Origin of the sequence: Sanguibacteroides sp. AM78-02pH3A (assembly GCF_027666085.1) — a bacterium.
In the GTDB taxonomy this organism is placed as follows: domain Bacteria; phylum Bacteroidota; class Bacteroidia; order Bacteroidales; family Marinifilaceae; genus Gabonibacter; species Gabonibacter massiliensis.
Genome location: NZ_JAQEHX010000003.1, coordinates 1 through 230,686, shown reverse-complemented (window position 1 = coordinate 230,686; position 230,686 = coordinate 1). Strand labels below are relative to the sequence as shown.

Below are 230,686 nucleotides of genomic sequence, written 5' to 3'. Positions count from 1 at the left end.
CCAAATCATCATACACATCCGACATGGGATTACAGGATGCCAACCCCAACAATGCCAATGTTATCAAACTATATATTTTACGCATATCTTTCAATTTTAATCATTAGAAATTCAATCTCAATCCCAGTGTCCAAGTTCTACCGAATCCGTAATATACCAAAGAAGAAGCGGCATTATGATAAGCTCCGTCCTTAGCATCGGCAATGTATTTTGCATTAAATACGTTATTGATATTCGTGTACAGGGTAAAACGCACGCCCTTATAATCCAAGCCGTAACGTAAATTGGCATCTACCGTGACGTAATTCGGCATTCTCCACGAATCGATTCCCTCTTCCCTCGCCGCAACACGGTTTTCAATCGTGTAATCGGAATAGTTTTTACCGAAGAAATTCATATCGGCTCCGATCTTAAAACGAGGGAACGGTTCGTAACTTGCTCCTAAAGCAGCAGTCATCTGAGCCGAATTGCCCACATGCACGTCTTTCACGTATAATTTCTCATTCTCGCTAATAACTTCGTTGCTTGCATCCAAAACCACCATCGTCGGGTTATCGGTTAAAACCCAGTTACCCCACGAAAACATTCCCTTTAGGTTAAAATTATAAACGGGTTTGTATTCGGCTTCAAATTCGACACCATGGTGACAGGCGTTCAGGCCGCGTATATTAGCCACGTTTCCGTTACCGACACTCTTGGTCAAACCGCGATCATTCCAGCGGGTATAGTAATAATTTATCTTGGCTGTCAAAGTGGGCATTTCTAAACCGTATCCTCCCTCAATAGTGTATACGGTCTCGTATTTCACGTTCGGTGTAATTACGTTCGTGTTATTCTTGAAAACCACATTAAAATAAGGAGCCCGCTTAAAGTAACCGCCATTCAAATAAACATTGTGAAAAGCACCGAATTTATAATTAGCTCCGGCTTTCAGTCCCCAAGGCAAAAAGTTTTGCCAACTTGTTTTACGCATCGGGTCACCTTTTTTATAGGCACCGTTATCTATACGGCGATAGGCCTCGTCCGTCAACGAAAAAGAGAGGAATCCCGAAAAATTATCTTTCACGTACTCTCCCTGCGCGAAAATACCGCCCCAAAGGACCTCTCCGGTATTATCAAAAGCGATCTTATCTCCTTTTTTCAAAGCCACGTTAGGATCCTGGTAAGCCAATAAATCAGACTTATTGTTATAATAAGCACCCCCCATCAAATCCGTAATTTTTATAAAGTGATACCCCTTATAGTAGCGAACGTCCAAACCTCCCGTTAATTTGATATTATCGGTTAACTGATTGGTATAGGTACTCAGCGCACCGTACCAATCATGAGAGTTTATCGCATTTGCCAAAACTAACAAGGAACCGGTCGTGGAAGCCTGATTTTCTCTCATCACGGCATCGTAATCCAACAAACCGTCCGGGGTAAGTTTCGTCTCTTCGTAAGGCTTTCCGTCCGTATAGTTGTACTGTAACCAATTCTTATTAACACCATAGCTACGTCTTCCGCCTCCGTTAGAGAAAGACAAATAAACCACCGTAGATAAAGAAGAACGCTCGTCAATCGTCCAGTAATGATTCAAGGACATCTGAGGCTTATGATACTCGTTATAGGCATAAGGACCGTTGAATATTTCACCGTTCAAGATACCGTAACTGGAATTCCATCTCGTCCCGTTTTGGTTATCGCGATATTCCTGAATCGTATGCATTTGTCCGCGTTGATTGTGCCATTGCGGAGCACCGAAAGCAGTAAAAGAAAGACGATGATTATCATTGATTCGCTTGGACACATTCACAAAATAAGCCCATGCCTCGTAATTAGTCGCATCTACATACCCATGAGTACTTGCTGTTCTGGATCCGGCTAAACTTACAGCCCATCCGTTCTCCATCAATCCGGTCGAAACATTTACAGCGGCTTTCGAGTAACCGTCATTTCCTATTCCGTAATATAAACCACCGCCTTTAATAGCATCCGTACTCTTCGTAATCATATTCATGGTTCCTCCCACGGAATTAACAGCCAATTTAGAAGCCCCCAAGCCGCGCTGTACCTGAATAAATTGAGTCACATCAGAAAGACTGGCCCAATTCGACCAGTACACCCTTCCGTTCTCCATATCATTGATAGGAATACCGTTAATCAAAATACCTATGTTATTGGAATCAAAACCCCGCATATTAATACGAGAATCTCCGTATCCACCGCCTTGTTTCGTCGCGTAGATAGAAGGGGTAGATTTCATAATTTCGGGAAACTCCTGACTTCCCAATTTTTCTTCAATCATTAAGGGAGTGATATTCGAAATAGCCACCGGGGTCTCACGATCTTTCGTCACAATAGAAGCTGTTACCTTCACCTCATCCAAACCTACCGTCACAGGAGTAAGTTTTATAGTTCCCATATCCAACTCTTTGTCTTTCAAATCTATCTCTTTCTTCAACTCCTCATACCCCACGTATCTGAATAAAATGACCATTTTCCCTTCCTTTTTTGTCTTAATCACGAATTTCCCATCAATATCGGCAGCAGCCCCGATGGAAGTCCCATCTATCGTTGCAGTTGCTCCAATCAATGCCTCGTTCGTCTTAGCATCAATAATTTTCCCTTTGATAACGCCGTCCGCCAACGTAGCCAACGACATACAAAGCATCGGAATAAACAACATCAGGCATTTTAATAACACTTTTCTCATAATCTAACTTTTTTAATTCGTAAGCAAAATAGCACCCTTAATGTTAATCAATTATTAATTTCTTGTAGGATAAAAATTACATTTCACACTTCTTTTTATTTTTTATTAAGAGAGCTACAAAGGTAGTATTTCGATTCAATATATCTATTTTTTAGACGAGTTTAACATTTTATAAAAAGAGAGAGAGTTCTTTTTATTAGATGTTAATTTTTCCTATGAAAAAGGTGTCGTCCCGGCTATATTACAGGAACAACACCTCTTAAAAATATTTTTAAAATATGCTATTTTATTGCAGTTGTCAGCGAATTTCAGACCCGGGTTTTAACTCTTTTTCCGGAGCTACAAAAGAAAGAGTTCCGTCTGCATTCTCCGCCATTAAAATCATTCCTTGAGATTCTATCCCTTTCAAAGGTTTCGGCTCTAAGTTCACCAATATACTGACCTGACGTCCGACGACTTCTTCCGGGGTATAATATTCCGCAATACCGGACACAACCGTACGTTGATCTATCCCGGTATCCACGGTTAACTTCATCAATTTTTTAGTTTTAGCCACTTTCTCGGCGGCTGTGATTTTCCCCACGCGAATATCCATCTTTGAAAAATCTTCAAAACTGATATTGGCTTTTGCCGGAGCTGCTTTTACTGCAGCCAGTTCATTCGCTTTTTTCGTCGCCAACAGTTTATCGATTTGAGCTTGTATCTGGGCATCTTCAATTTTCTCGAATAACAACCCTGCTTCACCCAAACGATGTCCTGCCGGAATAACCTGGTCGCCCATAGCCTCCCAGGCTATCGGTTCTATATTCAAGAAACCTCGCAATTTCTCCGAAGAGAACGGCATAAAAGGCTCCATCAAGGTGGAAAGATCGGCTGAAACCTGAAGACATATATTCAAAATAGTCTTCACTCTCCCCTCGTCCGTTTTAATCACCTTCCAAGGTTCTGTATCCGCCAAGTATTTGTTCCCCAAACGAGCCAGATTCATAGCCTCTTTCAAAGCTTCCCGGAAATGAAAAGTATCCAGGTTCTTTTCCACCTGTTCGACAATCCGAGGAATCTCGTCCAATACTTCCCGATCGTAATCCGTCAGTTCTTCCCGTTCCGGTACCCGGTTATCGAAATACTTTTGTGTCAATACCAAGGTACGATTGATAAAGTTACCGTATATCGCTACCAATTCGCTATTGTTCCGGGTCTGGAAATCCTTCCAAGTAAAATCGTTATCTTTCGTTTCCGGGGCATTGGCCGTTAAAACGTAACGCAATACATCCTGTTTCCCCTCGAAATCACGTAAATACTCGTGTAACCATACCGCCCAATTCCGAGAAGTCGAAATCTTATCGCCTTCCAAATTCAAAAATTCGTTTGCCGGAACGTTATCCGGAACGATATAAGACCCTTCGGCCTTTAACATGGCCGGAAAGATTATACAATGAAACACGATGTTATCTTTTCCTATAAAATGAATCATCCGGGTCTCCGGGTCTTTCCAATATTTTTCCCATTCCGGCGTCAAATCTTTCGTGGCCGAAATATACCCGATCGGAGCATCAAACCACACGTAAAGGACCTTGCCTTCGGCTCCCTCGATCGGGACAGGTACACCCCAGTCCAAATCCCGAGTGACGGCACGCGGCTGCAAGCCGTTATCCAACCATGATTTACACTGTCCGTACACGTTCGGCTTCCACTCCTTGTGTTCTTCCAATATCCATTTCTTCAACCAATCCTCATACTCATTCAAAGGCAAATACCAATGTTTGGTCTCTTTCAGTTCCGGTTTGTTTCCGGTAATCGCCGAAACCGGATCAATCAGGTCAGTGGCATTCAAACTCGTACCGCACGCCTCGCATTGATCTCCGTATGCCCGCTCGTTTCCACAATGCGGACAGGTTCCGATAATATAACGATCGGCCAAAAATTGCCCTGCCTTCTCATCGTAGAATTGCATGGAGGTCTTCTCGATAAATTTACCCTCATCATACAATTTTTTAAAAAAAGCAGACGAAAGTTCGTGATGGGTTTTGGAACTCGTCCTTGAATAGATATCGAAAGATATCCCCAATTCGGCAAACGATTCCTTTATTATCTTATGATAACGATCTACAATATCCTGCGGCGTCACTCCTTCTTTCTGGGCTTTAATCGTGATAGGCACCCCGTGTTCGTCCGAACCTCCGATAAAAGCGACCTCCTCTCCTTTTTTTCTCAAATACCTCACATAAATATCTGCCGGCACGTATACCCCTGCCAAATGTCCGATATGCACCGGACCATTCGCGTAAGGTAACGCAGTGGTAACTAAATTTCTCTTGAATTTGCTCATATCTAAATTTGAGTTTGTAAAGTTAAACGCTCCTAACGTCCATAAAGCCACTCGTATTCAAAGTTCTATAACCTCGTAAACTTCATGATCTTTAAGAATTCGCAAAGGTAGAAAAATATTACCTAATCTGTGATTGTAATTTGCAAATTTTAGATCGCAGACTACAAATTGATTTACGATTCAATTCCGATTTTTATAATTTAAATCGTCCATCTGCAATCGCAAAGGGGATAACTCTTCCGGGACTCGCCGTGCTCGGACAATCCGTCGTCCGGTCGCTCCTAAAAGCAAACACGACGCTCGCCGTCCACTATGTATGCCCCTTCGTTTTTATCCCCGCTTCTTCAGTCCTCGATCGTCAAGAATCCAAAATCACCTAATCTCTTTAATCTTTGAATCTACAATTTACAATCGTCCATCTGCAATCGCAAAGGGGATAACTCTTCCGGGACTCGCCATGCTCGAACAATCCGTCGTCCGGTCGCTTCTAAAAGCAAACACGACGCTCGCCGTCCACTATGTATGCCCCTTCGTTTTTATCCCCGCTTCTTCAGTCCTCGATCGTCAAGAATCCGAAATCACCTAATCTCTTTAATCTTTGAATCTACAATTTACAATCGTCAATCTACAATTACAAAGGGGATACCTCTTCCGGGACTCGCCATGCTCGGACAATCCGTCGTCCGGTCGCTCCTAAAAGCAAACACGACGCTCGCCGTCCACTATGTATGCCCCTTCGTTTTTATCCCCGCTTCTTCAGTCCTCGATCGTCAAGAATCCGAAATCACCTAATCTCTTTAATCTTTGAATCTACAATTTACAATCGTCCATCTGCAATCGCAAAGGGGATAACTCTTCCGGGACTCGCCATGCTCGGACAATCCGTCGTCCGGTCGCTCCTAAAAGCAAACACGACGCTCGCCGTCCACTATGTATGCCCCTTCGTTTTTATCCCCGCTTCTTCAGTCCTCGATCGTTAAGAATCCGAAATCACCTAATCTCTTTAATCTTTGAATCTACAATTTACAATCGTCAATCTACAATTGTCAATTTACAATTAAAAATCTTATCTTCGTACAAAAATAAACACGTTCAATTATGTTACGACCTATATATTTACAACCGGGAGATAAAGTCGCTTTGATTTCCCCGGCGGGAGTTCCGAAAACAGACAACATTGACTATGCCGTAAACTTATTGCGTTCCTGGGAACTTATTCCGGTTTTAAGCAAGCACATCTACGCCCGAAACGGCCAACTCGCCGGAACGGATCAAGAACGATTAGAAGACTTACAGGTTATGCTCGATGACGACGAGATACGGGCTATCTGGTGTACGACAGGAGGATACGGAACTCTTCGTCTCGTCGAAGAAGCCGATTACTCCACCTTCCAGGGAAATCCCAAATGGATAATCGGGATGGACGACATCACCATTCTTCATGCAAAACTTCATTTTTTAGGAATCGAGAGTCTACACGCCTTTATGCCGGAAGATTACTCGATGACTTCACCGGAGGCGATGACTCAACTGAGAAATTTCCTGTTCGGAATCATTTCTTCATATTCCATCCCAGCTCACCCGTTAAATCGAACCGGATTCGCTGAAACGGAAATGGTCGGAGGCATGTTGAACTGGGTACACAGCTTACATGATACCAGTATAGATCATAATACGAGGGGAACCATTCTTTTCATAGAAGAGAAAGCAGATAATATATACGACATCGACCGCAGCATCCAATGTCTGAAATATGCCGGGCAATTACAACACCTTCAGGGATTAATCGTGGGAGAATTCGCGGAAAACGAAAATCCCGGATTCACAGAAGAGGTTTATCACCTTATTCGAAAGGCAGTGGAAGAGTACAGCTATCCGGTTTGTTTCGGATTTCCCGCAGGACACATTCGGAATAATTTTCCGGTTATATTAGGAGCCGATACCGTACTTTCCGTAACTCCTGAAAATTGCGAGATTCGTTTTACTTAATCATGAAATTAATTTTAGTAATATTGTTCAATCTAATGAATACACCTATCTATCCGGCAAATCTTAAAATTTTAAACGATGCCATCGATAACCGAATTTCAAATAACGATCGTCCTTTGATCGGTATCTCTTCCAACTTCAAGGAAGACAACTCTTGCATTGATAATACCTACGTACACTCCATCCTGCAAGCAGGGGGAATCCCCCTGTTGATTCCCATGCATACGGACATCGATTCCCTGAAGGATATTGTTTCCCGGTTGGACGGACTTATACTAACAGGCGGCGGAGATATAAATCCGCTATATGCCAGCGAGGAACCGATTCCGGCTCTGCAGGAGATGGATGCCGCCAGGGACCAATACGATTTTACACTCGTAAAATTAGCTGCGGACCGAAGAATTCCGGTGTTCGGCATATGCCGCGGACACCAAATCATTAATATCGCCTTGGGGGGCACCAATTACCAGGATATCTATTCCCAGTGCCCCGGAAAACTCCTCAAGCACAGCCAAAGCTTGAACAGGGAGTACGGATCTCATTCCGTAAACATTGAAGAAGGAAGCGTACTCGCCGACATATTCCGCCAAAAAAGCATAATCGTCAACTCCTTTCACCACCAAGCGATAAAAGAGGTGGCTCCCGGATTCAAGGTAACGGCAACCTCCCCGGACGGAATCATCGAGGCCATGGAAGGCATGCCGGAATATCCGATATTCAGCGTACAATGGCATCCGGAAAAAATGGCCCCTCTTCCCAACGAACAAATGCTCGGATTATTCCGCCATTTCATGAAAGAAGCCGACCTGTTCAAGCGGGCAAAAGCGGTACACAAAAGAAGTTTTATCATCGATTCCCATTGCGACACCCCGATGAAATTTACGGATGACTTCGATTTGGGAAAACGTACCTCTTTTACAAAGATCGATCTTCCCAAGATGCAAGAAGGAATGGTTGACGCCGTATTTATGGTCGCTTATCTAAAACAGGAGGATCGGAGCGAAACAGCCTCCCGGGCTGCCACCCAAAAGGCAATCGACATTCTTTACAAAATTGCGGAACAGGTGGAGCGGAACGCCGACCGGATCGGCTTAGCCTATACGTCGGACGATCTGATCCAATTAAAGAATGCAGGCAAGAAAGCCATTTTCTTGGGGATCGAAAACGGTTATGCAATCGGAAAGGAGATACGCAACTTAACCCTTTTCAAACAGATGGGAATATCCTATATTACTTTATGTCATAACGGAAGCAACGATATTTGCGATTCTGCCAAAGGCGAGGAGGAACACAACGGATTAAGCGAATTCGGGAAAGAGGTTGTCCGGGAAATGAACCGTTTGGGAATTATGATCGACATTTCCCACGCCAGCGAGAAAACGGTTTACGACGTACTGGAAACAAGTAAAGTTCCCGTCATCGCCTCCCACTCTTCTGCCAAAGCCCTTTGTGATCATCCCCGTAATTTGACGGACGATCAGATCAAAGCGATTGCGGCAAAAGGGGGTGTCGTACAAGTATGTTTATACAATTGGTTTATCGGTAAGCAACCGAATCCGAATATTTCAGACGCCATCGACCATATCAATCACATCGTTCGCCTCGTGGGAATAGACCACGTGGGTATCGGTACGGATTTCGACGGCGACGACACGGAAAAGCTAAAGGGCTGCAAGGCTTCCAACGAATTGATTTCCTTAACGGTAGAATTACTCCGCCAGGGATATACACCTGAAGAGTTGGACAAACTATGGGGAGACAACCTATTGCGGGTTCTGAACCAGGCGCAACAATATCAAGAGTAAAAACACCCGTAAAAAACAGCAGAAAAAAGTGACACTATCCCATATACAAGAAAAATTAGACCAGACCCTTCCCGGCGAAAAAGCACACATTCGCATGGCCCCCTATCCCAAATTTATCGAAGGGGTCGACGGAATACACACGGTTCCCCCGATTAAAAGTGCCGTTATGATATTGTTGGTACCCTATCGGGACGAGTGGGCTATTCCGTTTATCAAACGCGGAGAAGCCGGAAAATACCACGGAGGACAAATGGCCCTCCCCGGGGGAAAAAGCGAACGGGAAGATATCAATAGCCGAAGTACGGCCCTCCGGGAGTGTCAGGAAGAGATCGGCGTACCTCCCGAAGAAGTGACGATCATGGGAAGGTTAAGCGATGTTTATATCCCTTTGAGTAACTTTAATATTACGCCGTTTGTTGGAACCACACCGAAAATACCTAATTTTGTGCTCTCGAAAAATGAAGTGGAAGAAGTGGTTCTCGTCCCGTTAAGCGAGCTATTCGACGACAGGAATAAAACTTCCCTCTCTTTTTTCCGTCACGATTATGAAATCGTCGCTCCCGGTTACAGGGTCAGGGAACATTTCATATGGGGAGCGACAGCCATGATGATCGCCGAATTGGAATATTTGCTAAAAGAGGATGTAAAACCGTTTAGATAAGAATGAAGAATAAGATCTGTTGTTGGATAATATTACTGGGATGCACAGGATGCCATTTAGACCTCTCTTCCTATAAAAGCTACCGCACCTTATCAAAAGAGAGATGGATACGGGATAGTGTCATCGCATTTAAAGCACAGGATCTGGTTCCCGGAGAATACCAACTGAAAATCGGACTGCGGCACACGACAGACTATATGTACGCCAATTTAAGGTGTTTCCTGTCCATCCACCGCAACAATCAACCGATCAAAATAGACACGATCAACCTCATTCTGGCCGATGATAACGGAGATTGGTTAGGAGACGGGATGAAAGGTTTGAAAACAATTATTCAGCCTGTCGGGAAAATTGCCCCGCCGGACTCATGCTGCAGCTATACCTTCTACTTGTGGCACAGCATGCGAAATAAGGAGTTAAAAGGAATAAAAAATATAGGCATCGAGTTAGAGGCTTTCGGCAATACAAAAGAGTAATTTTTCAAATAAGAATACATGGGAAAAAACAAATTAGCCAAATTCGCTGAAATGGAGACGCTGGAAAACGTTTTCCAGCCTACTCACGAAGAGGTTTTTCGTACCGAATACGTGCTTAGAGGAAAATGGAACGAAACGGTATTCGGAAACGACCACCCGATCGTGTTGGAAGTGGGTTGCGGGAAAGGAGAATACACGGTAGGCCTGGCCCGGTTGTATCCCGAAAAAAATTTTATCGGATTGGATATAAAAGGAGCCCGGATGTGGACCGGTGCCAAAGCGGCTCAGGAACAACAACTGAAAAATGCGGCATTTCTCCGCACGCACGCCGAAGTACTGGAATCTATTTTCGCAACGGACGAAATCTCGGAAATCTGGATTACCTTTCCCGATCCGCAAATGGCTAAAGCGAGAAAACGACTGACCGGTACCCGCTTTTTAGCACTATACCAAAAAATATTGAAACCCGACGGAATCATCCATTTAAAAACAGATAGTCCTTTTCTATACCGTTACACGGATGAGGCAATCCGGGTAAATCACCTGCCTTATTTCGTCAACACGGATGATCTGTATCATTCCGGATATAACGATAAGATACTGAATATAAGAACTTTTTACGAACAACAATGGCTTGCACGCGGCAAAACGATAAAATACCTGCAATTCACATTAGAACATGCGACGGAATGGATTGAACCCGATATCGAACTGGAAAAAGACGATTACCACAGCGAAGCCCGGTTTATGAATAAAAAAGTCAACCCGTAACAGAAGGAATGTTCACTTCCTTTCACTAATCAACATCATATGGGAAAAAGAGTTTTAATGGCCATGAGCGGAGGAATAGACAGTACCGTCGGAGCCATGCTGCTGCAAGAACAAGGATACGAGTTGGTCGGAGTAACCTACCGGGTTTACGATCAGATTGCACAAGGATGCCTGGAAAAAGAGAAAGGGTGTTGTAGTGTCAACGCTCTTTTTGAAGCCAAAAACATGGCCCGTCAATTAGGATTCGAACATCATATTTTGGATATCCGAAAAGAGTTCGACGCCTTAGTCATCCGGAATTTCATCGACGAGTACCTGCATGGCCGTACTCCCAACCCCTGTGTTCTTTGCAACTCCACCATAAAATGGGGGAAACTGATGGATATGGCCGATTCCCTCTGTTGTGACTATATCGCCACCGGACATTACGCCCGCATCGGTCAGGAGAACGGACGTTATTTTCTCCGGAAAGGCATAGACGAAAGCAAAGACCAGACCTATTTTCTATGGTCGCTCACGCAGGAAAACTTAGCCCGGACAATTTTTCCGTTAGGAGAACTGACCAAACCCGAGGTGCGTCGGATTGCCCTGGAACGGGGATACGAACAACTCTCCCGAAAAAGCGAAAGCCAGGAGATCTGTTTTATTCCGAACAACGATTACCGCACCTTTCTAAACGAAAAGGTAGAAAATTTTACGGAAAAATACGGCCCGGGGCTTTTCGTCGATACCTCAGGTAAAAAATTAGGAGAACACAAAGGATTCCCGAACTACACCATCGGCCAACGAAAAGGATTGGGTATCGCTTTGGGACACCCCATGTTTGTCGTTTCCATCGACGTTGAAAAAAACGAAGTCGTTTTAGGAACCAAAGAAGAACTTCAAGGAAAAGAGTTTTATATAAAAGAGGCGAACTTAATGAAATATCCCTCGCTTCCCCCGGGCTTCGAGGTCACGGCCAAGATTCGTTACCGCAACCAGGGAGCCCTCGCCTCCGTCTATCCTGAAGGAAAAAAATTCCGGGTGGTTTTCCGCGAAGGCATGGATTCCATCACCCCCGGACAAAGCGCCGTCTTTTACGAAGGAACAGATGTCGTCGGGGGAGGAATCATTCGATTATAGACTAACGGATTCTATGATTTAATGATTCTGCGATTTAGTGATTCGATTTTAATCCCGAAATCGTCAATCACCTAATCTCTCAATCCCTTCATTGTAAATTTTAAATTGTAGATTGTAAATTAACGATTGCAGATTAAAAAAACAATACCCAATTTACAATCTACAATCGTCAATCTTTTCAATCACCGAATCATTAAAGAGTCGTCAATTATTTTCGTGAATATATCCCGTATGGAACCGCCCATAGCACGGACCATCTTGGGAATGAAGCTATTGGAGGTCATACCCGGAGTGGTGTTTACCTCTAACATAAAAATCTCGTTATCCCGCACGATATAATCGACACGAATAATTCCCCTGCAACGCAGGATGTCGTAGACAGCGGAAGATAAGCTTTTTATCCGGTCCGTCAACTCGTCGGGTATCGGAGCGGGAATGATCTCATCGGCCATTTTGGGGTCGTATTTCGCCTCAAAATCGAAAAATTCCTTTTTAGAAATGACCTCTGCAATAGGCATCACCAACTCCATGTCCCTACCCTTCACCACGCCACAGGTAAACTCCGTGCCGTCGATAAAACTTTCGATCAACACCTCATGGCAATGCTCAAAAGCCTTTTTTAAAGCAGCTTTCATCTCTCCGGTCTCTTTTACTTTCGATATACCGAAACTGGAACCGTCGGCATTGGGTTTTACAAAACAGGGAAGACCGACTTCCTCAATAATCTCTTCTACCTCATACTCCATTTTCTGGGTCAACAATACCGAATTAGCCACGTTTACCCCAAAACTTTTCAAATAGGTGTTACAGGTATGCTTGTCGAAAGTCAACGCGGAACAAAGCGTATCGCATCCCCCGTAAGGAACCCCCATCATATCCAAGTACCCTTGCAACATGCCGTTTTCACCGGGATTTCCGTGTATCGTTATATAAGCAAAATCAAAAATTACTTTTTCTCCGTCCTTCGTGAAAGAGAAATCATTCTTATCCACGGGATAATTCTTCTCCCCGATCACCACATGCCAATCCCGCCCTTTCAACAACATCAAATATTTATTATATCGGGTTTCATCGATCATTTCATATACATAACTTCCCGACTTTATCGAGACCACGTACTCGGAGGAATTGCCTCCCGCTATTACCACAACATTTTTCATCCGTCAATAAATTTGTAAACTCACGGACAAAAGTATAAAAAAGAGTTAGACTTTTAGCAAAAGGTTTATACTTTTGCAACTCTAAAAAACGACTATGGCTCAGACAAACGATCTTACTCGGGGAAGTATCAGCAAAGGCATATGGAGCATGGCCATTCCTTTGATTACCGCCTCATTCGTACAGATGGCTTACAGCATGACCGATATGATCTGGCTGGGACACCTGGGTAGTGAGAGTGTCGCCGCCGTCGGGGTTGCCGGATTCTTTACCTGGCTTTGCAATGCGCTCTCTTTTATCAGTAAGATCGGAGCCGAAGTCACCATCGCCCAATCTTTGGGAGCAAAGCAAAGAACCCGGGCCAGAATTTATGCCAACCAAGCCGCTCAATTATCTTCCATTATCGCTTTACTCTACGCCTGCTTTATCTGGTTTGCTGCCGATCTGCTGGTGGGTGTATTCCACCTGGAGTCCGACATCTCCTCCCTATCGGTCACCTACATGCGCATCATCGTCCCCGGTATCTTTTTTACCTTCAACAACAATACCTATAGCGGGCTGTACAACGGGCAGGGAAACAGCAAAACACCGTTGAAGATCGTGGCTACGGGTTTGTTATGCAATATCGTCCTCGATCCGCTTCTGATCTACGGGTACGGATTTATTCCGGCCATGGGTACCGCCGGAGCTGCTATCGCTACCGTATTTTCCCAGCTCGTTGTCTTCTCTATCTTTATCAGGAACCTCTACTTAAAGGAATCTTCCATCGGAAAACTCTATTTTATTACCCGGTTAAGAATCCGTTTTACCAAACGAATTGCCCTATTAGGATTACCGGTCTGTATGCAGAGCGGACTTTTCGCCATGTTCTCGCTCACGTTAGCCACCGTGGCCGCCCAATGGGGACATATCGGGGTCGCCGTACAAAGCGTGGGAGCCCAGATCGAAGCCGTTACCTGGATGACCGCTGCCGGATTCTCCACGGCACTTGCCGCTTTTGTCGGACAAAACTACGGGGCACGCGACTACATCCGGATCAAACAAGGGTATCATTATACCCTTAAATTAGCCGTCAGTATCGCTTTCTTCGCCGGAGCCGCCTTTTTATTCGGCAGCAGAAGTATTTTCAGCGTATTTATCAACGATCCCGCCACCTTAGATGCCGGAAGCGACTACCTGAAGATTTTGGCCATCTCGCAAATATTCTCCGCGATCGAGACCGTCACGGCCGGAGCATTCAACGGATGCGGCCGCACTACTCCTCCGGCTATCGTGGGTATTCTCCTCACGGGAGCCCGGATTCCCATGGCCTATTACCTCATCACCCTCCCCGCTTTGGGACTGAACGGTATCTGGTGGAGTATCTCTTTTTCCAGCGTGCTGAAAGGCGTCGTATTAGCCGTCTGGTATCACTCATTCCAAAAGAATTTACCCCGTATCCGCTTCCATTCCATCGGTATCCTCGGACGCATGCAAGCCGTTGCCACCCGTCTCTGGCAACAATTCAATTGAAATCCTCCCTTGACAGCATTTCCAGAATAACGACCGACTTCTTTCAATTTAACGAAAAGAGAAAAATAGATTCTAAAACAGACGAATAAAACGACTAATTCATACGGTTTCCATCCCTATACTTTTTTTTCAAAACCCCTGTCCCGAGTAAGAAATAATATATCCGACCAAGATATCTCTATTATTACAGAAAAAATTCTGTAATTTTTCGGTATAAAGATTGTTGATGTAAAAAATAAGGTATACATTTGGGTCGGCATTAAAGCTGACACTAAATAAAACAGGATAGTATAACAATAAAAAAATTGCAAAAATGAAAGTTACAGTTGTAGGAGCAGGAAATGTTGGTGCTACTTGCGCCAATTGCATCGCCGAAAAAGACATCGTCGGCGAAGTGGTTCTTTTGGACATCAAAGAAGGTGTTTCAGAAGGAAAATCTTTGGATATGTGGCAAACCGCTCCGATTAATCTTTATGACACCCGTATCAAGGGAGTTACCAACGATTACGAAGCAACCAACAATTCGGATGTAGTAGTCATCACTTCCGGTCTTCCCCGCAAACCGGGTATGAGCCGCGACGACTTGATCTCAACCAACGCCGGTATCGTAAAATCAGTAACCGAAAATATCATCAAGCACTCACCGAAAGCCATCATTATCATCGTTTCCAACCCGTTGGACGTGATGTGTTATTGCGCTTACCTGACTGCCAAAATCGACTCTTCCAGGGTATTCGGTATGGCCGGTATTCTGGACACGGCCCGTTACAGGGCTTTCTTAGCCGAAGCGTTGAATGTTTCTCCGAAAGACATTCAGGCCTTGTTGATGGGTGGTCACGGCGACACCATGGTTCCGCTTCCCCGTTACACGACTGTCGGCGGTATCCCCGTTACCGAATTGATTGAAAAAGAGAAGTTGGATGCCATCATCGAAAGAACAAAAGTGGGCGGTGGCGAACTGGTAAAACTGATGGGAACTTCCGCCTGGTATGCCCCGGGTGCCGCTGCAGCTCAAATGGTCGAAGCCATCATCCGCAACCAAAGACGGGTATTCCCTGTTTGTGCCATGCTGAACGGCGAATACGGCATGAAAAACATCTATTTGGGTGTTCCGGTCATCTTGGGTAAAAACGGTATTGAAAAAATTATCGAAGTTTCCTTGAACAAAGAAGAAAAAGCTTTGTTGGAACAATCGGCTAAAGCCGTGAGATCCGTAATGGATGTTTTGGACAACATGAAAATCTTTAACTAACAATAATACTTCACGATCATTCTGTTAGAACCGTTCCGGGGTACCGGAACGGTTTTTTGTTTACGCAAAACCCATTATTGATCTATAATGATATAATATTTCATACGAATATTGTTTGATATAATATTTTATCTATTATCTTTACACTTAATTTACACCAACAATGATATTATCATCACCAATGATAAAAATTCATATATCATGAAGAAAATCAATTCAATCAAACTGTTTACATTATTATTTACAATTGGATTATTCCATTGCTGTACAATAAAAGAAGAAGGAATTGCCAACGCGACACCCTCTCCATCAGAAATGAAAATAACAAATGGGATATTAATTTTACCTAATCATAAAGTATTAACTTCAATTCTTAATGATAAGATAGAAATATCCACAAATAATTTTGTAACTAAATTTACTTCTCAACAAAATCTATTGGACGAAATTATTGCAGCCGAACGTAAACAAATGGATTATTTAGATCAACTAAGCGGAAAAGCATTGGAACAAGCTCCGAAACATAGTGACACTTATAACGAAGCACTAAAAAAAGGGGTCATAAGAAAAGTATTCTATACCGATGGATCATCTTCCTACGATCTTAACCTTGCTGCTCCATATTATGCAAAAGTAGTCAATAATGAAGGCTTCTTTGCCGTCAATGACACCATATTCCAAGTCACAGCAAATCAATTCAAAATATGGTTTCAAGGTGATATCCAAAACACCAAACTCCTATCTGAATGCAAAATCTCTGATCCTAAAAAAAATATTCTCGTATATGATTATACTTCAAAACCACAAGCTCGTACAATATCTTTCCCTGCATCTCCACCCAATATTACATCTGGACTATCAATCATAAAAGACAATAAACGATATTCTTTTGTTTATTATGACAAAATGGCCTTAGCTCTTCCAGACAACTATATTAGAGAACTGTACATGCGTGCCATTGGACAAGAAAAAATTAACGGAACAAATTCTTATAATTTTAAATCGTTTGCTTTCAAAATAGGCATAAAGTTAACAACTGAGACAAATGGTGTTAGAAGTAATGAAATCATTCTATACTCGTTCAATACAGGGTCAAATGTATGGTTTACCATCTACCCGTCTTATAATTTATTTTTAGACGGAAAGAATCCCGTAACAACAAATGAACCGTATACATATGTTTTAACCGCCTATCCATATTTAGAGTTAACTGATCCGGTAGCTTTTAGCATGCTTGGTTTCACAAGATCTTCCATTTCGGACGTTTTTTTCAGAAATATTGAACGTGGAACCACTTCAACTTATGAAGTTAAAGACTTTACAGAAATACCTAATTAATCATGCCTCAATATTTTTTTTACATGTTTTTCTTCCTCTTTCTTATCGCATGCGATAAAGAAGAGATAAAACCGTCCGTTCCCCAGGGAAACTGGGAAAAAGGAAGAGCGCCCTCGATAGAAGCAAGGAACGAACCTGTTATCTTCACCGTAAACGAGGAGATTTGCCTGGGATTAGGACATTATAATGCCCTTTGGCCACAACACTTCAATCAATTCGTAAATTTCGATCTGAAGTCGGGCTGGAACCCCAACAAACACCTTCCGCCTTTTCCCGGTAAAGGCAGAGGAGAAGCTGTTGCCTTTACCATCGGGCATAAAGCCTACGTGGGTTTAGGCTATACTTTTTACTCGACAGACGATCCTTCGGCAGGATATTTTACGGATTTTTGGGTATACGACAGTCAGGAAAAGACCTGGACACGGTTGCCCTATGATTTTCCGGGAGTTCCCCGCCAACAGGCAGTCGCCTTTAGCCTGAACGGGAAGGGGTACGTGGGGAGCGGACTGTCGGCAGAGCGTAAAATCTTGGGAGATTTTTACGAATTCGATCCCCCAACGGGCTGGAAACGTATTGCCGATATCGACGAAAGACGTTACGGAGCCACCGCATTCGTTGCCAACGGAACGGCATACGTCTGCCTCGGAAAAACAGAGAACGGTTATATCCGTCATGTAACTAAATTCATTCCGGAAACCAAAACCTGGAAAGGCATTTTCACGACGGTTGCCACGGAAGAAGGCCCGATATGCATAAACGCCGCCTCTTTCGTCATCCGGCAAAACGGCACCGACTATCCCTATATCGCGGGAGGGGCAAAAACCGATACTCCGACCGAATACAAACCGTTATCCGACTGCTGGGGCTTAGATCCCAAAATAGAAACTTGGGTAAAGGTCGCCTCATTTCCGCATCCTGTCAGTAAAGGAATAGGGTTTACCAAAGAAGGAATAGGATTTATTCTATCCTTGGAGGAAGACTCCATGCAAACTTGGGAATTTGTCACCCACTAAATTAAATCCGACAATTCCATCTTCGATTTCCGGGTACTCCTCCGTTTTCGTGTCCGGAAATCTATTTCAAAGCCGATACCACGACCAATCATAACGTTAAGGAAGTGAAAAAAGAACCGTATCAAACCGCAAAAGATAAAACACCACAAACTATTTCAAGGATACCTTACCGAAATCATTGCCGCTCTTTTCTTCCCGTACATCATCCGGGAAAATACGAAATACGACAGAATAAACTCGGATATTACTTTATCAGTACAAGACAAAGCGAAGTAGATTCATTACCGTAAGGCAGATAACGGTCATAACGATACGAATTTCACCCTATTTTTTACAACCGTTCTAATTACTATTATTTTACGAATCCGGGAAAGTCAATTATCCTCTTTTATCTTCATAACTATTTCTTTTTGAAATTAACATCTTGATTTTTCGGATTTCGCCGAAAATGTTTATGTTTGCGTTAATGAAAAGATATGAAGTAAAAGTACCGATAGAGGTGGTAGAATTGGAAGAGAACAGCTTTCATATCATCACCGTGTTGCAGATCGGCAGTTTAGAGGGAGATTTTATTATTGATACAGGTGCTTCCGTCTCGGTTATAGACAAATACACCCCTTTCAATTACGAACCGGTAGAAGATGCTTCGGAAATAAATTCCGGAGGAGTAAACGGAGAAATCAACGAGGTTCAGTTGGTAAACATTGCCGCATTGCAAATCGGCGATCATACCCTTGAAAATGTTCATATGGCCCTGATAGACCTGCAATACGTGAATTCTTTATACGAAAAACACCTCCAACGAAGAGTTGCCGGGCTATTAGGTTGCGATTTTTGTGTGAAATACAATGCGGTCATCGATTATGAAAATAAGGTATTAACATTAAAAGTATCTGTCTAAGTGTGCCGATATTTAAAAAAAATGTTATACTTTTGCGCACTAAATAACAGTTAAAAGAATTATTGGAGCTTAAGTAATTATAAAATTATTAAACAAATGCAGAATAAAGGAGCGATCACATTACTCGCTGTTGCCTTGGCATTGGTGAGTCTTTATCAGTTGTTTTTTACTTATAAAACAAACCAGGTAGAGAAGGCGGCAAGAGTATTTGCACAGGGAGACCCGGGCAAAGAAAAAGCCTATTTGGATTCCATTGCGAATCAACCTGTTTACAATTTTCTGGGAATAGCCAAATTCACTTACAAAGAGTGTAAAGAGCTGGAATTAAATTTAGGTTTGGACTTAAAAGGCGGTATGAACGTGACCATGGAAGTCGATGTGGCTGACGTGGTAAGAAGTTTAGCCAACCATAGTGCGGATCCCGCGTTTAATCAGGCTATCAACGAAGCTATTAAGATGAGGGTTTCCAGCCCGAAAGATTTCGTAACTCTTTTCGGTGAGGCTTTCGAAAAAATTGCCCCGGGAGCACAACTGGCTTCTCCGGCTATATTCGGTACGCACGAAATGAAAGAAAAAATCAAAATCGGAGCCACGAATAAAGAGGTGCTGGACATCATCAGAAAAGAAGCGGACGGAGCGATAGATAACACATTCAACATCTTACGTACCCGTATCGACCGTTTCGGCGTAGCTCAACCGAATATTCGGAAAGCCGATATATCCGGAAGAATCGTTATCGAGTTACCGGGTATTAAAGATCCGCAACGGGTAAGGGAGTTATTGCAGGGAACCGCTGCCCTTGAATTTTATGAAACCTATGACAATCCTGAATATTACCAATATTTAGTAGCAGCCAACGACAAATTGCGGGAAGTATTAGAAGCTCAAGGAGCATTGACCGAAAGCGCAACGGCTACCCCGGAAAAAACAGAGGCGGATCAAGCGAAAAGCGAAGACAAGGAATCAGCCATTTTAAGTGCCTTGAAAGAGGGACAAGACTCTTTGGCCAACACGTCAGAAAGCGAATTTTTTAAAAACAATCCTTTGTTCGCCGTTCTTCAACCCAACATCACCCAACAAGGTCCCGGCAACGGATCTACGGTAGGTTATGCCTTAGTAAAAGATACCTCCAAAGTGAACAAATACCTGGCAATGCCGCAGGTAAGAGCCATGTTACCTCGTAATTCCCGACTTTTGTGGGAAATGAAAAGTGTAAACGGAGCGGTCGCCTTGCACGCTATAAAAATCACCACCCGTAACGGAAAAGCCCCGTTGGAAGGTGATGCTATCGTCGATGCCCGCAAAGATTTCGACCAATCGGGAGCTCCCGTTGTCTCCATGAACATGAACGGAGAAGGAACCAAAACCTGGGCCAGACTGACAAAAGAAAACATCGGACATTGTATTGCTATTGTTTTGGACGGTTTAGTAGCTTCCTCTCCTAATGTAAACGACGAAATCAAAGGCGGTAGCTCTCAAATTTCAGGTCGTTTCGACGTAAAAGAAGCGGAAGACTTGGCCAACATTCTAAAATCCGGTAAATTACCCGCTCCTGCCCGGATCATAGCCGATGAAGTAGTCGGACCGTCTTTGGGACAGGAAGCCATCCAATCCGGTATGTGGTCATTCATCATCGCCTTCACACTGGTATTGGCTTACATGTTATTCTTCTACAGCAAGAACGCAGGTTTGGCCGCCGATATCGCTCTATTCGCCAATCTATTCTTCTTGTTCGGTATCTTGGCTTCTATCGGGGCCGTATTAACGTTACCGGGTATTGCCGGTATCGTATTGACGATGGGTATGGCGGTAGATGCCAACGTATTGATATATGAACGCATACAGGAAGAGCTACGTTCGGGCAAGGGATTGAAGTTAGCCATCAAAGAGGGTTACAACAACGCCTACTCTGCCATTATTGACGGTAACCTTACCACTTTGTTGACCGGTTTTATCCTTTATTATTTCGGAGAAGGTCCTATTAAAGGTTTCGCCACGACATTGATCATCGGTATTCTCTCTTCTCTGTTCACAGCTATCTTTATCACCCGTCTGATACTCGAAAGGGCCGCATCAAAGAGCGATAACGTAACCTTCACCACAAGCGCTACGGCCAATTGGTTGAGAGACACGAAATTCCCTTTCCTGAGCAAACGGAAGATCAGCTATACATTATCCGGAATCGTTATCTTAATCTGCTTCATATCTCTGTTCACGAGGGGATTGGACAAGGGTATCGACTTCGTGGGAGGTAGAACTTATACCGTCAGCTTCAATGAAAGCGTACGGGTCGATGATGTCGCTTCCAGCTTAGAGAAAGTATACGGAAGTGCTCCGGAGGTAAAAACATTCGGTACGGCCAATCAGGTAAAGATTACGACCAAATACAAAATCGACGAGAACGGTGCGGATGTAGATGCGGAAGTAGATTCACTTCTATACGTGGGGTTACAGGAATACATACCCGCCGGAACAGACTACCCGACTTTCCGCGATGTCAATTTACAGATGTCACAGAAGATCGGACCGGCCGTTGCCGAAGACATGACAAGAGCCGCTATCTGGTCCGTTCTATTCGCACTGGTCGGAATATTCCTTTACATTATGATCCGGTTCTCTAAATGGCAATATGGTGCAGGAGCTGTCGTCGGCTTGGCACACAATACCATTATCGTTATCGGTATGTTCTCCCTGTTTGCCGGTATTCTTCCCTTCTCGTTGGAGGTAGACCAGGCATTTATTGCGGCAATTCTAACGGTAGTAGGTTATTCCATCAACGACACGGTAGTCGTGTTCGACCGTATCCGCGAATACCGGAAACTATACCCGAAACGGGACGATGAAATCGTGGTTAACGATGCATTGAATTCGACTTTACGTCGTACATTCAGTACCTCATTATCTACCATCGTCGTATTGTTAGCGATTTTCATCTTCGGCGGTGCATCTATTAAAGGATTCATATTCGCCTTGTTAATCGGTATCATTGTCGGAACTTACTCTTCTTTGTTTATCGCCACTCCCATCTCTTTCGATTTGAGCCGGAAGTTCGATAAAAAAGAGATAAAAGGAAAAGAATAAGTACTTATAAACGAAATACAAAAGGTACTGTCCCATGAAAAAGGACAGTACCTTTCCTTTTTAAAAACATCCGGTAATTTTGCCCTTAATTTCTCTTGCGAGGGGAAAAAACTTACAATCTGAAACCAAATCAAGGGAAATCATATTAAAATTACAAGATAATTGGTTTTATTACAAAAAGAATTATACTTTTGTAGCGTGGATGGCATCTATTCGATAATCAAAGTTTTACAATTATGGCAAAGCGTCAAATCAGAATTTGTTTAGGTAGTTCTTGCTTTTCCAGAGGAAACAACACGAACCTGGGAATCATAAAAAAATACCTGAGCGAGAATCATTTGGAGGCAGAAATCGATTTCTGCGGTCATCTCTGTGAAGAACTATGCAGTAAAGGACCGATTATCAGAATAGACGATAAAGTGTATGAAGAGGTTAATCTCTCCCGTTTATATAAAATCTTACAAGAGGAGTTCCCATGCAACTAAGACCTATTTACACCGTACCGGACAACTGTCAGGATTGTTATAAATGTATCCGGGAATGTCCCGTAAAGGCAATCCGCATCGAAGACAATAAAGCTTCTATCATCGAAGACCGTTGTATTTATTGCGGGCATTGTACACAAGTATGCCCGACCGGAGCGAAAAAAGTACGGGACGGACTTACCCGGGCAAAGCTGACATTGGAGAAGTATCCCAAGGTCATTCTGTCCTTGGCCCCGTCATACGTGAGTGAATTTGAAGGTATCGCCGCCAATGTCCTTATTGCCGCCATCAAGCGTTTGGGGTTTACGGCCGTTTCAGAAACCGCTTTGGGAGCTGAAATTGTTTCCGACCGGACGGAAAAATTCTTGGAACAGGCCGAAAACGGTGTTTATATCTCTTCTGCCTGTCCCGTGGTTGTCGAGTACATTCGCAAATACTCTTCCGAGCATGTGCGGAATATCACCCCCATCGTTTCCCCGATGCTGGCCCACGCTAAAATTTTAAAAAAGATATACGGAGAAGATATAAAAATCGTCTTCGCGGGACCCTGTATCTGTAAAAAATTAGAAGCCGACTACTTCAACAACTTAGTGGATGTTGTAATCACATTCAAAGATTTGAAAGAATGGTTGGAGAAAGCGGAAATCAACTTAAAAGATAAGGCTTTAGAGCAATCCGAAGAAAAATTCGTTCCTTACCGTTCCGGTCTCGGAGCCTATTATCCGATTGAAGGAGGTATGTTACAAGGAATGCATAAACCGAAAAAGCCCGTCCACAACATGGCCTTTTCCGATTTATCCACGATAAAAGACGTCCTCAAACATTTGGATTCTCAGCGTAAGGAAGACTCTATCTTTTTGGAATTGTTGGCTTGTAAAGGCGGCTGTATCAACGGACCGGCCAAATTGAGCCATGTGTCTCCCGCTTTAAAACGGTATGAAATCATACATAAAGCCGACTTAGGTAATCCGAAAGAAGACTTCAAAGACATCGACTTACAAATTCTGTTCTGTAAAGACCCTCATATTGTAGAGCACCAATACACGGAAGAAGAGATTAAACAGGCTATGGCCGTCGTGGGGAAGAACGGGCCGGAAGACGAGCTGAATTGCAGCGGTTGCGGTTACGATTCATGCCGGGATTTTGCCATCGCCATGTTGGAAGGACGGGCCGAAGAGAACATGTGTGTCTCCTACATGCGAAAAATCGCCCATGATAAGGCGACAGTGCTTTTACAAAAAATCCCAGCCGGAGTCCTGCTCGTCAACGCGGAGCTGAAAGTGATGGACATGAATCAAAGGTGTGCTACGCTGATGGGGGAAGATATCGCTTCCATTTATGAAGTGGACCCCGGTTTATACGGAGTGGATTTAAAAAATATATGTTCTTTCGAGGATCTGTTCAGAGCTGTTCTCACCACGGGCAAAGAGATCACGGAACGTCAGATCCGGGAGGACGACAAAACCTGGATCTTGTCCATTTACAACATACAGCCTCATCGGTTGGTATTCGGTCTATTGCAAGACTTGAGAGAGCCTGGCGTACAAAAGGAGTGGATGCTGGAAAAGACGCAGGAAGTGATAAAAAAACACATGGAGACCGTGCAGCAAGTGGCCTGCCTGTTAGGAGAAAATGCAGCATTCACGGATGCCACCTTGAGGACAGTCATGGAAGCCTATAAAAAGCAAGATGATCTGACAACCCTTTAAAAAACACTATCCCTTGAGAAACAACGGTAATTTCATAGAGGTCGAGTTCTTTCAAAAGAATAAAGCAGGCAACGTAGTCTGCGGAGATTGTTTTATGTCTCAAAAATTGAAAGGGGAAGGAAGGGTTATCAGCGTATTATCGGACGGATTGGGTAGCGGCATTAAGGCATGTGTTCTTTCGACCATGACAGCCACTATGGCCATGCGTTTTACGGCTATGAACGAAAGTATCCTCAAAACATCTACCTCTATCATGAATACCCTCCCCCGGGATATGGTCCGAAAGATCAGTTACTCCACCTTTTGTATCTGCGACATCGATTGCTTTGGGTATGTCAAAATCATCGAATACGAATCTCCCTCCTTCTATCTATACCGGAAAGGAGTATTTGTAAAGGTCCCCAAACAAAAGATCCCCGTTGAACGAGAAGATCTGGACAATACCTATCTTTGGATTTCGGAATTCAATTTAGAGAAAGAAGACCGGATTATATTCTTCAGCGACGGAGTCAGCCAGTCGGGAATGGGAACCAACAGGATGCCTTTCGGATGGGAAGACGGGGCAAAAGAGTATATTGCCAAATTGGTAGAACAAAAAAACGATATTTCAGCCAAAGAATTGGCTCACAAGATTGTCATTCAAGCCGAAAAAAACGACGGTTACAAATTAAAAGATGACACGAGTTGCTGTGTCATCTACATGAGAAAGCCCCGCAATCTCCTAATTTGTACAGGTCCTCCCTACGACGAAAAGAATGATAAGTACCTGGCCAGCAGAGTACGTGAATTTCAAGGAAAGAAGATCCTTTGCGGGGGGACGACAGCCACCATTGTTTCCAGGGAACTCGGGGCAAAGATGGAAATCGACATGAACATCGTGGACAAGAACCTCCCTCCTATTTCCAGGATGGAAGGAGTGGATTTGGTAACCGAAGGAATATTGACGCTGAGCAAGGTGGAACGCATACTCACCGCGAATGAAAATGAACATCCCAAAGAGTACGGCCCGGCTGAAATGTTAGTAAAATATTTATTGGATAGTGATAAAATCACACTTTTAGTAGGAACAAGAATCAACACGGCACACCAAGACCCCAATCTGCCGGTTGAATTGGAAATCAGAAGAAATGTAGTAAAAAAAATAAAATATTTATTAGAAACAAAATATTTAAAAGACGTGGAGATTATGTATATTTAGCGTGTAAAATCTCTAAATAATCTACAAGGGCTATGAAAAAAATCGATTTGAAAATATGCATGGGTACCATGTGTTACGTAATGGGAGGAGCCGAGTTAAAAGATGCTATCGATTCTCTTCCCCAACACATCAAAGAACATTTAAACATTAGCTATTCTCCATGTCTCGGTTGCTGCACGGAAAGGCAGGAACCGCCGTTTATCGAATTAAACGGGCAAATAATAGCAGGTGTTAGTAAAGTTAATTTGATACAAATAGTTAAAGAAGAAGTAAGAGATGTTGTATGATAATTTTGCAATGCTCACGAAACGTGAGCTGCTGATTAGAATCGTAAAGCTATTAAAAGAAAAAAATTTAGTTGACGGGGTTAAATATATCCCGGTGGAAATGAGACCCAGGAACAAAAAGCCGATCAAATGTTGCGTGCATAAAGACCGGTACATTTTGAAACACAAAGTGATCTCCATTCTCGGTTTCGAAATTACAGACGAAGAGATCGACCTCATTCCATTGAGTGATTTTGCCCAAAAAGCGTTAGACAATAAAAACACGAAAGAGAACATACTCTCGGTAGTACACGAGGCATGCAGTGCTTGTATGCAATCGCAATATTTTGTGACCAACATGTGTCGCGGTTGCGAGGGACGTCCCTGTCTGATGAACTGTCCGAAAGCCGCCATCTCTTTCAAGGGAGGTAAGGCAACCATTACCCAGGAGGATTGCGTGAGTTGCGGACTTTGTTCCAAAGTCTGTCCTTACCACGCTATTGTCTACACTCCGGTTCCCTGCGAGGACGTATGCCCGGTGAAAGCTATCACCAAAGGCCCGGACGGAGTGGAACACATCGATAAGGATAAATGTATTTATTGCGGAAAATGTATGCAGACTTGTCCTTACGGAGCAATTATGGAACGTTCCAAGGTTATCGATGTATACAAGAGCATTTCCAACCCGGAGAAAAAGATCATTGCCATTCCCGCCCCGGCCATATACGGTCAATTCAACGCAAGTCCGGGACAAATACTGAATGCCATCAAACAAATCGGTTTCGATGAGGTTGTTGAAGTTGCGTTAGGAGCAGAAGATACTTCAAACAACGAATCGGCAGAATTTTTGGAACGGATGCACGAGGGTAAGCCTTTCATGACGACCTCTTGCTGTCCGGCCTACGTGGGATGGGTAAACAAACATGCCCCGATGCTGAAACCCTTCGTTTCCGATACCCGCAGTCCTATGGTTTACGCGGCACGCCGGGTAAAGGCTCAATATCCGGATGCTGAAGTGGTATTTATCGGACCGTGTCTGGCCAAACGTTACGAGGCCGAATCCGTACCCGAAGTCGACTACGTGATGAGCTTCGAAGAGCTGGGAGCTTTTATGGTAGCCTACGATATCAACGTGGAAAGTTGTGAAGAATTGCCGCTTAACCCGGAAGTGACTAAATTCAGCCGGGGATACGCACAAGCCGGAGGTGTTCGGGATGCCATCGTAAATGCCGTGGGGAACGGTTACACCACCCTATCTATAGAAGGACTGGACAAAAAGAACCAGACCAGCTTAAAGATGATGGCGAAAAAGCCGGAAGCTCAATTCGTCGAAGTAATGGCTTGCGACGGAGGATGTGTTAACGGACCTTGTTCTTTAGCTCCGCTAACTTTGGCCAAACGTCAGATCAAAAAAGCATTAGAAAAATAAATCCGAATAAAATAATGAAAAGAGCCGTCATTTGATGGCTCTTTTTTAGTATATCAATAGGCCGAAGCCTATTCAAATTGCAAACCAGAAGGATTCCATGATTATCGCTTAAACGGTTGAATGATTCAATTTCAATCACCCCATCATTGAATCACAGAATCACCCAATCACTTAATCCTCCTAATCTACAATTTACAATCGTCAATCTACAATTAAATCATTTATTTTTCTTGAATAACTTTCCCAGAACCTTTCCCATATCTTCCAGATTTTCGAAAGGTTCGGCATGAGGAATACTCTTGAATACTCCCACCTCCTGTTCTCCAACTCCCATTTGCATAGGATAAACCAAAATACAATTATTCTGAAAGAAATATTTATTAAGATAAGTCGGAACCTGTGTCATATTCTTAGCATAAGAAGGATAATTCTTACGGCTCATGACAATCATCAATGCATCGTTATCCCTTATATCCCGGGATATAATCAAAAAATCATCCCAATTATCAAATTCGTTGAAAATAGCATCTATCGGATGTTTCGCATGGGTCTCCTTCAAAACGGAAAGAACGGAAGAAGAAGCGTAAAACACCATTTTATTTCCCGTGTTTTTTCCGATATTCCATATCCTGACCAGCCAATAAGGGAAACCGATCTCCCGTTCCGCATGAAAAGGTATAACAACAATACAACGTTTCAAGGTTGAGAAGGGTTGGGAAGGACGATAGACAAAAGTCGTCGTCGCACATTTACTCAACACCCGATCCGTCAGATTACCTAAAAAAGTATCTGAGATCTGTCCCTCCTTACGGAGTCCTAATACAATATCCGTAATTTTATGTTCCTTCACGGCATTTTTAATACCGTTGGCCACATCATAATCATACCGCAATAAGGTTGTCAACAAATTATCGGTCGCCGCGGCGGTTTTCGTGGCTTTTTCCAATAATAGATTCGATCGCTTTTCAGCCGAGGAATCCGCATTATCCGATTGAATAATACTCAAAGCCGTCAAAGAGGCTTTTCCTTTTTTCGATTTTACGGTAACTCCCAGATTGATCAACTCCTCCACGTTCTCGATATTACTCAAAGGAATCAAAATACGATCTTCCGTATCATCACTATCCACAATCTCCTCTTCCGCCAAATCCGCCAAAGCCACTTCCTGTGCGCCTTTTTGGGTAGCGAAGGAAGCAATGATACAAGTTACCAATATCATTACAATCGTACCGTTTAACACGCTTTCGTTCAATAAACGAATCGGATCCCCGTTCGCATCCGTCCCTATGATAACCTGATAGCCTACTAATACCGCAGCTAACGTTGCCGCTGCCTGGGCATTCGTTAACCCGAACATCAAGACAAACTCCGATTTGGTATAACGAAAACTTTTATAGGCAAGCCAAGCAGACACGTATTTCGCAAGTGTTGCCACCACAACCATAACGGCGGCAACCCAAACTGTCGTCCAATCTGCTACGAACACATGAAAATCGACCAACATTCCCACTCCGATCAAGAAAATAGGAATAAAAAAAGCATTCCCCACAAATTCAATTCGATTCATCAGGGCAGAAGTGTTAGGGATCAGATTATTCAACGCCAACCCGGCTAAAAATGCCCCGATAATTGCCTCCAATCCGGCAGCCTCTGCCAAAAACGAAGCAAGAAAAACCAATCCTAAAATAAAAATATATTGCCCGATCTTATCATCATAACGCTTAAAAAACCAACGTCCTACAATAGGAAAAATAAAAATTACGACAGCAGCAAAGAGTATAGTAGAAACACTTAACCGAATCCAGAATTCATGAGAAAGAACTCCGTTGGACATTCCGACGATAACAGCCAGTACCAGCAATGCCAAAATACAAGTAACGATAGTCGCTCCGATCGTCACGTTTACAGCCCGGTTTTTCGTCACCCCGTATTTACTCACGATCGGGTAAGTAATCAACGTATGGGAGGCAAACATACTGGCTAACAAAATCGAGGTCGGATAGGAAAAATCCAACAAATAGACGCCGGCAGCCGTACCCATTAACATGGGAATCAAAAAAGTATATAAACCGAAAGTCAAGCCACGGACGCTGTTTTTCTTAAAATCAGCCATATCGATCTCCAATCCGGCCATAAACATGATATATAACAACCCCACCGTTCCGAAAAGAATAATACTGCTGTCCCTATCCATGATATGAAGTCCGTTGGGACCGATCAAAGCCCCGGCAAGAATCAAACCGATCAGATCAGGAATCTTTAACCGATGCAACAAAATAGGAGCCAGCAAAATAATAAACAAAATGACAGAAAAAATCAGCACCGGATTATTCAACGGCAAAGTAATCCCCAACAATATCTGAATCAGCATAATTATTATATTAATTAAATGGAATTCCGTTTTTCTCAACAAAATTACTAATTTCTACTGAAAAATTAGAACATCACCGGACAAAAAGGGAAATCAACTGAAGAAATTGACACCCAAATAAGGAGAGGAGCCAATTGTAATCGACAGTTCGGAAGAGGAGCGGATGAAGGGATTGAGAGATATAATGATTAAGAGATTGACGATTGTAGATTATAGATTAAAAATTACGTCCAATTTAAAATTTACAATAGAAAAATTGACGGTTAAAGGATTAAATTCGAATCACAGAATCACTAAATCACAGAATCACTAAATCACAGAATCACTAAATCATAAAAGATCTATAATTAATTAAAGCCATTTTTTTCGTTTGAAAAAAAGAAGCATGACAATAGTGACAGCAATCATGATACCCCAAAGGATGAAATAGGCGTAACGGTGATGTAGTTCCGGCATGTATTCGAAATTCATTCCGTAGATTCCGGCAATAAAGGTAAGAGGGATAAAGATGGCCGAAAATATGGTCAATATTTTCATGACGTCGTTTACCCTGTTGCTGATGCTTGTTTGATAAAGGTTTAGCTGGTCGGAAGTCATGGTATAGTATATTTCGATGGCTTCTTGTACTTGTACGACCAGATCGTCCAGATCGTGAAGGTAGGAGTAAGTGCGTTTGTCTATCAAAGGAGAATCGCAGCCGGTAAAACGGTTCATCAGTTCTTTTACGGGACGTACGTTTTTTCGTATGTAGGAGAGTTCGGTTCTGAAATGATAGATCTCTTCCACGTTTTCGATTTCCGAAGAGAAGATTCTTTTTTCCTGCTCTTCAATAGCGACTCCAAGTCTTTCGATATTGATGATATAATTGTCTACCAAGGTATCCAACAAAGCGTAACAGAGATAGTCCGGACCGAAATTTCGTATCTTACTTTGAGAATCATACAACCGTTTTTTTACGGCTTTGAAGTAATCGGTTTCCGTCTCTTGTATGGTGAGTAGGTAATGGTCTCCCACGATCATGGAAATTTGTTCCATATGTACGGCCTGGTCTTCCGTTCCGATATAGAACGATTTGATGATAACATAGAGATGATCTGTTTCTTCGCTGAAACGAGGACGTTGGTCCGTGTTCAGGATATCCTCCAGAATCAAAGGAGAGATCGTAAATACTTTTCCCAAGTCGGCGATCAACTGGGTGTTGTGCAGGCCGCTGATTCCGATCCAGGTCATGTGATCGTTGGATATGCTCTCTTTGATTTTCTCTATATTTTCAGGAAAATACTCTTTTAATCCTTCGGGAGTGTATTGTAATACCTGAATGGAATTTCGATCCATTTTCTGTTTTCCGATAAAAATCAGAGAGCCCGGGGCTGCCCCTTGCGCCTTTTTACGATCTTTGAGGAAACGTGCCATTTTGTTAGAGTTAAGAAGTTAATTACACAAAGATACGTAAAAAACGTTAGATAGGGTTACGTGGAAGAGGGAGTCATAGCGGTAATTCAGAAGAAATGGGAACGTGACAAACAAGAAGGTAACTCAAGATTACCTTCCTGAAAGCGGCAGTTATTTATTCCTCGGGTCCCATGCCGGATGCGCCGGATCCTCAGCTATCATCGCTTCGTCGAAAGAGATTCCGAGAGCTTTGGCTACGCCGCGACCATACCTTTCGTCAGCATAAGAGCAGTTACGTACGTGGCGTTGTTTAATGAACAGTTCCGCATCTCCCATTGCCCGAGCCGTATTTTCGAATAAAACCAGTTGTTGCTCCGGTGTCATCAACCTGAACAGCAATCCGGGCTGAGTGAAATAGTCGTCGTCGTATTCGCGTTCGTCGTAGTTAAATATGTCTCCTGTCAATTTCAGGGGCGGTTCCTTTTTGGTGGGATCGTCCTGCCACTCGCCGTAACTATTGGGTTCATAACCTTTCGCACCGCCATAATTGCCGTCCGTCCGCATCATGCCGTCGCGGTGGAAAGCATGGAAAGGACAACGCGGCTTATTCACAGGAATTTCGTTATAATTTACACCCAAACGATAACGTTGGGCATCTCCGTAAGAGAACAGACGTCCCTGTAGCATTTTGTCCGGAGAGAAACCGATACCCTCTACTATATTCATCGGATTGAACGCCGATTGCTCTACTTCGGCGTAATAATTTTCCGGATTGCGGTTTAGCTCCAGAATGCCCACGTCATGTAAAGGAAAATCTTTGTGATACCACACCTTTGTCAGGTCAAACGGATTGATCGCATAGGTATTTGCTTCTTCTTCGGTCATCAGCTGTACCTGCATTTTCCAGCGCGGGAAACGACCCTGTTCGATAGCCTCGAACAGATCTCTCTGATGCGATTCCCTGTCTTTAGCTACGATAGCCTCTGCTTCCGCATCGGTCAAGTTTTTTATACCCTGTAATGTTTGCAGGTGAAATTTTACCCATGTTCGTTTGTTATTTTTGTCGTAAAAACTATAGGTATGACTGCTGAAACCATGCATGTGACGGTAGGAGGCGGGAATACCTCGGTCACTCATGGTGATCGTTACCTGATGTAACGCTTCGGGTAATAGGGTCCAGAAATCCCAATTATTGTTGACACTGCGCATGTTGGTGCGCGGGTCCCGTTTAATGGCGTGGTTCAGGTCGGGAAATTTTAACGGATCGCGCATAAAAAAGACGGGCGTATTGTTTCCGACCAAATCCCAGTTGCCTTCGTCCGTGTAAAATTTCATGGCAAATCCCCGGAGATCTCGTTCTGCATCGGCCGCACCCCGTTCGCCGGCTACGGTTGAGAACCGGACGAAGCAATCTGTTTTTTTACCTATTTCGGCAAAGATCGAGGCTCGGGTATACCGGGTAATATCGTGCGTAACGGTAAAAGTTCCGTACGCTCCGGAACCTTTTGCATGCATTCGCCGTTCGGGAATTACCTCGCGGTCGAAGTGTGCTAGTTTTTCAATGTACCATGGATCCTGTAACATAACCGGACCCCGCGGGCCGGCAGTTTGAATGTTTTGGTTATCCGCTATCGGACGACCGTTTTCTGACGTCAATCTTTTCTTTTCCATTTTTGCTTAATTTTAATTTAGTGATTATATGTCCTGGATAAAGGCTTTCTCTTTTTGCAAAGATCCGTCATGACGAAATTCTTGTATCACTTCGCGAACGTGTAGACGTTGAAGCGTTGCCTTTTGTTTTATAGCTTTTATTTTATCACTTGTCTCCATTTCTCAACAATCGTTTTCAAGTTAAAGGATACGGATTTCTATCCGTAACGGATTATCATTTGATTTAACCCGTGTCTTCAGAATTGGCATAGTGTATCCGGTCCGGATAACGAGACACTGGATTTTATTTATACTGTTCAAGGGATGTATTTGTTTTATATTGTAAGAACAAAGGGGGGCGAAAATGTTTAATCGAAACAAGAAACGATAGGAAAAATGACGTGAAAGCTGTCCTTGTTTAGATTGTTTTTATTTTATTTCTGCTGAAAAACATGTTTTTCAACAAGTTTATAATTGATTGTCAATATCATATCTCACGAGAAAAAAATCCTGATACAAACTTGTTTAGATATAAGTATTGGCTACCTTTACGCATGTTTTACAACATAAAATGTGGAGTTAAACGTGTATTTTTTTAATGTAATAAATAAATATAAGTAACTAAGTCATGGGTGAAAAGACAAAAGTTATCGAAAAGAGTAATATTGTCATTCGTTTCTCCGGAGATTCGGGAGACGGGATGCAATTAACTGGCCAGCAATTCTCAGATGCTGCCGCTTTATTTGGAAACGGTGTATCGACGTTTCCTGATTATCCAGCTGAAATTCGCGCTCCGCAAGGAACTGTTGGAGGAGTTTCCGGCTTTCAGGTACATATCGGAGATAATCCGGTAAAGACTCCCGGGGATTTTGCCGATGTGTTGGTTGCCATGAATCCGGCCGCCTTGAAAGCCAATTTACGCTGGGCTAAAAAAGGAGCCACGATCATCGTGAATTTGGATGCGTTTAACGAAAAGAACATCGAGAAGGCGGGTTACCAGATAAATCCGTTGGAAGATGCTCTTTTACAAGATTATAATGTTGTTCCGGTCAAGGTAACCACCCTGACCGAAGAGACGCTGAAAGATAGCGGCTTAGATCAGAAATCTATCGTGAAATGTAAAAACATGTTTGCGTTGGGTATGATCTATTGGATGTTCGACCGTTCCGTGGAACATACGGTTGCTTTTATTAACCAGAAGTTCGGTAAAAAACCGGAAATTGCCGCTGCCAATAAAAAAGTATTGGAAGCCGGATTCAATTATGCCGGAAACGTACATGCTTTGGCAACTCATTTTAACGTGGCTCCCGCCGAGATTGAAAAAGGCCGTTATCGGACAATTACCGGTAATAAGGCAACAGCTTGGGGACTTTTAGCTGCAGCAGAAAAAGCCGGACTTCCGTTGTTCTGTGGCTCTTATCCTATCACTCCGGCTACCGATATCCTTCAGGAGTTGGCATTAAGAAGGGATTTAGGCGCTAAAACATATCAGGCAGAGGATGAGATCGCCGGTATTTGTACGTCAATCGGAGCGAGTTACGTCGGGAATTTTGCCGTGACGACGACCTCCGGTCCCGGTTTGGCTTTAAAAAGTGAGGCTGCCGGTTTGGCCGTGATGGCTGAATTACCTTTGGTTATTGTTGATGTACAGCGAGGAGGTCCTTCTACGGGTCTGCCCACGAAGACGGAACAATCCGATTTATTGCAAGCTCTTTACGGAAGAAACGGGGAAAGTCCCATGCCTGTTGTAGCTGCCAGTACTCCTGGAAATTGTTTTGATTTTGCTTTCATGGCAGGTAAAATAGCTATTGAACATATGACTCCAGTCGTTCTGTTAACGGACGGTTATTTGGGAAATGGCGCTCAGCCATGGAGAATTCCAGACCTGAACACCTATCCTTCGATCACCCCGAGATTGGCCAAGGAAGGTGACGACTACAAGCCGTACGCGCGCGATCCGGAAACTTTGGCCAGGACATGGGCTGTTCCGGGAACAAAAGGATTGGAACACCGAATCGGCGGTTTGGAAAAAGTAAATATAACCGGAGAGATCAGTTACGTTCCGGAGAACCATCAGGTAATGACGGATTTACGTGCTGCCAAAGTAGCTAAAATTGCCGATTATATTCCTAATCAAGAGATTATTGGAAACCAAAACGGGGGAGAATTGTTGATTGTCGGTTGGGGTGGAACATACGGACACCTCTTGTCCACGGTCAACGAGTTAAGAAAAGAGGGTAAGGACGTCAGTTTGGCTCATTTCAATTACATCAATCCGCTTCCTAAAAACACGGAAGAGGTATTGTCCAAGTTTAAGAAAATATTGGTTTGTGAATTGAACTTGGGACAGTTCGCACAATATTTACGGGGTAAATATCCTCACTTTACCTATTACCAATACAATAAAGTAGCCGGATTACCCTTTACAGTGACAGAGTTAAAAGAAAAAGTATTTGAATTATTATCGAAATAATCATGGCACAATATACAGCAAAAGATTTTAAGAGTAATCAGGAAATCCGGTGGTGTCCGGGTTGTGGTGACCACGGAATTATTAATGCCGTGCAAAAGGCGATGGCAGAATTGGGATATCCGAAAGAATCGTGGGCTGTCATATCCGGTATCGGTTGTTCTTCCCGTTTTCCCTATTATATGAATACGTTCGGGTTCCATACGATTCATGGACGTGCAGCTGCTATTGCTTCAGGTGCAAAAAGTGCTAATCCGAACGTTAATATCCTGCAAGTCTCCGGTGACGGTGATGCGTTGGCTATCGGAGGTAATCACTTTATCCATTCTATTCGTAGAAATATCGATATTACCACGTTGGTTTTTAACAATGAAATTTACGGATTGACCAAAGGTCAGTATTCTCCGACCACCAAATTGGGAACAAAAACCAAGACCTCTCCTTATGGAACGATCGAAACCCCGTTTAATCCGGGAGAGTTGGTTATTGGTGCACAAGGCAAGTTCTTTGCCCGTTCGTTGGATATGAATATCAATTTGACGGCAGAGGTAATCGAAGCCGGAGTTCGGCATAAGGGTACTTCTGTTATCGAGGTACTGCAAAACTGCGTGATTTTTGCTGATGGAGCTCATGCTGCTATCACCGATAAGGAGAACAAAGAAGATCGTCAGTTGATTTTAAGACATGGCGAGCCGATGATCTTCGGTAAAAACCGGGACAAGGGACTTATGTTGACTAACACCGGATTGAAGGTGGTCGAGATCGGTAAGAACGGGATCACAGAGGCTGATATTCTGGTTCATGATGCCCATTCCTTGAATCCTTCTATTCATTGGATGCTGGTACATATGAAGGCTCCTGAATATCCTGTCGCTTTAGGTGTTATCCGGGATGTGGAAGGAGATACGTATAACGATGCCTTGGAGGCTCAGATTGAAGAGGTAAAAGCCAAATCCAATATTCGTTCGGTTACCGATTTACTGAATAGCGGCGATACTTGGGAAGTAAAATAATCGAAATAAAACCGTTTTAAAAAGCGCTGCCGATTTTTTCAGCAGCGCTTTTTAGTTGAATTATTGAATTCGGATCTTGTTCTCTTTTAATCTCCGTGATTTAATTCGAATCTCCTAATTGTAAATTGAACGCATTTTCTTAAATCTACAATCGTCAATCTTTTTAATCCCTTAATCATTATATCTCTCAATCACCTAATCCTTTAATCTCTCAATCTACAATCTTCAATTATTAATCGCTTCTATTTCAAAAAGTTTATCAAAATCAAGCTCAAAAACAGCAAAAGCTTTTTCCGCGGGAGAGAACGACTCCGGAATATGCTTTTTCATGTAATCCCGGTTCGATTCTTTGAGTTTTATCCTCCATCCTTTCCCGGATTCATCCCTCAAATAAAAACACATATCGTTTTTATCTCCCGTTCGGAAACGGCGTGTTCCCGGCGTGCAACCCGTGACAAACATAAATCCATCAACCAAACAATTCTCCATCCCGGCCGTCAATGTATAACGAACTGTATCCTGCTGCCTATCATATAACTGCTGCATGATTCTCGCGGCCCCCATAACCCCGAGGGCTAATCCGGGACAGATATGTCCATGTAATTGGGCCGATTGCAAAAGCAATTCCTTTAAATTATTACTCATAATGTTACGAACGATATCAATGCGGGGAGAATCAACCCGTATGGTTTTATGTATATTTTCCTGATCATAGACAGAAGTATCACAAGATTTGATGTCAACCACGGGAGAACCGTTTAAAGCATCTATTCCTTCTATATACAGCCTATTCCCTTCACGTTTCATAAGTTTTACTGTCGTTATTCCCAGATGGTTCGGACGATTAGGCGAACGACTGGCAAATACTCCCTTTGTTTCTCCCGTCCGGATTTTACCCGTTAGATGAATATCATGATTCTGATGAAAGTAAAAAACGATATCTAAGTAACGGCAAGTTTCAATTTTATCTAACCCATCCCCGTATTCCGGAAGAATCTCGATGACGGAAGCCTCCTGTTTTATTTGCTCAGGAACCTGATCCGTCGTGCATTTATTGGACACGTAACCAATCGGTTGTAACACAATCATAAGTATAAACATTAATAAATTCGACATAATTAACTATTTTGCGGTATAATACAAATACAATCTTTATGATGGAGTACTTCAACCTGAATATCATACAGATTCTCAATGTTCTTCGGCGTATACACGGATTTTGGACCAAAAGCGAACACAGTCCCCCGTTTCAACATCAACGCTTTATTACAAAAACGAGCGGCCATATTCACATCGTGAATGGTAATGACAACTGTTATTCCTTCTGCCGAGAGTTGTTGCAAAAGATTCATCACTTTCATCTGGTGATTAATATCCAGATTGGCGATCGGTTCATCCAGCAACAAAATGGAAGGCTGTTGTGCCAAGGCTCTGGCAATGAATACACGTTGTTGCTGTCCGCCGCTCAACGTATCCATATTTCTCATCGCTATCGGTTCCAGTTCCAAACGGGAAAGCAGACCGGCAACGATCTCCAGATCACCGGAAGAGGGTCTTCCCTTGATATAAGGTTTCCTACCCAACAATACGGTATCAAAAACATTTATTCCCATGGTGATCTCTTCGGACTGAGGAATATAGGCCATCAGTCGGGACAATTCACGAGAAGAGATCCGAGCTAAAGACCGCCCTCCTATCTCTATCTTGCCCTCATCCACTTTTAATATTCCATTCAGGCATTTCAGCAAAGTACTCTTGCCCGAACCGTTCTGACCTATAATAGCAATCATATCTCCCGAATCCACGTCGAAAGTCACATTCCTCAAAGCCCGTACGCCATTATAATGAAACGATATATTCTTTGTTTCTATTCGCATGACGTTCTCCTCCGGATTAATAGAAATAAAAACAAAGGAACCCCCAGAAATGAAGTCAATATCCCGACCGGTAAAATAACAGGAGAAATGATCGTACGGGCGACCGTGTCACACAACAATAGAAATACACCTCCGAATACGGCAGAACCGGTGATCAGAAACTCCTCGTTATTGCCTATGCACTTTCTCACGATATGGGGGACGACAAGGCCCACGAAAGCAATAACACCGAAAAACGAAACAGCGACAGCCGTACATAGAGACGTGACCACTAATCCGACAATCCGGATTTTTTGGGGCTGCACCCCCATACTTCGGGCATAATCATCCCCTGATCTCAAAACTTTGTAATCCCATCGCTTTAAATAAAAGTAAAGAAGGGCAGGAATCAAAGCCGCTGTCATGAAAATCAGTTTATACCAATCCCCCCGTCCTAAATCTCCAAAACTCCAAAAAACGATAGAAGCCAGTTGAACATTATTCGCCAAATATTGCATCACGGCGATACCTGCTCCGAACAGAGAGTTGATAATGACCCCCGAAAGAATAATGGTCTCTACGGAAGCCCTTTTTATTTGGGCCAAAAGTAATATAATGGCTAAACCCAAAAGGCTTCCTAAAAAAGCCGAAAAAGTAATCGTGTAAGGATTGCTAATCAAAAACAGATCCGAAGAACGGGCAATTTCACTACCTGCCTCTAAAAAAACGATTCCGAAAGAGGCTCCAAAAGCTGCCGCATTCGATATTCCCAAAGTATAAGGGGATGCCAACGGATTCCTCAGTAAAATCTGCATGATCGCTCCCGACATAGAAAGTATAATCCCGGTAATCACAGCAGCCAAAATTCTCGGTAAACGGATATTAATCAAAATTTGCCGATTAAGCGAAGTCCCTTCCCCCCGTAGTAAAGCTACAATATCTTCCCAACCTATCCGATGAGCCCCGGCAATCATAGATATTCCCCCGATGAGAATCAGTAAAATAAACAGGAAAAAGATAAATTTCTTATTCCTGTTCCGGTATCCTTTATATTGCTTCAAAACATTTGGATTCATCGCTCTTTATCGAATATATTCTGATAATCTCCCCAATGTTTACGCAAAACGGTACCCACAGGTTTTCCCACGAAACGGGTTAAAATCTCATTTGCCTTGCCGGAAATGGAAATATCTTTAAACCGGTCGGGAAAAAGCACCTTTCCAGCATACCAGGCATTAATCAACATCACTTCAAAATTAGTATGGTTATTATTATAAGGCCACAACATATAGATCCGTTTCTCCTTATATGCCGTAAGCAGCTCATTCAATTCTTTCCGACGGTTAAAATCTTCCCGTACTAAAGGCCAACCCGATACATCCAGAAATATCACTTCAGGATCCCACTCCGCCAGTTGTTCCCAATCGATGTAGGTTCCGGTAATGGGAGAGGTATATGCCGAATCAATCCGGGAGGCGACATTATCAACTCCTAAGAATTCAAACGCGGCATAATAGGGATCCGTCGAGGTAATCCCCTTTTGTCCCTTGTAAGAAATAGCTCCCACGTATACGCGCTTAGATTTATCTGTCTCTTTTGTTCTTCTTCCGAGTTCTTCAATCTGCCGATCTACAAAACGTATCAACGAATCGACCTGGTTTTCCGTCCGGAGGACCTTACCGATCAACCGAAGAGAATGATAAAAAACATCCCGCCTTTTTCCTATATCCCCGTACTCGATGGTAAATACGGGTATTCCGGTACGTCTTTGTAAATCGTCGGCATCCCCGGCAGTAGTGGTAGACATAAAGATCACATCCGGTTGAACCCCCATTATTAATTCGGGGTCCCCGCCCATGGAGGGACCGATGATCGCTTTTTCTCTCAATTCCGGATGAGCGAAAAGATGAGTGAATTCATTGTCTCTGGTCTCCTGCTCTTCGACTCCACAAATAAAAGGCACTCCGCCCGCATAGGTCACCAAACGTATAGCGGAAGCCCTAATACAGACGATTTTCCGTACAGTATCCGGTACTTCAACTTCACGCTGCAAAGCATCCGTGAACGAACGGACCGCTTTTTTCCCGCTCTTTTTCGATACTCCTCCACAAGATATTAACAAACAAAAACAGAAAAAATACACAAATCTATTCATCTCATCAGGTTTACAGCAAGTTTAACATTAAAAAGCCTTCCGGCCGAGATATAATCCTTCGTATTCATATGGCGATTGTTGAAAATATTCATAACCTCTCCTCCCACGTAAATCCGACGGTCAAAAAACCATTTCGACAATTGCACGTCCCAAACGGCAAAACCGGGAATAGAAGACAGATTGTCCTCCGTCGTGTATTGCTTGGTTTTATAACGCCCCCGAATCGTTGCGTTTACGATCCGCCCGGTCCACATGACGGTACCCTTAACCTGATGTTCGGGAGCATACGTCAACACCTTGTCATTAAGCTCCGGTTTTTCATCAAATTGTTTTATCTTGGATTCATTATAGGAATAATTTACATTCATTCGCAATCCTATCGGCAGGGAATAATTCAAATCCATCTCCAATCCTTTCACGTGAACCTTGGATATATTCTGACGTTGATAAATATCTCTTTTCCCCCACATTTTTTCTCCGGTAGCGATATAGTATAAAAAATCTTTTCCCCGGGCATAGTAGAACGACGGAGAAAAAGAAAAATTTCCTAAAAAGCGGAATGTTCCCCCGATTTCGTAATTATCCAATTTTTCCGGTCCCAGGTCGGGATTGGCAATTTTCGGACCGACCCACATCCAACCGGAACGGCATAAATCATCGAGGATAGAAGCTCTGAATCCTTTCGAGTAAGAGACATAAGCAGAGAGGTTTTCCATCGGATTATAACGTAAAGCCAAACGAGGAGAAAAATTCTCCCAACGATTGTTTTTCAGATTACCGTTATACGTGTTAAAATCAGCCACGTTATCACCTATCGCTTCAAATCGTCCTTTGTGAAAATAAGCGTTATCGTAACGCAATGCTACCTGCAACCAGAATTTATTGTTAAAAAACTGAAGCTCTTCCTGCACGAAAGCCGAAAGAAAAGTCATGGTACCCCTATTCAGTACCTTATCCGTAGAAGTCACGTAATAATCTCCTCCATCGACACTTCCGTTTTTATATTCCGCACCTATGCTGAAATGATTGTTCTTGCCGGAAAAAGTCACATGCAGGATAGCTCCCCAATCATCCCGGTGCGATTTTACATCAAAGCGCCGGTAGGAATCTTTCGTGATCCGCTCATCCAGCTTAAAATAGTCTTGTCTCTGGAAATACAAAGCCACATTATAGGTGAACGATTTCTCCCCCCCGTAAAATCTCCCTTGAAACCGGTTATGATTAAAGTGGCGATACTCTCCGTCAGGAGCCTTTATTTTTTCCCCTTCCCCACGCTTATCTTTATACAAATCATAGGATACATCCACTTTAAACCATTCGGAAGGAGTATATAAAACCTTACCGTAAAAACCTCCTTCTTTCATAAAGCGAGCTACACTGTAATCAGGATCGGTCCGCAAACTGTCCGGAACGTTATTAAATCCGCTACTTCTATTGTAATACCCAGAGACAAAGAGTGAAAACCGATCATTGATCTTGCTCGATATTCCCAAACGATAAAGCCAGGTTGCCAATGAGCCGTAAGACACGGATGCATTCACTAAAAAAGGACGTTCCGCTTTTTTACTTATAATATTTATCACTCCTCCCATTGCATTATTCCCGTATAAAGAAGAGCCGGGGCCTTTGAACACCTCTATTCTCTCGATATTGTCCACTGGAAGACTATTCCAGTTCACGGACCCCTCGTCAGAAGTATTGATAGGAATTCCGTCAAACAATACCAAAGTCCGTCCCTGTTCATCCCCCGCCAATCCCCGGACACTGACATTCGTGTGCATCGTGCTCATACCGTTCGAACGAGTTGTGTTTACCCCGGAAAGCATAGAAAGAATGTCATCGACACTTAAGGCCGGACTATGCCTCAATACCAACGGCGTAATAACATCAATACGACCCGGACTCTGACTCAATGGACGTTCAGCCCGCGATCCGGTCACAATAACCTCTTGCAAATTCAATACGGTATCCACCTTTTCTTTTTGGGCAAACACGCTTACTACAAACAACAGAAACGGAACGAAAATAAATTTCTTCATGTCACATAATTTTGATTTGACTATCCCTACTCATACGGCATACAAATCCTAAATGTTCGAACAACGATCTCGTAAACCCGAATCATGTTTATAATTATTTCTGATGATATTTGAAACATGACTTTATCCCAAGCGTATATGAACAGTGGAGTTCATTGAGGTATAAACTTCATGAATCAGAGAGTTTTAATCAATTTTATTCACTAAAAGTAAAAGAGTATGCATTTAACGCCAAAAGAAATTGATAAGCTAATGCTATTATCACTTGGAGCTATTGCCGAACGGCGTAAAGAAAAAGGGCTTAAATTGAATTATCCGGAAGCTGTTGCCTACATCAGTTCAGCAGCTTTGGAGGGGGCAAGAGAAGGCAAAACATTAGAGGAAGTAATGACCGACTCCACTAAAGTTTTAACGAAAGACGATGTAATGGAGGGAGTTGCCGATATGATCTCTCTGATACAGGTAGAGGCGGTTTTTACCGACGGTAGCCGTCTGGTTAGTATTCATCAACCTATCAAGTAGAAAATCATGGAGGATAAAAAACAAAAGGGTGCTCCCGCACCTAAAGAGATTACACCGGGATTTACACCTAAACAGTATGTTCCCGTCGGAGGAGAAATCTTATCTACTGACCCCATCGTGTATAATGAAGGCAGATATACGGCAAAATTAATTGTTCGTAATACTGGAGACCGTCCTATTCAAGTGGGCTCTCATTTTCATTTTTTCGAGGTGAACCGTTATCTGGAATTCGACCGGGCCGCTGCATTCGGATGCCATTTGAATATTCCTGCCACGACTGCCATTCGTTTCGAACCGGGAGACGAAAAAGAGGTAGAAGTCGTTGCTTACTCCGGTAAACAATACGTGATAGGCTTTAACGGACTCGTGCAAGGATATACCGGAAGTGAAGATGCTCCTACTTATTACCCGAGGAGAATGCAGGCGACAGAAAATGTCAGAAGGTTAGGCTTCAAAGTTATAGATGAAACGACCGCCGAAGCAAATCTAAAAAAACAACCCAAAAAATAACGTAATATGGCACAGATAACGAGACAACAATATAATGATCTTTACGGCCCGACCGTAGGGGATAAAATCCGTTTAGGCGATACAGATCTCTACGTGGAAATCGAAAAAGACCTCTGCGTATACGGGGACGAAGTGATCTACGGGGGAGGAAAAACCTTGCGCGACGGCATGGGACTGGCAAATACCTTAACTTCCGAAGGAGGAACCCTTGATCTTGTCATCACCAATGTAACGATTATCGATCCGAAATTAGGAGTCATCAAAGCCGACGTCGGCATCAAAGACGGAAAAATCGCCGGAATCGGCAAAGCCGGGAATCCGAATATCATGCAAGGGGTAACCCCGGAATTGGTTACAGGAGCCGCCACGGACGCCATTTCGGGAGAGCACCTTATTTTGACAGCCGCTGCTATTGACGGGCACGTACACATGATCGCTCCGCAGCAAGCTTACCATTGTTTGAGCAATGGAGTTACGACCCTCGTCGGCGGTGGTGTCGGTCCGACAGACGGAACGAACGGGACAACCATAACTTCCGGTACCTGGAATATGAAAAGGATGCTACAGGCCATTGACGGGCTCCCCGTAAACTACGGGTTCCTCGGGAAAGGCAACTGTTCGGTACGTCGTCCATTAGTCGAACAGATGTTAGCTGGAGCATGCGGTTTCAAGATTCACGAAGATTGGGGAAGTACACCCGCCGCCATTCGGGAGACCATGGGAGTAGCTGACGAGTTCGACGTACAAGTCGCGATTCATACCGATACCTTAAACGAAAGCGGCTTCGTTGAAGACACGATCGCTGCTATCGACGGTAGAACTATCCATACCTATCACACGGAAGGAGCCGGAGGAGGACATGCTCCGGACTTGCTGAAAGTAGCTTCCTTAGCCAACGTGTTACCCTCTTCAACAAACCCGACACTACCGTTCGGTATCAACTCACAGGCCGAATTGTTCGATATGATCATGGTATGTCATAATCTGAACCCCAAGATTCCGTCTGACGTATCTTTTGCGGAAAGCCGTGTTCGTCCGGAAACACAAGCAGCCGAAAACGTGCTGCACGATTTGGGCGTAATCTCCATGATCTCTTCCGATTCGCAAGCAATGGGACGTGTAGGAGAAAATTTCATGAGAGCCTTCCAGATGGCAAGCTACATGAAACAGGTAAGAGGTAAACTCAGCGAAGATTCCGCAGAGAATGACAACTTCCGGGTATTACGTTATTTAGCCAAGCTGACCATCAATCCGGCTATCACATACGGATTCTCAGATATTTTAGGATCTATCGAGAAAGGAAAAATGGCCGACCTCGTACTGTGGGAGCCTCAATTCTTCGGTACCAAACCCAAATTAGTTCTCAAGGGAGGTATGATTAACTGGGCAATTATGGGAGATCCGAATGCCTCGTTACCGACTCCTCAACCGGTGTATTACCGACCGATGTACGGAAGTTTCGGTTCAGCTATGCCCAATAGCTGCATCTCATTCGTTTCACGAGCTTCCCACGATGCGGGTATCAAGGAAAAATACGGACTCCAAAGAATCGTATACCCCGTGCACGGTTGCCGGCAAATCGGCAAACCCCATATGGTACTCAACGGGAACATGCCTAAAATCGATATCAATCCGGAAACGTTCGAGGTACTTGTGGACGGTAAAAGTGCTTACATCCCAACCGCCAAGAAATTCCCGCTGGCACAATTATATTGGTTTAGTTAACATTTAAATTCATCGATAGGTTGCCTTTAAGTCTTCCGTCCGAAAACTCGTAAGGCAACCTTCTTTACTAATTATATTCGTATGCAAATATTCTCTGAAGTTATCGGAAACATGATATCCGACCCTACTTGGGCGGAAAAACTCAAAAATAGCGCAATAACCTACCTCGATTTGGACCAATGGACAGCTCAAAAAAGTCGTTTTATCGCTAAAAGCGACCATGCCGAATATGCAGTCGCCCTGAAACGTCACTCCCAAATTGAAAACGGGGATGTTCTGGAGTACAACCCGGAAAGCAATAGCGCTGTCGTAATTCGAATCGACCTCAAACCTGTCCTTGTCATAGAATTGAAAAAAATAGCACAGAAAAAACCGGAAGAAATCATACGTAAATGTATCGAAATAGGACACGCCATCGGTAACCAACACTGGCCGGCCATTGTCAAAAAAGATAAATTATACGTACCGTTAACGGTAGACAAAAAAGTAATGACCAGTGTTATGGATACCCATCATTTCGAAGACATCACCTATGAATTCCAACCGGGTAAAGAGGTGATTCCATTCCTCGCACCTCACGAAATTCGCCAACTTTTCGGAGGAAGTACACAAGAAATACCACATCATCATCACGAACACGGACAAACAGGTCATTCGCATGAAGTTTTACATTGAAAATTCAATACTATGATTGACGAAATTACCAGGTTGATGCGACTTCTCGAATTTTCGGACTCCGCATTTCCCGTCGGTACCTTCTCTTTTTCCAACGGACTGGAAACAGCTGCCTTTGAAAATATCGTATCAGATGCTTACAGTCTCGAACAATATACGCGCACGGCTGTCCAACAAACCATATATAGCGATGCCATCGCTGCACTCATCGCCTTTCGGGCAACCGCCGAAAACGACTACGCACTCGTAAAAGAGGCGGATCAACAGATCATGTGGTGCAAAATGAATGAAGAAGCTCGCTTAATGCTTACCCGAATGGGGAAAAAAATGGCGGAAATAAGTATTCAGATCGCCGAAACTCCTCTCATGAATCAATGGTTAAAAGACATATTTGATCAAAAGGTTCCCGGCACCTATCCGATTGCACAAGCCATCTTTTTCCAGCAAAACGGATTGCATGAAAAGGATCTCTTCGTCTCTATCGAGTACGGCATCATAAATATGATACTGAATGCGGCTTTACGATGTGTAAAAGTATCCCATTACGAAACACAATCCATTCTATACCGGCTTTGTTCCATGGCCGCTTCGGATTATGAGAATATAAAAGAGATGACTTTCGACGATATGAGAACATTTGCTCCGGAAATGGACATCATGGCTTCATTACATGAAAAAGGAAAAATGAGAATGTTTATGAATTAACGAATAAAAATAAACCCATATGAGTAACACATGCAGAATCGGTGTCGGTGGTCCCGTAGGATCTGGGAAAACGGCACTTATAGAGGCACTAACCCCCCATTTATTAAAATTAGGCTTACAAGTTTTAATCATTACCAACGACATCGTTACAACAGAAGATGCTAAACATGTCCGCAAAATGCTTAAAGGATATTTAGCGGAAGACCGTATAATCGGCGTTGAGACAGGAGCTTGCCCTCATACCGCCGTACGCGAGGACCCCTCCATGAATATTGCAGCCGTGGAGGAGATGGAAGCGAAATTTCCGGATAGCGATATCGTTTTGATCGAATCGGGAGGCGACAACCTGACTTTAACCTTTAGTCCGGCATTGGTAGACTTTTTCATTTACGTCATCGATGTGGCTGCCGGAGATAAAATTCCGCGAAAAGACGGGCCGGGAATAACCTATTCCGACATTTTAGTCATCAACAAAACCGATCTCGCCCCTTATGTCCACGCCGACTTGGAAGTAATGAGACGGGACTCCGAAATCATGCGCCCCGGAAAACCATTTGTTTTTACCAATTGCATGACGGGAGAAGGAATCAAAGAGTTAATCGGATTAATACGGAATATGGCTCTGTTCGACCGCGTTTCACAAAAAGAGGTGGAGGATATGAAAATATGAAAGAGTTTTCACAAAACCGGGAGCTACGCCCTTATCTGGCAGAACCCCGGGCAATGCATGTCGGAGCTCCGGGAAAATGCGGGCTTTTGGATCTCGTTTTTGAGCTGGACAAAAACGGAAAATCCATCATGCGTCATTGGGACAGACGCGCTCCTCTGATCGTACAGCAAGAACTCTATTTCGACGAAGGAATGCCGGAAATGCCTTGTGTATACATTCTTTCTTCAGGCGGCCCTAATATCGACGGAGACCGCTATGTAAACAAATTCAAGGTATGTAAAAACGCATACGCCCACCTATCTACCGGAGCGGCAACAAAAATTGCCGAAATGGTTTATAATTTTTCCGGTTTAAAACAATCTTTTGTGCTGGAAGAAAACGCATACCTGGAATACATCCCGGAACCGACTATTCCATGCAGAAATAGCCGCTACATTACAGATACGGATATTGTAATTGATGCTACCGCCACTCTATTTTATTCGGAGATATACACGGGCGGACGCAAGTATTACGGTGAGGGCGAATCATTTGAATACGATCTATTATCCGTCTGTACCCGGGCTCATCGACCGGACGGCACTCCTCTTTTTCGAGAAAAATTAGTTGCGACCCCGAAAGAAAACCCCCTTTGTCGTATCGGCATAATGCACGACTACGACGTATTTGCCAACGTTCTGGTATTAACTCCGGAAAAAGATGCCGAACAAATCTATAAAAACACCGGGGCTTTTTTGGATAAACATCGAAAACTTGCCGCAGGTATAACTCATTTGCCGGAGAAGTGCGGATTAATTTTAAAAGTATTAGGTAAAGAAACACAACCCGTAAAACGTTTCATCCGGGAATTTTGTTCCGTCGTCCGTATGCAGATAAAAAATAAACCCGTACCGGTCGAATTTGTATGGAGATAACTAAACTTCGAATATATTATGGAAACAGAAATTACTATGCCAAGAATTTTTTCTTTTGGTTTCATTAAAGTGGTACTAAAAGGAGCCGGACAAGTCATGTTCCAAGGCAACGCCTGGACGGGGCTGTTTTTTCTGGCCGGAATATTTTACGGATCTTATGCAACAGGGAATCCGGCCGTAGCCTGGGGGGCTATCGTAGGGACCGTCGTATCCACCCTCACCGGATATCTGTTGAAGTATCCCGCTGAAAAAGGATCGATCGGCCTGTGGGGATTTAACGGAATACTGGTAGGATGTGCTCTGCCTACATTTCTGGGAAACGTTCCTTTGATGTGGTTAGCCTTAATCATCTTTTCGTCCATGACCACCTGGGTCATGGTAGGCCTGAACCATCTATTGGTCCCATACAAGGTCAGTTCTTTCACGTTTCCCTTTGTCTTGATTACCTGGTTCGTTTTATTAGCGGCCCGAATCATGCACGGATTACCGGATTCTGGTTTAAGTGCACCCGAATTACCGGGTAATTTCTCTTCGACATTCGACACCGGCTTTTCCCATCTCGTAATTTATTGGTTGACAGGGATCAGTCAGGTATTTTTGATCAATTCATGGGTAACTGGTATACTCTTCTTAATCGGATTGGCGATCAGTAACAAATGGGCAGCTATCTGGGCGGCCATCGCCTCGGCTCTATCATTAGCGACAGCCATCCTATATCAATGCAACGGCGCCGATATCGCAAACGGATTATTCGGTTTCAGCCCCGTATTGACAGGTATCGCCTTAGGCATCACGTTTTATCAGGTCAATTGGCGAACTGTCATATGGAGTCTCGTCGGCATTTTCGCCACCGTGTTTATTCAAGCCGGTATGGATACCCTATTTACCCCTTTCGGATTACCCACGCTTACAGGTCCGTTCTGCGTGGCCACCTGGTTATTCCTCTGGCCTCATCTCAACCTGGATAAGAAAATACTACAAGCAGGATAACCTATTACACAATTTTCATACACTCTCTGTTGTCTCGATTGTTTCGGGGACGACAGAGAGGATGTTAACCCGATTGAAACTTAATGATAAACGATATGACAGGAAACAGGACACCAGATAAAATGGTAAATATGGATACGATGCCCCTGCGATGGGGACATATTCGTATACTTGTAATAGCATCGGCCGGACAATTTTTCGGAGGAGTATTAGCCGTTCTCATCGGAGTAATCGCTCCGCTCATAGCAATTACCCATCATCCGGAACTCTCCTCTTGGCTACAAGGTCTTGTTTTCTCATCAGGCTTAACAGGTATCACCGTAGGATCTCTATTTTTCGGTCATTTCAGCGACCGGTACGGCTACCTCTTTTTTTTCCGACTATGCCCGTTACTCATTTTATTTGCCTCTTTATGGATTTTTTTCTCTCAATCCATACTTGTTCTGACGATATGTTTACTGATCATCGGATTCGGAATCGGAGGAGGTTACGCTCTCGATCCTTCTTATGTATCGGAAACAATGCCCAAGAAATGGAAAAGACAAATGTTAGGAATATCCAAGGCTACCTCGGCTCTCGGTAACATAATAATGATTATCGTCGCTTACTTCGTACTGAAAAACACCGCCAATCCCGAAATTTGGAACAAACTTTTTCTATTCATCTCTATTTTTGCAGCAATTACTTTTCTTTCCCGCATTCATTTTGCCGAAAGCCCCGAATGGTTAGCTATTCACGGTAAAATTCAGGAAGCAGAAAAAAGTGTCCGTTTCTTTTTGGGGAACGATGTCTACATCGGAGAATTAGCGAACAAATCTAAAATAAGGCATCAGCCTCAAAGCTCATGGAAGGAACTTTTCGTCCGGGGAAATATCAAAAAAATTATTTTAAGCGGAATTCCCTGGGGATGCGAGGGAATGGGCGTATACGGAATCGGAATATTCACTCCGATCCTGTTGCTTTCCCTGGGATTCATTCCCCCGGAAACACTTCCCTTCGACCGGGTAACAGATGCACTGAAAATCACGCTATATATTAACTTTGCCGTTATTTCCGGCTTTATACTGGGTATCAGCTTTATCAACAAGATTAACCCGATCAGAGACCAGTCCTTAGGATTTTTTGTAAGTGCCATCGGATTATTCATTGTTCTCTTAGGCTATATATACCATTCATCCGCCTGGGTTATCCTTGTCGGGTTTATGCTTTTCGAAATAGCCTTAAATGCCGGGCCACACATGATGACCTTCATACTACCCAGCCGAATTTACGATCTTCAGACGAGAGCCAGCGGCGAAGGGGTAGCCTCTGCCCTGGGCAAACTCGGAGCCATCATTGCCACCTTTATTATACCCCTTCTCCTGAACTTAGGAGGAGGAAAATTAGTGTTGATGGTTGCCATCGGAACCCTGATATTGGGAGGAGTAATTACCGCAATTGTCGGTCCGATGGTTTTCAAACAACTTCCGAAATAAATATGGAAATATGTCTAACAATTAAAATTAGGAAAACTATGTTCAAAGCGATGATTATTGCAGGAATAGGAGGCTTTATCGGTACCTGCCTGCGTTTCTTAGTAGGGAAATTATGTCATTTTGTTACAACTTCACCTTTTCCGTGGGGTACGTTTGCAGTAAACATTATCGGCAGTTTCGTAATCGGTATTTTCTTCGGGTTAGCAGAAAAAAACCACCTGATTTCAACCAACATGAATGTCTTCTTAATCACAGGTTTCTGTGGGGGATTTACCACGTTCTCCTCCTTTGCCGACGATATGTTTTTACTGATCCAGAATAGACATTGGCTCTATTTCTCCCTTTATCTCGGCTTAAGTATTATTTTAGGTATTATTCTGGTTTGGCTGGGACGCAGTCTTATCAAGGCAGCATAACAAAAAAATTATTCAGAAAGTCGCGTACTTTCTGAATAACCCGTTGCACCCGTCACCGGATGTTATTTACAATCTTCCGGCCACCAAAACCGTTTAATTGTAAATTGGATCAAATTCAATTCCGATCTTGTCATCTCAAAATCATCAATCAAAAATCCGAAATCCCCAATCACAGAATCACAAAATCCTTTAATCAATAATTAAGCTTGTCCTTTCGGTTCCACATCCATGGGAAACATCGGCCCCATGGGCTCTCCTTCCGGAATATTTATACGGCCATACCCCTGCTCGAATTTCCGGATATTATCCTGAAGCGCCAACATCAAGCGTTTCGCGTGTTCAGGAGTAAGAATAATCCTACTTTTCACATCCGCTTTCGGCACTCCCGGCATAATCCGGATAAAATCCACGATAAACTCCGAACTCGAATGGGAAATAATCGCCAAATTAGCATAAGTTCCCTGAGCCACTTCATGACTTAATTCTATATCCAACTGATTTTTTTTCTCTTCCATAACTTTTCGTTTGCGTTTAAGTTCGAAAACAAAGATAATGATTAACAGAAATTACAATCTCAGAACTACTAAAAACTTATCGCAATCATCGCCTTGCCGAATCGAACAAAAAAAGACCACCGGAAAACCGATGGTCCTTTTTCTTTTATTTATTCTCTATTTTTTCGAAGTCCGCTTTCGAACCGACGATCAAACTTCTGAACTCCTTCATTCCGGTTCCTACCGGTATCAAGTGACCGCAAATCACGTTCTCTTTCAATCCCTCCAAAGGATCTACTTTTCCGTGAATAGCCGCCTCGTTCAATACCTTGGTCGTCTCCTGGAAAGAAGCAGCCGAAATGAAGCTGGCAGTCTGTAGAGCAGCTCTCGTGATTCCTTGAAGCACCTGTGCAGATGTTGCAGGTACGGCATCACGGGCCTCCACGACTTTCATATCACGACGTTTCAATTGGGAATTAATATCCCGAAGCATACGCACGGTAATAATCTGTCCCGCTTTCACCCGGTCAGAATCACCCGGATCCAGAACGACTTTCTTACCGTACATGGCGTCGTTCTCTTCCATAAATTCGGATTTATCCACGATTTGGCTCTCCAAGAATTTGGTATCACCGGCATCCTGAATCAATACCTTACGCATCATCTGATGAACAATGATCTCAAAATGCTTATCATTGATCTTCACTCCCTGCATCCGGTATACATCCTGCACCTCATTTACGATATATTCCTGTACCTTTATCGGTCCCTCGATATTCAATATATCGGTCGGAGTAATCGCTCCGTCGGATAACGGGGTTCCCGCGCGCACATAATCGTTTTCCTGAACCAATATCTGCTTAGACAAAGAAACCAAATATTTCTTCACCTCTCCGGCCTTAGAAGTAACGATGATCTCTCGATTACCGCGTTTGATCTTACCATAGGTCACCTCTCCGTCAATTTCCGACACAACCGCCGGATTCGACGGATTACGGGCTTCGAATAGCTCGGTAACACGCGGAAGACCTCCCGTGATATCACCGGCCTTACCGACAGCTCTCGGAATTTTGGCAATCGTGCTACCGGCTGTTACCTGTGCCCCCTCTTTCACCACGATGTGAGCACCTACCGGTAAGTTATAACTCTTCACGACATTATCTCCCGCCTCTTTAATACATAAAGCAGGAGCTTTCGTTTTATCCCGGAATTCAATGATGATCATCTCCCGGAATCCGGTAGTCTCATCCGACTCCTCCTTATAAGTCTCTCCTTCGATCAGATTTTCCAATCCTATCGTTCCGGAATATTCGGTGATAATCAATGCATTGAACGGGTCCCACTCACAAAGTAAATCACCCTTGTTCACTTCCTGACCGTCCTTTACGAACAGCTTCGCTCCGTAAGGAATTGCATGAGAAACCAATATAATATTGGTATTCTTATCGACAATGCGTAATTCTGTCAAACGTCCTACCACAACATCGCACACGGTACCGTTGTCCAAAGTATGTTCCACGGAACGTAACTCTTCAAACTCCACATAACCTTCGTATTTTGCCTTCAGAGAGTTCTCGCTGGAAATATTTCCGGCAGTACCTCCCACGTGGAACGTTCTCAAGGTCAACTGCGTACCAGGCTCTCCAATGGATTGTGCCGCGATAACTCCGACAGCTTCACCTTTCTCCACCATCCGGCTCGTGGCCAAATTACGTCCGTAACATTTGGCACAAACTCCTTTTTTCGCCTCACAAGTCAACACGGAACGAACCTCTACGCGTTCGATCGGTGATTTTTCGATAATATCGGCAATGACTTCCGTAATTTCCTCCCCGGAAGCAACGATCAACTCACCCGTATTCGGATGATAAATATCATGTACGGAAACACGTCCAAGGATTCGCTCGGACAAAGAAGCAACCACCTCTTCGTTATTCTTAATCGCCGAAATGGTAATACCGCGCAACGTACCGCAATCCTCTTCCGTAATCGTAATATCATTGGCCACATCGACCAAACGACGAGTCAAGTAACCGGCATCTGCCGTTTTCAACGCCGTATCGGCCAAACCTTTACGAGCACCGTGAGTTGAAATAAAGTACTCCAACACGGACAATCCCTCTTTAAAGTTAGCTAAAATCGGGTTTTCAATAATCTGTCCGCCGGTTGCGCCTGATTTCTGGGGTTTAGCCATCAATCCACGCATACCTCCCAACTGACGGATCTGTTCGCGAGAACCGCGGGCTCCCGAATCCAACATCATATAGATGGAATTGAATCCCTGATCATCGGAAGCCAACTGCTTCATCAAAGTAGCCGTCAAATTAGCATTCACGTGCGTCCAAATATCGATAATCTGATTGTAACGTTCGTTATTGGTAATGAATCCCATGTTATAGTTCGACATTACCTCGTCTACCTGATTGTAACCTTCTTCCAACAGAGATTGTTTCTCTTCCGGAATGATAACGTCTCCCAAATTAAAGGACAAACCACCCTCAAACGCTTTCCGATATCCCAAATCCTTAATATCGTCCAAGAACTTGGCCGTTACATCCACGCCGCAACGCTTGAACACGTCCCCGATGATGTCACGTAAAGCTTTTTTCGTAATCAACGTATTGATATACGGGTAGTTCTTCGGAGTATATTGATTCAATAATACCCGACCGACGGTCGTATCTATCGTGTGACGGATAGGGTTCCCTTCTTGATCCACGTCGTCGATCTTCACTTTGATCTCTGCATGTAAATCAACCGCCCTTTCGTTAAAGGCAATAATAACCTCCTCCGGAGAATAAAATTTCAATCCTTCTCCCCGGGCGCCTTTTCTGGGTTTAGTGATATAATACAACCCCAATACCATATCCTGAGAAGGAACCGTAATAGGGGCTCCGTTAGCAGGATTCAATATATTGTGGGAACACAACATCAGAATCTGAGCTTCCAAAATAGCTTCATTACCCAAAGGCAAATGAACTGCCATCTGGTCACCGTCGAAGTCGGCATTAAATCCGGTACAAGCCAAGGGATGCAAACGGATAGCTTTTCCTTCGATCAATTTCGGCTGGAATGCCTGAATACCTAAACGGTGCAGGGTCGGAGCACGGTTTAACAAAACCGGATGACCTTTCAACACGTTTTCCAGGATATCCCACACGATCGGATCACGGCGATCCACGATCTTTTTGGCACTCTTCACCGTCTTCACGATACCCCGTTCAATCAATTTCCGGATGATAAACGGCATATAAAGTTCTGCCGCCATATCCTTGGGAAGACCGCATTCGTGCATCTTCAAATCGGGTCCCACGACAATAACCGAACGAGCCGAATAATCGACACGCTTTCCTAACAAATTCTGACGGAAACGTCCTTGCTTACCCTTCAAACTGTCGGAAAGAGACTTCAACGGCCGGTTGTTTTCGATTTTCACCGCATTGGATTTACGGGAATTGTCGAACAACGAGTCAACAGCTTCCTGCAACATACGTTTTTCATTCCGCAAAATCACATCCGGAGCCTTAATCTCAATCAAACGTTTCAAACGATTGTTACGGATAATTACCCTCCGGTACAGATCGTTCAAATCGGACGTGGCAAAACGACCACCATCCAACGGAACCAACGGACGCAATTCGGGAGGGATCACGGAAACCACCTTCACGATCATCCATTCCGGTTTATTGATATCTTTACTTTCCCGGAAAGCCTCAACCACCTGAAGACGTTTTAAAGCTTCATTTTTCCGCTGTTGAGACGTCTCGGTATTGGCTTTATTTCTCAATTCGTAAGACAAATCATCCAAATCCAAACGTTCCAACAACATGGAGATAGCTTCAGCACCCATCTTGGCGATGAACTTATTGGGATCATCGTCATCCAAATACTGATTCTCGTTCGGAAGCTTATCTAAAATATCAAGGTACTCCTCCTCCGTAAGGAAATCCAGTGTTTTAATTCCGGACTCGGCCATAACTCCCGGGTTTACCACGACATATCTCTCGTAATAAATGACCGCATCCAATTTTTTGGAAGGCAATCCCAACAAATAACCGATTTTATTCGGTAGGGATTTGAAATACCAAATGTGTGCCACGGGAACAACCAATTGAATATGTCCCATCCGCTCACGACGAACCTTTTTCTCCGTCACCTCAACACCGCATCGGTCACACACAATCCCTTTATAGCGAATACGTTTGTATTTACCGCAATGACATTCGTAATCTTTCACCGGCCCGAAGATTCGTTCACAGAACAAACCATCCCGTTCAGGTTTATAGGTACGATAGTTTATGGTCTCCGGTTTTAACACCACACCACTGGAACGCTCCAGAATCTCTTCCGGAGAAGCCAAACCAATAGCAATCTTTGTAAAACTAGTTTTTGTTTTATTCTCTTTTCTGAATGCCATATTTATGAATTTTAGATTTCAGATTTTAGACCCCGGCAATGCAACCCGTCCCAAATCCGAAATCGTAAATCAAAAATTATATCAAGTTAACGCTCAATCCCAAACCTCTCAACTCATGTAACAATACATTGAAGGATTCCGGTATACCCGGTGTAGGTAACGGTTCTCCCTTCACGATGTGTTCATACGTCTTGGTTCTACCCATTACATCGTCCGACTTCACGGTCAGAATCTCCTGTAAGATATGAGAAGCCCCGAAAGCTTCCAATGCCCAAACCTCCATCTCTCCGAAACGTTGTCCTCCGAACTGAGCCTTACCTCCAAGAGGTTGCTGAGTAATCAAAGAATACGGTCCGATAGAACGGGCATGCATCTTGTCATCTACCATGTGACCCAACTTCAACATATAGATCACTCCCACGGTGGCAGGCTGGTCGAAACGCTCTCCGGTTCCCCCGTCATACAGGTAGGTAGTACCGTTTCTCGGCAATCCGGCCTTATCCGTATACCCGTTTATCTCCTCCAAGGTAGCCCCGTCAAAAATCGGAGTCGCAAATTTTACTCCCAATTTTTTCCCGGCCCAACCCAGTACGGTTTCGAATACCTGTCCCAGGTTCATACGGGAAGGTACACCTAACGGATTCAAACAAATATCCACCGGAGTTCCGTCTTCCAGGAAGGGCATATCCTCCACTCTTACTACGCGGGATACGATACCTTTGTTACCGTGACGTCCCGCCATCTTATCCCCGATCTGCAATTTACGTTTTTTAGCCACGTATACCTTTGCCATCTTGATAATTCCGGAAGGTAACTCGTCACCGACGGTAGCATTATATTTCTTACGTTTGATTTGACCTTCGATCTCTTTGTACTTGATGATGTAATTATGCAACAAGTCGCGGATCATATCGTTTTTCTGCTTATCGGTCGTCCATTTGTTCGGGTTGATCTGCAAGAAATCCATATTCTGGAGCATCTTGTAAGAGAATTTCACCCCTTTCGGAACAATATCCTCGTTCAGATAATTTTTCACGCCCTGAGAGGTCTTCCCGTTCACTAACTCGAACAGTTTGTCGATCAACAGAGAGGTCAAATCACCCACTTTACGTTGGAATTGTTCGTCAAATTCTGCCAACAGATTCTTTCCTGCAGCTTTGGATTTGCGATCCCCTACCGTGCGTTGGTACAACTTCTTGTCGATAATAACTCCGCTCAACGAAGGAGAAGCTTTCAACGAAGCATCTTTCACGTCTCCGGCCTTATCTCCGAAAATAGCCCGTAACAATTTCTCCTCCGGACTCGGATCCGATTCTCCTTTCGGGGTAATCTTACCGATCATGATATCGCCCGGTTTAATACGGGCTCCTATGCGGATAATACCGTTTTCATCCAGATCGCGGGTAGCTTCCTCGCTAACGTTCGGAATATCGGCGGTCAACTCTTCCAAACCGCGCTTGGTTTCCCGCACTTCCAACGAATACTCATCCACGTGCACGGAAGTAAACACGTCGTTGCGCACGATATTCTCCGAAATAACGATGGCATCCTCGTAGTTATAACCCTTCCACGGCATGAAAGCCACTTTCAAGTTACGTCCCAAAGCTAACTCTCCCTTCTCGGAAGAATAGCCCTCCGTCAATATCTGGCCTTCTTCCACCCGATCGCCTTTTCTCACGATAGGTTTCAAGGTCATGGTCGTACTCTGGTTCGTACGTTTATATTTAGGCAGATAATACTCTTTCGTATCATTGTCAAAGCTCACATAAGCCTCCTCCTCCGTACGATCGTATTTGATCACGATCTTACGACCGTCCACATAATCCACGACTCCCGGTCCTTCCGCAACGATCTGCGTTCTGGAATCCTTGATCAGGTTTGCCTCCAAACCGGTACCCACGATCGGAGACTCCGGACAAATTATAGGCACAGCCTGACGCATCATGTTGGATCCCATCAAAGCGCGGTTAGCATCATCATGTTCCAAGAAAGGAATCAAAGAAGCGGCAATAGAGGCAATTTGATTCGGCGCCACATCGATCAGATCCACGCTCTCTCCCTCTGCCATCGGAAAATCCGCATCTTGTCTGGCTTTTACCCGTTTATCCAGGAATAAACCTTCGTCGTTTATCGGAGAACTGGCTTGTGCTATAACCAATCCCTCTTCCTCCTCTGCCGAATAATACCTCACCCCCTCGTCGGACAAATCCACCACCCCGTCATTTACCTTCCGGTAAGGAGTCTCGATAAATCCGAGGTCATTGATTTTAGCATAAACGCAAAGAGAAGAGATCAAACCGATATTCGGACCTTCCGGGGTTTCGATGGGACACAAACGGCCATAATGCGTGTAGTGCACATCCCGAACCTCAAATCCGGCACGATCCCTGGACAAACCTCCGGGTCCCAAAGCAGACATACGTCTTTTGTGCGTGATCTCGGCCAACGGATTCGTTTGATCCATAAACTGAGATAAAGCATTGGTTCCGAAGAAAGAGTTGATCACGGAAGACAAAATCTTCGAATTGATCAAATCCACCGGAGTAAACACCTCGTTGTCCCGAACATTCATCCGTTCCCGGATCGTACGGGCCATACGGGCAAGTCCCACTCCGAACTGATTATATAATTGTTCGCCTACCGTACGAACGCGACGGTTACTCAAATGGTCGATATCATCCACATCCGTACGGGCGTTCAGCAAACGAATCAAATACTTGATAATCTCGATAATATCCTCTTTCGTTAAAACCCGAATATCCGGATCCGTGGAAAGATTCAACTTCTTGTTTAATTTGTAACGCCCCACGTCACCCAAATCGTAACGTTTATCCGAGAAGAAAAGCTTATCGATTACATCGCGGGCAGTTGCTTCGTCTGGTGGTTCCGAACTACGCAATTGCCTGTAAATATGCATAACGGCCTCTTTCTCCGAATTACAGGGGTCTTTCTGTAACGTATTATATATAATGGCATAATCCGCCAAATTTTGAATCTCCTTGTGAAGAAGGATCGTTTTCGCACCCGATTCAACGATCGCATCTATATGCTCAGGTTCCAATACAGTTTCCCGATCCACGATAATCTCGTTACGTTCGATGGAAACGACTTCTCCGGTATCTTCATCCACGAAATCTTCTACCCAAGATTTCAAAACACGAGCAGCTAAACGACGACCAATGACTTTCTTCAATCCCGTACGGGAAACATTCACTTCATCTGCCAACCCGAAAATTTCGAGAATATCTTTATCCGTTTCAAAACCGATGGCTCTCAACAGGGTTGTCACGGGCAATTTCTTTTTACGGTCGATGTACGCGTACATCACGTTATTGATATCCGTGGCAAATTCGATCCAGGACCCCTTAAACGGAATAATTCTGGCTGAATAAAGCTTCGTACCATTCGCGTGAATACTCTGTCCGAAGAATACACCGGGAGACCTGTGTAACTGAGAAACGACGACACGCTCTGCTCCATTGATCACGAAAGTACCTTTCGGAGTCATATAAGGAACATTCCCTAAATACACATCCTCAATAACCGTATCAAAATCTTCATGTTCCGGATCAGTACAGTATAACTTTAACTTCGCTTTCAGCGGAGCTCCGTACGTCAATCCCTGACTTAAACACTCGTCAATGGTATAGCGCGGCGGATCTATAAAGTAGTCCAAAAATTCTAAAACAAAGTTATTACGTGTATCTGTTATAGGAAAATTCTCCTTGAAAACCGTGTAAAGGCCTTCATTTTTTCTGTTCTCAGGCGTGGTACCTAATTGAAAAAAGTCTTTGAACGACTTTAATTGCACCTCCAAAAAATCAGGATAATCCAATTGATTTTTTATCGACGCAAAGCTTATTCTATTGTTTGAATTATATGAAGACATCTATTAATTTTTTTGAACCTAAACAATCATAACAACAAAATGGTTAAGAGTCCACATGAGACTCTTAACCCCCAAAACCTACCGGTTTTATTCTTTATTTAAGTTCAACTTCAGCTCCTGCTTCTTCAAGTTGAGTTTTTAAGCTGTTAGCTTCTTCTTTAGACACTTTCTCTTTCAATGGAGCCGGAGCTTTGTCAACTAATTCTTTAGCTTCTTTCAAACCAAGACCGGTCAACTCTTTTACCAACTTAACAACAGCCAATTTAGAGGCACCAGCTGATTTAAGAACTACATCGAATTCCGTTTGCTCAGCAGCAGCGGCACCGGCGCCACCAGCAGCAGGAGCAGCCACAGCCACAGCAGCAGCTGCAGGTTCAATTCCGTACTCTTCTTTTAAAATATCAGCTAATTCTTTTACGTCTTTTACGGTAAGGTTTACTAGCTCTTCTGCAAGTTTTTTCAAATCTGCCATTTCTATACTAATTTAAAATTGTTTGTTACTTAACTTAAAAAATTATTCTTTTTCAGACAGTGTCTTAACAACACCGGCGATCGTATTTTGTCCGGATTGCAAAGCAGAAATAACGTTCTGCATCGGAGACTGAAGCATCAGGATGATATCTCCAATCAACTCTTCCTTAGACTTAATATTGATCAACGCGTCTAATTGATTTTCGCCTACATAAGCGCATTCCTCAACAAAAGCGGCTTTAAATGCAGGTTTATCCTTATCTTTACGGAACTCTTTGATCAATTTGGCAGGCGCATTACCTGTCTCGCACAACATTACGGCACTACTTCCTTTCAAAGAAACGAAGATCTCCTCGTAATTGTTGTTTGCGTTCTCAAGAGCCTTTTTCAACAAGGTATTTTTAACCTGTATAAGCTTTATGTTAGCATCGAAACAAGCCCTACGCAACGCCTGAGTGGCGACTGCATCCAGACCCGCAATATCGGTTACATAAAGATGCTTATATTCGTTAACCTGCTCCGTCAAGCTGTCTATAATGACTTTTTTCTCTTCTTTTTTCATACTACTGAGGTCCTTTTTAAGGTTACAAAATTAATCAAGTAATGACTTTGGTTCTACTTGAATACCGGGACTCATCGTACTTGACAGATACACACTCTTAACATAGGTTCCTTTCGCGGCTGCCGGTTTCAATTTGTTGATCACGTTCAAGAATTCTCTCGCGTTTTCTAAAATCTTAACGGCATCAAATGATACCTTACCTATAGAGGCGTGAATAATACCAAATTTGTCAACCTTAAAGTCGATCTTACCTTGCTTTACTTCAGTAACAGCTTTTCCGATTTCCGGAGTTACCGTACCGCTTTTCGGGTTAGGCATCAATCCACGAGGACCCAATATTCTACCAAGAGCACCCACTTTACCCATTACGGAAGGCATCGTAATGATGATATCTATATCGGTCCAACCGCCTTTGATCTTCTCGATATAATCATCCAATCCCACGTAATCCGCACCGGCAGCCTTAGCTTCATCCTCCTTGTCAGGCGTACACAAAACCAACACTTTTACTTCTTTTCCGGTACCATGAGGTAAAGTACATACACCGCGAACCATTTGATTGGCTTTACGCGGATCCACTCCTAATCGAACGTCCAGGTCTACTGACGCATCAAACTTGGTAAAAGTAATCTCTTTTACAAGTTGTGCAGCCTCGTCGATAGAATACACTTTTCCACCTTCGATCTTTTCTAAAGCTAACTTCTTATTTTTTGTCAGTCTACTCATTACGTTTGAAGTATTACAAATTCATTAAAAAGGTCTTTCACCATCAACGGTGATACCCATACTTCTGGCAGTACCAGCTACCATACTCATCGCTTTTTCTACTTCAAAAGCATTCAAATCTTTCATCTTAGACTCTGCGATCTCTTTTACTTGAGCCCAAGTAATAGAAGCCACCTTTTTACGGTTAGGCTCAGCAGATCCGGATTTCAATTTGGCTACTTCCAAAAGCTGAACCGCAACAGGAGGTTGTTTCGTGATAAAATCAAATGACTTATCACCGTACACCTGAATAATCACCGGGATAATCTTTCCTGCCTGATCCTGAGTTCTTGCGTTGAATTGCTTGCAGAAGTCCATGATATTGACCCCTTTTGAACCTAACGCAGGACCTACTGGAGGAGAAGGATTTGCTGCTCCGGCTTTAATTTGTAGCTTGATAATTGCTTCAACTTCTTTTGCCATGATTTTTTTTAATCAATAATTGTTATTCTTTTTCTACCTGCATGAAACTTAGTTCAAGTGGCGTTTTCCGTCCGAAGATCTTAACAATTACTTTTAATCTCTTCTTATCCGAATTCACCTCCTCTATCACGCCGGTAAAACCGTTAAAAGGCCCGTCGGTCACTTTAACCGACTCGCCCACGAAATAAGGGACACTTATTTCTTCTGGTTGTTCCGCGAGTTCATCCACCGTACCTAAAATCCGGTTTACCTCCGCTTGACGCATCGGCACAGGATCTCCACCCTTGGTCTCCCCCAGGAAGCCAATCACGTTCGTAATATCACGAAGCATGTGGGGAATTTCACCAACGAGAGCAGCCTCTATCAATACATAACCCGGGTATAGATTCCGTTCACTACTGAATTTTTTCCCGTTACGTACTTGATAAACCTTCTCGGCCGGCACCAAAACCTGTGAAACATAGTCCTGAAGCCCTAAACTGGCAATTTCATTTTCGATGTACTCCTTTACCTTTTTCTCCTTGCCTCCAATTGTTCGAAGTACATACCATCTTTTTTTTATTTCAGCCATGTGTCAGACCTCCAAGATTTTTAATAAAACAAACTATATATACCTGTCATTATGTGTCTGAACGAGAAGTCCATCGCAAATATACAAAGAGCTATGATAACGGAAGCAATCATCACAATCGTTGCACTGCTCTGGAGTTCAGACCATGTGGGCCAGGATACTTTATTTACCAGTTCGTTGTAAACGTCTGATATATAACTCTTAATTCTCATCTGTTTCTTTCTTTTTAAATTGCACGGGAGGAGAGGTTCGAACTCCCGACCCTCGGTTTTGGAGACCGATGCTCTACCAACTGAGCCACTCCCGTATGTGGAGTTGACCGAAGTCAACTCCATTTATCTTGGATTCACGACCGAGCGATTCCAGAGCGAATCGACCAAATCATAAACCTGCAATCATCTTAGCCTAAGATTTCGGTAATCTGTCCGGCACCCACGGTTCTACCACCCTCACGGATAGCGAAACGCAAACCTAACGAACAAGCAACCGGGGTGATCAAATCAACCGTGATGGTCAAGTTATCACCAGGCATTACCATCTCGCGTCCTTCCGGTAAAGTGATCTCTCCGGTAACGTCCAATGTACGGATATAGAATTGCGGTCTGTATCTGTTGTGGAACGGAGTGTGACGACCACCTTCTTCTTTTTTCAGGATATAAACCTCGGCTTTGAATTTCGTATGCGGGGTTACTGATTTCGGTTTTGCCAAAACCATACCACGCTTGATTTCGTTTTTATCGACACCGCGAAGCAACAAACCTACGTTATCACCGGCCTCTCCGTCATCCAGAATCTTACGGAACATCTCAACTCCGGTACAAACGGTCTTTTTCCCGTCAGCACCCAAACCGATCATTTCCAACTCATCACCCACGTGAACGGTACCCGTCTCAATACGACCGGTAGCAACAGTACCACGACCGGTAATAGAGAATACGTCCTCAACAGGCATCAGGAACGGTTTGTCTACAGCACGTTCCGGAAGTTCAATCCAAGAATCCACTGCATCCATCAACTCCATTACTTTCTCTTCCCATTTCGGTTCTCCGTTTAAAGCACCGAGGGCAGAACCTAAAATAATAGGAGTATTGTCTCCATCGTATCCGTAGAAAGACAACAACTCTCTCATCTCCATCTCAACCAATTCCAACATTTCAGGGTCATCCACCATATCCACTTTGTTCAAGAAAACGACCATTCTCGGTACGTTTACCTGACGAGCCAAAAGGATGTGCTCACGTGTTTGGGGCATCGGACCGTCTGTAGCGGCACAAACCAGAATAGCACCGTCCATCTGAGCGGCACCGGTAACCATGTTCTTTACATAGTCGGCGTGTCCCGGACAGTCAACGTGCGCATAGTGGCGATTTGCAGTTTCATATTCTACGTGCGAAGTATTGATGGTAATACCTCTCTCTTTCTCTTCCGGAGCGTTATCGATAGAATCGAATGAACGCAATTCAGAAAGACCTTTTTTTGCCAAAACTGTCGTAATCGCAGCAGTCAAGGTTGTTTTACCGTGGTCAACGTGACCAATAGTACCAATATTTACGTGTGGTTTTGACCTGTCAAAATGTTCTTTAGCCATAACTCTAAAACAATTTTATTATTAAACAATTTATCACAAAAACTCTATAACATACCATAGAAAATCCTCTGAACGACTGAATGTTAACCAGTCCAAACGAGAAAAATCCATTTAATTTGGCTTGCAAATGTACAAATTAAAAATCATATCTCACAATAAATGAGATCATTTTTTTAATTTTCTCTCTTTTCCTTCGCCTTCGTCAACTGACGCTTCAACACGTCATACAACTCATCCACCGTCTCCTCAAAAGTTTTAGCATTCTTCTTTACGAAAACATCCTGTCCCTTCACGTCAACGTTCACCTCCATCAATTTGTTTTCAAGATTGTCATCCTTTTCCAATTTCAACGTCACCACAATCGCGATAATGCCGTCGTGATACCTTTCCAGTTTCGAGAATTTTTTATTGATCAACTCTTCCAAAACCGGATTTACTGAAAAACCTACAGGATTAATTCTAATTTCCATACCGTTTCCTCCTATAATTTATGCTCGTGGGTGAGCTTGTTTAAAAATCTTCAACATACTCTCTACCGAGTTGTGCGTGTAGACCTGGGTGGCAGCTAAACTCGAATGCCCTAAAAGCTCCCGGATCCCCTCTATGGACGCCCCGTTATTCAACAAATGAGTCGCAAAAGAGTGACGCAACACATGCGGACTTCTCTTGGACAAAGTGGTATCATTCGACAACTTTGCGGTAACCAGCCGATAAACAAATTTATCGTAAATAGGCAACCCCTTGTCAGTCACGAAAAAAAAACCGTGTTCCTGAATAACGACCTCCCGCCTCCTCTCCAAATAATGCGCCATCGCTTTCTCCAACTCGTTCACGACCGGAATCTCCCGTTGCTTGTTCCCTTTTCCCGTCACCCGAATACACCGCCGGGAAAAATCGACATCCGACACCTTCAACCCTACTATTTCCGAACGCCTCATCCCCGTGTCATAGGCCATCAACAAAATCAACCAATCGCGCAGGCAAGGAAAATCCTCCTTTTCCACATTCAACACCGCGGCCATCTCCTCCTCCTTCACGAAAACAGGCAACCGCTTAGCCGTTTTAGGACCGCTAATTCCCTCCGCCGGATTCACCTCCAACACTCCCTCTTTCAGTAAAAAACGAAAAAAAGCTTTTAAGCTGCTCAACTTTCGCTTCCCGGAAGTGCCCTTCAGTTTCTCCCCGGTCTCTACTTTCCGCATACTCCCGCTCATCTCCGCCATAAGCCATCCCCTCACTAACTTGGTAGTTATTTTTAAAATATCCTCCTCCGAATCGCTCAACTTACAATAATCAAAAAATTGACGCAAATCCATTTGGTATGCTTTTATCGTGCGAGGAGAATATCTTTTTACACGACCGAGATAATTCAAAAAAGCCTGAAGTTGCATCATTTTCAAAATTTTAAAGACGTAACTAAATTACGCTTTTTGTTTTTGAAAAACAACATTATGTAAGTCTTTTATTCTTCTGCTTGCTGTAAAGATTGACGGTAAGCAGCTTTCATGCGAGCCATCCGATTTCTCACTGAAGGTTTGGTAAAAGCCTGACGGTCTCTCAACTCTTTAATAACACCGGTTTTTTCGAACTTTCTTTTGAATTTTTTCAACGCTCTTTCAATATTCTCGCCTTCTTTTAATGGAACTATAATCATGATCTTTTATTTTTAAAAATGAATAATTTAATTACTAAAAAAATAACCGACGACACCATCGCGTGTCCTCTTTCCTATTGAATATTATATCATTTATTTATCTCGAAAATAATCGACCACCCCCTTTCAAGCGGATTGAAACGTAAATTTAACAATTCGAAAACTGCCGCAAAGGTAAATGAATTAATCGAGAATTACAACGCACGAAATAAAAATCTACTTTAAGAGCCTGTCTTTACCCATTTTACCGTATCCGTGTTATCCCCTCCCTGTTTTTTTTTCACGCGACACAATCAGGGATTCAACAGATCCTTGCAATAATAATCCAAAATACCGTTGATCATGTTCACGTAAGTACGAGCTTTACCGTTATCCGGGTTCAAACGCAACACCGCATTGAAATAGTTCAAAGCCCGAGTAAAATCAGCCTTGCCGTTATAAATAATTCCCAACTCCATCAATATCTCTTCCGGCCCCTCTTTTTCTCCGACCACCTGTTCTTCCAATAAGGCAACAGCCTCTTCCGTTTTCTTCTCTTTTGCCAGCTCCCTGGCTTTTGCTATTATCGTATGCATATCATATACTTTTTATAACTAATACTCCTATTTTACAATATGGGTTTCAAAGGTAGCAACATTTCCCACACCATCCGTCACCTTTAACACGAGCCTGTTTTTCCCCTTCGTAAAAGCAGGCTCGCTTAAACGCCCCTCCAGCATATTCTTTTTGGCATCATAAGAGAACAGACACCATTTCCCGTTCACCTCAACCCGGTAAGAAGCAATACCCGTCAATTCATCCTTTATTTTAAAACGCACGCTTTTCCCGGCAACCTTTCCCAAATAATCGATTTGAGGAGCTACCGTATCCCGGCTCACCGTATAACGTCCCAACACGCGGGGATAAGCCCAAAGCCCCGTTTCCGACCGCCAAGTTTTCATCGGCAATAACTTATTCCCTTTTCCTACCATACATAGCACGCTTTTCTCCGGAAATGGACCCGTCACCTGCAATTTTCCTTTCTTTAACAAAGGCCACTCCTCTCTTGCCAAACAAAACACCTCCATCGTTTCTGTGCTGTCTTTATGCCAAGAAACGAGTTGCGGTTTACCCGATATCGGATACTGTAACGCATCCGGTTCCAACTCCAGCACATAATTTTCACAAACCATCCGATGTCCTTTTCGGTTATCCCAAATCACGTTCTCCGAACTTTCAACCTCACGTTCCCTCTCTCTTCCGATCAACTCAAAGGAGAGCCGGGAAACATTACCGTTCATATCCCGCAACTCCAAACGGATTTGCCGGATAGTATCCGGATACAACGTAATAAACCCGCGAGCGAGCGAGGTAAAAACTCCCGGTAATTCATCCCGGTAATTTCCAAACGTCGTGTAGACGACCTTATTCTCCCTATAAAGTTGAAAATCCTTTACCTCATTCACCAAAACGTTTTGATCGAAAGAGGTGGTATCCATCTTCATTCGGGATATCAACCGCCCTCCGACCCACAACTTCAACTCGTACAATCCCAATTTATTCCATGATCCGTTCATGTAATCATCACCCTGTATGCCGATACCGACTTTTCCGGCAGGAAACCGTACCCTCCCGGCACTGTAATTCCTGTTTCCCGTATTCTTTACCGCAACGCGACTACGCCCCGACAACACCCCCTCCTCTGTAAACCCATAAAGATAAAGAGCCCGAAGAGTCGGTCCCATGGTATCCTCTATTCTCAGGAAGAGCAACGGATTCAACGGGCGTTCGTCCCGAGAACTTCTCACCTCGAAATGCAAATGAGGTCCCATGGAAGAACCGCTGTTTCCACTATAAGCAATAGTATCCCCCGCTTTGAAAACAATCGCTTCCGCTTCAAAATTTTCGTCGATAGCGAATGACTCTTTCGCGTATTGCATATCCCGAACGATCTCCTCCACCCGGGGGACAAAACGTTGCAGGTGCCCGTAAACCGTCGTGTATCCGTCAGCATGTTCGATATACAATGCATTTCCGTAACCCGTCGCTGAAACCTTAACCCGGGCCAACACCCCGTCTTTCACGCATATTACCGGCAATCCTTCCCGGCCCTCCGTTTTATAATCCAATCCGGAATGAAAATGCGAATCTCTCAATTCTCCGAAATTACCACTCAACAAGGGCTTGACGCGTAAAGGATTTAGCCACCCGGACGATTGTCCCCAAGCGACTGACGTTAAAAGGAGTAAAACTCCCGCAATCATGACCGTTCCTTTTTTCATAATATTATATCGGCTACTAAAAATGACAAAACCGTTGCAAAAATAACAACACTCTTGGTATTTAAAAGAAATTGTCCTATCTTTGTGGTGTAAAGTTTAGGTTATGACAGAAAAAGAAGAAAACATAATAAAAGAGCTAAACTTAAAAATTGAACAACTAATAAAACGATATATATCCTCGCTGGACAAAAACAAAAATCTGGAAGCGGAGATCCAAGCTCTCAGAAACCGGATTGAGCAGCTGAAAGGCGAGAACAGCAGATTAAACGAGAACATAAAAGCTTTGAAAGTGGCTAATGCTATTTCGACCGGAGATGGAAGCTCTGAGGCCAAAATAAGAATCAGCCAACTGGTGCGGGAGATTGACAAATGTATTGCTCTTTTGAATAACTAAATATGAATGATAAACTTACGATTAATGTGAACATTGCAGGACGGATTTGCACGTTGACGATAGAGAGAGAGGAAGAGGAGCAAATCAGAAAAGCGGCACAGTTGATTAATGGTAAGATTTCTCAATATAGGGAAAAATATTCAAATATTGACCCCATGGATTTTTTAGTCGCCACGGCCCTGCAATTTACAGCCAAAATGTTGGAAGCCGAGCAACGGAATGATGTCGAACCGATATTGAATGAAATAGAAAAAGCGAACAAAAGGTTAGACGAATTCGTAAAAGAGTGAAAAAGCGTTCTTTGAAAAGAAATAGATATACCCGCATTATTTCGTATTTAACTGGAAAACTCAACACTTAACCAATTAGAGCAAAGCTTAGTTGGCACAAGATAGGCCTCAACTCTTCGGAGTTCCTTCGGGACGGTGGACATCTGAATCCGACGGCAGCTCTACCCGTGTCTAACAGGGGTTTTTTAAAGAGAAATAGTGCGGGTTTTTTATTATGAAAATAGAAAACCAATCAATATATAATTAACATCAAATCTAATTATCGGAATATGATAACAACAATAGTTACGGGTGTTATTGCTTTGTTGGTCGGATTGGCGATCGGATATTTACTGATCAACATGACCCTTAAATACAGAAGCAAGAATATCATCAAAGAAGCAGAAGCGGAAGCGGAAGTGATCAAAAAGGATAAAATCCTTCAAGCCAAAGAAAAATTCTTACAAATAAAAGCGGAACACGAAAAGCAAGTCAACGCCAGAAACAGCAAAATTTTACTTGCCGAGAACAAACTCAAACAACGGGATGCCGAATTAGCTCGTAAGATAGAGGAGTGTCAACGGAAAATCAAAGAGGCCGAAACCCAACAGGAGACTCTCGAAGGACAAAAAGAGCTGTGGGAAAAGAAACATGCCGAGTTAGAAAAATTAAAGAAACAACAGATAGAGCAGCTTGAAGCCATATCCGGAATGTCTGCCGATCAGGCCAAGGAAAAATTAATCAACTCCCTGAAAGAGGAAGCTGAAACGGAAGCTATCTCTTACGTGAATGAAATCATGGAAGAGGCTAAAATGACAGCCAACATGGAGGCTAAAAAAGTAGTCATCAAAACCATTCAACGGGTCGCGACAGAAACGGCAACGGAAAATGCAGTTTCCATCTTCCACATCGACTCGGACGAAATAAAAGGACGAATCATCGGTCGCGAGGGTCGGAACATTCGGGCATTGGAAGCTGCGACGGGAGTAGAAATCATCGTAGACGATACTCCGGAAGCCATCGTATTATCCGGTTTCGATCCGGTACGCCGCGAAATCGCACGTCTCTCCCTACACCAATTGGTAACGGACGGACGCATTCACCCGGCACGCATCGAAGAGGTCGTTAACAAAGTAAAAAAACAGATCGAAGAGGAGATCATAGAAACCGGGAAACGTACCACCATAGACTTGGGTATTCACGGCTTGCATCCGGAATTGATCCGTTTGGTAGGTAAGATGAAATACCGTTCTTCTTACGGACAGAACTTATTGCAACATGCCCGTGAAACAGCCAATCTATGTGCGATCATGGCTGCAGAACTGGGACTCAACGTGAAGAAAGCCAAACGGGCCGGACTCTTGCACGATATCGGTAAGGTACCCGATGATGAACCGGAACTGCCGCATGCTATATTGGGAATGCGATTAGCGGAGAAATACAAGGAAAAACCGGATATTTGCAATGCTATCGGCGCTCACCACGAAGAGGTAGAGATGACAACCCTTATCGCGCCGATCGTACAAGCCTGCGATGCTATTTCAGGTGCACGTCCGGGAGCCAGAAGAGAGGTTGTGGAATCCTATATCAAACGCTTGAAAGAGATGGAAGATTTGGCTCTCTCCTACAACGGAGTTGTTAAGACCTATGCCATCCAGGCCGGACGCGAACTTCGGGTAGTCGTGGGTAGCGAAAAAATTTCAGACACGGAAGCAGAAAAGATCTCTTACGATATCGCCAAACGCATCCAGGACGAGATGACCTACCCCGGACAGGTAAAAGTAACCGTTATCCGGGAAACCCGGGCCATCAACTACGCGAAATAACCGATCTGTCCAAAACAGATCCAAGCATAAATCACTCTAAAACGAACCGGAAATTCCGGTTCGTTTTTTTATAACCGCAGATTAATCGTTTTTATTTTACTTTTTGCCGGAGCTTTATTGGTTTATACCATGAATATCACTATTTTTGGTAGCTCAAAATTAAGGTTATGAATGCTATTAAATCATCGGAACTCATCACGAACGAAGACGGAACGATTTTCCATCTTCACCTGCACGCTGAAGATTTAGCGGATAACGTGGTACTTGTCGGCGATCCTTCTCGGGTAGAGATGATCGCTTCCCGTTTTGACTCGATCGAACTGACACGCGGGAATCGGGAATTTCATACGATTACCGGGACCTACCGCCAAAAACGCTTCTCCGTTATTTCAACGGGAATCGGTACGGACAATATTGATATTGTAGTGAACGAATTGGACGCTTTAGCCAACATAGATCTGGAAACCAAACAAATCAAACCGGAGAAAAAAGCATTGAATATAGTACGGATCGGCACTTCCGGTTCCGTACAGGCAGATGTTCCCGTACACGCCTTCGTTATCTCGGAAATGAGCGTGGGTATTGACGGGGTTCTGCGTTTTTATCAGGATAACGAAAAAATATGCGACGCGGCATTCGAAGACGCATTCGTCAATCAATGCCAATGGGCCCCGCAAGCCGCCCGCCCGTATGCCGTAAACTCATCTCCGGAGATGGTCAACAAATTACACTCGGAAGGCACGACCGTAAAGGGAGTAACATTGACGGCCAACGGATTTTACGGTCCCCAGGGACGCGTACTCCGTTTGCCGCTGCAAATGTCGGGAATAAACGACCGAATCGCCCGTTTTCGTTACAACGGTCGTAAAATCGTAAACTACGAGATGGAGAGCGCTGCTATTGCCGGCCTGTCTGCCCTCATGGGACACCATGCGGCCACCATCTGCCTGATCATTGCCAACCGGGCCACCGGCGACGCCTCTCCCGACTATAAACCTTACATGGAAAAATTAGTAAACTACACTTTAGATAAACTGACACGTTAATATTAATCAGCCATTTGATATGATACAAAGAATTCAATCCGTATACCTGTTTGTAATAGGCATTTTGATGGTATTGCCCCTATGTGTTCCCATCGCCCGGGTCGTGGTTCCCAACGATACGAATTACGACTTTTTCGCGTACGGTATAGTAGAAAAAAGCGCAGAAACTTCCTTCGTAAGTTATTACTGGGCGTTGTTCATTTTAAGTCTGTTCACCATTTTATTGCCTTTGATCACGATCTTTCTGTATAAAAAACGCTTTTTACAAGTAAGGCTTTGCATCGTAGAGATCGTTCTGTTGATCGGGTCCGGCATTCTGATGTGGTATCACATCCGGCAATTCGGAGCTGATGCAACGGTATTGTATAAATTCAGCTTTATTCTTCCTGTCGTATGCATCATTTTCACATACATGGCCATACGAGGCATCGTAAAAGATATAAAGCTTTTAAAATCTTACGATCGGATCCGTTAATTCTTTCACAAAATAAATAAAACGAATATGAGAAAAATTCACCTACTTGTCACGTTAGTATTTTTATGCTGCACGTCATACACTATGGCTTGTACGAACTTTCTATTCACGAAAGGAGCTACCAAAGACGGTTCAACCATGATCACTTATTCCGCCGACTCACACGTATTGTACGGAGAGCTCTACCATTGGCCCGCTCAAGATTGGCCCGCCGGTAGCATGGTGGACGTTTACGAGTGGGATACCGGCAAATTTTTGGGAAAAATTCCCCAGGTAGCCCATACTTATAATGTCGTAGGTAACATGAACGAACACCAGTTGGCTATCTCCGAAACGACTTTCGGAGGACGTAAAGAGTTAGAGACCCAAAGCGGAGCTATCATCGACTACGGCAGTGCCATCTATCTGACCCTCCAACGAGCCAAAACCGCACGCGAAGCTATCGTGGTTATGACCGACCTTTTCACCCGATACGGTTGGGCCAGTTCCGGAGAATCCATCTCTATCAGCGATCCCAATGAAGTCTGGATTTTAGAGATTATCGGCAAAGGGGAAGGAGAAAAAGGTGCCGTTTGGGTAGCCCGGATGGTTCCGGACGGATACGTATCCGCTCATGCTAATCAAGCTCGTATTACCACTTTCCCGTTAGAAGGGAAAACATCCATCTCTTCCGATAAAATGAATAAGATTTACAATCCGGAAGTAACTACCGTCTATTCAAAAGACGTAATCTCTTTTGCCAAAGAAAAAGGATTTTACCCCAAAGATGCTAAAAATTCCGATTTCAGTTTTTCCGACAGTTACGCTCCGGTGGATTTCGGTGCCGCCCGTTTCTGTGAAATCCGGGTATGGGCCTTCTTCAATGCCGTAAGCTCGGACATGGCCCAATACTGGGACTACGCTACCGGAAGAAACATCATGAAAGACTCCAAAGGTTACGCAACCAACCGCATGCCGTTATGGATTAAGCCTAATCGCAAATTAGACGTTCTGGATGCCATGGATTTCATGCGTGACCATTTGGAAGGCACGGAATTGGATATGAGCAAGGATTTGGGTGCCGGTCCTTACGGGTGTCCTTACAGATGGCGTCCCATGCAGTGGAAAGTAGACGGAAAAGAGTATGTACACGAGAGAACGACAGCTACTCAACAAACCGGATTCACGTTCGTAACCCAAAGCCGTAGCTGGTTACCGGACGAAATCGGAGGCATACTCTGGTTTGCCGTGGACGATGCGGCCAATACCGTTTATTTCCCGATGTACTCCTCTTCTACAGCCGTTCCGGAAGCCTATGCCGTAGGAAACGGGAGCATGATGGAGTTCACGAACGAAGCAGCCTTTTGGGTATTCAGTCAGGTCAGCAATTTTGCCTACACACGCTACGACCTGATTCATCCTGAAATCCGGGAAAAACAAAAAGGCTTGGAAATGCAATATCAAAACTTTGTTCAGATCGCGGATGCGGGAGCCAAAGAGATGTTGGCCAAAGACAAAGCGACAGCAGTCCAATTCCTGACGGACTTCTCCTGCAACACGGGAAACAGTTTAGTCGACCAATGGAGAAAATTCTACGGTTATCTGTTCTGCAAATACATGGATGGTAACATTAAAACAGCCGTTCCGGGAGAAAAAAATCCCAAAGTGGAAAACAAACCTCTTCCGGATTGGTTCTTGCGCATGTTGATCAAACAGACCGGAAACAAACTGGAAGTGATTGAATAAAATTATAAATCGGAGCTTGAATTGTTTTACGAAGGATAAACCTCGAATTATTTGCAGAGTTTATTTTTTTCCTTACATTTGCAGCTCGAATTAAAAACGTACGTAGTCTCTTACAAAAAAGACTCTGGTCGTAATACTGCGTTCGATAAATGAACTTTATAAAATTAAAACGATGAATTTAATTAAAATTGCAGAGGAAGCTTTTGCAAATGAAAACAGAGTAGAAATTCCTTCATTCAACACAGGTGATACCATCAGCGTACACTATAAAATTATCGAAGGAAACAAAGAGCGTGTACAGGTATTCAAAGGAATCGTTATCCAAATCAGCGGAACGGGTTCCACGAAAACTTTTACCGTGAGAAAAATGTCCGGTAACGTCGGAGTTGAACGTATTATCCCTCTGAACTCTCCTTATATCAAAGAGATTGAAGTAAACAAGAGAGGTGCCGTAAGACAGTCCAGAATATTCTATTTCCGTAAACTTACCGGTAAGAAAGCAAAAATTAAAGAAAAGAGATTTTAATTCATGCTTACGGAATAAAAAAGGCCTTGCAATGCAAGGCCTTTTTTATTAACGCAAAATATCATAACTTTGTTATCTGAACCAAAAACAATGACGATATGAACAACAAGGATATCATAAAAACGGCAAAAGAAAAAGCAGAAAAATGGTTGGACCGAAACTACGACGAAACGACTCGCACCGAAGTTTCCCGCATGCTAAACGATACAAATCCCGCCGAACTGATCGATTCGTTTTACAACGACTTGGAATTCGGAACCGGAGGATTGCGAGGAATTATGGGGGTCGGAAGTAACCGGATGAACATATATACCGTCGGTGCCGCCACCCAGGGATTTGCCAACTACATCAATCAGGCTTTCCCGAACGAGGAAAAATCGGTATGTATCGGACACGATTGCCGCCACAACTCCCGCTATTTCGCAGAAACCGTCGCCCATATTTTTTCGGCCAACGGTATTTACGTCTATCTTTTCGAAGACCTGCGCCCCACACCCGAAATATCGTTCGCCATACGCGAGTTAGGATGCAAAGGGGGAGTCATCATTACCGCATCTCACAACCCCAAAGAGTACAACGGGTACAAAGCATACTGGAACGATGGTTCCCAATTAGTTCCTCCCCACGACAAAAACGTGATTCGAGAAGTCCAAAAAGTAAAGGTCGGTGACATCAAATTCGATAAAGTCACCGAAAAGATTAAAATACTCGGCGAAGATTTCGACCGTATTTACCTGGACAAGGTAAAAACTTTAAGTCTTTCACCGGAAGCCATCCGGAAAGAACACGATTTGAAGATCGTTTTTACCCCTCTCCACGGAACCACTTACAAATTAGTACCGGAATCTCTCCGGAACTGGGGATTTACCAACATCCACCCCGTACCCGAGCAAAGCATTCCGAACGGAGATTTTCCGACTGTAGCCTCCGCTAACCCGGAAGAACCCGCCGCCTTTAAAATGGCTCTTGATTTAGCAAGAAAAGTCGATGCCGATCTGGCTATGGCCTGCGATCCGGACGGAGACCGTATCGGTATTGCCGTAAAAAATGATCGGGAAGAGTGGATCTTGTTAAACGGGAACCAGACCAATATCATTTTCACGGAATACATCATCCGTCGAAAAAGAGAATCAGGGCTTCTGAAAGGAGGAGAATATACTATCAAAACGATCGTAAGCACGGAATTGATCAAAGAAATTGCCGAAAGAAACGACATCGAGTGTTACGATGTATATACCGGGTTCAAATGGATTGCCGATATGATCCGGAAAAAAGATGCCGGAAAATTCATCGGAGGCGGAGAAGAGTCTTTCGGATTTATGCCGGGTTCGTTCACCAGAGACAAAGACGGCGTTTCCGCAACCTCTCTTATGGCAGAAATCGCCGCCTGGACGAAAATGAACGGATTATCTCTCTACGCTTTCCTGAAAGAGATTTACGCGAAATACGGTTTCTCACAGGAAAAAATGATTTACATCGTTCGCAAAGGATTATCCGGAGCTCAAGAGATCCAAGCTATGATGGAAAAGTTGCGTCATCATACCCCGAAACAAATCGCGGGTAGCGATATCGTGATTAAAAAAGATTACCTTACCTTAGAAGCAACTGATCTCCGTAGCGGGGAAAAAACACACCTGGATTTCAGCACGACGAGCGACGTCCTCCAATTCTTTTTAGCCGACGGTAGTAAAATTTCAGTCCGTCCCTCAGGTACCGAACCCAAAATCAAGTTCTATTTTGAAGCGAAAGTACAGATGAAGGATATTCACGATTTCGAGAAAGCACAGCAACAGGCAAACGCAAGAATAGACGAGATCGCAAAAGAACTGACAAAGAACGATTGACAAGCTACAATGGTCAACGAAAAGATGAGGAGATTGAATTTAATGGAATCATTCAATCTCCTTATTTTGTTATTACAAATTTAGCAACCGAAAAAGCGTCTGTTTCCGATTTCAATTCACCCCCATTTATCCTCTTGTCTCGAACCAATCGTCCCTGAAATTGATCAGGAAAACTTTTTGCCTTGCCCTCGTGATAGCCGTATAGAGCCAGCGCCAATACTCGTCGTCGGGCAATTCGTCCGTTATCCACCCCGGATCGACAAACACGGCATCCCATTGCCCTCCTTGCGCTTTGTGCCCTGTCACCGCATAGGCGAATTTAATTTGCAAGGCATTAAAAAATTCATTTTCACGAATCTTCTTAAAACGTTTTTGCTTGGAAGGGATATCATTCATATAATCTTCTTCTATCGCCGCGTATAACCGTTTATGCTCTTCATAACTCAAGGCAGGCTGTTCCGAAGTCAACGTATCCAGCATAACCCATGCCGTAATCTCCTCCTCGTACCCGTAAATACTCAAACGAGCCTCCGCAAAATGAAAACCATACAACTCCTTGTGTTTACCGATTCGTTCCACGGTGGCAATATCGCCGTTAGCAATAAAATCGACATGATCGTACTCCGCACCCCAAAAATAGTTATTCTTCACGATCATGATCTTGTCCCCCCCGGTAAAAGCTTCCTCTCGATAAAGGATGCGGGCTCTGATTCCCTCGTTAAACCGGTTGGCTCTTTTGTTGGAACGGCAAATAACCATCGTCTCATCCACCCCGTAACGACCGTAACAGCTATCCAGCTCCTCCAACAGATTCCCCCCGCTTATTCGAATGACATCCGGGAATCCGCCGACCTTCAGCAAAAAAAATTTTCCCGCAGCACCTATCATCTCCCGGACTCGCGTTGCGTTATACAATATTCCGGATGCTTCAGATTGCCGCATGATATCGGTCAATCGAGCCTCATATACATTCACCCCGTACTGACGGCCCAGCAGTTCCGCTTCCAAGGCGGGACTGACACTCGAACCGATCGGGGGCAACTGTGCCGTATCACCTATCAAAACCAAGCGATTATTCCGACCGTTATACACGTACTCGAACAAATCATCCAACAAGGAACCCGAACCGAAATTACTGTCCGAAGAAGCGGTAGAGATCATAGAAGCCTCATCCACAAAAAAAAGAGTATTGGCATTCGGGTTAAATCCCAAATTAAAATACCCGATTCCTTCCTGGGCTGATTTTTGCCGGTAAATCTTTTTATGGATCGTAAAAGCAGGCTGCCCCGAATAACTCGAAAACACCTTTGCCGCCCTTCCGGTCGGGGCCAACAAAACCACCTGACACTTCAACTGCAATAACGTATTCACGATCGCGGCAACCAATGACGTTTTCCCGGTACCGGCAAATCCCTTCAGCAAAAACAAATTCTCTTCTTCCCGAGAAAAGAAAAAAGAGAGAAAACAGTCCATCGCCTGCTGTTGAGTCGGGGAAAAATCAAACCCAAACTTCTCTAATACAATGTTTTCAAAATGTTTTGCAATCATAGCAAAATTTCAATGTATAAAAATGGGCTACGAATCTTTTTTTTCTTATATTTGCGGACACTACCGCATTCATCGTGTAGGTGTTGTGCCGTTTTTAACTATGCAAAGATAGATAAAAACGTCATCATAAACAGAAAGAACTAACTTGTTTAACGTATTAATAATATACTGACGAAAAAAAATGAAAAAGATTATTATTCAAGTCATTTTAGCTCTTGTAGCGATTTTTTTAGCATACAAATGCTACGAAAGCGTAAACAATCCTTTGGAATTCCAAAAGTTAAAAGACCAGAGATATAGTAGAATCATTCAACGTCTGAAAGATATCAGAACCGCTCAGGAATCTTATAAGAATCTTTACGGTAGATATACAGGTAGTTTCGATACCCTCATTTATTTTGTGAAACACGACTCCCTGAAGACTGTTCGCGCTATCGGCGAACTGACAGACGATCAGCTTGAAGCAGGAATAACCGAACAAGAGGCGTTGAAAAAAGGCCTTATTATCCGTGATACCATCAGAGTAGCCGCCTTACAGGAGCTCTTCGGAGAAAATTATCCTATCGACGACATTCGTTACGTTCCCTTCACCAACAGAAAATATGAATTTTCTCTAAAAGCGGATATCATTCCGACAGAAGCAGGCGTGGATGTCCCTGTTTTTGAAGCCAGTACTTCCAACATGACTATTTTTGACGACAAAATGGAAGATTTCAGAGATGCAGTTTTAGAAGAAAACGGTGAAAGAATCAGATTACATAAATACCCCGGATTAAAAGTAGGAAGTGTAAAAGAGGCTAACAATAACGTAGGGAATTGGGAGTAATCCGTAAAATCTTAATTCCATGCAAGGAGTTTATTATACAGACAAAAATTATATTTACGAATCTTCTGTAAAATCGATATTATCCATCCGTTATGCAACGGATGGATTTTCATTTTGCGTTCATGACGAAAAAGACCAGTTGGTTGTTTTCGCTCACCAGCCTTTTCAAGTCGATTCTTCGGACGCAGTCCTGGCAAAAGTGGAAAACTACATAGTCAACGACCGCATTCTAAATTTAAAATTCAAACAGGTTTATGTCATTCCTTGCAGCAAAGCCAAAAATCTGATCCCTTCCGATTTTTTCCAAACAGATGCACTAAGTTTACTCTACCGGATCCAACAGGAAACGAACCCGGAAGAAGAGCTTATATATCATCATATCGAACGTATCGATGCTTACTTGGTAGAGGGTATCCCGTACAAGTTTCATCAATTTCTTCGAGAACATTATCCCGCAATAGAGATAGCCAATAGCGCCTATAATCTCATAAGACAGGCGAGTGCCAAAACTCTTCGCCAGATGGAGCAACTATTCGTTGACATTCAGGACCGCTATTTCGACCTCCTTTTGTTTCGCGATACCCGATTGCTGCTCTTCAATTCGTTTCATTACCAGCACCAAACAGATATCGTTTACTTTATCCTGAATGTGCTTAGAGAATCCGGTGCGGAAAAAGACAACGTACACCTCTCCATTTCAGGTTTACCCGTAAAGGATCAAAAATTCAGAGGGGTACTCGAAAGTTATATCCCGCATATCTATTACCCGCAGGAGCCGATCTTAAACACTCTTCTCCAGGATAAGGAATTCAATAACTCTTATTTCATTCATTTGTTAAACTTTCATAGATGCGGATTATAAGCGGTACACACAAAGGGAAACAACTATTCCCGGATAAAAACTTTAAGGCCAGACCGACCACGGACTTCGCTAAAGAGAATTTGTTTAACGTGCTCAACAACTACATCGATATTGAAAACATTCGAGCCTTAGACCTATTTTCCGGAACCGGCAGCATCAGCTACGAATTAGCTTCCCGCGGTGCTGAAAAGATCGTTTCTGTAGAAGCAAATTACAATCACTTCTCTTTCATTAAAAGAACAGCCCTACAATTAGGATTCAAAAATATCGCCATATATAAAACAGACGCATTTATAGCTTGCAAAAAATTGAAAGGACAACATTTCGGACTTATTTTTGCCGATCCCCCCTATGATCTACCCAATATCACAGAGATCCCCGCGGCTATTTTCGATAACGACCTACTTTCCCCCGACGGCATTGCTGTCATAGAACACCCCGCAACGGTGGACTTTTCTTCTTTCCCGCATTTCCTCGAACATAGGCAATACGGTAGTGTAAATTTTTCCCTTTTCAGAAAATAACCATCCTTAACAATTTCGTCACTAAACGTTAATATTCAAGAAACCTTTTCAGTCTACTTTCGCTTTCGAAAAAAAGAACCTTAAAATTAGACAAAATGAAAAGGATTTTATTTATTATCGTTTTAACTGCTTTATCTATCGGCAGTTTTGCACAAGAAGAAAAAAAAGAAAACAAATTAAAAATCACGGGTTCACCGATTGTTACCGTTTTTGCAAACTATCATGTGGGCTTAGGGCGTGCGAACAAGGAATCCGGATTCGCACTGGACCGTTCCTATCTCGGCTACCAATTCAACTTATCTCCGAAATTAAGCGGGAAATTGGTATTCGATATCGGATCGACTAAAGTTTCGGGTTCAGATCTGGAAAGAGTCGCTTACGTGAAGAATGCGATGTTAAGCTGGAAAACCGGAGACCTCACTCTCGATTTCGGTCTGATCGGCCTCGAACAATTCAATGTTCAGGAGAAATTTTGGGGATACCGTTACATTATGAAATCTTTCCAGGACGAGTACAAGTTCGGATCCAGTGCAGACATGGGAATCATCGGAAAATACAAATTTACCGACTGGCTCCGGGCCGACATTACCTTTATCAACGGAGAGGGGTACAAGAAACTGAACAACGACAATAAGTACCGCTATGGCTTGGGGGTCACTCTCAATCCGGTCAAATCATTAACGATCAGAGGATATTTTGACATATCTAACAAAAACATCGATGGCGAAGGGACCAAAGATCAACAGAACTTAGCTCTTTTCGCCGGTTATAAACACGAGCATTTTTCCTTAGGAGCCGAATACAACAAAATGTATAACACGAAATTTAAGAAAGACCGGGACCAATCCGGTTATTCCATCTATACCTCTGTTAAATTGGCCTCCAAATTCAACCTCTTCGGAAGATACGACAATCTGACATCCAAAGACGACTGGAGCAATGCCGACGGCCAAAGAATACTTGCCGGCATTCAGTATTCCCCGATCAAATATTTAAAGATCGCTCCCAATTTCACGTCATGGAATCCTTATTCCGGAAAATCAACGGCCTTCGGCTATTTGAATATCGAATTTAAACTATAACGACTCCTCCGTTCAGGCTTAACAAAAATGTAACAAACGCGTAACAAACGTGTCATAACATCAACGTAATATTGTAAAGTCTAAAAAAGTACAGAATGTGTTAAACATAATTTGAAAAACATGAAAAATCTATTACTCATCAGTATTCTTATCATTTCCACGATGCTCTCCGGCAATGCAACCCCCGCAGATGCCGCATCAAACAAAAAAGAAAAGGTTACGGGAGCCGGAGCCACCTTCCCTCTTCCGTTTTATAACCTGGCATTTAAAACTTATCAGCAAAAAAACGGGACGACTGTCACCTACGGAGGAATCGGCAGCGGAGGAGGAATCAGAAGTCTAAAAGATAGAATCGTAGATTTCGGCGGGACAGATGCTTTTCTTTCCGAAAAAGAGCTGAAAGAGATGCCTTATGAAACGATTCATATTCCTACCTGTATGGGAGCCGTGGTAATGGCTTATAACCTACCGGAAGTAAAAGATTTGAAACTTACGGGTGAAATCATTGCCGATATCTACTTAGGAAAAATCAAGAAATGGAACGACCGTCGGATACAAGCCGCTAACCCGGGAGTCGCTCTTCCCGACAAAGAGCTCACCCCGGTGTATCGTTCCGACGGTAGCGGTACTACATTCGTATTCAGCGATTACCTGACAAAAATCAGTAATGACTGGAAAGAACAAGTAGGAACCGGCAAATCGTTGAAATGGCCGGCAGGCATTGCCGCCAAGGGAAATCCCGGAGTAGCCGGAGTGATCATTCAAACAGCAGGGTCTATCGGTTACGTGGGATCGGAGTATGCTTTCTCTCTTAAAATCCCCATGGCCCAATTACAAAACAAGGCCGGCAATTACGTCAGTCCGACAACGGAAAGCATTTCCGCGGCCGCTTCCGGAGATATACCTGCCGACACCCGTACTATGATCACCAACTCTCCCGCCGTCGATGCCTATCCTATCAGTTGTTTCACCTGGATTATTCTCTATAAAGAACAATCTTACAACGACAGGAAAATAGAACAAGCACAAGCCACCGTCGATCTGTTGAGCTGGATGCTAAGCGACGAGGCCCAGGCCTTAACCACAAAAGTACACTACTCTCCCCTTCCTGCATCTGCCGTTAAAAATGCACAAGCCCTTTTAAAATCCGTCACGTTCAACGGAAAAACAATGAAGTAATACTAAAATCTTGTGGCGATGTATTATCGCCACAAGACTTACATTAAACATAATGATATGTCGGACTATCTATTCAAACGTCTACTAATCATCTGCTGTATTTTCATACTTTTAATATGTGCGGGAATGGTCTATTCCCTCGTTAGCGGAGCCTTCCCTGCTTTTCATCATTACGGATTCCTCAACTTTATCGGTACGGCCGACTGGAATCCTCATCCAGACAACGAAACTTACGGAGCTTTATCCTTTATAATAGGAACCTTGCTTACTTCATTTTTAGCGTTACTGTTCTGCATCCCGTTTTCATTGCCCGTGGCCCTTTTTACCGGAGAATATTTCAAAGGCAAAAGAATAGCCGTCTTCATCAGCTCCACCATTGATCTATTAGCGGGGATTCCTTCCATCGTCTACGGTCTATGGGGATTTTATACCCTTCGTCCGCTGATGGTAGAATGGGGGATCAATTCACAGGGATTCGGTATCCTCACCTCTTCCATCGTATTAGCGATCATGATCATTCCCTACGCCTCTTCCCTCAGCGGGGAATTTATTGCTATGGTCCCCAACGAACTGAAAGAAGCGGCATACAGTTTAGGAGCGACACGCTATGACGTTATCCGGACAGTCACGTTCCCGGCTGCCGGTTCCGGTATTTTCGCAAGCTACATTTTAGCACTCGGAAGAGCCCTCGGAGAGACCATGGCCGTGACCATGCTGATCGGAAATACCAACAACGTTCCCCTTTCGTTGGGAGACACGGGAAACACGATGGCGAGTATCATCGCCAATCAATTCGGGGAGGCCGACGGAATCAAACTCAGCTCCCTCATTGCCATCGGCTTATTACTATTCTTAATTACCGCTATCATCAACATGATAGCCAAACTCATCATCAAAAAACTTCATTAATAAGATGGCATCCATAAGATACAGAACGATCAAAGACAGGATATTTTTCTATACCATCTGTTCATTAGCCTCCCTGACCGTCATCCCCCTATTTATGATCATCGGGGAATTGATAAAAAAAGGATACAAACAGATCAACTGGAATTTCTTTACCGAAACAGCCCCCAGCACCTTAGACGCCATGCTCGCCAAAGGCACGGGAGAAATCATTCCCGGGGGTATCGCCAACGGAATCACCGGAACCTTACTCATGGTAGGAATGGCTACCGTTATTGCCATACCGGTTGGTATTATGGCCGGAATTCATCTTTCGGAAAAACCCAGAACCCTATTTTCAAACACTACCCGCTTCTTTACCGACCTGATTCAAGGAAGTCCCTCTATCGTTATCGGTATTATCGCTTACAGTTGGATCGTAAAGCCGCTGAGCAGCTACTCTGCCTTAGCAGGCAGCGTCGCTTTAAGCATCATGATGCTCCCCCTGATCATAAGATCCACCGAAGAGACATTAAAAATGCTACCGGGTTCGTTAAAAGAAGCCGGACTCGCACTCGGAGCCTCTTATACGAGCGTAATTTTAAAACTACTACTCCCGTCTGCTTTCGGAGGTTTGTTCACAGGTATATTGTTAGCAGTTTCCCGTGTAATGGGAGAAACAGCTCCATTGATGCTGACAGCCCTCGGAAGCACGGTCATCAATTGGGATGTCACAGCTCCGACCAGTGCCGTTCCCCTTTTAATTTGGGAGTTTTATAACGATCCCAACCTGATCGATATGATCTGGAGTTCCTCGCTTTTCCTCCTGTTACTCATATTATCGCTCAATCTAATAGCCAAACATATAGCCAATAAATGGAGAAATCAATAATATAATCAATAACGACCTATGGTATCTACAGCAAATCCCATATTACAACTACAAGAGGTTTCGATCTCCTACACCCCCGGCAAAAACGCCGTCAATCGCGTGAATGCCCGTATCGAAGAAAAAAAGATTACGGCCATTATGGGGCCCTCCGGCTGCGGGAAAAGTACTCTTTTACGAGCCATAAACCGAATGCACGAACTCTATCCGGATATCCGCATTACGGGTGAAATCCTTTTAAACGGGAAAAACATATTAAAGACGAACCCCATGGAAGTCAGGCGCATGGCCGGTATGGTCTTTCAAAGGCCCAATCCATTTCCGACCATGAGCATATATGATAATGTCATTGCCGGTTATAAACTAAACGGAATTCGTTTACCTCGTAAAGAAAAAGATCAGATCGTCGAACAAAGCCTGCAAAATGTCGGATTATGGGAAGAGGTCAAAGACGCTCTCTATAAAAAAGGAACCTTCCTTTCCGGCGGACAGCAACAACGCCTGTGTATCGCCAGGGCGTTGGCTTTAAAACCGCAAATTTTGTTAATGGACGAACCGACTTCCGCATTGGATCCCATCGCCACCAACCGGATTGAAGAGTTACTTTTGGAACTTAAAAAAGAATTTACGATCCTGATCGTTACTCACAATATGTCGCAGGCTGCCCGAATTTCCGATTACTCCATGTTTATGTATTTGGGGGAATTAATCGAGTACGATGAAACTCAAAAGATGTTCACCGCCCCGCAAGACAAACGGACCGAAGAATATCTCACCGGGCAATTCGGTTAATCAATCAGAAGAGTCAGACCATTTAATCATTACGACATGAATACCATCAGAGAAAACTATTTAGAAAAAATAAGAGAAGATTTTGAAGTACTCTCCAAAATCGTATTCCTTCAAATGGATTATATCAACCAACTAACGGTAGATAATAAAAATCCCGAAATACACGCGGAAATAGAACATAACGAAACGATCATCGACGGCATGGAAATAAAAATCAGAGATGAAGTGATTCGTTCTATCGTCCTTTATTCCCCGAGAGCTACCGATTCCCGAAAGATCATGTCCTACCACGATATGACAGCCTATCTGGAACGAATCGGAGATCTCATTCTCAACATTGCCGATTTTTTAAAAGAGACCGATCGAAACGGCAAATGTTTCCTGACCCATGAAAAAATAATACGGGAACAACTCGCCATAGTAAAAAAAATGACACAAAATGCTATCTTTGCTTTCACCTGTGAAGACACCGAACTGGCAAAAGAAGTCATTCAAACGGATGACAGGGTGGATTTCCATCACAAAGAAATCATCCACGGTATTCCGGTTTGCTTTGTCGGTAAGACGATCAACGAACAGGATATGTTAGATGCTCTTTCCATAAGCGGTATGTCCTATAATATAGAAAGGATAGGAGATAACGCGACGAATATCGCAGAAGCGGCAATCTATTTAATGGAAGGGAAGAATGCAAAACATTTACATAAAAACGAAGATACTCCGGAACTCCCAATCGAATAAAACTATGGAAAAGAAACGAATTTTAGTCGTCGACGACGAAGCGGACTTACGAGAAATCCTGCAATTCAACTTGGAAAACGAGGGTTATATGGTCGATACGGCCGAATCAGCGGAACAGGCCTTAAAAATATTAACGAAAGAACACGAATTGATCTTGTTAGATGTCATGATGACGGGAATCTCCGGATTTAAAATGGCGGAAAGGCTTCGTAAAGAACTTCACAACACGACACCTATCATTTTCCTTACAGCCAAGGATACGGAAAATGACATGCTTACCGGGTTCAGTATCGGCGGAGACGATTACATTGCAAAACCATTTTCCATCAAAGAGGTATGCGCACGGGTAAAAGCCGTTCTGAAGCGGGTGGCCGCTACCCCGGAACAACAGATAGAGATCGGCGAGATTCTTATCAACGCGGTGACCAAACAAGTTATTGTCAACAAGCAATCTGTTCCACTTACCAAAAAAGAGTTCGAAATATTGTATATGTTAGCCAAAGCCCCCGGACGAATCTTTTCGAGGGAAGCTATCCTCCGTAACGTATGGGCCGATGACGGTTATGTTTTAGAGCGCACGGTAGATGTACACATCACCCGCCTGAGAAAAAAACTCGGGGAACAAGGACACTATATCGTGAACCGTTCCGGTTATGGGTATTGTATTGAAATTTAAATCATTAAAAACATCATTCGATGAAACTCTCTTATAAACAAAAATTATTTTTATATTTCTTTGTCGTATTTTCCATTTTCACGATAGGAATTATTTTTTTCCAACAAAAAAGAGAAAAAGCGTATAAAACAGAAAATTTACGCACGACACTCAACGACTACGCGACGATTCTTGCCCAATATGTCGATACGAAGCAGCTGGTACGGGATCATCGTATCGATTCCATCCAGAATATATTACAAATTCTTCCCCATAATCTACGGGTAACCTTGCTTAATCGTACGGGAAAAGTATTATTCGACAATAGCATAGAGCAGGATAAAGAGATCGAAAACCATTTGCAACGTCCCGAGATCCAGGCTGCGTTAATACACTCCACGGGAGCAGCCGTTCGCCACTCGACCACCTTGGGCATAGAATACTACTACTATGCAAAAGCGTATCCTCATTTTTTTATTCGCGTCGCACTACCCTATGATATTGAAGTTCAGAATTTTCTAAAAACAGATAATATTTTTCTGTATTTCATCACGTTACTGTTTTTCATCGCCCTGATATCCCTCATTTACCTATCGGACAGATTTGGAAAAGCCATCTCCGGTTTAAAGGATTTCATCGTTTCGGCAGACCATCACAAGGTGGATTACAACCATATCCATTTCCCCCATACGGAACTCGGAGAGATCGGAAATAAAATCATTCGCAACTACCAATTGCTTGAAGAGAGTAACCGCCAAATTAATGTCGAACGGGATAAACTGCTGCGCCATTTCCATTACTCGGATGAAGGGATCGCCATATTCGCTGCTAACGGAGAAAAAATATACGCCAATACCCACTTTATTCAATACCTGAACACCTTATTGGACGAACCTACATTCCGCCTCGAAGGGATTCTGGAGCAACCCGATTTCATAAAACTGAACGAATTCTTAAAGAACAACACACCTGTCAATCCGAACGCACATACCATACCCGTGTTTCAATGCAAACTTTCCAAAGGAGGAAAACATTTTGCCCTCAAATTACTTTTGTTTACGGATAACAGTTACGAGATTACCCTGAACAACATCTCCGACAATGAAAAAAACAGATTACTCAAACAGGAGATGACAAATAATATCGCACACGAACTGAAAACTCCCGTAAGCAGCATTCGGGGCTATATCGAAACCCTATTGGAACAACCGGACATTACTCCCGACAAACAACATTTCTTCCTGGAGCGAACCTATTCCCAAGTCGTCAGGCTTTCCGACCTGATCCGGGATATCGCTTTAATCACCAAAACGGAAGAAGCTTCGGAGCTTTTCCAAAAAGAAGAAGTTAACGTATACACGACCGTACAAGAGGTTATCGCAGACCTGAACGATGCACTTACCTCCCATAGTATCACCGTACAAAACCATATCAAAGAAGATTTGTTTATCGAAGGAAACAAAACCTTGATTTACGCCATATTCCGTAACTTAATGGACAACTCCATCAACTACGCGGGAGATCACATTATCATTGTTATCGATAACTATACAAACGATCAGGAATTTTGTTATTTCTCTTATTATGACACAGGACAAGGAGTCGACGAAATGCACTTGCACAGACTCTTCGAACGTTTCTACCGCGTATGCGAAGGAAGAAGCCGCCAAACGGGAGGATCGGGCTTAGGACTTTCTATCGTAAAGAACGCCGTGTTATTCCATAAAGGAGAAATATCCGCCAAAAACAGAAAAGAAGGAGGTTTGGAATTCCTCTTCTCCTTACGGAAAAAACTCTTCTGAATCCCACGTATGCGCCTCGAAGCAAAAAGGAAGTTTTGATTTTTCAGACTTCCTTTTTATAATTTAAGATTTTCACACGCAACCTTTTATTTCCCCACTCATCTATTAAACAGAAAACAGAATAAACCGACAAGTAAACAGGATATGAAAATCGAAAGAATATTACGTCTGACCGTACTATTTATCATTGCCGTTCTCGTCGTTGCTTCTTGTGATGACGATGGGTACAGCCTGAGCAAGTTTTCGATTAGTTATGGAGTTATCCATAAATCAGCCGAGGATAGCTATACCGTAAAATTGGATAACGGTTCTGTTATATATCCGTCCTACTCCGATGTTCCGACCCAAAACTTACAGGACAGCACGCGTTTATTGGTTGATTTCACTATTCTTCAGGATGCGATACCCGGCAGCAAATTTGATTATTATGTAAGGATCAATGGAATTGAACGGATTTTAACCAAAAATATACTTCCCTATTCGGAAGAGATTTTAGATAGCTTAGGAAATGATCCCGTTATCGTGAACGATTATTGGATCGCTCAAGATTTTCTCACGATCGAATTTTTCTTCGCCGGAGGGCTTGTGCAACACCTGATCAACTTAACGCAACATCAGGGATTGACGGAAGACGGGAAAGTACTGTTAGAATTTCATCACAATGCCAATAACGATCCGGATTGTTATAAACTCAATAGCGCCGTTGCATTTCCCTTAAACAAGATTTTCAACGAGACGGGCGACTCCGTCCAGCTTCGCGTACGGTATAAAGGTTTTGACGGAGAAGAACATTTCGATATAACCTATCGTCCCCGAAAATAAACTCATAATTGACGAAAAGGTGCATACGCCGTCCGACATTCCGGGCGGCTCTTCTATTCTCCTCTACAATAAATAACATGACATCCCGACATTTACAAGCCCCGTAAAACCATCCATTCGGAAACATTTCATGATCGTCCATTTGTAATTTTTCCTTTTATTCATTTGGATTATCCGAAAAACTACTTATCTTTGTACCCGCTAACGACAAGCAAACGTTCTTTGAACAAGGGCAGTTACCAGAGTGGCCAAATGGGGCTGACTGTAACTCAGCTGGCTTAGCCTTCGGTGGTTCGAATCCATCACTGCCCACGAATTTTTAATAGCGGATGCTGAAAGCATCCGTGATTGAAAAAAGTTTACCGTCAAAAGTCCGCTTTTGGAAGGTTAAATATTTTTCAATCAACATGAAAAGCATAGCTTTTCGCTATTAAAAATTAGTAAGGTCCCCCCTCTCAGGATCGCCGAACGAAGTGAGGCCATTCACACGGGACAGGAACTTATATTTGCGGAAATAGCTCAGTCGATAGAGCACTAGCCTTCCAAGCTGGGGGTCGCGGGTTTGAGTCCCGTTTTCCGCTCCACGAAAAAGCACTTACAAAAGTAAGTGCTTTTTTTATTTTTAATCATTTAGGATCTAATCATCTATTTAAAACGTGTCTCTTCCGTCTCCTCCAACGTACGTTTTTCAGAAGTAATCAATCCTCCCTTGTAACGTACTTTCCAGGTATGACCGCATTGCCGGCATTTGTAATTAAAAGCATATATTTGGTATTGGCGACGGAACCATTGATTGCGATCTACCCTTTCTTCTACAAGGGTATCCCCTTCCCAATAATGGGTAGTTACACTGTCGGATTGATGATCGTACTCCCATTTGGTCCCGTCTTTAGTCATTCCGAGAAAACTCAAATCATTGTAAATATTACATTTGGCACACCTTCTTTGAAGACGGGACTCCGTATGATAAAGGGCAGCAAAAAAAAGCAACACACAGATGACAACCAACACAAAGGCCAGGAATCCGTCGGCAAGTATCCACAGACATTCTCCCGCTATATACATCAATACCCCCGATCCTATCATCATTGCCCCACTAATGGAAACATTACTTTTGGAACGATCAAATAAATAACGTCGAAGAACCCGCACATTCAAATAGTAGAAACCGACAATACAAACAATAATGATAAAACCCAACACGATACCGATCATTATTCTCCGAATATCCCACGACGTACCGGCAACGTTTTTCTTAGCGGCAGTAAGTTCCTTGTAATATTTCTTATGATGCTCCCGAATGGTTTTTACCATCTCTTTCGGCACTGTAAATTTTACGGTCGATCCCGCCTCCGTGGGAACCAACGCTTCTTTATCGATCTTTCCCAAAAAAGCGTAAGATTTATCCGCGGGCGAAACACTAAAATAATTGGCATAATAATCCGGATAGGCTCGATTCAATCGTATGACATCTCCTTTATAAAAGGTTTGGGAAACAGACAACGGAAGACCTTCATACCAACTGCCATAAACAACTTCCACCGTCCCCACGACAGAATCGAGTACAACTTCATAATTACGCACTCCCTCCAAATAGGTTCCCAGGACAGATACGGGAATAAAGCCTCCAAGGGAACCACTTCTTTTAGGTACAATAAGCCATTTACTATCGTAAGAAAGCCTTAGATCAATCACACGACCTTTACCCACGATATACGTTACAACACGAGAGCCGATTTTTTTATCTTCATAAACGGGGACACTATCCTGTTGAGCATACCAGACTCTCTTTTTATACCATGTTTGGGCCTCTAGCTCGCTGACGGACAAAAACACAGTAACCGACAGCAACATAACACGCCCCACGAATAATCTAAAATCTCTACTCCTTTTCCTTGAAAAAACACTCATATCAATTTCCATTAACAAACATGCATCAAAGTTAAAAATTATATCCGAATTTCAATACATTCAAATGGAAATACCAATTATCACCTCTTATAGAGTCAACAAATCCTGAAAATATATGCAATTAAGCATTACATTATATACAACTTATATATCTATAAAAATAATAGAAAAATCGCCTGTACATTTGAAGAAACACTCTCTTTTTTACAAAAGATTTGCAAAAAATCGTCCTATAATCAATAAAAACGCGTAAAAAAAAGGGAATAAACCATCGTTTTTCAATAAAAAAAGCAGCCACATTTACATGCAACTGCCTGTTTTTCAACTGTCGGGGTGACAGGATTCGAACCTGCGACCCTCTGCTCCCAAAGCAGATGCGCTACCGGACTGCGCTACGCCCCGAATCAATTTTGGGTAGCCCCTAAATAAAATCCCCTGAGGATTGTTCCCTGACCTTTCCGGATAGAAACCTTAATTACTTAAGATTCGATTTCAAAATCAGTGGCGGAGAGAGGGGGATTCGAACCCCCGGTACAGTAATCCCGTACGACAGTTTAGCAAACTGTTGGTTTCAGCCACTCACCCATCTCTCCATTTGCGGAGACAAAAGTAGCGTTTTTTACCGTTCCCGCAAGTTTTTACGGGACTTTTTTATATATTTTTCGATTTAATCGCTAAATATTTCACTTCATAGTCGTTTTTTCCGGTTTATTCCCCGGACATTTTCCCAACTTTTTCCACAACTGACGATGGAATTTCCGCTCTGCTTCCATCATTAACCACAATTTACGGGCAGATAGCTCTTTTACGATTTTCTGATAATAGTCCCTTTTAAGGCTTTGCATTCGCTCTTCCGCTTTCAAGATCGTTTCGATATTGGTTTGTGCCTCTTTTTCCGTTATGTCCCCGGAAAACTTCGTTGCCAAATCACGAATGACATTTCCCGCTTCTCGAATTTTCTTTTGCATCTCGTTATACAAAGGCCAAAACTTAACGGCCTCTTCCGGAGTCAGGTTCATCTCTTGAGTAAAAAAAGCCACTTTCTGAGCCTCGAACTCCTTTCTTTTCTCCTCACTTAATTTTCCTTGCGCAAAAAGTGAGAACGTAATTCCCAACATTCCTATAATCAAACCTACTTTTTTCATAAACATTCTCTTTAGTTACTCAATCTGATACCGTCAAAAAAATATTTACCCATATCCACCTCTTGTGCCAAATACTCTATAATTTCTTCCTGGGTCGGATTAAAATCTTCGTCCAATTCGGTTTCGTGCAAACCGCTTTCATCGGTCTTTACAATGCTGTTCCCCTCCCTCAGCAACCTTTTATTTTCATCCACAAAACGAGGAAAAATCCATTGGACAACGAAAATGGCAAACAGGAATGTTGCCGTCAACCCCAAGTAGGGTTTTACCATCTGTATATAACTCGTTTTCACCGGATGCTTCGCTTCCTCCACCCGATCCATGATCCGGGATTCCAACGAATCGAAGTATCCCTCCGGAACCGCAAAAGGATTCTTTTTCTTATATTTATCATTCAAATCATCCATGATCGTTCATTTTAAGTCGTTTCAATATTCAAATTCCTGCAATGTATCTGAAATTTTCAGACTCTCTTCTATTTTCTTTACCGCCATATGGTAGGTCGCTTTCAATGTCCCGACAGCAACATTCAAAATCTCTGCCATGTCTTCATACTTCATATCATCATAATATTTCATATTAAAGATCATGCGCTGGCGTTCCGACAACCTTAAAACGGCTTTCTGCAATTCCCGTTGTATATCATCTCCGTCAAAATAAGGATCGCTTTCCAACCGATTTTCCAGCATTACTGTTATCTCTTCGGAATTCCCGTAAGGCTTTCTTCGTTTTTCATTTAAAAAATTAATCGCTTCATTGGTAGCCACCTTATACATCCATGTAAATAATTTAGCTTCGTAACGAAATTCCTCAATCCCTTTCCAGATTTTCACAAAAACATTTTGCAAAATATCATTGCTATCCTCATGGTTGATCACGATTTTCCGGATATGCCAATACAGTCTTTCCCCGTACTCTTTTATCAGCATCCGAAATGCCTGATCCTCTCCACGTTCGGAATGGAACAATTCTATTATCTCTTCATCACTCATTAATCTACACTATATTATCTATATGCTTTTTTATTTGAGACAACAGATACCTTCGAAGGTTTATTATATCTCCCGATTATTTTAATCTCAAATCCGAAAATTTCTTTTTCCCGAACAAGAAGTAGCCTATCACGATACTTTTCCCGTATACGCCTTTACAAACTACATTTTTTCCTTCCGGAACATATTTCGATTTTAGTCCATAGTAAGCGATATAAGCCCGATACACCGACCGGGCATTGGCGAATTCTCCTTTTAATAAAAAAAGAAAAGCAGCCAATAGATCGAACAGAAAACGAACGGTAAAAACCTTTAATCTATGCCCGCTTCCCAGATTCTTATACAGCATTAATAAATTATTGCGGTAATTCAGGAACAATTTCCGGGGATGATTCATAGGTAAGGACCCTCCGCCTAAATGAAAAACGACAGAATCTGGAATCACTTTCAACTGATATCCTTTGTTTTTCAAACGCCAGCAAAGATCGATCTCTTCCATATGGGCAAAGAACGTTTCGTCCAATCCGCCTGCATCCAAATACTCTTGCCGCCGAATGCACAAAGCGGCACCCGTGGCCCAAAAAACCTCCATTACCTCATCGTATTGTCCGGTATCAGCTTCTACACTATCCAATATACGGCCCCGACAAAACGGAAACCCTAACCAATCGATAAAACCGCCACAAGCCCCGGCATATTCAAACCGATTTTTTTGGCGATAGGAACGAATTTTCGGTTGAACACCGACCACATTCGGTTCTTTATCCAACAAGTCAATCAAAGGCTCTAACCATCCTTCTGTAACCGCCACGTCACTATTCAATAGAACGACGTATTCCGACTCTACCTTTTCGATGACCCGGTTATATCCCCCAGCGAAACCATAATTACGATCCAACAAAATCCGTTTCACCCGAGGGAACTCCCGTTTCAATAACTCCACGGAAGCGTCGGTCGAACAATTATCCGCAACGATGATCTCTCCCAGCGCCACGTCAGTATTACGAATAACGGAAGGAAGAAATTCCCGCAATAATTTTTCCCCGTTCCAGTTCAATATGATAACTGCGACCTTATACATCCGACATGTTTTAAAATCCATTGATCTTCATCCGTTATTAACGCATCCGTCCCGAATCCCGTTTGTCTTCCCCCGTACCTTCAGGCCTCGTATGCTTCCATCTCCTATGCGACCAAAGCCAATACTCAGGTGTCTCCCGAATAAAAGATTCCAACAAACGAGTATGCATCTCGGTCAATTCACCGGGAGCCAAATTCGCCGGATGACTACACAAATCGACAAAATCGACCTCGTAATATCCCCGTTTAATCTTCCTCATATGCACGGAAACAACCGGAAAATCATACTTTCGGGCAATCTTTTCCGTCCCTAATAAAATAGGAGTATCCTGATTTAAAAAGTTCATCCAAAAATTCAAATTACGTCGATTAGGCGTCTGATCACCTATAAAACCAGCCAAAAACAGACGTTTCTCCGAACGATAACGATTAATTACCCGCAAAACGTCCTCTCTGGGAATCGGCTTGGCGCCAAAATGAGAACGGATCCGAAGGGTCATTTTGTTCATGATCGGATCATGAATCGGTTTATACAAAGGCAAAAAATCGACGCCATCACTCCATAAACTATACGAGGACATCCACTCCCAATTTCCGTAATGTCCCAAAACACCGATAACACTACGACCTTCCTGAAAATACTTCCGAGGAACAGAGGTATGGCGAAATACACACCGTTTCCGGATCGTTTTTTCCGACATATGCCATAATTTATACAACTCTATGGACAGGTCCGACAAGTGTCTATAAAATTTCCGTTCTATCTGTCTGATCTCTTTTTCGGTTTTCTCCGGAAAAGAACGACAAAGGTTTTTCCTGACCACGGAACGCCTGTAATGAAAAACATAATAAAGCAATCCGTAATTCATATCCGCAATCAGATACAAAATAGGAAAAGGTAAAAAACTCATGATCCAAAGGATACCATACAGGATATATGAAAACATGGCTGCATTTTATTACTTGCCAAAGATAAATCCTTTCGACATGAATTCCAAAAAAGAATTTATGATGCGTCCCTATTTCGGAAATACCTTATCCTGCATTCAAATCTTACCCTATTTTTAAACTTCTCACGTTCAATTTTCAATTATTAATTGTGATTCTCAGAATTAATAATTATTTTCGTGAGTTGAATGCGTTAAAAACACGAATAGATATGGAGCAAGATAACTTACAACAATCCGAGGAATTAAACGTTAACAATAACGTATCCCCGGAAACTTCGAACATCGAAACAGAAAACGAGGTTTCAGTTCAGGGGCAACCCGCACCGATAGAGAAAATCACCGTAAAGGAACCGCCGGTATGGGATTTTTCCAGTTTTAACACCGAAGAGATCATTTCCCATGCCAAAGAACTGATCACGAACTTTCCCGTATACCAGTTGAAAGTTTTAGAAACTCTTCCCCAGATATTCGAAACGCAATACGAAAAAGAGCAAGAAAAAGCTCGGAATGAATTTGTTCAGGCAGGACATCCCGTCGAAGAATTCAATTACCCGAATGACTCTAAAGAACGTTTCTACGGTGTATACCGACAATACCGGGAAAAGAAAACGGCATACTACAAAAAAACGGAAGAGGAGAAAGAGGAGAATCTGAAAATCAAACTTCAAATCATTGAAGAATTAAAGGAATTGGTCCAAAAAGAAGAGTCATTGAATAAAACATTTCAAGAATTCAGATCTTTACAGGAAAAATGGAGAAACACGGGGATGGTCCCTCAAGCCAATGTAAATGACTTATTGGAGACCTATCATCTGCACGTGGAGAATTTCTACAACTACATAAAAATCAACAAAGAACTCAGGGATCTGGATCTCAAAAAGAACTTGGACAGCAAGATCAATTTATGCGAACAAGCAGAGAAGTTGCTCGAAGAGAATAATATAGGAAACGCATTCAAACAATTACAACAGCTCCACCAGCAATGGAAGGAAATAGGTCCCGTCCCCAATGATCAAAAAGAGACCATCTGGGATCGATTCAAAGAGGCTACCAATAAAATAAACGATGCCTATCACAACTTTTTCGAGTCTTTAAAGAAAGAACAGGAAAACAACCTGAAAATCAAAGAGGAAATATGTATCAAGGCTGAAAATATTTCAATGGGAGAATACAATAATTTATCCTCTTGGAATGATGCGACGAAAGCAATTCTCGAATTGCAAGAGGAGTGGAGACATTCGGGAACCATTCCTCAAAAAGAGAGAAACAAAATCTATAAACGTTTCAGAACAGCTTGTGATGCCTTTTTTGAAAAGAAACGCAGATTTTATCAACAGACCCAGGAAGTTCAACAGAAGAATCTGGAACTAAAAATCGCTCTGTGCGAAAAAGTCGAAGCTATCCAGGACAGCACGGAATGGAGGACTACAACCGATAAAATCATTGCTTATCAACGGGAATGGAAAAAAATAGGTCCCGCACCCAAGAAATACTCGAACAAAGTATGGAATCGCTTCAGAACGGCCTGCGACTTTTTCTTCAACAATAAAAACGCTCATTTAAAGAATTTAGACTCCGACCAGCAAAAAAATCTGGAGATGAAAAAAGCGTTGATAGAAGAAGTTCGCAACTTCACGTTAAGTGACAATAATGAAGCAAATATCGAAACCCTTAAAAATTTCCAGGCCCGTTGGGTGGAAATCGGCTTCGTTCCCATAAAAGAGAAAGATGCCATACAGGCTGAATTCAGAAATTTGCTGAATTCTCATTTCGATCAACTTGATATTAATGAATTTGATAAAAACCTGGAGAAATTCAAGTCGAAAGTCAATACGTTCGACAACAGCGAAGATAAAGACACTAAAATCATCCAGGAAAGAGAAAAATTGGTGAACAAAATCAAACAGCTCGAAACGGATCTGCACGTTTGGGAAAACAACATCGGTTTCTTCTCCAAATCAAGCAACTCGGATACATTAATCAAAGAATTTTCTAATAAAATAGAAGCTGCCCGTCATAAGTTATCCCTGATGTACGAGAAGTTGAAAGTAATAGACAGCATGATCTGACATGCACGCAAATGATATAGAGGCGCTGTAAAAAGCGCCTCTTTTTATGCGATACATTATATTTTTTCTTACTTTTGCGTCTAAGTTTTAATTTGTCGGGGAAATTTTTGTTTAGTTCTGTGTAACAATGATTTTCGGTATTTGTAATAAAGAATAAAAATAATTATAAAACTATACATATCGTGTCAACAAAATATGTTTTCGTTACGGGAGGAGTGGCCTCCTCTTTAGGAAAAGGTATTATTGCTTCTTCTTTAGCAAAGCTTTTACAAGCGAGAGGTTATAAAGTGGCGAATCAAAAACTCGATCCGTACATTAATATCGATCCGGGTACTCTTAACCCGTATGAACACGGAGAATGTTATGTAACAAACGATGGAGCCGAAACGGACCTCGATCTGGGACATTACGAGCGTTTCACCAACTGTCCGACCTCTCAAGCCAATAACATAACCACCGGAAGAATATATCAAAATGTTATTAATAAAGAACGCCGGGGGGATTATTTAGGGAAAACGGTCCAAATCATTCCTCATATTACGGATGAGATCAAGCGTAATATCAAATTGCTGGGAGCAGAAGGCGATTACGACGTAGTTATTACCGAAATAGGAGGAACGGTAGGAGACATCGAATCTCTCCCGTTTATCGAGGCCGTTCGCCAACTTCGTTGGGAATTAGGAGAAAAATCCGTTTTCATTCACTTGACATTAGTTCCATACTTAACGGCATCCGGCGAATTAAAGACCAAACCGACTCAGCACTCCGTAAAATCGTTATTGGAAATAGGAGTACAACCCGATATCTTGGTATTACGCACGGAACACGAGTTAAGTAGCGATCTCAGGAGAAAAGTGGCTCTTTTCTGTAACGTAGACCCGAAAGCCGTCATTCAATCCATAGATGTAGACACGATATACGAGGTGCCCATCAAAATGAGAGACGAAAAATTAGATGAAATCGTATTATCTCAACTGGGATTACCACTGAAACACGAACCGGATCTCGAATCTTGGGAGCGTTTTCTATATAAATTCAAAAACTACAATCACCAGATTACCGTCGCTTTGGTAGGGAAATACGTTGAACTGCACGATGCTTACAAATCTATCGTGGAATCTTTTATACATGCGGGAGCGGTCAATGACTGTAAAGTCAACGTAAAATGGGTACATAGTGAAAATTTAACCAAAGAAAACATAGAAGAGACCATGAAAGGGGTAGACGGCATTTTGGTCGCCCCCGGTTTCGGTAACAGGGGTATTACAGGAAAATTAATAGCCATTGAATATGCCCGGACCAACAATATCCCGTTCTTCGGCATATGTTTGGGAATGCAAATGGCAGTTATAGAATACGCCCGTAATGTTCTCCATTTGGAAGGAGCGGACTCTGTCGAAATGTCTCCCAAAACCAAATACCCCGTAATCGACCTGATGGAATCTCAAAAAGAGATTACAAACAAAGGGGGAACCATGCGTTTAGGAGCTTACAAATGCGTATTGAAAGAAAACTCGAAAGCATTTGAGGCATATGGAGTGAAAGAGATAGAGGAGAGACATAGACACCGATACGAATTCAACGGACAATTTACCGAACAGTTCGAAAAAGCCGGCATGATCACCACAGGCATAAACCCGGAAACAGGACTTACGGAGATCATCGAGATCCCGTCCCTGAAATGGTTCGTGGGAACTCAATTCCATCCGGAATACAAGAGTACGGTAACCAATCCCCATCCTCTATTCGTGGCATTCATTAAAGCTTGTTTATCTTAATATAAATAACCTGGAAATATCAATTTGAAATCGAAATTAAAATTAAAATCACCCTATGGATAAAAATTCAATCTCAGGTTTAATTATCATTGCCTTAATATTAGTTGGGTATTCCTATTTTATGAGCCCGTCAAAAGAGGAGTTACGGGAAATGCATATCCGGGATTCCATTGCAAGGGTTGAAGCTCAAAGGTTAGCAGCTATTGAAAAACAGCAGAAAGAAGACTTCGCTCTCTCCCAGCAGGACAGCAGTTCAAAAACTGAAACCCCATTTTCTTTATTCAAACAGGATTCTCTGACTCCGGAAGAATTTACCCTGGAAAATAATAAAATCAAACTCCACATCGATAGTAAAGGAGGACGAATCACTTACGTCGATTTAAAAGGATATCGCACACACGATTCTTTACCTCTGGTCTTATGGCAGGCACAAACCAGCTCGTTGGGGCTAAATTTCTATATAAAAAATCATCAGATCAACACGGAAGAGCTGATCTTCACTCCCAACACGGATCAAAAGAAATTGGTTGCCGACCGACAAGAGCAAGTATTAAGCATGAGGGCTTACATCGACGATAACAAATACCTCGAGTTTGTTTACAAATTAGCCCCGGATACTTACATGGTGAATTTCAACATCAACACGCACAACTTAAATGAAGTTATCGCGCAAAATACATCATTTCTGACTCTATACTGGGGTGTTGATATGCCTCAATTAGAAAAAAGTAAAGATTTCGAGAACAGGTATACGGGAGTTTATTACAACTTCTCCGACGACGACGTGGAACACCTTTCTCCCTCGAGTGACGAAAAAACGGAATTGCCGACCAAAATCAAATGGGTCGCTTACAAGCAACAGTTCTTTTCATCGGTACTTATTGCTGACGATGCGTTCGCTAACGTAATGTTATCCTCCAACATCAACAACACACCCGGATATCTTAAAACAGCTTACGCGGAGATTCCTCTCCCCTATTCCGGCAAGGCTATCGAAGCATACGACATGCGTTTCTTCTTCGGCCCCAACTCTTATCCTATTTTAAGGGAATACGGAAAAGAGATCGACTTACCCGAATTAGTAGACTTGGGCTGGAAATGGATCGCTTGGTTCAACCGTTACGTGGTAATTCCTATTTTCAACTTTTTGGAAACACACGTAACCCTCAATTACGGATTAATTATCTTTTTACTGACTCTTATCATCAAATTGGTTCTTTTCCCGTTGACCTATAAATCCTATATGTCACAAGCCAAGATGAGGGTATTGAAACCCCAAATCGACGAGATCAATAAAAAGATTCCGGCAGACAAGGCTATGGAACGGCAACAGGCCATGATGAAATTATATAAACGGGCGGGAGTGAATCCTATGGGAGGATGTTTACCCATGTTATTACAAATGCCTATTTTGATCGCTCTTTTCTATTTCTTCCCCGGCGCAATCGAGTTGAGACAAAAAAGCTTTTTATGGGCTACGGACTTAGCTTCCTATGATTCCATCGCAACATTACCTTTTAACATTCCCTTCTACGGGAATCACGTCAGCTTGTTTTGTTTGCTGATGACTGTCACAAACATCATCTATATGGTCATGAATCAAAAAAACCAGCCCCAAAACGATCAAATGAAAGGTATGCAGGTGATGATGTACATTATGCCCGTTATGTTCCTTTTTATCTTTAACAGCTACTCCTCCGGATTGAGTTACTATTACTTCATAGCGACCTTGATCACCATTGTTCAAACGTGGGTTATCCGCAAATTCGTCAATGACGAGAAGCTTTTAAAACAAATCGAAATGGCCAAAGCAAAACCTGTGAAAAAATCCAGGTTCCAACAAAAATTAGAAGAAATGCAGCGGCAGCAAGAACAACACAGGAGGCAAAACAAAAAATAAAAGATTACAGTACCCTTTTAAAAAAAGGCTTTCTATGCTAAAAAGTTGTTTCTGTTATCAGGAACAACTTTTTTTGTAGAAAATAGTAAAAAACGTTAACCCCTTAACCTATCTTATCGTATGTCTACAAAAAAGATATGAATAGAATAGCAGTTACAATGAAAGGAAAACCGATTACTTTAATCGGCAAAACAACCCGAAAAGGGGAAGAAGCATTGAGGTTTTACGGAATGGGCCGCCAATTGGAAACCATTAGTTTAGAAGATTTTAAAAACAAAAACGTCCTTATTACCTCTTTCCTGTCGGTTGATATTCCTGCATGTGCTGCTCAGTTACATCGATTGGATAACATAGCGAAAAGCTTAGGCAAAGATCTCATGATCGTGGCGATCTCCTGCGATCTCCCGTATGCACAGGAACGCTTTTGTGAAATAGAGGGAATCCGTAATATCACCATGTTATCCGATTACAGAGACATTGATTTCGGCTTGAAATACGGTTTTCTCATTGACGAATTACGTTTACTTACCCAGGGGATCGTTATCATAAGTAAAGAGAGGAAAATAAAATACGTTGAATACGTTCCGGAGGTCACACAGGAACTCTCTTACGACAAACTATTGGCAGCCCTCGAATTTTTAGAGTGATTCGCTTTCCTTATAAACAATAGGGTTTGAAACGATTTTCTCTTTTCAAACCCTATTGTCTTAAAATCTTCGATAGCTTACAGTTGCTTTAATAAATTGATCATTTCAATAGCTGTTGTCATAGCTTCAAAACCTTTATTTCCCGCTTTCGTTCCGGCCCGTTCAACGGCTTGTTCTATCGAGTCGGTCGTTAAAACTCCGAAAATAACAGGTACTCCCGTTTGAAGTCCCACGTTAGCAATACCTTTGGTCGCTTCATTGGCAACCATATCAAAATGCGGTGTAGCTCCGCGTATGACGGCTCCAATACATACAACGGCATCGTATCGGTGAGTTTCAGCCATTTTTTTAGCTACTAACGGAATCTCAAACGCCCCGGGGACCCAAGCCAAATCGATATTCTTCTCATCACCGCCATGACGATTAAAAGCATCAATCGCACCACCGAGCAATTTACTGGTGATAAACTCATTAAAACGTCCGGCCACGATACCGATACGTTGTCCTTCTGCCAATAATTTTCCTTCCAATAAGTTCATTGTCTCTATTTTTTATTATTTATTATTTGTTTACTTCGTTTTCCTTTTCCTGTATCAATTTCTCGACCTCTTCACGTCCGCGGACATGAAGTATATGTCCCATCTTCTTGTACTTCGTGTACATGTAAAATTCATTTTTCTCGTTACAAGTCATCTCAATAGGCTCGCGTCCGACGATCTCAATGCCATATCCTTCCAGTCCGCTAATTTTCTGCGGATTATTGGTCATTAATATCATTTTTTTCACACCTAAATCGGCCAAAATCTCCGCTCCTGTACCATACTCCCGTAAATCGGCCTTGAAACCGAGTGCCAGATTTGCTTCTACCGTATCCATTCCCTCATCCTGCAGATGGTAGGCTCTCAATTTATTGATCAAACCTATACCCCTTCCTTCTTGTCGCATATATAATAAAACTCCGCGTCCATTCTCGGCTATTCTTCTCATAGCTTCAGCCAACTGATCTCCACAATCACAACGCAGAGAACCGAAAACGTCTCCCGTCAAACACTCCGAATGTACTCGGCACAACACGGGTTCGCCATCCGTCACGTCTCCCTTAACCAAGGCGACATGATGTTCTCCATTGATTTTATTCACGTAACCGTATGCCTTAAAGTAACCGTATTTTGTGGGCATTTCCGCTTCCGTTACCCGTTCTACCAAAATTTCAGTCCGGCGGCGATAGGTAATCAAATCCGATACCGTAATCATTTTCATATCATGCCTGCGGGCAAATTCTTTTAATTCGGGAGTCCGCATCATAGTCCCGTCTTCCCGCATAATCTCGCAACACAATCCACACTCTTTCAATCCGGCGATACGCATCAGATCGACTGTCGCTTCCGTGTGTCCCATACGTTCCAACACTCCTCCGGGTTTTGCCTCCAAAGGGAACATATGGCCGGGACGACGGAAATCAGTCGGTTTCGCCCCCTCCTCCACACATTTCATCGCCGTCACGGAACGCTCCAAAGCAGAAATTCCCGTTGTTGTAGAAACATGATCTATCGAAACAGTAAAAGCCGTACAGTGATTGTCCGTGTTCGTAGCCACCATCTGCTCTAACCCCAGTTTGGTCGTTAATTCACGACTCATCGGCATACATATCAGCCCCTTGGCATAGGAAGCCATAAAATTTACATTTTCCAACGTAGCATGTTCAGCCGCACATATCAAATCCCCTTCGTTTTCCCGATCGGGATCATCAACAGCAATAATCATCTTTCCGGCTCTTAGGTCTGCGACAGCCTCTTCAATCGTACTAAATTCAAATTCTTTCATATCTTTATCTGTAAATAAACTACACCTCTAAAAACCATTAGCCAACAAAAAGTCCAATGTCAACCCCGGCTTCCTTTCATCCGAGGGAGAGGTCGACTTTAACAATTTCTCAATATATTTCGCAACAATATCATTTTCTAAATTAACAACCTCGCCTATTGCCTTTTTGACCAAAGTAGTCTCATCCCGCGTATGAGGAATGATCGACACTTGAAAACGGTCTTCAAACACACCGGCAACCGTCAAGCTGATCCCATCTATCGTTATCGAACCTTTATCCACGACATATCGCAACAAAGCCGCGGAAGCCTCTATCGTTATCCAGATCGCATTCTCATCCTTCTCCCGGTTTACAATCTTTCCGGTACCATCTATGTGTCCGGATACAATATGCCCTCCCAAACGACCGTTCAAGCACAATGCCCGCTCCAGATTTACCCGGTCTCCGGCCCGTAAACACCCCAGATTACTCCTCGTAACGGTCTCCGGCATAACATCTGCAAAAAAACGATCTCCCTTTATGGCAGCCACAGTCAAGCAAACTCCGTTCGTGGCGATACTATCCCCGATTTTTACATCCTCCAATATCTTCCGCGCCTCCACCTCGAGTACGACGCTACGATCTCCTCTTTTCACCCCTTTTATCGTGCCTATTTCTTCTATAATTCCAGTAAACATAGCAGTTTCAATTTATATTTAGCACCTTAGATGCATCATAACCACCTTTACAATTATCTATCTTATTTTCCCGTTTATTCTCAATTTGAAAAGCACATCCTGCCCCACATGCTGCACATCGGTTATCTTCAAATCGATCGCATCGGCCATCTTGGGAACTCCCTCTCCTTCAACCCCTGTTTTGGCATTCATTCCTCCTATCATTTTCGGAGCGATAAAAGCATAAACCTCATCTACAAACCCCTCGTCTAAAAAAGAAAAATTCAACGAACCGCCTCCTTCCAACAGAACAGAGTCAATGCCTGATTTTCCCAATTTTCTACATAAATCCCCTATCCGTACCAATCCTTTCTCCTCGTCACACAACAAAGTCTCCACACCACACGCTCTCAATTGCCGCAATCGTTCTTCCTTTGCAAATCGGGTATGAGCCACGACAGTCCGATAAACCGTTGCCGTCCGTACAATCTTACTACTCAATGGAACACGGGCATTACTATCCACGATAATCCGGACGGGTTGCCGCACTTCCCGGTCGACGATCCGGCAATTTAGCATGGGGTCATCCGCCAAAACCGTACCGATACCTACCACAACTGCCATCAGGCAAGCCCGCATCTCCTGCACTTTCGCCCGGGACTCCTCCCCCGTGATCCACTTTGAATCTCCCGTATAGGTAGCAATCTTCCCGTCTAAAGTCGATGCCGTCTTTAAAACGACCCAAGGCATTCCTGTTTCAATATATTTCAAAAATATCCGGTTCTGTTCCCGAATACGTTCCTCCTCCACACCACAAACGACCTCGATACCGGCTTCTCGGAGAAGCGCCATTCCCTTTCCCGCAACCAAAGGATTGGGATCGGCAATGCCCACAACAACTTTGGCAATCTTATGTTCTATGATCGCTTCCGTACAAGGAGGAGTTTTCCCATAATGACAACAGGGCTCAAGTGTTACATACATCGTTGCTCCCGTCGTGTCTTCTTCGGCTGCATGCAGTGCATTTCGTTCGGCATGCCATTGTCCGAATCGCTCATGCCATCCTTCTCCTATCACTTTTCCGTTTTTTACAATGACAGCACCTACCAACGGGTTCGGATTCACAAATCCGCATCCCCGATCCGCAAGCTCAATTGCCCGCCTCATATAAATCAAATCCTCTTTTCCCATCATACAAAAACCCCGAATATCGTATATTCGGGGCATATATCATTATTACTATAATTTATTATAATCCTAATCTACATTTCTTCTATCATCCGGACTTTAACCGTCGGTTTTGGAATCGCACCAAATCAGTCTCCTAAAGGAGAGTCGCGGACTATTACCGCCGGTAGGGGATTGCACCCTGCCCCGAAGAAACATTTACTTTACAAAAGTACAGATTATTCTGAAAAATAACAAACTTACCGGATGTAATTAATGATTTTTTTCTGCAATTTCAACAACATCCAAATTATCCCTCTCCTCCTGCCTCAATCGTTTATAGTATTGCCAGCAGCCTAAAATCTGCTCGACCTTCACCAATGACCCCGGCCATACAATAAACTCGCTTATTCCATAACGATCGGCAGAACGATTCCAATCATACGTATATCCCATCTGCGTCCAAGGATAAGGAGGATTACCCGTATAAGAACGAAGCCTATTTTGCTCGAACCATTCCCTGTAATTTTTATCGGCACGAATCGTATAATCCAAAGAAGCCACGGTATCGTCAATCTCAGGATCCCGGGAAGGTCGGCGAAGTCCCTCCTTTTTTACCCAAAAGAATACCAGCATGTCATACGAACGGGTCGGTGGCAACCCCAAAAGTTGAAGCATTCGCATCCGAACCTCCAAAGAATCTTTTAGTAACCGAGCCCCCATTCTCTGCTTTAATTCAAAAGGCAATACGACCCAGCTAACATGAGACGAAGTCTTAAATTCATCCCCCTCGGGCCAGTACTTCAATTCGTTCTTCCCCATCATAGATACGACCAGTAACATCTGATTCGTATCCAGATCCCGCCATTGAATCCGAGAGTCACCCTGTTTTCTTATAATAGGAACCAAACCATTCCACAATTTTGTAGAATCAACCATCCGGGCATCTTCAACTGCTTTCAAATACTCCTTCTCTAATCTTTTCAGATCCGCATATCCGGTTTCCCCGATTCGATATTGTTCGTAAGAGATTAATAATCCTATAACCTCCGAATAATTCTTTACCCCGCTTTGAACTCGATTTCCCTTTAAAAAAAGATTATACAGATATTCCTGCGCATTTCCGATCCGAGCACTATACCGTGAACGCCAATAAGCACTCTCCTCTTTGTATAAAGCGACAATACCGGGATTCAATTGCTTTACCACTTTTTGAAATTCTGATTCAGGTAATAGATTCCGGGCATTCTGCATTACATAACCCAATAGAGAGAAATACCCGCTAAAACGAACTATCGGGGAAGATGAACGTATGCAGATCATATAAGCATATAAATTTGCTTCCGCTTCACTCGAGATTCCCAATCGATGGGCCAATTCATGAGCATAACACGAAGGGTACTGTATAAAAGGCAATTCGGTGTTCAGGTTAAATTCCGAGAAAAAAGGTCCCATATACCCCAGAATCGACATCTTTGACATGGAACGGCTAAACAACATCGGTTTAGGTAACATTTCCTCTCGAGGAGAAAGTAACCCGAAGCAAGAATCCACCTCGCTATAGCCCTTCTTTATCTCTGCCGCAACCTCCTGCAACTCTATCGTCGGATAAAAAAGAGTCACCGTATCTCCGGCCGACTCATAGGCCGCATTCAAACCCGTCAGGTAGTTTTCCAAAAACTGTTGAAAATTCGCAGGATTATAACGCACTTGCCCTACACCCGATCGAGTATAAAAATCCTCACGAAAATAATTCATTCCCCATGCCATATAAAACCACACGTATATCCACCCCGCCCCCTCAAGTAAGCGCACAAACATAAGTTTTACAGACCTGCCTTTCCATAAACCGTATACCGCATAACCGACTCCTCCCGAAACAATCAGCAAAATAAAAAGATCCCCCAAAGAAAACGGGACCCATGAAGAAAAGAAAGAGAAAAAAGCCGAAACAACAGGATATAAATGAAGAGCATACCACTCCCCCCAAGAAGAATTTCCGCGTACCAATCCGATTCCGGCAATAAGCAAAACCAATACGGACCATCTAATAATCCGTTTTTTATTCACACTTTTTTTTATCATACGATATTAAATACGCCGCTGTATTTTCATCCAGGTATCCGTAATCAAAAAACTCTCATCCATCTGATCGATCATCTCCATAAACTTGTTCATCGGAATAGCTAACGAAAGCAAATCGGCATCCATACATTTTCGAGCCGAAGGATCAAACATTCCGATCACGGCCCGTTTACGCCCTTCTATCTGTTCCCGATACGGGTGATATATTATGGAAGTACACCCGGCTCCGAAAGGAGCAATGACAGCATCTGACACCGTACTATCAAAGTTAACCCAGGTAAAAAGCCCCGAAATCACATCCGGATTACCCATAAAAACAACGACTTCCGGACAATCTTCCTCTTCCAATCTATCCCATCGCTTAAACACAATAAAATCTCCTTCCCGAGGAAGCAAGGGTAATTCTTTCATGATTGCCTCGACTTGCCCCGGAGTACGCTTATAGCGCTCTCCACATTCCCAATCCTCTCCATGGGACAAAAAATAATTAAACCGTCCATTTACAACTTCCTTATATCCCAAATAATGTTTTCCCCCGCCACAGCCGATAGAAGACTCCGAGAAACAGAGCGATTCTCCCCGACGGACTTTCAACAACTGGGCAATGATACACGTGTGTCCTTTTGCCTCCCGCACTAAGGGTATCCGGCAATTATCCTTCGAATAATAAAAAGTAATCGGTAACTCCGCATCATTAAAAAAACGACGCCAAAGAGCTATAAATCGGTCTCGCTTAACAACATCCATAGGTCAACTTCTACTCCATTTTTCCGAAAGTTACAGATTATTTCGATTAAACCAATAGCACAGGTGAAATGATTTTGAGATTAAGAGATTAAAGGGATTGACGATTGTAGATTGTAAATTGTAAATTAAAAAACTACGTCCAATTTAAAATCTACAATTTAAAATTTACAATAGAAAGATTGACGATTGCAGGATTAAAATTGAATCATGGAATCGCGGAATCCTATTGACCCGCCATTTACAGCAAAAAGGGCTATCCTCGAAATCGACGGACAGCCCTTTTATGACAATACAACTCTTTTTTACCAAATAGAAGCCCGTTTTTCTACCGGAATGAACAAAGGATCTCCCTCTTTCACATTAAAAGCCTCGTACCAGGCTGAGATATGAGGAAGAGCCCCATTCACTCTCCAGCGACCCAAAGAATGAGGATCAGATTTTGTCTGCAAACGAACCTGCTCGTCGCGGATATTACCCGCCCAAACATTTGCGTAAGACAGGAAGAAACGTTGCGCCGGAGTAAAACCATACGCATCTACTCCAAGAGGGTCGGTTTTCATCGCTTTTTGTAAAGCCGCATAGGCCACTTGTAGCCCTCCGTGATCGGCAATATTTTCTCCTAACGTCAATTTCCCGTTACCTTTCAAATCGGGTAATACTTGGATACCATCGAAATAATCCACTAAAACCTGAGCACGCTCTTCAAAGTTTTTAGCATCCTCTTCCGTCCACCAATCTTTTAGATTTCCATCTTTATCAAACTGACGTCCCTGATCATCAAACCCATGCGTCATTTCATGACCGATAACCACACCGATAGCTCCATAATTGCAGGCATCGTCAGCATTCATGTCAAAGAAAGGATATTGAAGAATCCCGGCTGGAAAGCATATCTCATTCGTCGTCGGATTGTAATAGGCATTTACCGTTTGAGGGGTCATATGCCATTCGTCCTTGTCGACCGGTTTCCCAGCTTTCGCAAGCAGGTAATCGTAATCAAAATTATTGGAACGTACAATATTATCCCAATAGGAATCATTCTTAATCTCCAAACCGGAATAATCCCTCCACTTGTCGGGATAACCGACTTTCACGTATATGGTAGATAATTTTTCCAAGGCCTTCGTTTTTGTTTCATCACTCATCCATGACAGATTTTGAATCCGTTCTCCTAAAGCACTTTGCAAGTTGGAAATCAGCTTCAACATACGTTCTTTAGCCTCTGCCGGAAAATATTTTTCCACGTACATTTGTCCCACGGCTTCTCCCAGTACGCCATTGACCGCACTTACCGCACTCTTCCAACGAGGTTGCATCTCTTTTTTACCGGAAAGCGTTTTCCCGTAAAATTCAAAGTTCTGGGCCACAAAATCGTCACTCAAATAAGCTGCCGCCGCATCAATCACCTTCCATTCCAAATAAGACTTCAATACATTCATATCCATCTCGTTCATCAGATCGGCACTCTCCTTAACCGCAGCCATTTGCGCCACATTCAGCTCCTCCACCTCCTTCAGTCCCAATGTCGAGAAATAAAGATCCCATTGAATACCGGGAATCTCTCTTTTCAAATCCGCTAACGACATCTTATTATAATTGGCATGCGGATCGCGCAATTCGACAGCACTCTTGGCACTCTCGGCCAAGCGTGTTTCCACGGTCATAACGTCGGAAGCCGCCTTATTCGCCTCCGATGCAGAAAAACCGGCTAACTGAAACATCTTGGCAACGTGCTGCCGATACTTTTCCCGTATCTCTTTCGTGTGATCGTCATCATCCAAATAATACTCGCGTTCTCCCAAACTGATACCGCTTTGATACAGGATAATCAAATTCATGGCACTGTTCATATCGTCGGAACCCACGTAAAGTCCGAAAAAGGGATCAAAACCGTCACGACGCATTTCGGCAATCGTTTTCGATAACTCTCCCCTGTCCTTAATAGCAGCGATTCTTTCCAATTCGGCTTTAATCGGTTTCATTCCGTCTGCATTCCGCCGCGTACTATCCATCGCCATATTGTATAAATCGCCTATCTTTTGGGCTATGCTTCCGGGAGCGGATTTCTGTACAGCCAACTCTTCAATCAGACCTTTTATCTGCTGTCTGTTATTCTCCGCCAAAAGGTCAAAAGAACCGAATCTGGCGTATTCGTCGGTCAAAGGATGATTTTTCATCCAGCCGCCACATGCATACTGATAAAAATCAGCATTAGGCGTTGCTGCCGTATCAAGATTGGCGATAACGATACCTCCTTTTTGTACGGTCTCTTTTTTACTATTGCAACCTGTAATCATCAATGCTAAAGCAATAAAAGATAAATAACATTTTGTTCTCATACGTAATATATCAATTCTTTAAAATAACTCACTCCCGTCGAACTCCATTCGCGCGAAGACCGGCAAAATTAATATTTTACCCCTTATATAAAACGTAAATAGGAAATATCTTTTTCAAACGAATACGAATCTGTCTTTTACTCCTATGCTTATGCCCATCCATACCAGGCGTCCCTCAGTTCACCTATCGTAAAGCCGTAAATATCGGAGCTTTTAGCCTCCAACCAACTCTTTACAGCATGGTATTCCTCCAAGGTAACACTACCTTTTTCCCTCGTAACAAATCCGCCGCAGACTTCCGCATTCCACCCGCCGCCCATTTCCAGATGATGGCTGCGCAACAATTCGATAAACTCCTTCAAAAAAGTTTTTGCATCTTCTCCCTTCTCTTTAAATCTTATCTCAAACGAAAATCCTAACTCTTGAAATTCTGCTTTATGCAATTTTTTCCGCAATCTCTTTTTCATCTCTTTATCATTACAATTTAATCCATGCTGATCCATACATCCTGTAATCCCATATCGCAATTCCGGTTTTCCGGTTTAAGCAACCTGAGTTCACAAAAGTGCACCTCCCTCGGTAACAGGGGAAGCGGCTTCAATCGAAGCTGATAAACTATTTGAGGAACATCCGGGTTAACTCCATATTCCATGGTTTCCCCACTCCGATTATAATACCTCACGATTAACTGATTATCACCCTTATCCAAAGGTAACATCACTATTTCCCGCTCCTTGAATTTATCCCCCACAGAAATTTGTTTACGAAGCGTTTTTCCATTTAACACGACCTGTAATCCTTCCGGGTTAGACAATTCAACCAAAATCGACTGAGCGGTATCGCTCTCAATCGAACACAACAAATAAAGAGATTGTTTCGGAGTCATCGCGACAACATAATGAGTACCGAAACCGAAACGAGGTATTTTTTTCCAAATCACCCCATTCTCTTCCCGGGCAGGATCAACACGATGATTTTCTCCCAAACAAAAACTCCCGAAACGATCATCGGAAATTTTGGTTTGATAAACGGATTCCCAGCGTACCGAACCCGGCTGAACTTGTAAATGTTTTACCTCTCCTCCTTGCAAAAGGAGCTCTTGCTCTATATTGTCGATCGTTAATTTTATCGTCTTATATCGATCGTTATCGGTATAAACGACAACCGGTTCTGCGTATGGTTTATCAAACAGAAATCCCCATGATCTTCCGACAATACATCTGAAACTGGAATAATAATCCATGCTGGAATACCCGTACGCGGGAACGGCATTCGAGGCGATTAAACGCTCTGCAGGGACCATACGGACAGGAAGAACCTGAAACGGTTCTGCAAATGCGATTTCGGCCACAATCATATGCCGGTCGGGATATACCGTCTCCGGAATATAAAGAGTTATGTCATTCCCGTGCTGATCCAATCGCAACGGATCTTCCCTTCCGACAAGAACAGCCCTAACGGCCTCTCCCTGAATTCCGGACAAACGAATCAAACGATCGTCCGGCATTCGTTCGATGAATAAATAGAGCCTGTTTCCTTTCATCGTCATATCTCCCCACTCTCCGGCATGTTCAAAAGGATTGGCTCGCGTATTGTAAATAGCTCTACCGTATCTATTCAACCATCTTCCCATCTTCAACAAAGCATCCCGCTCGTACTCCACGATAGAGCCATCCCCCCGGGGACCGATATTTAACAAATAATTTCCTCCCCGGCTGACCACCTTTACCAATCCGAGTAATTTTTCATTTATCTTTTGCTCCAGATCTCCCCTCTCCTGCCAGGAACGGTATCCCCATGTTTCCGGAAAGAAAGATGCGGGAGTTTGCCAGGGGATCCCGATTTTATAATCCGGATACTGATTATCTCCCATCACGCAGAAATCACCTTGATTATTTCCCAAACGTCCGCTAACCATACATTCCGGTTGTAAACGGTTGACCAAATCGTATAACTCCTTACTCTGTTCCGGTGTCAAGGATCCCATATCGAACCAAAGCTCCGAGACGGGGCCGTAGTTGGTCAGAATCTCTTCCACTTGCTTCATATTGAAAGCATGGTGCTCCGGTGAAACCGGATCCGCGTTATGCGAAGTTATTTTCGTACCGGGAAAATGCCAATCTATCAATGAAAAATACACACCGAACTTTATCCCGAATTTCCTACAAGCTTCAGACAACTCCTTCATGACATCCCGATTGAAAGGAGTGGCATCTACCACGTTATAGTCCGTATAATTCGAATGATACATGCAAAATCCGTCATGATGCTTCGAAGTAAAAATAACAGACTTCATTCCGGCCAACCGGGCTAACCGCACAACAGCCTCCGCATCCCATTTTTCAGGATTAAAACGAGCGGCGACAGCTTCGTATTCATCCGCCGGAATAGAGGCGAAAGATTGGATTTGCTCGCTATATCCGGTCATGATCGGCTTCTCCTTCCACACGCCTCCCAGTTCAGAATACAATCCCCAGTGAATAAACATGGAAAATTTCTGATTCAACCATTCAGCATTCGGCTTCTCTTGCGCACAAACAACCTGAAAACCAAATAATAACAACAACAGACATCTATACATAATCCCCCAAATATTTACAACATTTTTAAGCATATAAATATACAGGATATAAATCGATTGTACAAATTATTTTTATTGACGTCTATGGGTATACAACTAAAGACAAAACGAAGAATCTTTTCGATTTCTCCTGTCTATGCAATTTAGAATCGCCGATTTACCTGTATTCCAAAGCTTTTTTTAACTTCCCTATCGTCTTTCACAACGATAGTCGCATGTATAAACGGTACACTCAGGTATCTGTTCCGCCCATATCCTACTTTGAGATTTTCAGCACGCCGCAATCTTCTGAATGGATTTATCCATCCTCGTTCAATAATAGTTTTTCAAGAAAAACTTTCATTTTTATTTGGTATAATTCGAACAAACTTCTATATTTGCATCGCTTTTGAAAAATTCCTTAGTAGCTCAGTTGGTTAGAGCGGCGGACTGTTAATCCGTAGGTCGTAGGTTCAAGTCCTACCTGAGGAGCTCCCAAGCCTTACAGCAGAGCTGTAAGGCTTTTTTATTTCATCGGTAAATAACGTCTGGTGGTCGACAAAACCGTCCCGTTTGTCTAATTCAGTTGTTTCCTTTTCCGGACATACCTAAATTCGTCTCAGAAATAAACAATTAAGGTATGAATAACATGAATTACATACGATTATTTACCACTTTTTTCATAGTCATTTCATCCACGGCCGGCTTTACCCAAGAAAGGCCGGCCCTTTGGACTCTCCGGGAATGCATTGACTATGCCAGAAAAAATAATATTCAGGTGCAATCATCCCGCATCAACAATCAAACAGGAGTTGTCAACTTGTTAGAGTCCAAAGCCCAATTATTCCCGTCATTGGTTTTTTCCAGCACACAAGGTTGGTCCCATCAAAAAACACAAGACACCGGTAATAAATTCACTTCTCGAAGTGCTTATACCGGAAGCTATTCGTTAAATGCCGGTATGACCCTGTATAACGGAAGTAAACTGACTCGTTCCGTGAAAAAACAAAAGATTGCGGCAGAAGCATTGGAATATGAAACTTCCGTTGCCGAAAACGATATTGAAATTTCCGTAACCGAAGATTATTTACAGATTTTATATGCTAACGAGGCTCTCAAAACCAACAGACAGACACTCGAGACGTCCAAGGCACAGTTAGACCGAGCCGAAGAATTATACAAGGCAGGCTCTATCGCTGTCAGTGACCGCTCTCAGATCAGGGCTCAATACAGTAACGATCAATACCAAGTCACGTTAGCGGAAAACACGTTAGCATTAGCGAAATTACAATTAAAACAATTACTGGAATTAGAATTGGACGAATCTTTTGAAATCCATTTTCCGGAGCTGTCCGATGCCGATGTTCTTACACTCGTTCCCTCTTTGAAAGAGGTGTACGAAACGGCTTTGAAAGTTATGCCGGAAATGAAAAGCAGCAAATTAAAGGTTGATGCGGCTTATCTGGATGAAAAGATCGCGGCGGCCGACCGCCTGCCCAGCATCACGTTTAATGCTTCGGTAGGAACCGACCACGATTCCGACTCGGATTACTCTTTCAGGAAACAGCTGAATAACCGATTAAATGAAAATATCGGAATCAACATCAGCATTCCGATTGCGCAAAACCGACAGGTAAAATCAGCCGTAGAAAAAGCAAAACTCCAAACAGAAACGGTCCAGTTAGAGGAGATAAATACCCGTAAGACACTACTGAAAACCATCGAAACTTTATACCAAAATGCTATTTCGGCACAAAGCCGGTACATAGCGGCAACGAATAGCGTAAAATCAGCTTCTGAAAGTTACCGTCTGGTACAAGCACAATTCGATGCAGGAATGAAAAATACCGTTGAATTATTAACGGAAAAAAATAATTTCTTATCAGCAATACAAGAACAAATACAGGCTAAATACGATGCGATATTATCCATCAAATTACTGAATTTCTACCAAAATCAACCGATTGAATTATAACGTAAAACCGAAATAGAATGAAAAAAATAGCGATCATCATCATTGTCTTGGCTGTTATCGCGGGCCTTTTCTTTATCTTCCGTTCAGGAGAGAATAAAACAGTCACATACGAAACGACCACGATAAAAAAGGGTTCCATCAACACGACAGTAACGGCTACCGGAACCATCGAACCCATTACGAAAGTAGATGTAGGTACGCAGGTATCCGGCACGATTTCCCGCCTTTACGTGGATTATAATTCCGTCGTAAAAAAAGGACAACTGATTGCAGAGCTCGATCGTACGTTACTGGAAGCGGCCATGGCTTCCGACTCGGCCAACATGGAATCCAGCAAGAGCGAATACGAATACCAGAAAAAGAATTTCGCCAGACTATCCGGTTTGCATGAAAAGAGATTGATCAGTGATACGGAATTCGAAACAGCCCAGTACGAGTATGAAAAAGCAAAACTATCCTACGAGAAAGCCATCGCCGATCTTGTCAAAGCAAAATCCAACTTAAGTTATGCAACCATCTATTCCCCGATCGACGGCGTCGTTCTTTCCAGAGAAGTAGAAGAAGGACAAACCGTTGCCGCAAGTTTCGAAACACCCACCATGTTTACCATTGCCAACGATCTACGCAAGATGCAAGTGATCGCGGATGTAGATGAAGCCGATATCGGCCAGGTCGAAGAGGGGCAACGCGTAACTTTTACCGTAGATGCCTTTCCGGACGATATATTCGAAGGGGACGTCACCCAGGTCCGGCTACAATCTACCACGACCAACAACGTTGTTACCTACGAAGTCGTTATCGATGCGCCGAATCCGGATTTAAAACTGAAACCGGGCCTAACAGCCAATATTACGGTCTACACGATGGAGAAACACGATGTTATGCTCGTCCCTTTAAAAGCCTTCCGTTTTACTCCCGAGACGGCTAACCCGGCCGCTGCCGCCCCGGCTGTAGCCATTGGAGGAGAAAAAAAGGTATGGATACAAACGGCCGGAGGGATCATTCCCAAAGTCGTTAAAACCGGTGTTTCGGATGGCATCAACATGGAAATCAAAGAGGGTATACAAGAGGGCGATAAAGTAATTGTCGGAATAAACCGAGACAAAACCGCCATGGGTGCACCCGGGGATAACTCTTCCAATCCGTTCATGCCACAACGCCCAGGCAGTAAAAAGAAATAAATACAACAAAATAGGATCTCATGAATACAATAATAAAAATAGAAGACCTGAGGAGGGATTTTAAAGTAGGATCGGAAACGGTACACGCTTTACGGGGAATTTCATTTTCCATCCAGGAAGGGGAATTCGTCACGATAATGGGAACGAGCGGTTCGGGGAAATCCACTCTACTCAATATCTTGGGATGCCTCGACACTCCCACCTCGGGAAACTATTTTTTAGACGGCATATCTGCTCGCGAAATGGGCAAAAACGAACGGGCCACATTACGAAACCGTAAAATCGGATTCGTTTTTCAATCTTACAACTTATTACCCAAAACCACGGCATTGGAAAACGTGGAACTTCCGCTCCTGTACAATCCGGCCGTATCCTCTAAAGCGCGTAAGGAAAAAGCGATCAAAGCATTGGAAGACGTAGGATTGTCGGATCGTCTCAATCACCGTTCCAATCAAATGTCCGGAGGTCAGCAACAACGTGTCGCCATCGCACGCGCCATCGTAAACGATCCGGTCATTTTGCTGGCCGACGAAGCGACCGGAAATTTGGACAGCAGGACTTCTTACGAGATATTGACCCTGTTTCAACGACTCCACTCGGAAGGGAGAACGATCATCTTCGTTACCCACAACCCCGAGATTGCCCAATTCAGCAGTAGAAACATCGTATTGCGTGACGGTCATATCATCGAAGACAAAACAAACCGACATGTTGCTTCCGCCAAAGAAGCATTGGAAGCTCTTCCTAAAGAAAACGACTAATTTAATAACAGCTCACAATGAATTACGGTAATCTGATACAAATTGCCCTCCGAGCTCTGAATAACAACAAATTCAGAGGATTCTTAACCATGTTGGGAATCATCATCGGGGTTGCCTCGGTGATCTCCATGCTGGCCATCGGCCAAGGTTCCAAACGCAGTATCCGCGCCCAAATATCCGAAATGGGCTCCAACATGATCATGATTCATCCGGGTAACGGAAAATTCGGAGGTGTACGCCAAAGTGCCAGCGATATGCAAACCTTAAAGCTGGAAGACTATCAAAGCATCGTAAGAGACGTCGATCTCATCAACAAATGTACTCCTACGGTCAATACCGGCGGACAAGTTATCTACGGTGCGAACAATGCACCGACAACCATATACGGGGTCAACCAGGACTATTTAGATATCCGGAAATTTTCTATCGGTGAAGGAGAGATGTTTACCGACCATGACATTAAAACCTCGGCAAAAGTATGTATCGTAGGAAAAACGGTCGTCAATAATCTTTTCACGAAAGGAGAAGACCCGTTAGGCAAGACCATCCGTTTCAATAAAACACCGTTCAGGATCATCGGAGTATTGACACCCAAAGGTTATAACTCCATGGGACAAGACCAGGACGACATGATTATAGCCCCCTATACCACCATTCAAAAACGACTGTTGGCCATTACATACATACACGGTATATTCGCCTCCGCACTTACGGAAGAAGACTCGGAAGAAGCCATAGAAGAGATCTCGGCAGTTCTCCGTCAAAATCACAAGATTCCTGCCGGAGAAGAGGAGGATTTTCATGTCCGTTCACAGGAAGAACTCAGCTCCATGCTTAGCACGACGACCGATTTAATGACCGTACTTCTGGCCTGTATCGCGGGAATATCCCTGTTAGTGGGAGGTATCGGCATTATGAATATCATGTACGTCTCCGTTACCGAACGCACGCGGGAGATCGGTCTCCGGATGTCCATAGGGGCCAAAGGACGACATATCCTTTTCCAATTCCTCATAGAAGCAGTTATCATTAGCGTTACCGGAGGAATTATCGGTGTCATCCTTGGTATCGGCTCTTCCATGGTCATTAAATACGTTATCGGATGGCCCGTTTACATTCAAATCTATTCGGTCGTCTTATCCTTTTTGGTTTGTACGGCCACCGGAATATTTTTCGGATGGTATCCGGCAGAGAAAGCTTCTAACTTGGATCCCATAGATGCCATCCGATACGAATAATAAGGGCAAAACGAAAGTTTTTAACCGTAAATAGCAAAACATATAGCGTAAAATCAGTAGCTTTGCTTATGTTCAATAAAGACGATATGCAGAAAATCGGTAATCGGAAGCATTTATTAGCAGCCATTCACGTGATCGGCTGGGGAATCTTCTTCGCTTTTCCCTTATTCTTTACCAGAAACGATCATCAGTTCATCGTCACGTTAAGATGGTATTTAGGATATTTTCTTTTACCGCTATCCTGCATGATCGTTTTCTATACCAACTATTTCTACTTTATCGATAATATTCTTTTCCCTAAAAAGATTTTCCGTTTTATCGTGATCAACCTGTTAGTTATCATACTACTCGGACTACTTTTACATTTTTGGCAAGAGTTTTATCGTACCTACATCAGCCCTCCCGAACCGGAAGAAGTGGTAGCCTTACGAAAAGTACTCCCCAAACCACCCCGTTTCCTCTTTTTAAGTCGGGACATGCTATTAATGGGGCTCACGGTTGCCCTAAGCATGGCCATCAAAATGACCAGTAACTGGTATAAAACGGAGGGTGAAAAAAGAGAGTTGGAAAAAGCAAAGGCAGAAGCGGAATTAAAAAACCTGAAGAGTCAATTAAATCCTCATTTTTTATTCAATACGCTTAATAACATCTACTCGTTGATTGCCATCGACCCGGAACGGGCCCAGCTCGCGGTTCACGATCTGAGCCGATTGTTACGTCACGTGTTGTATGATAACAACCAAAATCTCGTCTCCATAGACCGGGAATTCATATTCATGAAAAGCTATATCGAACTGATGAGCCTGCGCCTCCCCAAACACACCCGACTGGAAGTAAACATACCGGAAGAGGGGAAAGGCGTCATGATTGCCCCGTTACTTTTTATCACATTGATCGAGAATGCCTTCAAACACGGGATAAGCAATACTCAAGATTCTTTTATCCGTATACGAATGGAATTGCAGGAGTCACAAAGAGTAAGCTGCATCGTGGAAAACAGTTATTTTCCTAAAAATGACGAAGACAGAAGCGGTTCCGGAATCGGAATCCAAAATTTACAACGACGTTTGCAACTACTCTATCCGGGAAAATACATTTTAAAAATCGAAAGGGCAGACGACCGTTTCATGGCCCGACTCATTATTAACTTCTAATATTCAACTGATATGACATTAAATTGTATTATCGTAGACGATGAACCTTTAGCTTTGGATCTGTTGGAAAGTTATGTCCGGAGAACCCCTTTCCTGCACCTTGTCGGACGATACGATAATGCTTTGGATGTCATCTCTTTACTGGAGAAAGAATCGATAGAAGTAGCCTTTTTGGATATACAGATGCCCGACTTGAACGGCCTGGAACTCTCCCGTATTATCGGAAATAAAACAAAAGTCATTTTCACTACCGCCTTCGAGCAATATGCCATAGAAGGCTTCAAGGTCGACGCGTTGGATTACCTGTTAAAACCTTTCAATTATGCCGAGTTTTTAAAAGCCGCCACGAAAGCATTGCACTGGTATGAAATGACTCGAGGCTCCGTACCCCGCAAAAATCCGGAAAGCATATTTGTAAAAAGCGACTATAAACTCATCCAAATAGAAGTACAACACATTTTGTACATCGAGGGAGTGAAAGACTACATTAAAATACAAACCGACGATTCGGAAAAAGGTATTCTTACCCTGATGAGCATGAAAACAATCGAAGAATATCTTCCCTCCGATACTTTTATCCGGGTACATCGCTCTTATATCGTCAATATAAACAAGATCAAAACAATCGAACGCAATCGGATCGTTTTCGGTAAACTCTATATTCCCGTATCGGATTCATATAAAGACCATTTTACGGAATTATTGGAACGAAGAGCCTTAAATTAAGAGCAATTCCCGGAAGTATCCATCGAGTAAATTCTAAACATAGTTTCGATTATTATTGAAAATTATCCTAACTTTGCAAAAGACAAAAAGAGTGTACGCACGTGCAAGTAAGGAGAATTAATTTCCTGATAATAATATCATTAACATCATAAATTATCGATTCTGTCCGTTATGAGAAAAGACGAAAGATACAATAAGAGGGGAGTTTCAGCTTCTAAGGAAGATGTTCATAATGCTATCAAAAACTTGGATAAAGGCCTATTTCCAAAGGCATTCTGTAAAATTGTCCCCGACTATTTAGGCGGTTTAAAAAGCTATTGCAACATCATGCATGCGGACGGAGCCGGTACGAAATCCTCTTTGGCTTACCTCTATTGGAAGGAGACCGGAGATATTTCGGTATGGAAAGGTATCGCGCAGGATGCTTTAATCATGAATATTGATGATCTTCTCTGCGTTGGAGCCGTGGACAATATCTTGTTATCCTCTACCATCGGAAGAAATAAAAACCGGATCCCCGGTGAAGTCATCGCCGCTATCATCAACGGAACGGAAGAATTAATCGAAGAGTATCGAAAATTAGGAGTAAATATTTACTCCACGGGAGGAGAGACCGCCGATGTGGGAGATCTCGTACGGACTATCATCGTGGATTCCACGGTTACCTGCCGGATGAAGAGGAAAGATGTTGTTTCGAATGACCGGATAAAAGCCGGAGATGTCATTATAGGCCTCTCCTCTTACGGCCAAGCGACTTACGAAAGCGAGTACAATGGCGGCATGGGGTCTAACGGACTTACTTCCGCCCGACACGATGTTTTTGCCAAATACCTGGCCGTCAAGTACCCGGAAAGTTATGACAATGCCGTTCCCGAGGAGTTGGTATACGCCGGAAAATGCAAACTAACGGATAAAATAGCAGAGTTAGGAATAGATGCCGGAAAACTGGTATTATCCCCAACGCGGACTTATATTCCGGTCATAAAGCAGGTATTGGATAAATACCGGAAAGAGATACACGGCATGGTGCATTGTTCCGGCGGAGCCCAGACCAAAGTGATGAACTTTGTCGAAAAAATGCATATCGTAAAAGATCATCTTTTCCCCGTTCCGCCTCTATTCAAATTGATACAGGAACAATCCGGCACGCCATGGGAGGAGATGTACAAGGTATTCAACATGGGTCACCGGATGGAAATATATGTAAATGAAGAGATCGCGGATGAAATCATCGCTATTTCCCAAAGCTTCCATATCGACGCACAAATCGTAGGACGTTGCTACGACAGTGAAAAGAATGAGCTCACCATTATCAGTGAATTCGGAAAATTTTACTATGATGGTTTATAAACACGGGGAATAGGACGTGATCTTGTATCATAAAACCGACGCGTAATGATAGAAGATTTTTTGGTCAACTTCGGTTCAAGCATTGCATTTGTTTTTTTGGGAAGCCTTGCTTCCTGGGTATATCGTACGGTCAACACCGTCAGACCCGTTAAAAAACTCTGGCGGATCTCGCATCCGCAAGAGCTGATTATTTGTACGGCAACATCCACCAAAACGAACACGGGAAAATACCTCAGACCGGCGACCGGTATCGGACAAGTCAGGGCATTGGGACACGCTGTCGAATCCTTAAGTAAAGCCTATAACATCAAAATAGACAATATCCTTTTCTCCGACGATCAGGTTCAAAAGAAAATAGAAAAAGACATCATTATCTTAGGCGGTCCCAAAAACAACATGATCTCCAAACTGTTTTTGGATAAGTTCCGGGAGGCAAAAGATATCGTTTATCAAACAGAAAATACGATCTCTTGGAAAACCGATCAGGGAGTAGAGGAATACAACGGTATAGAAGAAGATCAAAAAGTTATCAAAGACTACGGGGTAGTTATCCGGGGTATCAATCCGTTCTCTTCCCCGGCCTCAAAAAGTACCTTCTGCCTGTTCACGGGATGTCATACCTACGGCACAATTGCCGCTGCCAATTATTTTACCGAGATACACGTCAACTCACAAAAAATAATATCGAAAGGCAAAAAAAACATTGTACTTTTAGTCGAATGCGACGTATTGGACGGATTCCCCGTTTGTATTAAAAAGATTAAGGAATATGAGTTTTAAAGTAATCGAAAAATTTATACTTGGGAAATCACGGGATATCTCAAAATGTGAAGACAGAATAGTCGTCACCGATCATTTCGCATGCTTGATCGACGGCGCAACCAGTAAATCCGATATCGATTTCGACTCTAAAACCCAAGGCGTAATTGCCGGAGAATTGATCGAAAAAGTCGTTCGCTCCATGCCGAACGATATCACACTCCCTTCTTTTATTTCTGAAATTAATAAGCAATTTCACTCTTTCTACGCCGGAGTCGGCATGACGGACCACATGGAAAAACATCCGGTAGATAAACTCAACGCCTCCCTCATCATCTATTCGGATCACCATAACGAAGTATGGTCTGTCGGCGATTGTCAGGCCATCATTGATAATGCCTTTTTCAGAAAAACTAAAATCATCGATACGATCCTTTCCGACTTAAGAGCTTTCATAACAGAAAGTTGTATCAGACAAGGCATGAGTACGGAAGAGCTCCTGATTAAAGATATAGGACGCGAAAAGATTCTCGAATACTTAAAAGAGCAAACCCTGTTTCAAAACCATTTCCCCGACAGCATGTATTCTTATGGTGTTCTGGACGGTTCTCCTATTGCTCCCACGCAAGTGGAAAACATCTCTTTGACCGGTTCGAACTCCCCATACTTGGTTTTGGCCACAGACGGCTACCCCAAACTCTTTCCCTCCTTATCCGAATCGGAAGCATACCTGGAATACATCCTGAAAAACGATCCGCTATGCTACCATCTCTTCAAGTCCACCAAAGGACTGAAAAAAGGGAATAATTCCTTCGACGACAGAGCCTTTGTTAAGATTGAAAGACTCCCTTAGCAACTGTTTATTCGTCAGCCGCCCGTTTGACGGATTGTAGCAATTGCCGGATCTGTTTACGCAGGTTAAGTTGCGTACTGTCCACTTTCGCCCTTCGTGAAGGAATAAAAATATCTTTGTATTTCGCTTTCGTAATCCGGAACTTCATCTTTTCCAAAGAACCGGAAATATCGACCCCCGCCCTGAAAGGTATGGGAGATTTCAATAGTGAAACATGATATTTAAAATTCATGTCAATATGATGCTCCCCTCCGACAGCCACCTTATATCGGTCCATCTCTATCATAAAAGGGAATATCTCTATGACCCCGTTCTTAATCAAAAAATCGACCGAAACACTATCGATCATATTCCGATTTTTATTCTTAAACATCAACATTTTGGATATTTCGGCAAAAGTTTCACCATCCAACAACACCAAATCTTTTCCATCCAAATAAGCCGCTGCCCGCAAAGTAGGCAGATCGATCATCATCGTGGAGTCCAAATCCGCTTCCGCCGCGATATGAAAATCTACCATTCCCTCGAAAGATCGCAACATCGGGAATAAGGTATCCAGAGAAGGCATGAAGTTAATCAACGAAGCGACATGAATATCATCCATCCGCAAATCAAAACCGGCATAAGCCCGTTCCGGAGTGGAAGCTTTATACAACATCGTCGTCTTCATATCAGCCGCCATAGAACGCAAACTCAGGTCGGACAATTCAATACACTGATTGCGCATAATCATCTCTCCATGGATACTGTCCAACTCCAATTTACCATACAAAACCTTATTGATCCGCGTTTCGAACTTAAAATCGATACCGGGAGGAACGACAAAAACAGCCATCGTACTATCAGCCACGTAAGTAGAGTCGGCCGAGAGATCCAACTCCTCCAACTCTTCCTCACTCATCTCTTCCTCGTTTATCCCCCAGATTTTAGATCGATTCGCCTCTCCGACCTCCATCGCTTTCATCAATTGATTGCAGTCTATCATTTTTGATCTTACGGCCAGCTCAGCCTTTAATTCACCTTTATGCAAAAAAGCATCGGCAAGATTATAGACGGCTCCTGTCAGCAAAACATCCGAATGTCCTATTCTCAATTTGGCTCCATTCAATTCGATACGACCGGGAGCCAGAGTGATTTTCGTAGCGGGCATCCTCATCCGTAACGGAAACACGGGCGTATACACGCCTAAATTTCGAAAACCGATTATACCGGAAGTCTTCCAAATCCGCTTATCATCTTTATTCATAACGCTCGTCAAATCGAAACCGGCCTTCTCCATCCTCAAGCGATTGCCTAACGCCCGAATTCGCAAACTATCCATCTCCACACTCGCCTTTGCCTGAGGCACCTTTTTATCCGACGGAGAAGGACCTAAAGAGAGCTTCGCCTTGCTGTTACCCATCATCAGGGAAAGCGTATCATCCACCGTAAGTCTGATCCGGCCGAAACGTATGTTCGCAGACATGGAAGCTACCGCCGTCGTATCTCGCAAGGGAGAGGTTTTCACGTGCACGTAAGAAGTATCCATATGAAACACCAACCGCTCTTTCATATTGATGTCCACACTATCAAAGCCGAAGATACCGTTAAGCAGATTTTTTCCCTGCCATATCGTATCGTCTTTCATGTTCGTACCGAAACCCAACCCGATGGATTTCGAACGGAACAGAAAACTATCCCTCTCACTTTTCAACACCACATCCTTCAAGCGACATCCTCCCCGAATATCCATTCTTCCGTAATTTGCGGATTTTATATCCGATAACAGTATATTCACCTTCAATACCGAATTCAATTCTCCTTTCATAGAGACTCCTTCCTCTAACGGAAATATCTGAGTCAAAGAAGTAAAATCAACCACGGCATTCATGTTCGACAGCAACCGGGGCGCCGTAATCAAGTCCCGTATCTCCGCACTCAAATCCACTTCAGTGGAAGCACCTTTCAAATAGAGCCGGCTCAATTTGACATACGAAGGTTGCTGACGTTGCAAATCCACCTGCCCCTCCACATCTAACTCCAACTTCTCTAAGGCATAAGGCATTCCCTCGTAGCGAACCGCTCCATTATTAATTCTTATACGGCTCGTAATAATAGGAATCCGATCCTTCCCGTATATTCCCTTTATCGTTCCGTTGCACAACACGCTTCCTTCGACCTCCGCTTTTTTATCCCGCTTTAAGATCGCGGGAGGGACCAGATCCAGTACCGTTTTCAGAGAAGGGACCTGCATACCGAATTTCATATCCACATCTAACGTGCGGGTAACGGAATCTCCCCGGCATTCACCTCCCAAACCGAACTTCAATCCGTTGATATCCATAACAGCCCGATCCAACGTGTACAACAATGAATCCCTGTCAATACTCATTCCGCTCTTGAGACCCAAAGTAACGTTTTTGACCAACAGTTCTCCCTGTTGCCAGAACAAAAGGTTCTCCATTTGTATCTCGACATCCAGACGAGACTTACGGCGGGCAAAGGCGCCGTCTATTCCGACCCCGAGATTCTCCATCCTCGCGTATAGCTGATTCGCCCGATCGTCGAATATCAATACCCCTTCCTTAATACGTACGTTCTTTATATCAATGGAATTTATCGTCTTCACGGAAGAGGTATCGGGAGTCACTTCCGGTAAAGAATCAGTATTCGCTATTTTCATTACATCCCAACCGGGTACACCCTCTTCATTCACGTAAGCGTATATCCGGGGTTTCTCGATCAATAGCTCTTTTATAACAACATCCTTACGAGACAGATAAGCCATAGGATCTACCGTCATCAAACAACGTTGAAAGCTCATCAACGAATCAGTAGAGACATAAATCGATACACTATCTTGAAAAACCTTCGTTACCACCTCTCCATGCCGAACATCCAAACCAAAATTGGGAAACGTAGAGAAAAAAGTAAGTTCGATCGAATCGAAATGTACCTTCGCGTTTAACATGTCATTAGCAATCCTCTCGACAACAGGAGTCAATTTTTGCGGAGTGAAAATAAAATGAATAAGTATTCCTACTCCGATACCTACTAATATCAACAAAGAAAACAAGGTAATAACCGTCCATTTTACCAAACGCCATACGATACTCTTTCTCTTTTTCTCTTTCATGACCTTCCACTAACTTAATATACAATGACCTTTACAACTATTTCAATCATCTATAAAGTAAATATTTTACCCGTATCTCACGGAATGCTTGCAAATCCGTCTGCCAAGAATCCCGAATCTCCTCTTCGCTCTCTCCCGATAATATCGCTTTTCGGAGCGAATCGTTTCCTGCCAATTTATCAAAAAACGACGTAAAAAAAGACTCTTCTCCTTCGTAATTCCGGTAGGCTAACAACAACCAAGCCAAATTTATCTTTTTTTGTTTCCAAATAGTACGATACTCATTTCTCAAATCCATACCATAACACAATTGTCCTTCACACTTAGGAGATTCACTCATTCCTTTTATGGAGCGAGGAATATAAGAATATGACATGTTTTTCAAATCCGGATGCCCGAAAACCTGAAAAGGGGTCAGAGTTCCCCTGCCCTCATTCACAACCGTACCTTCAAAAAAACAGATCGAAGGATACAAGATAACAGAAACAGAATCCGGCAAATTCGGAGAAGGTTTTTGCGATAGAGCCACCGCCTCTTCCCGGTTCCAATTTTCACAAGGCACAACCGTCAACCGACAATTTCGTTTTCCGTTCAACCACCCCTCCCCATTAATCATAAGCGCATACTCCCCTATCGTCATCCCGTACACGACAGGAACCGGATGCATACCCACGAAAGAAGCATACGACTCTTGCAATACCGGGCCATCCACGTAAAAAGCATTCGGGTTCGGTCGATCCATTACGAGCAAAGGTATTCCATTCTCGGCACAAGCCTCCATAACGTAATGAAGCGTAGAGATATAAGTATAAAAACGGACACCCACGTCCTGAATGTCAAATACCATCAAATCTACTCCTTGCAGATCTTTTGCGGTAGGTTTTCTCTTTTTACCATATAACGATATAACCTTCAGATGACTTTTAGCATCCGTATAATCCCCCGTCAGTCGACCCGCTTCCGCCTCCCCCCGAAAACCGTGTTCCGGCGAAAAGATCCGTACCAATTCAACCCCTTTATCCCGCAAAAAGTCAACACTATGTTGTCCTTTTACCATGGAAGTGTGATTGGCCACGATCCCTACCCGCTTTCCTTCTAAGGTTTCACGATAGAGTTCATACCGCTCTATCCCGTTTCGAATATTTACGCAAATAGCATCCGTCGGTACGGATGCTATCACTAACAACATAATCAAGAATTTCATGTGCTTATTTCTCTTTTTTCGGTTCTTCGTAGTTAATCTCCATCGTATTCAGAATAGCTTCAACCTGTTTAACCATATTCCGCTTATTCTCATTAGGATAATATACGTACCCCATCAGATAGATAATGCGGTTATGCTCCTGGTCCAAAACAACATTTAACACGAAAGGCCCTGCCATAAAATCATTTATCACAGTCCACAACCCCCGAATCATTATCGCGTAATTCCCCTGATAATCGTACTGTACCGCGGTATAACGTATATCCGTATCAATTGCCATATAAGAACCTTTCAGGGGGCCGGGTATAAATTGCTTCAATTTTTCATTTACCGTTTCGATAATCACACGGTCGTTAAACTGATTCTGATCTCTATACTCCTCGGTAAAGAAACAAATTCCCTTACTATCCCGGGTCGTCTCACTGGATATCCAGACAAATCCGGTAGTATCCTTATTGACATAGTATCCGGTAGGGCAATACAATAAAATATCGTACTTCTTTTTAAAAAGATTGAATATACGGGAATCGGCCGTCCGCTTGTAAATAGACACCAGCCGATCCTTTTCCGCCTTCGTATATATGCCTAACATTCTACTCTTATTCGCTTCAAATATCTCCATGAACTCCTTATTATTAGGTGCTTTTATCTTAAAATACACCTGACTTTTGGCCCACGGACTATTCATATACTGAATAGAAGCAGAATCAACAGAAGGAGAAATCTCGACTTTCAGGATATTACGATGTCCTTTTATATTTTTATCAAAATGCAATTCCGGTAAATTCAGCATATCAAAAAGCGGTTCTACTTGCGGTAATCCTTCCTGATCCTGTTGAAACCATGCGCGAATGGAATCCCCTACCTGTCCATCCCAAACGTTTTTATCAGCTATCACCAAGATCTCGTTTACCTTTCCGGAGACCGCAGGAGACATGTTCTTCATCGCGTTTTTACAACTTGCAAAAAGTACGACAGATACCAGAATAATTATAAATTTCTTCATATGTCAAATTGTTAATTTCCGATTCTTCCAAAACTAAAAACGCCAGTTACCAATAAACACTATTCGCTTCATCTAAAATTCCTTTCACCGAACCGACCAAAATCTTCGCCTCTACCATTACCGGTACCCGATACTCATCGTCACTCACCCAAATTTTCATATTTTCTCCCCCTTTAAATACTTCTCCTTCCACCAACAAAGGAGAAAAAACATGACACGACCGCTTTCCCTTTCCTGTCTTTACCTTATCCCGTCCCAAATAACGCACATAAAGTTCATAAATTTTTTCATCGATCAAAATACGTATCGGGATCATGTCGTTTTTTTTATACTTCGCAAAATCCAAGTTACGGGCTAACCAAGCCACGGAAAGCATATCATAGGTTCCTTCCTGTAAGGGGATCGTATCCTTCCGGACATATTTTCCGATCCGTTCTATCTCCGAATAGATAACATCATTGTCATAATTCCAAACATAATCGAATGTTTTATGGTAATTTCCTTCATGCGCCTTCCTCGAAAATTCATAGGGCATAAAAGTAAGACTATCGTGATAAGAGACCAACGTATCCCGTAATCTGAAAACCCAATCCCAAGAAGGATTGGAACTTCCCACGGCAAACAGTCGTTGGGCATTGGGATACTTATCGGAAGGAGTCAGAGTAAACTCGACAGAACCGGCCTTAATCCATACGAACCCCCAATTATAATACCCGGTATAAGTCAGTTTTTCCAATGGCTTATCCTTCTCCTGTGAAAAAAGAGACAAACTAAAGAATAATACACCGATCAATAATGTTGTCTTCATTTATCTGTTCCTACCTCTCTTGTTATTTTTTTCATCTTCATTGTTCTTCTTGCTCGGGTCCTCCCTCACGTAGGTCTTCTTTACATCGAACTCCTGCTCCACGTCAAAATTCCGTTTTATCTTAAAGTCCAAGGGGAAATATTTTATCTCCTCAGGCTGAATTCGCTTTAAATAATTTCCGGTATCCCATTTTCCATTTCCATTTCTATCCATGATCGCCCGAATCATATAGGTTCCCTCGTTTAAATAATCGAACGTCACTCTACCGTCTCTAAAGACCTGCCTCTCCTGCAATATCTTCAAATCTTTATCGCTTCCTTGATAAAGTTGTACAACGACAGGCATCTCAACTCCCGTAACATTCAAAAAGATCTTTCCATAATCCTCTTCTGCTTTTGTCTTAAACGTCTTTTCAAATTTTTTGTTATACAAACCGTACATGTTATACATGGCCATGGAATCGATTGCCAGCTGATATTCCGTCTCCGGCTTCCACTTATGATCCAAATAAAACCGACGGATTTTCAAACTATCCTGTCTTACCTCAAAAGGAATAGCCACCCAATTCGAATCCACTTTTTCAAAAAGTTTTATTTTATCCATTTCGGAAGGCCGAATCGGCTTATCAAAATCCAACACGATATTTCGGTTCAAATCGAAGACCGGAGCTATATTCGAAGTAAATTCTATAAATTTCAACTCCGGTTGATCTTCCTCCTCATCGTCTTTTTTCTTCTTTTTCTTGGGTAATACCTTATCCTTATAGTTCAATTTGACCGTATCTTTTGTCCAGGCCATACGACGCAAAGAATCCGTCCTCATGTAGGTCAACTCCACCACCAATGAATCGATTTTATAAACAGAGGAATCCTTTATCCATAACTTTAAGGTATCGTTACCTGCCGAACGTTCCGTAATATACCAATCCTCATCCACTCCATCCAGCAAATGCAAGCCCAATAATTTAGCTTTTAACCGATTATCCCCCGGAATACTAAATAAAAACTCCAATCGCTCCCGTTCCTCCCGAAGTTCGTTATCCAAATACAATTGGGTAGGTTCCTCCTCGAACATGCTCATAAACAAATTAGAAGGGCCATACAATATGTATTCCCGTTGCACGACCGTATCCCTGGTCAACGGTTTAACACTCAGCTCGCCTTTTCTCGAATGCCTTACTTCTATTTTGGTCGTATCGGGCCGTATCGTATCCCACCTCATCACCCGGCTCATCACGGGTCTTACCAATGTATCCACAAAAGCGACCCGGTCATTCTCCGGCGTAAATTTATTATCCCGATTGGCATCCTCGATAGCCAACACCCGGTACACGGTATCCTTTATATTCGTTACCCGGAACATTCCGGCACTATCCGTACGCGCCAAATAACTGGGTAATTCCAATATAGCCGCAGAATCGGCATGGTTTTCATAAAACAACACCATGGCATTGAGCAAAGGCAGCTGAGTCTGAGCATCGATCACCTTTCCGCTTAATTCCATAGAATCAATGGTACTACCCGTGGAAAAAACATAACGATAATACCCTAACGGGTTTCCTTCATTATTATCCACGATGGCATCTGCAAAGTCCAATGTATAAGTAGTATTCGGCTTCAGCGTGTCGGCACTCAGATCCACAACAATATACTTTCCGCGTAAACTAACCTTTGGATTCTTTTTGGCAGGGGGAGACATTACAAACTTGTTATTGATCTCCTTCAGTTGTACAAATTCATCGAAGTAAATACTTACCCGCTTCGCTTTAAAATCGACAGTAAAAGAGGCAGGTTCTTCTTTAATCACCTTGGGAGGAATTTCATCCTTTATTCCACCTTCCGGATAACCCCTGTTGGCACAAGCATATATGATTAACGATACGACAATAGCCGCAATACAAAAAGCATTCCAAAAAAACTTACTCATAATCCTCCTAAAATTAATTCTACAAATTTATAAAAAAGTTCGGACTACTTTTCCTCCATTCCTATAAACCTTAAAATTAATCGCTTTTTTTACGACATGGTATTTCTATTTAAGAAAACAGAAGATATCCCGCTCCTTTCCCCCCTCCAGTACTACTTACGATATGCCCCCACCGAGTCTCTTTAAAAAATAGATAAAACAATCAAATTTCCCAAACAGAACTCGTTACTTTTTTCTGTCAAAAAGAAATAAACATTCTCCTTTTCACTTAATCGCGAGAATTCATGAGCCTGCGAATTATAACCGGCATTAGAGACTTCCACCTTGTATTTACCTCCAACCTTCAAATTAGCGAACACAACATCGCCGCCCCGCCCGGTCGTCATTTTACCGACTTCAACCCAACCCTTATCCGTATGTTCATAGAGCTTCACTTCCGCTCCAAATATTGGAAATTTCAAATTACTATCCATCACCTCCACCACGATTACACCTTTTTTCTCTACTGTATTATTCGCTAAAGTATAAAGTCCGAAAACGGAAAGAAAAAATAAGATACAAGTTGCTTTCAAAATCATCGTTCTCATGGCTGTAAAATTTAGATTAATAAAATAAGATTCCATATTATATTTCTATTTTATCACATCCCCAAAAAAATAAACGTCAATGAACACGATCCGCACGGGTCTCGCCCTTCCCATCACACGCGTATACCTTCTCGAATCAGGACACCGCCCGCATGCTTCCCATTTATCAGAAGAGATAAAAAACTTGACTCCACAGACAATAAAAATAGATGAGATGACCGGAAAGCCATTTTTATCCCCCTTCGATTTATCAACTATTCAAAAATAAAAAATTAATTCCTGAAATCAAAACAATAAATATAAAAAATTAACACAGTTACTCCTTTGCCACGGCGAGACAGGCTACACTTACCGTCAAACCGGGGATTTCATTTAACACTTTAAGAAACGAGATTAAGGTTGATCCTGTCGTGATCACATCATCGACTACTAAAATATGCTTCCCGCGCAACAGGGCTACTTCGTTCAACCGGAAAATCCGTTTCACGTTTTCAGCCCGTTGCTCAACCGTCAAACCCGTTTGGGACGGGTTATTGACAACCCGGGAAACGACATGATCCATCACGGGTACTCGTATCACCTCCGCGATTCCGACCGCAATCTCCCTGGCCTGATTAAAACCTCGCCTCTTTTCCCGTTTCGGATGAAGAGGTAAAGGAATAATCCCGTCGAACTCCTCCCCTCCGACGATACGTTCTCCCAACATGGCTCCCAGAAAACACCCGATCTCTCGCTTGGAACGATATTTTACGGCAAAAATCAAATTCCGGTAGTCGCTGTATCGGCTATAATAAAACAAAGAGTAGACCGATTTCATCCGGCATACCTGATCGAATTGCAGAAACAGGTCGTCATGCAAACCGTAACTGTACGGGAAATCATACAGACACGCGGAGCAAATATGTTTTTCCCCTGAAACCAACACCTCTTTACAAACTTCGCACATCCGGGGATAAAACAGATCCACGAAAGCTGAAAAATAGGAAACGAGAGTCATACTTTAATTCTACTAAATCACATTTTTAATCTTCCCCTCCGGTTTCCTTTTGGTTTTATCCGTACTATTGTTTTACAAAATTATACGTGATTGTTCCCGACTGATGTTCAGGAGCTTTGTCATCTTGATTAAACCGGGAGCGCAAAGCAGCATCCGCGGCAACTTCCCTCAGGCAATCATCTTGTTTAGACTCCTTGTCTATGATTTCCGCCTTCACCACGCGACCCTTTCGGTTAACGACAATAGCCACAACCACCTTTCCCCCGTATTCGCATTTAAAAATGGGTATGGGTAAGAAAACTTTATATCGTTTTTCCAACTTATACGAAACACTGCTCTTTCCCACATAGACGATCGACTGCAAGGAATCCAATTTTCGTTGTTGTTCGTCTTTCGCATGTTGCAAGCTATCCGTCTTATAATGTTTATCTTTTTTAGCCTGATAACGATTACCGTAGCTTCCTTTCAACTCCTCCTGTATCTCTTTGATATACTCCTGCACGTTTTCTACCGGATCGCTACCGGATCGCTTTTCATTTTTCACGTCCTCGTTTACGGCAATCGAACGCAACATCTCCTCCACTTCATCATTAGCCCGTTGACGAACGAGCTCTTTTTTCTCTTCTATCATCTGTTGAACGACTTCCGGTTCCGGCATCTCCAGTACAATCTCGACCTCCTTATGCACGTTCATTTTAGATATTCCCATGCTCAACAGCCCGATCGCCAGCAACAAATGGAAAATAAGAGTCCCCATTAAACCGTGTTTATGGATATAAATAAACTCTTTCCATTTTCCTAAATATGTATCCCAACTTTCTATTTTCATTCGAACCGGATTGATTTTATCGGATTAATCTTAGATATCAGCATCGTCGGAACAACCAACATAAGCAATGTTACCACAATTACACCTATATTCAAAAACAGGATATACCATCCGTTAAAATAGATCGGCACGGTACTCATGTAGTACGTGACCGGATCCAATTTCACCACTTCAAAATAATATTGTATGCCCGCCAATAAAAAAGCCAGCAAATTTCCCCAAATCATACCTTTCACGATCAATCCGGCAGAAATGTATAAAAATAAACGCCTCAAGGATATATTTTTACAACCGAGAGCTTTCAATATGCCGATTAAGGTTGTCTTATCCAAAATCAAAATCAACAAGCCGGATACCATATTAAACCCCGCCACGGTCACGAGCAGAATCAAAATAACCCAAACATTCACATTCAACAGGCTCAGCCAATCGAATATCTGCGGTGCAATATCTCCTAATGTTTTCACCTCACAACTCTCGTTCATATCATAAAGCAAATCGTCCACCCGGTCCCCATACTCGTTTACCCTCTCCACATCGAATAACTCCACCGCAACTCCCCCCAACTGCCCCGGCTCCCAGCCATTCAATTTAGCAAGATGCCTCCGATCCGCCAATACCGATACGTCGTCGTATTCCTTAAACCCGGTATCATAAATTCCCGACACCCTAAAAGCCCTGGCGCGAGGAGGTTCCTGCACAAAATGAGCGATAATCTTATCCCCGGCACTCACGTTCAAATAATCCGCGACGAAAGCCGAGATCAATATTTCCTCAGAAGCCTTAGGCGTTGATAAATCAGGCATTTTACCCTCTTTCAAATTCCGTTGAAAAAAACTTTGGTCGTAGGTAGAATCCACACCTTTCAAGACCACTCCATGAATTTCCGATTTGCTTTTCAATATCGCGGGTTTCTCGATATAACCGTACACCTCTTTTACCCCGTCCATCCGCTTCAATCTTGCCATCAGGGAATCAACCCGCAAGATCGCCCCGTCCGACGTTTCATAAGGCACGATATTCAAATGCGACGTAAAACCGGATAACTTCCACGTTATTTCATGCTTGAAGCCGATGATGATAAATACAGAAAGCAACATCACGCACAACCCCAAGGCAATCCCGCCGATCGCGATCTTAACGATGGGAACGGACACGGATTTCTCCGCGTCTCCTTTTAATAACCTGCGTGCAATAAACCACTCTATATTCACGAAATATCGTTTTAACGTTCAGACAAAAGTAAACAAATTTCCACGGCCTACAAAAGAAAGAGAAGCTTTCCCCGAACATCCTCCTATTTGTCGCGTCGACACCTTAACAGAATCTATAATTTAAAATCAAATTATTTTAGTCATTCTCACTTCAAATTTAAAACGATTTCGAGAGTTATCCTGATAAATTTTTATTAAACTTGCACCTACGCGAAAAGATGAAAATAAAATCCAGATAAATATCAAATATCGTATGCAGAACAATCTAATAGACACGAAAATTGTCGACCAGAAACTGGAGCTCTGCGGAATCCGGGACATGGAAGACGCAACGATCCGGGATATCGTAAAAGTAGTAAATATGATCGAAGCCGAAAGCGGGGAAAAATTCATTCGCATGGAGATGGGAGTACCGGGTCTTCCTCCCTCGTCAATCGGCATTCAAGCCGAAATCGACGCTCTCCGGCAAGGTGTAGCCCAATTCTATCCCATGCTCGAAGGGCATAAAGAATTCAAAGAAGAGGGTTCCAAATTCGTGAAAAATTTCATGGATATAGAGATCAAACCGGAAGGTATTGTTCCCACCGTAGGATCCATGCAAGCGTGCTACGCGTCATTCATGGCGGTGACCGAATGCCAAAAAGGCAAAGATACCGTATTATTTATCGATCCGGGATTTCCTGTTCAGAAAACGCAGATGCAAGTAATCGGTAAACCGTTCGAATCGTTTGATGTCTATAATTACAGAGGGGATAAATTACGGGATAAATTAGAGGAACATCTTTCAAAAGGCAATATCGCAGCCATCCTATACAGCAACCCGAACAATCCCGCCTGGATCTGTTTTACGGAAAAAGAGTTGCAGATCATCGGACAATTAGCCGATAAATACAATGTAATCGTTTTGGAAGATTTAGCCTATTTTGCCATGGACTTCCGCAAGGATCTTTCCAAACCGGGCGTTCCGCCGTTCCAGGCTACCGTTGCGAAATATACCTCGAACTATATCGTCATGATCTCTGGCTCGAAGTTATTCAGTTACGCCGGACAACGTTTGGGAATCATGTGTATATCCGATGCACTTTACAATCGTAAATTCGAAAACTTACAACAGCGTTTCGGAGGTCTGGGAACGTTAGGTTATACTCTTGTCAACCGGATTATCTATACCCTCTCTTCCGGGACGACGCACTCCTGTCAATACGCCATGAGTGCCATCCTAAAAGCCGCCAATGAAGGCCGAATAAATATCTTGGACGGGGTTCGCGAATACGCGGAGCGGGCGCATGCCATGAAAACCCTCTTCACCCAATACGGATTCGAAATCGTTTATGACAAAGATATCGATCAACCTATCGCCGACGGCTTCTATTTCACCATCATCTATCCGGGGATGACCGGAGCCGAATTAACCAAAGAGATTCTGTACTACGGGATATCGGCTATTCCTTTAAGAGACACGGGTTCAAAAAAACAAGGACTAAGAGCATGTGTTTCTCAAACAGCTTTGGACAGAATGCCGGCATTGGAAAAACGTTTAAAGGCTTTTCAAGCCGATCACGCGATAAAATAGGCCCCCAGAGAATCAGGTATAAAAGACATTCATTAAATAAACTCAAAACAAAGTTAAATTTATGGCAAACTATTTTTACTATTCGATTTTAGTTTTTAATTTTATACCCGAAAATTTGTTACAAAATCAAAGATAAACACCGAAATAATTTATAAATCATAATCTATTCAGTTATGGCAAAATTTAGAGGCGCTGTAGTCGTAGATACAGAAAAATGCAAGGGATGTGGCCTATGCGTGGAGGCGTGCCCCACGAAGACACTTGGACTTGCCAAAGAAGTGAATGGTAAAGGATACCATTACTCTGAGATGGTAAACCCGGAAGCATGTATCGGTTGTGCCAGTTGTGGTATGGTATGTCCTGATGCAGTAATCACCGTTTACAAAATGAATGTACAATAAAGAATAAAAACTACCGAAAATGGCAGAAGTAAAATTAATGAAAGGTAATGAGGTAATAGCCGAAGCAGCCATTCGTTGCGGATGTGACGCTTATTATGGATACCCTATTACCCCGCAATCCGAAGTCATGGAGACTCTCATGTTAAGAAAACCATGGGAGGAGACAGGAATGGTCGTATTGCAGGCCGAAAGTGAATTGGCCTCTATCAACATGGTATACGGAGCCGCAGCGTGCGGTAAAAAAGCGATGACTTCATCATCCAGCCCTGGAGTATCGTTAATGCAAGAAGGTGTAACCTATCTGGCAGGAGCCGAAATTCCTTGCCTTCTTGTGGATGTTGTACGCGGAGGCCCAGGATTGGGAACCATCCAACCAGCACAAAGTGACTATTTCCAAGCAACCAAGGGCGGTGGACACGGAGACTATCGTCTCATCGTATTGGCTCCGGCATCCGTACAGGAGATGAACGATTTCGTAGGACTTGGCTTTGACTTGGCATTCAAATATCGCAACCCGGCCATGATCCTTGCTGACGGTGTTATCGGTCAGATGATGGAAAAAGTCGAATTAAGCGAATATAAACCCCGTTGGACCGAAGAAGAAATTTCCAAAATGTCTGAAGGATGGGCTTTGACCGGTAAAAAACCGAATCGCAAGCATAACATCATCACTTCTTTGGAGCTGGATTCTTACAAACAAGAGGTATTCAACCACAAACTCCAGGCTAAATACAGAGAGATGGAAGAAAACGAGGTACGTTTCGAAGAGATCAGCACCGAAGATGCAGAATATCTGTTCGTGGCCTACGGCTCCAGTTCCCGTATCTGTCAGAAGGCCGTTCAATTGGCCAGAGCCAAAGGTATTAAAGTAGGTATTCTTCGCCCTATCACCCTGTATCCTTTCCCGACGAAAGAGATTGCCAGACTGGCAAAACAAGTGAAAGGAATTCTTACGGTCGAGATGAGCGCCGGACAAATGGTAGAAGACGTTCGTTTGGCCGTGAACGGATTAATCCCGGTTGAACACTTCGGCCGTTTCGGTGGAGTGATCCCGACACCTGAAGAGATCGTTGAAGCACTTGAAAAACAAATTATAGGAGCATAAGCCATGTCAATAGAATTAAAAGATATAATTAAGGAAGAGAATCTTGTTTACAAGAAGACTCCTGTACTTACCGATAACATTATGCACTACTGCCCGGGTTGTTTACACGGGGTAGTTCATAAGCTTGTTGCGGAGGTAATCGAGGAAATGGGTATTCAGGACAAAACCATCGGTGTGTCCCCGGTAGGCTGTTCGGTACTTGCGTACAACTATTTGGATATCGATTGGGCTGAAGCTGCTCACGGACGCGCTCCGGCCGTTGCTACTGGGATCAGCCGCGTTCACCCTGAAAAATACGTGTTCACCTATCAGGGAGACGGAGATTTGGCTTCCATCGGTTGCGGTGAAATCATGCACGCTTGTAACCGGGGAGAAAATATCGTCGTTATCTTTATCAACAATGCCATTTACGGTATGACCGGAGGACAAATGGCTCCCACGACGCTATTGGGTCAGGTAACCGCTACCACTCCTTACGGACGCGATGCCAAATTGAACGGTTTCCCCCTGAAAATTACCGAATTGATCGCTCAATTAGACGGAACCTGCTATGTAACTCGTCAGGCTGTTCATACTCCTGCTGCTGTTAGAAAAGCAAAAGCTGCCATCCGAAAAGCCTTCGAAAACACGAAGAAGGACAAAGGAACTTCTTTCGTGGAAGTAGTAAGTACTTGTAACTCCGGTTGGAAGATGGATCCGATTCAGGCTAACAAATGGATGGTGGAGAACATGTTCCCCAAATATCCGTTAGGAGACATGAAAGACATTTAATAATTGTAGATTTTAGATTGACGGTTGTAGATTACTTGTCTGAATCGCAAATCATAAATCGCAAATCGTAAATTTTAAAACTATGACAGAAGAAATTATTATAGCAGGATTCGGAGGTCAGGGAGTTCTTTCCATGGGAAAGATTTTAGCTTACTCCGGAATTATGCAAGATCAGGAAGTTGCCTGGATGCCTTCTTATGGTCCGGAAATGCGCGGAGGTACCGCCAACGTGACCGTGATCCTGAGCGACGAGCGCATCAGTTCTCCGATCTTGACCAAATACGATACCGCCATCGTTCTTAACCAACAATCCATGGATAAGTTCGAGGCGATGGTAAAACCCGGCGGAACCCTGATTTATGACCCGAACGGAATTACTCACGAACCGACAAGAAAAGACATCAACATCTACAAAATCGAAGGTACTGCTCTTGCCGTTGAAGCCGGTAATCCGAAAATCTTCAACATGATCGTCTTAGGCGGTTTCTTAAAAGTAAAACCCATCGTGAAGTTAGACAATGTTGAAAAAGGGTTACAAAAATCGCTTCCTCCCCGTCATCACAAGATGATCCCGATGAATATCGAGGCTATCCAAACGGGAATGCAACACGTTGAAGTCGTAAATCAACTGTAAATAAAAAACCTCGCCGACCGGCGAGGTTTTTTAATCATTTGAAACCATCGAAGAAATGCTTTATCGGCAAACCTTCCTTACCGTTTTCAACTTACTTTTTGTAAATCATCCGGACAACCTCTCCCGCAATCCCTCTTTCATGCCAGAGAAGCGCCTTGGTATTCAAGTCGTAACAATAAACACATCCTTTGTAATCTCCCGAAGCGGCATCCAATGCCACATAAAGTTTCTCTTCCTCGGGATCGAATACCATCTCTTTAATCACATCCCCGGTTTCTCCCACGGTATAGTCCGAACTTACCGGAAAATTCCCTGCCGATTGATAGTCATAACGATATATTTCATTTCCTTTGGAATAATAAAGCAGAGTCTCCTTTTTACTGGTTAGGAAACAACTACTCTCCGTTATACTCCCTTTCGTATCGGAATACTGGGACAAAACCCGAACATTATCCACTCCGACGTGAGCAACCTTTATCTGCCCCGCATTATCTTTAAAAACAAGAACGTAGTTTTTAGAATTTTGTGCCGGTAATGCAGCCAATAAAACATCACATAAGATATCCTCATAAACCCGCTCAGGTCCCATATATCCCTCGACGAGAAACAATTTACTGGTCCTATCGAAAATAACCGTTTTGGAGGACCAAGTTCCCTCGTAATATATAATATGGTCATCCACATAGGCATCAGGCATCGATCCCCACTTACCCGTCAACGCCTGTTGAAAAGTATTGATATAATTTTCCGTTTTACAATCCATATTCAGAAAACGGCCTCCTCCTACAAAAAAGATTCCGTATTTACCGCGTTCAATCATCCGATCCAACCGGGGTTCCGGATATTTTAAAACATTCTGAACCTCCATCGTTCTGGCATCCACTCTTACCACTTTCACCGGATTCTCGGCAGCGATATAAACGGACGCATAATTGGCATTATAGAGGATAGACTTCGGTTCTTTCCCCAAAGAGACATTCGGACTGTTCAAACGATAGACATGCTTTTGAAAAACCTCACCCTCTTGCATTACGTTACGGAAAGAAACCATCGATTCTCCCCCATATGCACTTAAAAGAGCGATTCCCTCCTCGTAAGGATAAGGAACTTTTAACACGAATTCGTAAAAAACAGCTCCGTCTTCGTTATAAATTTTCAAACGACACGGAAACTCTCCGGCAACATTACAATCATACGACAACGTCTTTTCCGTGGAGACGATTTCGTAATCAATCTGCCACTCATAGGACAAAGACTTCTCCTGATTCTCCTGCTTTACTTCAGGGGCTTCCAGCACAAACCGGCTCATTTTTTCAACAGGATACTCTTTCGGCAATGTTTTCACAAAAGACAAGCGGGAAATGGGCTCTTCTCCCAAATTCGATTCGTCATGAATACAAGAAACCATTGCAAACACACCCAATATGATATATATAAATTTCTTCATAAGTCATCTATTTTAACAGGTAATTACTATTCGTAAGGCCAAACTATTTCAGGAGGAAATACCATACCGTATTCGGGATGCTCCTGGAAATAATAATACATCTCTTTGGCTACACTTATGATTTTTGCACTTCGGAAAAAAAAGTCATCCAACGTAATCGGACCTCCCCACAATTCAATCATCTTCTGGTATTTTTCTTTTTGGAAAATACCCAGACAATAGTCCTGCAATCCGATCCACCAATCCGGTTTTGCCAGAAAATTGCTGAACACGACCACACTTTGTAAACTTTCTTTTACTCCTAATTCGAAATTATCGTTAGGCTCCAATCTTAACACAATATGAAAAGTAGTATCTTTCTCCGAAGGAATATCAGCCCGTATCAACTCCACCGGTACATAAGCCAATACAGAATCTTTTTTTATCAGGATCTCCGTGGGAATAGCAACATACGCCCCTTCGGGAGCGGTCGTCGCCTTTTCGTCAACCGAAACCTTTATACTCATCTCTTTATCCGCGGGTAATCCCAATACCTCCACGGGCACGTTTACCGTATAGGAGGTCAACTCCACGGGCTTATCTCCAAAATTATAGCGTATACTGTCTTTCGGAAAATAAACACGGTACACGTTATCGTAAAAACCGCTATCTCCGTTTTCATTGCATCCGACGACGATCAGGCCCAATGCAATCCCCAAAATACATAATATTGTTTTCATTGCTTATCCGTATTATTGATTTTTAGTCCCGTATTCCAGTTCGTTCTTCGGCCAAGGCAAATTAAAAATAGCAGAAGAAGGTTCTATCTCAAACGCGTTGGTCGCGTTCATAAAAGGCATATGCTCTCGTTTATAAGAGAAAAATACCTGACCTTCTCCCCAAAATTCCTTACATCTCTCCTTTACGAGGGCAGTCCGGAACTCTTTGAACGAAGGTACCTGAGACAAAATCATATCTTTCAATCCTCGGGTCCTTCGAACCGCATTCAAATATTCCAATGCCTTATCTTTATCTTTAGCATAAGTCGCTTCAGCCAAAATATAATACATCTCGGGTAAACGTAATAAAGATATACCCGTAAAGTAATAAGCTTTCTCTTCTTTACTTAATAACCTCGTAAAAACATACTCGTTCGAAAATCCTTTATCCGAAGTGAAAAAAGCGTTAAAACGTTTATCCTTATTATCCGCGGAAACGGATCCGATCTCATAAAAATCATAAACACCTGCTTTTACCCACAAAACACTTCCTTGCCCCAGATCGCTCTGCAAAAAAAGATCATAGTAGATCTGATACAATCGGGAAGTATATAACCCCCACATCAGTTCTTTATTATCTTTATCATACCGTTTTACACCCTCGTATTGAGCTGCATCCGTTAAAGCCAATTCTGTCCGAGCCCCGATTACCTTTTCGGCATAAAACGCCGCACTGTCCAAATCGCCTTTGTAATGAAAAACCCGGGCTTTCAATCCCCAAACCGCATATTGATTACAATGGGAACGACGATTCTGTTGATAAACAGAATTCGCCTTGCTATTCCGGATGGTATTATCGCCGACCAATGCCTCCTGGGCTTTTTGCAAATCACTCAGAACAAGGTCATAACACTCCTTCAACGAATAAACAGGTTTATTTTCCAATCCGAAAATTGCAGCATAGGGAATACCTCCCGCATCGGGATGACGCAAAATATTATCGCTGAATAGTCGCATGATATCGAAATGCAGAAAAGCGCGCAAAGCATAGGCTTCTCCCTTTATCAGAACATAATCTCCGTCTTTAGTGACATCTTCTTTCTCCACGTTTTCAATAACATTATTTACATAGGAAATTACCTCGTAAGCCTTTTCCCAGATATTCCGGATGATTCCCTCTATAAACTGACTTTTATAATCAAACTTCGAAGCAGCCTCGACATCCTGATAAGAACCGAGATATTTGGCGTAAAAAAGCTGCCCGATCTGATCCATAAAACCGTAACTCATCGCCTTCCCGTACAATTCCGGTTTAGCCATAGAAGCATAAATACCATACATGGCATCCCGATATCCCTGAATATCTTCAAACTGTTTTTTCTGTTCCACTATACCTTTGGGTTGTACATCTAAAAAGCTGTCGCATCCGCTTAACAACATTACGGCACAGCATATTACCCATATGATATTGCATATTCCTTCTTTCATAACTCTTATTTTTACCGTTAATACTAAAATGCTGCACTAATCGAGAATTCAAAGCTCCTGGCAAAAGGATAGTCCAATCCCCGTTCTTGTTTTATAGTCGAAATCCGGAACAGATCATTCATCAAAAATTCCACCCTTAACCGACTCAAATACAATTTAGAACAAAACGGGGATGTAAAATCATAAGCAACACTTAAACTCGACATATTCAGATAATATTCATCCCGAATGAAACGACTGGTAATCTCAGGAATAGAAGCATCGGCTATATCCTTGTATTTCACTCTATCCCCCACTTTACTCCATCTACTCTCCAATACCCGGCGATCAGCATTCTTTTTAGGATTAGCCCCCTCTACCCGCGTCACAAGTGTCCGATTATATATCGTCGCACCCAAAGAGTACTGAAACAGCATATTCAATGAAACTCCCTTCCAATTAAGATAGGAATTGAACGTTCCGGACACATCCGGATCCGAATCTCCATAGACCCGCTTGTCCCAATAATCATACACGAAAGTCGGATTTCCTTGCTTATCGATATAGATCTCCATTCCCGTCGCCGGATCGATCCCTCCCGATTTTACGGCCTTTACGGCCGACGTGGATTGTCCCTCTTCGTAAACCGGAGGCGGCATCACCGTTTTTTTTGCATTCAGGGAGTCGTTCATTACATTCAAGGCATTACTGATCTTTTTAATCTTATTCCGGTTATGTTGCATCGTCACAGAAAGTGCCCAATTCCAATTTTTATTTCTCAATACTTCAACCCTGGCTTGTACTTCGATACCGGTATTGGCTATTTTTCCCAAATTCTCCTTCGCCGTGATGGTTCCTACGGAAGGCGCTTTCGCCACATCCAACAACAGATCGTCCGTCAGTTTATAATAGTAATCCACGCTCATATCCAATCGACGTGAAAAAAACACAACATCTAATCCAGCATTGTAGGTTAACGTCCGTTCCCATTTCAAATCGGGATTACCGATCGCCATCGGTACCGCTCCAATACCTTCGCCATAATCCAATTGCGAATCGTACTTATAAGTCGTCATCGCCTGGTAAGGAGAGAACGAAGCATTACCGGTATATCCGATACTTCCCCGCAATTTCAAGCGTTCCGCCCGCAAAGACTGCATAAACTTTTCCTTATGAATGTTCCATCCCGCTCCCACGCTCCAGAAAGGAGCGTAACGTTGTTCCGAGCCGAATTTCGAATTTCCCTCGTAACGAATGGAAGCATCTAAAAAATAACGGTCGTCATAAATCATATTGGCATTCATAAAAACACCCATCGTACGGGAAATATCCTGAGATCCCGACGGCGCTTCCCCCTCCGGGTATTTGGTTGCAAAAGCAGGATGTGCCAATTTGTCTGAAAAAATTCCTATGCCCCTGTACCCGTTCGAATTACTTTCGGTGGATTGAATGGTTCCCCCTGCCAATAAACTTAGTAAAGTACCAGGACCAAACATCTTATTGTATGATAACATCAACCTTCCGGAATAATCCATAGATTTGGTATTGGAAATCTCAATCGAGCCAGACTCCGAAGCCGATTTGCCTTTAAACCGATTTGACAACGGGGAGACAAATACCTCCGTATCGTTTTTACTCTTATTCAACGATAACTGACCTTCTATTCGAAAATCCTTCAGTAATTCTATCTTTATATCCAACACATTATTCAGATAAAACTGTTCACCTTTATTATAGCTTCCCAAAGAAACCTCGTGAAGAGGAATCGGTGCATTAGGATCAATATAGGATAAATCCAGATTTATCGAACCATCCGGCAAATAGGCCCGGTCATAAGGATTCAAAGCCGTCCACTGACTAAATGAACCGTAAGGGGACTCCACGTTATTAACCGAAGTAATCGTCATGATATTAGACACGTATACCTTATCCTGCTTGTTATAAGATAATTTAAAACCGAAAGAATAGCGATCCCTCTTGGACTCTTTCATAACGCCCTGATCACTACCGTAACGGGCGGTCATACTATATCTTACATATTCGTTTCCCCCGGCAATACTAATATTATGATTCTGCGTAAAGGCATTACGTAAAGGCTTGGATTTCCAATCCGTATTTACACCCTCTTTCACCCGCTGGAATTTCTCGTTGTACAATTCGTCCAATTTATATTGTTCCTTTTCCGTATCGATATATAAACGAGCCCGCCGTTCGTATTCCAATTTTTCCGCGGCATTCAACAAATGATAATCACTTAAATCCGGGATAGAAGTGCGAAATGTCCCGCTATAAGAAACTCTCATCTTTCCTTCCTTCAACGGTTTCGTGGTAATCACGACTACTCCTTTCGATGCCTTCGCACCATACAGGGCAGAAGCAGAAGCATCTTTCAACACGGTAACATTCTCCACATCATTGATATCCATATCGAACACGTAATCCAAATTTACCTCCGCCCCGTCCACGATAAAGGTCGGAACATTGGATGAGCCTTCGAAACTACTCCTTCCGCGAATCAAAATCTCCGGACGGGTATTGGGATCCGATCCCCGTTCATTGTTCGCCACGACCTGCATTCCCGGAACAAAAGCCGCCAAACTGGTCAACAAATTTTTGGAACCGGCACTCATCAACTGTTCCCTGCTGATACTGGTAGCGGAACCCGTATAACTATTCTTCGACTTATTACCGAAACCGGTAACAACCACTTCATGCAACTCATCGACCTCCGGCACCATGGTAACCACCATATCGGTAACGAGTGTATCTTTTATAAGACGTTCCTGAGTTTTCATGCCGATAAAAGAGAATACGACCGTTACACTGTCTTTTTTCAAAAAGTTCAAGTCGAATTTACCAGCCGGATCCGTGGCCGTTCCGATCGTCGTTCCTTTCAAGAATACGGTAACTCCAACCATCGGTTCTCCCTTGTCGTCTTTTACCGTACCGGATACTCGCCAACGCTTTGCTTTTTCTTCAGGTTTCGGTGAAATAACGATGATGTTATCCACTATACTATAAGTAAGCGAGGTGTTCCTTAATACCCGGTCCAAAATCTCCGTCACTGTCGCCTCCTTCGCCGAGACGGAAACTTTCCAGCGCATCACCTCGTCATCGTTATAAAAGAATTCGTAATCGGTTTTTTCACCCAGCTCTTTTAATACGGTAAGCAAACTAATCGATTTCTTTTCCATAGAAACCCGTGTTTCTTGGGCCAAACTGCGTGCAGAAGCAGAAAGCATCGTAAACAGCAACAGAAACATACAAAGTTTCATGATCGTACAGATTTTTCTCAGGGCAGTCCCATCACTACCCCTTACGTTTGACTTTTTTTTCATACCTTTGTAAGGTTAAATTGTTTATACTACATCAATTTTTCAATCCATACAGGAGGTGTTCGCTGCACTTCCTGTATTTTATCGTACAATAATGGTCTTATCTTTTACGGAGAAACGAATACTTGTCGTCATCTCCATCATTTTCAACACCCGGTGGATCTCTTCGTATTTCGGGATACTACCCGTGAACCGCTTTTGCTTCATCTCCGGATTGGTAAAAAAGAAACTGACGTCATACCAGCGCGATAACTTGCGGATAACCGCTTCCATATCTTCGCTCTCGAACGAGAAACGCTCCCGCATCCAGGAGGTATATAATTTCGTGTTTACCTTCCGTACCTCTGCCTTTTCTTTCCGTATCAAAACCTGCTCTCCCGGTTTCAGTACGATCTTTTCAGTACTTCCCGGTAAAGAGACTTCGACCCTCCCCTCCACCAATGTGGTATTGCTTTCCTCCTCGTCCGAATAAGTCGTAACATTGAAAGAGGTTCCCAATACGCGTATATTCATTTTATCCGTTTCCACGATAAAAGGCCTTTCCTTATTTTCCGTCACCTTAAAGTAAGCCTCTCCCGTTACCTTTACTTTCCGTTCCTTACCCGTGAAATGAACAGGATAGGTAAATTGGGTTTCACTATTCAACCATATCCGCGTACTATCGTCCAAGGTTATTTTGTACTCCCCTCCCCGCGGAATCCGCAAAGTATGCATCTCCGGTATATTCGATTTTTCAGACAAAGCATATTGCAGCTCACCCTTTTCATCCACCCGGATTTGTTCACCGCTTCCCGTCAACAAAGTAGTGTCTCTCATTCCTTTTAAAACGACCTCCCGTCCATCGCCCAATATCAAAACAGCCTGAGTCTCCCCGGGAACGATAGCCATGACCTCTGCATTCCGTTTAACACTCTCCTTTTTCGAAGGATAGTAAAGTAAACCTATGCCTACCGCCAACAAAACCGCAACAGACGCGGCACTGATCTTCCAAATGACGCCCCTTCTGCTCCTTTTCCTCTCTTGCTCCAAATTCTTTTCAAACTGTTTCCATCGGCCTTCCGTATCAAACGAAGCGTATTGTCCGATCTCCTCTTTCATTCGCTCTTTATCGCATAATTCAGCAAATAAACGTTTATGACTTTCATGCTTATCCATCCATTCCTGCAACTCCATCTTCTCTTCTTCTGAAATAACCTCCCGCAGGTAAGCAACAATCAACTCGTATATCTCTTTTTCTTTTTTCATTTCTTTGCATCTTTTATACACCACAAACACACTTCTTCCGCAAATGGGTGACAACCCCATTAAAAAAAATGAGAACGGTTCTTAAAAATCGAGGTAATCCGAAAAAAACGTTTCCCGGGAGCGTAAAAACAGAACAAACTATATTAACGCAACAATATTTCATTATATTTCAATACGAAAATAAATACCTTCTATTCTATTTCAATTTGGTACCAATGGAAAAATATGTATTTTTGCGACATTCGTTTATAGATAGTAAACAAGAATACATGACTATTATTCCTGAAAACAGATTGACTTCCTTCAGAGAGGGACACGAAGAGACATTTCGCTATTACTACGAGATGTACTACGACTCCCTGTGCATATTCGGTACGCGTATGTTAAAAGAAGAAGAGGTCGCTATCGATATTGTTCAGGATGTTTTTGTCAATCTGTGGAAAGCCAAAGAAACCATCGAATCCGGCTTGCATTTAAAAATGTTTATCTATCAATCCATGCGTCACCGTTGCCTCAATTATATCCGCATTAAAAAGTTAGAAGAAAAATACCAGAACGAATGTAAACTGCTGGCCTCCGAAGAAGGGTTTGCCGATATGGTAGTGGAAGAGGAGGTATATCGCCTGGTGATGAAAGAGATCGACGAATTACCGAGCGAACAGCGAAAAGTAATACTGATGCATCTCGAAGGAAAAAATAACATAGAAATTGCAGAAATTATGCACATTTCCGTGAATACAGTGAGAACCCACAAAGCGCGTGCACGGCAAGCTTTAAAAACTAAACTGAATAATCTCTTCATTATTTCCATCATTTTAGGATTTTAGTTATCCGTACGCCTATAGAAAAAAATTCAAAAAAAATCATTTTCTCTGTCGTCCACCCGGACGACTTCTTTGTATTTAATATGATGCCCCCAATAGGGTCGTTACCATACGAAGAGATGAAAAAAGATTTAAACGAGACCATAGAGGAAAGAATCCGGTTGATAAAACACTACTTGGACGGGACATTAACTCCGGAAGAAGAAAAAGCACTCCGTTGCTGGATTGAGGAGTCTCCTACCCATAGCGAGTTACTCTACCGGATACAAGACAAATCATCATTGCAAAAAAGGTTTCATTTTCGGAAAAAAGAGAACAAAGAGAAGAGTTGGAATACTATCCGGAAAAGGATTTACCAAAAACCAAAACGCAAAATAGTTTTAACGCGATATGCCGCCATTCTGCTTATTGGCGTCTGTTTAGGGATCGGCTATAAGTTCATCATGGAACCGCAAACCAAAGATACAACGATTACCCGGGAAACGGTTATTCCCCCAAAAGGCGGATATAAAGCATTTCTGAAATTAGCCAATGGCGAACACTATGTATTAGACGGTCAAACCGAAATAAACACCCGATTAGACGGTGCGATCATTCAATCGGAAGATCAAGGAATCGTAACCGTTACAAAGGACTCCGGCAGCACGGAAAGAGAAGCGCAAAACAACCAAATCATCGTACCGAAAGGAGGCGAATATAAACTGATCCTCGCAGACGGTACCCGGGTATGGATGAATTCACTTTCAGAATTGGAGTTCCCTTCACGATTCACCGGAAAAGAACGCCGGATCAAATTGAACGGGGAGGCCTATTTCGAGGTCGTGAAAGACAAGGAAAAACCTTTTATCGTGGAAATGGGCGACAACGAGATCAAGGTATTAGGAACAAGCTTCAATATCAACAATTACGACGGAAGCTTCGTGACCACGTTAGTGACGGGTAAGGTTGAAATAGTTATTAAAAAACAGGGATACTTGCTTCATCCTTCCATGCAGCTCCGGGAAGAAAACGGAAAGGTTACGTTATCCGAAGTAGATACAAAAGAATTCGTAGCCTGGAAGGATGGATGGTTTGTATTCAATAAACAACGCCTGGAAGAAGTATTGAACATCTTGTCCCGATGGTACGATGTCGAAATTAATTATAAAACTCCTGAAGTAAAAGATTTACATTTTACCGGGACTATACGTCGCCATAGTGATATCAACGAAATGTTGAATTTTTTGGAAAAAACGGGTGCGATAAAATTTACCATGCAGGGAAGAACCGTGGTAATCTCGAAATAATGACAAAAAAGCTGTTGAAAATTAGGCCTTTCAACAGCTTAAAAAACAACAATGTGTTTAATTTTTAGCAAAACAAATCTATGAAGAAAAATCGACAAATGCGATTTTTAAGGAATCGTATTTTAAAAAAAGCGATGGACATAATGAAATTAACATTTATTCTATTATTTGTTAGTTCGATGCCATTATCCGCCGCTTTGTATTCTCAAAATACCAAAATCTCGCTTCAGGTAAAAGAGAGTTCACTGGAAAAAGTATTTAAACTAATCGAGCAGCAGTCCGATTATCTGTTTGTCTATAATCACGAACAAGTAGAAAACAATAAACGGATTACGGTTGATATCAAAGATATGGAGATCACACAAGTATTGGATATTTGTTTGAAAGGTACGGGTCTATATTACGAATTGATGGACAATACGGTGGTTATTCGCAAACGTCAGCAGGAGGAGAAAAAGAACGTTTCGATACAAGGCAAAGTCACGGATAGAGATTCGATTCCCTTACCCGGGGTAACGGTAAGATTGAAAGGGACAACCATAGGAACGGCTACAGACACGAAAGGAGAATTCAAACTACTGATTCCCAATGACACGTCAAAAATAGTATTATTGTTTACATTTATCGGGATGAAGTCCGTGGAAAAAGTGGCGAAAGAGGGAAAACCGCTTCACGTGATCCTGAAGGAAGAAACCGCTACATTGGATGAAGTGGTGTCTTACGGTTATTACAAAGTAGACAAACGTCATTTAACCAGCTCCGTAACTTCTTTGAAAGCAGTAGACATTGCCGTGGCAGGCATCAACACCGTAGACCAAATGCTGGAAGGTCATGTGCCGGGGATGATTTTTATACGTAATTCGGGACAAGTGGGAGCAACACCCAAGGTTAAGATCAGGGGAACGACCACGATTTTAGGATCCACGGCTCCATTGTGGGTATTGGACGGAATCATCCTAACCGATCCGGTGAATGTCGATCCGGCTTCCGTCAATGATTTGGATTTCGTGAATCTGCTGGGAAATGCCATTTCCGGATTAAACCCGGACGACGTAGACCAGATCGACGTCCTGAAAGACGCATCGGCAACTGCCATTTACGGCCCCAAGGCTTCCAACGGCGTCATCGTCATTACCACGAAAAAAGGTAAGGTCGGCGAACCGTCCATATCTTATTCCGTGTCTGGGACCTACCGGCTTCGTCCCCGTTACACCGACCGCTCGGTAAACGTGATGAACTCTCAAGAACGCATCGCTTATTCCCGGGAGTTGATCAACGCCCAGTTAGCCATCCCGGATTTGAAAAGTTGGGTCGGATATGAATCCGCTTATTATGATTATTGTAACAAGGTGATCACCCACGATGAATTCATCAATTCGGTCCGTGCCATGGAAACAGCAAACACGGACTGGTTGGGCACATTGATGCGAGACACATACTCCCAGAACCACACGTTGAGTCTGTCCGGAGGTACGAACAACATACGTTATTACGCCTCTTTGGGATACATGGATGAATTAGGTAACCTCCGGGGAGAACAGAATAAACGTTATTCGGGTTTGGTCAACTTAAATGTAGATTACAAGCGTTTCTCCTTGCATTTTGGTCTAAATGCCAATTTACAGAAAAAAGAGTATACCCCGAAAGATGTCGGGATGACCGACTACGCTTACAACACTTCACGAAGCGTTTCCCCTTACAACAAAGACGGAAGCTTACTGTATTATCAACGGCTGACAAGCGGGACCAACAACAACGAGGAGCATGCGTTCAATATTATCAACGAATACAAAAACTCCTCGGACGACATCGATACGGATCAAATCGGCCTGAATCTTAATTTAGGGTACAAAGTCCTTCCTTTTTTGAAAGCGGAAGTTGTGTTTGCCTATAACGTATCGCACACGAATGAACAAATTTATTTCGGCGAAGATACCTGGTATATTTCCAATCTACGGCGAAAAGACAGAGAAACCGGAGTAATCTCCAATTTCTCGACTTGTCCGGTGGGGGGAGAATTACAAATCAGCAACACGAAAAACAACAGTTATAGCCTGCGAGCCTCTCTGAATTTCAACAAAATGTTGGACGAAAACCAACGCCATCAGCTAACGGCAAATGTCATCGGAGAATTAAGCTCTTCCAAATACACCGGCTTCAGTATCACCAGACGGGGATACCTCCCAGGACGCGGGATGATATTCGATGCCATCGATATTGAAGGCAACAAATATCCTGACTATAAAAAATGGTTGATGACCCCCAAGGCACTGGGACGCTTGAGCCACAACCTGACCAACTTAGTGGGACTCGTGGGAAGCGTAAGTTACTCTTACGAAAACTCATATATTTTGAATACCAACATGCGAATCGACGCTTCCAACAAATTCGGAGATGCCAGTAACGACCGGCTGCTACCGATCTGGTCCGTATCCGGTCGCTGGAACATGCATGAAAACATTTTAAGCGACGTGAGTTGGCTGAATATGCTTGCCCTTAAAATGTCGTTCGGTTACCAGGGAAACATGTCGGCTCAGGATTCTCCCCGATTAATCATTCAGAGACAAGGAACAAATATATTGTTTAACGAGTATTTTTCTACGATCAACAGATACCCCAACCCGAATTTAAAATGGGAAAAAACATCTACATACAATATCGACTTGGAGTTTTCCTTGTTTCAAAATAAGGTACAAGGCTCTATCGGTTACTATTACCGTAACACGTCGGATGCCTTCTTAAATAAAAAAGTATCGACCGTAAACGGAATTGAGAATTACACGGTCAACGCAGGGCATTTGACCAATCAAGGAGTCGAAGTCACTTTAAATTTAACCCCGGTCAACACGATGGGAACAAACGGCAGTCGCAAAGGATTCATATGGCGTTTCAACCCCAATTTAGGTTCGGTGATCAATCAATTAATAGATAAGGTTACCCCCAAAGATAAGCTAATAGAGGATGAAATAACCTACTCGAATTATTTAGACGGAAGTGTACAAGTTTCCGGACAGCCACTAAACACGTTTTATTCCTACAAATTCAAGGGATTGGATCCCCGTAACGGTGCTCCCCTTTTTTACGGTGCGGATCGATTCGTAACCCGTGAAGGCGAAAAAATCGACATGAAAGAGGTTTACGCGGGTATGGATAAAGAAGAGGTTTACATGACCGTGATGGAACGTTCCGGCTGTCGCGAACCTTTTTTACAGGGGGGAGTTTCCAACTATCTCGGCTGGAGAAATTTAGGTCTCTCCTTCAATTTAGCTTACAGCTTCGGTTCCAAAATCCGGCTATTCAGAATGTATCCTTCAGACGGCAGTATCGTAGGACCGGAAAGAAATCTTCGTAAAGAGCTCACGAAACGTTGGCAACGTTCCGGAGATGAATCACACACGAATATTCCGGGGATATTACCTCATTCCGAATGGTCCAAAACACTCGATCCGTGGTGGAGTAACGAACCCTACAAATTCGCCCGAAACATTTGGGATATGTACGACAATTCAAATACACGGGTCGTATCCGGAAATTATGTAAGACTGCAAAGTGCTTCATTGCGTTATGTCATACCGGATCAATTCTGTAAAAAACTATATCTCAAATCAGCCTATGTCAGCATAAGCGGGACTGATTTATTCACGATATGCAGCCGCAAATTAAAAGGACAGGATCCCTCGCAATCCGGAACGTCGGACTTGATTAACATGTCCGTAAGACCCACTTATTCATTACAATTAAATGTTACATTTTAAGTAAGACAAGGTATTATGAAAAAGATATTCAATTTAATTATAGGAGCCTTTTTATGTGTCTCTTGCGGCGACTTCCTGCACGAGTACTCGCAAGACCTGACCTATGCCAACTCCTGTGCCGATCTGGACGAGATTTTGATCGGAAACGGGTATATGAAGCAATCGGACAATCTGACCCTATTTTATTATGGTTCGGATTACGGTTATTATCCCTATCTGCATATCATGGACGATGATTCAGAAGAGAGCCTGACAGGACAAGTATTTCTTGATTTCGCTGGTAATCCCGTATACTACATGCGAAATTTTTATGCATGGGCGAAAAATCCTTTCATAGGGTATAACGGATCTATTTTTAAAGATGTCGATTGGAAAAGAATGTACGAACACATCGGCTATTTGAACGTAATTATTTCTTACGTGAAAGAATTTCCTTCCGATCCCATAGAAATGAGGCGGCGCATCAAAGGCGAAGCATTATTCCTACGGGCCGGATACTATTTCATGCTTGTAAACCTTTACGCGAACCCGTATTCACGGGAAACAGCAGATCGGGACCCGGGTGTTCCTTTGAATTTAACAGAATACATCGAGGCAAAATATTTCGCAAGAGAATCCGTAGCCACTATTTATAAACAAATCGTGACGGATCTGCAAGATGCCATAAACAATTTGGAGGGGATACAACAACCCACGATCTACCGTGCAAATGAAGTTTCCGCCCGTACCCTGTTAAGTCGCGTCTATCTATACATGGGTGAATGGCAATTAGCGATCAACGAGTGTAATAAAATCATGGAATTGGGATGCAAGCTAAGAGATTTAAATGATTTTAATCCGGGAAACGGCGTCCCGGGAGAAACCGAGCGCGATTACTTCAACACGTCGGACTCTCCGGAGGTTTTCTTCACGCAAGGTTCGCCAACCGTCGGTTTGTTAATGGATAACAACTTTGGTAATGTACGCTATCGAGTTTCCGACGAATTGTACGCTTTATACTCCAAGTACGAAAGCCAAGGATTGGAAGATTTACGGAAAACATGTTTTCTGGAACAGTCCAGGACATCGGGAGAGAGTTCCAACTACTACATGAGAAAAAGTCCGGACAATCAATACGCGAACTGGAATATTACACTTCCGAAACCGACCGTTTTCGACTCGTTTATTCTCCGGGCTGCCGAAGTCTACTTGAATAAAGCCGAAGCCGAAGCTATGCTGGATCAACCGGAAGCCGCAAATACCTTAAAAGCATTGATGGATAAACGTTATGCCGACCACAAATATCCGTCTGTCGACGGACTGAACGGTAAAAGCATGATCGATTTCATCCGGGAAGAACGGCGTAAAGAGTTATCTTTCGAGGGACATCGCTGGTTCGATTTACGCCGTTACGCGGTCTCCCACAAATATCCGGAGAAAAGGTCCATATCCCACGCGGTATACAGATCAGCAACCAGTTATGGCGAGAAAGCTCCGTTGGACAGAATCTACAAGCTGAAACCTTACGGAGAAGACAATGCCTGGGTATTACCCATACCTCCGGAAGAACTTGTTTTCAACAACGGAGTATTGATCGACAATCCGCCGAGAGAAGATCGCAACTAATCTATTATTAAACATTTAAACGCAAAGACATGTTAAAATATTTATTCTATCTAACTTTATCCCTCCTCCTATTCTCCGCTTGTGACAAGGAAGAGAAGGTGTTTGCCACGGAAAACATGTTAGACTGGTTCGTTATCGAAAAGAAATCAGGAGAAGTCAACCAGTTAATTTACAGCATTTATACAAATGACAATATGCCCATATTTGTCAATGATACTATTCATCAGGGGAGCGATCGCGTGGATCATTTCGGAAATCCGATAAAAGATCTGGTACTGTTTGAACCCGGATATCATATTTTCAGCACGGACATATTCGTATCCATAAAAATATCCTCCGACTCCGCAGCCATGCTTAAAGCACTACATGCTATCCAGGAAAAAGTGCTTCCCCGTTTACCTAAAAGCGGAATATACAGACCCTCTTCCATACTATTGGTCGATACCTTGTACAAAGGTTTCAGCGATCTCAATACGCGCATCTGGGGAGAAGTCGCTATCTATCCCGAAAGTCTGAAAGGTGTCACGATAGGAGAGTTACACAAGCTTCCGGATATGACAGACGAGGAATTGAATATATGGGCCTGTCGCATCTTAGCTGCCAAAAGTAAAAGTTGGATTCAGGCAAATTATGACAAAGGTGTGGAAACATTTTCAGAAATAACGGACGAAGGTTTATGGTTTGGATCGAATTACAATAAAAACGTCGGCCTATATCCCATGGAAAGCCCCGAACAACAAAGTTTTTTCAGGTGGGTTTCTCTTCTAAAAGACGGAAAAGGTTACAGATCGCCATCGATCGAAGAAGACCTTATCGAGTACATTACCTACTTTTACGCCTATCGCGGACGAGAAGATGAATTAAAAGAAAAGTACAAAGACTACCCTAAAATACTCCGCAAGTTCGATCTGGTAAAAACATGGGTAGAAGCGTTCGAAGAGTTCCTGAAAAAGAACAAACAATTTTAATAAACTACTGAATAAAAGGTGTTATGAAAAGAATTATTCTTCTTCCGGCATTTATATTATCTGTTGTTTTAGCTTTCGGTCAGGGCGTGAACTTTGAAAAACTGAGTTTCAAAGAAGCCCTCACCAAAGCTAAAACCGAAAAAAAGTATCTCTTTATCGACTGTTACACCTCGTGGTGCGGTCCCTGCAAGCAAATGAGAGAACAGATATTGACACAACCCGCCGCCGGCAGTTATTTCAACCCGTTGTTTATCAGCGTGGAGTACGATATGGAAAAAGAAGGTGCCGAACTGAGAAAAAAATTCGACATCAAAGCATACCCGACCTATTTGATCTTGAATCCGGACGGAACATTATATCATAAATTAGTAGGCAGCAGCCTTAACGCAGAAGATTTCGTCACGAAAGTAAAACGGGGAATGGTAACAGAAAACTCTTTCGGTTATCAGGAAAATTTACATGCCTCCGGTCGAATGAACAACGAACAGCTGAAAAACTACTATTTTCTCTTAAAAGAAACCGCCGAACGAAAACGAAGCATGGAAGTACTGAAGGAGTTAACAGCCCGTTTAAGCAAAGAGGAAAGAATGCAGGCCGATTACTGGTTTTTACTTGAAAACCAAAAATACGGGGACGACGGATTTTCATTCGTGTTGGAAAACTTAGATACATTCAAAAGAAACGTAGGAGAATTAAACATCGATTTATTTCTGTATCAATGTTTCTCAGGAATCATTAACTCCTACACGAATGCTCTTGCAAAAGGGGAATCTATCGACAAGAAAAAAACAACAGACAGCATACGCGATCTGCGTCGTCAACTCTCGACGATCGACATGAAAAACAAAACCGGACTTTTGGAACAGCTCGACTTTCTGGAAGCGACCCTGCTAAATGACACCGACAAAATGCTTCGTGCGATCGAAACCATGATGACCTCGGGACAGGGTAATCTCTATATATTACCCCAGGTTTTACAAATTGCGCACCAAAATAAGAACGAGACCCTTCTATCGGGTATAAAAAAATTAAAGAACAAGATTTTGACTGCTTTCTCAACCGCATCTGACAAAGAGAAGTTCGGAAAAATGATTGACGATCTGGACAAGTAAATAAATTATAGGAAAAATCTGATTTTAGCATGAAAGATAAAAACAAGAAGAATTCCTCCGTATTGTATAATTTTAAATAATGATGTATGAAAAAATGGTTAGTATTATTTGTAGTGACACTACTGATTTTTCCCTGTGTTAACGAGGCCGATGGCGCTTCCAGAAAAAGGAAAAAGAAAAAAGAGAAGGACAAGACCGAGCAGGTAGCTCCCAAAAAGAAAGAGACCCCCTACGAGAATTTAATGAAAAAGCCGGGACGACAAACGTCTGAAAGCAAGTTTATCAATTTACACAAGATCGAGGGTAAATTGTACGTGGAAATCCCGGTGAAGTATATGGGACGCGATATGTTACTGGCCTCCGTAGCCTCGGAAACGAGTGACGATATGTTTTGTCAAATCGGTTTCAAAGAAAAAGCTCCCATGCACATAAAATTCACCATGGAGGACAGCACAGTATTTATGAAGAGAGTGAACGTTTCCACCGAACTGAACACGAGTGAATCCCGTGAAGAGGTAATGAGGAATCGGAACTTTTTGGACCCGATCATCAATACCTACAAGATCGAAGCATATAATAACGACAGTACTGCCGTGGTATTAAACATGACCACCTTATTTACCGGCGCGGAGATGTCTCCAGTCACCAAAGGTAGTATCGTTGTTTCCGTAGTAGCAACTCCTAAAACAGGAGGAACCAGATTAGGAGAAATCAAAGCTTTTGATGATAACGCGGTAATCAAAACATCATACTCTTATAGTGTTTCAATCAATATGCTGGGACTCATCACCCTGCTTTCCAACGAACCTTTTACCGTGAACACCACCCGCTCTTTATTGTTATTACCCGAACATAAAATGCGTCCCAGGTATTCAGATGCCCGAGTAGGCATCTTCTTGACAGGAAAAAAATCCCTCTCGGACAAAGAGGATGGCATGCGAGCCATTTCATTTGCCAATCGCTGGCGTTTAGAACCCTCGGATGTAGCGGCTTTCGAACGCGGAGAATTGGTCGAACCGGTAAAACCGATCGTGTGGTACGTGGATGATGCTTTCCCGGAAACATGGAGACAACCTATCAAAGATGGCGTTTTACGCTGGAACAAGGCCTTCGAAAAAATAGGTTTTAAAAACGTGATGCAAGTTCGGGATTTCCCGAAGGATGATCCCGAGTTTGACCCGGACAACTTAAAATATTCTTGTATCCGCTATATCCCGACCAATATACCTAATGCAATGGGTCCCTCTTGGGTAGATCCGACAACCGGAGAAATCATCAACGCGTCTGTAATCATTTACAACGATTTGATCCGATTGATCAACGAATGGCGTTTCACCCAGACGGCACAAGTCGACCCGAGGGTACGTTCCAAGAAAATGCCCGATGACGTGATAAATGAATCCCTTGCTTATGCAGTAGCTCACGAGATCGGACACACGCTCGGTTTTATGCACAACATGGCTTCTTCTGCCGCTTACCCCGTGGATTCATTACGTTCTGCTTCTTTTACCCAAAAATACGGGACAACCCCTTCGATCATGGATTACGCCCGGTACAATTACGTGGCACAACCTACAGATAAGGGAGTCTCCCTCTCTCCTCCCGATTTAGGTATATATGACGAATACGCGGTAAAATGGTTGTATTCCTACTTCCCGAAAGCTAAAAATGCCGAAGACGAGGCAAAAATAGTGGAAAGTTGGGTCGACGAAAAGGCCAATGATCCGATTTATCGCTACGGCAAACAACAAATTTATTCCAGATTCGACCCGACATCCATAGAAGAAGATTTGGGAGATAATGCCATGAAAGCGGGAGATTACGGGATCAAAAACCTGAAATACGTACTGTCTCACCTGAACCAATGGATCACGGATGATCCGGATGTCGAACAACGGACAAAACTATATAATTCAATTAGCAATCAATATTTCCGCTATATAAATAACGTTATGTATAACGTGGGTGGTATCTACCTCAACGAAGTAAAAGACGGAACACCGGGTAAACGCTTCCAGTCGGTCCCCAAAAATACACAACGCGCCGCGTTGAAATGGGTATTGAACCAGACTAAAAACTGCGATTGGTTAGATAATAAAGAGATTACCAATAAAATCGGCTTAGGAGTGGCCATCTCCACTAAAATTCAGGATTTAACCGCCGAACTTTTATGGAAATCCCGGAATAACGTGTTATTGTCCGCTCACGTTTCCAAAGACCCTTACACGATAAAAGAGTATTTCGATGACTTATATAGTGGTATTTGGGAGAGCGCTATTAAAGGTCGAAAAGTTACTTCCGGGGATAGAATCATGCAAAAAATGATGATTACTTCCATGGCAAGCACTCTGGCAGATAAAAACAAACAAAAACTTACCATGGGTCTCACCTCCGACGAGGCATTTTTACCTTCACTCGAAGAAATTTATCTCTATGGACTGGACAAAACGGGATTGACCGAACGCTATATCGACGAATTCCGCTCGATAGAGGCAGAACAGGGAGCCGGTACTGTAGCCAAAAAATTGATTACCGACGAATTCGGAACAGGAGGCTACAGATGGCAAAGAAAAGTCGAACTGAAAACCATCGAAGAGACAAATACCACTTTGTGGGCAACGGCGATAAAGATCGAAAAGCTATTGAAACAAGCCATAAACACGGCCCCGAATCGGGATTCCAGAGAACATTATCAAGCCATGTTATTCGAATTGACACGTTTGACCAAAGAAGCCAAAAACTGATAAGACAAGTCTTATATTTAATGTTTCAATTTTTTTGTGTGTGTTAAAAAACCGTCCGGAAACTAAAGTTTTCGGGCGGTTTTACTTATTTCATTCTACAAAACAACCGATTTAAACGGTAAAAAGAACAGTATCTCATCCTATCTCTATAAAATCCAAAAAGAAAATAATAAAGAAACAGAAGATGAAATTCCCCATTCGTCCTGAATTCGTTTTTGGGCTATCTTTTTCTGTTTTTTCACGGTCTCCACGGCAAGATGGAGTTCTGCAGCAATTTCCGATGGTTTCTTTCCGTCCAAGGTCATCAAACAAATCTTTTTACACTGGGGAGGAAGCCGATCTATGGAATCAAACAATTGACGATATACCTCTTCCCGAATCATATTATGCAATACAGAAAAAGATTCATGTAACTCCTGTTCTTTTATAATCTTTCTTTCATGATGTTGTTGAATTTTCAAATTCCTCAGATAATTAAAACACTTATGCCGGGCCGAACGATACAAATAAGCACGAAGCATATTTTCATCTTTGAATTTTAATTCTTTTGTCCACAAGTGAACAAATAAATCCTGAACAAGATCTTCAGCTACCTCATGATCATTAAGATATTGCAATACAAAGCACACAAGAGGGTGATAAAATTCTTTGAACAAAATTTTATACCGATCTTCTTCATACATATTATAACTACGATCCATTATGAAAACACCTCTTTTTCTTTACATCCGAAACATCATTAAACGATCTCCAAATTCAATGCTTTTTACATTCTTATTGCATTTTATCAAATATATTTTACACCAATATTCCATTTATAATATCCATTAGAGTTACTTTATTGTATTAAAGCACATTTTTTTATAAAATCTTTTACCCCTTTTTATTCGGTCATGTGTTTATAATATATAAAAATTAGAATAAGAATGGAGAAAAGTTTAAATATAGCAGATATCATCGTAACGTTTATTACCGGAAAAGCGACATGGGAACAGATAACAATACTGGATGAATGGATGAACGAATCCGAAGAGAATAAACGTTTATTTCTTTCGCTTATGGACGAATCGGCTTTCGAAAAACACATTCATGAAATCGTCAACACCGATATAGCTTTTCAACGGGTTGTAACAAGAAGACACATGCTTCACAAACGGAAACAGCAGCGAATCATGGCCATGGTAGCCTCCATCGCTATGATTCTGAGCTTTACCGGGCTTTGGTTATTGGGTACAACAGAAGAAAAAGAAATGATCGCACGGCAGGAATATATCTCCACCGGGAAGAGTAAAGCCTTCCTGACGTTAGCTTCCGGGAAAAAACTTTTACTCGAAAAACAAGATACGCTACTACAAGGAGATCACGCGAACATTCGGGTGTTGGAAAAAGGGGAAGTATCTTATGAAACGATCGACAATACGACCTCACAAGAAATAGAATACAACACGATGGAAACTCCCCGGGGAGCTGAATTTCAACTGGTATTAGCCGACGGCACAAAGGTATGGCTAAACGCCGAGACAAAATTACGCTACCCCGTCCATTTCTCTCAAGCAGAGAGACGAGTGGAATTAACCGGAGAGGCTTACTTTGATGTACAACACAACGAAACTCCTTTTATCGTGAAAACTTCCCGTTCTGATGTAATCGTCATGGGAACGGAGGTTTGCATAAGAGATTATACAGGAGAAACAAATCGTACCACTCTGGTAAGAGGAAAAGTAGCGGTAAAAAACCGAAGCGGCGAAACCTACCTGATCAGACCGGGACAACAAGTCTGCATCGATAAAGACGAAGGAAAGGTAGCGGACGTAGAAACGATCTATTTCACTTCCTGGAAAGACGGTTATTTTATATTCAACGAGGCAACCTTAGGTGAAATCATGAAAGAATTATCCAAATGGTACGACTTCGATTACGGTTTTGCAGATACAGGTACTACAGAAATAAGACTAACGGCCAGACTGAAAAAATACGACGACATCAACCTTATTTTGGACATTTTGTCCCGAACGGGAGCTATCGGTTTTTCTCAAAGAGAACGTTTTATCACGATAGAAAACAAAAAAGAACAAAAAACAACGGGGAATCGGCTCCACCCAAATTCCCCGTAAATATTTATCAATTAACGCTAATAAACATGCAAACTTATGAAAAAAAATGACGCAGACGGGCATTTCCCCCGTGAAAAATTGAGACTACTGAGAAAGTTTCTGGAAATTTCATTTGTAGTTTTTCTGGTAAGTATACCCATAAAAGGGGTTTCCCAAGAAAAAAGATTTACGTTTGAATTGAAACATGTTCCGGTAAGTACGGTATACCTGCATATTGAAAAAAACAGCGACTATTCGTTCGTGTACAACACGCGGGAGATTCAGCGAATCGGTTTAAAAGATTATAAATTCGAAAATGCAACCATCCAGGAAATATTGGATTATTGTCTGCAAGGAACCGATTTGAAATATGAAATTCAGGACAAACACATCATCATCAGCAGAATTCATAAAGTTGCGGGATCGGATGAAATCCAAAGTATCAGAGGCCAGGTGATCGGTAAGGATAGTATCGTGTTACCAGGAGTAACAATCATATTGAAAGGGACCACGATAGGAGTCACAACCGATAGAAAAGGATATTATACGATTCGTATTCCGAAACAGAAGGATGTCGTACTCGTGTTTTCCTTTGTCGGGATGAAAACAAAAGAAATACCTGTCAAAGACAAAAATATCATCAATATCACGATGGAAGAAGAAGCTACCACCGTGGACGAAGTAGTCGTTACCGGATATCAAACCTTACGAAAAAGTGATGTAGTCGGTTCGGTAACAACGGTCAAAGCCTCCGACATCATGATGCCGGCCTATACTTCTATTGATCAGATGTTACAGGGACGTGTTGCGGGTATGTTGGTGATGAATACCAGTTCCCGGGTAGGAACGACACCCAAAATACGAATACGGGGGACCTCTACCATTCTGGGGAATCAAGATCCTTTATGGGTGGTCGACGGAGTAATTCAACCCGATCCTCTACCGATCAATCAAAACGATATCATGGTAGACGATCTGAAAAACATATTGGGGAATCAGATTTCCTGGTTAAACCCCGCGGACATAGAAACCATTACCGTCCTTAAAGATGCTTCCGCCACGGCAATTTACGGTTCGAAAGCAGCCAACGGAGTTATCGTAATTACTACCAAACGGGGACAACAAGACCAGATGACCGTTAATTACAGTGGCACATTCTCCTTCAGGAGAAGACCCAATTACAACCAGTTTAATCTGATGAATTCACAAGAGCGAATTCAGTTTAGCCGGGAAGCTTTTGACGCGGGAGCGGTTTACACCGATGTCCCGGCAAAAACAATGAGTACATACGAGGGAATCATGCGGCTATACAATGACAAACAAATTACCAAAACAGAGGCAGAAACAGCCATCCAGAAATTAGAATCCACCAATACGGATTGGTTTAAACTATTAACCCGAAATTCATTTAGTCACAATCACAACTTAAGTATATCGGGAGGAAATAATAAAATAGTCTATAATGCTTCTCTTGGGTATAGCGATCAAGCAGGAATCGAACTAAACAACAAGGCAAAAAATTTAAGCGGAAGAATTAATTTAGGTATAAATATTCACCCGAAAATTCACCTGGACATTAACATAGTCGGAGCCATCGATCGCACCTGGGGATACGCGGCCAATGTCGACCCGATGAAATACGCCACGGAGACCAGTCGTTCCGTATTGGCATATGATGAACACGGAAACCGCATATTTCAACAAAAAAGAAGTTTTTATACATATAATAAGAATGAAATATTTTTAAATTACCATATCCTGAATGAAGTCGATCATAGTTACTCCAAATCGAAAGCTGCCAGGATAAACAGCACGCTAAATTTCAAATGGGACATATTTCCTTACCTGAGTTACGAATTCGTGGGCGGTATCAATACCAACAACATCAATTCGGAATCTTACGCCGGAGAACAGACCTATTACATCGCCAATCTCTATCGAGGATACGATTTCGGCTCGGAAAAATACGGTTCGGACAGGTACAAAGCCGCCCTGCTACCTTTCGGGGGAGAATTATACAACGGAGCTTCGGAGGTACTTGCCTGGAACGTTCAGAATAAAATCACCTTTTCGAAAACAGTTAACGAAATACACCGCATCAATATTCTGATTGGAACGGAAGCGGCCTCTACCAGCACTTTAAATCGTTCCCAAACCATATTCGGGTACGTCGCCGAAAGAGGAGAGCAAGTCATTCCCCCGACCCCGATAAAAGAGATCGTACCCATCGGTAACGAGGTAACAAACTGGGGTATATTGGATAAACTGTATAACGGGGAAGGTTGGACCCGTAGTACGATGACAGCCCATCAATTTTCGTTATTCGCCACTTTAGCTTATGCTTTAAAAAACCGTTACGTTTTAAATGCCAGTATTCGGAATGATGCCTCCAATCGATTCGGACAAGACCAAAATAAACGATTCGATCCGACTTATTCTTTCGGATTATCTTGGAATATTGCTCAAGAGCCTTGGTTACAATCGATCTCGCCCGTTTTAAATCAATTCAATTTGCGGGCCTCTTTCGGTATACAAGGGAACACGGTAAACAGTATCAGTCCGGAATTGATCTTAACTATGGGGCAAATAAAACAGTACTATGGCGAATATATGTCCAAAATATCCAGACTCCCCAACCCCCATTTAAGCTGGGAACGAACAAAGACCTGGAACTTTGGGGTGGATATTCAGATGTTAGACTGGATTACCATGAACCTGGAATACTACCGAAAATCCTCCAACAATATCGTCAATCAAAAAATTGCCCTGGAATACGGCCGGGAAGGGATGGAAATCAACGGGGGTAAAATTACGAATTCGGGTATTGAATACACCCTCAATATCACTCCTATTCATACCAAAGATTGGGGATGGACTATCGGATTGAATTCTGCCAAAAACTGGAACAAAGCTCAAACACAATCGATCAGTGAAATCAAATTACCGGACTACCTCAACGGGGCTTCAGACAGAGTATTGAAAAAAGGTTATGCAATCTCCAGTTTTTGGGCATTCAAGTACCGGAAATTAAACTCGCAAGATGGTATACCCGAATTCAACCTGCTTTTCAAAGAAGATGAAAACGGAAATTTCATAAAAGACAAGAACGGTTCATACGAATTAAAAGAGATTCAGGAATATACGGATATGCTTGTCTATTGCGGCAAAACAGAACCGGATTTTACGGGAGGGTTGACCACTCGTTTAAGATGGAAAGGGCTTACCTTCGGGGCTAACTTTTCTTTACTGTTAGGAGCCAAAAAACGATTACCAAATCCTTACCCGGCAGACGGAAATATTCCTCTCTCAAATACCAATCTAAGCAAGGAGTTAACCAAACGCTGGAAAAAAACGGGTGATGAAGATTTTACCAATATCCCCGGAGTATATTCGGGCAGAGTAGACAGATATATACTTCTTCAGGACGGAAACACCTATAATCCTTACAACATGTGGGGTTTATCGGATATCAGGGTCGTGAATGCTTCGTTTTTACGATGCCAGCAGATGTCCCTGACCTGGAACATCAATGAAAGTTGGTGTAAGAGATTAGGAATAAAACATTTATCTCTGAACGCGATCGTAAACAACGTGTTCGTGATTGCCGATAAAAAGTTTAACGGATTCGACCCCGAATTAGGTAATAGCGTCCAACCTAAAACCTATTCTTTAAGCGTGAGTATTGGTTTATAAAAATGATGCCTTATGAATAAAATAATAAAATACAGTTTGTGGGTTGCTCTACTTTTCCTGATCTCCTGTCAGGATTTTCTGGAACCGAAATCACAAAGCGAATACGTGCCTAAACTGGTGAAATCTTTGGATGAATTACTCTTGGGTGAGGTTTACATGGGTCCCGGACATAGTGACGGTTCATTTTACAGCGTACTGGGTATATTTGACGATGATGTAGCCACACGTCCCGACTTGGGAGATTATGACGATCTTTACGAAGCAGATATGGCACATATTAAACTTGCATTCACGTGGTCAAAAAACATGAAAAACGAGTTTAGCGGATACAACACCTATGGGGAAGTATACAAAAAAATTGTCGGATGTAATGCCGTTTTAGATTATGTCGACGATGTACAGGGTAGCGAGAATGACAAAAACAAGGTAAAGGCACAAGCCCTTGCTTTTCGGGGATATTTCTATTTCCATCTGGTGAATCTTTACGGGAAACCCTATTCTTTTGACCGGAACGCTCCTGGCGTACCATTAAAATTAAATTCGGGGCTATCCGCAACCGGAATGGCAAGAAATACGGTCGGAGAAGTTTATGAACAGATCATAAAAGATTTATTGGAAGCAGAACACCTGTTCTCGACCCTACCGGAAGAAGAGAGGGATTTACAGAATAACAGAATCAATTTACCCTGTATCCAATTGATCTTATCTCGTGCTTACCTGTACATGGAAAACTGGCAACAGGCTTTGGCTTACGGTAAAAAAGTTATTAAAGATCATCCTTACGAGATTCGAGATTTAAACTCCTTACCACTACCAAACCGTTACAGCGGCTATCCCGAATGTTATACCCACGAGAATCCGGAAGTTATCTTCTTATTCGGTAATCAGGGGGACGTACTCTCCTTGCCTATGAAACATATTAACGTGAAAGAAGCCACAGGATGGGGAAGAAGAAGAGTTGTCTGTGTCGCATCGACCGACCTGATTAACAGTTATGCCCCTTCTGATCTAAGAAAAAGCCATTATCTGACCTGGGAGTCTATCTTCTCCGGAGAAATTCCGGTTTACCGGGTCCCTGTCAGCAAGTACGAAGTCGGGTTTAACTATAACATAAACTGGGGGACGTCAAACGGCAAATGGGGAGTGGCTTTTAAAGTGACCGAAGCCTATTTGAACGCGGCAGAAGCAGCTGCCTTGCTCTACAAAGAGACAGGAAAAGGGGAATACTTGACTCAGGCTAAAGATATGATTGACAAATTAAGGATAAAACGCATTCGTGATGGTGATTTCCAAAACACTACCACGACTATAGCCGATGATTTGATTACGCTCGTCCGAAGCGAACGGCGCCGGGAGCTATGTTTCGAACACCATCGATGGTTTGACCTGCGTCGTTACGGGATGGAAAAACTAAGACACGTATGGTATGATAAAGAACAACGGCCAACCGAATTCTACTTGGAAAAGAACGATCCGGGATACACCTTACAGATACCGAACGAAGCCTTTGAACTAAACCCCGCTTTAGTTCAAAATGAAACAAGGAAATAAATGGTCTAATATTAATCCGAAACACGATGTTAAAATTCATATATTCGATAGTATTGCTAACCTTATTAGGTCTGGCATCATGCGGAGACGACGACAAAATAGTCACCGTGGAAAAAGTCGATCTGCTTCGCTTTGATTTTCCACAAGGCAACGATCCTTGGGACAGAGAAATCGAACAGATTGCTAAAGATTGGGGAATGTATATCATCTACAAAGGAGTTGACAGTACCCATTTAAACCGGAGATGGACCATCCCGCAATACAATGAGCCCATATACGTATGTTCCACCCCCAGCTCCGAAGATATTCAGGTATACCTAAATTTGGTTAAAGAGTGGTTATTGGGAAATTTAGACAAAAACAAGGCTTCCGACAGAAGCCAACTACCAGTCTATCTCTACCTCGTGAATAATCTGCTTGACGGAAATCCGCATTCTCCGACTTACAAGAGGGGACACATCTCATTAAAAAAAGACGGAATGGATTTTTGGTGTCTAAGTTTTATGAGCGAAGAACTGGCAGCCGGATTAACCCCGGAAATGATCCATAACATCGCTTGCAGCTTTAGTTATCCCGGGTTAAAAGCCCGTTTCCTCTCCGGAGAATACAAGATAGCAGACGATTTTGCTTATATGTCGGACTATGATTCTCCCATCGGGATACGCTATTATTCTCTGGAAGACTGGTTACAGGATAATCCATGGTTTCAGAAAGATGACTACGAGTATATGGTTGCCCCTTGGGAACGAGATGCTTACAATGTCTACCAGAAGAGAGGATTTGTTCCCCAATTGAGAGACGATTTCCGGATAGATGATTTCAATGATTTTTTTGGACCTACATACGGGGCTCCGCTTTGGATGCCGTTAATCGAATACGATTACGAATATAGCCCCCTTATTTTACCCTCCCCGGAGGAACGACCTTTATTGGATTTTCTGAACCTGATCAGGACAGCCATGAGATACCCGGAAACTCAGATTCGCGGAACGTATCCCACGGATGTCGAAGATCCCATGGAACAATACGGGAATCAACTTATCAACGACAAATACGATTTGGTGGTTAAATACATGCAAACGACCTACGGGATCAATTTACAAAAATATGCCGAAATCTTAACTCGATAATCTTTCAGGGGAGAATTAAATATCTCCCCCGAAATCACGCAAACATAACAAAATCAATTTTATGAAAAAACAGTTACTATTTATTGCCTTTATAGGAATCATTCTTACGGAATGTACTTCAAACGAATACAGAATAAAAGGTCATGTACAAGGAGTTAAAAAAGCCATGGCTTATTTAATAACACATGCAAATAACGTGGCCGACACCATTGACCAAGCTGAAATCACCGATGGAAAATTTGAATTCAGAGGAAGTACCCCGGAAGTTATCCCAACCCTATTAGTACTATCCGGTCACTCTTTAGGTGGACTTCCTATTTACCTGGAAAATAAAAATTATAAAATCGAAATAGACACCGCTTTTATCTACCTTAGTAAGGTGAAAGGAGGAGGCGAAGCACAGCGAATTGCCGATATTTATCGGAATTTTGAAGTAAAAAGCAGGAAAGAGACGGCAAAATACCAAAAAGAATTTCTTACACTAACCCCTGAAGACAAGCGTTTCAACGAACTACTGGAACTTTTTGACTCCATCGCTCAAAAGACCCGAGACAATCAGGAAGCTTTTATGAAACAACACGCGAATAGCTATCTTGCACTTGAATACTTGGCCAGTACCATACAAAAAAGCACCCTGACAGAACTACAAGAAGGACTAAACCAATTTAGCCCGGAACTACAAAATAGTTTCTCCGGCAGGAGCATAGCTGCATGGATCGATAAACTGGAAAAAGCAGGAATAGGAAAACCGGCCCCGGACTTTACCGTAGAAGATCCGGAAGGCCGTTCGTTTCATTTCTATTCGATAAAAGCCAAGGTCAAATTGATTGATTTTTGGGCCTCTTGGTGTTCACCTTGTCGTGCCATGGTACCGGAACTAAAAAAACTATACAACGAATTTCACGATAAAGGATTTGAAATCGTGAGTATCTCCATGGATAAAAAGAAAGAGGCTTGGGTCAAAGCTATCGAAGAAGAAGAGATGCCGTGGATTCACGGATGCGACTTCAAGGGCAATGACGATATGAAAGTTCCATTGATGAAAGCCTACGCTTTTTGGGGTGTTCCCTATTTGGTACTAGTTGATGAGGACAACAACATCGTCGCACATGCGACCGGAGCAAATGAACTGCACAAAATCAAAGAAGCCCTAATAACGATCCTACTCGGGAAATAACCCACGAGGACGATTCTTGTGGGTTCAAAACAGCCCACAAGAACGGTTCTCTCAAAAGATTCATAAATAAGCGAATCAACTGCTCCATATTAATCAGAAAATAAATCTATGAAAAAATTACTGACGGGTCTATTCTTCATCAGCCTGTTCCAGGGAGTCATGGCACAACAGGCCAATTATAAATTAGCCGAAAAATGCGATTCTTATACTTTGCCGTGGGGATATGAACGTTTAATCCCTTTTTTTGTAACGGGAAGTGACAATTTTTGGTTCAAACAGGAAAACGGGGAAGAAGAGCAATACTATTTCGTAAACGTGAAAGCAAAAAAGATAGAAAAACTGTTCGACTCGGAATATATTGCCGACGAAATGACAAAAGTCACGGGAAAAACATATAATCCTAAAAAATTAGGATTCTGGGGACTACCTTTTGATAAAACGGGCACAACCCTAAGCTGGGATGACGGAAAATTCCGGTTCGAATACAACCGGGTAACCCAAAAACTCACGCATACCCTACCGGACAAAACGAAAGCTAAAAACGACACGAGAGAAATGCCTGCCGAAATGCAAAAAATGATTTTACAGCAACAAGGGTTTTCTCCGGATGAAAAATGGCAAGTGTTCGGAAAAGGTTGTAACGCTTATCTTCGGAATATGGAAGATTCGACTGAAGTACAGTTGACTTTCGACGGAGAACCCGGGTTCTCTTATGCTGGAGAAAAAGACAATAACGAAGTAGTCAATATAGTACCCGTGTGGTTCGACGATTCCAAGCATTTTTACCACTATCGACACGATACCCGAAAAATCGGTGAAGTTTTTCAGCTGAATTACCTGTACGACCGTCCGTCCGCCTATGGATCGAAAATCGTTTTAGCCGGAGATTCCACCCTATTGCACACGGAAATTTCGTTGTTCGACACGGAAACCAAACAGCAAAAGAAGGTCAAAATCGGAAAATGGCAAGATCAAATGTCCAGAATTCTTCATTCCGACACAAAATTAAATAAACTTTACATAGAGCGCAAGACACGAAGATCGAATATACTGGAAGTATGTGAAGTTAATCTGAAATCCGGAGAGATAAAAGTTATTATCCGTGAAGAGGGTGACCCTTACATTGGTACAGAACTGGCCTCCATTCATTTTTTGAACAATTGTAACGATATCATATGGTGGTCAGAACGTGACGGACATGGACATTTTTATCTATATGACGGAAAAGGCAATTTAAAAAACAAGATCACCTCAGGTCCGTGGAGTGCAGGACATATCGTGAAAATAGACGAGAAAAAACGAGATATCTACTTCCAGGCCTACGGTATTACCCCCGGTGAAAATCCCAGTTACGCCAAAATTTGCAAAGCCAATATCGACGGGAAAGGAAAAATTGTAATTCTCACGCCGGAAGAGGCGACCCATTCCATTCAATTTTCTCCCAGCGGCCGATATATTATCGACACCTACTCTCGACCGGATCTTCCGTACCAATTTACCTTAAGAGACTTACAAGGTCGCCTCGTCATGAAATTGGCGGAAACGAATCTAAATACGCTCTATCATGCAGGCTGGAAACTACCGGAAACCTTTTCGGTAAAAGCAGCGGATGAAAAAACCGATCTTTACGGGGTGATGTGGAAACCTTTTGACTTTGATCCGAATAAAAAATACCCCGTTATCTCCTGCGTCTATCCCGGTCCTCAAACCGATAACGTACCTTTGACTTTTGCCATTAACTCCATGAATGAGAAATTAGCACAAGTAGGATTTATTGTGGTGGCTTTCAATCACCGGGGCGGACTCCCGTATCGAGGAAGAGATTACCATTCCCACGGTTACAAAAACATTCGCGACCATGCTTTGGCAGACGATAAACGAGGGTTGGAACAGTTAGTCGAACGCTATTCTTTTATTGACGGGGAACGGATTGGAATATACGGACACTCCGGCGGGGGTATGATGTCGACAGCGGCAATTTGTACTTACCCGGATTTCTACAAGGCCTGTGTCTCCTCGGCAGGGAATCACGACAACAACATCTATTCTCAGTCTTTCGTGGAAGGACATTACGAGATTCATGAAGAAATGCGAAACGTGCAGGAAAAAATCAAAACAGCCGACGGGCGAGACACGATCGTCAGCCGCAAAAAAATTCTCTATACCACGAATCTACCAACCAACATGGAACTGGCTAAAAACTTGAAAGGCCATTTGATGCTGGTTGTAGGAGGACAAGACGGAAATGTACATCCAGCCAATACCATACGCATGGTCAATGCCTTTATCAATCACGGAAAAGACTTTGAACTGGTCTTTTTACCCACGGCAGGACACACTTACGACGGTATATCCGATTGGTACTTCCAACACAAATTACGATCTCATTTCGCCAAATACTTATTGGGAGATTTTACCACTCCCTGTTTTTACGATGTCGAGATCGATCAAAATTATAGATTAAAATAGTTCTTACCATTTATTGTTTTTTCAATCGTTCCGACACAGAAAAATGGAGAAGGAAAGATTTGATATGAATCCTAAAAGTATTTTGTCTAACTTTTAGGGTTCATATCATTTTCAACTGGTTTTATTTATTTTCTCTATATAAATAGGCTCTCCACAAATAATTTTTCATGTTAATCGATGCCACCATAGTACGGTATTGACATAATAGTTGATTATATATTGCATATTCGTTAACATATCCATATATTTACATGTCACAAGACATATTCATTCCAATAATAATACAAATAGTATGACTATGAAAATAAATTCACCGGTACTCTTTTCAATAAGCATACTTATCTTTTTATCATCGTGTGCCTCGTTAAATCATTCTCCTTCGAAAGAGGCCACTAAAAAAGCAGTCCAAACAAAAATAGACAGCCGGGACTACATCATTGACATAGGATTAAGTAACTATGTAGATTATGGAAACATTCTTCTACCGTATATTCGTGATTTCACATTCAGGGAGATACTTTAATCTCTTGTATGGACTATGATAACCCCTATAAAGAAGATTTTCCTCCAAAAAATTATGCAGACAACATGCAAAGCATAAAGTACAAAATTTTTGACTATAAACGAACAAAAAAGAGACGGAAGCATACTGAAATCAATTTTTGGTTCTACATAGATTATTCAGGACAAGATATTTCCATTTACGACCGCACAAAATACCCGGAAGGAATGATTCCCTTCCGTTATAAATTAATCATAGGCCGTTCCAATAAGATTCGTGTTTACAAAAACGATAGTCCAACCCTCATCGGAATCCTAAGATTAAATTATAAATAATACATCACCACAGGCATACCATATTAACACATCACCACACGATTCCGATTAACCTAATAATCAAAATTATGAAAAGAAGCTATCTATTAATTTTGATCTGTTTAATTTTGTGCTGTCGAATTTACAAGTGATTACTTATCGGAAAATTGGTCGGATGGGATATTCCAATTCATATAACGACCCCAAAAGATTAGAATGAATATTTGACAATGTTTAAAACGCAAACTCGTTCTGTTAAACGACAATTGTAAAAGAATATGTCATCTTTAAATAAATTTTAACTTTTAAAAAAATCCCGAAGAACTCAATGTTATGGTCATTCGGGATTTTTTATTTCATGGTATTCTATTGCCCAGGAATTCGACTTTTAAAGGTCATCTACGGGCTTTCTTCTGACGGTGCACTAACTCCTGCTTTATTTCTAGCAAAAACGCGAAATACTGCAACAGCTCCTTCCCGCATGTCATCAATGTTACGCCTAAGTTGCTTAACCGTTCCCCTGTCTACCCATTTATCTTCGTCCTTATATCGACTTTCAGTAGTATAACCCGTGATCGGTGACCCTCCATTATAATTGGGTGCCGTGTATTCTATCGTGCATCCAGTTTTCCAATAATCAATAATTAGAGGCTGCCCAGGGCGACCAGGAGGATCCAAAGCCGCAGCAATCGCAATTGTCGTAATGGTTAAACCTAAACAGATAAATAAAAATAACTTTAAGATGTTTTTTCTAATCTTTTTCATAGTCTTATTATTTTCAAAGTAAATAATTTAATACATCATTTACAAAATGAATTATTTTATTTATAATTATAAGTATTTTTTATTATTTAAACGAATAAATAATATTTATAAATAAAACAAGCAATTAATGACTATTTTACTCTCGCCATATACAATAAGATGAGGTCGATGGATAAATATCTCGTACATCCCTGCCTTCGGCAGGTTTGCCGTCCATTCGGCCTTAAACTTTCCCGTGCCGGATTTTTTTATAAAAGCGCTACGAATACGCTCGCCGAATAGTCCCTGCGATAAAGAAAGACTCCATGCGTTAGCTTTAATACGGTACAAAGGAACGTATTCCTGCTTGCCCTCTGCTTTTTTGACCAGATCGACCAACCGCTTTCGATTGTTTGACGAATCAATCAAGTGGAAGTTCTCGTCCTCGTTGTCAACGATAATCTCCCCCGGGGGATAGAATTGACTTTTCTCTATCAAATTGACTCCTTCTTTAGGTACGGGACCCGATAAGGAAGAATCTTCATTATCGAATGAAATATCTTTCGGCAAATTGCCCGAAAAGTTAGTGGTCAATTGCAGGGAATACTCTATGCCTTCATGTACGATGATTCGTTTGCACTCCCCGGGCTTGATCACGTAACTCCGGCAATACCTGATCGCACTACCCCCAATGCGACCTTCACCAGGCGTAACAATCGAAACGATACCATCCGTTTCGCTGAAATTACCTACCTTGAAATCAATAATTTGCGTCTCTTCTGTTGTTTTATAGGAGATATCTTTTATCGTTAACAGGGGAATCTGGTGGCTCACGTACCACTCGTCCATATAGGGCTTAATATCCTGCCCGAAACGCTGCTCGAACTCCTCGATAAACAAGTCGAAGTCAACCTCCCTGAAACGAGTACGGGCGTTAAAATCCAGCATAAAACGGCTTAAAGAATCCCAGGTGGTAATCGTAGTGAGATAACCCAATAAATGAGAAACTTTTAAATGAATGGCAATGCTTTGTTCTTTGCTGTATCCTTCCGCCATGACTCCTTTTAATCCTTTTTCCGCAATACGATTCAAGATTTTCGGGCTCACCTCATCCCTAAGTTCTTTCAGGCTTTTCATTTTATCGAATATCAAGTCTATACCCTGATACCTATCGGACGTGATACTACTGTTGTAATCCGAGAAAATGTGCCCCATATTCATCCTGTCCAATAAAAAAGGAATCTTGTAGCTCAGCATAAATTCCTGTACACTCCTGTCTTGGTTAGCAAACTTGGAATAAGTACCGGGATGTGTATTCTCTACCCAGTATAATCGTTCCTGAAAAAGTGCTATTTCCGGTTGAATGTTATCACTAAACGAAGTCGAACTTAGAAAATAGAAAGATGATGGAACCTCGATCAGCTTGAAATAGTTAAAGGGATAAGGGTTAGGCTTCCCCTCCTCAATTTTATTTTTACATTGATTGACTATTTCCATTAACTTTTTTTCCCGGTTCGGGTTATCTTTTTTCAGGGCTTCCCATTCATCGAAATAGCTCAGGTAAAAATCATTCCCCGGGTAAGTATAAAACTCGACGGTAAGGGAATCTACGGTGATCGCCCTTTTCTCGTATTTCCCGATACAAAGGGTTAAACCCGTCAGGTATTGTAAATTGCTGAACGAGACCTCATCCCCTTCTCTCGTGGGTACACCTTGAGATATAACCGTCATTTCACCCGGTTTTTTGACACGAAGGGTATAGTCCGTGAAATCAGTCTCTCGGGATGCCTGTAACTCGACCGGGGCTACCGCCATCGGGTACCACATCAATTGCGGCACGAGTAAAGTGTATTGATTAGAGACAAAAGCCGTGCGTTTACCGTAATTTTCTCCTCCTGATTCGGTACGGGGAGAAAAGAATGCATCGTTATCGATATTTACCTGGTAAATATCCTCGTCGATCATCCCCTCGTATTCTATCTTCAGTTCGGTATTCTCCCCGGGAGCCAAGGGATGTTCGACGACAATTACCTGGTGATCCCTGTGAAAGGGAAGACTCTGCCCGTCAGATTCAAGCTTGTTGATTTTTAATCCCGGGTTTAAAAAGAGCAGAAGCTGCTCCATTGTTGCTTTTTTCCGGTTTTGGATCTTCATCCGGCTTGTTGCCGAGAATTTATCTTCCCCGGGGCGGTACGTGATATCGTGAGCGAGTACGCGTGCCTTGGGGTATTCATGGCATTTCACGAAAGTTTCGCGATACCCGATCCTGTTTTTCAGGCGGGTTTGGAACTTTTCAACGTAGATGATCCCGAGCCCTATGGCAAGTACCGAAAACAGGGAGGCCGGAACGAGTAAATAGCGTTTTCGACCGGGGACGCCGGGATACCTCTTCGTAGACAAAACGCTAAAATAAAGAAAACTTACTCCCACCAACAAGAAAGCGATTCGCTGGAGCAAGTAATCCGAAAGATTCATGAATCCGGCTATACTGGAAAAAGCGTTCGGAAGCTGACTGCCCCGGAAATCCAGTATCCCGTGAAAAGGTGTTTCCAAATAAGCGTACGCGAAATAGAGAAAGGCCACGAGGATAAGCCAACTAATAAAAGGGTGTTTTATCAACTTGTTCAAAAGCAAGGATAGCCCGGTGATAAAAACAAACGTGGGCAGCACGTAAGTAAGTAGATAAAAAGATTTACCCACAAATTAACAGGGGAATTTGGAATAAATAGATTGATCGACATGGAGACACACAGGAACAGCATGTCTATTACCGCAAACGGGATAAAAATACCTAAAAATTCCCCGACAAAAGCCTGCCCGTTACCGATAGGCCAGGCGTAAAGAACCTCCCGGGTTTCGGCTTTTTTCCGCTTCCTTTGGATATCGCAGGCGATAAAGACAACAATTACCGATTGAAACAGGTTTAAAAAGTAAAACCCGTGTAGAGGAAAGGAAGACGCGAATATAAATTTATCCCATGAAATATACTTCATCACAAAGTTATCCAGAAAACTGTCACCTACTATATATCCCAATGCCCCGAAGACAAATAGGTTAAATAACCAGCTTCTTTTTACTAACTTGATCTCGTAAGCGATAGCGGTTTTTAGGGTTGTCATTTCCATAATTGTAAATTTAAATCCTGAATAATCAAAATATTAAGTTATTCGGGATTTTTTTATTTCTTGATATTTTATTTCAATTAGAATTACTTTTTAAAATGTGATTGTCGTGACAGAAGCCTAAACTGATGAACAAGAATGATTTCAAAACGTTTTTTCTAATCTTTTTCATAGTTTTCTTAATTCAAATATCAATATTAGACGTATCTTTTGCAAAGACATTTGTTTTGTTTACATTTACAAATATATATAATTATTTTTTTACAACAAATCATAGTAATGAAGAAAAAACTCAACTTTTTTTTATTTCCCCAGAAATTCCTTTACCCCTTTTTATTCGCCCATGTGTTTATAAGATACAAAAACAAGGAGAAACATGGAGAAGAGTTTAAAAATAGCGGATACCATCGTGGTGTTTATTACCGGAAAAGTAACTCCGGAGCAGATAACGATATTGGGAATGGATTGGCAAATCCGAAGAGAATAAACGTTTATTTCTTTCGTCTATGGATAATTGCCTCTAATTCAACAAGAATGTCTTTTTTTCTAATCAAAAAAAGGACTGCCTAAAACTTGTTAGACAGTCCATTTACATTATTTTAAAATCGGACTCGGAAAGTTTTTCTACTTTCCGAAATACGGATCAATATCTCCTGTTCGAGTTATAACCGCCGCGATTGGAATTATATCCGCCACCGTTATTACCTCTTTCAACACGAGGCTTTGCAACAGCCACGTTGATTACTTTGCCGTCGTATTCAGCCTGATTCAATGCATCAATAGCTTTTTGACCTTCAGCATCGTCATTCATTTCTACGAAACCGAAACCTCTTGAACGACCGGTTTCCCGGTCCATAATTACTTTTGCGGACGAAATGCCTCCGTACTCTGCGAATAGCTGATTTAAATCGGTATCATTTATACCGTAACTCAAATTTGAAATGTAAATGTTCATTATAAATAAACTTAAGATTAATAATAAATAAATGAGGACGAAAAAAAATTGAAAGGAAGTCTACTTAACAATAACATTTACTGCCGGGCAGGAATTCGAATACAAAAACTATTTCTTCTCAAATACGTGCCAAAGGTAACACAATAAATGAAACGGACACTATAAATATCGTTTTATTTCTATTTATTTTTCAATATCTTAAAATACGTTCCGCTTTAGGAAGAACAATATTCAAATCTCTTTATTCTTCCAACTTCCTTTCTTCATATACCAGTAGGCTAAACTTCCCATCGACAGCAGGTATATGTATTCTGTTGTCCAACAGACGGCAATATCCGCTTTCCAATAGATAACAATATAAACGACCGACGATACGTAAAAGAGAAGAGAAATCAGTTCCATGTACAACGCCGGACGGGTATTGCCGGTCCCAGAGACCATATTGAAAAGGATATTGGCCGGAACACTGATCAGATAAACGAATATCATCACGTAAAAAGAAGGAACCGCCGCTTCGATCAGAGAGGAATTATCCGTGTATATCCTCATGATCGGTGTCGGAAACAAAGCCATTAACAAGACCAGAGGAAGAATAAACATATAACAAAGTCGGCTCACCTTTTTAAAAGTCTCCATCACCCGGTGTTGTTCCCCCGATCCTAATAAATTACTGACCAACGAGGAAGCTGTCGTGGCAAAGGCACTAACAATAATAAAAAACAAAGCGGAAATATTGCGTAATACATTCGTAATAGCCAAAGGACGTTCCCCCAAATGCTCGACGGCAATAAAAAATAAAAACCAAGTACTGAGAGAGATAAAAGCCTGTATCATAGTCCAAACCGAGATATTAAGAATTCGGCCCAGCAATTTCTTTTCAACGTGCCGGAAATGAAACAGATTATATTTATTCCTATCAACTCTAAACCCTGTATAAATAATAAAGAAAAGTAAAGAGACCAATTCGGCTATCACGGAAGCGATCGCTGCCCCTGCAATACCCAATGCCGGAAAACCGAATTTACCGAAGATCAGAACATAATTCAGCATAATATTGGTCCCGACCATCACCAAAGAGTTAGCCGTAAGCGTACGCGTGTCCGCTATCCCGATATAAAAAGCTCTAAAGATGAGTGCCGCAAACGAGAAAAAAAAGCCATAAACCCTCCAATTCAAATAACTAAGCGTAGCTTCATATACTTTTGGAGAATCGATGATGGCATCGAGCACCGGAGCCGAACAAATTCTGGAAACAGAAAATATCAACGTCGCCCAAAATAACTGAAATACCAAACCCTGATTAAAAATAGACCCGATCGAAGCATAATTACCCTCTCCGTTTCGACGTCCGATCAGAATCTGAACCCCCGTACTAAATCCGAACCCGAGCATGAAGATCGCTAAGTAATAGACTCCTGCCAACGCGGAAGCCCCTAACTCGATTTCACCGACACGCCCCAAAAAGGCCGTATCCGTCATTCCGATCAAGTGTTCCATTAACACACTGATCAGTATCGGGCCTGCTATATGTAAAATCTGTCGGTTGGTAAATCGCATAATCGGTTTAAATTTGAAGTCAGGGCGACAAAGATAATCTAAAAATCAAATGTTCCCGTTTTGTTTACCGAGAAGAAAGCATTTCTTTTAGATACCGTACCTAAAATATAACGTTAAAAACCCGGAAAAAACATCGTAACGTATACAAAAACATCTCCCAGTCGGGTACGCAGAAAAGTTTTGGCCCGTTGTTTTTGGGTCTTAATCGTATTCGGGCTGATTTGCAACAACTCGGCAATCTCCTTATCCGGCAACTCTTTAATATAAGACAAGGTAAAGATCTCCCTGCATTTTTCCGGTAATTCGTTAATGGCATCGAAAATTTCAGCCACGACATCGGCCCGGATCTGTTGACAAAGGATATAATCTTCATCGCACTCTTGCCGACCTAATTTTTTATAATTCCGTTCCTGAATTTCCCGATCCCGGAGATAATTCAAACAACGGTTCTGAACGCTATTGTACAAAAAAATTCGGATCGTTTTTAGATTCGGAAATTTTACGATATCCGTTTTCCAAAAAGCCAAAAAAACCTCCTGAACAATGTCTTCCGCCTCACAGGAATCTTTTACGATCTTCAAGGCAAAAAGGCACAAGCGTTTGTGAAAAAAATAGAATAAACATCGGAAAGACCGCGGCTCCCTATGGACTAATCCTTTTATAAATTCTTCGGATTGGATATTAACATCAGACATATTCCAGATCATCATCTTTCCTTACGCGTATGTATATTTTACAAATATATTTATAAAATATTATTTTCACAAAGAAGTACAAACAACAAACAAATATTTGAATACGTCTGTGCATATTTCCTCCATTAAAGAAAGCAAATCGATGATTACACCATCAGGATCACTTATAAAGGACATAAATAATCGCCAACAAAATAAAAATCACGCAAACAGTAAGATCAAATGTTTTGCCTGTTTAAAACAAATCCGCCGAAAAAGCTATTGTCTTCGGTGCAATAATATTATATTTATCCTATATTAATTACTACCCTTCCCATAGTTATTACCTCGTTCGCACGCTCAATCGTCTCCAATAGGATCAATACCCGTATTCTCGATCATAAGCACAATAGCTTTATTTTTAGCAATGGGCCTGTGCATAACCCCTTTGGGAACACATACTCCTTCATATTGTCCCAATTCAAAAGTACCTTTTTCCGTTTCCAAGACAATATTACCATCGATAACAAAAAACAACTCATCGTCATGATCATGTTTATGCATATGAAATTCTCCTTCAAAAATACCTAATCTGAACACGGAAGAGTTTACATTGCACAAGGATTGATTAAACCATTTATCGGTACAATTTTTCACGATTTCCGGAACATTTATTTTTTCAAGATAATCGTATTTAATGTCCATCTGCAATTTATAATTCATTTTCTGATCCATATGACTCTTCTTTAATACTTTTATATTTTATCTTCTATTTTCTTATAACACGAAAGATATTAAAAATGTCCATTCATAACAACAAAAAACTATTTTCTTTAATTTTACCACAACCAAAACAAGAACCGATTATGCAAATTAAAGAATATATCTTAAAGAACGAGGATATTGAGGTGCACATTTGTAATTACGGTGGTATCATAAAAAACATATACACGCGTGACTGCAATTGGAAATTAGTTGATATCGTTCTGGGATTTGATGATCCGGAGCAATACGTATCTCCCGATTACCTGAACAATTATCCTTATCTCGGAACCACGATCGGCCGTTACGCTAACCGGATCCATAGAGGAGAAATCACATTGAACGGGCAAATCTTCTCTTTAGAAAAAAACGACCGTAGCAATTGTCTGCACGGCGGATCGGCAGGATTTGATCGTCAATATTGGGACGGGGAACAAATCGACGACCATCACTTAATTCTACGTTATACCAGTAACGACGGAGAAGGAGGTTTTCCCGGTAAATTGGAGGTCACCGTTCAGTATATACTGGTCAACAACATGTTGAAAATAACGTATGATGCCACGACCGACCGGGACACGTTTGTAAATATCACCCATCATCCCTATTTCAACCTGAATCCGGAGCAGGAAACCATCGCCGGATTGGAACTTCAATTATACTCCAATCGCTTACTGGAGACCAACCCGGAACTCATCCCTACGGGAAATATTCTAACCGCGGATACAGATCACACGTTTCATTTTCCGAAACGACTTTCGGACATTATTGAAAAAGACGGTTTAGACGATTGTTATCTATTTCCCGATTTAGGTTCTATCCAACTGATGGCGGAACTCAGCTCTCCCTATACAGGTATCTTACTTACTATTCTTTCGGATTATCCTGGTTTACAGGTATACACGGGCAAATTTCTGCAAGTCGAAAATGGTAAACAAGGTAAACATTACGGACCGTTTTCCGGTATTGCTTTGGAAGCCCAAATGTTCCCGGACAGTCCGCACCACCCCTCTTTCCCCTCTACTCTTTTGCGACCGGGAGAAAAATACCATCACACGACTATTTATTCCTTAAACTGTTTCAGCAAGGAAGAAACCGATGATATTTGGTAAAAACGGGGAGTTTTCGTTTTCGATTCAATTAAACCGATAAGCAGCCTTTCTCATCTCCGTATGAGACTTAAAAGGGTGTTCCGGTTTTAAATATTTCGCCAAAAACTGGTATATCGAATACCGAATTTCTGTAGATTGTTTCGTATCGATACGATCAAAAGAGTGTCCGCCGGGAATCTCTTCGAATATACGATATTCGAATTTCTTTCCCTCGGCTTTCAGAGCCCGGATCATATGTTCCACTTCCAGCACACTCACATCGTCGTCGTTTGTATTCGTGTGAATCAACAAAGGTGTTTTTAATTTTTCGGCATGCCATACGGGAGAACGACGCTTGTACTCCTCCAAATTTTCTTTGGCCGTTTTTCCGATATGGTTCTTATCGGAAAAGATTTTTCGGTAGCTATCACTGGCATACCCCATCCTCATGACAATATCAGAGACCGGAACCCCTGCAAATCCACACACGTAAGCATCCGGATGCTGAAACAGATTCATCAGAGTAATCATCCCTCCATGACTCCAACCGATTATCCCGATCCGGTTTTTATCCACGAAACTGTAATTCTCAATCATATGATTCCGGCTTTCGTACACATCTTCATTCTCTAATCCGCCGTAATCGATATTATCGTAGGTCTGTTTCCCATACCCGGTACTTCCCCTGTATTCGGCAGCAACCACAATATATCCCTGCGCCATTAATTCCCGTATGATATGGGCATAATAGGTCGAAAAATCCGAATGTACTCCACTATGGGCAAAAACGATTAAAGGATATTTTTTATCCGTATTTATCGTTTTGGGTATAAACACATAAGCCCAAAATTTCAACGGATTTTTAGCTCCCATCTCAGTCGGATTCCGTACGTTTGCACGGGGAGGACCACACACGAAGACCTTATCGATATAGGCTACATCCCCCACCTTGTTATACCACAGAACATCATCCATTTTTTTCATCAACTTATCGTTTTCGTGACGCAGGTTCCCGTTCTCCGTCCTCAACGCCTTCAACTCTTGCCGAAGCTCATCTGTTTCCTGAGCGTACAAAGTACACCCCACGAGGCACAATAATACCCCCGTTACATACCTCATTATTTTCATAATCCACATCGTTAAGTTAAACATTGGAAACAAAGATATAAAATTAAACTAACATCATACAAAAATGTTCCTCTACACTCTAAGCAGAATCGCTAACATAAAACAAGAAGTCCACCTTTAACTTCCCAAAATCCCCGATCTGTTCCGGCGTCGAAGAGGTCCGTGAGGCAACTAAAATGTAGAGCAGTATATCGATATAACGCAAAGCCTATCGAGTTTATTACCCAGCAACAAATTACGGGTAGGATTTTTCGTCCTACCCGTATAAACCACAACATAGACTTTCCCGCCACGTGACTCCCTGTCACTTATTGTCCGGAGAATCATCTTCGCGAGGAAAACAAACTAATAATAATACAAAGACACTACGCCACCATCAAATCTTTTATTATACCAATATTTTTTCTGAATTTCTCCGGGTTTCTGAGGATCGGCATACAGCTTGATGACCCGGCAATCGCCGTTATCAAAAGCAGCTGCAAATACCTGACCGTTAAAATAGCGTTGAGCGGCATTATATCCCTCTCCTCTCCAAGTTGCGGTAATAACAAAATCCGTCATGTTTCCCTCCTCTTCAAAAGCATAGATCTGCTTTATGGATGTACCTTCCATGCTCATCGAGTAGAGCGCTTTACCGGCTCCGACATACAAAAAGTCATTATACGAATCATCCATAGCCAGTTTCAAAAGCCCTTTGCCCTGTTCGATCAACCCGGCAGCATCCGCGGGTAGTTTAACATTAGAAACGGCCGTGTAAGTAATCCGATGAACGGATCCGTACACATCGGTTTTTATACCTGCAGCCTGGATATAATAATCGCCTCCGTCTTTATACAAGACATAAACGTTATCATTCCAAAAACTTTCATGAAAAAGAATCGCTATCACCTCCTTATCAAAATTATTCATATCGATATACCCTTTCGGAAGATTCCCGGCATTGGAGGGTCGAGACAAATCATAGATAACAGAATAATCGATACTTTGGTAAGATCCCGTGGAAGCCGTCATCGCCAGAAAGCGTTTTTTCTCTTTTTCATAAATAACAGCCAATTGATCCTTGGCCTCAATATACTGAGCCTTAATCACCTCGGACCCCTTATCGGGGACATCGTAAGGATCGTCAAACACCAACGGTTCCGTAATAAAACGTCCGGTATTGGGATTTCCATCGTCATAATTCACCCGGGTATAAATTTTCCCCGATTCATCCAACAACAAAGAGGTAGCTCCGACACGTACAAAATCCACAGGTTTCAAATTACCGGGATCTCCCACGAACTCGTCTTTCATGGAAACGATTTTTTTCATATCACTCGAATTGATTGCAACCGAACTCCGCCAGTCTTTATCCAATATCTGCAAAGCATAATATTGTTTCCCGTATCGGGTAATCATAATAGGATTCGCGCCCAGTTCTTCGTTATCATTGTATAACGGGTAGACGTTTTCATGAGGTATATACTCCGTTACCGAGAAATTATTATACACTCTTCCATCCAGTTCCACCGTTTTTTTCTCCCAATAGCGTTCAATGAAATCCAATTCGGTTTTTCCATCCTTTTTCCCAAGTACCACGACCCCGGTATTAAAAGGAGCCCGGATATTTACCATAAATTGATAAACAGTAGCATTTCCGGCCCTTTTCCGGTATATCAACAACATGGCCTGTGCCTCTTCGGTACATACATAGCGCAGGTTTTGTTCTCTCGATACCACTTTCCCGTCGAATCGCCACTCGTAAGTCAGCTCATCATCCCCCCGGTACTTCACCTCTACATCCAGTTGTAACTCTTCGCCGGAAGTCACCTTAAAAGTCTTTGCGGACTCTTCGTCGAAGTAAAATTTTTGCTGGTTAGCCACATTCGTTACAATAACGGAATCCGGCAAAATAATATCTTTATAATCCAAATTCGTTTTATCATCCAGACAACCGACGAAAGACAAAACACTTAAGACCGATATAATTAAAATTCTATTTTTCATAATCTTAGATTTTTCTGCATAACTTAAAAATTCTCCCATCCGACACAGATCATCCCGTAATGGTCACACTCATCATACTACCATCCTCGTCCTGACGGGGATTCTTCTCCAATGCTCTTTTAAACAGAATTGCATAATACCTTTTTTCGGAAGGGTCCAATATGCCAAAATCCCGAATTCCCGTCTCTTTCACAAATTCTTCGTATTTGGTCTTCGAATATTTTCCCAAATAGGATTGTTCCACATTAAAATTCCACCATTCAGGCGTCATAAAAATATCTCCCACGGTAATCTCGACAAATAGAGAATCAGGCATATAAGTTTTAAAATCTTCATTGGAAACCAATTGTAATCTCAAGATTTTACTTCCCTCTTTCAAAACGGGTTTTCGCAACAATTGCACACGCATTGTATCGACACAACCGGAATCTGCCTGAAAAAGTTGTTCGCTTTCCAACAGATAACAATCTTCGGGTAAGGTCGTCTTTTCTTTATCCACGGCAACGGCAAAATGCAAAGCTTTTGTCAAATTGTATCCCCGAAATTCGACAGGTACTTTGATGATTTTGTCTATCACATTATCCCCCTCGAAAGCAAAAGTATAATCGATCTCATAGTACACCTTCCCCGGAATATTCTCGAACTTAAATTTGATGTATCTTTCCCGAGTAAACATCTCGGGCTCTTCGGTCTGACAACCAAACAAACCTAATACGCTTAATAATATTGATAAATAGATAATCCGCATAATATTAAAATTAAAGTATTTCACGTCAGTTTATTGTAAACCGGCTTCCGAATCCGGTATAGGCATCACTAACTTCCCGTCATGAGGAACAGTCGTACCGTTCTCACGTAAAGGCAGGTTCAATCTCTTGTAAACATACACCATTTGTCCTTCCCCTATAAACTCCCGGCGATACTCCCGCACGATCGCTTCCATAAAATCGGCCTTATCCACGTTCATATCCAAGTCATAAACAGCATTATTCCGGGCTTCCACCACCTTATTGAACAATTCGATGGCTCTCGCCTTGTCTTTGTCAAAAATACTTTCAGCCGCTATATAATAGCATTCGGGAAATCGCAGTACGGGAATTAAGGATTTGGCCGCAACCATATTATCCTGCACCTTACCGTCCAAAGAGTATTTGGTTATGATATCCCGAGGTATTGCAGCCAACCTGACATCATTCGGATTCGTACTGAAAATATTCACCTTATCGTTTACTTTCAATGTATAATTCCCGGCTTTGGCCCCGAAATACTTTTCCGTCAAATCCGACAATTTAGCATTGTAAGACCCGAAAAGCATCTCTGTCTGCAACCGGGGTTCCACCGTTGTTAACGTCATCGGATCTCCGATATATCCCGGAGCGACAAAATTATAGGTCGTTTTTCGTTCCGCCATGGTTACAATCTCATTTGCATTTTCGTATGCCTTATCTTTCTCTCCGGCATACAAACACACCCGGGCCAACAATTGTGTAATGGGAAAATAGCTTAATCGGTTGGCTCTATACCTGAAAAATTCATCATCTGCCTGAGGAGAATAACCCACACCATCATCTAATTTTATCCTTACCCCTAAGGTCCCGTATTGGTAAGAAATATACCCGGGATATTCCGGATCCGTATCAAATGGTTTTACCCATTCCTTGGCTTTCTCCAAATCTGCAATCAAGTGCTGTAACAACTCTTTTGTCGGAATGGGGAGATTCAAACGGGAAGGATACTCTGTCACGTAAGGAACAAAAGAAGAGACTCCTCCCTCATCGTCGATCGGAGCCTTGGCGTAAATCCGAACCAGTTCAAAATGCATCATTGCCCGGATAGCGTATGCTTCAGCCAGAATCATGTTTTTCGTCACATCACCATATTTAAATTTTATCTCCTTATCCTGTTCCAAGTTTTGAATCAAGTTATTGGCTTCAGCGATCACCTTATAGCAACTCAACCAGATAGAGGCTCCGATTGATTTAGCTTCCGATTGGTCGTACTCAAATTTCATAATCTGGTTATAACCTTTATGGCCTGTTTCATGTAAGGTATAACTACGTCCCCAGGCTTCAATCGCTCCCCAGGACAACTCTTGCCCGTATAATTCGGCTTGCGCTATATCGATATACAAACCATTCAAAGCAACGTAATAGCCCTGTGTCTTTTCGAATAATGTCTCCTCGTATATATCTAACTCCGGCTTTACATCCAACCATTTATCACATGATACGGATACAAATGCCAGTAAAATCATACTTAGTATATATCTCTTTTTCATACTCTTATATTTTGTTAGAAACCTACATTGATTGAAAAACTATAATTTCTGGCAAACGGGTACGACAACCCTCTTTCCTGCTTTATCGATGACACCCTGAATACATCGTTCATATTAAAAGTAAACCTTACTCGAGTGAAACGGAATTTTTGGGTAATCCGATCGGGTAACTCGTAGCCGAAAGACAAAGACTGTAAGGTCAACGTATTGTCATCCTGCACAAAACGACTGGTAGGATTAGTCGGAATATTCCAATCTTTTAAACTCTTGAAACCCGCAATATCCCCCTCTTCCTTCCACCGATCGGTAAACACCCGTTTATCCACATTATTGGCGATATTTGCGTTTTCGATTTTTGTCTGTAACGTCTGATTATACTGTTGCCCTCCATAAGTATAGGTAAAGTACAGATCGAGCGTAAAACCATAAAGAAAAAGATTGGACGAGAAAGTTCCGTTGAGCTTAGGTTCCGTATTACCACAAGCCACATTTTCAGCCGCAATCCAAGCCGTTCCCGTGCTCCCGTCTTTATAGCGAAACATCTCTTCACCCGTCTGAGGATCGATCCCCAATGACTGCATGGCATAAATGGATGTTGTAGAAGCTCCTTCCACGTATTTCAAAAGAGGCTTCTTCGCTTCGCTATAATTTACACGGTCCTGGTATTTCTCCTCTATTTTTTGATTGTAGGACTTTAAAGATTCCGATATTTTCTTTATCTCGTTTTTATTGGATGCCATATTACCGGAAAAATAGAGCTGTGCATTTTTCTTTCCCAAAGCTTTCACTCGCAGGCTCAACTCGTACCCGTTATTGGTGATCTCTCCGATATTCTCTTTATAGGATAAAAAACCCGAAGAAGAAGGAATATACATATCGGCAATCAAATCTACCGTTTTTCTAAAATAGTAAGTTCCCGTGAAAACAATCGTTCCGTCGAACAAATTAATCGTTCCCCCCAAATCGGTAATTTTCGTTTTTTCCCACTTTAAATTTTTATTTCCCATGGCTGTAATATTACCGCCGGCTCCCGTGGGATAGACGTATTCTCCATTGATCTTATAAACGGTTCTGGCCGTATTGGCCGGGAAATTTGCCTTTCCGGTCACGCCATACGAACCGCGGATCTTCAGTTCAGATAGCCAATCCACACCTTTCATAAAAGAATAGTTGTGAATATTCAATCCCAATCCTCCGGACCAAAAAGGAGCGAAACGTGTTTCACTTCCAAAAGCCGAATTTCCATCCAAACGCCAAGTCGCATCTGCCAAATAAATATTATTATAGGTATAGTTCATCGAAACCATGGCTCCGAAAAGTCTGGTTTTCTGCTGATAAACAGTAGGAGCATTCGGAAATTCACGGGCAAATTGCGGATTGGAAAAACCACCTGTCGGAATATCTCTTAAATAAACACTACGACTTTCATCCGAACTCTCTTTGACATTTATTCCGGCAACCAGATTAATATTATGAAACCCGATCATATCATTGTAATACCCGAAAACACCACCGTCAATCGTCGTGGCGGAAGTATTTCCCAACGTTATCTCACCCTTATAACTTTTAGAGACGTATTTTCCGGACTCCGGAGAGGTATAGGCATCGGAGGTTCCCGTGGTATAGGTTAGGGCAATGTTTCCCTTAAAATGAATCTTATTGGTCAAATAGTATTGGATCGAAAAATTATCCAAAAACTCTTTCGTTTTGGTCTTATCATAACTCCCGTTATAGGCATCATATAAAGGATTAACAATGGTTCCGCCATTCCGTTCCCTGATCACCTTGGAAATGGTTCCGTCTTCATCTAAATAAGGGTAATAAGGATTCATTCCGGTGTATTGGGAAAAGGCCCCGAAAGGAGATTCTTCCGAATTCACAGCGGTGTAACCTGCCATATTTTTAAACATCAATTTACCGGTATTATACTGTACCTCAAAACTAATTCCAAACCTTTTTCTTTCAGAACCTTTCATTACCCCGTTATTCCCCTGATAATTTACATCGATACCATAACGTAGTTCTTTCGTTCCTCCCTCCATTCTTAAGTAGTGTTTGCTACTAGTCGTGTTGCGTAAAGGCTGAAACAACCAATCCGTCTCGATTCCCTTTTCTATCAGCCTGAGTTTGTACTGATAATAAGCCTCCTCCCAAAAATTCTGATCAAAAAGTCCTGCCGCCTTCTCCGCTTGTACCTTTTCTCTCGCGTTCATTAAATTATAATCCCTCAAATCCGGAGTTTGTATGTTCAGGTCATAATTATAAGTAAACAAAACCTGTCCCTCCCGGGGAGCAACGGTAGTGATCACGACAACTCCGTTAGCGGCCCGAGAACCGTAAATAGCCGTAGCGGCAGCATCCTTCAACAAGGTAATGGATTCAATTCGGTTAATATCCATATCGTAAACCTTACTTACATTCACCTCAAACCCATCCATAATAAAGGTCGGCAAGTTCGGATTATTCTGTAATGCCGTCTTAGAGACATTTGCCTCGTCCAATTCCGTAATACCAATGCCCGAAGCTCCCCGAATACTGATTTCCGGCAAAACGTTCGGATTAGATCCCATGTCATTGTTCACCGCTATACGAAAAGAAGGATCTAATACTTGAATAGATTTCAGAATATTTGTCGGGGAAATCTTTTTCAATTCCGCTGCTGTCATCGTACGGGCATTTCCCGTAAAAGATTGCCTGGAAATATTGGCGTAACCCGTGATAACAACATCTTCCAATTTTACCTTCTCCTCTTTCATGACCACATGTATCTCCTCCCGATTTTTCAACGCAATTTCCTGGGACTCCATCCCGATAAAGGTGAACACGAGTATTAGGGTCGAATCCTTTTTAGACAAACTAAGCTTGAATCGTCCGTCATTATCTGTTGATACCCCTAAGGTCGAACCTTTTATACGAACCGTTACGCCAGGGAGGGGTAACCCCGCCTCATCTTTCACGGAGCCTTTTATAATAACACTCTTGACACTATCCCGTGCCGGAGCTCTCATCTTACGAACGATCACTACATTATTACTCAGCTCGTAAGTCAAACCGGTTCCTTCCAAACATTTATTCAAAATAGCCACGACATCCGCATTTTTCATTCGGATATCTTTCCTTGCTACATTTTTCACATCATCGTTACTAAACATAAAGCTGATACCGGATTTTTGCTTGATCTGTTCAAACACCTCCCGAAGGGATGCTTTTTTCAAATCGATATCCAACTTCACATTCTGGGCGAACGTACTCGCACTCAATTGACTGACTACGAGAAACAAGAATAAACATGTAATCTTCATAATTCGTAGAATTGGATAAAATCTCAGGTCTATAAACCTGAAACAGACTCTTTTTTTTCTCATAACATTTGTTTTTAGTTTTTACATTAGCACTACTTATCTCTGTTTGCGGCAAAGACAAAATCTCATCTGTTTCGAAACATTTTCATAGATTGATCTTTTTCATCATGTTATACTTTTATTTATCGACTAATCAAGGATAGATTCCTTCTCCTGTATCACAGTTTTTCAACAACTATTGTTTTGTTTTTTATCCGGAAGAAAATCTTATTCATCTTTTCCATTAACGATATAAACTCATCCAGATTACTGTATTTTTTTATGTCCATTGTAAACCGTAAATCCTTTAAATCCGGACTGCAATAAGAGACATTTACATCATACCAACGACTTAACTCATCCATAATCGTTTCAAGCCGCTCATTTTCAAAAACCATTCGCCCTTTCTTCCAAGCCAGATATCGATACACGTCCACCTGCCTTACCCCTATTTTCCCATCTTTACTTATTCGAGCCTGATAATCGGGAAATAACCGACAACTATCATGAACCCCGATAACATCAACAACACCTTTCACCAATGTCGTAACCATTTCCTTTTCATAACGATATGAACGGAGCACGAACTCCGTCCCTAACACTCTAATATCCAATCCATTCACATGAACGATAAAAGGTCTGTTCGAATCCTGAGCTACCGAGAAATAACCTTCTCCACTAAAATAGACTTCTCTCGAGTCTGCATCAAAAACAGACGGAACACGAAGTTCCGATTCCGCATTCAGACAAACTACGGTACCTTCACTCAGCTTTGCCACATACTCCCCTCCGCGGGGAATCCGAATGGTATGATACTCGATAATGCTATTCTGTACAGATTCCCCGGATATATCTAAGGTATCCCTCCGGTTAACCATAACGGAACCAGCCGCCTCCAAACGAAAAACAGTATCGTTATTTAAAACGATCTTACGCCCTCCGGCCAGTTCGAGAATGGCCATGGATTTACCGGGCAATATCTTTTCTTCCGTTAATAAAGGGGCTTGTTTGGAGATGTCCTTCCGCATCATGTAATAGAAACCGACACCAAGAAATATCAAGACAACAGCTGCAACGCGAATAAGATGACGATACATTAAGATGCTTCTTTTTTTCGAAATTCGACGATCTATTTTCCGCCAAACATCACGTTTTATCGTCACATTATCATCCGTAATAGCCTGATTAATAAATTCTCCAGACGTTATTTTTTCAAAAAGCTTTTCATGTTCTTCTGATTGAAGCAACCAAGTATCCAACTCCTGTTTTTCTAACTCACTGATACTCCCGATGATCTGTTTTACAATGATTTTCTTTATCTTATCTATCTTGCAAACTCTCATAATACCAACGTTTATTGAGAAACCAAACGTCAGCATATTTTAAGAAAAATGTTTTTATCAACATATTGATAATGAGCAAAAATAGCTCGCTAAAGGGGAAAGCATTTTTAATATAAATAAACGTTCATTTAATAAGCATACTATATTAGAGACGCCAAAAAGTTATTTTGGTGTTATAAGAAAATTATTTTTTTTAAGAAAAACGAAGAAAAGTTTAAATAGAAAGCAATTTTTCTCCCCAAAATATTTATTAAAAAATCAGACTTTTCACCATATCGAAATATCGTTGTATATCAAAGGCAGACCCTCTACCTCTATATATAAAATACGGGTAGAACAAAATGTCCTACCCGTACCCCATTACACAGGTCTTATTTACTCCTGTTTACTCTATTTATCTTGCGCATCCCGCACACACCTGACACTCATTCTTTTTATTTTTAATGTCGTCCCCCTGTAAACCTGAGGCGAATTATAAACAATTTTCCGATAAACAGCTTTTTCCGAATTTTCGTCGGCAGAGGCAGCCCAAAAGAAACCGTATACTCCTAAATAATCGCACTTCCCACGAGATTCGCTAAACCACCCGTAATAACCACCCAATTGCATATGTAATCCGGTCCCATCCGCTCCTTGTTGCATTAACTCACCTTGAATACTTCCACGAAATCCCAATTGATCCAACTCATTATCTTTCATTCCCAATGCTTTTTCCAATTGTTGCCAATCCTCGTCGGTCGCTACGCGCCATCCTTCGGGAGCTGCGGCCAATGCTTTTTCGTAAGTATACAGAAAACCGTATTTTTCCATATTCCCCATAATATCCTCCAACTGTTTATCATCCGACTCGTCCGTATTGTAATAAGGCTCCACGGAACCTAATTCAATATCATCAAAAGTTCCGCTCAGGTTCTGTACCATCCAGTCCAAATTACCGATACGGACCCAACTATACTCGATCCCGGTTCTATTATCCACGAAGACACCTTCCGCCTTCGGTTTCACGGTAAGTTCTTTCTCATCTTTCTCACAAGCAAACAGTAGCGTGAGAAATACAATACTTATCATAAAGGTCTTTATTCGCATCATATTCGTTTTATTTTACCGTACAACATTAAAACCTATTTTCTTTATAGCCTCTTTCAAAGCCCTATATTTTTCCTGCACTACCGGGTAATCCTTATTTTCAAGCATAAATTCCTCCTCTGTTTGGGAAAAAAAGGCATTCAAGTAAGCCTCCAGATCCACGGACTTCTTAGGAAATGTATATGTCGGCGAACTCAGGAAGCCGATTGTTTTCACGTCCGAGATATTCGGGAATTTACTTCTGGAAACCTCATAATAATTCTCACCGGGCTTATAAAATTCTGTCAGATAATTATTACCGAGAGCGTTCACTTTTTGGCGAACAATACCCTCCACGATTCTATCGGCAAGTACAGCTTGTTGTTCTTCCGTCATATTTTCAATTCCGGACAAAGCAATTGCCAAAGTCCTCATCCCCCAATAAAAATCGATATTACTGGTAGTCCACTCTCCATACTTTTGTACCGATTCTTTTACCAATTGGGTTGCCAATACGGAGTAAGGGCGAAGAGCTTCCGTGATAACCGGCATAATCCGATTTTCAAGAAATGTTACTGCTATTTCTTTCTCATCTATCGTTTTCAGGTAGTCATAGGCATAACGATTGGAAGAGATACTTGTCATCCCGTAACCGATATCCAAAAGTTCATAGGTATAAAGCGGATTTCCTTCTTCATCCGTCCCCTTTAATTCCCGATGAAGAGTATCGTTAAAAATCAAATATGAACCGTTCTTCGTGAAAAACTCCCTTCTCAAAACCGATTCCGCATCGGTTGCATCCCCAGGTGCTTCAAAATAATTCTTATCCAGCCCGCTGGGTAACAGATGATCCTCCGATCCACAAGACAAACACAACAACCCTAAAACGAGCATACCCAATATTGTATGTATATAATCCATAATCTAAAAATTAAAATTCAATAATTGATTACCTCAACAACCGTCCGGTCTTCCCGCGGATTGTCCTTTACTCCGTCGAATTCGACAACTTCGGTCGGAATAGGCAATGTGTAAGCGGAGTCATTCTCCTTCAACTCGTATACCGTGCTTCTAATCGGAACTGTTCCGTCCCAATCCTCTTCAAAATAGGTAAACGTGTGACGAATGGTTTTCGTATAGGGTAATTTCTCGTTTACCGTGTAACGACGCAGGTCGAACCACCGATGTCCTTCGAAACACAACTCCCGAAAACGTTCATTTCGAATAAAGGTAATCAGTTCGTTTCCACTCAACGCAATTTTCACGTATCCCTCTCTTTTCATCCGCTTCTCCCGTAACGTATTTAATGCGGTCAATGCGGTCGCTTCGTCTCCCCCGCAAGCTGCCGCTTCTGCAAGGTTCAGATAAGCTTCTGAAGTTCTGAAAAGGAAATTATCCGAAACATCTATCCTGCCCGTTCTTCCGGGTTTTACTTTTCTGCTGATATAATTACCACCTTTTCGTTCCAAAAATACCGTTTGTCTCAGGTCTTCATTCTCTTTATAAGGTTCAAACTCCTTATACAATTCTTCCGAGATAATAAAATCCCGGGTATAACCGGTTACCGTATTCGGAATAACATTCGATCCCATAGAAAATATGGTTTCTACCGATTTCGAAGAGAGGAAGTAATTATCCGTCGAATTAAACGTATTTAGATTCACCAGGTCACTTTTCCGGTCTATCACTTTTTGAGCATAAATTCTAGCATTCTTATAATCTTGCATATACAAGTATACCCGACTTTGCAACAAATTTGTAGCGGAGATATCTGCCCTGTAAATACTTTTTGTCGGAATCCCTTCCAAACAGGTTTCTGCTATTTCCAAATCGGCAATGACTTGGCGATATACACTTTCAACACTATTTCTTTGATTAAATTTTACATCCTCCACGTAATCCGTCAACTTCAAGGGAACTCCCGGGTCAGAGGATGCCGTCGATTTAGAATAAGGTTTCCCGTACAGATTCACCAGGGTGAAGTAATAGGCAGCCCTCAGAAAATGGGCTTCTCCCTTTATACGCTGTATCGCCTGACGCCCCGCATCGGAGTCTGCCCCTTCTTTATCTATCGCCTTAATGACCATATTTGCGATATTAATATGCTTGTAGAGGCGATCCCAATCCCGGTCCTCCGCATTTCGGGCCGTTCCTTCCACATTCATTCCGACCCTCCGTTGCCAGGTATAATACCCGAAAATAGCCTCGCGACTGGTCCTGCCGTAGTCTAAAGTCGCCCAAATACACTCCTGAGTCTCATCCGACATGAAATGAATATACGGATAATAAAAACTACTTACTCTCTCGTCTCCTAACTGGCTGGAAGCGACAACCTCCATATAGCCATCACCCAAGAGCAGTTGATCCAAATCCTCGTATCCCCGGACATACGCCGTATCCTGTGAATACTCTTCCAAAAAATCAGAACATGAAGTTGTGATTAACAGCAATATCCCAATTATATATCGTACTTTCATCGTTTAAGCTTTAAAATGAAACATTAATACCCAAAGAATAAGTCGGACGGTCTGATAACTGAATTTCAGCAAAACCGCTTTGTGTCGGAGTCTGCCCTTTTAATTCGGAAGAACAAATCGTAAACAAATTAGTCGTAGCCAACGTAACCTCGAGACGACTCAATCCCCACTTTTGCAACAAGTGGTCTGCAATAGCGTACGTAAAACTCAGGTTCGTACATTTCAAATAATTGGCACTCACGACCCGTTGGTTGCCATAATTATACATGTCCCAATAATTACGGGCAATCAATTGTCCCTCGTAGCCGTCTTTAGCCGACCAATGATCATTATAATAAGTATACGCGGCTGAAGTCGTATTGATAGTAGCCGGAATATTAGTATGAGCCTCGTCTCCGGGCTGTCGCCAACGTTTACTGAACTCCCGGTTTACGTTTTTTTCCGGATCCCAGGTTGTCGTGTTATTGTATAATTTGAACAAACGAACTTTAGCCCCCAAGCTATAAGCTAAATTACAACTCAAACGCATGTTTTTATATTTCAATGTATTGGTAATACCGCCGGACATGGTCGGTTCGCGTGAACCGGAAGCCGTCAATACCTGAGTATAAGTATCGTATTTACTCAAATTTTTCAAATCTTCACTATGCTCCTGCATATCATCGAATACGGGCCCCCCGTCTATAGGATTCAAGCCGATGAATTTATAAGAATAGAATGTTCCCACGGATTTCCCTTTTACTAAAGCCGTACCATTCAAGAAATTGGAAAGTTCGTATTGCTCCGCTCCGGGTTTGGTTTTCAACTTATTGAAAGAATCGGAAAAATAGGTGGACAACGTCCATTTGAAATCCGACGTTTTGACCGGAGAGAGAGTTACCGCGATACTATACCCCTGATTCTCCACGTTACCGGAATTAACCACGTATTGATTCAATCCGTTCACCGAAGATATCGGTTTCGACAAGAAAGCATCTACCGTACGCTTATAGTAATAATCCACGCTCATCATCAAACGATTCCGAAACAAAGAAAACTCCAAACCGGCATTAAACGAACTTGTTTTTTCCCATTTTAACTTCGGATTGGGATAATTGACCACCTTAGAAACCAACTCATTGTAATAAGGATCGGTCGGTTTCTTATTGATAGTCATCACGGGAGATTGTCCCTCGAGCATATTTCCTTGGTAACCGTAAGACAATTTCAATGATAAATTATTGACAATATCCGACTCGCCTTGCCAATGTTCCGAAATATTATACACCCCGGAGACCGACCAAACAGGCAGCAACTTGTCATTACTCTGATCCCCGAATTTATTTGATCCGTCGATGCGGGCATTGGCATTTAACGTGAAATAGGTAAAATAACTATAAGATACCGTCAGGAAACCGGCAAGCAGATTCGTAATATTATCTGTCAGCACCGGATAAGCATTGTTTTCCAGCCAACTTCTATAAGCAGAATACTCTTCCAAAGAGGTTCCTTGTGCAAATTGTTTTCCCCGATCCGGATAATATCCTCTCGTGGTGCTCGTGTATCCGTTGTATTTTGAAGAATTCATCTCATAACCGAGAACCGCATTCAAATTATGCTGGTCTTCACTACCGAAATACTTATTAAAGTTAAGTTGCAATCGCAATGTATAATCATTATTACGAGTATAATCCTTGTTTAACTCTCCTCCAAACGGCAATTCCGATGTTGCCTTAACCGGTTCGACGCCATATTCCGACTTACGTAAATTCGCCACGTAATTGGTTTGTTCGTCATAATACCCCTCGATCTCCGTATTCGACGTGGAATAAGAAAACAACACTTGGGCATTCAGGTAGTTCGTAAACGTAAAGTTCAAGCGGGCATCAAACATTATATTCGAATTATTCTGTTTATAACCGCTATGTTCCAATTCATTCAGTATATTAAATTTATACGGAACCACCCCGTTGTATTTACCATAAAAGAAGTAACTGCCGTCCCCTGCATAAGCAGGTATCGTCCTACTCGTGTTATAAGCATAATCCATCGGAGCCAGCGAGGATTGATTATACTTCCGTTCCCCTACATTTCCTTTTATACTGAAGGAAGCCGCCAAGTACTTCGTTAAATTGGCATCCATATTCAACACCACGGTGTAACGTTCGTTCCGGTTACCCTTTATCACGTCATTATCCCTGGCATATCCCACGGAAGAGTAGTAACGCAAATCCTTCGTTCCTCCCGTCAAACTCAAGGTATGCTGATGTGAAAAGGAGTCTTCCGTCAACAAATCGAACCAATCCGTATTCTCCGTCTCTAACTGGTCTACTCCCTCCTTGAATTGTTTATAACCGATCTCCCGGTCATATAGCCGTTTTGCTAATCCTTCAAAGCCGACCTCCGTCATATTGTTACTATATTTATAACGAGAGTTAAACAAATCCCGCGAAAAATCCATCCGCTCTTTTGAATTCATCACGTTGATTTTATTGTCGGAATACCGGGGACGGCGTTTCATGGTCGTAGTCATATTGTAACTCACCAACATTTTACCCTTATGCCCTTTCTTGGTCGTGATCAGGATAACCCCGTTAGCGGCTTTGGCCCCATATAGAGCAGTTGCCGAAGCATCCTTCAACACGTTTATGTTTTCAATATCCTGAGGATTCAGCCCGGCAATAGCGTTACCGATACGATTTACATAGTCAGGATCGTTCAGTTCATCGGGACTCACCGGAACAGGATCTTTCATCACAACACCGTCCACCACCCACAAGGGTTCGCGGTTACCGATCAAGGTAGAGGTCCCACGGATCCTGATCTTAGGCACAACCCCGACCTCTCCGGAATTCACCATAAACATCATATCCGGAATATGTCCTTCCAGCATTTGATCTATGGAAGACAAGCCCGAAACAATGATATCTTCGGCCTTAATACTCGTGATGGCACTCGTCAATCTCTTTTTCTGAATAGTTTCATATCCCGTTACCACGACCACCTCATCCACCTCTGTGGCTCTCTCCTTCAATACCACATTGATCTCTTTTTGCCCCGTGTATTTTCGTTCCACGGTCTGCATGCCTATAAACGTGAAAACAACCGTTGCCGTATCCTTGGGAAGCAATAATTTATAAACTCCGTTCTGATCCGTGGTTACCCCGATTGTTGTACCTTTTATTCTAATCGTTACCCCGGGTAAAGGAGAACCGGTTTCATCCTTCACGACACCTTTTAATATTAAATCTTTTACGCTATCTTTTTCAAAAGATTTTATTTTACGAATAATAGCCACATTATCCATTAATTCATAAGTCAGTCCCGTACCCTCCAGACACTTATTCAAAATTGCCTCAACATCCGCATTCTTCATTTGAATACTCTTACGCCCCACCTGTTTTACATCGTCATTACTAAACATAAAACTAATACCGGATTTTTGTTTGATCTGCTCAAACACGTCCCGAAGCGATGCATTCTTCACATCAATATCCAACCGCCTATTTTGAGCAAACGTACCTGCATTCAATTGACCGACAAACAACAATAAGAATAAGCATATAATCTTCATAATTCGTAAAATTGGGAGAAGCCTCAGGCCCAACGGCCTGAAACAGACATTTGTTTTTCTCATAACATTTGTTTTTAGTTTTTGCATTAGCACCATTACCTCTGTTTGCGGCAGAGACAGAATTTCATTTGTTTCAAAGGATTTTCATTTGTTGATCTTTTTCCATAACTTTGTTTTTTAGTTTTTACTTAGCCCGTTACGGCTAATCGAGGATAGTATTTGCGGTACTATCCTCTTCTTTTTATTGTTTACTCACGACCACAGTTCTATCTTTAATCCGGAAAGAAACCTTACCCGTTTTTTCCATCAAAGCCGTAAACTTATCCAGATCGCTATATTTCTTTACATCCATTGTAAATCGCAAATTCTTTAAATCCTGACTGCTATAAAACACGTCCACATCATACCAACGGCTCAACTCATCCATAATCGTTTCAAGGCGTTCGTTTTCAAAAACCATACGACCTGTCGTCCAAGCCATATAGCGATACGCGTCAACTTCTTTTACCGACATCTGTCCGTCCTTATTTACCCGGGCCTGATGATTGGGTAGCAACCGGCAACTATCCCGGCCGTCGGTCACTTCTACCGCTCCCTTTACCAAGGTGGTGATAATCTCCTCCTCATTCCGATAAGAACGAAGCACAAATTCCGTCCCCAACACTTTAATACTCAAACCATCCGTATAAATGATAAAAGGTCTACCCGCATCTTTCGCCACAGAGAAATACCCCTCTCCATTGAAATACACTTCCCTTGTACTTGTATCGAAAACAACCGGAACCCGAAGTTCCGACTCCGCGTTCAAACAGACGACCGTACCCTCGCTAAGTCGGGCTACATATTCACCTCCCCGGGGAATCCGTATCGTGTGATATTCGCCGGAGGTCTTATTCTCTCCCCCTTCCGCCATATCCAATGTATCGCTCCGATTAACCATAACAAGCCCCTCCTCCCCGAATCGAAAGGTCGTATCGTTCTCCAAAACAATCTTATTTCCATTAGCCAACTCGAGTATAGCCTTGGATTTACCCGAAACTATTTTGTCTTTTACCAATACGATACCCGGACATTCCTTTTTATCGGCCACCATATAATACAAGCCTACACCTATAAGTACCAAAACGACAGCAGCAACCCGGATAGGATTACGATATTTTCCACTCCATCGCCGACAAACCGTTTGACGTTCTATTTTCCGCCATACCTTCCGCCTATCGACCGTATAATCATCCATAATCGCGTGGCCGACAAACTCCCCGGAAGTCACCCTTTCAAAAAGTTTTCTATTTTCCTCCGACCGAAGCAACCACTCGTCCAACAAGCGTTTCTCGGGTTCGCTGATCTCCCCGATCAACTGTTTTACGATTATTTTTCTTATCTTTTTTATATGTATAATATCCATAACATCCGTTCAAATTCGGCACGACATTGTTTTCACCCCATAAGTTTCTATTTCGTTTATAAATCTCCATTTCATAAACAGTATTATATAGACACCAGAATACATTCCAGGTGTCATAAAAAAATCATCTTTTTGACAAAAAAATCAGGAAAGGCTTAAAACGAGACTCAATATTTTCTCCAAACGTTCTCTTAAATAGTGATTTGCATTATTTTTATGACGCTTGATTGTATTAATTGCAATATGTAACTCTTCGGAAATTTCCTGGTGACTCTTACCTTCCAGGCTACGGGAATATACTTTTTTACAGGCGTCGGGCAACTCCTCAAATATTTCATTTATCAAAGCGTAAACCTCCGCTTCCATCACTTTAGTGACAAAAGACTCTTCCGTATCTTCTTCCTGGTGATCTTCCAATCGTTTCTCCATACGTCTTTTGTCGCGTATATAGGTCAGGCAATTATTCCTTACCGCCCTGTACAAATAGGTTTTCAATACCTGATCGTTTTCAAAACTCTCTTTTCTCTCCCATAATTTCACAAACATATCCTGAATCAAATCACAGGCCACCTCCTCGTCTCCCACGTAGCGCATAGCGAAAAACTTTAACGCGGTAAAATGAATCTCATACTGCGTCTTAAAATTTTGAGAGTTTCCTAAATATACACGGGCAAGTTCAACCATCGATACTAAAATCACTATACTACTGCAAACAAAGATATATTTTTATTTTAAATTTTAATCCGAACAAACAAACTGTTTATTTTTAATCATCGACAGAACTCCCGAGAAAACAGGCAAGAAAAGATCAAAACGATCGCACCTATCCAAAGATTTTTGAATAAAAAGTAACAATACCTCAAGATCGATTTCCGATGTATTCTCTCTCATTCTTTTTAATGAATTAACCAGCAATGTCTTAACCGTAGCAACAGATATATTCAATTCTTCTGCCGTCTCCTTATAACGCATCCCTTTTAAATAAATACATTTAACCACATTTCGACTTTGCGGAGGCAAATTCTCAATCTCCTGTTCGATCTTACAAAGCATCTTTTCATTCAGGTCTTATATTCCAGACTCGGAACATCTATTTTAGCAACATCATAACCCCCCTTTAGAGGATCGATCTTTTCTAACACATTTAACGATAGATTTTTTACTGCCGTAAAAAGATAAGATTTCAAAGTACGAGGATACAACTTACTCTCCACTTTTCGTTCCCACAATATTAATGAAGAAATCCTGTATTAAATCTTCTGCCTGACTCATGTTATTCAGAAAGGTGTCAGCCCATAAAACCAAAGGCCTGTAATATTCCTTGAAAAGAAGTTCCATTCCCTTTACATCCCGGTTTTTCAGTAATAGACATATATCATTATCAGAATCTTGCATAACGACACACACTCACGCTACGAATATTAAATCACCTTCTATTTACAATAAAAGTAATTAAAAGAGAGCAACAAAAAATAATAAATCTTAATTTCATCACGAATTAACATACTGACCTCAAATTTAGTTCTGCCTATAAAAAAAGCCTGACAAGCAATACACCACTTACAACAAACTTTTATTTTATGTTTTTGTTATCATTATTAAGCAGATATTCAATTAATTAAAATTCGCAGAACACCATAAACCACAACACCGGCATGTTACAAATAAAAGAAAGCAAGTCCGATAAACCGTAACCTGCTTCTTTTTTACACTGTTAAAACCACTTATTCGTACATCGCATCACCGATCTTCTGTATTTGAAACATCATAATCCAAAAGATATATTTTCCTAATTTCAGTATATTCATAAATACTCCAAGTCAAGAAAAATCGCTTGTATACAGGAGATTATTATCGTAAAAAAATCGTGATATATAAAAATATCACGATCTTTCCTTAAAACACCCACGAAAGGTTATATCCCTCGTAAAAAACTCTTTCTACTCTTCCACCTTCGTGAAAAGATACCTCATTCGGTAGAAATAAGCAATCTCGTCTCCCCAGTCGGCATAAGTATCCTGCAAGAAATCAACAGGTTCGAAATCCACGATATGCACTTCAAGCGTTTTACCGTTATCGAGCACTCGGAATCCGACTCTGGCAGGACGTATATCCATCTGGTTGTCGGAGAAGGTAACGTTTACATTACTCAACTCCATATAAGGCAGTAATATAATATCTTCCAAATCACTCACCTCATCCTCTATCTCCCCGAGGAACGTCACCTCGCTATCCCGGAAATACTTCCGCAGATCTCCGGTCATATGTACTTTCAACTCGTCTTTTTCTCCAGATACAAATTCCAAAATATCATCCGAACGGTTATCCAACGGCATATTATCCAAATCGTTAGGATACTCGCACCACCCGACGATAAACTCGTAGCTGGCAAATTCTTTGAATGCCCATTTTCCTAACATCCGCTCATAAAAAGAAGGACCTACGATTTTAATCGTCAGCCTATTGTAGTCTCCGACAAAAAAGCGGGCATCCGGATCTAACTCCAGTTCGATTATGTCTTTTCCGGCTTCCAATGCTAAAAAGTCAATGCTGATTTTAGCTTTTTTCTGGCCCGCCGGAATAACAAATTCATTCACATCTCCTTCAATAGAAAAATGTTTTCCTAATTCGGCGGTTGTCGCTTCGGTAAAAATAAACGGTAAATGCAAATCCACGGAAGGCACGCTACTACTGTTCAATTCTCCGCTAATCTGTATTTCCACATCCAATTTTTGCGTCAATTCGGTTTTTGCCTTCATAAAAGAACAACTGAATCGTTCTTTCAATTCTATCGGAATCATGGCGATCTTATTATTCCACAATCGGTATCCGGATACCGGTTTCAAGGCCAACTTGATCTCACGCCCCTCGTTAAGATTGTCTTTAGGCGTAATCACTATTTTTGCGCTCGACTCCCCCGGTTTAAATTCGAATTGACGGGCCGAAATCGTATAATCTTCATCCAAAACAGCTGTTCCCGTAATATCAAAAGGGACCGAAAAAGCCTCGCTCGCCGGAACAGATGCTAAAAGGGTAATCTCTAACGGAGCTTCCGCTTGCAAAATATACACGGCCCGGTCAAAAGATAGGGTCGAATCTTTATCATCATCATCGTTACACCCTGTTGCCAAACAACCGAAAGTGAACAGAGCGAATAGAAACAATATATTTTTCATATGCTTTCATTTTAATTATTAGAAGATCATTCGAACTACTCCACTTCCGTAGCCGTTGTATACTCATCCCGTTCCGCCTGAACCGCATCCCGCTCCTCCTGAGTCAACACCTTTGCTTTAGGCAACACATAAGGATCCACATTTTTATAATCATCGGACTTTTTAGGATAATCTCCGACATCGCCGCAACCGATAAAAGAGAACATCCCGCCCATAACCAAAATATATATTAGCTTTTTCATAATTCTACCTGTTTTGTTTCGTTTGACACTATTATTCATATCCTTCATTTTGAATCAATCCCGGCAACAGGGCGATATCATTTTTAGGCAAGGGAGCCGTGTACAGATAAGTACTCGTCTCGTACTTCAATCCGTTTCTTGCAACCCAGAATTCCGGGCGTCCGTTTCGTTTCAACTCAAACCAACGGTCTCCTTCCATATACAACTCTTTCCGACGTTCATCGAAAATAGCCGACATCAATTTGGTCAAAGAGGCTCCGGTCGCATCCACCTTAATCCGGGCATTCGGGTTTACCTCCGGCAAAGTTTCAAGGGTATAGGGGACGTAATCGCTAATCCGTTTCTCCCGCAACTGGTTTAAATACGACAAGGCTTCCGATGTCCCATTACTTTGATGAGCGTAAGACTCGGCCAAAATCAAACACATCTCCGCACTACGTACTCCGGAAAAAATATTTTTCATATTCAACCTTTTCTCATCGAAAGAGATAGCGTAACGCACGTCTCTTCCTTTCTCGACAAACAGATCCACAAACTCTTTTCTCGCGGGGCGGTATTTAGCATCTCTCTTCGCATCCGCGTAATCCGAATCTGAATAAAAATCCCCGGAAATCACGTAAGATCTTAACAAAATATTTCCTTTTTGAGTGTTCTGACTCTGAATCATATCCGTATAGTCCTGCCCCGACAACAAGGGATATTTTTCTAAAATCTCTTTTGCTACCGGAATAGCATTACCCCAATCCTGACACCAGAAATAAAGCCGGGCTAAATAAGCCTTTGCCACATCCGCCGTAAAACGGTACATCCCTTCCTGCACATTATAAGTAATGGCTTTTTTCAAATCTTCTTCAATAAATTTTGCCGTAGTTTTCAAATCGGAGCGAACAGGCTTTGCTTCCATATCGAAAGTACTGACTATCGGTAAGCCCAACCTATCTTCAGCCCTTTCCGGATCATAAGGTTCGCAAAAATTCCGCATCAAGTTATAATAGCAAACGGCTCTCAAAGCATAAGCTGTTCCCAACACATTTTTTCCTAACTCGGAGTCCCGCTGTTCCATGTTATCCAAAATCAGGTTACAATCCCGGATCACGGCATATAACTCCTCGTAATCAGACTGGAAATCATTGATTTTCGAACCCACGTATATAGGCAACGAGATTCCCGCCGTCGACAAATTCGTATTCTGGTTATCACCGTAACATTCATAATTCAGAATGGTCCTCGCATTTCCCAAAACGACCTCCTCACTCCCGTAATCCATATCGTTCAGTCGGGCATGGAGAATAGCCGAGAACTCTTCGGCGCTTTTGGGAATAGCAACACCCTGCTCTTTGACATCCAAATAATCTTTACAAGAACAGCAAAAGCTAAATACCAATAATATATATAATTTCAAATTTTTCATATCCTGTCATTTTTAGAATCCAACAGTTATACCTAAAGTCACGGAACGGGTCTTCGGATAGGTAGCTCCCGGTGTTTCCGGATCAAGTCCCGAATAATTCGTAATGGTAAAGAAATTATTCATCGTCAACATGAAGCCCATAGAAGACAATTTCAATTTATTCAATACCTCCGTTCCCAAATTATAAGCGATCGAGATGTTCTGGATACGCAGATAAGAGATATTCTCCAGCATAATTCCCCGCGTAATCACCGTCTCCGTCGGATTATAGTAATCCAAATACAAACGGTCGCCGAAACTATCGATAATGCGTCCGTATTTCACTCCCGTCGTACGATTCGGGGTCCACCGGTTCGTCCGGTCTCTCTGAACATTCAGATGATTGGTATACAGATCATTATAATCCGACTGAACGGGTTCATAATCTCCGGAAGAAGAGCCCACCCGGCTATAACTGGCCGGAGAAGCAAGATTATTTATCACTTTCGCCCCGGACGAATAAGAGCCACCTACATTCAAACTGACATTTTTATAGGAAAAATTCACATTGAAACCTCCGGTAACGGGAGCGATATTCGTTCCCAAATAAAAACGGTAGTTATCGCCTTTATGCAAATCCGTGGCCTGATTGATTTCTGCATCCGGACGCAATTCGAACAAATACATCCCGTTTTGAGGATCGATACCCGTTACCCTTCCGCCGAATATACCGCTCAGGGGGAATCCCTCGTAGGAGTAATAGGTAGAGGCAGGTGGATTATATTTTTTCAATTTATTCTGATTCCAGGCCACATTTGCCGAAACTTTCAATTTAAAATCTTTTCCATCCAATACCTTCACGTTCAGCGTTCCCTCGATCCCTTTATTCTCTATCTCGGAGGTATTATACCCCTGATGATTGAATCCGGTTGTCGTCAATACCTTCACGTCGGTCGCCACATCGGAACTCAATCGATAATACCACTCCACCAAACCTGAAATCCGGTCATTCCATAAACCGAAATCCAACGCTAACTTCATATCCTTTGTTTTCTCCCATCTTAAATTCGGATTAGGAGCATTATACACGGTAGCCATCCTTAAACCGTTACCGAATTTACGATTTACCTTATCGTAGTTCATGATTAATTCCGGACTATAAGAGGTATTCACGTTACCCGTGTAACCGAAAGCTGCTCGTAAAGCCACCCGGTTCAATACCGGCTTCAAAGGAGCCATGAAGTTCTCGTCTCCCAAATGCCATACGGCTCCCAATGACCACGTCGGATTAAATTGCTCGTCGCTACCGAAATGGTTTGATCCGTCCGTTCTGAACGAGAAACTAAAGATATAACGTTCCATCAGATAGTAATCCAATGAAGCATAGAAAGAAGCAAAACGATTCTCGATCACGTTTTCTCCTGAAAGCTGGTCCACGATTGCCGCGAAAGATTCCAAATCGGAATAACTGATATTATCTCCACTCGCAGGTTTAGAGGGGATGGGAATGGAGGAATTTCCCGTTACCGGATCGTAACCATACCGTTTGGCATACATGCTTTTAGCCTTTGTTCCCCGTATCTCGGCTCCGGCCAATACGGACAAACGATGATTCTCACCGTACAGGTCGTCATACATGAAATGTCCCCTTAGGAAATAACTGCTGTTGTTCCCGGAAGTCTGTGTAATCGAACCGTATACCCTGTCTGGATTTTTACGATCGAAACTAAACCGATCGGCGTAAGCCGCATAGGTATTGATTCCATTGATATTATCCGTTTTATTATTGGTAAAAGTATAGGAAACCAATCCTGCAAATTTCAATTTTTCGATAAAGCGATACTCTACTCCCATTCGCAAGGTGGTCGAGAAATTATTTACCTTACTGGAAGTCTCATCGATCTCCCGCATTATATTAAATCCGTTGGGCGGCAATAACGTCGTACTCGATGCATCATTCATCTTGGGTAACGAATAATAAGTCACGTCCGCCCGGTAACTTCCGTCTTCGTTATAGGGACGTTCGTAGGGATTGGCAAAATAAGCATATTTGAAAGGATCTACGTTCAAAGAAGAACCTCCGGATTTCTGCTGGGCCAAATCAAAACCAAAATCTAATTTCAATTGATCTATCGGCATTAAATTAATTTTGGCATTGAAACTATATCGGTCATAATCCGTTTTTTTCAACACCCCATTATCTTTCGAATACCCTAATGCAATATAATAAGTAGAACGCTCAGCACCTCCCGAAAGAGACAGATGGTGGCTGGTCGAAACCGTAGTACGGAACAATTCGTCAAACCAGTTCGTCGTGTGCCCGCTCAACTCCCGAAGGTAAGCGTCCTGCTCTTCCGCACTCATCGGTTCGTAACCATTATCACCTTTGAACTTACCGTCCTTTCCCAACCGGCCGGAACGTAACATACCGACAATACCCACAACCGGATAACGAAGGCCCTCATTGTACTTTTCCGCGGAGAATTCATCCCACAACTCCTGTTCCCATGCCAATTTTTCGGACGAATTCATCAGATTTCCATCCCGTTGCGGTTTTCCTACAATGGTAACATTACCCGCATAATTGACCCGCATCTTTCCGGCTTTCCCCTTCTTGGTCGTCACAACGATAACACCCCCGGCCGCACGGGAACCGTAAATAGCTGCAGCTGCGGCATCTTTCAATACCGTCACATTCTCTATATCATTCGGGTTTACTCCCCCGATTCCGTTCAAAAAAAGCGTACTGAAATCGCCGGATTTAATTTGAGTTGTCGAAATATTAGGAAAAGTTTGTTGCAACGGAACCCCGTCTATAACCCATAACGGATCGGCATCCCCGCTAAATGTACTGGTTCCTCTGATCCGTATCTTAGCCGACTCGCCCGGACGTCCGGATATGGCCTGTACGCTCACGCCCGCAATCTGCCCCTGAAGCAAATTATCTACTGTCGGTTGAGCTTTATTGGCAAAATTCTCTTTCGTTAGGACAGCCACGGAGCCCGTCGCTTTTTGTCTCGTTGTTTGTCGAAATCCGGTGATCACTACATCATCCAAAGCCACCTGTTCGTCCTTCATTACCACGTTATACTCCGTTTTGTTCGGATCGAATTTTACTTCCAAAGTCTTCATCCCCACGAACGAGAAAACAAGTATTACCGTATCTCTCACCGGAACATTCAAGGTAAACTTTCCGTCATTACCCGTGGCGACACCGACCAACGTACCCTTTATCATAACCGAAACCCCAGGCAAAAGCAAACCGCCTTCATCACGCACCGTCCCTTTTATATTTACCATCTTTACTGAATCCTGTGCCGGTTTAGCCGACTCATAATAAATAATTACATGCTCATTAACGATCTCGTATTTCAACGGCTTATTCGCTAATGCCCAATCCAGAATTTCAGAAACAGTTTTTTCCTTGACCTCACCCTTCAATTGGTATCCTTTCACATCAGCATGGTTAAAAACAAATCTGAAACCGGTCTGTTTCTGAATCTTTTCAAATAACTGAACAAGATCCCCATTCATCGTTAAACTCAATTTTTCCTGCTGTGACCAGACTTTCGCATTCAGTCCCGAAATGCCCAAAGCCATGACGAGGCAAAACAATTTAAATTTAATCATAATCCAAATGAGTTTTTCTCTTAGATTTTTCATAGTTTTGTTGTTAATGATTAGACTTTAAAATTCCTCTGACAAGGAATTTTACCGATCGGGAGATACGCCAACATCTCCCGAATTTTTAATTCCGACAATTTTTTGTGACTTTTAACGTTTTCCCTTTTAATTCGACTTTAATGTTTTTCGTTTTTTCTAAAATAGATATAACTTCATCCACCGGAGTGCTTCGTTTAAAAGAAGCCGTGAAAACATACTCCTTCACTTCCGGGTTAACAAAGAACAGATTCAGATCGTACCATCTGGCCAACTCTTCGAACAACTCCACCAACCGACATTGCCTGAAGTTAAATTCCCCGTACCGCCAGGCAATGTAATCCATAGGATCTACTTCCCGAACGACCATAGAATCTTTTTCCAAAGAGACTTGTTGTCCGGGGATCAGTTGTACCGCTCGTTTTCCATCCTTTACCTCAACAGCCCCCTTTACCAAAGTGGTATGTTGGCTCTCGCCAGGATATACTCTTACATTGAATTGAGTCCCCAACACGCGAACATTCATTTTTTCCGAATTCACGATAAAAGGCTTTCCATCCGCTTTTTTCACATCAAAAAAACCCTCTCCCGTCAAGGTAACCTCACGGGTGTCTCCGGTAAAAACAATCGGATAATAGAGCGAACTCTCAGAATTCAACCACACGACGGAACCGTCGGATAGAGTCAGAACGTATTCGCCTCCCCGGGGTACCGCAATCCGGTTATAGGTCCGTTTTGCCTCCTCCCCCACGATATCATAGGCCAACATATTTCCGGAAAGTCCTCGAATGACCACTCCTTTCTCTTCCGTGACAGGTTTTACCAACGAATCGCCAAGCACTATTTTTTTACCGTTGGATAACGTCAGAACGGCTTGCTTTTTACCGGGCACGACTACCGGATTATCCGAAACGAACTCGTTTTTCTCCATTGGATTCCACCATAGAATCCCCACCCCGAAAAGAAGAATAAACACGGCGGCATAGCGTATCCATACCGGGACGATTCTCTTTTCATCTATTTTCTGATGAATTTTTTGCCACTCTCTTGCCAAAACGATTTTGCGTTCACACCCCGCGATATATACAGCGAATTTTATTCGCTCCAATTCGTGATATTGTTTCCGATGTTCGGGCAAAGCATACCACTCCATAAACAAACCCTCCTCTTCAGCGGAAAGCGATTCGCCACACAACTTATCATAAATGATCCCTTCTACTCCCTTTTCGGTCGTCATTTTTTATACATTTGTTTAAAACAATTTTATATAAATGACAGGAATCTCTCCAAATGGTGGGGCTCGGAAATGTTAATTTTTATTTTTTTCGAAATAAAAAAAACAATATGGATTTCAATTTTTCTTTTGAAGTATTTTCCCTTATAAAAGCATAGGCTTTACGAATATGATCTTTGACCGTATTTATCATAACACCCTGTTCTTGTGCGATCTCCGCGTAAGATTTGGACTCGACAATACTTAATTCCAAAATTTTACGTCTCTTTTCCGGCAAACGTTCCAGTAAACGTTTTACGTTTTGAATCAACTCCTCCGGCTCTTCTTCACACTCTTCCTCCACGTACGATCGTTGGTATTTATCCACGACCAAACTGTGTTCCCGGTAATTCAGACAACGATTCCGCGTACTATTTCTTAAATACCCCCGTTCATTTTCCACCCTCTGCAAAGCATCCCGGTTTTCCCACAATTTCGTATAAAGTTCCTGAACGATGTCCTTAGCCACCTCGAAGTCACGTACGTAATAAACAGCTACCCGCAACAAATCCTTATAATATAGATCAAAAAGAGTCTTAAACGCCACTCTATCGCCCGCTTTTATCCTTTCAAACAAATCCATATTTTATATTTTGCTGCTTATTATCTTAAAATTCCCCCAAAGTTTTTATTGGTGCAAACAATAATTCACACTAATAATCAACTATTTATATTATTTCTCGTTATTACAATCTAATTTAGATTTCCTTCGTTCCCGAACAGAAAACAAATATGATTTTATTGTATTCAAAAATAAGAATTTTTTATCACTATAAAAACCTTTACCTAATTTCCAATCGAAAGCTCTTTATAGACGACCTCTACACGTACGGATTCCCGCACCTTTACCCGATCAGCCCCGGATAGCCACCACCCGGTTAATCTTTGTTACATACTTGTCTTTCGCTTCGTTTTTTCGTAACTTAGCGGCGGATTAAATTAAAATAATATGTTTCCAAAAAATGAATTTCAAAAATATGCCACGAAACATAAAGGCATTAGCAGCTTAAACCTGCACCGATTCGAATCTGCCACGGCAAGCTATATATCTCCGACCATCATCGAAGAGCGTCAATTGAACATCGCCACGATGGACGTATTTTCCCGTTTGATGATGGACCGGATTATTTTTTTAGGTACACCTATCGACGATGATGTGGCCAATATCATTATGGCTCAACTTCTTTTTCTGGAATCCACGGACCCCGGAAAAGACATCCAGATTTATTTCAACACGCCCGGAGGTTCCGTGTATGCCGGTTTGGGGATATACGACACCATGCAATATATAAAATGTGACGTGGCAACTATCTGTACCGGAATGGCAGCTTCCATGGGAGCCGTGCTCCTGACAGCCGGAACCAAAGGGAAACGTTCCGCCTTGCAACACTCCCGGGTAATGATTCACCAACCTATGGGTGGAGCCTCAGGACAAGCATCCGACATCGAGATCACAGCACGTGAAATTGCCAAATTGAAAAAAGAACTATACACGATTATTGCCGATCATTCCGGAAACCCGTTCAAAAAAGTGGAAAAGGATTCCGATCGAGATTACTGGATGACTGCCGAGGAAGCTAAAAACTACGGCATGATCGATGTGGTATTAACCAGAGAAAAATAAATGATGCAAGACAAGTGCTCTTTCTGCGGAAGATCCAGAGATGAAGTGGATCTTCTTATATCGGGTGTGGACGGTTTCATCTGTGATATGTGTGCAACACAAGCGTACGATATCGTACAGGAAGAACAAAAAAACCATACCTCTTCGTTAAATCTGGATCAGATCGAAGTAAAAAAACCGATCGAGATCAAGGAATTCATGGATCAATACGTGATCGGGCAAGACGAGGCTAAAAAACATTTAGCCGTAGCCGTGTATAACCATTACAAGCGTTTGGCCCAAAAAGAGACTCAGGATGACGTCGAAATAGAGAAATCGAATATCATTATGGTCGGCAGAACAGGAACGGGAAAAACCCTGTTAGCACGTACCATTGCCAAAATGTTGCATGTTCCTTTTACCATCGTGGACGCCACGGTTTTAACGGAGGCCGGCTACGTGGGAGAAGATATCGAATCCATCTTGACGCGATTGCTTCAAGCCGCCGATTACGACGTGGAAGCCGCCGAAAAAGGGATCGTGTTTATCGATGAAATAGACAAGATCGCCCGTAAAGGAGACAACCCTTCCATTACCCGGGATGTCAGCGGAGAAGGAGTGCAGCAAGGCCTATTGAAACTATTGGAAGGTTCGATCGTAAACGTACCGCCTCAGGGTGGACGAAAACACCCGGAACAAAAACTGATACCCGTAAATACGAAAAATATTCTGTTTATCTGCGGGGGAGCTTTCGATGGCATCGAGAAGAAGATAGCCCAAAGAATGAACACCCAGGTAGTAGGCTTTACCGCCAGTAAAGAAACCGAAACCATCGACCGGGACAACATGCTTCAATACATTGCCCCCCAAGATTTAAAATCCTTCGGGCTCATTCCAGAAATCATCGGACGCCTGCCGGTATTGACTTATTTAGAACCATTAGACAGACAAGCCCTAAGGAATATTCTCACGGAACCGAAAAATGCCATTATCCGGCAATACGTGAAATTGTTCGATTTGGATCATATACAATTGAATTTCGATGAAGAGGTATTCGAATACATTGTCGATAAAGCGATCGAATTCAAATTGGGTGCACGCGGACTTCGTTCCATTTGCGAAGCGATAATGACAGACCTGATGTTCGAGATTCCCTCGCAAAAATGCGAGACCGTCACCATCACCAAAGAGTATGCCGAAAGCAAATTACAAAAATTAAGTGCCCAGAAACTTCGGGCCTAATCGTAGAAAAGCGGTCATTGGCCGCTTTTCTTTTATTTCCCTATCAAATCACGAATCACGACAGAGGCACAAAAACAACCGAATGCAGGCGGCATATAAGAGATCGTTCCCACATTGGATTTCTTATTTTCACCCTCACTTAGAACCACCGCTTCAGGATCGACCTCTTCCGGAGAGAAAACGACTTTTACCCCTTTATACACACCTAATTTATGTAATCTCTTCCTAAGCATTCTTGCCAGATTACAATTATAGGATTTAGAAATATCCGCAATCCGTATTTGCGTAGGGTCGAACTTTCCCCCGGACCCCATCGAGCTCACGATAGAGTAACCGTTCTGCAAACTGTGGTATATCAAAAAAATTTTAGGGGCCAACGTGTCGATCGCATCCACAATATAATCATAAGAAGCCAGCTTCAACACTTCAATCATCCGGTCGTCCCGGATATAATCATTGATAACATGCAATCGTATTTCCGGATTTATATCCCGAAAGCGAGCGGCCATAACTTCGGCCTTAGGCTTGCCCATGTTACTATCTAAAGCAGGCAGTTGACGATTTTTATTGGTCTCCTCCACGCAATCCCCGTCAATAATCGTCATCTCTCCTATTCCCGCACGACACAACTGTTCCGCGGCATAAGCGCCTACCCCCCCTAACCCCGCGACCAACACGTGAGCTTCCTGCAATTTCTTCAATGCTTCTTTCCCGATTAACAATTCCGTCCTACTTAACCATTCCGTCATCATACCTTATCTCTATCACTTTTTGATAATTATCCCAAATAACCCGCTTCAACTCCTCTTCTCCAATTCCCAATTCAGAAGCCGCAGATTCGTATATCGCCTCGATCCGGACGTCCCGGTCATCACTCTCCAAAAAAAGAGCGTACAACGGAATCTTTCTTAACAAACGAAACGCGTTCGAACGAGGATTCAACAACTGAGGCCCTACCGAAATATAAAAACCGTGTTCTAATAACTGATTAAGAATCTGTTCATTATTATTAAAACCATGAATAATCCAAGGAACCGTCGTTTTCATGCCTTTACGAACCCTGATCAAATCGGGATAGGCCTTAACGCAATGAATGATCAAAGGTTTTCGTGCCCGTTCCGCTAACTCGACCTGTCCTATCAACAAGGGGATCTGTTCTGAAAATAACACGGCGGATCTCCGGTCCAAACCACATTCTCCCACGGCGACAACCTCTTTTAAGGCGATCATTTGCCCCAACTCCTTCAAAATTTCTTCCCTCTTTCTCGTGAGTTTTTTCATCGGATGCCAGCCTACGGAATAGAAAAACCGCTCCCCTCCCGAACGCCTCTTCTTCAATTCGATCTTCAAACCGGCATAAAGTTCCCCGACGTCCAATATATTGACCCCGCACCCTCCGCAATGCGTATGTATATTTACATAGGAAACCATTTCTCTTTGCTTGCAAGACAAATTCTTCTACACGAAGATAGGAAAAAGGGAGACTATTTACTTCCCTTACGACACATAATATTCAATATTGTCTTATCCGTCTCTTCCATTCCGGCCGTTCCGATCAAACCGACATTTCGGATCGTCTTTTCAATATCGTCCTCTATGATCCCGTCATCATGGGTTTGAATTCCCCGCATGGCTAATAAAGCCGCCTGCACGGCAGCGGAGACCCCGGAGTATACCTTTAAAGCACATCCCTGTTTTGCTCCGTCGCACATCATTCCCGTCAAATTGGAACACATCGTTTTTATAGCATTTACGACTTGCTCGTAACTCCCGCCCATCAGGTAAGTTATGGCAGATGCAGCCCCGGTCCCGGCAATCAGAATACCGCAAAGAGCCGAAAGGTGCCCCATATAGGAGTGAATATGAGCCGCAATCAAATTACTCATCGCCAAAGCCCGCACCAACTGCTCTCTCGAAGAACCGAATTTTTCTGCCGCAACAATAACAGGCATATACACCGTAATGCCTTGGTTACCGCTACCGGAATTGGTCATTACAGGCTTCGGGCACCCGTCCATACGAGCATCAGAAGCAGCCGTAGCCTGAATCAAAGCATTGTTCAACAAATCATTTTCCAATACTCCTTTATCGATATTTTCCTGCAAAGTTTTACCGATTTGCAACCCATACTCCTTTCTCAATCCTTCCGAAGCAATCTCCTTATTCATCTCGGCTCCCTCCAATACGAATTCGATATCTTTCAACTCCACCTCATGAATAAAATCCCATATTCTTCTGACACTCAACACGGGACAATTATCTTCCGATAATTTAGAGACATCCACCCGATACTCTTTTTTAAAAATAACCTCCCCGTTTTTCTCCACATACACGATATTCGTGTGGTCATTCATGATTATCACTTTTGCCGTATCATCTCCTCTCCGGGCATCCACTTCCGCGTATAACTTATCGGGTGCATCCTCTTTCATGGAAACGACGACTTTCGATACCAGCTCCTTTGCAAATAATAAATTATCCCCTTCGTTCACCTCTTTCAGTACTTCCAAACCATACTCGCTCTTGCCGCAAACGGCACCTAAAGCAGCAGCAATAGGAAGGCCTACCATCCCCGTTCCCGGAATCCCCACGCCCATTCCGTTTTTGTATATATTCCCGCTCACCCGCACCTCCAAATATTCCGGAGTACTCCCTAAAACCTCTTTGCATTTAGCACAGGCAAGAGCACAAGCCACGGGTTCCGTACATCCCAAGGCTGCTTTAGCTTCTTTTCTTAATATGTCAACAATTTGGCTATTCGATACTTGAGTCATTCTATATGATTTTTACACGTGAACTTTTAATTATATCCCCATCCGACAAAAATAATGTTATTTATCTATTTTTCTATCATTTCAATACAATTTATGCTATCTTTGTTCATTCCATGAAAGACCATGGTAGCCTATTGTTATAACGCGAACGATCAAATACATCTTATAAAATATGAGAACACTTTTAGTCACGGTATTATTATTGATAGCGAGTTACGGTCGGGGGCAAAACGACTCGATTCCTCCCGTTGAGAAAGAATTTGATTTCATACGCGAATTACTGGAACCCAATCGATTGGGTGGAGTAAATATTCACATCTCCGGAGATCACAGAATCGAAAAATTGGTCAGATTAAATATAGCCAATAATAAAAAAGGATACTCGTTCAAAGGCTATCGAATCCAGATACTATCCGCAAGTTCTTTTAATTCAAACGTCGATAGTTTAAAAAAATACACGGAAGATTTTGAAAAGCTTTTTCCCGATATTCCGGCTTATTTACAATACTTTGATCCCGATTTCAAAATCAGGGTCGGAAATTTTCATTCCCGCCTCGAAGCAATCCCCGCTTTAAAACGCATCCGTAAGAAATATCCCAACAGTTATCCTGTAAAAACAGATATCTATTTAAAAGAATTAAACCGGGTACAGGAACAGGATACGACTTCCGGTCCGGACTCTTTGTTGCCGTTCAAACGGTAAGATAAGCTTCAAGCTGCTTTATCTCTTTCGCGAAATTTACGGTTGGATGAATCCGGGTAACCTCTCGAATGGCAGCCAGTAGTTTTCGTACTAAATTTCGATAATCATCGGAAGTCGCATCGAACGGACGATGAGTTATTCCCTTGTTTATTCGTCCGATCGTATTCATCACGCCCAACACATCCGGACTGATATAACTGAACAACAAACGCTCCCAAATATAATCGACCGTAAACGAGGTTAAATGAAGCATATCTTCGGCGTAAAAACGATAATCCCGCAACTCATCCAACACAATCTCGTAAGCGGGGAAATAATAAACCAGCTCCACGGCCTCCCGTATTTGCTCAATAGCCAGTAACAATGTCGATTTACTCAACTGATTGCCATCGGCTCCATCTTTCCAGTGACGGATCGGACTAACGGTAAACATAACCCGCAAATCGGGATTCACCTCCCGCAAGCGACGGATCAACGAAATATATTCGTCTGCAATCTCCCCGACACTCAACCGATAACGCTCGAACTCCTTAGCGGGAATCTTATGACAATTCGCCACCACCATCCCCGTCTTCATGTATTTATAAACCCAGGCCGTACCCCATGTTACGACTAATAAATCCGTCCTTTTCAAATTCTCCCGGGCCTCTTCCAATCTTCCGTTTATCCGGTTCAAAACCGTCATAAGTTCTCTATCCGAAAAACAACCATGATGATAGAGGCTTACCCATTTCCCATTCTCACGTAATAAATCCGACTCCTGAAACTTTTTGTTGTCTAACATCAGGCGAAGCACATTGGCTACCGAACGGGGATTATACACGATGCCGCAAGGATTCACATCCACATCGAATTTATAATAAGTAAACTTATTACCCATGTTTTCGGCAAAACAAGAACCCAGCAACATCAGTTTAGAACGGTAATCGATCAAAAAATCGGGAGGGGTGATATTCACCTTCGTCTGCAAGTTCATTTCCTTTTGTTTTAATTTTAAACTCTTTAAGTTCTCCTACAAAAATACGGAAGATTTACCTCTTTTGTGCCGACAATCTCCATCTATTTTATATTTTTGTACAAAATATCTGTGTATGGGAATCATCACCATGTTTATGATTGCCGTTGGTCTGGCGATGGACAGCCTTGCCGTAAGTATCAGCGGGGGGATTTTTATGAAACCGTTTTGGTTGAAACAAGCCATGAAGTTAGCTTTAACCATGGGGATTTTTCAAGGAGGGATGACCCTTGCGGGGTGGGCTCTGGGAGTCAGTTTCAGTTCATACATCACAGCATACGATCATTGGATTGCTTTCATTCTATTATCTTTCTTGGGAGGCAAAATGATTTACGAGTCTTTTCAGAAAGAGAAGAGTTCTTTCGCCTCGTTGTCGAACAAAACCTTATTAACCTTAGGAGTAGCAACCAGTATCGACGCTCTTGCCGTCGGAATAAGCATGGCTTTTCTTAAGGTCAGTATATATCTCCCCTCATTTATTATCGGCTTTACAACATTCATTCTATCCCTCGCCGGGGTTTGCTTCGGTTACCGCTTCGGAAAAATAAAAGGAATCAACGTGGAACTGCTCGGGGGAATCATCCTGATCGCCATAGGAACAAAGATCCTTATCGAACATTGTTCCGAATAATTTTTTTTCCGATCCCTTCAATATACCGCATATTTCATTATCTTTGCTGTCGCATAACTATGGGGCAGACCTGGATTTGACAGCATGATGAATAGGTATGTAAGCATGTCGGGCGTAGTGAAGCCGGCCCGTTAATCCCGGACGCAAAATTTTAATTGGCGAAAATAATTACGCTCTTGCTGCCTAATCGAATCACAGTAGATTCAGGCTTAATCTCCGCTCAAGGATAGTGGAGACAAGACATCCCGCCGGAGGATCCACCTTGTTCCAACCGGCATCCGGGGTGCAGGCAATACAGGGTTAGCCGGCGTCATGCTTCGAGGCGCAGGTGAAATTCAGAAGCTAAGGTACAGTTTGGGTGCTCTTTTCCGGGCTGTATTCGAAAACCAATAAAAAGCTAAGCATGTAGAAAACATATTGATTCCGTGTTTGGACCAGGGTTCGATTCCCTGCTGCTCCACAAAGTTCTTTTTATGTTGCACTTAATCAACAGGTTACAATAGCCACAAAATAGACATTGGAGCTTAATGATTACAAGTTTGGCGATAAATTATTGATATATAGTATATTGCCAACACATGCAATAGACAGGTTGCAGACAATATAGACACTTTTCATTCTTTCTGATTTTGGATTGGGGAATTTAAAACAGAAAAAAATGAAACGAGAAATTGTTGCAACAATACCGAAATTAAGTGAAGGCCGGGTGTGGTACGTGTATTTCTCAGTACGCAACCCCAAAACCGGCCGTATGGTTCGGCAAAAAATTTATGAAGGATTTAAGCAATTAAAAAGCCACGCTAAAAAGCGTGAGCATGCGCAAAAATTAATTGCGAAATACACTAAATTGTTGTCAAATGGCTGGACGCCATGGAATGATCCTGATGTGCTTTACGAGGATCAGATCCAATACAAAAATGAAGCCGAGAGCTTTGGTTATCTAAAAAAAGAGCAATAATTGTGCTCGAAAATTGTCCTCTGAATTTCTCCTATATAAACAAAGTGCATTAAAAGAAAAAACATATTCTTCGTATCAAAGCAAAATGCGAATTTTCACTTTATGGTTAGAAAAAAACGGTTTCGGTGGATACGATATAACGGAGATTGATAACGAAATTATATTGAACTTTTTCGATTACATTATCAAAATCCGAAATCTCGATAAAGTAACAGTAACAACCTACAAAATAAAAATAAAAGCTTTCTTCGACTTCTTAATCAAAAAGAAATACATTAAATTAAATCCCGTTTACGATATTCCCGACGTAAAGAAAAAAGTAGACGCAGCTCCAAAACCCATCACTCCAGATGATTTAAAAAAACTACTCGTTTGTATACAAAAAGACGATCCACAGCTATACTTAGCTTGCATGATGCAGTACTACTGTGCGATTCGCCCCGGCACAGAGTTAAGATTACTAAAAATCAAACACATCGATTTTTATTCCGGCAAAATAACCATAAACATAATCGATAGTAAAGCTCCACGACAAGATGTTATCCAAATTACACGAACTAATAACAACGGTATACCAACTACAAAATTTTAATAAAGAATTCTTCATTTTTGGACGTAAAGGCATACCGGGATATGAAGAACTCGGGAAAAACACATTGCGCAATCGGTTCAATAAATTTCGTGATAAACTAAAACTAAGCAAAGAATATAAATTTTACAGCTTTAAACACACGGGAGCAGGGCTTCTGCTTGACTCGGGAGTAACCTTCAAAGATTTAATGGATCACCTTCGACACCATGATATCGAAAGCACATACCATTACATCAGAAAATATAAGGGAACTACTAACGAAAAAGTCCGGAATAATTTTCCGGATCCTTTTCAAAATTTTGCAAAATGAAGGAATAACAATTCTATTGCGTTTTTTCTTTCCGGATTTTAATATACCAAAAAACATAATTAAGTTTTGGCATGAAAAGTACGGGAAAGAGAATTTCGCCATCAATAAATTAACTAAAAGATACAATTACGGCACAAAAAAACTGCAATTACGGCACATTTATTTAAAAAATATAAGTTAAATTCGCAAAATTGCATTTTAATTAATCTAAAACTTACTAATTACAAAATTACATTATGAAAAAAGTAAAATTCTTCAATTTCATCGTATGCCTACTTTTAGTTATGGCGGGTTGTAATGATGACGACAACTTACCATCAAGAAAAAACGAGTTTGATTTAAGAAAAATAAATTATCAGACTCATTTTACAAATCCTTATGACACGATAGGGAAATATCATAACGAAGCATTAGCGTATGTTTTTAAGGAGTATTTTAAATCTCCGGCGGCCAAGTCTTCTCAAAATGAAAAAGAGAAATTAAGCAAACTTATAGTTGATTTTATGAATAAAAAGCCTTTTGCGGAAGGAGTAAAGATAACTGAAAAAGACATTCAGAAAATGGAATCACGAGTACAGGCAAAATCTTCTAACAATCAATTATTCAATAGTGATAAACAGCGAAAGTATTATAAGAATCTTAAGGATAAAGTACGTAAAGATAAACATTCGTCTCCACAAGATCTTATATCTTCTATTAATAAATTAGAAAAACAGGTAGCAGAATCTGATCTTCCCGAGTCAGAACAGGCTCAATTATTAATAGGTATGTCCGTGGCAAAATACAGCTCTGTTTTTTGGATGGAGCAAATAAAGAATATGGAATCTCAGGCAAAAACAACAAATGCCATTCCGGAAGAAGAGATGTATGACGGAGATTGGAATCGCTGGTTTGAATCATTTTTAAGCAAGGCAGAAGAAATTTTCTGGGCAGATGTTGAAGGTGGTATAGGAGGATTCGCAACATCATTCATATTCATAGATTACAAAGGTCTTCTAATTCCGGGTATGGGTCTTGCAACAATTCAAGCCGCAATGGGATATGTCGTTAGTTTTGCAATTGGAGCCTCTGCTTGGCAAGGGATAAAGATTTTATGGAATATTGTATTTGAATAAATATCATGAAGGAAAATAATAATATTCAGAAAAAAATTATTCAAAGAACATTTTGGCAAATATTACCTTTTATGTGCATTCTCCTTTTGTGGCGAGAGTTTGGAAATATGGAATTTTCTTGGTCATATGCAGCCATGTTCAGTATTGAATTAATTGTAGGTATTGGAATCACCTATGCGACCGCTTGTTATTTGGCTCGTTTGAAAATTAAAGATAAAGATAAACATATTTTTCGGGATTAATAAAAGCGGGAAATATTTCCTGCTTTTATGAGTGAGTATTACTTTTTATGCTTATTCTGCTTGTTATAAACGAGTATGGAGAGGTAAAACTAACATGGCTTTATCTCCTTCTTAATGGAACTCTTGTTCCTTGGAATATTGCCCCCATTTTAACATGGAATACTCTTTTGGTGTTTTTACACATGTACTTGTGATTTCCCAAATGATAGACTTGAGACCTTTTATCGTATGGAGATATTACTTTAAAAAGCCATATAACACATTCAAGGTTTATGATGCATGATTCCTCAGTTGGAAAAGCATCTAACAAGTCATATAAAGACCGAAATCCTGTTATATTAAACTTCATTTTTACCTTACTACTTTTGCTTATTAATAATATCTATTCAAATAATAAAATAAAGGTGTTTAATTATAAGCAATTAATATCCAGTTTTTTTGTCATTCATTATTCCCCTAAACTTAAATTACTAACAAAGCGATATTTTGTAAAGATACTGACCAGTATGATCTACAACTATTTGGTCTGATACCTCATTGAATATTTCCCTCTTTGCCATCGATTACATAATTTATAAAAAAACTGAATTTACAGCCATCAGCAAAAGATATATAATCAACGAAGAACGTTAATAATAAATAGACTTTAAATCGTCATCAATCATGAATTTTCGATTAGAAAATAGTCTACCTGATCTCGATAGATCGAAGGCAATTACAAATAAACCATAGCATTTCTAAAAATTCAACCATAGTTTAAAGGCGGTTATCTTTTCTTCGCTAACCGTAATCTGGGATTTAAAGGGCGGTTTTACAAAAACAACGACTTTACCGTTGAAATAAGGTTCTATACGCATGATGGCTTTCACACAAAGAAGCACCTGACGATTAGCGCGGAAAAACTGATCGGGATCAAGTTGTTCAACCAGTTTATTGAGCGAAAGATCGACAATATGCTCCTGCCCTGAATAGGTTACAGCGAATGTAATCTTATTTTCAGAATAAAAATAAGCGATATCGATTACCTCCAGCGGGCGGAATCGATCTCCCCCGGAAATCAAAAAACGGGTTCGATAAGGCTTTTCTCTCTGTTGCAAACTATTAAGAATCGTATCCAGATAATCCTCTGCCCGCAATTTACCACCTGCAGTAAACGATTCGTATTTCACGATGGCCTCCAATAATCTTTTTTCATCAACAGGTTTCAAAATATAATCTATACTGTTTACCGCAAATGCCCGCACGGCATACTGATCGTAAGCCGTAGTAAAAACAATAACGGAAGAGGGACGAGCAGCGTTTAAAAAATCGAACGAATTACCGTCGGACAAATGAATATCGAGAAATAAAAGATCAGGATGAGAATTTTCGGTAAACCATTGTATATTCTCTTCCACGTTTCCGGACAACACGATGATTTCCCAGTCCGGGCGTAATCGATGAATCATCATATATAACAAACGGGCTGCAGGAACCTCGTCTTCAATAATGCCGACCTTCAAACTACTCATTTGCAAAAGGAATTTTCACGGTAAATACTCCAAATTTATCACAAACCTCAATACTCTTGCCCGTAATCAACTCGCATCGATTAGACAGATTCTGAAGTCCCACGCCAGGCGAGGAATCGCCTATCTTGGGTTTAATCAGATTACGAACCACCAACGTGTCCCTTTCTACCTCTATATTGATTTCCATGGGGCGACTTGCAGATATCGAATTGTGTTTTATCACGTTTTCGACCAGTAATTGCAATGTCAGAGGAGGTAAAAGTCGCTCTTTACAATCGTCAGCAACTATCAGGTTACAAGTGATACAATTTCCCAACCGGACCTCATGCAGAAAAAGATACGAGTTCAAAAATTCCAATTCTTCTCCCATGGTAACCAGAAGTCTATCCTGACATTGCAATACATAACGATAAACATCCGAAAGGTTTTTAGTAAAACTCACCGCATTTTGAGGATTATATTCGATTTCGGCGATTAAGGTATTGAGACTATTAAACAAAAAATGCGGATTCAATTGATTTTGCAAAGCCATGTAACGAGCCGTATCGTTCTCTTTTTGCAATGCCGACGTACGTTGCTGCAAATAAAGCATATTCTGCATGGCCCGATAAGCAAGCAGTAATCCAAGAATGACCAATTCCACCAACCAGACAAGGATCAAGAGACGCACTCCCCCATTCGGAAAAGTAAACGGATGCGCCAAACCTACCAAAAGTTTAGCTGTAACCAACAACCCGTAATTTAACAGTAAAAACATCAGCATGACCACCACGTACACGAATACAATTCTCAATCGGCTACGAGTGTTTAAAGCATAACTATCGTTTAGCCAGGAACTGATCCGAATTGTAAAATAACCCAATATATTGAAAGTCAAAATAAAAAACAGGCATACCCCGATTAAGGATGACGCTTCGGTTAATAGTAACGGGAAACCGGAATAATTGATCAACAAAAGAAAAGAAAATACCCCAAGACCGGAAAACAATCCGACATATAAAAAAGAGTTTAGTCTTGTATTCATCCTATCTTCAATACCGTTTTTGCAAAGTTAGTTATATTTAGAAAGATCCGTACGCATTCAAAGCTTTTATTAAACCCGAATAGTAACTTTGAGCAGCCACTTTAGCATGTACATAATTGAGTTGTGAAGTCTGCCGATAGGTCTGGGCGTCGATTACTTCCAAAATAGAAATTTTCCCTTCCCCGTAACGTTCCAACGCTTTTATTTCGTTTTCACGAGCCTTTTCCAATGAATTTTCACTCAAAACCGCTCGTTCCTGCGCCTGCAATAAATTCAGATTAGCCGTCTGTATGTCCAATGCCACTTCATCTTTCACCCGATTCACCCGATCGATTGCCATACCGATCTGCTCCGTAGAAGCTCTTTTTTCACTACGACGTTTTCCCCATTCAAATAAAGGTACTGATAATTTGGCATAAGCAGCATAATTAGGATCCATATCCGAACGAAAATTATATCCTGGAGAGGTATAATTTCCTTCCATACCCACATAAAACTGAGGCTTATATTGAGAATCATTTCGCCGCGAACTACTCTCGATTATCTTTACCTGTTCTTCAGCAATCTTAATTTCAGGACGATTCATTCCAGTCGATAACGATAAGGAGTCTCCAATGGCAAGCATTGGGACAACTGTTTCTATTTCTGTAGAACTTTGCAATTCCACACCGATAATGGAATTAAGAGCCATACATCCCGTTTGGAAATCATTTTTTGCTTGCAACAGGCGATATTCAGCTTCATTGAGCTTCACCTCAGCCATCAATAAATCTTGAGGATCGGCCAACCCTGCATCCACTCTTTCCCCGATTGTTTTTACCAATGAAGCCATCGAATCATAAAAATCTTGGACTACATCAATGATCTCCCGACGAGCTACCGTGTTCCAATACTGAATATCTGTTTGGTAACAAACCATAACCCGCACCATTTCGGCTTGGTTGACCGCCATTGCCTGTTGATGCCGGACTAACCGAATGGCCTCGAGAATCCGGCCTCCCGTGTAAACTGGTTGCAACAAAGCAACCGATACGCCGTATTGCATATGTTGTCCTTCAAAACTTTTGGATACTCCCGCGACCGGCAAATCGATGGACAATTCCATCGGATTACCCGTATACCGGAAACTCGCATCCGCAGCCAACTTCGGCTTTCTATCGGCACGGACCGATTTTTCAAGTTCCAAACTGACTGAAATATTTTTCTCTGCAGCTTTAAGATCGTGATTGTACTGCAAAGCCATAGAACGATAAGTATCGAGTAATGAGCTTTGTTGTGCGGATACCGTCGACAAACAGCCTAAAGCCACAAACATTAAACCAATCTTTTTCATCGTTGATATTCTTTTACGTTATAAAATACAGTATAAAGAGCCGGAGTAACAAACAGTGTCAACAAGGTTGCGAATGCCAGTCCAAAAATAATAGTAGCGGCCATTCCCCCGAAAGCGACATCAAACAGGAGAGGCACCATACCAAAAATGGTCGTCGTTACAGCCATTAATACCGGACGAGTACGAATAACCGTAGCTTCGACAATAGAAGTATAGAGGCTAATGCCGCTCCGGTGTTGTATATTGATTTCATCAAGCAGCACGATAACATTTTTAATAATCATCCCTAAAAGCCCCAACCAACCGGCAATCGGGAAAAAGCCAAATTCGAACCCGGTAAGCAACATGCCGACAGCAACACCAATGATCGACAAGGGGAGTACACAAAGAATAATGACAGGTTCTCGAAAATTACCAAAAAGAGCTACAAGAATTACCACCAACAAGAGAAAAGCCAAAGGAAAAAACTTGGCAAGTGCCTGTAATCCTTCTCCCTGATCCTTATATTGCGAATCCCAAAAGAAAGAGTATCCTTCAGGTAAACGGATCTTTTCAATCTCTCCCCTTATCTCTCCGTGTACCTCGGCCATCGTGTGTCCGGGCTTTACACCACACATGGCAGCCATCGATAATTGTCGGTTATACGTTCTGACCTGTGGAAACTCCCAGGTAGTTTCAATACGTTCGGTCACTTGCGACAGAGGAGCTGATTTACTTCCATTCCAGATAGAAAAATTTCCCAAAGACTCAGCATCCGTGACATTGGGTACTTCCGATTTAAGTTGCACGGGAACTTTTTTCTCCTTATCCCGATAAACACCTACCGTAAATCCGTCACTAATAGACTTCACGGACTGAATCATATCTGCTTTTGTAATCCCCAGCATTCCAGCTTTCACCGGATCATATACAGGACGGATCACCATCGTCATATTACCCCATTCGTTACGAGCATCCGCAACTTTTGGATTCCGCCGCATAATTTCAATAGCCACTCCAGTCAGCGAATCCAAAACAGCCATATCAAGTCCCAAGAAACGGGCTTCAATCAAAGCTTCTGTAAGCGGGCTAAGTTCAAATTTATTGACTTTGACAAAGGCCTCCGGATACTTTACGGGAATAGAATCCTGCAATATAGCATGCAATTGACGGGACATCGACGAAGTCCTACATTTCACCAGCAACTGTGCATAATTTGATTGCGGTCCGAAAGAGACGTTCGCTAAATAATAACGCGGAGGCGTTCGGCCCACAAATGCAGACACGCTCTCGGTTTCCCCGTAAGTACGAATATAATCGGTCATATCTTCGGCGATACGGTCAGTCTCCTCTATCCGGCAACCTTCCGGCAACCACATATCAATGGTAAAATATTGCTTATCAAGTGACGGAACAAAAACCTTCGGAATAAATCGAAAGCTCCAGGCAGAAAGATAAAGCATCACAACCAGGCAGGACAGAACCAGGTATTTACGCCGGATCACCCAATGCAAAGAGGAACGGAAAATGTCGTACCATTTCCCTGAAAACAAATTCTCTTTCAACTCGGCAGGACGTGGACGGCGAACAAATTCCTGAATAAAAAACGGAGTTTGCGTAAGAGCAAACACCCAACTGAACATGAGTGACACGCCAATAACAATTACCAACGAGGACAACAACTCTCCTGTAATATGCGGAGAATAATAAATAGGCATAAAGGTCAGAATAGCAATAACCGTAGCCGCCAGCAAGGGTAAGGCCGTCGAAGAACAGGCCCGCATCAAGGCTACTCTTTTACGCATGCCCCGTTGCATATTGACCAAACAGGAGTCGGACACAACGATGGCATTATCCACCAGCATGCCCATGGCAATAATAATCGCAGCCAGCGACATGCGTTGTAGCGCGATCCCATTGGAATACATCACGATAAGCGTAGCAAATATAGAAAATACCAGTCCACTACCTATCAAAATTCCATTTTTAAACCCGATAAAGAAAAGTAAAATAGCCACAACCGTGAGTACGGAAACGATCAGATTGACAATAAACCCGCGATTGGCGACATCCGATTCATATCCCTGATCATAAATACAGGAAAGATGATATCCCGCCGGAAGTTTCCCCGAAAATTGATCGATTCGCTCTTTCACGAGTTCTGCCATATCCACCACATTCCCGGTAGGGACTGTCGAAACGGCGATACCGATAGCCGGTTCTCCATTGATCCGCATAATGTTCGACGCTGGCATCTGATAAGCCTCACTGATTTCAGCAATATCTCCCAGCCGAAAATGTTCACTACTTCTGGAAACGATCGTCAAATTCCGAATATCATCAAGCGAATAAAAATTCCCTGTGGATTCAACACGAATACGATTCATTCCCGATTCTATTCCCCCGGCATCCACCACTCTATTTTGTCCTTCGAAAGCATGTATAATATCCGTTGTCGTAATACCACTTTGCGACATGACGGAGGGGCTTATTCGTACTTCGATCGTAGGCATTTGTACGCCATAAATTTCCACTTTGGCTACATCTTTGACTTTTAGCAATTCATTTTTAATCCATTTAGCCTGATCTTCCAGTTCCCGGTAACTATGCCCGGACCCTGTCAAACCATAAAAAACGCCCAGGACATCTCCAAAATCGTCATTGACAACGGACGGACCCGCCCCAACCGGTAATTTTCCTTGTACATCGCTTACTTTTCGGCGAAGCTTATCCCATAATTGCTGCATTTCGGAGGCACGAATTTCTTTTTTTACATACACCGTAATTTTAGAAAGCCCCGCCCGGTTTTCCGTTTTTAAATAATAGAGTTCTCCCATAGATTGGATTGCCTCTTCCAATACATCCGTTACTTGTGTCTGAACCTCCGAAGGCGAAGCCCCCGAATAAGGCGTAATTACCAAGGCCTGCTTAATTGTGAAAGGAGCATCTTCCAATTTCCCCATTTTCAAGTAAGAGAACACCCCCCCAAACAAGACCAAAACAAGCAGCAAGACACTCACGGACTTCTTTTGCAAAAAATATTTAATCAGCTTCATTATAACTTCTGTTTTTCAATTTTTCATTTATATAAATCTGTCCCTTTATTGTCACAATTTCCCTCGTGAAGGCTTGAATACGTTTGGTTATTTCAAGTGATTCCGATAACGAGAATGAACAGGCATCCGGCATAAAAAGATTTGACCAATGTTTGCTAAAAAAAGTGTAAACAAGATGTGGCGATACGGTGGGTCGGACATACCCGTTTACAATCGCGTCTTCCACCTTATCCCGACAAGCAACAGCATAGCTATCTAAAAAATTATCCAGAAAATGAAAAACATCATGATAATATTTTTTTATCTCCAGACAACAACGACGGCTTAACTTTCCGCACAATTCGGGATAAACCTCGACAAAATCGACCATCATATCCGGTAAACATTCATCCGCATTGTTAAAGATTTCTTCCTGACTTATCCTGTATGTAACACACTTCAACAATAATAGTTCCTTTGTTCGAAAATACTTTCTCAGGGTATGGGATGTCAGATTTATAAGTTTGGCTATCTCTTCCAAGGAGAGTGATCGAATGCCGTATAATCGAAATACGCCCACCACCTGTTGAATAATTAGAATTTCACGTTCCATCAGATATATTCTTCATCCCCGATATGTACTTCCATTTCTTCCGATAAAAAGCGAAGTCCGCTAACCGCCACGACTTCTCCCTCAATCAAACCGGTCTCAATACATACCTTTCCTTCAGGCATTAATTTTCCCAATGTTATTTTCCGCCGGCTAACACGTCCCTTTTCTTTATTAACAATCCACACAAAATCTTCTTTTGCAGGACTATGCCAAACAGCTTTCAACGGAATGATAACGTTTGAATCTGCAATCGTCTCTGAGGGCCGGAAAGAAAGCTTTCCGGACATACCTGCCGGTAACTGTTCACGTTGATTCGGCAATAAGGCAGTTAACAGGTAAGAAAGATTATTTGGTGTCGTACTTTTGGATATCTTCTCGATCTTTAACTTGTATACCCTATCTGGTATCGCATCAAAACGCAATTCTACCTCCTGATTCAAAGACTTGCTCAAAAGGACCTGCTGATTAACATATGTTTCTATCTTCAGATTATTAATATCAACAAACGATATAACCGGTTGCGAAGCTTTCACCTCTTGATATTTCTCAATATACACCTCCCCGACATATCCATCAAAAGGTGCAATCAACCGGGTATCATTCAATTCGTTAACTGCCGTTTCATAAGCCGTTTTTGCCGATATATAATCGGCTTTAGCCTTTTCAAAGGTGCTTGCAGATACATTTTTTTTATCATGAAGAATCCGAATCCGCTCGAACTCGGCATGCATTTGTCGATACACGGCTTCAGCCCGTTCTTTACGGATACGAAAATCACGGGCATCAATTTCAGCAATAACGTCACCGCTTTTGTAATAATTTCCGGCAAAGACTTCAAAACGATCGATAGGTCCTCCTACCCGAAAAGAGAGTTCCGATACCCGAAAAGGAGCAGATATAAACGAAAACTCCCACCGATTCTGCAAGGGCTCCTTCACGGCCGAGGCCGTTCGTACAACCATTTTCCGCTCTCGATTGCTCCGCATGGAATCCCCACACGAAACTAGTGCCGTTATCAAAATCAACACTGTTATTAAATTCATTGCTACTTTCATCTTCTTTTTATTTTTAGACGAAAATAGCAGCTTACTTTCAAGTCTACCAGATAAATTTTTCCGAAACCGGAAAATAAGATTCTGAAATCGGCATTCGGATAAACGAAGTTGCATGAACCATCTATTATATTCATTCATATAGAAAGGCTATCGAAAATTCATTCAAGATATTCTATCCCTTTTTCAACCATTTAAAATACCAAAAGCCACATTTAATAAAACTCGTACAAGAAATTTATGAATTTATCCCACGCATTACATTATTCCGAATGAAATAATTATACTTTTGTCAGAACTCTTAAAACAAGAATTTATGAATATCGAAGAATTTCGGGAAATTTGCCTCTCCTTTCCGCACACGACAGAAGAGTTTCCATTCGATGAAACCACGCTGGTGTTTAAGGTCTTCAACAAAATGTTCGCCTGTACCGATATCCTACCTTTTGAATGGATCGCTTTAAAGTGTCAGCCGGAAAAAGCGATTATGTTAAGGGAAGAGTATAGCGAAATCGTCCCGGGGTATCATTTCAATAAGAAACACTGGAACACCGTATACATTCACGGATCGTTATCGGATAAACTGATCGAGGAGTTAATCGAACACTCTTACCGGGAAGTCATTCTAAAACTACCCAAGAGTTTTATAAAAGAGAATTTCAAAGAGTTTTCATTGACGGAATCCAACCGAAAGAAATAGGGTAACTTTTCAACAGCTACCCATTTTCCATTATAAATTTTCCATCCCGTCAAACCTTGTTGGGTTTTCGAATATAATGCGGCATTTCAAAAGGTATCTCCAAGGAAAATTCTACCAGTCCCCGGTACTCTCCGTTTTCATACCAGGGTGTCTGATAAATCAGTTTTTTAACGCCGTTCTTTTCAATCGTGTAAGCATTTGTCGAATGAGTTTCCATCAAGCCGAGCAATTTCGTTCGGGCCGGCTCCGGATGACAATCCAACACGTTTTGTCCCACCAGATCACCGTGATTCGTTTTTTGAGATTTATCATTCATCATCAAGATATTTCCGTCGTTATCACATACCGTGATTGCCACGTTTAACTCTTTCATATAATCCATAGCTATTCTTTTTTATTGATGCTGCAAATCTACAACATTTCAATACGATTTCATCCACCTGATTATGAAAATAGTCCTTTCGCAACTCCCGTTCCCGTTGATTTTTTCAAATTATTTCTTCTAAAATATTTTGCAGGAACCAAACAAATCCATATATTTGCATCGCTTTTGAGAAAATTCCTTAGTAGCTCAGTTGGTTAGAGCGGCGGACTGTTAATCCGTAGGTCGTAGGTTCAAGTCCTACCTGAGGAGCCACAAAAAGCCTTACAAATTCTGTAAGGCTTTTTTTTATTCCTTTCTTTTCTGAAGAATCAATTCCCTTTCAGACCATAATTCCAATATCCCCGTCAAGAGAGGTGTTTTTTCAAAATAGAATGTATCGTCACGGATTTTATAGGTTTACTTATAAAATCCGTACATCCTGCCTCCCAGCATTTCTCCCGATCCACTTCGAATGCATAAGCCGTTTGAATGATTATAGGGATATCCGAAAATTTACGGATCTCTATCATTGCTTCCAAACCATCCATACGAGGCATTTTCAAATCCATCAGGATGGCATCGTACTTATTTTTCTTAAACATTTCCACGGCCTCTATTCCATCTCGAGCCCGATCCAACATATAATCTTTCTGATTCTCCGCAAACACACCTAATATTTTTAGTATATTA

At 42.2% G+C, this 230,686-nt stretch carries 190 protein-coding genes, 7 tRNA genes, 1 other RNA gene and 1 riboswitch (1 of these 199 cut by a window edge); of the genes, 97 read left to right on the top strand and 101 right to left on the bottom strand.

What is annotated here, in order from left to right:
- The 3 genes from PGR74_RS05975 to metG all read right to left on the bottom strand — a co-directional run.
- Positions 1-85: the 5' portion of a hypothetical protein gene (locus PGR74_RS05975; protein WP_041505084.1), read on the bottom strand. The gene continues 1,640 nt to the left of window position 1, outside the view; the window shows 85 of its 1,725 coding nt (coding positions 1-85); it begins with the start codon at positions 83-85; the stop codon falls past the left edge of the window.
- Positions 86-103: 18 nt separating this feature from the next.
- Entirely contained in the window at positions 104-2,695 is a 2,592-nt protein-coding gene (locus tag PGR74_RS05970; protein ID WP_041504232.1) for a TonB-dependent receptor, read from the bottom strand.
- Positions 2,696-2,993: 298 nt separating this feature from the next.
- Positions 2,994-5,024: a methionine--tRNA ligase gene (gene metG / locus PGR74_RS05965; RefSeq protein ID WP_041504231.1), complete on the bottom strand. Its 2,031-nt coding sequence runs from the start codon at positions 5,022-5,024 to the stop codon at positions 2,994-2,996.
- 1,098 nt (positions 5,025-6,122) lie between these two features.
- On the opposite strand from metG, the gene PGR74_RS05960 reads away from it, so the two are divergent.
- Genes PGR74_RS05960 through mnmA form a run of 6 tightly spaced genes read left to right on the top strand, consistent with a single transcriptional unit; the run spans position 6,123 to position 11,848 of the window.
- The gene (locus PGR74_RS05960; protein WP_041505083.1) at positions 6,123-7,013 is read left to right on the top strand and encodes a S66 peptidase family protein; all 891 of its coding nucleotides are present in this window, start codon (positions 6,123-6,125) and stop codon (positions 7,011-7,013) included.
- A gap of 35 nt (positions 7,014-7,048) precedes the next feature.
- Positions 7,049-8,818 (top strand): gamma-glutamyl-gamma-aminobutyrate hydrolase family protein, encoded by a 1,770-nt coding sequence (locus tag PGR74_RS05955; RefSeq protein WP_041504442.1) that lies wholly within the window; start codon positions 7,049-7,051, stop codon positions 8,816-8,818.
- A gap of 28 nt (positions 8,819-8,846) precedes the next feature.
- Positions 8,847-9,479 carry an NUDIX hydrolase gene (locus PGR74_RS05950; RefSeq protein WP_041504229.1) on the top strand — a complete coding sequence of 211 codons (633 nt, stop codon included), beginning with the start codon at positions 8,847-8,849 and terminating at the stop codon, positions 9,477-9,479.
- A 2-nt stretch (positions 9,480-9,481) separates the two neighbouring features.
- The gene (locus tag PGR74_RS05945; protein ID WP_041504228.1) at positions 9,482-9,955 is read left to right on the top strand and encodes a gliding motility lipoprotein GldH; all 474 of its coding nucleotides are present in this window, start codon (positions 9,482-9,484) and stop codon (positions 9,953-9,955) included.
- 18 nt (positions 9,956-9,973) lie between these two features.
- A complete protein-coding gene (trmB, locus tag PGR74_RS05940; protein WP_041504227.1) occupies positions 9,974-10,726 on the top strand; it encodes a tRNA (guanosine(46)-N7)-methyltransferase TrmB in 753 nt (250 codons plus the stop codon).
- A gap of 39 nt (positions 10,727-10,765) precedes the next feature.
- The gene (gene mnmA / locus PGR74_RS05935) at positions 10,766-11,848 is read left to right on the top strand and encodes a tRNA 2-thiouridine(34) synthase MnmA (protein WP_041505081.1); all 1,083 of its coding nucleotides are present in this window, start codon (positions 10,766-10,768) and stop codon (positions 11,846-11,848) included.
- Positions 11,849-12,030: 182 nt separating this feature from the next.
- On the opposite strand, the gene PGR74_RS05930 is transcribed toward mnmA, so the two are convergent.
- The gene (locus PGR74_RS05930) at positions 12,031-13,008 is read right to left on the bottom strand and encodes a D-alanine--D-alanine ligase (RefSeq protein ID WP_041504225.1); all 978 of its coding nucleotides are present in this window, start codon (positions 13,006-13,008) and stop codon (positions 12,031-12,033) included.
- A gap of 94 nt (positions 13,009-13,102) precedes the next feature.
- Between PGR74_RS05930 and PGR74_RS05925 the strand changes: the two genes are divergently transcribed.
- The 11 genes from PGR74_RS05925 to PGR74_RS05875 all read left to right on the top strand — a co-directional run bounded on the left by PGR74_RS05925 (position 13,103) and on the right by PGR74_RS05875 (position 27,190).
- Positions 13,103-14,518 carry an MATE family efflux transporter gene (locus PGR74_RS05925; RefSeq protein WP_041504224.1) on the top strand — a complete coding sequence of 472 codons (1,416 nt, stop codon included), beginning with the start codon at positions 13,103-13,105 and terminating at the stop codon, positions 14,516-14,518.
- Between the two features lie 313 nt (positions 14,519-14,831).
- Positions 14,832-15,770 carry a malate dehydrogenase gene (mdh, locus tag PGR74_RS05920; RefSeq protein ID WP_041504223.1) on the top strand — a complete coding sequence of 313 codons (939 nt, stop codon included), beginning with the start codon at positions 14,832-14,834 and terminating at the stop codon, positions 15,768-15,770.
- A gap of 201 nt (positions 15,771-15,971) precedes the next feature.
- On the top strand, positions 15,972-17,108 hold the full coding sequence (locus tag PGR74_RS05915) for a hypothetical protein (protein WP_041504222.1): 1,137 nt from the start codon (positions 15,972-15,974) through the stop codon (positions 17,106-17,108).
- A gap of 2 nt (positions 17,109-17,110) precedes the next feature.
- Positions 17,111-18,121 carry a Kelch repeat-containing protein gene (locus tag PGR74_RS05910; protein ID WP_052634791.1) on the top strand — a complete coding sequence of 337 codons (1,011 nt, stop codon included), beginning with the start codon at positions 17,111-17,113 and terminating at the stop codon, positions 18,119-18,121.
- 466 nt (positions 18,122-18,587) lie between these two features.
- Positions 18,588-19,022 carry a retropepsin-like aspartic protease gene (locus PGR74_RS05905; protein ID WP_041504440.1) on the top strand — a complete coding sequence of 145 codons (435 nt, stop codon included), beginning with the start codon at positions 18,588-18,590 and terminating at the stop codon, positions 19,020-19,022.
- 96 nt (positions 19,023-19,118) lie between these two features.
- Positions 19,119-22,103: a protein translocase subunit SecDF gene (gene secDF / locus PGR74_RS05900; protein ID WP_041504221.1), complete on the top strand. Its 2,985-nt coding sequence runs from the start codon at positions 19,119-19,121 to the stop codon at positions 22,101-22,103.
- Between the two features lie 236 nt (positions 22,104-22,339).
- Positions 22,340-22,588 carry a (2Fe-2S) ferredoxin domain-containing protein gene (locus PGR74_RS05895; protein WP_041504220.1) on the top strand — a complete coding sequence of 83 codons (249 nt, stop codon included), beginning with the start codon at positions 22,340-22,342 and terminating at the stop codon, positions 22,586-22,588.
- Positions 22,579-24,297, top strand: coding sequence for a [Fe-Fe] hydrogenase large subunit C-terminal domain-containing protein (locus PGR74_RS05890; RefSeq protein ID WP_041504219.1), 1,719 nt, complete (start codon positions 22,579-22,581; stop codon positions 24,295-24,297). Before PGR74_RS05895 ends, PGR74_RS05890 begins: the two co-directional genes overlap by 10 nt.
- Before the next feature lie 13 nt (positions 24,298-24,310).
- On the top strand, positions 24,311-25,495 hold the full coding sequence (locus PGR74_RS05885) for a SpoIIE family protein phosphatase (protein WP_041504218.1): 1,185 nt from the start codon (positions 24,311-24,313) through the stop codon (positions 25,493-25,495).
- Positions 25,496-25,527: 32 nt separating this feature from the next.
- Positions 25,528-25,782 carry an NAD(P)H-dependent oxidoreductase subunit E gene (locus PGR74_RS05880; protein WP_041504217.1) on the top strand — a complete coding sequence of 85 codons (255 nt, stop codon included), beginning with the start codon at positions 25,528-25,530 and terminating at the stop codon, positions 25,780-25,782.
- Positions 25,772-27,190: a monomeric [FeFe] hydrogenase gene (locus PGR74_RS05875; RefSeq protein ID WP_041504216.1), complete on the top strand. Its 1,419-nt coding sequence runs from the start codon at positions 25,772-25,774 to the stop codon at positions 27,188-27,190. The genes PGR74_RS05880 and PGR74_RS05875 overlap by 11 nt, the downstream gene beginning before the upstream one ends.
- Positions 27,191-27,407: 217 nt before the next feature.
- Here the strand turns inward: PGR74_RS05875 and PGR74_RS05870 are convergent, their stop codons facing one another.
- The 4 genes from PGR74_RS05870 to PGR74_RS05855 form a co-directional block, all read right to left on the bottom strand.
- A complete protein-coding gene (locus tag PGR74_RS05870) occupies positions 27,408-29,561 on the bottom strand; it encodes a cation:proton antiporter (RefSeq protein WP_041504215.1) in 2,154 nt (717 codons plus the stop codon).
- A gap of 351 nt (positions 29,562-29,912) precedes the next feature.
- Positions 29,913-30,974 (bottom strand): magnesium/cobalt transporter CorA, encoded by a 1,062-nt coding sequence (gene corA, locus PGR74_RS05865; RefSeq protein WP_041504214.1) that lies wholly within the window; start codon positions 30,972-30,974, stop codon positions 29,913-29,915.
- Positions 30,975-31,124: 150 nt separating this feature from the next.
- Positions 31,125-32,624, bottom strand: a complete 1,500-nt coding sequence (locus tag PGR74_RS05860) for a catalase (RefSeq protein WP_041504213.1) — start codon at positions 32,622-32,624, stop codon at positions 31,125-31,127.
- Positions 32,625-32,648: 24 nt separating this feature from the next.
- On the bottom strand, positions 32,649-32,783 hold the full coding sequence (locus tag PGR74_RS05855) for a hypothetical protein (protein ID WP_262509237.1): 135 nt from the start codon (positions 32,781-32,783) through the stop codon (positions 32,649-32,651).
- Between the two features lie 448 nt (positions 32,784-33,231).
- Here PGR74_RS05855 and PGR74_RS05850 point away from each other — a divergent pair, with 448 nt between their 5' ends.
- Together PGR74_RS05850 and PGR74_RS05845 are read left to right on the top strand one after the other, a co-directional pair.
- Positions 33,232-35,076 carry a 2-oxoacid:acceptor oxidoreductase subunit alpha gene (locus PGR74_RS05850; protein ID WP_041504212.1) on the top strand — a complete coding sequence of 615 codons (1,845 nt, stop codon included), beginning with the start codon at positions 33,232-33,234 and terminating at the stop codon, positions 35,074-35,076.
- Positions 35,077-35,078: 2 nt separating this feature from the next.
- On the top strand, positions 35,079-36,086 hold the full coding sequence (locus tag PGR74_RS05845; protein WP_041504211.1) for a 2-oxoacid:ferredoxin oxidoreductase subunit beta: 1,008 nt from the start codon (positions 35,079-35,081) through the stop codon (positions 36,084-36,086).
- Positions 36,087-36,311: 225 nt separating this feature from the next.
- On the opposite strand, the gene tsaA is transcribed toward PGR74_RS05845, so the two are convergent.
- From tsaA to PGR74_RS05820, 5 genes are read right to left on the bottom strand one after another with little or no spacing between them, the layout of a single operon-like run.
- Positions 36,312-37,202 (bottom strand): tRNA (N6-threonylcarbamoyladenosine(37)-N6)-methyltransferase TrmO, encoded by an 891-nt coding sequence (tsaA, locus tag PGR74_RS05840; protein WP_052634787.1) that lies wholly within the window; start codon positions 37,200-37,202, stop codon positions 36,312-36,314.
- Positions 37,203-37,204: 2 nt separating this feature from the next.
- On the bottom strand, positions 37,205-37,963 hold the full coding sequence (locus tag PGR74_RS05835; protein WP_041504210.1) for an ABC transporter ATP-binding protein: 759 nt from the start codon (positions 37,961-37,963) through the stop codon (positions 37,205-37,207).
- A complete protein-coding gene (locus PGR74_RS05830) occupies positions 37,954-39,018 on the bottom strand; it encodes a FecCD family ABC transporter permease (protein WP_041504209.1) in 1,065 nt (354 codons plus the stop codon). The genes PGR74_RS05835 and PGR74_RS05830 overlap by 10 nt, the downstream gene beginning before the upstream one ends.
- Entirely contained in the window at positions 39,015-40,097 is a 1,083-nt protein-coding gene (locus tag PGR74_RS05825; protein ID WP_041504208.1) for an ABC transporter substrate-binding protein, read from the bottom strand. The genes PGR74_RS05830 and PGR74_RS05825 overlap by 4 nt, the downstream gene beginning before the upstream one ends.
- Positions 40,094-42,136, bottom strand: coding sequence for a TonB-dependent receptor plug domain-containing protein (locus PGR74_RS05820; protein WP_041504207.1), 2,043 nt, complete (start codon positions 42,134-42,136; stop codon positions 40,094-40,096). The genes PGR74_RS05825 and PGR74_RS05820 overlap by 4 nt, the downstream gene beginning before the upstream one ends.
- A gap of 219 nt (positions 42,137-42,355) precedes the next feature.
- On the opposite strand from PGR74_RS05820, the gene PGR74_RS05815 reads away from it, so the two are divergent.
- From PGR74_RS05815 to crcB, 10 genes are all read left to right on the top strand, one after another.
- Positions 42,356-42,658 (top strand): urease subunit gamma, encoded by a 303-nt coding sequence (locus tag PGR74_RS05815; RefSeq protein WP_041504206.1) that lies wholly within the window; start codon positions 42,356-42,358, stop codon positions 42,656-42,658.
- A 6-nt stretch (positions 42,659-42,664) separates the two neighbouring features.
- On the top strand, positions 42,665-43,168 hold the full coding sequence (locus PGR74_RS05810) for an urease subunit beta (RefSeq protein WP_041504205.1): 504 nt from the start codon (positions 42,665-42,667) through the stop codon (positions 43,166-43,168).
- Positions 43,169-43,174: 6 nt separating this feature from the next.
- A complete protein-coding gene (locus PGR74_RS05805; protein ID WP_041504204.1) occupies positions 43,175-44,893 on the top strand; it encodes an urease subunit alpha in 1,719 nt (572 codons plus the stop codon).
- An 81-nt stretch (positions 44,894-44,974) separates the two neighbouring features.
- A complete protein-coding gene (ureE, locus tag PGR74_RS05800) occupies positions 44,975-45,568 on the top strand; it encodes a hypothetical protein (RefSeq protein ID WP_041504203.1) in 594 nt (197 codons plus the stop codon).
- A 12-nt stretch (positions 45,569-45,580) separates the two neighbouring features.
- Positions 45,581-46,273: an urease accessory protein UreF gene (locus tag PGR74_RS05795; RefSeq protein ID WP_041504202.1), complete on the top strand. Its 693-nt coding sequence runs from the start codon at positions 45,581-45,583 to the stop codon at positions 46,271-46,273.
- Between the two features lie 19 nt (positions 46,274-46,292).
- Entirely contained in the window at positions 46,293-46,943 is a 651-nt protein-coding gene (ureG, locus tag PGR74_RS05790) for an urease accessory protein UreG (protein ID WP_041504201.1), read from the top strand.
- On the top strand, positions 46,940-47,857 hold the full coding sequence (locus tag PGR74_RS05785) for an urease accessory protein UreD (protein WP_041504200.1): 918 nt from the start codon (positions 46,940-46,942) through the stop codon (positions 47,855-47,857). The genes ureG and PGR74_RS05785 overlap by 4 nt, the downstream gene beginning before the upstream one ends.
- Positions 47,858-47,875: 18 nt before the next feature.
- A complete protein-coding gene (yut, locus tag PGR74_RS05780; protein ID WP_041504199.1) occupies positions 47,876-48,847 on the top strand; it encodes an urea transporter in 972 nt (323 codons plus the stop codon).
- Positions 48,848-48,942: 95 nt separating this feature from the next.
- A complete protein-coding gene (locus PGR74_RS05775) occupies positions 48,943-50,322 on the top strand; it encodes an MFS transporter (RefSeq protein ID WP_235375101.1) in 1,380 nt (459 codons plus the stop codon).
- 38 nt (positions 50,323-50,360) lie between these two features.
- Entirely contained in the window at positions 50,361-50,738 is a 378-nt protein-coding gene (crcB, locus tag PGR74_RS05770) for a fluoride efflux transporter CrcB (protein ID WP_041504438.1), read from the top strand.
- A 200-nt stretch (positions 50,739-50,938) separates the two neighbouring features.
- Here crcB and PGR74_RS05765 read toward each other — a convergent pair whose 3' ends face one another.
- From PGR74_RS05765 to PGR74_RS05690, 16 genes are all read right to left on the bottom strand, one after another.
- Entirely contained in the window at positions 50,939-51,253 is a 315-nt protein-coding gene (locus PGR74_RS05765; RefSeq protein ID WP_041504197.1) for a DUF3467 domain-containing protein, read from the bottom strand.
- Positions 51,254-51,398: 145 nt separating this feature from the next.
- On the bottom strand, positions 51,399-55,649 hold the full coding sequence (gene rpoC, locus PGR74_RS05760) for a DNA-directed RNA polymerase subunit beta' (protein ID WP_041504196.1): 4,251 nt from the start codon (positions 55,647-55,649) through the stop codon (positions 51,399-51,401).
- A 76-nt stretch (positions 55,650-55,725) separates the two neighbouring features.
- Positions 55,726-59,538 (bottom strand): DNA-directed RNA polymerase subunit beta, encoded by a 3,813-nt coding sequence (gene rpoB / locus PGR74_RS05755; RefSeq protein WP_041504195.1) that lies wholly within the window; start codon positions 59,536-59,538, stop codon positions 55,726-55,728.
- 94 nt (positions 59,539-59,632) lie between these two features.
- Positions 59,633-60,010, bottom strand: a complete 378-nt coding sequence (gene rplL / locus PGR74_RS05750) for a 50S ribosomal protein L7/L12 (RefSeq protein WP_041504194.1) — start codon at positions 60,008-60,010, stop codon at positions 59,633-59,635.
- Positions 60,011-60,052: 42 nt separating this feature from the next.
- The gene (rplJ, locus tag PGR74_RS05745; protein WP_041504193.1) at positions 60,053-60,571 is read right to left on the bottom strand and encodes a 50S ribosomal protein L10; all 519 of its coding nucleotides are present in this window, start codon (positions 60,569-60,571) and stop codon (positions 60,053-60,055) included.
- 30 nt (positions 60,572-60,601) lie between these two features.
- A complete protein-coding gene (gene rplA, locus PGR74_RS05740) occupies positions 60,602-61,297 on the bottom strand; it encodes a 50S ribosomal protein L1 (protein WP_041504192.1) in 696 nt (231 codons plus the stop codon).
- A gap of 24 nt (positions 61,298-61,321) precedes the next feature.
- Positions 61,322-61,759, bottom strand: coding sequence for a 50S ribosomal protein L11 (gene rplK, locus PGR74_RS05735; RefSeq protein ID WP_041504191.1), 438 nt, complete (start codon positions 61,757-61,759; stop codon positions 61,322-61,324).
- A 22-nt stretch (positions 61,760-61,781) separates the two neighbouring features.
- Positions 61,782-62,330: a transcription termination/antitermination protein NusG gene (nusG, locus tag PGR74_RS05730; RefSeq protein WP_041504190.1), complete on the bottom strand. Its 549-nt coding sequence runs from the start codon at positions 62,328-62,330 to the stop codon at positions 61,782-61,784.
- A gap of 20 nt (positions 62,331-62,350) precedes the next feature.
- On the bottom strand, positions 62,351-62,542 hold the full coding sequence (gene secE / locus PGR74_RS05725) for a preprotein translocase subunit SecE (protein WP_082027514.1): 192 nt from the start codon (positions 62,540-62,542) through the stop codon (positions 62,351-62,353).
- 22 nt (positions 62,543-62,564) lie between these two features.
- Positions 62,565-62,637, bottom strand: a tRNA-Trp gene (locus PGR74_RS05720).
- A 93-nt stretch (positions 62,638-62,730) separates the two neighbouring features.
- A complete protein-coding gene (gene tuf, locus PGR74_RS05715; protein ID WP_041504189.1) occupies positions 62,731-63,918 on the bottom strand; it encodes an elongation factor Tu in 1,188 nt (395 codons plus the stop codon).
- A 173-nt stretch (positions 63,919-64,091) separates the two neighbouring features.
- Entirely contained in the window at positions 64,092-64,388 is a 297-nt protein-coding gene (gene hpf / locus PGR74_RS05710; protein ID WP_041504188.1) for a ribosome hibernation-promoting factor, HPF/YfiA family, read from the bottom strand.
- An 18-nt stretch (positions 64,389-64,406) separates the two neighbouring features.
- Entirely contained in the window at positions 64,407-65,312 is a 906-nt protein-coding gene (locus PGR74_RS05705) for a tyrosine-type recombinase/integrase (protein ID WP_316929918.1), read from the bottom strand.
- 68 nt (positions 65,313-65,380) lie between these two features.
- Positions 65,381-65,572: a 30S ribosomal protein S21 gene (gene rpsU / locus PGR74_RS05700; RefSeq protein ID WP_041504187.1), complete on the bottom strand. Its 192-nt coding sequence runs from the start codon at positions 65,570-65,572 to the stop codon at positions 65,381-65,383.
- Between the two features lie 293 nt (positions 65,573-65,865).
- Positions 65,866-66,147 carry a hypothetical protein gene (locus tag PGR74_RS05695; RefSeq protein WP_041504186.1) on the bottom strand — a complete coding sequence of 94 codons (282 nt, stop codon included), beginning with the start codon at positions 66,145-66,147 and terminating at the stop codon, positions 65,866-65,868.
- Positions 66,148-66,174: 27 nt separating this feature from the next.
- A complete protein-coding gene (locus tag PGR74_RS05690) occupies positions 66,175-67,833 on the bottom strand; it encodes a M23 family metallopeptidase (RefSeq protein WP_041504185.1) in 1,659 nt (552 codons plus the stop codon).
- A 103-nt stretch (positions 67,834-67,936) separates the two neighbouring features.
- Between PGR74_RS05690 and PGR74_RS05685 the strand changes: the two genes are divergently transcribed.
- From PGR74_RS05685 to PGR74_RS05650, 8 genes are all read left to right on the top strand, one after another.
- Complete coding sequence (locus PGR74_RS05685; protein ID WP_041504184.1) at positions 67,937-68,227, top strand: hypothetical protein; 291 nt, start codon at positions 67,937-67,939, stop codon at positions 68,225-68,227.
- Positions 68,228-68,229: 2 nt separating this feature from the next.
- Positions 68,230-68,517 carry a cell division protein ZapA gene (locus tag PGR74_RS05680; RefSeq protein ID WP_041504183.1) on the top strand — a complete coding sequence of 96 codons (288 nt, stop codon included), beginning with the start codon at positions 68,230-68,232 and terminating at the stop codon, positions 68,515-68,517.
- A gap of 269 nt (positions 68,518-68,786) precedes the next feature.
- Positions 68,787-70,322, top strand: coding sequence for a ribonuclease Y (gene rny, locus PGR74_RS05675; RefSeq protein ID WP_041504182.1), 1,536 nt, complete (start codon positions 68,787-68,789; stop codon positions 70,320-70,322).
- Between the two features lie 167 nt (positions 70,323-70,489).
- Entirely contained in the window at positions 70,490-71,368 is an 879-nt protein-coding gene (locus PGR74_RS05670) for a nucleoside phosphorylase (RefSeq protein ID WP_041504181.1), read from the top strand.
- A 19-nt stretch (positions 71,369-71,387) separates the two neighbouring features.
- On the top strand, positions 71,388-71,843 hold the full coding sequence (locus PGR74_RS05665; RefSeq protein WP_041504180.1) for a DUF4293 domain-containing protein: 456 nt from the start codon (positions 71,388-71,390) through the stop codon (positions 71,841-71,843).
- Between the two features lie 27 nt (positions 71,844-71,870).
- Complete coding sequence (locus tag PGR74_RS05660) at positions 71,871-73,568, top strand: dipeptidase (protein ID WP_041504179.1); 1,698 nt, start codon at positions 71,871-71,873, stop codon at positions 73,566-73,568.
- A gap of 172 nt (positions 73,569-73,740) precedes the next feature.
- Entirely contained in the window at positions 73,741-74,094 is a 354-nt protein-coding gene (gene rplS / locus PGR74_RS05655; RefSeq protein ID WP_041504178.1) for a 50S ribosomal protein L19, read from the top strand.
- A gap of 98 nt (positions 74,095-74,192) precedes the next feature.
- A complete protein-coding gene (locus PGR74_RS05650; protein ID WP_041504177.1) occupies positions 74,193-75,938 on the top strand; it encodes a phospho-sugar mutase in 1,746 nt (581 codons plus the stop codon).
- Between the two features lie 126 nt (positions 75,939-76,064).
- Here PGR74_RS05650 and PGR74_RS05645 read toward each other — a convergent pair whose 3' ends face one another.
- Positions 76,065-77,486 (bottom strand): ATP-dependent DNA helicase, encoded by a 1,422-nt coding sequence (locus PGR74_RS05645; protein ID WP_041504176.1) that lies wholly within the window; start codon positions 77,484-77,486, stop codon positions 76,065-76,067.
- Between the two features lie 181 nt (positions 77,487-77,667).
- On the opposite strand from PGR74_RS05645, the gene PGR74_RS05640 reads away from it, so the two are divergent.
- The 14 genes from PGR74_RS05640 to PGR74_RS05575 all read left to right on the top strand — a co-directional run bounded on the left by PGR74_RS05640 (position 77,668) and on the right by PGR74_RS05575 (position 89,129).
- Positions 77,668-78,312 (top strand): hypothetical protein, encoded by a 645-nt coding sequence (locus PGR74_RS05640; protein ID WP_041504175.1) that lies wholly within the window; start codon positions 77,668-77,670, stop codon positions 78,310-78,312.
- Positions 78,313-78,331: 19 nt separating this feature from the next.
- Entirely contained in the window at positions 78,332-79,174 is an 843-nt protein-coding gene (locus tag PGR74_RS05635; RefSeq protein WP_041504174.1) for a DUF3822 family protein, read from the top strand.
- Positions 79,162-79,698: an RsmD family RNA methyltransferase gene (locus tag PGR74_RS05630; protein ID WP_041504173.1), complete on the top strand. Its 537-nt coding sequence runs from the start codon at positions 79,162-79,164 to the stop codon at positions 79,696-79,698. The genes PGR74_RS05635 and PGR74_RS05630 overlap by 13 nt, the downstream gene beginning before the upstream one ends.
- A gap of 95 nt (positions 79,699-79,793) precedes the next feature.
- Positions 79,794-80,780, top strand: coding sequence for a hypothetical protein (locus PGR74_RS05625; protein WP_041504172.1), 987 nt, complete (start codon positions 79,794-79,796; stop codon positions 80,778-80,780).
- A 162-nt stretch (positions 80,781-80,942) separates the two neighbouring features.
- A complete protein-coding gene (gene pstS, locus PGR74_RS05620) occupies positions 80,943-81,959 on the top strand; it encodes a phosphate ABC transporter substrate-binding protein PstS (protein ID WP_235375111.1) in 1,017 nt (338 codons plus the stop codon).
- Positions 81,960-82,016: 57 nt separating this feature from the next.
- The gene (gene pstC, locus PGR74_RS05615; RefSeq protein WP_041504170.1) at positions 82,017-82,868 is read left to right on the top strand and encodes a phosphate ABC transporter permease subunit PstC; all 852 of its coding nucleotides are present in this window, start codon (positions 82,017-82,019) and stop codon (positions 82,866-82,868) included.
- 4 nt (positions 82,869-82,872) lie between these two features.
- A complete protein-coding gene (pstA, locus tag PGR74_RS05610) occupies positions 82,873-83,736 on the top strand; it encodes a phosphate ABC transporter permease PstA (RefSeq protein ID WP_041504169.1) in 864 nt (287 codons plus the stop codon).
- An 18-nt stretch (positions 83,737-83,754) separates the two neighbouring features.
- Positions 83,755-84,525 carry a phosphate ABC transporter ATP-binding protein PstB gene (pstB, locus tag PGR74_RS05605; RefSeq protein ID WP_041504168.1) on the top strand — a complete coding sequence of 257 codons (771 nt, stop codon included), beginning with the start codon at positions 83,755-83,757 and terminating at the stop codon, positions 84,523-84,525.
- Positions 84,526-84,561: 36 nt separating this feature from the next.
- A complete protein-coding gene (locus PGR74_RS05600; protein ID WP_041504167.1) occupies positions 84,562-85,266 on the top strand; it encodes a phosphate signaling complex PhoU family protein in 705 nt (234 codons plus the stop codon).
- A 4-nt stretch (positions 85,267-85,270) separates the two neighbouring features.
- Complete coding sequence (locus PGR74_RS05595; RefSeq protein ID WP_041504166.1) at positions 85,271-85,942, top strand: response regulator transcription factor; 672 nt, start codon at positions 85,271-85,273, stop codon at positions 85,940-85,942.
- A gap of 20 nt (positions 85,943-85,962) precedes the next feature.
- The gene (locus PGR74_RS05590; protein WP_041504165.1) at positions 85,963-87,723 is read left to right on the top strand and encodes a sensor histidine kinase; all 1,761 of its coding nucleotides are present in this window, start codon (positions 85,963-85,965) and stop codon (positions 87,721-87,723) included.
- A gap of 144 nt (positions 87,724-87,867) precedes the next feature.
- Positions 87,868-88,545 carry a NigD1/NigD2 family lipoprotein gene (locus tag PGR74_RS05585; protein WP_041504164.1) on the top strand — a complete coding sequence of 226 codons (678 nt, stop codon included), beginning with the start codon at positions 87,868-87,870 and terminating at the stop codon, positions 88,543-88,545.
- A gap of 230 nt (positions 88,546-88,775) precedes the next feature.
- Positions 88,776-88,857: transfer RNA gene (locus PGR74_RS05580), tRNA-Tyr, on the top strand.
- Between the two features lie 196 nt (positions 88,858-89,053).
- A tRNA-Gly gene (locus tag PGR74_RS05575) sits at positions 89,054-89,129 on the top strand.
- A gap of 61 nt (positions 89,130-89,190) precedes the next feature.
- Here PGR74_RS05575 and PGR74_RS05570 read toward each other — a convergent pair.
- The 8 genes from PGR74_RS05570 to PGR74_RS05535 form a co-directional block, all read right to left on the bottom strand.
- Positions 89,191-90,456, bottom strand: coding sequence for a hypothetical protein (locus PGR74_RS05570; RefSeq protein WP_146216440.1), 1,266 nt, complete (start codon positions 90,454-90,456; stop codon positions 89,191-89,193).
- A 328-nt stretch (positions 90,457-90,784) separates the two neighbouring features.
- Positions 90,785-90,858, bottom strand: a tRNA-Pro gene (locus PGR74_RS05565).
- A gap of 100 nt (positions 90,859-90,958) precedes the next feature.
- A tRNA-Ser gene (locus PGR74_RS05560) sits at positions 90,959-91,049 on the bottom strand.
- Between the two features lie 90 nt (positions 91,050-91,139).
- Positions 91,140-91,601, bottom strand: a complete 462-nt coding sequence (locus PGR74_RS05555; protein ID WP_052634785.1) for a hypothetical protein — start codon at positions 91,599-91,601, stop codon at positions 91,140-91,142.
- Between the two features lie 11 nt (positions 91,602-91,612).
- Positions 91,613-92,008, bottom strand: coding sequence for a hypothetical protein (locus tag PGR74_RS05550; RefSeq protein WP_041504162.1), 396 nt, complete (start codon positions 92,006-92,008; stop codon positions 91,613-91,615).
- Positions 92,009-92,029: 21 nt separating this feature from the next.
- Positions 92,030-92,593, bottom strand: a complete 564-nt coding sequence (locus PGR74_RS05545; RefSeq protein ID WP_041504161.1) for an RNA polymerase sigma factor — start codon at positions 92,591-92,593, stop codon at positions 92,030-92,032.
- 76 nt (positions 92,594-92,669) lie between these two features.
- The gene (locus PGR74_RS05540; RefSeq protein WP_041504160.1) at positions 92,670-93,674 is read right to left on the bottom strand and encodes a glycosyltransferase family 2 protein; all 1,005 of its coding nucleotides are present in this window, start codon (positions 93,672-93,674) and stop codon (positions 92,670-92,672) included.
- A gap of 37 nt (positions 93,675-93,711) precedes the next feature.
- Complete coding sequence (locus PGR74_RS05535) at positions 93,712-94,620, bottom strand: lysophospholipid acyltransferase family protein (RefSeq protein WP_052634783.1); 909 nt, start codon at positions 94,618-94,620, stop codon at positions 93,712-93,714.
- Positions 94,621-94,832: 212 nt separating this feature from the next.
- Between PGR74_RS05535 and PGR74_RS05530 the strand changes: the two genes are divergently transcribed.
- The 4 genes from PGR74_RS05530 to tpx all read left to right on the top strand — a co-directional run bounded on the left by PGR74_RS05530 (position 94,833) and on the right by tpx (position 101,017).
- Positions 94,833-96,692 carry a DUF349 domain-containing protein gene (locus PGR74_RS05530; RefSeq protein WP_041504159.1) on the top strand — a complete coding sequence of 620 codons (1,860 nt, stop codon included), beginning with the start codon at positions 94,833-94,835 and terminating at the stop codon, positions 96,690-96,692.
- A 182-nt stretch (positions 96,693-96,874) separates the two neighbouring features.
- A complete protein-coding gene (locus PGR74_RS05525; RefSeq protein ID WP_041504158.1) occupies positions 96,875-98,470 on the top strand; it encodes a CTP synthase in 1,596 nt (531 codons plus the stop codon).
- Positions 98,471-98,525: 55 nt separating this feature from the next.
- Positions 98,526-100,370, top strand: coding sequence for a membrane protein insertase YidC (yidC, locus tag PGR74_RS05520; protein ID WP_041504157.1), 1,845 nt, complete (start codon positions 98,526-98,528; stop codon positions 100,368-100,370).
- A gap of 137 nt (positions 100,371-100,507) precedes the next feature.
- On the top strand, positions 100,508-101,017 hold the full coding sequence (tpx, locus tag PGR74_RS05515; RefSeq protein ID WP_041504156.1) for a thiol peroxidase: 510 nt from the start codon (positions 100,508-100,510) through the stop codon (positions 101,015-101,017).
- Positions 101,018-101,094: 77 nt separating this feature from the next.
- Here tpx and ribH read toward each other — a convergent pair whose 3' ends face one another.
- The 9 genes from ribH to PGR74_RS05470 all read right to left on the bottom strand — a co-directional run bounded on the left by ribH (position 101,095) and on the right by PGR74_RS05470 (position 112,417).
- Complete coding sequence (ribH, locus tag PGR74_RS05510) at positions 101,095-101,556, bottom strand: 6,7-dimethyl-8-ribityllumazine synthase (protein WP_041504155.1); 462 nt, start codon at positions 101,554-101,556, stop codon at positions 101,095-101,097.
- A gap of 22 nt (positions 101,557-101,578) precedes the next feature.
- Positions 101,579-102,841 carry a bifunctional 3,4-dihydroxy-2-butanone-4-phosphate synthase/GTP cyclohydrolase II gene (locus tag PGR74_RS05505; RefSeq protein WP_041504154.1) on the bottom strand — a complete coding sequence of 421 codons (1,263 nt, stop codon included), beginning with the start codon at positions 102,839-102,841 and terminating at the stop codon, positions 101,579-101,581.
- Between the two features lie 27 nt (positions 102,842-102,868).
- On the bottom strand, positions 102,869-103,519 hold the full coding sequence (gene ribE, locus PGR74_RS05500; RefSeq protein ID WP_041504153.1) for a riboflavin synthase: 651 nt from the start codon (positions 103,517-103,519) through the stop codon (positions 102,869-102,871).
- Between the two features lie 57 nt (positions 103,520-103,576).
- The gene (gene ribD / locus PGR74_RS05495; RefSeq protein ID WP_235375100.1) at positions 103,577-104,725 is read right to left on the bottom strand and encodes a bifunctional diaminohydroxyphosphoribosylaminopyrimidine deaminase/5-amino-6-(5-phosphoribosylamino)uracil reductase RibD; all 1,149 of its coding nucleotides are present in this window, start codon (positions 104,723-104,725) and stop codon (positions 103,577-103,579) included.
- 37 nt (positions 104,726-104,762) lie between these two features.
- A riboswitch (FMN riboswitch) is annotated at positions 104,763-104,884 on the bottom strand.
- A 54-nt stretch (positions 104,885-104,938) separates the two neighbouring features.
- Entirely contained in the window at positions 104,939-106,750 is a 1,812-nt protein-coding gene (locus tag PGR74_RS05490; RefSeq protein ID WP_052634781.1) for a DUF3810 domain-containing protein, read from the bottom strand.
- Positions 106,751-106,756: 6 nt separating this feature from the next.
- Positions 106,757-107,497: a DUF169 domain-containing protein gene (locus PGR74_RS05485; protein WP_041504152.1), complete on the bottom strand. Its 741-nt coding sequence runs from the start codon at positions 107,495-107,497 to the stop codon at positions 106,757-106,759.
- A 302-nt stretch (positions 107,498-107,799) separates the two neighbouring features.
- Positions 107,800-109,836 carry a M13 family metallopeptidase gene (locus tag PGR74_RS05480; RefSeq protein WP_041504151.1) on the bottom strand — a complete coding sequence of 679 codons (2,037 nt, stop codon included), beginning with the start codon at positions 109,834-109,836 and terminating at the stop codon, positions 107,800-107,802.
- Positions 109,837-109,985: 149 nt separating this feature from the next.
- On the bottom strand, positions 109,986-110,303 hold the full coding sequence (locus tag PGR74_RS05475) for a 50S ribosome-binding protein YggL (protein ID WP_041504432.1): 318 nt from the start codon (positions 110,301-110,303) through the stop codon (positions 109,986-109,988).
- 17 nt (positions 110,304-110,320) lie between these two features.
- Positions 110,321-112,417 carry an alpha-L-fucosidase gene (locus PGR74_RS05470; protein WP_041504431.1) on the bottom strand — a complete coding sequence of 699 codons (2,097 nt, stop codon included), beginning with the start codon at positions 112,415-112,417 and terminating at the stop codon, positions 110,321-110,323.
- Between the two features lie 397 nt (positions 112,418-112,814).
- Here PGR74_RS05470 and PGR74_RS05465 point away from each other — a divergent pair.
- From PGR74_RS05465 to PGR74_RS05420, 10 genes are all read left to right on the top strand, one after another.
- Positions 112,815-112,888, top strand: a tRNA-Asn gene (locus PGR74_RS05465).
- Positions 112,889-113,045: 157 nt separating this feature from the next.
- The gene (locus tag PGR74_RS05460; protein ID WP_041504430.1) at positions 113,046-114,371 is read left to right on the top strand and encodes a TolC family protein; all 1,326 of its coding nucleotides are present in this window, start codon (positions 113,046-113,048) and stop codon (positions 114,369-114,371) included.
- 17 nt (positions 114,372-114,388) lie between these two features.
- On the top strand, positions 114,389-115,552 hold the full coding sequence (locus PGR74_RS05455; protein ID WP_041504150.1) for an efflux RND transporter periplasmic adaptor subunit: 1,164 nt from the start codon (positions 114,389-114,391) through the stop codon (positions 115,550-115,552).
- Positions 115,553-115,572: 20 nt separating this feature from the next.
- Positions 115,573-116,313 carry an ABC transporter ATP-binding protein gene (locus PGR74_RS05450; protein WP_041504149.1) on the top strand — a complete coding sequence of 247 codons (741 nt, stop codon included), beginning with the start codon at positions 115,573-115,575 and terminating at the stop codon, positions 116,311-116,313.
- A 17-nt stretch (positions 116,314-116,330) separates the two neighbouring features.
- Positions 116,331-117,551 (top strand): ABC transporter permease, encoded by a 1,221-nt coding sequence (locus PGR74_RS05445; protein ID WP_041504148.1) that lies wholly within the window; start codon positions 116,331-116,333, stop codon positions 117,549-117,551.
- 68 nt (positions 117,552-117,619) lie between these two features.
- Positions 117,620-118,705: a sensor histidine kinase gene (locus PGR74_RS05440; RefSeq protein WP_235375099.1), complete on the top strand. Its 1,086-nt coding sequence runs from the start codon at positions 117,620-117,622 to the stop codon at positions 118,703-118,705.
- A 12-nt stretch (positions 118,706-118,717) separates the two neighbouring features.
- A complete protein-coding gene (locus tag PGR74_RS05435; protein WP_041504147.1) occupies positions 118,718-119,431 on the top strand; it encodes a LytR/AlgR family response regulator transcription factor in 714 nt (237 codons plus the stop codon).
- A 171-nt stretch (positions 119,432-119,602) separates the two neighbouring features.
- Positions 119,603-120,781: an AIR synthase related protein gene (locus tag PGR74_RS05430; RefSeq protein ID WP_041504146.1), complete on the top strand. Its 1,179-nt coding sequence runs from the start codon at positions 119,603-119,605 to the stop codon at positions 120,779-120,781.
- A gap of 45 nt (positions 120,782-120,826) precedes the next feature.
- Positions 120,827-121,561, top strand: coding sequence for a hypothetical protein (locus tag PGR74_RS05425; protein WP_041504145.1), 735 nt, complete (start codon positions 120,827-120,829; stop codon positions 121,559-121,561).
- A complete protein-coding gene (locus PGR74_RS05420; protein ID WP_052634775.1) occupies positions 121,551-122,393 on the top strand; it encodes a hypothetical protein in 843 nt (280 codons plus the stop codon). Before PGR74_RS05425 ends, PGR74_RS05420 begins: the two co-directional genes overlap by 11 nt.
- A 7-nt stretch (positions 122,394-122,400) precedes the next feature.
- On the opposite strand, the gene PGR74_RS05415 is transcribed toward PGR74_RS05420, so the two are convergent.
- The 6 genes from PGR74_RS05415 to PGR74_RS05390 all read right to left on the bottom strand — a co-directional run bounded on the left by PGR74_RS05415 (position 122,401) and on the right by PGR74_RS05390 (position 131,039).
- Positions 122,401-125,508: an AsmA family protein gene (locus PGR74_RS05415; RefSeq protein ID WP_041505073.1), complete on the bottom strand. Its 3,108-nt coding sequence runs from the start codon at positions 125,506-125,508 to the stop codon at positions 122,401-122,403.
- A 46-nt stretch (positions 125,509-125,554) separates the two neighbouring features.
- Positions 125,555-126,697: an exo-beta-N-acetylmuramidase NamZ family protein gene (locus PGR74_RS05410; RefSeq protein WP_236684967.1), complete on the bottom strand. Its 1,143-nt coding sequence runs from the start codon at positions 126,695-126,697 to the stop codon at positions 125,555-125,557.
- Between the two features lie 19 nt (positions 126,698-126,716).
- Entirely contained in the window at positions 126,717-127,718 is a 1,002-nt protein-coding gene (locus PGR74_RS05405) for a DUF4837 family protein (RefSeq protein ID WP_041505071.1), read from the bottom strand.
- A 46-nt stretch (positions 127,719-127,764) separates the two neighbouring features.
- Positions 127,765-128,526 carry a DUF3108 domain-containing protein gene (locus PGR74_RS05400; protein ID WP_041504141.1) on the bottom strand — a complete coding sequence of 254 codons (762 nt, stop codon included), beginning with the start codon at positions 128,524-128,526 and terminating at the stop codon, positions 127,765-127,767.
- Positions 128,527-130,452, bottom strand: coding sequence for an Ig-like domain-containing protein (locus tag PGR74_RS05395; RefSeq protein WP_041505070.1), 1,926 nt, complete (start codon positions 130,450-130,452; stop codon positions 128,527-128,529).
- 182 nt (positions 130,453-130,634) lie between these two features.
- Positions 130,635-131,039, bottom strand: a complete 405-nt coding sequence (locus PGR74_RS05390) for a SpaA isopeptide-forming pilin-related protein (protein ID WP_160289621.1) — start codon at positions 131,037-131,039, stop codon at positions 130,635-130,637.
- 79 nt (positions 131,040-131,118) lie between these two features.
- Here PGR74_RS05390 and PGR74_RS05385 point away from each other — a divergent pair, with 79 nt between their 5' ends.
- Entirely contained in the window at positions 131,119-131,307 is a 189-nt protein-coding gene (locus PGR74_RS05385; protein ID WP_270516813.1) for a hypothetical protein, read from the top strand.
- 48 nt (positions 131,308-131,355) lie between these two features.
- Here the strand turns inward: PGR74_RS05385 and PGR74_RS05380 are convergent, their stop codons facing one another.
- The 3 genes from PGR74_RS05380 to PGR74_RS05370 form a co-directional block, all read right to left on the bottom strand.
- On the bottom strand, positions 131,356-132,036 hold the full coding sequence (locus PGR74_RS05380) for a ComF family protein (RefSeq protein ID WP_041505068.1): 681 nt from the start codon (positions 132,034-132,036) through the stop codon (positions 131,356-131,358).
- Between the two features lie 64 nt (positions 132,037-132,100).
- A complete protein-coding gene (locus PGR74_RS05375) occupies positions 132,101-132,865 on the bottom strand; it encodes an energy transducer TonB (RefSeq protein ID WP_041505067.1) in 765 nt (254 codons plus the stop codon).
- A complete protein-coding gene (locus tag PGR74_RS05370) occupies positions 132,862-134,079 on the bottom strand; it encodes an ABC transporter permease (RefSeq protein ID WP_041505066.1) in 1,218 nt (405 codons plus the stop codon). The genes PGR74_RS05375 and PGR74_RS05370 overlap by 4 nt, the downstream gene beginning before the upstream one ends.
- Before the next feature lie 253 nt (positions 134,080-134,332).
- On the opposite strand from PGR74_RS05370, the gene PGR74_RS05365 reads away from it, so the two are divergent.
- From PGR74_RS05365 to PGR74_RS05345, 5 genes are all read left to right on the top strand, one after another.
- Entirely contained in the window at positions 134,333-135,652 is a 1,320-nt protein-coding gene (locus PGR74_RS05365) for an aminotransferase class I/II-fold pyridoxal phosphate-dependent enzyme (RefSeq protein ID WP_041505065.1), read from the top strand.
- A gap of 173 nt (positions 135,653-135,825) precedes the next feature.
- On the top strand, positions 135,826-136,053 hold the full coding sequence (locus PGR74_RS05360) for a 4Fe-4S binding protein (protein WP_041504133.1): 228 nt from the start codon (positions 135,826-135,828) through the stop codon (positions 136,051-136,053).
- A gap of 19 nt (positions 136,054-136,072) precedes the next feature.
- Entirely contained in the window at positions 136,073-137,158 is a 1,086-nt protein-coding gene (locus tag PGR74_RS05355; RefSeq protein ID WP_041504132.1) for a 3-methyl-2-oxobutanoate dehydrogenase subunit VorB, read from the top strand.
- A 3-nt stretch (positions 137,159-137,161) separates the two neighbouring features.
- The gene (locus PGR74_RS05350; protein ID WP_041504131.1) at positions 137,162-137,929 is read left to right on the top strand and encodes a thiamine pyrophosphate-dependent enzyme; all 768 of its coding nucleotides are present in this window, start codon (positions 137,162-137,164) and stop codon (positions 137,927-137,929) included.
- 82 nt (positions 137,930-138,011) lie between these two features.
- On the top strand, positions 138,012-138,563 hold the full coding sequence (locus PGR74_RS05345) for a 2-oxoacid:acceptor oxidoreductase family protein (protein ID WP_041504130.1): 552 nt from the start codon (positions 138,012-138,014) through the stop codon (positions 138,561-138,563).
- Positions 138,564-138,654: 91 nt separating this feature from the next.
- Here the strand turns inward: PGR74_RS05345 and PGR74_RS05340 are convergent, their stop codons facing one another.
- The 5 genes from PGR74_RS05340 to PGR74_RS05320 all read right to left on the bottom strand — a co-directional run bounded on the left by PGR74_RS05340 (position 138,655) and on the right by PGR74_RS05320 (position 146,755).
- Entirely contained in the window at positions 138,655-140,010 is a 1,356-nt protein-coding gene (locus PGR74_RS05340) for a hypothetical protein (protein WP_041505064.1), read from the bottom strand.
- A 26-nt stretch (positions 140,011-140,036) separates the two neighbouring features.
- Positions 140,037-140,729: a DUF4843 domain-containing protein gene (locus PGR74_RS05335; RefSeq protein ID WP_041505063.1), complete on the bottom strand. Its 693-nt coding sequence runs from the start codon at positions 140,727-140,729 to the stop codon at positions 140,037-140,039.
- Between the two features lie 12 nt (positions 140,730-140,741).
- On the bottom strand, positions 140,742-142,196 hold the full coding sequence (locus PGR74_RS05330) for a RagB/SusD family nutrient uptake outer membrane protein (protein ID WP_041504127.1): 1,455 nt from the start codon (positions 142,194-142,196) through the stop codon (positions 140,742-140,744).
- A gap of 23 nt (positions 142,197-142,219) precedes the next feature.
- Entirely contained in the window at positions 142,220-145,513 is a 3,294-nt protein-coding gene (locus PGR74_RS05325; protein WP_236684966.1) for a SusC/RagA family TonB-linked outer membrane protein, read from the bottom strand.
- Positions 145,514-145,591: 78 nt separating this feature from the next.
- The gene (locus tag PGR74_RS05320) at positions 145,592-146,755 is read right to left on the bottom strand and encodes a FecR family protein (RefSeq protein ID WP_052634772.1); all 1,164 of its coding nucleotides are present in this window, start codon (positions 146,753-146,755) and stop codon (positions 145,592-145,594) included.
- A gap of 215 nt (positions 146,756-146,970) precedes the next feature.
- Between PGR74_RS05320 and PGR74_RS05315 the strand changes: the two genes are divergently transcribed.
- The 7 genes from PGR74_RS05315 to PGR74_RS05285 all read left to right on the top strand — a co-directional run bounded on the left by PGR74_RS05315 (position 146,971) and on the right by PGR74_RS05285 (position 159,049).
- Complete coding sequence (locus tag PGR74_RS05315) at positions 146,971-147,582, top strand: RNA polymerase sigma factor (protein ID WP_236684965.1); 612 nt, start codon at positions 146,971-146,973, stop codon at positions 147,580-147,582.
- A 116-nt stretch (positions 147,583-147,698) separates the two neighbouring features.
- Positions 147,699-148,865, top strand: a complete 1,167-nt coding sequence (locus PGR74_RS05310) for a FecR family protein (RefSeq protein WP_052634770.1) — start codon at positions 147,699-147,701, stop codon at positions 148,863-148,865.
- A 143-nt stretch (positions 148,866-149,008) separates the two neighbouring features.
- Entirely contained in the window at positions 149,009-152,620 is a 3,612-nt protein-coding gene (locus tag PGR74_RS05305) for a SusC/RagA family TonB-linked outer membrane protein (protein ID WP_236684964.1), read from the top strand.
- 15 nt (positions 152,621-152,635) lie between these two features.
- Positions 152,636-154,225 (top strand): RagB/SusD family nutrient uptake outer membrane protein, encoded by a 1,590-nt coding sequence (locus PGR74_RS05300; protein WP_041504125.1) that lies wholly within the window; start codon positions 152,636-152,638, stop codon positions 154,223-154,225.
- 29 nt (positions 154,226-154,254) lie between these two features.
- Positions 154,255-155,193: a hypothetical protein gene (locus tag PGR74_RS05295; RefSeq protein WP_041505060.1), complete on the top strand. Its 939-nt coding sequence runs from the start codon at positions 154,255-154,257 to the stop codon at positions 155,191-155,193.
- Between the two features lie 23 nt (positions 155,194-155,216).
- A complete protein-coding gene (locus PGR74_RS05290) occupies positions 155,217-156,305 on the top strand; it encodes a thioredoxin family protein (protein ID WP_052649382.1) in 1,089 nt (362 codons plus the stop codon).
- 86 nt (positions 156,306-156,391) lie between these two features.
- On the top strand, positions 156,392-159,049 hold the full coding sequence (locus PGR74_RS05285) for a zinc-dependent metalloprotease (protein ID WP_041505059.1): 2,658 nt from the start codon (positions 156,392-156,394) through the stop codon (positions 159,047-159,049).
- Positions 159,050-159,195: 146 nt separating this feature from the next.
- Here the strand turns inward: PGR74_RS05285 and PGR74_RS05280 are convergent, their stop codons facing one another.
- A complete protein-coding gene (locus PGR74_RS05280) occupies positions 159,196-159,732 on the bottom strand; it encodes an RNA polymerase sigma-70 factor (RefSeq protein WP_236684985.1) in 537 nt (178 codons plus the stop codon).
- Positions 159,733-159,975: 243 nt separating this feature from the next.
- On the opposite strand from PGR74_RS05280, the gene PGR74_RS05275 reads away from it, so the two are divergent.
- The 6 genes from PGR74_RS05275 to PGR74_RS05250 all read left to right on the top strand — a co-directional run bounded on the left by PGR74_RS05275 (position 159,976) and on the right by PGR74_RS05250 (position 171,162).
- Positions 159,976-161,163 (top strand): FecR family protein, encoded by a 1,188-nt coding sequence (locus PGR74_RS05275; protein ID WP_041505058.1) that lies wholly within the window; start codon positions 159,976-159,978, stop codon positions 161,161-161,163.
- Between the two features lie 36 nt (positions 161,164-161,199).
- Positions 161,200-164,835 (top strand): SusC/RagA family TonB-linked outer membrane protein, encoded by a 3,636-nt coding sequence (locus PGR74_RS05270; RefSeq protein WP_110688772.1) that lies wholly within the window; start codon positions 161,200-161,202, stop codon positions 164,833-164,835.
- A gap of 12 nt (positions 164,836-164,847) precedes the next feature.
- A complete protein-coding gene (locus tag PGR74_RS05265) occupies positions 164,848-166,386 on the top strand; it encodes a RagB/SusD family nutrient uptake outer membrane protein (RefSeq protein ID WP_041504119.1) in 1,539 nt (512 codons plus the stop codon).
- A gap of 26 nt (positions 166,387-166,412) precedes the next feature.
- Positions 166,413-167,516 (top strand): hypothetical protein, encoded by a 1,104-nt coding sequence (locus tag PGR74_RS05260; RefSeq protein WP_110688773.1) that lies wholly within the window; start codon positions 166,413-166,415, stop codon positions 167,514-167,516.
- 61 nt (positions 167,517-167,577) lie between these two features.
- Positions 167,578-168,693, top strand: a complete 1,116-nt coding sequence (locus tag PGR74_RS05255; protein WP_052634766.1) for a TlpA disulfide reductase family protein — start codon at positions 167,578-167,580, stop codon at positions 168,691-168,693.
- Positions 168,694-168,801: 108 nt separating this feature from the next.
- Positions 168,802-171,162, top strand: coding sequence for a S9 family peptidase (locus PGR74_RS05250; RefSeq protein WP_041504116.1), 2,361 nt, complete (start codon positions 168,802-168,804; stop codon positions 171,160-171,162).
- 1,215 nt (positions 171,163-172,377) lie between these two features.
- Here the strand turns inward: PGR74_RS05250 and PGR74_RS05245 are convergent.
- The 7 genes from PGR74_RS05245 to PGR74_RS05215 all read right to left on the bottom strand — a co-directional run bounded on the left by PGR74_RS05245 (position 172,378) and on the right by PGR74_RS05215 (position 179,765).
- Positions 172,378-172,743, bottom strand: a complete 366-nt coding sequence (locus PGR74_RS05245) for a fibronectin type III domain-containing protein (protein WP_041505055.1) — start codon at positions 172,741-172,743, stop codon at positions 172,378-172,380.
- Positions 172,744-172,848: 105 nt separating this feature from the next.
- Positions 172,849-175,422: a hypothetical protein gene (locus PGR74_RS05240; protein WP_181416514.1), complete on the bottom strand. Its 2,574-nt coding sequence runs from the start codon at positions 175,420-175,422 to the stop codon at positions 172,849-172,851.
- Positions 175,347-175,847 (bottom strand): hypothetical protein, encoded by a 501-nt coding sequence (locus PGR74_RS05235; RefSeq protein ID WP_041505053.1) that lies wholly within the window; start codon positions 175,845-175,847, stop codon positions 175,347-175,349. Before PGR74_RS05235 ends, PGR74_RS05240 begins: the two co-directional genes overlap by 76 nt.
- 640 nt (positions 175,848-176,487) lie before the next feature.
- On the bottom strand, positions 176,488-176,799 hold the full coding sequence (locus tag PGR74_RS05230) for an RNA recognition motif domain-containing protein (RefSeq protein WP_041502706.1): 312 nt from the start codon (positions 176,797-176,799) through the stop codon (positions 176,488-176,490).
- Between the two features lie 231 nt (positions 176,800-177,030).
- Positions 177,031-178,356, bottom strand: coding sequence for an MATE family efflux transporter (locus PGR74_RS05225; RefSeq protein WP_041505051.1), 1,326 nt, complete (start codon positions 178,354-178,356; stop codon positions 177,031-177,033).
- Positions 178,357-178,469: 113 nt separating this feature from the next.
- A complete protein-coding gene (locus PGR74_RS05220; protein WP_160289620.1) occupies positions 178,470-179,051 on the bottom strand; it encodes an RNA polymerase sigma-70 factor in 582 nt (193 codons plus the stop codon).
- 339 nt (positions 179,052-179,390) lie between these two features.
- The gene (locus PGR74_RS05215) at positions 179,391-179,765 is read right to left on the bottom strand and encodes a cupin domain-containing protein (protein ID WP_041502704.1); all 375 of its coding nucleotides are present in this window, start codon (positions 179,763-179,765) and stop codon (positions 179,391-179,393) included.
- Positions 179,766-179,896: 131 nt separating this feature from the next.
- On the opposite strand from PGR74_RS05215, the gene PGR74_RS05210 reads away from it, so the two are divergent.
- A complete protein-coding gene (locus tag PGR74_RS05210; RefSeq protein ID WP_052634451.1) occupies positions 179,897-180,904 on the top strand; it encodes an aldose epimerase family protein in 1,008 nt (335 codons plus the stop codon).
- 24 nt (positions 180,905-180,928) lie between these two features.
- On the opposite strand, the gene PGR74_RS05205 is transcribed toward PGR74_RS05210, so the two are convergent.
- From PGR74_RS05205 to PGR74_RS05110, 20 genes are all read right to left on the bottom strand, one after another.
- Entirely contained in the window at positions 180,929-181,867 is a 939-nt protein-coding gene (locus PGR74_RS05205) for an alpha/beta hydrolase family protein (RefSeq protein ID WP_236684983.1), read from the bottom strand.
- A gap of 489 nt (positions 181,868-182,356) precedes the next feature.
- On the bottom strand, positions 182,357-183,997 hold the full coding sequence (locus PGR74_RS05200; protein ID WP_041502702.1) for a PKD-like family lipoprotein: 1,641 nt from the start codon (positions 183,995-183,997) through the stop codon (positions 182,357-182,359).
- Between the two features lie 49 nt (positions 183,998-184,046).
- Positions 184,047-184,745 (bottom strand): DUF4843 domain-containing protein, encoded by a 699-nt coding sequence (locus tag PGR74_RS05195; protein ID WP_052634449.1) that lies wholly within the window; start codon positions 184,743-184,745, stop codon positions 184,047-184,049.
- Positions 184,746-184,775: 30 nt separating this feature from the next.
- A complete protein-coding gene (locus tag PGR74_RS05190) occupies positions 184,776-186,275 on the bottom strand; it encodes a RagB/SusD family nutrient uptake outer membrane protein (RefSeq protein WP_110688775.1) in 1,500 nt (499 codons plus the stop codon).
- Positions 186,276-186,289: 14 nt separating this feature from the next.
- Positions 186,290-189,577, bottom strand: coding sequence for a SusC/RagA family TonB-linked outer membrane protein (locus PGR74_RS05185; RefSeq protein ID WP_041502724.1), 3,288 nt, complete (start codon positions 189,575-189,577; stop codon positions 186,290-186,292).
- A 218-nt stretch (positions 189,578-189,795) separates the two neighbouring features.
- Positions 189,796-190,959 (bottom strand): FecR family protein, encoded by a 1,164-nt coding sequence (locus tag PGR74_RS05180; protein ID WP_041502700.1) that lies wholly within the window; start codon positions 190,957-190,959, stop codon positions 189,796-189,798.
- 390 nt (positions 190,960-191,349) lie between these two features.
- A complete protein-coding gene (locus tag PGR74_RS05175; protein WP_082027508.1) occupies positions 191,350-192,048 on the bottom strand; it encodes a fibrobacter succinogenes major paralogous domain-containing protein in 699 nt (232 codons plus the stop codon).
- A gap of 12 nt (positions 192,049-192,060) precedes the next feature.
- Positions 192,061-192,945, bottom strand: a complete 885-nt coding sequence (locus tag PGR74_RS05170) for a hypothetical protein (RefSeq protein WP_041505047.1) — start codon at positions 192,943-192,945, stop codon at positions 192,061-192,063.
- A gap of 17 nt (positions 192,946-192,962) precedes the next feature.
- The gene (locus PGR74_RS05165) at positions 192,963-194,501 is read right to left on the bottom strand and encodes a RagB/SusD family nutrient uptake outer membrane protein (protein WP_041502697.1); all 1,539 of its coding nucleotides are present in this window, start codon (positions 194,499-194,501) and stop codon (positions 192,963-192,965) included.
- 10 nt (positions 194,502-194,511) lie between these two features.
- On the bottom strand, positions 194,512-198,054 hold the full coding sequence (locus PGR74_RS05160; RefSeq protein ID WP_237143301.1) for a SusC/RagA family TonB-linked outer membrane protein: 3,543 nt from the start codon (positions 198,052-198,054) through the stop codon (positions 194,512-194,514).
- Between the two features lie 241 nt (positions 198,055-198,295).
- Positions 198,296-199,459 (bottom strand): FecR family protein, encoded by a 1,164-nt coding sequence (locus PGR74_RS05155; RefSeq protein ID WP_041502695.1) that lies wholly within the window; start codon positions 199,457-199,459, stop codon positions 198,296-198,298.
- Between the two features lie 144 nt (positions 199,460-199,603).
- Complete coding sequence (locus PGR74_RS05150) at positions 199,604-200,143, bottom strand: RNA polymerase sigma-70 factor (protein ID WP_041502723.1); 540 nt, start codon at positions 200,141-200,143, stop codon at positions 199,604-199,606.
- A gap of 54 nt (positions 200,144-200,197) precedes the next feature.
- Positions 200,198-200,512: a sigma factor-like helix-turn-helix DNA-binding protein gene (locus PGR74_RS05145; protein WP_052649379.1), complete on the bottom strand. Its 315-nt coding sequence runs from the start codon at positions 200,510-200,512 to the stop codon at positions 200,198-200,200.
- Positions 200,513-200,662: 150 nt separating this feature from the next.
- Entirely contained in the window at positions 200,663-200,854 is a 192-nt protein-coding gene (locus PGR74_RS05140; protein ID WP_052634440.1) for a hypothetical protein, read from the bottom strand.
- 545 nt (positions 200,855-201,399) lie between these two features.
- The gene (locus PGR74_RS05135) at positions 201,400-202,635 is read right to left on the bottom strand and encodes a hypothetical protein (protein ID WP_041502694.1); all 1,236 of its coding nucleotides are present in this window, start codon (positions 202,633-202,635) and stop codon (positions 201,400-201,402) included.
- A gap of 35 nt (positions 202,636-202,670) precedes the next feature.
- A complete protein-coding gene (locus tag PGR74_RS05130) occupies positions 202,671-202,877 on the bottom strand; it encodes a hypothetical protein (protein WP_146216442.1) in 207 nt (68 codons plus the stop codon).
- A 31-nt stretch (positions 202,878-202,908) separates the two neighbouring features.
- A complete protein-coding gene (locus PGR74_RS05125) occupies positions 202,909-204,288 on the bottom strand; it encodes a RagB/SusD family nutrient uptake outer membrane protein (RefSeq protein WP_041502692.1) in 1,380 nt (459 codons plus the stop codon).
- A gap of 12 nt (positions 204,289-204,300) precedes the next feature.
- Positions 204,301-207,897: a SusC/RagA family TonB-linked outer membrane protein gene (locus PGR74_RS05120; RefSeq protein WP_041502722.1), complete on the bottom strand. Its 3,597-nt coding sequence runs from the start codon at positions 207,895-207,897 to the stop codon at positions 204,301-204,303.
- A 118-nt stretch (positions 207,898-208,015) separates the two neighbouring features.
- Complete coding sequence (locus tag PGR74_RS05115) at positions 208,016-209,164, bottom strand: FecR family protein (protein WP_052634438.1); 1,149 nt, start codon at positions 209,162-209,164, stop codon at positions 208,016-208,018.
- 79 nt (positions 209,165-209,243) lie between these two features.
- Complete coding sequence (locus PGR74_RS05110; protein WP_041502691.1) at positions 209,244-209,783, bottom strand: RNA polymerase sigma-70 factor; 540 nt, start codon at positions 209,781-209,783, stop codon at positions 209,244-209,246.
- A 366-nt stretch (positions 209,784-210,149) separates the two neighbouring features.
- Between PGR74_RS05110 and clpP the strand changes: the two genes are divergently transcribed.
- Positions 210,150-210,824: an ATP-dependent Clp endopeptidase proteolytic subunit ClpP gene (gene clpP / locus PGR74_RS05105; protein WP_041502690.1), complete on the top strand. Its 675-nt coding sequence runs from the start codon at positions 210,150-210,152 to the stop codon at positions 210,822-210,824.
- A 3-nt stretch (positions 210,825-210,827) separates the two neighbouring features.
- Complete coding sequence (gene clpX, locus PGR74_RS05100) at positions 210,828-212,045, top strand: ATP-dependent Clp protease ATP-binding subunit ClpX (RefSeq protein WP_041502720.1); 1,218 nt, start codon at positions 210,828-210,830, stop codon at positions 212,043-212,045.
- Between the two features lie 32 nt (positions 212,046-212,077).
- Here the strand turns inward: clpX and PGR74_RS05095 are convergent, their stop codons facing one another.
- The 3 genes from PGR74_RS05095 to PGR74_RS05085 are packed head-to-tail and all read right to left on the bottom strand — an operon-like array spanning position 212,078 to position 214,819.
- Complete coding sequence (locus PGR74_RS05095; protein ID WP_181416516.1) at positions 212,078-212,794, bottom strand: tRNA threonylcarbamoyladenosine dehydratase; 717 nt, start codon at positions 212,792-212,794, stop codon at positions 212,078-212,080.
- Positions 212,775-213,476: a TatD family hydrolase gene (locus tag PGR74_RS05090; RefSeq protein ID WP_052634436.1), complete on the bottom strand. Its 702-nt coding sequence runs from the start codon at positions 213,474-213,476 to the stop codon at positions 212,775-212,777. Before PGR74_RS05090 ends, PGR74_RS05095 begins: the two co-directional genes overlap by 20 nt.
- 53 nt (positions 213,477-213,529) lie before the next feature.
- Positions 213,530-214,819 carry an L-cysteine desulfidase family protein gene (locus PGR74_RS05085; RefSeq protein WP_041502688.1) on the bottom strand — a complete coding sequence of 430 codons (1,290 nt, stop codon included), beginning with the start codon at positions 214,817-214,819 and terminating at the stop codon, positions 213,530-213,532.
- A gap of 172 nt (positions 214,820-214,991) precedes the next feature.
- Between PGR74_RS05085 and PGR74_RS05080 the strand changes: the two genes are divergently transcribed.
- On the top strand, positions 214,992-215,522 hold the full coding sequence (locus PGR74_RS05080) for an SPOR domain-containing protein (RefSeq protein WP_052634434.1): 531 nt from the start codon (positions 214,992-214,994) through the stop codon (positions 215,520-215,522).
- On the opposite strand, the gene PGR74_RS05075 is transcribed toward PGR74_RS05080, so the two are convergent.
- Positions 215,512-216,498, bottom strand: a complete 987-nt coding sequence (locus tag PGR74_RS05075; protein WP_041502687.1) for a GSCFA domain-containing protein — start codon at positions 216,496-216,498, stop codon at positions 215,512-215,514. The two genes, PGR74_RS05080 and PGR74_RS05075, sit on opposite strands and share 11 nt — an antisense overlap.
- Before the next feature lie 115 nt (positions 216,499-216,613).
- Here PGR74_RS05075 and PGR74_RS05070 point away from each other — a divergent pair, with 115 nt between their 5' ends.
- The 7 genes from PGR74_RS05070 (at position 216,614) to PGR74_RS05045 (ending at position 220,385) form a co-directional block, all read left to right on the top strand.
- Entirely contained in the window at positions 216,614-217,168 is a 555-nt protein-coding gene (locus PGR74_RS05070; RefSeq protein WP_041502686.1) for a manganese efflux pump MntP, read from the top strand.
- Positions 217,169-217,229: 61 nt separating this feature from the next.
- Positions 217,230-217,631: a transfer-messenger RNA gene (gene ssrA, locus PGR74_RS05065) on the top strand.
- Between the two features lie 195 nt (positions 217,632-217,826).
- Positions 217,827-218,126, top strand: coding sequence for a hypothetical protein (locus PGR74_RS05060; protein WP_041505045.1), 300 nt, complete (start codon positions 217,827-217,829; stop codon positions 218,124-218,126).
- Between the two features lie 13 nt (positions 218,127-218,139).
- A complete protein-coding gene (locus tag PGR74_RS05055) occupies positions 218,140-218,718 on the top strand; it encodes a tyrosine-type recombinase/integrase (RefSeq protein ID WP_160289619.1) in 579 nt (192 codons plus the stop codon).
- The gene (locus PGR74_RS14125) at positions 218,663-219,028 is read left to right on the top strand and encodes a tyrosine-type recombinase/integrase (protein ID WP_041505043.1); all 366 of its coding nucleotides are present in this window, start codon (positions 218,663-218,665) and stop codon (positions 219,026-219,028) included. Before PGR74_RS05055 ends, PGR74_RS14125 begins: the two co-directional genes overlap by 56 nt.
- A 236-nt stretch (positions 219,029-219,264) precedes the next feature.
- Positions 219,265-220,143, top strand: a complete 879-nt coding sequence (locus PGR74_RS05050; protein WP_041505041.1) for a hypothetical protein — start codon at positions 219,265-219,267, stop codon at positions 220,141-220,143.
- Between the two features lie 5 nt (positions 220,144-220,148).
- The gene (locus PGR74_RS05045) at positions 220,149-220,385 is read left to right on the top strand and encodes a hypothetical protein (RefSeq protein WP_041502681.1); all 237 of its coding nucleotides are present in this window, start codon (positions 220,149-220,151) and stop codon (positions 220,383-220,385) included.
- A gap of 737 nt (positions 220,386-221,122) precedes the next feature.
- Here the strand turns inward: PGR74_RS05045 and PGR74_RS05040 are convergent.
- The 6 genes from PGR74_RS05040 to PGR74_RS05015 are packed head-to-tail and all read right to left on the bottom strand — an operon-like array spanning position 221,123 to position 228,935.
- On the bottom strand, positions 221,123-221,896 hold the full coding sequence (locus PGR74_RS05040; RefSeq protein WP_041505040.1) for a LytR/AlgR family response regulator transcription factor: 774 nt from the start codon (positions 221,894-221,896) through the stop codon (positions 221,123-221,125).
- Positions 221,889-222,920, bottom strand: a complete 1,032-nt coding sequence (locus tag PGR74_RS05035; protein WP_041502679.1) for a sensor histidine kinase — start codon at positions 222,918-222,920, stop codon at positions 221,889-221,891. Before PGR74_RS05035 ends, PGR74_RS05040 begins: the two co-directional genes overlap by 8 nt.
- A gap of 37 nt (positions 222,921-222,957) precedes the next feature.
- Entirely contained in the window at positions 222,958-224,253 is a 1,296-nt protein-coding gene (locus PGR74_RS05030) for a TolC family protein (RefSeq protein ID WP_041505039.1), read from the bottom strand.
- Entirely contained in the window at positions 224,250-227,288 is a 3,039-nt protein-coding gene (locus PGR74_RS05025) for an efflux RND transporter permease subunit (RefSeq protein WP_270516808.1), read from the bottom strand. The genes PGR74_RS05030 and PGR74_RS05025 overlap by 4 nt, the downstream gene beginning before the upstream one ends.
- Entirely contained in the window at positions 227,275-227,880 is a 606-nt protein-coding gene (locus tag PGR74_RS05020) for a TetR/AcrR family transcriptional regulator (RefSeq protein WP_041505037.1), read from the bottom strand. The genes PGR74_RS05025 and PGR74_RS05020 overlap by 14 nt, the downstream gene beginning before the upstream one ends.
- Complete coding sequence (locus PGR74_RS05015) at positions 227,880-228,935, bottom strand: efflux RND transporter periplasmic adaptor subunit (protein ID WP_041502717.1); 1,056 nt, start codon at positions 228,933-228,935, stop codon at positions 227,880-227,882. The genes PGR74_RS05020 and PGR74_RS05015 overlap by 1 nt, the downstream gene beginning before the upstream one ends.
- 313 nt (positions 228,936-229,248) lie before the next feature.
- Here PGR74_RS05015 and PGR74_RS05010 point away from each other — a divergent pair, with 313 nt between their 5' ends.
- The gene (locus PGR74_RS05010) at positions 229,249-229,632 is read left to right on the top strand and encodes an MmcQ/YjbR family DNA-binding protein (protein WP_041502676.1); all 384 of its coding nucleotides are present in this window, start codon (positions 229,249-229,251) and stop codon (positions 229,630-229,632) included.
- Between the two features lie 49 nt (positions 229,633-229,681).
- On the opposite strand, the gene PGR74_RS05005 is transcribed toward PGR74_RS05010, so the two are convergent.
- A complete protein-coding gene (locus PGR74_RS05005) occupies positions 229,682-230,014 on the bottom strand; it encodes a diguanylate cyclase (protein ID WP_041502675.1) in 333 nt (110 codons plus the stop codon).
- Positions 230,015-230,192: 178 nt separating this feature from the next.
- On the opposite strand from PGR74_RS05005, the gene PGR74_RS05000 reads away from it, so the two are divergent.
- Positions 230,193-230,269 (top strand) — tRNA-Asn (locus PGR74_RS05000).
- A gap of 92 nt (positions 230,270-230,361) precedes the next feature.
- On the opposite strand, the gene PGR74_RS04995 is transcribed toward PGR74_RS05000, so the two are convergent.
- The coding region (locus PGR74_RS04995) for a response regulator (RefSeq protein WP_270516806.1) at positions 230,362-230,686 on the bottom strand (325 nt) is incomplete at its 5' end.

Excerpts from the sequence above, each read along its gene's own strand:
- PGR74_RS05970 (WP_041504232.1), bottom strand. The coding sequence starts at position 2,695 with ATGAGAAAAGTGTTATTAAAATGCCTGATGTTGTTTATTCCGATGCTT.
- metG (WP_041504231.1), bottom strand. The coding sequence starts at position 5,024 with ATGAGCAAATTCAAGAGAAATTTAGTTACCACTGCGTTACCTTACGCG.
- PGR74_RS05960 (WP_041505083.1), top strand. The coding sequence starts at position 6,123 with ATGTTACGACCTATATATTTACAACCGGGAGATAAAGTCGCTTTGATT.
- PGR74_RS05955 (WP_041504442.1), top strand. The coding sequence starts at position 7,049 with ATGAATACACCTATCTATCCGGCAAATCTTAAAATTTTAAACGATGCC.
- PGR74_RS05945 (WP_041504228.1), top strand. The coding sequence starts at position 9,482 with ATGAAGAATAAGATCTGTTGTTGGATAATATTACTGGGATGCACAGGA.
- trmB (WP_041504227.1), top strand. The coding sequence starts at position 9,974 with ATGGGAAAAAACAAATTAGCCAAATTCGCTGAAATGGAGACGCTGGAA.
- mnmA (WP_041505081.1), top strand. The coding sequence starts at position 10,766 with ATGGGAAAAAGAGTTTTAATGGCCATGAGCGGAGGAATAGACAGTACC.
- PGR74_RS05930 (WP_041504225.1), bottom strand. The coding sequence starts at position 13,008 with ATGAAAAATGTTGTGGTAATAGCGGGAGGCAATTCCTCCGAGTACGTG.
- PGR74_RS05925 (WP_041504224.1), top strand. The coding sequence starts at position 13,103 with ATGGCTCAGACAAACGATCTTACTCGGGGAAGTATCAGCAAAGGCATA.
- mdh (WP_041504223.1), top strand. The coding sequence starts at position 14,832 with ATGAAAGTTACAGTTGTAGGAGCAGGAAATGTTGGTGCTACTTGCGCC.
- PGR74_RS05915 (WP_041504222.1), top strand. The coding sequence starts at position 15,972 with ATGAAGAAAATCAATTCAATCAAACTGTTTACATTATTATTTACAATT.
- PGR74_RS05910 (WP_052634791.1), top strand. The coding sequence starts at position 17,111 with ATGCCTCAATATTTTTTTTACATGTTTTTCTTCCTCTTTCTTATCGCA.
- PGR74_RS05905 (WP_041504440.1), top strand. The coding sequence starts at position 18,588 with ATGAAAAGATATGAAGTAAAAGTACCGATAGAGGTGGTAGAATTGGAA.
- secDF (WP_041504221.1), top strand. The coding sequence starts at position 19,119 with ATGCAGAATAAAGGAGCGATCACATTACTCGCTGTTGCCTTGGCATTG.
- PGR74_RS05895 (WP_041504220.1), top strand. The coding sequence starts at position 22,340 with ATGGCAAAGCGTCAAATCAGAATTTGTTTAGGTAGTTCTTGCTTTTCC.
- PGR74_RS05890 (WP_041504219.1), top strand. The coding sequence starts at position 22,579 with ATGCAACTAAGACCTATTTACACCGTACCGGACAACTGTCAGGATTGT.
- PGR74_RS05880 (WP_041504217.1), top strand. The coding sequence starts at position 25,528 with ATGAAAAAAATCGATTTGAAAATATGCATGGGTACCATGTGTTACGTA.
- PGR74_RS05875 (WP_041504216.1), top strand. The coding sequence starts at position 25,772 with ATGTTGTATGATAATTTTGCAATGCTCACGAAACGTGAGCTGCTGATT.
- PGR74_RS05870 (WP_041504215.1), bottom strand. The coding sequence starts at position 29,561 with ATGCTGATTCAGATATTGTTGGGGATTACTTTGCCGTTGAATAATCCG.
- corA (WP_041504214.1), bottom strand. The coding sequence starts at position 30,974 with ATGGCACGTTTCCTCAAAGATCGTAAAAAGGCGCAAGGGGCAGCCCCG.
- PGR74_RS05860 (WP_041504213.1), bottom strand. The coding sequence starts at position 32,624 with ATGGAAAAGAAAAGATTGACGTCAGAAAACGGTCGTCCGATAGCGGAT.
- PGR74_RS05855 (WP_262509237.1), bottom strand. The coding sequence starts at position 32,783 with ATGGAGACAAGTGATAAAATAAAAGCTATAAAACAAAAGGCAACGCTT.
- PGR74_RS05850 (WP_041504212.1), top strand. The coding sequence starts at position 33,232 with ATGGGTGAAAAGACAAAAGTTATCGAAAAGAGTAATATTGTCATTCGT.
- PGR74_RS05845 (WP_041504211.1), top strand. The coding sequence starts at position 35,079 with ATGGCACAATATACAGCAAAAGATTTTAAGAGTAATCAGGAAATCCGG.
- tsaA (WP_052634787.1), bottom strand. The coding sequence starts at position 37,202 with ATGTCGAATTTATTAATGTTTATACTTATGATTGTGTTACAACCGATT.
- PGR74_RS05835 (WP_041504210.1), bottom strand. The coding sequence starts at position 37,963 with ATGCGAATAGAAACAAAGAATATATCGTTTCATTATAATGGCGTACGG.
- PGR74_RS05830 (WP_041504209.1), bottom strand. The coding sequence starts at position 39,018 with ATGAATCCAAATGTTTTGAAGCAATATAAAGGATACCGGAACAGGAAT.
- PGR74_RS05825 (WP_041504208.1), bottom strand. The coding sequence starts at position 40,097 with ATGAATAGATTTGTGTATTTTTTCTGTTTTTGTTTGTTAATATCTTGT.
- PGR74_RS05820 (WP_041504207.1), bottom strand. The coding sequence starts at position 42,136 with ATGAAGAAATTTATTTTCGTTCCGTTTCTGTTGTTTGTAGTAAGCGTG.
- PGR74_RS05815 (WP_041504206.1), top strand. The coding sequence starts at position 42,356 with ATGCATTTAACGCCAAAAGAAATTGATAAGCTAATGCTATTATCACTT.
- PGR74_RS05810 (WP_041504205.1), top strand. The coding sequence starts at position 42,665 with ATGGAGGATAAAAAACAAAAGGGTGCTCCCGCACCTAAAGAGATTACA.
- PGR74_RS05805 (WP_041504204.1), top strand. The coding sequence starts at position 43,175 with ATGGCACAGATAACGAGACAACAATATAATGATCTTTACGGCCCGACC.
- ureE (WP_041504203.1), top strand. The coding sequence starts at position 44,975 with ATGCAAATATTCTCTGAAGTTATCGGAAACATGATATCCGACCCTACT.
- PGR74_RS05795 (WP_041504202.1), top strand. The coding sequence starts at position 45,581 with ATGATTGACGAAATTACCAGGTTGATGCGACTTCTCGAATTTTCGGAC.
- ureG (WP_041504201.1), top strand. The coding sequence starts at position 46,293 with ATGAGTAACACATGCAGAATCGGTGTCGGTGGTCCCGTAGGATCTGGG.
- PGR74_RS05785 (WP_041504200.1), top strand. The coding sequence starts at position 46,940 with ATGAAAGAGTTTTCACAAAACCGGGAGCTACGCCCTTATCTGGCAGAA.
- yut (WP_041504199.1), top strand. The coding sequence starts at position 47,876 with ATGGAAACAGAAATTACTATGCCAAGAATTTTTTCTTTTGGTTTCATT.
- PGR74_RS05775 (WP_235375101.1), top strand. The coding sequence starts at position 48,943 with ATGACAGGAAACAGGACACCAGATAAAATGGTAAATATGGATACGATG.
- crcB (WP_041504438.1), top strand. The coding sequence starts at position 50,361 with ATGTTCAAAGCGATGATTATTGCAGGAATAGGAGGCTTTATCGGTACC.
- PGR74_RS05765 (WP_041504197.1), bottom strand. The coding sequence starts at position 51,253 with ATGGAAGAGAAAAAAAATCAGTTGGATATAGAATTAAGTCATGAAGTG.
- rpoC (WP_041504196.1), bottom strand. The coding sequence starts at position 55,649 with ATGGCATTCAGAAAAGAGAATAAAACAAAAACTAGTTTTACAAAGATT.
- rpoB (WP_041504195.1), bottom strand. The coding sequence starts at position 59,538 with ATGTCTTCATATAATTCAAACAATAGAATAAGCTTTGCGTCGATAAAA.
- rplL (WP_041504194.1), bottom strand. The coding sequence starts at position 60,010 with ATGGCAGATTTGAAAAAACTTGCAGAAGAGCTAGTAAACCTTACCGTA.
- rplJ (WP_041504193.1), bottom strand. The coding sequence starts at position 60,571 with ATGAAAAAAGAAGAGAAAAAAGTCATTATAGACAGCTTGACGGAGCAG.
- rplA (WP_041504192.1), bottom strand. The coding sequence starts at position 61,297 with ATGAGTAGACTGACAAAAAATAAGAAGTTAGCTTTAGAAAAGATCGAA.
- rplK (WP_041504191.1), bottom strand. The coding sequence starts at position 61,759 with ATGGCAAAAGAAGTTGAAGCAATTATCAAGCTACAAATTAAAGCCGGA.
- nusG (WP_041504190.1), bottom strand. The coding sequence starts at position 62,330 with ATGGCTGAAATAAAAAAAAGATGGTATGTACTTCGAACAATTGGAGGC.
- secE (WP_082027514.1), bottom strand. The coding sequence starts at position 62,542 with ATGAGAATTAAGAGTTATATATCAGACGTTTACAACGAACTGGTAAAT.
- tuf (WP_041504189.1), bottom strand. The coding sequence starts at position 63,918 with ATGGCTAAAGAACATTTTGACAGGTCAAAACCACACGTAAATATTGGT.
- hpf (WP_041504188.1), bottom strand. The coding sequence starts at position 64,388 with ATGGAAATTAGAATTAATCCTGTAGGTTTTTCAGTAAATCCGGTTTTG.
- PGR74_RS05705 (WP_316929918.1), bottom strand. The coding sequence starts at position 65,312 with ATGATGCAACTTCAGGCTTTTTTGAATTATCTCGGTCGTGTAAAAAGA.
- rpsU (WP_041504187.1), bottom strand. The coding sequence starts at position 65,572 with ATGATTATAGTTCCATTAAAAGAAGGCGAGAATATTGAAAGAGCGTTG.
- PGR74_RS05695 (WP_041504186.1), bottom strand. The coding sequence starts at position 66,147 with ATGCATACGATAATAGCAAAAGCCAGGGAGCTGGCAAAAGAGAAGAAA.
- PGR74_RS05690 (WP_041504185.1), bottom strand. The coding sequence starts at position 67,833 with ATGAAAAAAGGAACGGTCATGATTGCGGGAGTTTTACTCCTTTTAACG.
- PGR74_RS05685 (WP_041504184.1), top strand. The coding sequence starts at position 67,937 with ATGACAGAAAAAGAAGAAAACATAATAAAAGAGCTAAACTTAAAAATT.
- PGR74_RS05680 (WP_041504183.1), top strand. The coding sequence starts at position 68,230 with ATGAATGATAAACTTACGATTAATGTGAACATTGCAGGACGGATTTGC.
- rny (WP_041504182.1), top strand. The coding sequence starts at position 68,787 with ATGATAACAACAATAGTTACGGGTGTTATTGCTTTGTTGGTCGGATTG.
- PGR74_RS05670 (WP_041504181.1), top strand. The coding sequence starts at position 70,490 with ATGAATGCTATTAAATCATCGGAACTCATCACGAACGAAGACGGAACG.
- PGR74_RS05665 (WP_041504180.1), top strand. The coding sequence starts at position 71,388 with ATGATACAAAGAATTCAATCCGTATACCTGTTTGTAATAGGCATTTTG.
- PGR74_RS05660 (WP_041504179.1), top strand. The coding sequence starts at position 71,871 with ATGAGAAAAATTCACCTACTTGTCACGTTAGTATTTTTATGCTGCACG.
- rplS (WP_041504178.1), top strand. The coding sequence starts at position 73,741 with ATGAATTTAATTAAAATTGCAGAGGAAGCTTTTGCAAATGAAAACAGA.
- PGR74_RS05650 (WP_041504177.1), top strand. The coding sequence starts at position 74,193 with ATGAACAACAAGGATATCATAAAAACGGCAAAAGAAAAAGCAGAAAAA.
- PGR74_RS05645 (WP_041504176.1), bottom strand. The coding sequence starts at position 77,486 with ATGATTGCAAAACATTTTGAAAACATTGTATTAGAGAAGTTTGGGTTT.
- PGR74_RS05640 (WP_041504175.1), top strand. The coding sequence starts at position 77,668 with ATGAAAAAGATTATTATTCAAGTCATTTTAGCTCTTGTAGCGATTTTT.
- PGR74_RS05635 (WP_041504174.1), top strand. The coding sequence starts at position 78,332 with ATGCAAGGAGTTTATTATACAGACAAAAATTATATTTACGAATCTTCT.
- PGR74_RS05630 (WP_041504173.1), top strand. The coding sequence starts at position 79,162 with ATGCGGATTATAAGCGGTACACACAAAGGGAAACAACTATTCCCGGAT.
- PGR74_RS05625 (WP_041504172.1), top strand. The coding sequence starts at position 79,794 with ATGAAAAGGATTTTATTTATTATCGTTTTAACTGCTTTATCTATCGGC.
- pstS (WP_235375111.1), top strand. The coding sequence starts at position 80,943 with ATGCTCTCCGGCAATGCAACCCCCGCAGATGCCGCATCAAACAAAAAA.
- pstC (WP_041504170.1), top strand. The coding sequence starts at position 82,017 with ATGTCGGACTATCTATTCAAACGTCTACTAATCATCTGCTGTATTTTC.
- pstA (WP_041504169.1), top strand. The coding sequence starts at position 82,873 with ATGGCATCCATAAGATACAGAACGATCAAAGACAGGATATTTTTCTAT.
- pstB (WP_041504168.1), top strand. The coding sequence starts at position 83,755 with ATGGTATCTACAGCAAATCCCATATTACAACTACAAGAGGTTTCGATC.
- PGR74_RS05600 (WP_041504167.1), top strand. The coding sequence starts at position 84,562 with ATGAATACCATCAGAGAAAACTATTTAGAAAAAATAAGAGAAGATTTT.
- PGR74_RS05595 (WP_041504166.1), top strand. The coding sequence starts at position 85,271 with ATGGAAAAGAAACGAATTTTAGTCGTCGACGACGAAGCGGACTTACGA.
- PGR74_RS05590 (WP_041504165.1), top strand. The coding sequence starts at position 85,963 with ATGAAACTCTCTTATAAACAAAAATTATTTTTATATTTCTTTGTCGTA.
- PGR74_RS05585 (WP_041504164.1), top strand. The coding sequence starts at position 87,868 with ATGAAAATCGAAAGAATATTACGTCTGACCGTACTATTTATCATTGCC.
- PGR74_RS05570 (WP_146216440.1), bottom strand. The coding sequence starts at position 90,456 with ATGAGTGTTTTTTCAAGGAAAAGGAGTAGAGATTTTAGATTATTCGTG.
- PGR74_RS05555 (WP_052634785.1), bottom strand. The coding sequence starts at position 91,601 with ATGAAAAAAGTAGGTTTGATTATAGGAATGTTGGGAATTACGTTCTCA.
- PGR74_RS05550 (WP_041504162.1), bottom strand. The coding sequence starts at position 92,008 with ATGGATGATTTGAATGATAAATATAAGAAAAAGAATCCTTTTGCGGTT.
- PGR74_RS05545 (WP_041504161.1), bottom strand. The coding sequence starts at position 92,593 with ATGAGTGATGAAGAGATAATAGAATTGTTCCATTCCGAACGTGGAGAG.
- PGR74_RS05540 (WP_041504160.1), bottom strand. The coding sequence starts at position 93,674 with ATGTATAAGGTCGCAGTTATCATATTGAACTGGAACGGGGAAAAATTA.
- PGR74_RS05535 (WP_052634783.1), bottom strand. The coding sequence starts at position 94,620 with ATGTTTTCATATATCCTGTATGGTATCCTTTGGATCATGAGTTTTTTA.
- PGR74_RS05530 (WP_041504159.1), top strand. The coding sequence starts at position 94,833 with ATGGAGCAAGATAACTTACAACAATCCGAGGAATTAAACGTTAACAAT.
- yidC (WP_041504157.1), top strand. The coding sequence starts at position 98,526 with ATGGATAAAAATTCAATCTCAGGTTTAATTATCATTGCCTTAATATTA.
- tpx (WP_041504156.1), top strand. The coding sequence starts at position 100,508 with ATGAATAGAATAGCAGTTACAATGAAAGGAAAACCGATTACTTTAATC.
- ribH (WP_041504155.1), bottom strand. The coding sequence starts at position 101,556 with ATGAACTTATTGGAAGGAAAATTATTGGCAGAAGGACAACGTATCGGT.
- PGR74_RS05505 (WP_041504154.1), bottom strand. The coding sequence starts at position 102,841 with ATGAAAGAATTTGAATTTAGTACGATTGAAGAGGCTGTCGCAGACCTA.
- ribE (WP_041504153.1), bottom strand. The coding sequence starts at position 103,519 with ATGTTTACTGGAATTATAGAAGAAATAGGCACGATAAAAGGGGTGAAA.
- ribD (WP_235375100.1), bottom strand. The coding sequence starts at position 104,725 with ATGCCCCGAATATACGATATTCGGGGTTTTTGTATGATGGGAAAAGAG.
- PGR74_RS05490 (WP_052634781.1), bottom strand. The coding sequence starts at position 106,750 with ATGATAAAAAAAAGTGTGAATAAAAAACGGATTATTAGATGGTCCGTA.
- PGR74_RS05485 (WP_041504152.1), bottom strand. The coding sequence starts at position 107,497 with ATGGATGTTGTTAAGCGAGACCGATTTATAGCTCTTTGGCGTCGTTTT.
- PGR74_RS05480 (WP_041504151.1), bottom strand. The coding sequence starts at position 109,836 with ATGAGAACAAAATGTTATTTATCTTTTATTGCTTTAGCATTGATGATT.
- PGR74_RS05475 (WP_041504432.1), bottom strand. The coding sequence starts at position 110,303 with ATGAAAAAGAGATTGCGGAAAAAATTGCATAAAGCAGAATTTCAAGAG.
- PGR74_RS05470 (WP_041504431.1), bottom strand. The coding sequence starts at position 112,417 with ATGTATAGATGTCTGTTGTTGTTATTATTTGGTTTTCAGGTTGTTTGT.
- PGR74_RS05460 (WP_041504430.1), top strand. The coding sequence starts at position 113,046 with ATGAATTACATACGATTATTTACCACTTTTTTCATAGTCATTTCATCC.
- PGR74_RS05455 (WP_041504150.1), top strand. The coding sequence starts at position 114,389 with ATGAAAAAAATAGCGATCATCATCATTGTCTTGGCTGTTATCGCGGGC.
- PGR74_RS05450 (WP_041504149.1), top strand. The coding sequence starts at position 115,573 with ATGAATACAATAATAAAAATAGAAGACCTGAGGAGGGATTTTAAAGTA.
- PGR74_RS05445 (WP_041504148.1), top strand. The coding sequence starts at position 116,331 with ATGAATTACGGTAATCTGATACAAATTGCCCTCCGAGCTCTGAATAAC.
- PGR74_RS05440 (WP_235375099.1), top strand. The coding sequence starts at position 117,620 with ATGTTCAATAAAGACGATATGCAGAAAATCGGTAATCGGAAGCATTTA.
- PGR74_RS05435 (WP_041504147.1), top strand. The coding sequence starts at position 118,718 with ATGACATTAAATTGTATTATCGTAGACGATGAACCTTTAGCTTTGGAT.
- PGR74_RS05430 (WP_041504146.1), top strand. The coding sequence starts at position 119,603 with ATGAGAAAAGACGAAAGATACAATAAGAGGGGAGTTTCAGCTTCTAAG.
- PGR74_RS05425 (WP_041504145.1), top strand. The coding sequence starts at position 120,827 with ATGATAGAAGATTTTTTGGTCAACTTCGGTTCAAGCATTGCATTTGTT.
- PGR74_RS05420 (WP_052634775.1), top strand. The coding sequence starts at position 121,551 with ATGAGTTTTAAAGTAATCGAAAAATTTATACTTGGGAAATCACGGGAT.
- PGR74_RS05415 (WP_041505073.1), bottom strand. The coding sequence starts at position 125,508 with ATGAAAGAGAAAAAGAGAAAGAGTATCGTATGGCGTTTGGTAAAATGG.
- PGR74_RS05410 (WP_236684967.1), bottom strand. The coding sequence starts at position 126,697 with ATGTTGTTAGTGATAGCATCCGTACCGACGGATGCTATTTGCGTAAAT.
- PGR74_RS05405 (WP_041505071.1), bottom strand. The coding sequence starts at position 127,718 with ATGAAGAAATTTATAATTATTCTGGTATCTGTCGTACTTTTTGCAAGT.
- PGR74_RS05400 (WP_041504141.1), bottom strand. The coding sequence starts at position 128,526 with ATGAAGACAACATTATTGATCGGTGTATTATTCTTTAGTTTGTCTCTT.
- PGR74_RS05395 (WP_041505070.1), bottom strand. The coding sequence starts at position 130,452 with ATGAGTAAGTTTTTTTGGAATGCTTTTTGTATTGCGGCTATTGTCGTA.
- PGR74_RS05390 (WP_160289621.1), bottom strand. The coding sequence starts at position 131,039 with ATGAGAACGATGATTTTGAAAGCAACTTGTATCTTATTTTTTCTTTCC.
- PGR74_RS05385 (WP_270516813.1), top strand. The coding sequence starts at position 131,119 with ATGAACACGATCCGCACGGGTCTCGCCCTTCCCATCACACGCGTATAC.
- PGR74_RS05380 (WP_041505068.1), bottom strand. The coding sequence starts at position 132,036 with ATGACTCTCGTTTCCTATTTTTCAGCTTTCGTGGATCTGTTTTATCCC.
- PGR74_RS05375 (WP_041505067.1), bottom strand. The coding sequence starts at position 132,865 with ATGAAAATAGAAAGTTGGGATACATATTTAGGAAAATGGAAAGAGTTT.
- PGR74_RS05365 (WP_041505065.1), top strand. The coding sequence starts at position 134,333 with ATGCAGAACAATCTAATAGACACGAAAATTGTCGACCAGAAACTGGAG.
- PGR74_RS05360 (WP_041504133.1), top strand. The coding sequence starts at position 135,826 with ATGGCAAAATTTAGAGGCGCTGTAGTCGTAGATACAGAAAAATGCAAG.
- PGR74_RS05355 (WP_041504132.1), top strand. The coding sequence starts at position 136,073 with ATGGCAGAAGTAAAATTAATGAAAGGTAATGAGGTAATAGCCGAAGCA.
- PGR74_RS05350 (WP_041504131.1), top strand. The coding sequence starts at position 137,162 with ATGTCAATAGAATTAAAAGATATAATTAAGGAAGAGAATCTTGTTTAC.
- PGR74_RS05345 (WP_041504130.1), top strand. The coding sequence starts at position 138,012 with ATGACAGAAGAAATTATTATAGCAGGATTCGGAGGTCAGGGAGTTCTT.
- PGR74_RS05340 (WP_041505064.1), bottom strand. The coding sequence starts at position 140,010 with ATGAAGAAATTTATATATATCATATTGGGTGTGTTTGCAATGGTTTCT.
- PGR74_RS05335 (WP_041505063.1), bottom strand. The coding sequence starts at position 140,729 with ATGAAAACAATATTATGTATTTTGGGGATTGCATTGGGCCTGATCGTC.
- PGR74_RS05330 (WP_041504127.1), bottom strand. The coding sequence starts at position 142,196 with ATGAAAGAAGGAATATGCAATATCATATGGGTAATATGCTGTGCCGTA.
- PGR74_RS05325 (WP_236684966.1), bottom strand. The coding sequence starts at position 145,513 with ATGAAAAAAAAGTCAAACGTAAGGGGTAGTGATGGGACTGCCCTGAGA.
- PGR74_RS05320 (WP_052634772.1), bottom strand. The coding sequence starts at position 146,755 with ATGAAAAAAGAAAAAGAGATATACGAGTTGATTGTTGCTTACCTGCGG.
- PGR74_RS05315 (WP_236684965.1), top strand. The coding sequence starts at position 146,971 with ATGGAAAAATATGTATTTTTGCGACATTCGTTTATAGATAGTAAACAA.
- PGR74_RS05310 (WP_052634770.1), top strand. The coding sequence starts at position 147,699 with ATGAAAAAAGATTTAAACGAGACCATAGAGGAAAGAATCCGGTTGATA.
- PGR74_RS05305 (WP_236684964.1), top strand. The coding sequence starts at position 149,009 with ATGAAATTAACATTTATTCTATTATTTGTTAGTTCGATGCCATTATCC.
- PGR74_RS05300 (WP_041504125.1), top strand. The coding sequence starts at position 152,636 with ATGAAAAAGATATTCAATTTAATTATAGGAGCCTTTTTATGTGTCTCT.
- PGR74_RS05295 (WP_041505060.1), top strand. The coding sequence starts at position 154,255 with ATGTTAAAATATTTATTCTATCTAACTTTATCCCTCCTCCTATTCTCC.
- PGR74_RS05290 (WP_052649382.1), top strand. The coding sequence starts at position 155,217 with ATGAAAAGAATTATTCTTCTTCCGGCATTTATATTATCTGTTGTTTTA.
- PGR74_RS05285 (WP_041505059.1), top strand. The coding sequence starts at position 156,392 with ATGAAAAAATGGTTAGTATTATTTGTAGTGACACTACTGATTTTTCCC.
- PGR74_RS05280 (WP_236684985.1), bottom strand. The coding sequence starts at position 159,732 with ATGTATGAAGAAGATCGGTATAAAATTTTGTTCAAAGAATTTTATCAC.
- PGR74_RS05275 (WP_041505058.1), top strand. The coding sequence starts at position 159,976 with ATGGAGAAAAGTTTAAATATAGCAGATATCATCGTAACGTTTATTACC.
- PGR74_RS05270 (WP_110688772.1), top strand. The coding sequence starts at position 161,200 with ATGAAAAAAAATGACGCAGACGGGCATTTCCCCCGTGAAAAATTGAGA.
- PGR74_RS05265 (WP_041504119.1), top strand. The coding sequence starts at position 164,848 with ATGAATAAAATAATAAAATACAGTTTGTGGGTTGCTCTACTTTTCCTG.
- PGR74_RS05260 (WP_110688773.1), top strand. The coding sequence starts at position 166,413 with ATGTTAAAATTCATATATTCGATAGTATTGCTAACCTTATTAGGTCTG.
- PGR74_RS05255 (WP_052634766.1), top strand. The coding sequence starts at position 167,578 with ATGAAAAAACAGTTACTATTTATTGCCTTTATAGGAATCATTCTTACG.
- PGR74_RS05250 (WP_041504116.1), top strand. The coding sequence starts at position 168,802 with ATGAAAAAATTACTGACGGGTCTATTCTTCATCAGCCTGTTCCAGGGA.
- PGR74_RS05245 (WP_041505055.1), bottom strand. The coding sequence starts at position 172,743 with ATGAAAAAGATTAGAAAAAACATCTTAAAGTTATTTTTATTTATCTGT.
- PGR74_RS05235 (WP_041505053.1), bottom strand. The coding sequence starts at position 175,847 with ATGGAAATGACAACCCTAAAAACCGCTATCGCTTACGAGATCAAGTTA.
- PGR74_RS05230 (WP_041502706.1), bottom strand. The coding sequence starts at position 176,799 with ATGAACATTTACATTTCAAATTTGAGTTACGGTATAAATGATACCGAT.
- PGR74_RS05225 (WP_041505051.1), bottom strand. The coding sequence starts at position 178,356 with ATGCGATTTACCAACCGACAGATTTTACATATAGCAGGCCCGATACTG.
- PGR74_RS05220 (WP_160289620.1), bottom strand. The coding sequence starts at position 179,051 with ATGTCTGATGTTAATATCCAATCCGAAGAATTTATAAAAGGATTAGTC.
- PGR74_RS05215 (WP_041502704.1), bottom strand. The coding sequence starts at position 179,765 with ATGGATCAGAAAATGAATTATAAATTGCAGATGGACATTAAATACGAT.
- PGR74_RS05210 (WP_052634451.1), top strand. The coding sequence starts at position 179,897 with ATGCAAATTAAAGAATATATCTTAAAGAACGAGGATATTGAGGTGCAC.
- PGR74_RS05205 (WP_236684983.1), bottom strand. The coding sequence starts at position 181,867 with ATGAAAAAAATGGATGATGTTCTGTGGTATAACAAGGTGGGGGATGTA.
- PGR74_RS05200 (WP_041502702.1), bottom strand. The coding sequence starts at position 183,997 with ATGAAAAATAGAATTTTAATTATATCGGTCTTAAGTGTTTTGTCTTTC.
- PGR74_RS05195 (WP_052634449.1), bottom strand. The coding sequence starts at position 184,745 with ATGCGGATTATCTATTTATCAATATTATTAAGCGTATTAGGTTTGTTT.
- PGR74_RS05190 (WP_110688775.1), bottom strand. The coding sequence starts at position 186,275 with ATGAAAAAGAGATATATACTAAGTATGATTTTACTGGCATTTGTATCC.
- PGR74_RS05185 (WP_041502724.1), bottom strand. The coding sequence starts at position 189,577 with ATGAAGATTACATGTTTATTCTTGTTTCTCGTAGTCAGTCAATTGAGT.
- PGR74_RS05180 (WP_041502700.1), bottom strand. The coding sequence starts at position 190,959 with ATGAGAGTTTGCAAGATAGATAAGATAAAGAAAATCATTGTAAAACAG.
- PGR74_RS05175 (WP_082027508.1), bottom strand. The coding sequence starts at position 192,048 with ATGATGCGAATAAAGACCTTTATGATAAGTATTGTATTTCTCACGCTA.
- PGR74_RS05170 (WP_041505047.1), bottom strand. The coding sequence starts at position 192,945 with ATGGATTATATACATACAATATTGGGTATGCTCGTTTTAGGGTTGTTG.
- PGR74_RS05165 (WP_041502697.1), bottom strand. The coding sequence starts at position 194,501 with ATGAAAGTACGATATATAATTGGGATATTGCTGTTAATCACAACTTCA.
- PGR74_RS05160 (WP_237143301.1), bottom strand. The coding sequence starts at position 198,054 with ATGAAGATTATATGCTTATTCTTATTGTTGTTTGTCGGTCAATTGAAT.
- PGR74_RS05155 (WP_041502695.1), bottom strand. The coding sequence starts at position 199,459 with ATGGATATTATACATATAAAAAAGATAAGAAAAATAATCGTAAAACAG.
- PGR74_RS05150 (WP_041502723.1), bottom strand. The coding sequence starts at position 200,143 with ATGGTTGAACTTGCCCGTGTATATTTAGGAAACTCTCAAAATTTTAAG.
- PGR74_RS05145 (WP_052649379.1), bottom strand. The coding sequence starts at position 200,512 with ATGCTTTGTAAGATCGAACAGGAGATTGAGAATTTGCCTCCGCAAAGT.
- PGR74_RS05140 (WP_052634440.1), bottom strand. The coding sequence starts at position 200,854 with ATGCAAGATTCTGATAATGATATATGTCTATTACTGAAAAACCGGGAT.
- PGR74_RS05135 (WP_041502694.1), bottom strand. The coding sequence starts at position 202,635 with ATGAAAAATATATTGTTTCTATTCGCTCTGTTCACTTTCGGTTGTTTG.
- PGR74_RS05130 (WP_146216442.1), bottom strand. The coding sequence starts at position 202,877 with ATGAAAAAGCTAATATATATTTTGGTTATGGGCGGGATGTTCTCTTTT.
- PGR74_RS05125 (WP_041502692.1), bottom strand. The coding sequence starts at position 204,288 with ATGAAAAATTTGAAATTATATATATTATTGGTATTTAGCTTTTGCTGT.
- PGR74_RS05120 (WP_041502722.1), bottom strand. The coding sequence starts at position 207,897 with ATGATTAAATTTAAATTGTTTTGCCTCGTCATGGCTTTGGGCATTTCG.
- PGR74_RS05115 (WP_052634438.1), bottom strand. The coding sequence starts at position 209,164 with ATGACGACCGAAAAGGGAGTAGAAGGGATCATTTATGATAAGTTGTGT.
- PGR74_RS05110 (WP_041502691.1), bottom strand. The coding sequence starts at position 209,783 with ATGGATTTGTTTGAAAGGATAAAAGCGGGCGATAGAGTGGCGTTTAAG.
- clpP (WP_041502690.1), top strand. The coding sequence starts at position 210,150 with ATGTTTCCAAAAAATGAATTTCAAAAATATGCCACGAAACATAAAGGC.
- clpX (WP_041502720.1), top strand. The coding sequence starts at position 210,828 with ATGCAAGACAAGTGCTCTTTCTGCGGAAGATCCAGAGATGAAGTGGAT.
- PGR74_RS05095 (WP_181416516.1), bottom strand. The coding sequence starts at position 212,794 with ATGACGGAATGGTTAAGTAGGACGGAATTGTTAATCGGGAAAGAAGCA.
- PGR74_RS05090 (WP_052634436.1), bottom strand. The coding sequence starts at position 213,476 with ATGGTTTCCTATGTAAATATACATACGCATTGCGGAGGGTGCGGGGTC.
- PGR74_RS05085 (WP_041502688.1), bottom strand. The coding sequence starts at position 214,819 with ATGACTCAAGTATCGAATAGCCAAATTGTTGACATATTAAGAAAAGAA.
- PGR74_RS05080 (WP_052634434.1), top strand. The coding sequence starts at position 214,992 with ATGAGAACACTTTTAGTCACGGTATTATTATTGATAGCGAGTTACGGT.
- PGR74_RS05075 (WP_041502687.1), bottom strand. The coding sequence starts at position 216,498 with ATGAACTTGCAGACGAAGGTGAATATCACCCCTCCCGATTTTTTGATC.
- PGR74_RS05070 (WP_041502686.1), top strand. The coding sequence starts at position 216,614 with ATGGGAATCATCACCATGTTTATGATTGCCGTTGGTCTGGCGATGGAC.
- PGR74_RS05060 (WP_041505045.1), top strand. The coding sequence starts at position 217,827 with ATGAAACGAGAAATTGTTGCAACAATACCGAAATTAAGTGAAGGCCGG.
- PGR74_RS14125 (WP_041505043.1), top strand. The coding sequence starts at position 218,663 with ATGTTATCCAAATTACACGAACTAATAACAACGGTATACCAACTACAA.
- PGR74_RS05050 (WP_041505041.1), top strand. The coding sequence starts at position 219,265 with ATGAAAAAAGTAAAATTCTTCAATTTCATCGTATGCCTACTTTTAGTT.
- PGR74_RS05045 (WP_041502681.1), top strand. The coding sequence starts at position 220,149 with ATGAAGGAAAATAATAATATTCAGAAAAAAATTATTCAAAGAACATTT.
- PGR74_RS05040 (WP_041505040.1), bottom strand. The coding sequence starts at position 221,896 with ATGAGTAGTTTGAAGGTCGGCATTATTGAAGACGAGGTTCCTGCAGCC.
- PGR74_RS05035 (WP_041502679.1), bottom strand. The coding sequence starts at position 222,920 with ATGAATACAAGACTAAACTCTTTTTTATATGTCGGATTGTTTTCCGGT.
- PGR74_RS05030 (WP_041505039.1), bottom strand. The coding sequence starts at position 224,253 with ATGAAAAAGATTGGTTTAATGTTTGTGGCTTTAGGCTGTTTGTCGACG.
- PGR74_RS05025 (WP_270516808.1), bottom strand. The coding sequence starts at position 227,288 with ATGAAGCTGATTAAATATTTTTTGCAAAAGAAGTCCGTGAGTGTCTTG.
- PGR74_RS05020 (WP_041505037.1), bottom strand. The coding sequence starts at position 227,880 with ATGGAACGTGAAATTCTAATTATTCAACAGGTGGTGGGCGTATTTCGA.
- PGR74_RS05015 (WP_041502717.1), bottom strand. The coding sequence starts at position 228,935 with ATGAAAGTAGCAATGAATTTAATAACAGTGTTGATTTTGATAACGGCA.
- PGR74_RS05010 (WP_041502676.1), top strand. The coding sequence starts at position 229,249 with ATGAATATCGAAGAATTTCGGGAAATTTGCCTCTCCTTTCCGCACACG.
- PGR74_RS05005 (WP_041502675.1), bottom strand. The coding sequence starts at position 230,014 with ATGGATTATATGAAAGAGTTAAACGTGGCAATCACGGTATGTGATAAC.